Source organism: Gardnerella sp. DNF00550, from assembly GCF_049262685.1.
Classification (GTDB): Bacteria; Actinomycetota; Actinomycetes; order Actinomycetales; family Bifidobacteriaceae; genus Bifidobacterium; species Bifidobacterium leopoldii.
In genome coordinates this window covers 1-230,686 of record NZ_CP058397.1, presented here as the reverse complement: position 1 = coordinate 230,686, position 230,686 = coordinate 1, and the positions used below count along the sequence as shown (strand labels likewise).

Sequence of the window (230,686 nt, the reverse complement as noted above, 5' to 3'; positions counted from 1 at the left end):
GCGCGCGAGTATGTAAGAGTATGTTGCGAAGGCAATGCCGCCGATTGCAACGATTCCGGAAGCCAGTCCGTCCAGCCCATCTACAAAATTTACTGCATTAATTGAAGCAACGATTAGTATTGCAGTTATTGCGATTGACACGCTTGGAGATGCCGTCACGAGCGAGCCGAGCGGCAAAGTTACGATTTGCAACCCTCCCCACGCCACAAAAACAGCTATAAGCAGCTGACCGGCAAGCTTTAGCATCCAATCTAAATCCCAAATGTCGTCGCATACCCCAAGCAGGCATATCATAACGGCTCCTGCTAGCACAACCCACGGCTGGTGCGTTCCTGCAAAAAGCCCGGAAATAAATGGCATAGAACTAGCGAATGCCATCGCAACTGCAAAACCAAAAAGCATACCTACACCACCCATACGTGGCGTTGGAATAGTATGCACGTCGCGAGCGCGAACTTTGCCAACAGCACCCATACGGATCGCAAGGTGACGAACAAGCGGCATAATAAGCCACGTAGCACCGCCTGCAATTGCTGCAATAAACAGGTATACCCTCATGAATGCGTCCTTTGCTATGCGATTACTTCGTTGGGTTTAGCAGCGTTTGCTAAATTTTTCGCTTGCTTATTTTGATTGTAGCGATTTGTTAGTACCAGAAATTTAGTATCAGAAATAAGTTAATAAACTTACTCACTTAACGCATTACGAATTTCGCACTCCGAAATCACACCTTCGCGCAAAATCACAATACCGTCTTTATCGCTTGAATCCGCACCAACTACCGTGCTTGCCACGTGCGAGCGAGTCGGACCTGCGTTCAAATACAGCGGAATTTCGTTGCCGAAAGCTTCAAATGCTTCCTCGACGCTGTCTGCACTTTCGTTACCACTGCGATTCGCGCTAGAAGCAGCCAGCGGGCCCGTAACGCGCAAAATTTGCATTAATTCCGGGCAATCAGGCACGCGCACACCTTGAGTTGATTCGATTGCTTGAGTTGTTTCAGTTTCTTGAGTTTTCTCATCAGTCTCATTCGTTTTGCACAGCGTTGCAAGTTTGGACGCAACCGAGTCCTTCTTAGCGCGCGCAATCGGAGAATATCCACCCGGAAGGAACTTTTTGCCTAAAATATCCAGCGGAGACGGCAAATACAGCCCAAGTTTTTCTAAATCTTCCACTCCGCTCATTAAAATTTGCAACGCCTTCGTGCGCGGTCTGCGCTTAAGCTCGTAAATTTTTGCAACTGCAGCTTCATTAAATGGGTCGCAAGCAACGCCATACACAGTGTCAGTTGGCACTACGATTACGCCGCTTTCGTTAATAATTTGCGCTGCCATTTGCAGTGATTCTTCGTTGATATTGCAAATTTTGCTCATTTTTGCCTCTTTTGTTGCTTTTGTTGTTTATTTTGCTTATTTTCTTCTATTTGATTCAAGTCATATATCTGATTCAAGTCATATTTTTGCGCAAAAGTGTATCGCGGTCTGCCTGTTAAGTCGTTTCCAACTCGAGTACAAACAAAACCTAGGCTTTCCGCGTACTTTTTAAGCGCATCTCCTTGCGAAATATCATGCTCCATAACCATAGCTCCCCCGGGTTTAAGAAGCGCAAAAGCCGCACGCATAATCTGCTCCGGAATAAGCAAGCCGTCCACAGAGCCGCCGTACAACGCAAGCGGAGGATCATATTCTCGCACTTCAATCTGTTCCGGCACTTGATTTTCCGGCACGTAAGGCGGATTCGTTATTACTAAATCTACTTTGCCGCAAATTGCGTGAAGTTCAGGAGTTAAATCTGAAATATGCGCTTTTGTTGCATCTGCAAGAACAGCATGGTATCGACTGGAAATCTGCATATTTTCGTAATTCTTTGCAGTTTCTTCAAAATTTTTTCGCAAATATTGAAAAGCTTCAGGAGATTTTTCTACAGCCCACACTTGCGCGTCTGCAACTTCCGTTGCAATCGACAATCCGATTGCTCCCGAACCTGCGCATAAATCGACTACCGTAGGCTTGCTAATATGCGATTCACACAACCAATCTAGGCCAGCATCAACAACAACTTCTGTTTCCGGACGCGGCACAAAAACGCCCTTGCCAACGCGCAAATCCAAGTAGCGGAAAGGCGCGCGACCAATAATATGCTGCAACGGCTCGCGAGAAGCACGCCTAGATACAAAATCGCTATATTTGCTAGCATAATCGGGCGAAAAATTCTTGTAATCACCCATAAGCAGAGCTTTGTTCAGCTCAGCTAAGCTCACTCCGCAAGCGTGAGCCAGCAGCAAGCGCGCATCATATTCTGCTGACTCCACGCCTGCAGAATCAAGCTTTTTAACAGCATCGCGCAAAACTCGCAAAAGTTCTTGCATTTTAAGAATTGTTTAGAAATTTTAATCGGCTACTTACTTGGCTTGCGCTAAGCGGTCAGCTTCATCCGCCTGAATATCACTGTCGATAACAGGCTGCAAATCGCCGTCAAGAACCTGGTCAAGATTGTAAGCTTTGTAATTCGTGCGATGATCCACAATACGATTTTCTGGGAAATTGTACGTGCGGATTCGCTCAGAGCGGTCGAGCGAACGCACCTGTGAGTGGCGCATATCCGCCGCTTCTGCTGCCTCCTGCTCGTGCTTCATAGCGAGCAAACGAGACTTTAGCACGCGAAGGGCTGCCGCACGGTTTTGAATCTGCGACTTTTCGTCTTGCATGCTAACAACAATTCCGGTTGGAATATGCGTCATGCGAACCGCGGAATAAGTAGTGTTCACGGACTGTCCACCAGGACCGGAGCTCATGAAAATGTCGATCTTCAAATCTTTTGGATCGATTTCGATTTCGTCGTCATCTTCGTCTGCTTCTGGAAACACGATTACGCCGGCTGCGGAAGTCTGTATGCGCCCCTGCGATTCAGTAACTGGGATTCGTTGCACACGATGCACGCCACCCTCGTACTTCATGCTTGCCCACACGCCGTCTTCTGGAGCAGGAGTACCTTTTGCGCGAATCGCAAGCTGCACGTCTTTTACGCCGCCAAGTTCCGTTGAATTTTCGCTTTGGATTACGGTAGTCCAGCCGCGCTTTTCGGCATAACGCATGTACATACGCAATAAATCGCCAGCAAACAGAGCAGCTTCTTCGCCGCCTGTGCCAGCTTTAATTTCCATAATCATATCGCGCGCATCATCCGGATCCCTAGGAATTAATGCCGTGCGAAGCTTTTCTTTTGCTGCTGGAAGCTGCTCTTCTAAGCGCTTAGCTTCTTCAGCAAAATCTGGGTCGTCGCTTGCCATTTCGTTTGCGGCTTCAAAGTCGTCGCAAAGCTGCTTGTAATTTAGGTAAGCGTTTACGATTGAGCCGAGTTCTGCGTGCCTGCGGCCGAGCTTGCGAATAGCGTCCGGGTTTGACGCAACTTCCGGGCTTCCCATGCGACTTTCAATATCGCGATACTCTTCTAACGCGGTAACTGCTGCCGGGAATTGTTCCTCTACTGACTCAGCCATCATATTCCTTTGTAGTCGCGCTTAACGCGGATTGTAAATCAAAAATTTAAATGTTAAATGTAGAACACTAAACACACATGTTTAGCACATAAAACGCCAGCCCCGATTCCGCGAGTTACACGAAAACAGGGCTGGCGTCACAAAAGCTACTTAGTCTTCTTACCGTAGCGCTTCTCGAAGCGAGCCACGCGGCCGCCGGTGTCGAGAATCTTCTGCTTACCGGTATAGAATGGGTGGCACTTTGAGCACACGTCAACCGTCATGTGATCGCCATCAGCGGTGGAACGAGTTACGAAAGTGCTTCCGCAAGAGCAGGTAACCTGCACTGCGTGATAGTCGGGATGAATACCCTGCTTCATAATGTCTCCTATGGAATTCGGGCGACCCGGGTCGCAAAGCCCCAATAGCTAAGCGTGAACCGGAACCTTCGTTATTTTAGTCACCACCCTCGACGCGCTTATAATTCGTATAAAAATGGAGCGCATGAAAAATTCAAACGCTCCAAATTTAAATAAATTATTTATTATTGCGACGCTTGCGATGGTGCTTGCCAGTCTTTACTACCGCAAGACCAATTGCTGCGATTGCTGCCGACAAAATACCAGCAGATGCAGAAGAAACCGTGTCGCTACCAGTTTTAGCTAATTCCAGCTTTGCTTCAACAGTTTCTTTTAGATCCTTTTCTTGCTTCTTTTCATCCTCAATAGTTACGTCATATGAAATAGAAGAATCAGGAGAAGGAATAACTTGCTCAGGCGCTGGAGTTGGCTGCTCAGGCGCTGGTGCTGGACTTGGAATTGGTGCTGGAGTTGGAGAGTTTGGTTTGCTCTCAGAAATCACATCAATTTCAACAGCAATTTCCGCTTCGCGACCATACTTATCGGTAGTAGTAAACGTTAGCTCAACTTTTGGCTTTCCATTCACAATCTTAGGAGTGCCGGAAATCTTGCATACAGTACCAGCGCAGGTTGCGTTAATACCGTTTACAGAATTCGTAACCTCTGAGATTAACTCGTTAATGGTTACTTCCTTACCATCTACCGTAATCTTGTTAGTAGCATCGCCAGATCCTTCAGTCATGTTTTGCAAAGTAAAGTTCGTTAACATACCCTCGCGAGCAGAACCACTAAACTTAAACCTCATAGGAGCCATCTTCTCGAAGTTTGCAGTAATAGTGATTTCGTGTTTTGAGTGAGGCTTTGGCAGCGAAATCTCTGGATTTACTCCAGCATTGCGCAAAACCTGCTTCAAAGCTTCCAAACTAGACTTCTTGGAGCTGCGAATTATCTTTGCAACAAATGGCTTATCTGCTTCATCAGCAAGCTCAGCGAGCACTTCTCGCTGTTCATCAAGAACATAACTATCAATTGCGTTCTCAAGATTAGCAAATGTTAAGTCTATTCCTGCTTCTTGCATCAAATTCTTCAGCGCTTCTATTGAAGAATACATAGAATTGGAAATTTGCTTGGCAAGCCATGGTTTTCCAGCTTCTTTAGCAAGTTTTACAAGCAAAGTCTTTTCATGAACTTGCTCAATGACTTTGTCAACATCAATGCCATTTTGGACAAGCTTATCCTTAATCTTTTGTAAGGAATCATGAGACTGACGAATTTCAGAAGCTAGATCAGTCTTATGATTTCTTTCAGCAACCTGAGCTAATTCTTCACGCTTAGCATTGTAGACTTGCGCAGCATGTTGCTTTTGCGCTTCGTTCAGGAGATTTTGCAAAGCAGCAAGCGTAAATTTATCTGAGTTACGAATCAACTTTGCTACATATGGCATACCATCCATAATTGCCATTCGAGCCAAAGCTTCTCGTTCTTCTTCTGTGGCCTTGCGTTTATCTGCCAGAGCCGCTGGCTTTTCAGTCGTATCAGACGACCAATCCTTGAACATGTAGCCTTTATCGGCAAGCACATCTGGAACTGGCATAAGCAAATTAGTAGCGCTGTTTCGTACCCAATATACTGAAACTATCTTGTCGCCAGCACTCTCAAGAGGCGATTTTTGCAAACTTCCGCCCTTACCAGCTACATACGTCACCTTCGTGTAGTTCTTTTCTATGAACTTAGCCGCAGCAGTGCCCTTAGCCGGCAAATCGTTATCTGCAATCACGTTAGGCAAAACATACACATGCACAGGCAACTTAGTTGTAACAGTTTTTTGCTTTCCTGTAGTCTTATCAATTTCATCAGTAGGCTTAGTTACATTCACCATAATTGTTGAAATTCCAGGCTTTGAAACATCAACCTTAGCATTCTCATCTACAGATGCACTCACTTTAGGGTCAGCACTATGTACGAGCTTATTGACGTTTGGAATCTTATCTCCAACGCCAACAACTGTTTCTGGAATCTTCACACCATCAGCGCCATTTTGTTCAGCAACGAAAATGCGCGGCCTGCTGATATCCCAATTGTCGTGTAAGAGTATGTTTGACTTACGGCTCTTTGCATCATACATTTGCCACTTTGCAAAACCGGAAAGTTCTGCAGCAGTATCGTTTGCAACTTTTTGAGCAAACTTAATGTTATCTTCTTTATCTTTTCCGTGACGAATATACAGAAGTTTTGGCTTATACGAACCGTCAGCCCACGTTCTACCAAATCCTGGAAGGAATATGGTTGCAACGTAGCCATCTGGAATATCGTCTTGTTGAGAAGCGTCAATTACGTTTGGCACAAGCTTATAACGTGCTATAAAAGTGGTGTTCCCACTAAACTTCATACCAGCAATTTCAGCACTAGAATATAGCTTAATTTTTGGTGGATTCGACACAGTAGTAGGTGTTGGAGCCGCAGTAGCAACAAGTGTCACAACAGGGACTACTGATGCAGCAGTATTTGTACCATTCGTAATATTTGGCGTGTTGGTCGAATTTGCTACAGGTGCAGTAGCTGCCTGCATCTCCCAGCCTTGGAACTCGTAATGGTATCCTTTCGCATCGTAATCCTTGCCAATAACCTGCGGTGCACGAACGCCACTAGCAGATTGCTTATATGCGTAGTACAACTCGCGCGAACCTTCAGCAAATTCACCCTTGCCATTTGGTGACTTATTATCACTCTGAGCATTTATAAAGTTGACTGAAACATACTTAGTCTTATCAAAAACTAGTTTGCGTTCAGCATTAGCACCAGTTTGCGTAGTATCCTGCGTATTCTCCTTCGGCAAGCTTTCTGGGTACATCAACTGATAAAGCACTTTTAAGCGTCCTACAAGTCTATAAGTCTTGTAATCCACTGCATCCTTATACTTAACTGTAACTTTCAAAGGAACAGTGTACAAAGCAGGCTTCTTAAGCATTTTTTGTTTTAACTTATTTTGTTCAGCTTCAGTTGGTAAATCGTATTCGACTTTTATGTCTTCTATGCCATTATTCACAGCAGCATCTGCTTTGAGCTGAGACATATTAGTTATAAAATCGGTTAGCTTTGGAAGCGTGTCAGGGTCATCTTGCACAGCAACAAGGTAATCAGTCTGCACTGCTGGCTCTGTCCAAGGGGTTTGATCTGCCACGAACTCTTGGAATGGTTCATTGACTTTCCAGCCATCTTTCCAATCACCGGTCACGTCAGCAACATCTTTAACTTCAGTAACTTTCTTACCGTCATTAAGCATACTGCTTCGTTTCCAAGTGCCAGTAGCTCCAGTGAGACTGCCTTTCAGCATCTCAAGAACATTCACTTGCTTTCCATTAATGATCTTCGTAATTTGGGAAATATCAGTGCCCTTCTTTACGTAGAACACTTTAGGTCCACTCGTGCCGTCACTCCACAATCGTCCTGGAGCAGGCTTGAAGATTGCAACTACAGCATCTTTAGGAACTTCACCGCCGTCAGAGGAACTCGAGAAGTATTCAATCTTCTTGTAAACAGCGTTATAAGTTATGCCGGAATTATCGTTAACCTTAACATCTTTATAACGACCTTCAGAATCGATATCGTACTTCTGCTCTGGATTCGGATTCTCAGCAGTCGGCTTTACAACATTAGTTGCCCAGCCCTTAAACACGTAGTGGTAATTATCGGCACTATGATCCTTACCGAAAGCTTGCGGCACACGGATTCTAACATCCTTACCTTTATAAACGTACGCAGTAAGCGTAGTGTCTCCGTCATCAGGATGATTAGAATTATCTCCATCGTGACCAATAATAGTGCCTTCATCGTTCTTACCGGTAAAGGTAATCGGCACGTACTCGTCTTTATGCTTGCTACCGTAGTCAGTAGCCTTAAACTTCTCCCACTCGCTTCCGTACACCAAATCCGGCAGCGTGCGGTACAGCACTTCAGTTTCAGCAATGTTGCCATCAAGATGCACTTGCACTTTAATCTTGTGCAAGCCTGGAGTGTTGTCAAACTTTTCGTCTTTACCGAATGAGAACGTAGCATCACTTGGATACTCATCAGCATTCGTTATAAGAGCTTTAGCTGCAGTTGGATCAGCCGGATTCAAAGTATCTATTGGCTTCAAAACCTTAGTATCAATTGCAACAGGAGCTTTTATCTTGAAGTTAGCAGTGTAAATTACCTCAGGATTGTTCTGCTCTTCGGAGCGAATCGGCAAGCGATTTACACCATCGGAATACTGAAGCGTATGCGAGCCAACTTCAGACGAACCGACTTTCGAAGTCCAGCCTGCAAACTCAAATCCAGGCTTTGCTTTCACTGTTGGAAGTGGCATTTGATAAGCTTTTGTGCCCTTAATTGCGTCGTACACAAGAGCAGAGCCGTCAGCTACATCCTTGTTCTGCCAGTCAACAACGCTGCCCATAGAGTCTTGACCATCAGCCACTTTAAACACGTAACGCGTGTAGTGATCTGGGCGAGCTTGATAATCGTCCTTACGCTTAAGCACGCGTACGTCATCATATCTAAATGTGATAGTACGAATATCGTCAGCTTTTTGCTTGCCGTAAGGATCAGTAACGTATTCAATACGCTGCTGCGTATTTTCTGGCTTAAAGCCTTCAATAGGCTTGTAGAATACTACGTCATACTTTCTATTTACAGAGCTAACTTCGCTTTCTGGAAGAAGCTCCTTTTCTTTACCGTCCTTACCAATAGTTACATAGCGAACTTTGTACTTGCGCATATTATAAGTTTGGTAAATAAACTCGCCAGTATTCTCAGATTCAGTACTCGAAGCTTCAAAGCTCGTGAAATGCTTATCTGGGAAGTGCGTTTCGTCACTATAGACTGCTTCCGCATTGTAGCGCAAATGCTCGCGCAAGCCGGAAACCGTTTGCTCGGCGGTATGGTCTACCATCGCAGCTTTGGCTTCTTTCGTAGCAGCATCCTTATAGTCAGAAATCGTGTATCCAGGCTTTAAGAATATATGCTTAAAAGTGCCCTTGTAGCGAGTATCCTTCACCCACACTGCGTTAAGCGTTATATCTTCTACTACTTTGTTGCCAAAGGCGTACGGCAAAGTTTTGCCATTCTTGTTGATTTCCCAACCGTAGAAGTCGTAGCCTTTGCGAGTTGGAGTGCCTATTTCATCCTTTTCGTCAATAACATGGTAGCGAGCGAACTCCTTTTTCTTAACTACGTTTGTGCCAGCTACCTCATTACCGTTTCCATCGGTATTTGGCATATTGTAGTTAAACGTTACCGTGTGCTTAATATTAGTTGGCTTACCCCACGCAGCATAAAGCTTAATGCCATTAACTGGCATTGTAACATCTTTAGCTTTACTTTTATCTTTGCTTTCACCTTTAGCATCTTCACTCTCGCCATTTATAAGCTGACTACCAGCTTGATCAACAGCCCAGCCTTTAAACACGTAGTCTTTTGGCAAATTGTTAGGACGAGTGATGGAGTAAGTTTTGCCGTTAAGTGTGAATGTGTACTTGCCATCGAACTGAGTTGCGGTGTTATCACCACCCTCTTTAGTTACAGAATCATCGTAAGACTTAACGTTGCCGTATAGCTCTTTGTCTTCGCCCGTCAAATCTTTTTTGCCGCGCTTAGTCAAGCTATACTCGTACGGCAATCTCTCTTTAGCAGCGACATTGCCATCTGTTATAGCATTGCCATCCGCATTATAAAACTGCACGTCGTACGACTTGCGGTCGTACCTAAACTCAAGTGGTTTGTTATCATTAAATTCATCTTCATCACCTTTATAATTTTCTTGTTCATCTACTGGAACGCCCCTATACTTTCGAAATGCTAAATGATACTTTTTAGCAAAAGCTTTCTGCTCATCCTCACTTAAATCATCCCAATTCCCATGAGCATGAGATTCGTTATACCACACTTCCAGATTATCTTTAAAGTCGTCTGAATCTAACGCATCACCAACTTTTGTCTTATCATAACCATCAGCAGGATTAAAACCAGCAATAGATGGAGCTGGATAATCATAGCCAGTGTTGGGAGTATCATCTTTGCTATAAGAATCGGTAGAAAGCTCATAATCGTCATCGCTTGCTGTACCACCCTTTTTAGCGGATGCAATACTTTGCTTCCTAATAATCACCTGTATAGGCTGACTTTGATCACTGCTATCAGCAGTAAGCAGACGCTGATTATCTTTTAACTCATATTGTTTTGCATCAGGATTCGAAGGGTCATCACTAATTTTAGGCGCTTGGTTCTTACCCACTACACGCCAACTAGGGTCAGCAAATTCTTCTTTAGTAAAACGATACGGAGGAGTGTCACGATACTTTACATCCCCCGCAAATCCAAGCTGCCACCCTAAAGAGCCTTTTCCCTCTTCACTAAAATATAATTCATTTACATCAGGCCAAATATCAGTAAGCTTTTGACCGTAACGAACATTTACGTGGTAGCCTTTATGGTTAATTTTAGCGCCATTATCATCCTCATCTTTACCTTCATACTTCGTTGAGCAACCGCCACCGCCAGCATAGCAATAAATAGTTGTTTTGCCGTTTTCATCTTTTCTTTTTATAGCAACATTGTCACCGCTATTGACGCCAGCAGGCTTAGCAAAAATAAGCTCATAAGTATTGCGGTCGTAAACTAAGTTAAGAGTGTTGTTTAAGTCGTTTGCGCAAAGCTTCGCTTTACTGCGTTTGCCTAAATCTGGGCGACCCTGCACAAAATCATGTTCCTCAGTGTTAAGCTTTTTAGTAAGCTCCTTATTCACGTGGAAGTAGCGCGTGAATAAGTCCTTACCCTTGTTGTTAACATCACCAGGATGCTCAGTATCATACCCGTCTAAGCTTGTTACAGGCGTATCGTTCATCCAGTTGAACTTTGAAATTAAGCCATCTTTATGATTATTCGCATCTGTACCTTGCAGCTCTTCTTTTGTTAAGCCAAGCTCCGGGCTCGTTACATAATCAGTTTCGCTTTTGCCATTAAGCTCATCAGTATCTTTAGCAACACCAGCATCATCCATCTTATCGAGCACAACGTCGCTATCAGTTTGCACATTCGTGCGCTCAACAAGACCAACAAAGTCGTAGTTTACAAGCGAATCCGGATGCTCTTTGTCTACCAAATCCGCCTTCTGTACCCACACGTTCACGCGGTAGCTGGTAGTATTGTTAGCTTCCCAAACTGCGCGGAATCGCACATTGTGATCCGGCATCTTGTAGTTAGTAGAATTTCCTTTAATTAGTGGACTACCAGAAGTATTTGATTGATTAGTATCCCCTGGTTTTACTACCTGCCACCCAAGGAACTTATGACCACGATATGTAGGTTCTGGAACCGCAGGCACTTCCTGATCATAATACACTTTTTGAGCAGTAACATCCGTGCCGCCAGCAGAATCGTAAGTAACTTCATACGCCTTACGATAGTAACGAAGGTTCAAAACTAGCTTGTCTTTTTCATCTTCAGAATCAGAAAGTGGCGAGCTAATAAGATTATGCTCCGGCTCGTAGCCTGGAATATACAGAGCTACAGCACTCACATCTGAACCAACAGTGCCAGTAACTTCAGTGACGTGGATACGTTCTTTTTTGCCATCTTTGTAAGTTACTTCAATAGTCTTGCCAACGCCAAGATTTGGAGCATCGTGAAACTCATCCTTATTATCGAGATCCTGCACCAAGTGACGCACATAGTACTTAGCTGTTTTAGGAGCGTAGTTGATATTCAACTCGCCGTAATACTGAATGCCGTCTTCTACTGCCGGTTGCGCAGATGATGAAGATTGCGAAGTTGTTTGAGATGACGAGGCTTGCGGGGCTTGAGCGCCGTTGTTAGCTCCAACAGCAGGCCTTTTCTTTACAGCATACTCAGTAATCAGCTTCTTACTCAAACGCAAGTAGCGCTTAGCATCCGCATCCGTACCGTCGTCAATAACAAACTTGCCTTCGTCGTTTTTAATGTAGTACTGATAATCCCCGGAATGGTATACAGATGGACGGTATCCAGCAGCCTGCGGAAGCTCAACGTATTCGTACTTACCATCTTTGTCAAGCTTATCGAAGTCTTCTTGGTCAATTGTAAGCTCATAAGGCTGTACAAGCTGCTTATTCGCAGCACCGCCAATCGTATAGCGAATTTGCAAATTGTACGTAGCTTTTGACTTAGTGTCGGTTTGTACCTGTTCGTTGGCTTGCTCTGTACTCTTCGCCTCTGGATTATCCGTATTCGGCTTAATTACCTGGCTGTCTGGATCAGTTGCTGCGTTATTAGTTGTTGTGCCAGTGTTCGGTGTGCCAGCGTTCTGTGTGCCAGAGGTCGGTGTGCCAGAGGTCGGTGCAGGAGAAGGTGAAGGCGTTGGCTGATTGTTCGAAGCAGGCGTTGAGTGAGTTGTATCATTGTTCGGCGTAGAAGCAGATTGATTCTGGGAAGCAGAGTTTTGTGCAGTAGTTGAAGGCGTAGCGCTTTTATCTTTGCCTGTGGCACCTGTAGTTGCACCTTCTGCACTGCTTTGCGAACCTTGTGCATTGGTTCGTGCAATTGTATCTGTACCTGTGGTCGCTGCAGTTCCAGTGCCAGTGTTAGATTCTGCATTTGCAGGAGTTACAGGAGTAGACGATGCAGTTGTATTACCTGCAGGAGCCGCATCTGCAGCAGCTGGCTCTACGTTTGCAGGCTGCTGATTTTCAGCTGGATCAACGTCACCAGCATTTGCTTCCGGTTGCTTTGTTTCTGCTGGCTTCGCAGTTGGCGTTGATTCTGGCTTTACTTCTGCTGGCTTTGTAGCTGCAGTATTTGTAGTAGCCGGCTTATTATCAACATTCTGAACCGGTTTCGCAGTATCTGGCTTCGTCGTATCTGGATTAGTAGTATTTTGATGAGCTTGCCTATTAGCAGTCGCACTTTTTACAACAGAATTAGACACTGGCGCACTCACCGTAGCAGATTCAGCAGCACTTACTGTATTTTCAGTAACATTTGACTTTGAGCCTAAAGTTGCATTTTTAATCTCAGAAGTCTTTGTAGGCGTAGCAGACTGAACGTCATGAAGAGCTTTATCAGAATTTACAGACTTCACAGCACCTACAGAAGGCATAATAGGCATGGGAGAAGAAATTGCAACTGGGGTATTTTTCACACTAGTCAGCGGCTCAGAAGGAGACGCAGCCAATGCAGATGGAGATGCATTCGTTTCCAGCACAGATGCACCAGAAGTAGTTTCACTAGGTTTCTTATCTTCTTGCTCTTTGCGAGATCCCTCAGCCTCGCGCAACTGTTGCATTTGTGCATCATGACGCGCAAGCTCTACAAACTTTTGAGTTTGAGCACTCTTATTGAGCACGCCAGCACCCCAACGCTGCATGTTCAATTCGTCTACATCAGGCTTACCTTTGCCCATTTTTTGCGTCATATTAGACGCATCGATAATATCTTTTTGAGTAGGCTGAAGCGCGGAAGCTACAACAGATGGCAGCATCATTGCCAAAGTTGAAGCAACAGCAACTCCAGCAACTCCCTTACGCAAAGCACGAGAACGCTTCACCGCATGAGCCTTACGAAGTGTTCTTCTTGGTACCACATCACCGTGTAAATCTTTACGCTCTGCCATTATTTCTCCTCACTCCAACCAATTTCAAGTAGACCACGCATACTTATAAATCTTCATATGTATCATACATGAATACAATATATGGACATAAAATAAACATTTGTTATAATCTTTTATTCATTACAAATCAACTACAACTCATATTTACGCTTGGCAAATAAAATCACCTAACTAATAGTATACTAATCAATACCCCCCCCCCAAAAAAAATCATCCGAACGACTATGCCGTGAGGAATAAGTGCTCAAGCAGTTCGTCGCGTTAAAATATGATACAATGTAGAAATGTGTGCTCTAGAGCAACAATTGTTTGAAAAATCAAAAGGGGTCGATCGGTTTCGACGGCGATCTGTTCGCCGCGGGGAAGCGTGCCGAGAATGCGGAAGTCCACTCGTAAACGTCCTTTCGCAAAAGAATAAGTGCTAAATCTAATCGCACTGAGTTCGCTCTCGCTGCCTGAGCTTCGCGCCAGGATTAACCAGTGAGCAGCTGCTCCGTTCACCCACTCACGTCTTCGGAGTGGTGCTGAACGTCATAAGAAGACTTGCTTGAATTGCCGAGCTGCAGGGCAATTCAGGGACTTTGACTGTAGATATGCTCGCCATGAATTGTCTGCGATAACATGGGGGCAGAAAAACTGCCGCACGGCCAGCAGACTACGCACGTAGAAGACCGAGGGTACGGTCACCGGACCGGGGTTCAATTCCCCGCGACTCCACAAACGCAATAACGCCACTGCTCAAACAGTGGCGTTTTTTGTAGCAAATCCCAATGTTTTCAATGCTTAAATTAAACGTTAAAAGCATCTCCGAGATGGTGCTGAGTAGCGTGCTCAGTAGCGTCAGAACTATTGCAATCAAACTCCCCCGCATCCGCAGCATCAACAATCGCGAGCGCAGCTTCCGCAAGATCCGGTCGCAACGCGTCCAACCAGTAAATGCGTGCATCCCTACCAAACCAACCCATTTGTTTGCGTGCAAGTCGTCGAGTTTTTTGCGCAATATCCGCAAAAGCCTCATCCTCACTCCAAACGCCATCCAAATAATCCATAATCTGCTGGTAGCCAAGAGCACGAGCTGCAGTCACACCCAATCGCCCTCGAATTGCGCGCACCTCATCCACAAAACCCTGCTCACGCATAATTTGCGTACGTAAATCCACGCGCTTATCTAAATCTTCACGACGCAAATCTAAGCCAATTTGCACGCAATCAATCACATACTTATACTTCGGAAGCGTTGCGGAATAAGGCTTTCCTGTAAGCTCAATCACTTCAAGCGCGCGAATTGTACGTCGCGGATTGCGCGCATCCATATGAGCCGCAGCAACCGGATCCTTCTGCTTCAACTCATCAAACAGCGCACTTGCTCCCTCTTTGCGCTCGCGCTCCTCCAAAGCTGCACGAATAGACTCATCCGTGCCTGGGAATGTAATATCATCCACAGCAGCACGAGCATACAATCCCGATCCTCCAACTAAAATCGGCCTCACACCACGCGATTGCAACTCACTAATACACTGCCTTGCCAAAGTTTGAAAGCGCGCAACCGTCATCGTTTCTTCAGGATCAATAATGTCAAGCAAATGGTGTGGTACTTCCGCCTGCTCCTGCGCACTCGCCTTAGCCGTGCCAATATCCATGTAACGATACATTTGATACGCGTCTGCGTTGATGATTTCCGCACGAATCCCACGCTCAGCTAATTTTTGCGCAAGCGCAATACCAAGACTAGTTTTGCCTGAAGCTGTAGGACCAACTATTGAAATTACTTTAGGAATATTATCCTGCTTATTTTCAGACAAAATACACTCCCCGTCAAAATACTTTCCTAGATTTTGCTTGCGCGCAATCACCTAAGATATTTATATCACGCTTTGCAAAGAATATTACATTTACATACGCACTCCCAGACGTTTAGCAGTTTTTATAGTATTATTAAAAGACGTGATACTTGATCGTCATAACCGCGTAAACGCAGCAGAACTCTATGCGCGTCTTCATAGCAACGAAGCAGCTAATGAAAGCAACAATTTAAGTAGCAATGTAAGCAATACAAAAAATCAACAAAATTGCTCCCAATGCGACAAAACTAATTCGCTTATGCTTCCTGAAGACCAAATCGACGAATTTGTAAACATGATGCAAATTTACGAAGGAGCAATGTACGAAATAAGTACAAAGCTCGAGATTCTAGATAGCGAATTTCAGGTGCGATTCTCTCACGACCCAATTCACCACATGGAACGCCGTCTTAAATCAGTGCACTCAATTTTTGAGAAGCTGCAAAGGCGTCATCTAGATATTTCCACACGCTCTATACGTGATAATCTTTTCGACGTAGCTGGAATTCGCGTAATTTGCAACTACTGCGACGATGTGTATTCTGTAGCACAATATCTTTCTAAACAAACAGACATTCAAGTATTGCAAGTTAAGGATTATATTAAGAATCCAAAACCTAATGGATACCGCAGTTTGCACGTAATTTATGCAGTTCCTGTGTTCTTGTCTTCTGGAGCACACTACACGCCAGTTGAAGTGCAATTCCGAACTATTGCGATGGATTATTGGGCTAGCTTGGAGCACGCTTTAAGATACAAAGCCGGTTTGCCAGATGCAAAGTTGGCTGAACACTCTCAAACTTTGCTCGATTGCGCGCATAGCTTGCAAAATATTGAAACACAAATGCAAGGTATTCACCGCGATATTAATGGTGCTCCTCAAGTTGAAGAGGCACCTAATAGTAAGGCATAATATCAATGCGAAGCGCAAGATTACGAAATACTAAAATCAGCTTATTGTACGAACGTATAAATTATGCTGTATTTTTTTAGCATTTTCCCAGATGCTTTAATTATAATTGTGTGAGAACGTTGTCTTGACAGCGTTTTATTTCATAGCTGTTAAGGAGAAATAATGACAAACTTTACTCAAGATTATTACAGAAGCGGTGCTCCTGAGGTTATTGACACTCAGGCAACATATGCTTTTGAAGAAGCAAAAAGAGTTTCAGTAGGACGCACTTATGGTGAAATGACGCTTGGATTGATTGTTACAACTCTTGTGGCACTGTTCACTCAGAGCGGTAATTTCTGGCTTAGATTTATGTTTGCAACCCGCGGATGGGGTTGGATGATGCTGGCAATTGCTCAGGTTGTGATAGCAGTTGTTCTTGGAACGCGTTTAATGAAGATGAGTGAGACAACAGTACGAGTTTTGTTCTATGCTTATGCTGCTTTAACAGGATTCACTTTAAGCTCAGTCTTTCAAGTATTTAGCCTTGGATCCGTGGCATTAGTGTTTGCTTTAACTGCAGGATTCTTCCTGTGCTTGACAATGCTTGCACTTACTACAAAAAAGGATTTGCTTAAAGCTGGTCCAATTTTAATGGTTGCATTACTTGTATTCGTTGTTGCGCAAATTATTATTTCGTTTATTGGGCAAGATACTGGAACCATGCGTCTTATGGCTGGAATTGGCATCGTTATTTTTGCAGGTTTAACAGCTTACGATGCTCAGCAAACTCGCGCATTACTTGCACAATATGAAAATCAGCCTGAAATGGTTAAGAAAGTATCTATTTTCTGCGCATTCCAGCTGTTCTTGGACTTCATTAACATGTTCATCTACTTGCTAGAGTTGCTTGGAGATAATAGAGATTAGTAGTTCTGATTTTCTAAACACAAAAACCCTGCTGAATTCGTTCGGCAGGGTTTTTATTTATGTGTTCTGTGTTCCAAACATGGGCGCGACGACATGCTTGAGCGCAGCATTGCGCGCACGAAAGCAACTCGGAGCGCCGAGCTTGCTCAGGGTTGAAAGCACAGTGTGCTTTCAACGCAAGCGAGGTTTGTCTTCGTCAATAAAGATGAAGACAGGGCAGGTTAGTGTGGTAGTTCATTTTTTTTTGGGGGGGGGGTTGTGTTTTGTGTGCGCGACGACATGCTTGAGCGCAGCATTGCGCGCACGAAAGCAACTCGGAGCGCCGAGCTTGCTCAGGGTTGAAAGCACAGTGTGCTTTCAACGCAAGCGAGGTCTGCCTTCGTCTCGATTGACGAAGGCAAGGCAGGTTCGTGTGGTTGGATTTTAGAAACTGGGTTGTGTTTTGTGTGCGCTGATGACATGCTTGAGCATTAACCACAACCGTGCTTCGCATGCCAAATCGCGCTTTGAAGGAGCTTGAAATCCAATGATTTCAAGCTCCTTCAAAGCGCGCACGAACATAATAAAGACCCCGCGAGGAAACTCGTGGGGTCTTTATTAAGCCTTAGCTAATATTTTCAGTTAGAGAAAATACTAGGCAAGAATCTTGGTCACACGACCGGAACCAACGGTACGGCCACCTTCACGAACTGCGAAGGTCAAGCCCTCTTCCATTGCGATAGCCTGGATCAACTCAACAGTGAAGGTTGCGTGATCGCCTGGCTGAACCATCTCAACGCCGTCTGGCAAGGTGATAACACCGGTGACGTCGGTGGTGCGGAAGTAGAACTGTGGACGGTAGTTGGAGAAGAACGGCGAGTGACGGCCACCTTCATCCTTGGTCAAGACGTAAACTTCGCCTTCGAACTTGGTGTGTGGGGTCACAGAACCTGGAGCAGCCACAACCTGACCACGCTCAACGTCGGTACGGTTGATACCACGGAGAAGAAGACCAGTGTTATCGCCAGCCTCGGCCTCATCCATCTGCTTGTGGAAGGTCTCGATGGAGGTAACGGTGGTGGTCTGAGTTGGACGCAAACCAACAATCTCAACTGGGGTGTTGATTGGGAGCTTACCACGCTCAACACGACCGGTGACAACGGTACCACGACCGGAGATGGTGAACACATCTTCGATTGGCATCAAGAATGGCTTGTCAAGATCGTGAGTTGGGGTTGGGATGTACTCATCAACAGCCTTCATGAGCTCCTTGACGGTCTCTACCCACTTCTCGTGATCTGGAGCGTCATCGTGCAAAGCACCGTAAGCAGAGGTGCGGATGACTGGGCAGTCGCGATCGAAGCCGTTTTCTTCGAGGAGGTCACGAACCTCTTCTTCGACGAGGTCGATAAGTTCTGGATCATCAACCATATCGCACTTGTTCAAAGCAACGAGGATCTTCGGGACACCGACCTGCTTAGCGAGCAAAACGTGCTCACGGGTCTGAGCCATAGGACCATCGGTAGCAGCAACCACGAGGATTGCGCCATCCATCTGAGCAGCACCGGTGATCATGTTCTTCACGTAATCAGCGTGGCCTGGAGCGTCCACGTGAGCGTAGTGACGCTCAGCGGTCTGATACTCGATGTGTGCGATGTTAATGGTAATGCCGCGTTCCTTCTCTTCTGGAGCGGCATCAATCTGATCGAAGTCATACTGAGGGTTCAGATCTGGATACTCGCCATGCAGCACCTTAGAAATAGCCGCGGTCAAGGTAGTCTTACCGTGATCAACGTGACCAATGGTACCAATGTTAACATGCGGCTTAGTACGCTCGTACTTTTCCTTTGCCATGTGTTTGTCCTCCTGGACGTCTCGTAGTTTGCCTCACACATTTGTGAGAGGTCTTTCGCTACATATTACTGGGTTTCTGGGTTAGGTGCCACTTCGGTGCCAGAACCCAGTCAACGTAGGAAATTCTAGCGTTGACCGGGGACAGAAAACACCGAAGTAGCGTGCGCTTTATTCGCCGCGCTGAGCCTTAATAATCTCGTCCGAAACGGCCTTCGGGACCTCCGCGTAAGAGTCCATCTGCATGGTGAACATTGCGCGGCCCTGAGTCTTAGAACGAAGATCGCCAATGTAGCCGAACATTTCGCTCAGCGGCACCTTGGCATCGATAACTTTCACGCCAGTAGCATCAGTCATAGACTGGATGTTACCGCGACGAGAGTTCAAATCGCCCATGACATCGCCCATGTACTCTTCTGGAGTACGGACTTCGACAGCCATAATTGGTTCGAGAATTACCGGATTAGCCTTAGGAGCAGCTTCCTTGAAGCACATGGAACCTGCAATCTTGAAGGCCATTTCCGAAGAATCGACATCGTGAGTCTGACCGTCGGTGACGGTTGCTTTTACACCCACAACTGGGAAGCCAGCCAAAACGCCGGATTCCATAGCTTCCTGCACGCCTGCATCGATTGAAGGAATGAATTCCTTGGTGATGTGGCCGCCGGTAACTTCGTTGACAAACTGGTAGGTTTCGCCAGATTCTGTGTCGAGAGGCTCGAAGTTCATCAAAACCTTTGCGAACTGACCAGAACCACCGGTCTGCTTCTTGTGAGTGTATTCCTGGTTCATAACAGCCTTACGAATCGTCTCACGGTAAGCAACTTGTGGCTTACCAACGTTCGCTTCGACCTTGAACTCACGACGCATACGATCAACGATAATGTCAAGCTGAAGCTCGCCCATACCGGAAATCAAAGTCTGACCAGATTCCTCATCGGTCTTAACCTGGAATGTAGGATCCTCGTCAGAAAGCTTAGCCAAAGCCAAGCTCATCTTTTCCTGATCAGCCTTCGTCTTTGGCTCCACAGCAACCTCGATAACAGGATCTGGGAATGTCATGGATTCCAAAGAAATTGGGTTCTTTTCGTCGCACAAAGTATCACCAGTGCTGACGTTCTTCAAACCAACGAAGGTGTAGATGTTACCAGCTTCAGCTGAATCTACAGGATTTTCCTTATCAGCATGCATCTGGAAGATCTTACCAACGCGTTCCTTCTTGGACTTCGTGGAATCGTACACGGAATCGCCTGGCTTTACTTCGCCAGAGTAAACGCGCACGAACACGAGCTTGCCATAGAATGGATGGGTTGAAATCTTGAATACCAATGCTGCGAATGGATCTGTATTAACTGGCTTACGGTCAATTTCAACGGATTCATCGCCTGGCTTGAAGCCCTTAATAGATGGAACATCTTCTGGGCTTGGGAGGAAGTCGACAACAGCATCCAGCATTGGCTGAACACCCTTATCCTTGAATGCAGAACCGCAAGTTACTGGGAATGCCTTACGCTCAATGGTAAGCTTACGGATACCAGCGCGCATTTCTTCTTCAGTAAGTTCGCCAGTTTCAAGATACTTCTCAACCAGCTCATCGTCAGCTTCAGCAACCTGATCCATAAGCTCAGCACGATACTGTTCTGCACGTTCCTGCAAATCTTCAGGAATGTCAACGGTGTCATAGTGAGCACCCATATCGTCCTTAACGTCATTCCAGACGTAAGCCTTCATACGAATCAAGTCAACAACGCCGACGAAGTCGTTTTCAGCACCGATTGGAAGCTGAATAACGAGTGGAGTTGCACCGAGCTTCTCCTTGATGGTCTTGACAGAATAGTAGAAATCAGCGCCAAGCTTATCCATCTTATTGATGAAGCAGATACGTGGGACGCTATACTTATCAGCCTGACGCCACACGGTTTCGGACTGAGGTTCCACACCTTCCTTACCATCGAAGACTGCTACAGCACCATCGAGCACGCGAAGGGAACGTTCCACCTCAGCGGTGAAGTCCACGTGGCCTGGGGTATCGATGATGTTGATCTGATAGCGATCATCAACGTCATGAGTCTGACGCTTCCAGAAGCAGGTAGTTGCAGCAGACTGAATAGTAATACCGCGCTCCTGCTCCTGAGCCATGAAGTCCATGGTAGAAGCACCATCATGAGTTTCACCGATCTTGTAGTTCTTACCAGTGTAGTAAAGAATACGTTCGGTGGTAGTAGTCTTACCAGCATCAATGTGCGCCATGATGCCGATATTACGAACCATATTCAGGTCGTTAAGCACATCTTGTGCCATATTCTTATCCTTAGCTCTTTAAGATACCGATTATCTTGTGGATTACCAGCGATAGTGAGCAAAAGCCTTGTTTGCTTCTGCCATCTTGTGGGTATCCTCGCGGCGCTTCACGGAAGCACCCAAGCCATTGGAGGCATCGAGAATTTCGTTGGCCAAACGCTCAGCCATAGTCTTTTCACGACGAACACGTGAGAAGTCAGTAAGCCAGCGGAGGGAAAGAGTGTTTGCACGAGCAGGCTTAACTTCGACTGGAACCTGGTAAGTTGCGCCACCAACGCGGCGAGAACGAACCTCAAGATTTGGACGAATGTTATCAAGAGCGCGCTTCAATACAGAAACTGGCTCCTGCTCGGTCTTTGCCTTCACCTGCTCAAGAGCGGTGTAGACGATGTTTTCTGCGATGGACTTCTTACCATCGAGAAGGATTTTGTTAATCAACTGAGCCACGACGGTCGAGCCGTAGATTGGATCAGGAAGCAGTTGATGCTTTTTTGCAGGTCCTTTACGTGACATGTTTTACTTCGCCTTCTTTGCTCCATACAGGGAACGACCCTGCTTGCGGTCCTTGACACCCTGGGTATCTAATGCGCCACGCACGATGTGGTAACGCACACCTGGGAGATCCTTCACACGGCCACCACGCACGAGCACGATGGAGTGCTCCTGCAAGTTGTGACCTTCGCCTGGAATATAGGCGGTTACTTCAATACCAGAGCTGAGGCGCACACGAGCAACCTTACGAAGCGCGGAATTTGGCTTCTTAGGAGTGGTGGTGTACACACGGGTGCACACGCCACGACGCAGCGGGCTACCCTTCAAGGCCAAAGTCTTTGACTTTTTCGGCTTGGCCTGACGTCCTTTACGGACAAGTTGTTCAATCGTAGGCAACTTAAGTTCTCCGATTCATTGTTATTTTCTATTTGGTGAAAACCGCCACACTGCAGCACACCATAACCAAAGAATCGGTTAAAGAGTAAAAGCCACAGTCCACCGGCCCGATGGCCCTCGCGCCTCCAGCCACACATTACTGCGCACTATCTTTGGCACTTGGGATATCCCAACACGCACGCCTATAACATAAGGCACGCCGTTGGCACACACGAATTACTATTATACACCTAATCTTGACAATGCAATTAATAAAGTTTTAAAACCCTATTTAAGAATTGGACGCACAGGAGCAGACACATCTAAGCTGCGTTTGTTTCCAATTTTACTAGGATCATCAATAATCTTGGCAACAATAGCTTTCTTTAACTCAATCTGAGACGAATTGCCCCATATAATAGTTTTTTTAACATCCCCTAATTCTGTTTCGACAGAATCTTGAGTTTTTGCACTAACTCTCGTAACTCTAGCTCGCAAAGATTCCGAAAGTGAACTAACAATTTTTACAGCTTCAAGTACCGCTCTATTATTCAAACTTCTTTGCACATTTGAAACTTCAATAACAGGTATTCCTTGTGTTGTAACTTGAGCTACGGCATTTAACACGCGACCTTTAGCGTCAACAGCAGTTAATTTATTGCTATCTCGAGTTTTGAGCATTGCTGCAGGACGTTGCGCATGTACAGAAACATGCAAACCATTAGGAAAATTCTTAGAAACTTTTGCTTCAGTTACGCCAGGAATATCGTTAAGTTGGTTAATTACTTCTTGAGAAGAAACTAAAAATAGTGATTTACCAACCTGAGTTGACGCAATTGAAGCAATTTTTTGCTCACTCACCCACTCGTTAGATCCAGAAATACTTATATCGCTAGACTTAAGAAGAAAAACTGGCGAGAAGAATAAAAACCAAACAATCGCCGAAACAGAGGCAATCACTGCAAGAATTGCAAGAATTCGTTTAACAGTAAATTGCAAATAAGCAGATTTACGTTCTTTCAAACGCTCTCGAAAATTAATTATTCTAGGACGAGTAATCATTCCAAGAGAACCAGAAGTTTGACTTAAAGTTTTTCTTACAAAATCAAGCTTCGGCAAAAGTCTAGCGTCAACAAACTTACCTTGATGATTTTTTTCATTAACATCAGCTACTCGTATTTGCGATGTGTTTTGGCTGATTATATGCCTTTGGAAACGCTGGTCTTTGCGCAACGACGAAGCAGATCTAGGTTTAGAAATATGAATTTTTTCATCACGCGTTTTTTTGATACTAGATTTTTTTATATTAGATCTTCCGATATTAGATTTCGCACCACGCGCTATGCCACGCAATACACCACTACGCAATTCATTATTAAGCAATTCAGCACTACGAGACGCACTACTACGAGACGCACTACTGCTGGATTTATTACTACGAGACTCTTCAGTACGCGCAATATTAAGACTTGAAACGGTACGACGATGCGAATTATTTGCATCAGCATCGTACGATTTGCTTGACCTCACGCGACCCATAATTGCCTCTCGTAATAATTTATTTATATTTTAATCGCTTAATTTCAAAGCACTACAATGCTTCTAGCATAACAGACGTCATAGCAGTAATACTTCCTGCACCAACTGTAAGCAGCACATCACCAGATTTTGCACGCAAAGCCAGTTTCAACGCAGCTGCGCGCATATCGTCAACCGCTTCAATTTTTACATCAAGATTCTGTGATTTTGCAGCTTTAACAATAGTTTCAGCATTAATATTTGGAAAATCTTCCTGCTTTTCGCGAGCTGGGAAAATTCCTGTAACAATTACATCGTCTGCAAGAGCCAAAGATTTTGCAAACTCATTAGCAAAAGCCTGCGTTCTGGAGAACAAATGAGGCTGAAACAGCACGCGAAGAGTAGAAGAAGTGTACTTTCTTCGAGCAGCGCGCAATAATGCAGCTATTTCAGTTGGATGGTGAGCATAATCGTCCACAACTGTTACACCATCAACACATCCACGAATATCAAAACGACGAGACGCACCTCGGAAGCTTTCTGCACCACGAGCCGCATCTTCTGGATTCATACCGAGCAATACTGCAGCAACAATAGCTGCAGAAGCATTAAGAGCATTATGCAAACCTGGTATTAACAAGCTAACTTGCACCTTATTCAAACATTTAGCATGTTCATCCAAAATTTTTTCTGGCAATACAAGCGTAAACATTTCTCGACCACTTACAGCTTGCTCATTTTCATGCTCAATACTTGCGAACATGGCTAATTTTTGTACGCGCGAGCTAACTTGTAGGCTCCAAGTATCCAAATTACCGTAAACAATTGTTTTGTTTAAAATATTATCCGGCATAGCTTCAAGTACTTTTCTAGCACCTTCGTCTTCTGCACAAATTATTACGTTATTAACAGCATGACTTACGTGCTCAACAAATGCTTCTCTGTATCGTTCACTAGAGCCGTAATGATCCAAGTGATCTGCTTCAGCATTTGTTACGATTGCAATACTTGGACTGTATTTTTCAAAACTTCCGTCAGATTCGTCAGCTTCAGCAACCATAACAATTCCATTACCAGCATGACCGCCGTCTAAAACTGTTCCGTCTGCGGCTTGAATAGATCCGCCGATTGCGTAGCTTGGATCAGCCAAATCGCCTACTGCAGCCACAGTTAATATATGAGAAAGAAGTGAGCTAGTAGTTGTTTTACCATGCGCTCCAGCAACAGTCACACCAGTTTTTGCAGATAATAATAACGCAAGAATATCGCTGCGATGAACAAGTTTTATGCCGCGCTCATGTGCTGCCATAATCTCCGGATTGCTCGGTTTAATAGCACTTGAATACACGAGTACATCTGCATGCTCAACATGTGAAGCACTTTGTCCAATTTCTACTTCAATACCTAATTCTTCCAAGCGTTGAGTGTGATCATTTGCTTCACGATCGCAACCGCTTACGCTTACGTCCTCTTCATGCAACATTTCTGCCAGAACACTCATTCCAGCTCCGCCAATGCCAATAAAATGCACTCGCCCTAGTTTTGAAATAGTTTGCGAATCATCAAATGCTGATTTTACTGGGTTTAAATCAATATTATTATGAGATGAAGTTGTATTGCTATTAAGTTTAGTCATTACTTTCTGCCTTCTTTTGCGATTTCAAGAATACGCTTCGCCATAACGTCTGCAGCATCACGAATACCATAATTCCAAGATTTAGTGCGCATAGCTTGTAATTGCTTTTTGTTTTGCAATAAAGCTAATCCTTCATCTATAAACCACTTCGCATTGAAATCAGCATCATTTACCATTAATGCTCCCCCTGCATTTACTACAGGCTCAACATTGAAACGCTGCTCGCCGTTGCCAATAGGCAATGGCACGTATACAGCAGGTAAGCCAAGTGCAGAAATTTCTGCAACCGTTCCAGCTCCTGCACGACATATAACTAAATCTGCACAAGCAAAAGCCCAATCAATACGCTCTAAATATTCTGCAATATGATAATCGCCACAACCAGCATGCTCTGGTTTAATATCGTTTATTTGCGATTCACCTACTTGCTTTGCAACTATATCTCGCACTTCTTCCGCTTTTGCGCGACCAGTCAAGTGAATTACTTGCGCATGTTTTAAAATATCTCCTGCTGCTGCAGCAACAGCTTGATTTATGCTTTTTGCACCCAAAGATCCGCCGGTAACAAGAATAATTGGACGTTTAGGGTCAACGCCAAGTTTTTGCGCACCTTCAACGCGAGCGGAATCATAATCTTTTTCTAATCTTTCACACAATTGAGAAATAGCAGGTCTAAGAGGTAAACCAACTCTTTCAACTTTGACACCTTTTCGTGTGCGCAAATCAGTATTCCCATAAACTGTTCCAACAGCATCAGCCCAACTTGCACCTAAGCGATTTGCCATTCCAGATTTAGCATTCTGCTCGTGAATCACAATAGGAATATGCTGCGCATGAGCTTGAGAATATACTGGAGCAGAAGCATAGCCACCGAAGCCCACTACTATATCTGCTTTTCTAGCGGCTAGTATATTTCGCACTTTGCGTTTTTCGCGCATCCATCGAATTGGAAACTTAATTGCATCTAGATTTGGCTTACGTGGGAACGGCACTTTTTCTATAGTGTCAAGTTCGTACCCTGCATTCGGCACAAGACTTTTTTCCAAACCAACTTCTGTGCCAATTACACTAATTAACGCTTCAGGATTGAGCTTTTTAATCGCGTTTGCAACAGAAAGCAAAGGATTGACATGACCTGCAGTACCCCCGCCTGCAAGAACAATATGCACTTCCTGCTCAATAGCATTATCAAACTTCATTTCACTACCCTTGTTATAACTTTCATATTATAAAAAAGTTGTAAATACTTACTACTTCGATATAGTAAGTTGCGGATTGGAACGCATAAGACCATCAGCTACGCCAATTGCAACCAAACACATAACAAGCGAAGATCCACCTGCGGACACAAACGGCATAGGCACTCCCATAACCGGAAGTATTTGCACAACAACAAGAATATTAACTAATCCTTGGCCTACAATCCACGTTGCAATACACATTAATACGATTGAAATAAATTGCGATTTCGCTTTTAATGCTGAAGATAGTATGCACCAACCAATAATTACGTATAGCAAAATTACTGCTGCTGCAACCAAAAAGCCCATCTCTTCGCCAATAATAGCGAAAATAAAATCATTGTGAGCGTAAGGCAAATAATTCCATTTTTCACGAGAGTTTCCGATGCCAACGCCTAATAGTCCACCAGAAGCCATTGCATATTGAGCGTGAATTGCTTGGAAGCAAACGCCTTTAGCTGCTTTTGCATCGCATCCATGCAAAGTAGCAAGAATACGTCGCATACGATTTTGGCTGGTCAAAACAAGCATAGCGACCATAGCAATAGCAATAAAAATACTTCCTATCAGCCAGCGCGTAGGGAATCCACCAAGATAAAAAGCTATAAGTGCAATAAGAATAATAATTAAAGCAGTACCAAGATCCTTACCTGCAATAACAAGCAACAACGATACGCCGAGTCCTGCTGCTACAGGAATATATGCGCGCATTTGCACACGCTCATATGCTTGTTTTGCAGCAATCAAAGCTATTGGAAGCCAAATACATAATGCAAGTTTTGTAATTTCTGCAGGCTGCAAAGTAATAGGACCAAAAGCAATCCAACCAGCATTACCATTAACTTCACGTCGTAAACCTGGAACAAATGTTAAGAACTGTGCAATAACAGAAATAATGTAAATGACAGCAACGTATCGTCTATAAACTGTAACTGGAAGTCGAGAAGCAAAAATATAACCAATTAAACCTAAAACACAATACATTGTTTGGTTTACGCCTTGACCCCAAGGTGCAATTCCGTAGGTAATCATAGTTACTGAAGAACTAGAAAACACCATGAATAAGCCAAAAATCGACAGTATAACCACTGATACTCGCATGCCGTATAAGCACCACAGTGGGTTAGTTAAACTGCGCAAGCCAACATACTTCTTTAACTCTGAATCTTGAGTTTTGCGCTCTAACGAGTTTTTTGAGTAGTCTTTTTTCGAGGAAAATATTCCAGATACAGTATGCGCTAATTTTGCGTATTTAATTGACTTTGCCGGCTTTGCTGTATTTGCTGGTTTCGCTATCTTTGTTAGCTTTGCCAGTTTCGCAGGATTTACAGTATTTACAGGATTTGCTTGCTCTGCAGGCTTTACAAAATTAGCCCGTTTAGTTTGTTTCGCTTGTTTCGCAACTTTCGACTTCTTTACATCTTTTACAAATTTTACAGATTCATTGAAAGAAGAACCTACAGATCTGCCAACTTTAGTAACAGAATTACTTACGGACTTACTTACAGACTTTCCTACAGACTTTCCTACAGATTTGCCTAATTCCTTACCTGCTTTGCTTGCATACGCTCCTACTTTGCTTATGGACTCACCTACTTTACTTGCTGAAGTCCTAATAGATTTTTTAAAAGATTCAAATTCTTGTTTTTGGGAAGAATGAGAAGAATCTGAATCTGCTTCAATATGATCTTCCATAATAACTTCTGAGACTTTGCGCGCTAATGAACGCAAAAACTTTTTAGGCTTATTACTGTTGAACACCATGATTATGCACCCATCGTTGAGATTCTTTAGCAAAACGATTGCCGCGATCGGCGTACGAAACAAATTGATCCATAGAGGCACAAGCAGGAGCAAGCAGAACAACATCACCAGGCTTAGCATAACGCCCAGCAGCTTCTACAGTTTGACGCATAACAGCCTCACCGAATGAAGAATCAGGATTTACAAGCGAAGTATTCTCAATATTCTCACAAACTAAGTCATCAACGCAATCATATGATTTAGCGCAAGAACCATCCTGTGAAACAATAGTTACTGGAATGTGAGGAGCTGAACTGTGAAGAGCTTCAACAATTGGACGTTGATCTATTCCAATAACAACAACTGCTTTAATCACATGAAGTTGGTTTGCAATTAAATCTTCAAAATGACCACCTTTAGCTAAACCGCCAGCAATCCAAACAACCGAATTATTAGCAAAACTAGCTAAAGATGCACAAGCAGCATGAGCATTAGTTGCTTTAGAATCATCTACAAATCTAATACAATGCGAAGGATTTTCATCTTCAGACATCAAAGTCGCAACTGTTTGAATGCGATGACCTCCAGGAGCAAATTCGCGTAAAGCACGAACTGAAGAATCTACGTCACCAGTTAAACCTAAAGATAAAGCTAACGCAGTAAGAGCATCAGCTAATAAATGCGGATACACACTGCCATCAGGCTCGCACAGATGTTTTAGCTCACGCAATTCGACAATAGGTTTTAGAGTGCCTTTAGTTCCTCCAGCAACACCGCTGTTATCGACAATCCAACCGTCTTTTACGCCAATTTCACCATCTTTAGGCTCTCCTAACGTAAAACCAATCTTTTTACAACCATCAGCAACTTGTGCACAATCTGCCAATTTGCTTACACGCTCATCTTGAGCATTGTAAACCAAAGCTTTTTGCACATTATTAAATACTTTTGACTTGTCACGAGCGTACGCTTCCATGCCACCATGCCAATCTAAATGATCAGCAGCAATATTAGTAATAGCAGCACAATCAAGAGCTAAAGAATCAGTGAAATGCAATTGGAAAGAGCTTAATTCAACGCATAAAGCATCATGCTCACATTCTAAAGCAGCATGTGACACAGACTTTCCAATATTTCCCACGGCTGGAGCATTTAATCCGCAAGCGGTTAGCATTGCAGAAGTCATTTCTGTAGTAGAAGTCTTACCATTTGTGCCAGTAATGCCAATCCAATAAGCAGGTTTATTCGTGCGATTAGAAGGTACGCGCAAGCGCCACGCTAATTCAACTTCGCTCATTACTGGAATATTGCGCGATGCAGCTTCTTGCAAAAATGGCGTGCGAGGGTTAAATACTGGAGATGTAACAACAGCATCGATTTTAGACCAGTCTATTGCTGAAAAATCATGTATATCGGCATCAGGCTTATTTTCGTCTGCAGTCACAGTCTCAGATCCAACAGCGCGCAAAACCTCAGCTGCGCCACGACCCGAAACTCCAAGACCTGCAACTAATACACGCTTAAAAGCAAATGCTTTATCGCTTGTGCACGACTTACAAGTAGATTCAGACGAAACAGATACTTCATTGCCATCGACAATATTCATATTGAAGCCTTCCAATTTTTGAAATTAAATAAGCAAGCCAGAATGCCCTGCCCAATCGGCGTAGAACATCATAAGTGCAGAAAGCACAAACATAAGCTCAATCATCCAGAATCGCACAACAACTTTAGTTTCCGTCCAGCCGAGCAATTCAAAATGATGATGAATAGGAGCCATTTTGAACACGCGCTTATGCGTAGCTTTAAAGAATCCAACTTGAATAACGTCACTTGCAGCTTCCATTACAAATAATCCACCCAAAATCACAGCCAAAAACTCTGTGTGAGTTGCAATAGAAAGAGCTGCAAATAATCCGCCTAAAGCCAACGAACCAGTATCTCCCATAAATACTTGAGCAGGATTCGAATTAAACCACAAGAATCCAAAGCAAGCAACAGCAGCGCAAACAGCAATAATAGTTAAATCGAGAGGGTCAGAAACAGCGTAAGAGAATCCAAAATGACCGCCTCCACGCACATGGTAGCTTTCCCAAAAAGCAATCAAAGCGTAACCAGCAAAAGCAATCATAGAAGATCCAGAAGCTAAACCATCAAGTCCGTCAGTCAAGTTTACAGCGTTAGACCAAGCAGCAATAAGGAAATTAACCCAAACAATAAATACTACGATTCCTACACCTTTACCGAGTATAGAAAAATCAAAAAATGGTTTTTCAATAAAACTCATTCCAGGTTGAGCGCTAGCAATACCAGATTGAGTTGGCAATAGCAATGACAAAAGCGCGTAAATACTTGCAAAAATAATTTGACCAGTAAACTTCGCATGTACAGAAAGACCAAGATTCTGCTTTTTACGAACCTTAGCAAAATCATCAATAAAGCCAAGCAAACCCATTGAAAGCATTGCAAACAGCACCAAAACAGCAGACCATGAAGGCGAGCGACCAACAGAAACATATCTATAAAGAGCAGAAGCAGCCCAACCTGCTACTACAGCAAAATTAATAACAACACCGCCCATAGTTGGCGTGCCGCGCTTTACTAAATGAGATTGTGGTCCATCTTGGCGAATGTACTGACCGTAGTGCAAACGATGCACTAAACGAATAAGCAAAGGTGTGCCAACAATCGTAACTACGAGCGACACCACAATTCCTACAATAAGCGCAATCACCGCTTAACCTCCGTTTACTGTTCTGTTTGCTATAATACTTAATTTATTAATTTCACACTTATATTGAGCATCAAGCAGTTAAATATTTGCCCAATGTTCAGCAAGCACGCTCAAGCCTGAAGCATGAGAGCCTTTCAATAACACAACACTACTCGGATGCTCGGCCACAATTTTCCAAACAATATCATCAGCCTCATCCGCACTGTGTACAAAATAGACTGCCTCATGAGAAGAAGGTAGTTTATTATTCCAAGAAGAACGCGCACCTTGAGCAATACAGTGAGCTAATTTATCTAAGTCAGAGTCCGTTTTCGAACCAACAGCAACAACCGCATCGACACTCGAATTTGCCACATATTCTCCAATATTTGTGTGCAATTCATCTTCGTTGCTGCCAAGCTCCAACATAGAACCAAGAACCGCTATACGGAAAGGTTTCGAAGATGCACTACAAGAATCATTTTCATAAGCGCACAAACCATCAATTCCTGCTTTCATAGAATCAGGATTTGCATTAAAGGAATCATCAATAAGTGTAAATTTCTCGTCATTCTTAGAAACTGTACTCAATTGCATGCGATGCGAGCTAATATGCGAAACTTTAGACAGCACAGAAGCAATATCATCTAAAGTCATTCCCAAATATCTGGCAACATTTGCTGCTGCAAGCGCATTCATAACATTATGCTCGCCTTGTATAGCAAGATGCACTTCAATATGATTCACTAAATCAGAAGAATTAATGCGTTCAGTGATAGTAAAAACTGCTTTACCAAAAGAATCTAACTTTATATTGCTAGCTGAAAGTTGGTAGTCATCTTTACTAGCTGATTCCAGCAATCCATTTTTAGCATTTCTACCAAACCAGCGCACATGCTTATTTTCTACAAGACAAGACATTGCAGAAACTCGCTTATCGTCGGAATTTAATACTGCTATGCCATGTGGCAAAAGCCCACGCACAATCTCACTTTTTGCTTGCGCAATTCGCTCAACTGAGCCAAATTCACCTAAATGAGCAACACCAACTTTAAGCACTATTGCGAGATCCGGAGGAGCAATATGAGTTAAATTGGCAATTTCGCCAACATGGTTAGCACCCATTTCTGCTATTAGAAACCGAGTATTACTGCCAACTTGCAAAGCAGTAAGAGGCAAACCAATATTATTATTAAAAGATCCAACAGGAGCAACTGTTTCGCCTAGCGTGCTCAACAAAGCCTTCAACATATCTTTCGTTGTTGTTTTGCCAACGGAACCAGTGATACCAATAATAGTGAAAGGTTTGTTAAGATTGCGGCGAAGTTCCAAATTATGTTTAGCTAGCAAACCCAGCGCTTCTACAGAATTATTAACAACTATTTGATTGAGATTAGTGCCTTCGACAACATGTTCAACAATAGCTACAACAGCTCCAGATTTTTCAGCATTCTTTACATAATCATGACCGTCAACATGTTCACCAACTATAGCTACGAACACAGAACCTTTACGGATTTGACGAGAATCACTAAAAACGGAATTTGCAACTAAATCTGTGTCACAACTATTAAACTCGTGCATTTCCCCATGAACAGCGTTAGCAATTTCGCTTATATTCATAGGCATCATATCAGCATAATCTAAACTCTTAGCATTGCTAGCACACGAAGTTTCAACACAACTCATAACATCCTCCAAATTAGCCACATAATTAAAAGCTCTTAAACAAAACTCACGCAATTAATTTATCTGAAAACTCGAATGAAATCAGCGCTTCAGCACAATTCAGTGCAATTCATGCGAAACTCGCAGCGCACTTTTAATAGTCCCACGACGAACACCAGCAGCTAACACCATTGCAATAGATAATGAAAGATGCCGCTGTACATCATTGCCACCAATTTGATCTGCTAATTCAGCTAATTCGTCAGACTCAGCCGATCTAGTAACACAATAAGCGTGCTCTCTTCCAGAAAAACCATAACGTTGACGCAACGCATAAAAACTCATGCCGGTTGCATATGCCGGGTAAAGTGGTGAAGAAGATGTCTTTGCGCTAATTTTCACATTTGAGGCTGCATCTTTAAATTCAGAATTAGGTTCAGATTCAGAATTAGTATCAGAGCTATCTTTAGACTCAGTATCAGATTGAGAATCAGATCCTGCGCCAGAATTGCTTTCATTCTGAATTTGCTCAACGCCAAGAACATCAATACTAACGGATTGCAACGCATTCTTAGCTAAAGTTGCAGAATTAAGTGCAATAACAACAGCTGCGGCACCATCTTCTGCACACACGGATAAAGCATGCTGTACATCGGCAATATTTAAAGGATATTGCAAAGACAATTCACGCTGTAATGAAGTAGATCCAGCATCACTAATAACACCAACAGGATTGCCTAACATATGCAAAAAATCAGCTAATCGCAAAACGTTAGCATGGATCTCATCATCATCGTCACCAGCAATCGCAAATATTGCGACGCATGAAGAAGGATCTGCATTAATATCGCAAGCAAGCTTGCCCAAAGCAACTGGATTAGCAGAAGAAACAAGCAAAGGTAGACCTAAATCTGCAGCCTCACCACGAAATTCTGGTGAAACTAATGCAGCATATGCCCCAGCATCACGTGCAGCCTCAAGCTGACGACGATCAATATGACCAATTGGCACAAATAATCCACCAGGACGTACATGACGCACATCATGAGCAATAGAAGTAATAGTTACCTCTGAAGCAAACGCAGGAACAACTTCAAAACCATAATTTTTTGCAGCAAAACCTAGCGTCACCCTAATTCTAGAGTATTCATCAACCGCACTCATTGCACACCCTACTTTATAGACAACAACATTGTAATGCGTACACTACCAATTCACAGGAACAGGATTTGTGCGTGGAGAAGAAGCTGGAATATCATACTTTTGCATTAAGAATTCTCCAATAGTTTTGAACAGTGGACCTGCAGTCATACCACCATAAATACCTTGTGGATCACGCAAAACAACTGTTATGACGAAGCGAGGATTATCTGCTGGTATAGCACCCGACCAGTCGCTGATTGTAGAACTAAGTTTACCATCAGCGCCAGCAACTTCAGCTGTACCACTCTTTGCAGCAACACGATAACCATCGACACCAGCAAATCTGTGATAATGCTCACCAGAATTTTCCAAAGCATTCATCATTTGTGCAGCAACATTTTCATCCAAAACGCGCGTTCCTGCAGGGCGAGAAGACTTTGTAACCCTACCATTAGGATCTATAACGGATTTAACTATTGACTGACGCAACCTAACGCCTTTATTTGCAATAGTTGCAATCGCATTAGTAAGCTGCAAAGCATTCACAGCATAACCCTGACCAAACAGAACGGTATCTTTCTTACGACCATCCCAAGCTTGAACGCTAGGAAGCAAGCCGCGAGATTCTCCTTGTAAATTCAATCCCGAGTACTGACCAAGACCAAATTTATAAAGATACTCATAGCGTTTATCTATCGGATATTTTTCACCAGCCATAACCATACCGACGTTAGAAGATTCTGAAAGAATACCAGCTAATGTCCAACGCTCAACACCGTGGCTAACAGCATCATGGAATGCTTGACCGTTCTTATTGAGAGTATTAGGAACAGCAAATTTATCAGTAAGCTTATGCGCACCAGTTTGTAACATTCCAGACATTGAGAAAGCTTTACCAATAGAACCAGGCTCAAAGGTTTGGCTTACAGCTCTAGAAACATTCACCTTAGCTTGCGTTGTTCCAGCTTTAATCTCATCAGTATCTTCCAAAGCAAGTATTTCGCCAGTACGAACATCTTGCACTACTGCAATACCCCAAGTTGCATGATATTTTTTCTTGCCATCAAGCAAAACTTTTTTAACATACCAATCGACATCGCTATCGATTGTGAGCTTAACATCGCTTCCGTTGATTGCAGGCTTAGATTCAGTTACAGTACCAGGAATTTTCTCATTTCCTGCATTATTACCTTGATAACGCTGATATCCGTCTACGCCGTTCAAAGTTGCATCTTTAGTAAATTCAAGACCTGTAACACCAACCTCGCCTTTACGATCTTTAATATCTTTACGATTAACTTCATCGGCATTAGCAACAGCACCAATCACAGATCCAAGAATAGGACCGCTTGAATATACTCGTTCACTACTGTTCTCTGCATAAATACACCCAGAAAGATTCAAATCGTCGATGGCACGTTTCATTGCAGGAGTCACGTTACGTTTCAATAAAACGTAACGACCAACGCCAGCCAGCTTTCCACCAAGTTCTACAGAACTCATGTGCAAAATCGGAGCAAGCAAACGGGCGACCGCCACAGCGCCCGTGCCTTCTACAGGCTTGCCATTAAGCATATGACAGTTATGCTCGGTTTGTTTTGTGCAAGGAGTCGGCACAAAAGCCTGAGCATTAAGTGGATCTCCAATAATATTAAATCGCTCAACACTTTGAGCCAACACAGCACCATTAGCATCAAGTATGCGACCACGACGTGCGAGAATTGGTCGCACACGACTACGCTCAGCCTGAGCTGCTTGCGCTGTTGAACGAGCATTAATAATCTGTATAAAACTTAGCTTTACTATTGCACTAACACCAATTAACGCAAAAACAATTGCAATTACGGTGCACTTACGCGCAAATATCTGCTGAGAAGCGAAACGTTGTTTGATTAAGTGGCGCATCAATGTTTCTCCTGTTTTGCTTTCTGTTGATATTGACGATTTTGTTGTTCTTGTTTTTGAGTTTTATTTGAGTTATTAGTTTGTTTTTCGTGCTTAGTTTTCTCAGAATGACCATGTTTTCGTTTTGCTGCATAATCACTCAAGTCAATAGAAATAGAACCTTGTTGCGGAACCATTCCCATTCGTTGCGCTCTTGCAGGAAGTTCAGATTCCAAAGTATCTAATTTCGCTTGACGAGCTTCCACATCCTGATGCAAACGAGAAATACGCATCTGTACTGCAGTTTGGTCGAAGGAAATCTCTGCCATTTGCGTACGCAAAAGAAGCGAAGTCAACAACGTAACAACCATAAAAATCACAATAATCATGCAATTTACAAGAGGTACTTTGCGCGTATTGCTCCATGTCATAACCTTGCGGAATCGTTCAAGCACAGCAGAAGATTTACGTTGAGATGGGTTAAACGCCGAAGGAGCAGAATTATGTACGTATTCTTTACGAGTCGAATTATCTTTAGTACGACCAGCTGGAGCTGAAGCAGAAGACGCAGAAGAGCGCAAAACACGATTTTGCATGTTCAATACCATGTCAGCGACCTCCTTTTATAGCTTTACGACCAGCCGCCTCATCTTCAAGCCTTGGAATCCAACGCTCAGGAATAGGTCGGCATAATTCGACAGCGCGCAAACGAACTGAAGAAGATCTAGTGTTATGAACAATTTCTTCTTTAGAAGCCTTCATAGCTCCGCGAGTAAGAGCTTTAAAGAACGGCTGAGCATCGTCAGGAATAACAGGCATGTTTGCAGGAACATCAACGGTTAATCCTTGATTCATAAAACGTTTTACAGCTGTATCTTCCAATGAATGATAAGATTCAACAACTAAGCGACCATGCTCACGAAGATGCAAAGCAATTTTAGGAAGAGTACGGCTCAATTTATCTAATTCACCGTTCACTTCAATACGCAAAGCTTGGAACACTCGTTTTGCTGGATTTCCAGTAGCGCGATGAGCTTTCGGAATTACAGAGTCAACTAAGCTAACCAACTGACCCGAAGTAGCAATAGGCTCCGTAGCGCGAACTTCAACAATACGACGAGCAATAAGAGACGCAAAACGTTCTTCACCATACTCGCGGAAAATTCTAGTTAATTCTCGAGAATCATAAGTAGCTAAAATCGTTGCGGCAGTAGTTGCTTGCGTTGTATCCATACGCATGTCAAGTGCTGTATCGTGAGAATAAGAAAAACCGCGATCAGTTTCGTCAATTTGCAAACTTGAAAGACCCAAATCCATAAAAGCAGCATCAATACCGTCAATGCGGTTTTCTCGTAGTACTTCATCAATCTCATCGAACGCCGCATGTGCAGGAATAAAACGATTCTCAAGGCCTTCACTACGCATTCTTTGCGTTGCTAACGAAAGTGCTTCAGCATCACGATCAATACCAATAAGTGTTGCAAAAGGCGCAGCTTTAAGAAAAGCAGTTGCATGACCAGCAAGACCTAAAGTGCAATCTACTACTATTGCGCCTTTATGTTGCAAAGAAGGAGTAACTAAATCAACACAATCTTGCAATAATACCGGTGCGTGAATAGCTGTAATGTCTTTCATAACATCAGTCATCACATCACCGCCGGAAGTACATCGTCAGCAATATCCGCATAACCTTGCTCACGATCGGCAAGATACTCTTCCCAAGCAGATTTATTCCAAATCTCTGCACGCGTACCAACACCAATAACAACAATTTGATCGCCCAAATTGGCGTAATCTCTTAACATTGGCGGCACAACAATGCGTCCCTGCTTATCTGGCTCTTCATCAACAGCGCCAGAAAGGAACACGCGAAGATAATCGCGAGCTGACTTGTTGCTCATAGATGTGCGCTGAATTTGCGTTGTCATACGCTGGAACTCAACCATAGGCAGCACGTAAACACAATGCTCTTGACCGCGAGCCATAACAAAACCAGTTCCGAGCTGAGAACGGAATTTTGCAGGAAGAGCAACACGACCTTTATCGTCAATTTTTGGAGTATAAGTGCCTAACAAAATAGGTGTTGCTGGATGAGTTGACACAGCTTCTTGATATTGAGAAGCATAAAAAGGTGCAACTGGCATAGCTGCAGCTTGTGCAGACGAATCAGCAGCGCCGGACGGAGTGGAGGTGAAAACCGGTGCTGGCATATATTGCTGCATTGCTGGCATAACAGTTGGAGGCATACCATAATAACCCTGAATTGACTGCTTAGATTGTATAGGTTGAACAGGCTGAACGTATTGTTGCTGAGGCACTTGTGAATCTTGCATTTGCAGTGGCATCTGCGATTGCTGAGAGACATTTGGATCAGCAGCTGATTGAGCCTGATTTATGGAATGCGCAGAGGAAGAATTGGCGTTATTGCGCGGTTGCTTATTAGCAGCACGACGTGCCATACTCCACCTCCTTAACTCAACATGTACTATGCCATTTACACGTTGCTCACCATTTTACCCCATTCCTCCCCAAAAATCCCCACTTTTTTACAAAATTTTTGATTTTTTTGAAGCAAATCACCAATAGAAAACAAAAGACCCTAAAGCAGCGCTCAAGCAGGTCGTTACGAACGCAGTCGACCATCTACACCAGTAACAAAAAACGACCAAAACTGTACAGCGGCGTAAAGAAACGGTCGCCTACGCGCGAAAAAACGGCAGAAACTGTACAGCGGCGTAAAGAAAAAGCCGTTTGCGCGCCAGAAAACGACAGAAACTGTACAGCGGTGTAAAGAAACGGTCGGCTACGAGCGAAAATCCGACAGAAACTTTACAATCGCGCTGCTAGCGAATCGATACACGCGTTAAATATTTTTGCAGTCAATAGAAAATGTCGAAAACATCTTGCGATTATGTATTTTCGACAGTTTTGGCTTGCGTTTTGTTTATTTCACCAAACGATTTGGTATTTTCGACATTTTAGTAAGCTGCAAAAATCGTAAAAACGCTTGGAACGCAGCGCGACGTCTGCAGCAGTGTCCCAAAACAAGCTACAAACGCCGGAGAAAAAACTCCAGCAAATGTTCATGAAGCTTTGCAGTAATGCTTCTGCGAACGGTGAGTATTTATTGTCTATAGAACACTAGCATTCGTGCTGCTGCACACACCACACCATACGCACCTACCACATCACAAAACAACGGTGAGTGGATTTACGAGTGGGAGATAGGAATTGCTTGTCGAGCAATATAAAAGCGGAACGATAGTAATAATCTTATTGACGAATACTATTTCTGCAGAAAAAGTAATTAAAAAACTAAACTTAACTATGCAACCACTAAGTCCAAATAAGGTATAAGAGCGGAGCGCTGCGAGATAAGTAATTCCTATATCACACAGACACTTCAGAAACCCGCCAGCCAAACGCCAGGCAACACTCGCGCGGGTAACGCACTCGCTGCTGAGCTTGCACGGAAAGTCCACTGGACTTTCCGTTTGAGCAAGCTCACGCTCCGAGTTGCTTTCGCGCGCTAAATCGCAGCGCTCAAGCAGGTCGTCACGCTACAAACGCGGCAAATACTTCTCAAGTTCAAAAGGCGTAACCTGGCGACGGTACTCTTCCCACTCTTGATGCTTATTGCGCAAGAAGTACTCAAAAGCGTGTTCACCTAATACGCTTGCAACGAAGTCCGAGCGCTCCATAATCTTTAGTGCTTCATCCAAGGATTCTGGCAATGGCTGAATACCCATTGCTTGACGCTCAGCATCAGTAAGCTCCCACACATCGTCGCTAGTTGGATCGCACAAAGTCATTTGCTTTTCAATACCATCCAAACCAGCAGCAAGAAGCACAGAGTAAGCAAGATACGGATTCGCTACAGGATCTAGCGCGCGGAATTCCATTCGGCAAGAATTACCTTTACCAGGCTTGTATTGCGGAACACGCAGAAGTGCAGAACGGTTGCTATGACCCCAGCAAACATAGCTAGGAGCTTCCGCACCACCCCACAAACGCTTGTAAGAGTTCACATACTGATCAGTTACAGCGCAAATTTCTGAAGCATGATGCAAAATACCAGCCGCAAATTGACGCGCAATAAGAGACATATTAAATTCTTGACCAGCCTCATAAAAAGCGTTCGTATCACCTTCGAACAAACTCAAATGCGTATGCATACCAGAACCAGGCTGATCAGTTAAAGGTTTTGGCATAAAGCTTGCGTACATTCCGCGCTCAAGAGAAATTTCCTTAACTACAGTGCGGAAAGTCATAATATTATCAGCGGTAGTAAGAGCATCTGCATAACGCAAGTCAATTTCGTTTTGACCAGGACCACCCTCGTGATGCGAGTATTCTACAGAAATACCCATTTGCTCAAGCATACTGACTGCGCTACGACGGAAATCCATAGCCGAACTTCTAGGAACGTGGTCAAAATATCCACCTTCATCAATCGGCACAGGAGCTTTGGACCAATCATCTTGAGCTTCAAACAAGTAAAACTCAATTTCCGGATGCACGTAAAAAGTAAATCCTTTTTCTTTCGCTTTTGCGAGCGCAGTCTTTAAAACGTGACGAGGGTCTCCCAGCGAAGGCTCTCCGTCTGGAGTTAGCACATCGCAGAACATGCGCGCTGTGCCTTCCGGACCTCCATGCCATGGAAGAATTTGGAACGTTGACGGATCCGGCTTCACAATCATATCGTCTTCTAGGACGCGAGTCATGCCTTCTATTGCTGAGCCGTCGAACCCTATTCCCTCTTCAAAAGCTGCTTCTAATTCAGCAGGGGCAATAGCAACGGATTTAAGCGTGCCTAAGACGTCCGTAAACCAGAGTCGAATAAAACGCACGTCTCGCTCTTCAACAGTACGTAGAGCAAACTCTTGTTGTCGATCCATAATAAGCCCCTTGGGTATCATCCGGTTGTATGCATAGTCACGCACATATGCATATTCACATGCAATTGTAGTGTATTATTTCGTATTGCGCTTCATATGTTGAGCTTATATGCAATGAATTTACGTAATTGTAATGAAATTTCTACTTTCTAACGCAACTTCTTCAATTTAATATGACAATTAATTGCTCAAATTATTTTTACTTTCTTTTGCCATATTTTTGAAATAGCTCGTACGCGTTTGCATCGCTTAAATCGTCACTATTGAACATTTCTATATTTTGTTTTGAAAGAGTTTGAACTGTTTCCATGCCAATAGCTAAATCTTCTACTGCACGCGACCATACAGCTAACGCCATAGGCGCAACTATTTCTTGCGGTTCGCAATTATATTCGTAAACTTTTGCAGTTAATTTATCAGCTCTATTTGTAATGAGCATAACATCCATTCCACGGAAGAAATCAACAAATTTTTGCACTGCTTCTTCCGGCTCATTGCCGTCCAAATTTTTTAATATCGCAACAGCACCTTGCTCTTCATCGAAGCATCGCGCTGAAACACTAGCCATTTTGCAAAAAGCAGCCAGCAACTGCGCAGGCTGCACATACGTAATCATTAACGCAACTTTTGCTTTATTTCCAAGCAGACCTTGCAAGTCTTCTTCAAAATTAGCTTCTTCAATATTGCGCATAGCTTGATCAAGAAAATCATTTTCTTGATTATCGTCGCTTTTTTGGTTATTCTCTAAATTTTCGCTATTTAAATTTTCTTGCGACTCTTCTTTAAATTCACGTTCAAATCCCGCGAGCGCATTATCTAATTCCGCATCAGTAAAAGAAGTGCGCACAGAATCGTCATTATTGCGTTCGTCACCATTGTTTAACATATTCGTTATTTCCTCCCCTTTCAATGAACTTCTTAAAACATACCTAGTTTTATATTTTATCAAATTAGTAGTGCATATTTTCTACGCACTAGGCAAACAACTAGATCCAAAAACAATTTTCATTTCAGCAAACAAAGAAGTATCTCGCTTTACACGGAAACGATCCCCAAACGTAAGAACTTGCGCCTTGCCAGTATCATCGACAAGAGCCAAGCGCACTTCACAGCAGCCTGGGTGTCGGCTCAAAATGTCACTTAATTGCGCAACATGACCTTTATCTAGAACTTTACGCGGAATAACAACTGTTAAAGGTCTTTCATCCACTGATTCAAGAGTTGGTATTTCAAACTCTGTAGCACGCATTGAAACAGTTTCATCACGCACTTCAACTTGTCCACGAATACGCACAACTTGATCAATTGCAAGTTCTTGCGCTGAAGCTTCGTACACTTTGCCAAAGAACATGCATTGTATTGAACTTTCCATGTCTTCAACTGTGACAATCGCCCAAGCGTTACCTTTTCGAGACACTCGCCTATCTACGCTTGTAACTAGGCCTGCAATAGTTACTTGCTGACCGTCACTCATAGTTCTCGCTTTGTCGATCAGTTGAGCGATTGACATCTCACGTAAATCTGCCAAAACTGCAGACAATCCGCTTAGTGGATGATCAGAAACGTACAATCCAAGCATTTCTCGCTCAAAATTAAGCTTTGTCTTTTTATCCCACTCTTCAACATCCGGTACAGTAATTTGCATATCTCCCATACCGTTGTCGTCATCCGAGTCAGAAGACGAATCAAGATCAGCAAATAAATCAAACTGACCCTCTGCCTGCTTACGCTTAAGCGCAATCACAGAATCAATTGCAGGATCACAAATTTGAAACAGCGCACGACGATTTGAATCAATAGAATCAAAAGCTCCAGCTTTAATAAGTGATTCTACTAAACGCCGATTAAGTGCACTAATAGGAACACGTTGTACGAAATCCATAAAGTTTACGAAACGTCCGCGCTCACCTTCGCGCTCAGTAATAATATCGTTTACTGCTTTGTCTCCAACGTTACGAATAGCACCCAAACCAAAGCGCACAACATCTCCAACTGCGGAATACTCAAGAACAGACTCGTTTACATCAGGTTGCAAAACTTGAATACCCATGCGCCTTGCCTCGCCCAAGTACAGTGCAGTTTTGTCTTTATTCGTACGTTCGTTTTGAAGCAAAGCTGCCATAAATTCCACAGGATAATGCGTTTTTAGGTATGCAGTCCAGTAAGAAATCAAGCCATAAGCTGCAGAATGAGCTTTATTAAACGCGTAACCAGAGAACGGAACCAAAACATCCCACACAGCTTGTGCAGCTTCTTCAGAATATCCGTGAGCTTTCATACCTTCAAAGAACGGCACTTGCTCTTTTGCCAGCACTTCCGGCTTTTTCTTGCCCATTGCTCGACGTAACACATCTGCTTTACCAAGACTGTAGCCTGCTAAAATACGCGCTGCAGACTGCACCTGCTCCTGGTAAACAATCAAACCGTAAGTTTCGTCCAAAACTTCCTTTAACGGCTCAGCAACTTCTGGATGAATAGGGATAATATCTTGCAAACCATTCTTGCGCTTAGCGTAATTCGTATGCGAATCCATATCCATAGGACCAGGCCTGTAAAGTGCAATCAAAGCCGAAATATCGTTGAAATTATCCGGTTTCAAAGTACGTAGAAGCGCACGCATACCGTCGGAATCAAGCTGAAAAACGCCTAAAGTGTCACCCCTAGAAAGCAGTTGATAAGTAGCTTTATCGTCTAACGGAATCTTAGTATAATCAATCGGATCCTTCCCATTATTTTCAATATTTCGCAAAGTATCGCGAATAACCGTTAAGTTAGAAAGCCCCAAAAAGTCCATTTTTACAAGACCGAGCGTTTCACAAGTGTGATACTCAAAAGTTGTAGTAATAGTACCGTCAGTGCGCTCTAAAAGCGGCGAAGTGTTTGTAATTGGCTCCGAACCCATGATTGTTGCACAAGCGTGCACACCTGTTTGACGAATCAAACCTTCAATGCCCTTAGCTTCTTCCGTAATGCGATGAGTATCTGGATCCGTGTCGTACATTTCGCGAAACTCGCGCGCTTCAGCATATCGCTTTGATTTTTCGTCGAAAATATCGTGCAAGCTCATATCTTTGCCGTTTTTAGCAGGAGGAAGAACTTTCGTAATTTTTTCGCCCACTGAAAACTCGTAGCCCATAATACGCGCAGAATCTTTAAGAGCTTGCTTCGTTTTAATAGTTCCGTAAATAACGCACTGAGCAACTTTATCTCTACCGTATTTTTCGCCCACGTATTCAAGAACTTTAGCTCGACCATCCGGGTCAAAATCAACGTCAATATCAGGCAAGGATACTCGCTCTGGGTTTAAGAAGCGTTCGAAAATCAGACCATGCTTCATAGGATCAAGCTCTGTGATGCCCATTGCGTACGCAACCATAGCACCTGCAGCAGAACCACGACCAGGACCTACCATTACACCATGCGCTTTAGCCCAATTAATATAATCTGCAACAACTAAAAAGTATCCACAGAATTGCATTTGGCAAATCACACCGCACTCGTAATCGGCCTGCTTTAAAACTTCCATTGGAATGTTGTTATTGTAGCGGCGCTCCAAACCTTCCTCGACTTTTTTAAGGAATAGCGAAGTCTCATCCCAACCCTCAGGACAGTCAAATTGCGGCATAAAAGCGCCATCTTCGCCGTCGTCGAACATAACATTGCATCGACGAGCAATCTCAAGCGTGTTATCGCAAGCTTCTGGAAATTCTTTAAAAAGCTCACGCATTTGCTCAGCGGACTTCAAATAGTATCCTGAACCGTCAAACTTAAAACGGTCAGGATCGTCAAGCCTAGAACCAGAATTAATGCATAACATAGCATCTTGCGCTTCACGATCTTCTTCATGAACGTAATGCAAATCGTTTGTTGCAAGAAGAGGTGCGTTAAGTTTTTTTGCAATTTCAAGCAAGTCTTTAGTTACGCGCGTTTCAATAGAAAGCCCGTGATTCATAAGCTCAATAAAGAAATTGTCACGCCCGAAAATATCTTGAAACTCGCCAGCTGCTCGTAAAGCCTCTTTGAACTGACCTAAACGAAGACGCGTTTGAATAATTCCAGAAGGGCATCCTGAAGACGCAATTACACCTTTTGAGTAAGTTGAAAGCACGTCTTTATCCATACGCGGGTAGCGCATTACACGGCCTTCAAGATTTGCAACAGACGAAGCTTTAAGAAGATTTGTTAAGCCGGTATCATTTTCCGCCCACAAAGTCATATGCGTAATTAAACCGCCGCCAGAAACGTCATCTGCACGCTGATCTTCCGTGCCCCAATGCACGCGACTTTTGTCTTGTCTTGCTGTTTCCGGAGTAACATACGCTTCTATGCCAATAATTGGCTTAATTCCAGCTTTTACAGCCGTACTCCACATTTCGTACGCGCCGTGCATGTTGCCATGATCCGTAATTGCAACAGCCGGCATACCTAATTCTTTAGCGCGCGCTACTAAATCAGGTATTTTTGACGCACCATCTAGAAGTGAATAATGCGTGTGATTGTGTAAATGCACAAAATTGGTTTCCGGCTGAGTCATAAAAGATATTCTATAAGCGAAAGTTGACTGAAAAAATGCAAAAACGTTACTTTAATAATGCTCGCATAGCTTCTAACGCGTGTTGCAAATCAAGAGGATAATGCGACTTAACAGTCACTGATTTACCCGTGCGCGGATGCGTAAAAGTAAGTTCCATAGAATGCAACCATTGACGTTGCAACCCAAGTTTTTGAGCCAAAACTGGGTTCGCTCCATACATTGAATCCCCAACCAAAGGATGACCTATAGACGAAAAATGAACGCGTATTTGATGCGTACGACCAGTTTCCAAATTAACACTTGCTAACGTTGCTTGACCAAAACGCTCAAGTACATCCCAGTGCGTAACAGCAGGCTTGCCGTCCGAAGTAATAGTAAAACGAAAATCAGATACTTTTGCGCGACCTATAGGAGCATCAATAGTTGCCTTATCTTGCGCTAAATCTCCTTGAACAAGCGCATGATATGTTTTTTTAACGATATGCTTTGCAAACTGATTTTTCATTGCTTCATAGGCAAAGTCTGTTTTGCAAATTATCATTAATCCGCTTGTTCCAACGTCTAATCTGCTTACGATTCCTTTGCGCGATTCGTCGCACAGCGTTGTTTTTATATCTATTCCAGCAGCTTCTAGGCATTCTGGAACTGTCGGCCCGCTCCATCCTTTTGCTGCGTGAGACGCCACTCCAACAGGCTTATCTATTACAACAACATCGTCGTCGTTGTAAATGATTGGAATATTACATACAGAAGATTTATTATTTCGCTCTTCTTTTCGTTCTGCACTTTCTTTTTGATCGACAACAATCGTATCTCCATCTTGTAAAATGGAGGATTTTTGTGATTTTCTACCTAAGATTTTCGCTTGGTTACGCTCAATAAGAGATATCGCATTTGCACGCGAAACTCCCATTAGCTTTGATAAGCAAACGTCAAATCTGCAGCCGGAAAATTGGCTTGTAACTTTAAAGCAAATATCACTCATCGGCATGCTCTAAAAGAGGAATCCCAATCAAAATAAGGCATACAACTGCAATTCCTGCAAACATAAGCTCAATATCCGCAACGTTCCCAACAGACCAACCGTAGTTTATAAAATCTACGACTTTGCCATTCAAAAAACCTTGAGCATATTGCGCTCTATCAATGAGGTTTCCAAAAGCTCCAGCAAACGCTAGAGCAAACGCAATAGTCCAATACAAAGATTTTGTGTGCTTAATAGCCGCTATCATGGCACCACAAGCAGCACAAGCTAATACGCTAATAACCCATGTAAAAGAAGAACCTAAGCCAAATGATGCTCCAGGATTTCGTACAAGAGTTAAAGAAAGCAAGTGCGGCACAAGCTCAATGTTTTTCCCGTCACTAAGCGTCGACAAAGCCCAGAGTTTTGTTATGCAATCTAGCACAACACCAATAAAAACAATCAGTGCAAAAACGGCTACGCGAGTACGTAGCCGTTTCACACGCACATCTCTATGCGTCAATATTTATCCGATCTTTAGTAATTCAAATAGTATCGGTGCAGTGCGCAACATTTTAAAATATCAGTTACGCACTGCTAAAAACTACTCTTGCTTACCAGATTCCTCACCCTGCTTCTGACCTAATCCAGCATAGGTATTTTCATCAGAAACTTGAGCAACCAATTGACCAAGGAAATCAGTCAAGCGAGTACGATATTCAGTTTCAAACTGCTTGAGGCTCTGAATATTCCCTTCAATAACTTGAGTTTGCTTCTCAAGATTCTCACGTACCTGACGAGCATATGCATCAGCAGCTGTACGAGTTGTAGAATCATAGTCTGCAGCACGATGCTGTACTTCAGCCTCATACTGGTCAGCTTGATCGTGCGTCTGCTTAGAGTAATCATCAGCAGCTTGACGAACCTTACCAGAGTAAGCATCAGCTTCATTGTGAGCACGAGCAGCATAAGAATCAGCATCGCTGCGAGTACGAGTAGAGTAATCGTCAGCATCAGCATGAGTCTGTTTGCTGTACTCTTCAGCTTCAGAACGAGTACGTGCAGAATATTCATCCGCCTTAGCAACAGTTTCATTATAACGAGCTTGGCTTTCTTCAACAATTTGCTGAGCCTTAGCCTTGCCCTTATCTACATATTGATCATGCAATTGCATAGCAAGAGTCAACATTGCAGTTGCACGTTCTGGCTCAGAACCTTGTGCTTCTGCACCAGCACCAGCAATCTTTTGCAAGCTACCTGTTTCAGTATTTGGCTCCATCTTAGCAACCTGCTTTCGAAGCTGCTCTTCACGCTGACGGGACTCTTCCAATTGCTTGGAAAGTTCCTCAATCTTAGTGTTTTCTTGCTGAGTGACAACAAGCTGCTGACGAACAGTTTCAAGCTCGCGACCCAAGTTTTCGCTGCTTGCACGGAAGTCGTCACGCTCGCGAGTAACAGTTTCAAGCTCTTTTTGAACCTGCTTAGCATTGTCCGCTTGAGCAGTTTGAGCAGTCAACTGATCTACCTGTGCACCCAAACCATCTAACTGTTCCTTCAACTGCTGGTTTTGAGCAGTCAAAGCACGATTACTTTCTTCAGCTTCACGCAACTTAGTTGCAGTAGCTTCAAGTTGAGAAGCAGCTTCATTTGATTCACCCTGCTTCTTAGAAGCATTACGCAATGCCTCATTTTCTTTAGTTAAGGATTCTACCTTAGAAGTTAACTCAGCAATCTTCGTATTCAAACCCGCAACATCACGGCCAAGAGATTGCGTGGAAGCCCCTAGGCCCTGCACTGCCTGCTGACCGAGTGCTTCTATTGTTTCTGTAACCTGATCGAGAAACTCGTCGACCTCGTCAACGTCATAACCTCCCTTAAAACGTACAATTTGGAAGGTATGCTCTCGAATGTCCTTAGGCGTCAACAGAGTCATATGCTTTACACCTCGCTTTTTGGGCACAGCCCTTTGATATATATCTATTCGATGCTATCACGTCCGCAGAAAATTAGTGCGGTTAATACAAAAATTTATGTAACAAAACGCCGCTTTTATAAAAATTACGCGTTGAAAAAACGTAAACTCATCTATAACCAAATTTGAAGAACGTATAAAGCAAAATATAAAAGCATATAACTTACGTCAATACTAATATTTCCACAACGAGTTGGCGGAATAAACTTGCGCAATATGCGCAATGGCGGCTCTGTTATGAAATAAACAATTCGTATTAGAAAATTAAAAACACCTCTAGGACGCATACGAGGAACAAGCACAAATAACCAATCTGCAACCATTCGAATAATCATTATTATCAAATAAGCGCGTATGATCACACGCAATACAGATAACGCAACAAATATCATTCGAACATCACCTTACAAAATAATACAACTGACACATTTAAGTTAAGCATACGCTGCAGAATCAAAATGCAAGCATAACAAATGCTATGCAACAGATGCATAGCATTAAACTTCAGTTTTACGAGATATAATCTCACTGATTGTATTGATATTATTTAAAAGGAAGGTCTACAATGACTGTTCTTGTTACAGGTGGATGCGGATACATTGGAGCACACGTAGTTCACGCCTTACATGAAACAAAGCAAAATGTCGTCGTCGTTGACGATTTAAGCTACGGAAAGCCTACAAGAATTGAAGGCGCACGTCTTTATGGTATGGATATCTCTTCTCCTGATGCAGGAAAGCGACTTGCGCAAATTATGAAAGATGAGCACGTCGATGCTGTAATTCACTTTGCTGCTAGAAAGCAAGTTGGAGAATCCGTAGAAAAGCCACTTTGGTATTATCAACAGAATATTAACGGCATGCTTAATGTGCTTGAAGGCATGAAAGATAGCGGAGTTAAGAAGCTCGTATTTTCCTCTTCTGCAGCAACTTATGGAGTGCCTCCCGTTGAAGTTGTACCAGAAGATGTTGTGCCAATGTTGCCAATTAACCCTTATGGTCAAACCAAGCTTTTTGGCGAGTGGATGGCACGTGCTTGCGAGCACACATACGGAATTCGCTTCTGCGCACTGCGTTACTTCAACGTAGCTGGATGCGGGCCGGTGGAATTGGAAGATCCTGCGATTTTGAACTTAATTCCTATGCTTCTTGACAGACTACAGCGAGGAAAAGCACCTGCTATTTTTGGCGACGACTACCCTACTGCTGATGGTACTTGCATTCGCGACTATATTCACGTTTCTGATTTAGCAGACGCGCATATTGCGGCACTTACGTATTTGGATCGCGACGAGCGCAAGTACGACGCTTTTAACGTAGGAACTGGTAAGGGTACGTCTGTGCGCGAAATTGTTGACGAAGTGCGCAGAGTGACCGGTTTGCCATTTAAAGAAACTGTTCTTGATCGCAGAGCTGGAGATCCTCCACAGCTTATTGGCAGCACGAAGCGAATTAACGAAGAAATGGGATGGCATGCTCGCTACGACGTTAAGGATATCGTAAAATCTGCTTGGGCAGCTTGGCAGGCAAATCCTGAGCATCATATTGATGTTGATTCGTGGAAGCAGCTTGACTAGCGAATAAAACAAAACGCGCGGCACAAATCGTGTCGCGCGTTTTTTGTTGTGGCTCCGAGCGGGATCGATCCGCTGACCTAGCGATTTTCAGTCGCTCGCTCTACCAACTGAGCTACAGAGCCATGATGAATAAAAAACCCGGCGAACCGGGTATTCTACTAATCGCGACCCCGGCCGGACTTGAACCGGTGACCTCCGCCGTGACAGGGCGGCGCTCTAACCAACTGAGCTACGGGGCCGTGGCTTTGTTCTCTCGAACAGCCGAGTCACTATCTTACAGAATCCTTAGCAAAATGCAAGTGCCGCGCGTGTTCGGCGTGTTGCAGCACAAAATCAAGCTATTATTCAAGCTCAACAGCTCCAGTGCAAAGCTGATAATACTCCCCACGTTTTGCCAATAATTCCTCATGTGAACCGCGTTCAATAATGCGACCGTGATCTAGCACCATAATCACATCAGAATTGCGCACTGTAGACAGCCTGTGAGCGATTACAAATACAGTGCGCCCTTCCATCAAAGAATCCATTCCATGTTGAACTAATTCTTCAGTATGCGTGTCAATCGATGAAGTTGCTTCATCGAGAATTAACACAGGCGGATTTTCTACTGCAGCACGAGCAATAGAAATAAGCTGTTTCTGGCCTTGAGAAAGCCCTTCACCGCCATTGTTAAGCTGCGTATTGTATCCGTCAGGAAGATTAGAAATAAACGCGTCAGCATGAGCCAATTTTGCAGCTTGAATACAATCTTCGTCGCTAGCATCAAGATTTCCATAACGAATATTGTCCATTATTGTGCCTGTAAATAAATTCACATCTTGCAAAACAGTGCCAATAGCGTGGCGCAAATCCGTTTTGCAAATATCGCGCACGTCAATGCCATCATACAAAATTTGCCCATCATCAATGTCGTAAAAACGCGTAAGAAGATTAGCAATAGTAGTTTTTCCAGCACCTGTAGCTCCAACAAGAGCAACTTTTTGACCAGGTTTTGCAAACCACGTAATATCGTGCAAAACTGGATGATTTTCTTTGTAACCAAACACAACATCCGTAAAACGCACGTCGCCTCGAAGCAAAGTATAGCGACCATCTTTAGAAGTGCGAGCATCTCGCTTTGCATGGCACACAATCTCTTGAGCCATCTCGCTTAAGTTTTGAGCGCGCTTTTTAGCTTTAGTGCCATTATCTTGCTTTGATCTTTTCCAAGCCCAATAAATATTGCTTCCTTCAGATTGTTCGTCTACTTCTTCAAGCACATCAAATGCTGATTTTTCTTCAAGATCTTCATCAGACTGAAGTACACGCACTTTAACTAATTGCACACTGCCAGAATCAAGTTCTGGCTTTTCATCAAGTAACTCAAAAATACGAGAAGCTCCTGCAAGAGCCATCATAAGTGCGTTAGCTTGCATTGTAATTTCGCCAATAGGGTTAATAAATGCGCGCGAAAGTGCCAGCAAAGATATAAGCGTACCCAATGTAAGAGTACTAGATCCAGATAATCCCAGCGTTGGCAGACCCACTGAAGCAGCCCACGCACCAAGTAAAGCAATTAATACATAAAGCAAATAGCTTGCATTACTAATAACAGGCATTACGTTATTTGCATAAGAATTCGCACTTGCAGAAATTTTTTGCACTTTTTCTATGCAATTATCTAATTTTTCAATAGAATCTGCTTCATGATTGAAAATTTTAATTACTTTGCTTCCAGTTGCAGATTCTTCAACAAACTCATTTAACTCGCCTAATGCATGCTGGAATTGTTCAAATAAACTGCCAGATTTCTTTAGCATAAAACGCACTAAATAAAGCAATATTGCAGTGAATATAGCTACAAAAACTGCAACCGGAAGCGATAAGCACATAATAGATATAAACGCTGCCAAAATTGACATTAGTGCAGAAAAAGAGTCAGGAAAAGCCCACGAAATTGCTTCACGAAGAACCTCAGTATCGTTTGTGTAACGGCTCATAATATCGCCGTAACCTTGAGAATCTAAGTAACGCAATGAAAGCTTCTGCTGATGCTTAAACATAGAATCTCGCAAATCACGCATAACACTTTCAGATATATTCGCAACAAGCCTGCTCCAAAGCCAAGAACAAAACACGCCAACAACATAAACACTTGCCATCAGAATAATCATGCGAACAAGAGGCGTCCAATCCTGATTATGCTTACCGACAAGCGGAAGAATATACGAGTCGACAAGAGATTGCAAAAACATTGCGCTTGCAGCTTGCACGATTGCGCTAACTATTATTGATGCAATAATTACGCAAATTTTAACTCGATACACAAGCACATAAGAGGCAAGTCTGCTAAGAGTTTTCCAACTAATAGCTGAATCATTTTTAGAAGAGTGAGCCGTTTTATTCTTAGCCATTGTTATTTAGCTCCTTCTTCTTTAGTTGCGCTAGTTATGCGACTTTTTTCTTGAGAAACCGCCATATTTCTGTAAATTTCACAAGATTTAAATAATTCATCATGCGAACCGTTAGCAACAACACGACCATCTTTAAGAACAACAATAATATCCGCATGTTCGATTGAAGATATGCGCTGAGCAACGATAATTTGCGTAGAATCAGGCATAAACTTTTTCAAGCCATCGCGAATTTTACTATCCGTTTTCATATCAACCGCACTCATCGAGTCGTCGAGGATTAAAATTTTCGGCTTCCTCAAAAGTGCGCGCGCAATGCACAAACGCTGTCGCTGACCACCGGAAACATTCTTACCACCCTGGTCAATATGCGTATTGTAGCCGTCTGGTAAATCTTTAATAAACTCATCAGCACAAGCAATTTCGCAAGCTTGACGCAAATCATTATCGCTTGCTTCCGCCCTACCCCAGCGAAGATTTTCTGCAATTGTGCCACTAAACAAAATATTTTTTTGTAGAACAACACCAACTTCTTCACGCAAACTAGAAGAATCATAATCGCGAATATCTTTTCCGCCTACAAAAAGAGTGCCAGAAGTTACGTCATAAAGTCTTGCAATTAATTGCACTAAACTTGATTTTCCAGATCCCGTTGCACCAACAACGCCAACAGTTGCTCCAGAAGGAATAGATATATTTATATCATGTAAAATTTCCTGTTCTGCTGGAGTGGATTCATCTGTATTATCTGATTGAGGATAGCGTAGCGAAACATTTTCAAAACGCACAGAAGCGTCAGAAAGCTTTGTAAGTGGATGCTTGGAAACAACTTCAGTATTTCGAGATTGCAAAACATGTGAAATACGATGCATCGAAGCTCGAGCTGTTAACGACATTACAAAAACTGCAACTAAATTCGCTAAAGCAAACAAAATTTGCAAAGCATACACTACTAATGCAGCAAGATTTCCCGTTGTTAAACCAAAAGCAGGATTATTTCCTGAAGCCACAATTTCGTGCGAAGCCAACCACGCAATAAGCAGCATGCCAGAATAAAAACATAAGTTAAACAAAGGAATACTGCAATTTAACACATACTCAGCTTTAATAAAATAATCATAGATTTTATGCGAAATACGCGTAAAACGACTTATTTCATAATCAGAACGCACATAAGACTTTACGACGCGAATATTATGCAAATTCTCGCCAACTCTATTATTCATCTCGTCAATCATTCGATAAATTCGAGAAAATGCTGGAGCAACTATACTCGCACCAAAAGCGCCAATTGCACCAACAATAGGCACGAATGAAAGAAAAACCCACGAGATAGCAGGGCTAATTGAAAAAGTAAACCACCAAGCAGTGATGATAATCATAACGCTGCGAACACCAGAGCGAATAATCATTTGGTAAGCAAATTGCACATTTGACACATCGCTAGTCATACGCGTAACAACAGTGCCGCTAGAAAACTTATCTAAATCAGAAAAACTTAAACCTTGCAAGCGTGAAAACATGTTGTGGCGCAAATTTTTACCAAAACCAGCACTAGAATGCGCGCAGCAAATACCAGAAATAATGCCTGTAATCATTGCAATTGCAGCAAAAATGAGCAATTGCAAACCATAATATTGCACAGCTTCTTGGGAACGTGACATAATGCCAAAATCAATAAGATTTGACATTACTGTAGGGATCTCAATTTGCATAGCAGCTTCAACGAGAATAGTAACAACTGTTAAAACGCCAAGAAAACGGTACTTTTTTAAAGATAACAGAATCGTACGCAATGCGCGAGGAGGATTATTGCTAATTTTTCGTGAATTGTTCTTCGGCTTTTCTGCCATTGCATCCCTTCCCCTACATAACGTCATGTGTAGGTTTAATAATATCACTTCTTCAAATACATATTTGAATTATTGCGCATGGCGCATTTCCGTATTGAGTTACTTCATTACCAAATGCATAAATAGATGAATCTTTGACATAGTAGTATACAGACAAATCACATACGAAAAAGTGCTTCTACACATTCAAATTATAAACAACGATTGATTTCATCTTATAAAAAATTATATAATAAAAAAAATGTATATTCGCATGTATAAAGAGGTACTGTCATGAATATAAAAAAGCTATTAATAGAATACTTACTTGCTCAGTAGCATTATCCATGTCTTTTTTACTATCATTGCAAGTTCAAGCCAACACCCAAGAAGAAACTTATGAGTAACACAAAGATAGTTGGCGCTGTAGCACAGCAGAAAGGCATTCGTGTCGACTTGCAGTGAGAATTTCCACATTAATATCAACAATTATGTGAGGAACAATATGAACAGCAAACACATAGTTCTACTGCCAATAACGCTGCTTTGTTATATTTCGTCAGCTATTTATTTCTTTAAACAATTGAAGGACTTAAAAGACGATAACACTTGTATTAATACTGTTAGTCTCACCATTCAAGCATTCATCCTATTAATATTACTAATCTATCTTTTATATTTATGCAAAGAAAAAACATACCCAACTGTATATCGTTTAGTTACAGTATTTATGAGCATAGTTAGCATAATTCTTTTGACAGTTTGCAATACAGATGTTACTAGGTTAATTATATTTAGCTTAACATGTGTATATGTATGCATTCTTATAATCGTCCACAAACATTGTTAAATATATCGTATGAGTGGCGCATTCAATAGGATTACGAAGCATCACCTTCGCCTTGCGCGCGGTCTTTTCCGTAAATTGACGGAATAAAACGCTCCTGATCGTGAAGCTTTTCCCAGATTACAGGAGGATTTTGCGGATTTTCCAACGACTTTGGCACGTCAATAATTCGCTGATTACTAGAGCCGCGGAATTGCAGCAGCGAATCGTGCAAATCTTTCATATAACGGCCGTCAACAAGAATATCAATGTAACGTAGCAACTCAAGCTTATCAGGCGTCTCCCCTTTGCGCATAAGCTCTTCCCAAGTGTATCCAGTCCAACTCCAAATGTCTTTCGTATGACCAAATTCGCTTCTAATACGCTTGCAAAGAGGCAATAAAATGCCAGTATTAAGCAGCGGCTCGCCGCCAAGAAGCGTTAAACCTTGCACATAAGGCTGCGCCAAATCTTCCATGATTTGATCTTCAAGCTTTTGAGTATAAGGATGACCTGCGCGAAAATCCCAAATCGACTCGTTATAGCACTCAACGCAATGGAACGGGCAGCCGGAAACGTAAAGCGAACAACGAATCCCCTCGCCGTCAGTCATCAAAAAACGCTTGTAATCGGCGATCATCCCCTGGCTCATGCGCTCACTAGACCACTGTCCTGCGCGAGGGTTATTGGAAAGAGAGGTAGGAATCCACGGTCCACGATTCACGTCTGCAGGCGCAAAATCGTGCAAACTCATGCGAGCCATATCCAACCCCCTTCCAAACCGAATAAGCAACTAAAAAATAAACGACCAAATTTGCGAAAATAAAATAAATCCAGCCGTTAGAAAGTGCAATCACAAAACGCAATACATTTCTAACGGCCAGATTATCACCAAACAACAAACACAAGAAAAGCTATTTATTTAGCTAAATTATCTAGTCATACTTATTTTACTAAGTTTCAACATAGTAAATTAGCTAAGTTTATTTTGTTTCCTCATACCATTCACGAGACTCACCGTTGTTAAGAGTCACATGGCCAGTTTCGCCAGACATGTGCTTTACGCGGTGAGCGATTTCTTCGTGACGTCCGTGAACCATTGGGCGCTGAACAGGATTGCCCAAGTAGCCGCAAGTACGCTTAGTCACATTGCACTTATCTGGGTCGCTGTTGCCGCACTCCGGGCAACGGAAGCCTTCTTTAGTCGGCTCAAAATCGCCCTGGAATCCACAAACGAAGCAGTGATCGATTGGCGTATTCGTACCCAAGTAACCGATGCCAATCTTGTAAGCGTAATCCCAAACAGCTTCCAAAGCCTTAGGATTCGCCTGCAAGCATGGGAACTCGCAGTAGTTAATAAAGCCGCCGGAAGCAAGATACGGGAAGTCAACCTCGTAGCGAAGCTTCTCCATAGGAGTTGGCTGCAACCAAACCGGGTAATGGAAGGAATTAGTGTAGAAGTCGTGATCGGTAACGCCTTCAATGCGGCCGAACTTCTGACGATCCATACGGTTAAAGCGGTCAGTCAAAGACTCAGCAGGAGTTGAGTAAACAGAATAATGGTAGCCTTCAGCCTTTGACCACTGCTGGCAAAGCTTATTCATGCGGCGAACCAAAGAAAGCGCAAACTCCTTGCCTTCCTCATTCCAGCTGTGATCTTGCATCCAATCCTTGCCGAAGAACACTGCAGTAGTTTCGTACAAGCCAATGTAACCAAGCGAAACTGTAGCGCGCTCGTTACGGAACAGCTGATCCACACTTTCGTTAGCTTCCAAACGACCAAAAGCACCGTAACGGAATAGCGTTGGAGCGTTTACAGGAGTTGCTTGCTTGCAACGCATAATACGGAATCGCAAAGCTTGGTGAGCTACTTCCATACGCTCGTCAAAAAGCTTCCAGAAGCGAGTCACATCGCCGTGAGATTCAAGAGCAATACGTGGCATGTTAACAGTTACAACGCCAAGATTCATACGACCGTCTTCAACGTCCTTGCCGGTCTTTGGATCAATCCAACCCTGAAGGAATGAGCGGCAACCCATAGGAGCCTTGAAGGAGCCAGTAATCTTAATAATATTCTCGTAGAACACAACATCCGGATACATGCGCTTAGTAGAGCACTCAAGCGCAAGCTGCTTCAAATCGTAGTTCGGGTCGCCAGCGTCTGCGTTTACACCGTGCTTAATAGTAAACACAAGCTTAGGGAAGATTGCAGTATGACGATCTTTGCCGAGACCACGAATACGGTTAAGCAAAATAGCGCGCTGAATTTCGCGAGCAAACCAAGAAGTGCCCAAGCCAAAGCCAACAGTTACGAACGGAGTCTGACCGTTAGAAACACGGTTGGAATTAATTTGATATTCCATCGTTTGCATAGCGTCGTAAATAGCTTTACGCGTCATAATCTTTGCATAAACTTCACGAAGCTGATCAAGCTCACTCAAGTTTTCGTCAAAAGGAGTATCAGCAGGAAGTGGATCTCTGTCCAAGCAATGAAGATTCTTAGGCTCCTGAGCTTTTAGGCCGTCAATCATATCTTTTGCGACTTGAATTGGCGTGGAATCAGGAATCATAGCGTGCGCCATAGCAAGATTTTTGTCGTAATCGCACTTAGCATAAGGCTCAAGCATCTCGTCAGCGCGATTAACAGTCTGACCACCATATTGCGCTCCAGCAATATCCTTAATAATTTGCGTAACCTGAGTTGCAGCAGTACCAATAGACTTTGGGCTATCCATCATTGCGTTACCAAGAGCAAAGCCCTTAGCAAGCATATCGCCAAAATCAGGAAGCGAGCAGTTGCTCATGCAAGTAAATGGCGAATAATCAGCGTCGTGGAAGTGAATATCACCCTTCATATGAGCGTTAGAAACTGCGTGAGGAAGCATAGAGAACGCAGAAGCCTTGGAAACAGCGCCTGCAAGAAGATCGCGCTGAGTTGCATAAACATTGGAATCCTTATTTGCGTTTTCGCGAACAAGAGACTCATCACGATTTACAAGGCGGTTAACAGCCTCGTTGATATCGGTAGCTTTAGCGCGGTCGATATCTCGGTTCAGTCGGTAGCTCGTGTAGCAGCGAGCAACCTCGTAAAGATGATTCTCAATAAGACTGTGCTCAACCAAAGTCTGAATATCTTCGATTTTTGCTGGACCATTGTAACGATCCTGAATCTCAGCTTCAATATGATCTGAAATATCGCGAATCATCTGCTCTTCTTGCGGACCGACTTCCTTGCCTAAGTCCTTAAAAGCAGCCTTAATTGCCATAATGATATTCAGCGGATCAAAATCAACTACGCGACCATCGCGCTTTTCGACCTGCACACGAGAAACTGGAGCTTCAACTACATCATCCGTACAATTTTCTGCGCTTGTGACAGCAGTTTCTTCCAAAACCTGCATCGGTACAGACCTTTCTTAAACACTGTTCCTTCTAGCAAATTTTCTCGTTGCAAACATGGGAACTATTTCTAACGACTCGCTCTACTATAACCCAACTCATGCACAATATCTAGGGCAAGACGCAAAGATAACCACCTATATATAGTGATTTGTGTCATAATCGCGATTTTTGAGGCGTGTCCTGGTGTGTCGTAATTGATAAACAATAAATTACTTAATACACGCCGTCAAATGTGCGCACTTCGTGACGCTTTGATATATTGAATCACGTGGAACAGATAGCTTTTCAGCATGCACAGGAATTCGGATTCCAACCAGGAGACATTGTGCAACAATGGCTCTGGGATGACGATGTTGACGAAACAATTTGCGAAAGCATCGAGAAACTTACCGGCGAAGAGTTGGTAGATGAAGATTACGACGCTGCTGTTGATGGTGTGATTATTTGGTGGCGCGACGGCGACGATGAAGATGAGCTCGCGGACACCATTATGGATGCCACAAATATGCTTGACGATGACGCGCCTATGTGGGTTCTTACTCCAAAACCAGGTCGCGAAGGTTCCCCAAGTTCTAGCACAGTTCAATCTGCAGCAAAAACAGCTGGCATGAACGCAGCCACTCCGTTAACCGTAAGCGCTGACTGGAACGGCGTGCAACTGCGCGCATTTGGTAAAGGTCAATCTAAGTAGTATTTGCTAGTTGACGTAACTAGCTTAACCGACTATTGACTTGCGTAACTGCCTGGTTAACTGCTTATTTGCTTAATTGCTAGCTCGGCTTCTTGTTAAGTCGCTTATCGCTTGCTTATCGCTGGCTAACTTGCTGCTTACTTTTGTAGTATTGCTACTGTTTTTGTCAAAAACACCAAATCAGCCGATACTTTCGACAAAAAACAGGACAATTTTGTAAAAAACACATAATCATTTGCGAAATCGACAAAACGCACAAGAATAGCGCAAATAAAAGCGCGAGGAGAGAAATATGCAAGCCCCGCGCCACAACAGACAAGAAAACTAAAGCTGAAACAAATACCGGAAAAACACAGCATTTGTTTCTAAAGCTCACGATTGTTATGCAAAGCGAACAAACTTACGACCGTTACGCAATACCGCCAAACTAACGACCGAAGTGATGAACACGACTACCACGCTCGCCACGTTTACCGCGCCAACTGCGTTCGTTGCGTTCACTACGTTCACCGTGCTCATTACGACTGCTGCGACCGTTACGCTCGTCACGCTCACTCTCACGCCCGCGCCCACTGCGTTGCCCACGTCCACGACCGCGACCACGACCCTTACGCTTCTGCTGCTCCGGCTCCGGCATACTCCAGCCTTCTTGAAGCTCAGCAGCTTCACCCACAATCTCATCTAAAACTAGCGAAGCAGGATTCACATCCTCAGCTTTCGCATGAATTCCAGCCTTGCGAAGCATCATATGGGCAGCGCGCTTTTGATTAGGAAGCACAAGCGTTACAACATCGCCTTCTTCACCAGCTCGAGCAGTGCGACCCGAACGATGCAAGAAAGACTTAGGATCCTCAGGAGGCTCAGTTTGCACAACTAATGCAACGTCGCTAATGTCAATACCTCGCGCAGCAACGTCCGTAGCAACCAACACACGTACCAAGCCTTCAGCAAACACAGCCAAATGACGATCTCGCTGATTCTGCGACAAATTACCTTGCAAATCGACTGCAGGAATACCTTGCTGCACAAATTTTTTCGCCATATTCTTCGCTTGATATTTCGTGCGCGTAAAGAATATAGAACGTTTCTTTCCGGAAGCAAGCTTTCGCAAAACTTCGTACTTATCCCCTGCTGACACAGCAAAAATATGATGCGTCATAGTATCAACTTGGCAATCAGCATCATCCACAGCATGGACGACAGCATTTGGAAGGAAACGCTCAACTAATGTAGAAACTTGCCTATCAAGCGTTGCAGAAAACAGCATGCGTTGACCATCTGGCGCAACTTGCTCAAGAAGTCTAGTAACAGCAGGAAGGAATCCCATATCCGCCATTTCGTCTGCTTCGTCGAGCACGCTAACCATTACTTTTTCAAGCGTAAGCGCTCCCTGACGCAACAAATCTTCCAAACGACCAGGGCAAGCAAGCACAATCTGCGCGCCCTGCTTAAGCTGCGATACTTGGCGTTGGTATCTCACGCCTCCATACACTGTCACAGTGCGCATGCCATAAGCTGCAGCAAGCGGCGCTATTACGTCATCAATTTGATGCACAAGTTCACGAGTTGGAGCAAGAATTATTGCTCTAGGAGCAGGAATATCGCTAGACTCGCGTGACTTACGGTTTTTATCAGAATGAATTAAATCAACAAAATTCTCAGCTAAACGTGCAACAAGTGGAATAGAAAATGCTAATGTTTTACCGCTTCCTGTGCGACCTCGCCCTAGGATATTCGCGCCTTGTAAAGAATCGGGAAGCGTTGCTTGTTGAATTGGGAATGCAGTGGTTTTCCCATCCGCACGCAACACCTCTACTAAAGGCTCTGGAACGCCAAGTTGCGCAAAAGTTACATCGTCACGGTAATTTTCACGAGATTCAATGGCAGAGTCTGGAATAATTGTTGCGTTATGAGAATCTTGCTTTTGCTTTTTCGAAGTAGGGTGCAAAGATATTGCAGAATTTTGTTTTGTATTATGAGATTTTGCACTATTATGCTTAGCAACATTATTTTTATCAATATTATGCTTAGCAAAATCTTGTTCAGCATCCGCAATAGCTACTTCTTCATAACGCAAGGCTTTTTCGCGCGTCTTTTGACGAGCTTTTTCTGCTTTGCGATTGCGCTCCCTGCGTGAATTGAACTCGTGATTAGAACCATAATTTTTATGGCTCCCCTGATACTCAAAAGGATTGCGTTTTTCAGCTGATTTCCTAGTATTTTTGGCGCTTTTAGGCTTTTTTGTTTTATAACTATTTTTATTATTCGTATTGTTTATACTATTCGTATTTTTATCATTCTTGGTATTCTTCGCGCCTCGCTTTTGAGCGAACGCAGCATGATGAGTATGCGGCACAATAGCCTTTCGTAAAATATGTGTGTTCAAAACTTAAATTTCAAAACGTGAACTAATCGAGCCTAGCACACGCCTGGCACAATAACGGCAAATGTTGTCAAAAAGCGCCAAGACGCTCGCACCATAAGTGCTCGCTTCTGAGCTTGCATGGAAAGTCCAGTGGACTTTCCATGCAAGCTCACGCTCCGAGTTGCTTTCGCGCACTACGCTCCAAGCGCGAAAGCAGGTCGTCGCGCAAACGCCGTAAAAATCACCGGCAAATGTTTCTGCCAATAAATGAAAACAAAACTCAACTAGCGAGTGAGCTTACGGTGCAAGCGATGCGGACGAGCAGCTTCCTCACCCAAGCGCGCAATCTTATTTTCTTCGTAAGCTTGGAAGTTACCTTCGAACCAGTACCATTTTGCAGGATTCTCGTCGTCGCCTTCCCAAGCAAGAATATGCGTTGCAACTCTGTCGAGGAACCAACGATCGTGTGAAACCACAACAGCGCAGCCTGGGAAATCAAGTAAAGCGTTTTCCAAGCTTTCCAAAGTCTCAACATCCAAATCGTTAGTAGGCTCATCGAGGAGCAGCAAGTTTCCACCCTGCTTAAGAGTCAAAGCCAAGTTCAAACGGTTACGTTCACCGCCAGAAAGCACTCCCGTAAGTTTCTGCTGATCCGAACCTTTAAATCCAAAGCTTGCAACATATGCGCGAGTAGGAATTTCAACGCCTGCAACCTCAATAAAATCGAGTCCGCCTGAAACAGCTTCCCACAAGTTCTTATTAGGATCCAATCCTGCACGATTCTGATCCACGTAAGAAATCTTCACAGTGTCTCCAACAATCAGCTCGCCACCAGAAAGAGGCTCCAAGCCCACAATCGTCTTGAACAGCGTAGATTTACCAACGCCGTTTGGACCAATCACGCCAACAATACCGTTACGAGGCAAAGTAAACGACAAGTCGTCGATTAGCACACGGTCGCCAAAAGCCTTGTGAATATGCTTTGCTTCCAAAACTTGCGAGCCCAAACGTGGACCTGCTGGAATTTGAATTTCAGAGAAATCAAGCTTCTTGGAATTACGTGCCTCTTGCTCCATTTGGTCGTAACGTTCCAAACGAGCCTTGTTCTTAGCCTGACGCGCCTTCGGCGAGCTGCGCACCCAATCAAGCTCATTTTTCAAACGCTTAGCAAGCTTAGCATCCTTGGCACCCTGGATTTCCATACGCTTTGCTTTAGTTTCCAAATACGTTGAGTAATTGCCCTTATATGGATAAAGCTGACCACGGTCAACTTCGCAAATCCACTCTGCAACATTATCCATAAAGTAGCGATCGTGCGTAACCGCAATGACAGCACCCTCGTACTTGTGCAAGAACTGTTCAAGCCACAAAATAGATTCCGCATCCAAATGGTTAGTAGGCTCGTCCAAAAGTAGCAAATCTGGAGCTTCAAGAAGAAGCTTACACAATGCCACTCGACGCCTTTCACCACCAGAGCACACAGAAACAGGAGAATCCGGGTCTGGGCATTGCAAAGCGTCCATAGCTTGCTCAAGCTGCGAATCCAAATCCCAACCGTTTGCAGCGTCAATTTCAGTCTGAAGCTTACCCATTTCTTCCATTAACGCATCAAAATCAGCGTCTGGATTAGCCATTTCTTCGCCGATTTGGTTAAAACGCGCCACTTTTTGCGCAATCTCACCAAAAGCCATCTTAATGTTTTCGCCAACCGTCTTAGTGTCATCAAGAGGTGGTTCCTGCTGCAAAATACCTACCGTATAGCCAGGAGTCAAAGAAGCTTCACCGTTGGTCACATTTTCCAAACCGGCCATAATTTTCAGCAGCGTCGACTTACCCATGCCGTTCGGACCCACAACACCAATTTTTGCGCCCGGAAGGAAGCTTAAAGTAACATCGTCGAGAATTACACGATCTCCATACGATTTACGCGCCTTAATCATCTGATAGACAAATTCAGCCAAAGTAATATACCATCCTTACAAACGTTGAAATTCCAGCGTTTGTTGCAACTTGCGTCAAAAGCGTTTAATACTTTTACCTACTTAATTCAAGCAAGATGCAACTTACATAAAACTACGCAAACTAATAGCTAGTAAATACGAGCCTAGCAAATACTAGCATGTTGCTGGCGTACGATTTGACTTATTGACAGACTCAGAATCATCTTCAGGCGGAATCTGGCAGAGCCACTCGCCTAAAATGCCAACAACCATATCAATAAAGCACACCAAGCCAGCAATAGAGCATTCACGCACAACAGAGTTATACAGAATTATCTCACTGTGTAGCAAACTCATTAACAATTGCCCAACATACCAGCCAGACAAAATAGCACCTGCCATTCCCAATGCCTTCGACAGCATAAGAGCCGCAACAGCAAATTGAGAACTTACATGCTTCTTATTCTTATCTTTGTTGTTGGCAACACTTTGATGAGTTTGCAATGCCATAACAAAAGTTATTAAGCCAGCAATCACCATAATTGCAACAACAACCCACGGAGCTCCTGCTAACGACATAGCACTAGACTCTGTTGACGACACTAGAAATGCGCCCAGCACAAAGCCAAACAGTAACCCTAGTACCAGATACCACCAAGGTGTGCGATACGCTTTCATTAACAACCATCCCCTATAAGCCATTGCTCTGAGTATACCCCAACAGTTTGAGCATCAAAAGCAAACGCTAATGAGTACGAAACTGAGTTATCGTCCAAAGCAGCATCCGACTCTATCTGCATCCACGGCATAAGTTCAGGCGCCTTAGGGTCAACCGTCACCATTTCCGCTAGTTGTTGTGGCAATTTTTCTGCATCAACAGTTCTTGTGTCAGCAGCAGAAGCACCATATGAACGCGTACCCAACACTCGCACAGTCACTTTATCTTTATACAAAGTAGCAACAGCGCGAAGCAAGCGAAGCAGCTCATACTCGTCACCACCCGAAGACAGAATAAATACAGCCGCGTAATAATCAGCATCAAGCATATTGGCAACATATAATGCCGATACACCGTCAACGCGAGATTCTCTATCCTGCTCGAGCATTGCAACTATTCTCAGCATAGCAGAACGCGTGTCTTGTTTCGCGACACCCTTCATAGAAATCACTGCAGTTGTTTGTAACGGAGTTGGACATATGCGGAACAAAGGAGACTTAGTTTCTCTTTTAACAAGCTCATTGCCATAATTGACACTTTTAGATTCATCGCCACAAGAGCACTGTGAATCTCCATTATTTTCATAATCATCTGCGAAAGAATTTGCAATATCAACAGCAGCTTTAGCAGCTGCAACAGCGTCTTCATCTTCTTTGCGTTGCTTTTCTTTTCTATCTTCCTCAATAAGAGAACGGTAGTAATCTGCTATTTCGCCTTCCTCAAGATCGTCAACCGATACGCTTCCACTGCGAACAGCAACATGCGCAAGAGACTCAGGAACTACACGCCGTTCCGAATAATTTAACTCTTCTCTAGAAACGCTATTCAAAGTAACACAAACATCGTCAACAGTGCTTTTCATGCCGTAATATTCGCTTCTTAAAGCAGCATGAACAGTAATATCAGCCTCACTAATTTGCCAAGTGTGCATAGCAGAATTTAAAACAGATTTAGCAATAAGTTCTAAAGCTATAGCAGGATGCTCCTCAATCTCGCTATCTTTTTCGCAACGTTTAAGCATAAAAGCAAGACGCTCAGCAATTTGAGGAATATCTATTGCGTTAGTCTCATCTCCGTCTAATGCATTACTCAAATTAACTTTTAAAACAGCATCTATGTAAATAGAAGAATATAATCCAATGACTATTGAGTCACCGCTTGGGCGAATACCCTTCAAACTTATGGTCGTATTCATAATTTCATCTTCTACTCTCTAATAAAAACAATTTAAAATTTCAATTATTCGTTTATTTATCTTTTATTACTCTTACCTATAATACGCAAAACTAATATTTTGATATATTGTACTCGATATAAATCAACATGCGTAATTTTTTGCATATAGCACTAATTTTTATTATTAAATTCTTAGAAAAATAAAAATAAACGCTGACAGCAATAAATTATATTGTTATCAGCGTTTATTAATAACTTTATTTTATCTGCTTTTTAGCACTGCATTTACACTATTAAGCACCAAATTGAGTACCGTCATTTTGATTAGTAGGCGGATTAACAGGTGGTTTAACAGTTCCAATAACAGTTCGAGGAGCAGGTGCAGGAGTTTGAATAGACGTATCAACAGGCATCTGATCAGACTGCTGGTTTTGTGAAGTTGCATTATTGGAAGATTCAGAAAGTTCAGAAGCTTCAGTCTGCTCATTCTTACCTTCAACGTTGCGCTTCAAACTTTCTGGAATTTCAACAGGGGGAAGATCAGAATCTGGTCTTCTATCGTCCGAAAGCCAAAGAGTACGCTCAGGAGCCTTACGAATCTTACTGAAGATTTCCTTAAGTTCCTTCTCGTTAAGAGTTTCCTTAGCGAGCAACTGACGAACCAGCTCATCCAATACGTCACGATTATTGTTAATAATCTCCCACGCTTCAGTATGAGCAGTTTCGATAAGCTTATGAACTTCTTCATCGATTACTTCAGCAGTACGATTCGAGAACTTGCGAGGTTGCAAAGAATCGAGTGAACCAGAAGAATCTTCGTCAGTATCCATCCACTTAACAGCTCCAAGCTTTGCTGAGAAACCATATTCAACAACCATCTTACGAGCAATGGCAGTAGCTTTCTCAATGTCGTTAGAAGCACCAGTTGTTGGATCGTGGAACACAACTTCCTCGGCTGTGCGTCCACCCATAGCATATGCCATTTGATCCAGCAATTCGTTGCGAGACTGCGAGTAACGGTCGCTTGTTGGCATCACAGCAGTGTATCCAAGTGCGTGACCTCGCGGCAAAATCGTTACTTTAGTAACAGGATCCGTGTGGTGCAGCGCAGCAGCAACAAGAGCATGACCGCCCTCATGGTAAGCAGTGTTACGCAATTCATCCAAAGCCATGCCCTTAGACTTACGTCGAGGTCCTGCTTGAACACGATCAATTGCCTCATCAATAGCGCGATTATCGATATATTGAGCACCAGATCGAGCGCAAAGCAACGCAGCTTCGTTAAGCACGTTAGCTAAGTCTGCACCAGTAAAACCAGGAGTGCGCACAGCAACCATATGAAGATCAACATCCGGCACAAAAGGCTTACCCTTAGCGTGAACCTTCAAAATTGCCTCGCGACCTTCCAAATCAGGAGCCTCAACAGCCACCTGACGGTCAAAACGACCAGGACGAAGAAGTGCGGAATCAAGCACATCTGGACGGTTTGTTGCAGCAATAATAATCAAATTAGTATCGTTGTCGAAACCATCCATCTCAACAAGCAACTGATTAAGTGTCTGCTCGCGCTCATCATGACCGCCAGTCATGCCACTTCCGCGGCGACGACCAACAGCATCAATCTCATCGATAAAGATGATTGCAGGAGCATTCTTCTTAGCTTCGTCAAAAAGTTCACGAACGCGAGACGCGCCCAAGCCTACGAACATTTCCACGAAGTCAGAGCCAGCCATTGCATAGAACGGCACACCAGCTTCGCCTGCAATAGCACGAGCCAACAAAGTCTTACCAGTTCCTGGAGGACCATAAAGCAGCACACCGCGCGGAATACGAGCACCCAAAGCCTTGTAGCGCGAAGGGTCCTTCAAGAAGTCTTTAATTTCTTCAACTTCTTCAACAGCAGCTTGTTCGCCAGCAACGTCAGCAAACTTAGTTTTAGGAGTCTGACCTTCGAGTAGCTTGCCACGGCCACGTCCGCCGCCCATGCCAAGCATACTTCCGCCGGCACCGCCTATTCTGCTAAACATGAACCAAATCATGCCAAGGAAGAACAATATCGGAACAAGCGAAGTAATCAAATACGAAATAATGCTAGATGACTGTAAGCTAGCAGTCCAGCCGTTAGAAGGCTTCGCCTTTTCGACTTCTTGTACAATTGACCTACCTTGTGCATACGCGTAGTAGAATTGCACATCCTTGCCAAAGTCACGATTTTGCTTACTTCGTTTATCGAACTTCTTAAACGGACTATCAAGCGTAAGCTTAACTAACTGTTTATTGTCAATAATTTCCACATAACTTGCTTTATGAGATCGCACTAACTCAATACCATCCTGAGTATCGATAGTTTGCGATCCGTTATGAACAAACATTTGGAATCCGACAACTGAAAGCAACACAAGAAGCACAATCCACGTCCATGGCGACTGCCAGAAGGAACGACGATTGTTATGGTTGTTCTCGTTATTTTTATTATTCTTGCCCTGCTGACCGTTGTTTCGCTGATTCCTAGGGTTGCGTGGATTTAAAAACGGATTATTTCCGTTATTTCCACGCCCAGGACCGCCCATTGGGCCTTGCGGTGTCATAGGAGAAGCGCCCATGTAATAAGGCTCCTTTCAAACTCCTCAATTTATATAAAAATTCTGAATAGAATCTATAAAATCAAGCACCATACACTGATGGCTTTAATACCGCAATACTATTGAGGTTGCGGTAGCGTTCGTCGTAGTCCATTCCGAAACCAACGACAAATGCATCAGGAATTTCAAAGCCCGAGTAGTCGATTTGTACGTCTACTTCGCGACGTGCAGGCTTACTGAGCAATGCAAAAACTTTTACACTTGCAGCACCACGACCTTTTAGCTCATCTACAAGCCAAGCTAGCGTGCGACCGGAATCAACAATGTCTTCTACAATAAGCACATCTCGACCGCGCACATCAGTACTTAAATCTTCGCGGACAGTAATTTGTCCGCTAGTTTGAGTGCCACTGCCGTAACTAGACAAGCTCATAAAGTCCATTGATGCGTTAATGCTTAATTCTTGCGAAAATACAGCAAGAGTATTTACAGCACCTTTTAGAACTGCAACAAGCAAAACATTACGGTTTTTGTAATCTTCACTTACTTGTTTAGCAACTTCACGAATACGCTTCATAAGGTCTTCGTGGCTAATTAATTCATAGTCGATGTCATCTCGTATATCTGCAATTTGCATGTTCACTATCTTTGCATAAGCGAATGACGATATTGCGCGAGAGCCGAGTCGCTTCATAATAATTTGGCAGCGAAAAAGGCTTCTGGCCATGCCATTTTGTACATAGTTCGTCCACTGCAGATATGTGACTTGACGAGAAACGCAGACCAAGCTCACTTAACGCACGCACTATAATTCGTCTACGAATTGATGGATGATATTGCGCTAATTTATCAGCTTTTAACCTAACAGTTTTCGCATTTTTATCAAATTCCATCACTTGTGAACTAACTTCGTCAACTTGAGAATTAATATAGTCAAGATCGTCTCTAGCTATTTCAGCTCCGCGAGAAAGCAAAGTAACCATATTCGCATTAAAAAATCGCGAAATATAAGGCATTAACGTGTGTCTAACTCGAGATCTCAATGGATAATTTTCTGAAAGTTCCTCATTTTGCGAAATATCGTCACCATTTGTAGGATCATCCCACCATGAAATACCTAGATCCTCGCAAATACCAGTAGTATCTTCTCTAGTAAGCTTAATAAGAGGCCTTGCAAAAAGCACGTTTTGACGCAATGTCACTGCTTTCATGCCAGCAACTGCTTCTAAACCTGCAGAATCTTTTAACCCCATCATTACAGTTTCTGCTTGATCATTTGCAGTGTGAGCTAAAAGCACGGCTGCAGCTTGCTGCTTTTTAGCAACCTCAATAATTGCTTGATACCTAGCATTTCTTGCAGCAGACTCTTCGCCTTCTCCAGAATCTTCGACGTTCACAGATTGAATATACACGTACTTTTCGTCTATTCCAGATTGCAAACAATGCTTAGCAGCAATATTAGCAATTTCAGTTGAGTGCGGCTGCAAATGGTGATCTACTATTACAACACCGCAACGAATACCTCTACTTGCGCACACAATCACGCTCAATGCTGTAAGTGCAAGAGAATCTCTACCTCCAGAGCACGCAATAAGAACCAGAGGAGCATCAACATCTGTCGCGTGATTGCCGTGTTCGGAAAAACGCGCGTCTTGAGCACACAACGAAAGTTCGTCAAAACAATGCTTGATTGCGCCAATTCCTGCGCGTATACGAGAAGAATACACCATAGCTTCTAGTGTAACGCGCCAATAACGCTAAATTGCAACTCATAAATCATAGTTTTGGCAATTCTGCCATAAACTTATTAATCGCTACGAATGCTCCCCAAATATCAGCTGGCTGGTTCGCAACAACAGCGAAAGTTAGCACTCCACCACTTTTCCTAGATACATTACCAACCATAGAAGTAACTTCACTTAAAGAACCAGTCTTTACGCGAAGCATGCCGGCAGAAGATTCATCCGCTAAACGCTTTCTTGCTGTTCCAACTAAACCAGGAAGAGACAATCCTTCAGCAGCTGCAGCACCTCCAGAATCGGCTTTAATATTAAGCACTTGTACTTGAGCTAGCGTTGTTGCGCGCAACCTTGATTTTGGAGACAAGCCTGAGCAATCAGACATATGCAAACCACGTATATCGATATTGAGCTTGCGTAATCCTTCTTTTACTGCCTGAACTGCACCCTCCGGAGAATTGGATTTGTGAGTTGCAAGCGCAGTCAAACGACCAAACTCTTCCGCCAATGTATTGTCTGAAATACGAAGCGTATATGCCATTATTTCGTTTAAAGGTGCAGAAGAAACTTGTGCAATTAAACGCGAATTAGATGATATTAACGATTTAGTTTCGCTTACTGGTATTACAAAATTTTCAGATTGTGCAGATTTATTTTCATTTTCAGAATCTTTGTTATTTTCAGAAGAATCATCTGCAGACGAGTCTGAAGCGGAATTTTTTTCGTCAGAAGTGGTTTTATTAGAATAATTACTTATAACTATTCCTTGTTTGCTTAATAATTTAGCAAAAACACGACCGACACTTAAAGCAGGATGAGGATCAGAAAGCGGAAAATCTGTCATAGCATCAGCGTCAACACCTTGCACTGAAAGGTCACGCTGACGAGCATCATCTATAGCCAAAGATGACGTTTGAGCATAAAAGCGTCGTTCAACATCTGTTTCATAAATCAAATCAGGAGCACGTTTTGCGCCAAACAATGAGTCATCAACAGCTAAAGAAACTGTGCGAATATTTTCAAGTTTCAAAGCGTTGGCTGTTCTTCTCGCTAATGTCGTTAAGCCTGCTCTGCCATTAACATGGTTCCAATCGTTTTCTCCAACGCCAAGAAGCATGTCACCATTGCCGCGAAGCACAAGCTTTCTAGCATTCGCACTAGAAGCTCGTTCTGGTTCACCGCCTGTTTTAGGCAACAAAAATACTTGAGTATCAAGAGTTGAACCCATGTCAAGAGTGCGAGAAGCCACGCTAGCAGTTAAAGTTTTAAGCGTTGATGCTGGCTCTCTTAAAGCATTTGGCTCATGTGAAGCAACTACTCGCCCATTAGCATCCATAATTACTGCTGAAGTGCTGCTACTCATAGAAGCATCGGAAACCAACTCGTCAATAAGTTTTTGAGCTTGCGAATGATTTATTTCTTTACCATAAGTCACGCCTTTAGCTAGTGAATTAACTCGCAAAAGTGATTTAGGAGAAGAAACAGTTACAGCATAATGTTGGCTTCGCAACGTCAAAGGACCAGGAAGAATATCGTATACGTCAAGCAAAAAATAAGTAAAAATAATTGCTGCACTAACTATAACTGCTATAAATGCAATAAGTAATCGCCAACGAGAAGGATATTGGCTTCTTAAAACCATAGCAGCGTATTTACTTTTCTTCTGTGCACTACTTGGTTTAGATTCACTACTTGCTTTAGGCTCGATACTTTTGTTGGATTCGCCGCTTTGCGTTGGCGTGCTCGCATTAGGAGTATTTAAGGCATCATTTGAGCCTTTACTACTTTCCATGCGAGCACACCTTTAAATCGATTGCAAATACCGCGCTTAACTATACATTGCGCTTGCAACAAAGCGTGCATAAGTTACGCAGTAATCGACGCAAATCTGCGCAAGTTTTCTACAATGCGAATCATGCGCTTATCCATCACTTTGCCGCCAAGAATTACGCCAACAACCAACACAACAAATCCGTTTACTACGAACAGAATGCATGCAATCCACAAAAGATTCGTGTTAATAGCCAAAAACGTCATAGCTGCAGCAATAGACGGAATCATGCATACTGCAGAAAGAAGCGAAAAACCTATTGGAGCAAAAGATCTAGCGCCTGCAGAACCTTGCGGCCTAGAAAATGGCTTTTCGATTGACGCTACAGGGTACATTGCTATGCACGAAGAAATTAAGCCAATGCCTATGGTCGCAAAAGCTACTCCAATTGGAGAAAGAGTTTGGAACATAACTGCATTCATATTTTGCTTAACATTTGCTACAAAGAAAAGGAAAGCGTAAACCCCTATTCCAAGAATTGCAAAGTACACAGCGCAAATCACGGACCAAACTATTGCGTGCGCTAAACGATCGTGCAAACCTTTTACTCCAATAATCGCGTGCATAGTAAAAGCTGTGCCATCGTATGCAATATTGTTTCCAACAACCATGCCCATAAGCAAAGCAGCATACATAAGCCAGCTAGAAACGCCTATATCCTGTGCTATAGAACCAAATCCTTTAGCATTAAAACTAGTTCCTCCTGCAACTATCAGAATAAAAAGCGGCGTAAGAAGCAAAAATAGTTGACGCATATCTCTTCTCATAACGCTAATAATTCGCGCAATAATCGCACCGACTGTGTTGTCTGGAACTGCTGCAAAGAAGCCGATTCCCTTAGTTTTAACAACTGTTTTTTGCTCACCGCGAAGTAGCTTAGGCTCTAATTTTGCGCAAAATACAGAGATTGCAAAGCAAGCAGCAATCGTTAGTACGCAAATAAAGAAGCGAATAACAAGCGCAAGCCAATTGCCATTAATGGCGTCAAGAGGCAAAGCCATAGCAGCACTTAATGGAGTAAAAGCGGACGCAGAGCAAAAACCTAAGCCAAACACAATTCCTCTTGGACTTTTGTTACCAATATTCATAGTGGAAACAAAAATCATATACGCTACAAAAATAGCAAAGTAAAAAATGTTTCTTGAACGCTTGTTTATTAAAATAGTATCCAAAAGCTCAATAAGCATTTTGCTTAAAGACACGATTGTTGCAACGTAAAGCGGAGCTGCAATTACGCTTACTAAAACCGGCACAATCCCAAAGTTTCTGTACGCTAAAGACCACAAAGCAAGCGCGATTGTGCAGCTTATTGAAAGCGCTCCAAAAAGGGAGCCAAGAAGCATACCAGCTTGCTGCTTTACGTAGGGAATGCCGTAAAGCGCAAAACTACGCGACTTTAGTGTTGTGTCACTGCCGAACATAAATAGGTTTATAAACAGCGTAAAAATTGACACAATCGACGCAACCATTATTGGAGCGAACTGAAATTCCTGCCAATTTTTAGTATCTGCAAGCATTCCTGGATTAAGATACTTTCCTGCTTGCCAGCCCGCAAAACCAAGAGCGCATATAATCGCAAGTCCAAAAACAATGACTATACCAAAGCCGATTTTTTGCCAAATCGACTTTCGCATAACGGAAAAAGTAAGCGCCCAGCGAAGGCGAACCATGGTAAAAATCATAGACATTATGGCCATCCTTATTAGGCGTTGAGATTAGCAGACTCGGTAGAAGCGACAGCAGCGTTATCAGACTTGCCGCCGTTAAGCCAATCAATGCGCGCAGCCGCGTGACGTCCGCCAACAAGCTCCATAAAGCGATCTTCAAGATCTTTGCCCTGAGCCACCTCTTCAAGAGTGCCAGAAGCTGCAACATGACCTTCGTTAATAATCGCCACGTGCGAGCACATTTTTTCAACCAATTCCATAACGTGCGAAGAAATAATCACCGTACCGCCAGTAGAAACATACTCGGCGAGAATATCCTTCAAATTTGCGCTAGAAACAGGATCAACTGCCTCAAAAGGCTCGTCCAATACAAGTACGCGAGGGCTGTGAATCATAGCTGTTGCAAGGCAAATCTTCTTAGTCATACCAGTTGAATAGTCAGAAACCATAGTGTTTGAAGCTTCTGTTAAGTCGAAAGCAGAAAGCAAATCGTTTGCACGCTTTACGGATTCTGCGCGACTCATATCGCGAAGCATGCCAGCGTATGTTAAAAGTTGAAGGCCGGTAATCGTCTTAAAAATCTCATCGGCTTGAGGCATTAAACCGATTGCGCGCTTAGCACTATTTACATCGCTCCAAACGTCATTGCCAAAGATCGAAGCTGAGCCAGCATCCGGCATAAGCAAGCCCGTAAGCATTTTAATCGTAGTGGTTTTGCCGGCACCGTTCGGACCTACCAATCCGTAGAAAGAGCCTGCTGGAATGCTCAACGAAAGATTATCTACAGCAACTTTCTTGCCAAAAGTCTTAACAAATCCGCGAATAGAAACCGCTGGAACATCTGCATTGCTATCGCTAGCATCACTCGAATAAGTGTTTGCGCCAAAAACCGGAACGCTGCTAGCAAAAGCATTTCCGGACGGATATTCAGACGGAATAGAATCTACCATAAGAACCTCGCAGTATACAGATAAACGCACGCATCGCGCCACAATGCTACGCAAGCAAGCGTTTACATAGAGGTTTCTATTATCTCATACTCGCAATCTTTGCGCAATCACAACGCCATCAGCCGCCGCACTCACCACCCCAAATCCTCCTACCATCACACCAGATCACTGTTCCGTACGCTACCTTCACTGTACTAATATTCGTGTGGTAGAGATTTGAGATTTTTCGCACTGAGCGCGGCGAACGTCAGAGCCGCAGGCTGCTGATTCGCCAAGCGAAGAAGAAAAATCGAAAAATCTCTGCGATAAGATGAGGTTATTAATGGTTAGCACGCAGAGTTTGGGGGATTTCTCTACGAGCGCTAAAAGAGGACTGATGGAGCAACATTCTTTAAAGAAAGGCGAACACAATAAACGCCTTTAACAGTCAAAGCGACTGAAGGACGGGACGCGCGAGGAGAAAAATCCCCCAAAACTCGCTCCACACTATAGAATTTCATTCTTTCACTCAGCGACCGGTATGCTGAATCGGCTTCCACTCGCTCTTTGAGAAAATAGCTTGGAACGCAATAGGCACGTACGAAAGCATAAAAATCGGGAAGCTAAGAGCGTACGCAAACAGCTCCTTATTCGTGGCCCCAAGCTTATCGTGTTCAACCAAAATAGTGAGTGACACAAATATCATCATGCCTAAAACGCTTGTAACAGTAGTGGTAATGAAATTAATCATTGAAGAAATTTGACTCATCCATGTTACGAATCCAAATGCGGCAAAAATAAAACCAAGTATTATTCTTGCAACAGCCAAAACCATAAACGGGAAAAGCATAAGCGTAAAATCAACCGACGAAAAATCTCTTTCGCGAATACCATGTCGAATAAGAGCTGCTCCATAGTAACGAAATACTTGCAAGAATCCCTTGCTCCAACGAAGACGCTGCCTCCAGCTCTGCCTAAACGACACAGGCTGTTCGTCATATAATACTGCAGAACCGCAATATCCAACTTTGTCTCCGTGAAGAATAGCGTCCATAGTGAATTCAAGATCCTCAGTAAGAAGATGGAATTTCCATCCGCTATTTCTGTGCATAATCTCACGCGAGAACATGAATCCAGTTCCACCAGCATGGCAACTCGAACCGAATAGCATTCGAGAGTTGTTAGTAAATCGCGATTCTCGAATAAACCAAAGTGCAGAGCCGGAAGAAACCCAATTATCTGAAAGATTCACGGAATTACGGTAGCTAGTTAAAATTTGATATCCTGCGTGGAAACCTTTATTCATTTCCTCAAAATAATGCGGATCAAGTTTATTGTCTGCATCGAAAACAAAGTACGCGTCATAAACTTTATCCGCACCAATTTTCATAATATGATCGAGGAGATAGCTGAGCGCATAACCTTTACCAATATGCTCTTTATCAAAACGTTCAATTACGTTGCATCCGCAATTGCGACCAACTTGCGCAGTAGAATCAGTGCAATTATCTGCAACAAGCCAAATATCAATAAAATCTTGTCTATATGTTTGAGTTTGAATGCAATGAATAAGATTACCTATAACAGCTTCCTCATTGCGCGCAGAAATAAGCACAGCATAATGCTTATCCATTGGCGCTTCAGGAAAAACAATAGGCTTAGCGAATAAAGATGCAACGGCACAAACACCTTGATACACAACACCGCTTATGCCAATAAGTATTACTAGTACATCAAATATTGATAGAAGAATCATCGCTTCCATCCGCTCCGTGGATTATTTTTTACGTTACTTTTACTATTTTTTGTATTGTTTACTATTTTAGACTCGCCTACTTGCAATTTTGCTTTAGGAGAATCCTTATTTTCAGAATCTACTTTACGCTTTGCAATATCTTTATTTACGGCATCTAATATTTCGCGCGAAATTGGCATTGTTGCCAATACATCAGTTTGATCAGAATCGTTAGAGGAAACTTTACTACTATTCGCATCGTCAGAATCTGACACATAAGCTTGCTTATACCAATATAAAATATCCTCGTTCAGAGAAATGCGAGAGCTTGTGCCTTTCATTACACGATGAACACTTTCACTCATTGGATTCATGAACTTACGGCCAATCGCCTCAACGCAACGAACAATAATAGAAGTGTGATCAGGGTGAGGATCGTTCATAAGCGGAGAAGAAACTAAACTATATTGCTTCGTGCATACTCTAAAAATTGCTTGCAAACTTGCAGTCACAGGCAAAGCCAAAAATGCTCCAAGAGCACCAAATACAGCGCCCATTACAAGAACTGAAATAAAAGCTACTGCAGGATTCAGATCCATAGTCTTTTCGGAAATCTTCGGCGAAATAATCATGTTCTCAATTTGCTGATAAATCGTAATAAAAATTAATGTTGCAACAGCCGCACCAAAACCATTGGAACCCCACGCAACCAAGATAGGCAAAGCTCCACCCAAATAGCCACCAATTGTAGGCACAAACTGCGAAACAATTCCGCAGAATAAGGATAGCGGAAGCCAATACGGTATATTCATCACAATAAGGAAAATTGCGGTACCCACTGCGTTAATCGCTGCCAAAATAATTCGCGAAAATAAGAAGCTCGAAATCTGCTCTTGAACAACTGACCAAATAAATAGGAAACGACGCTGAGCTTGCGGATTCATCCAACGGCACATGCTACGACGCATAGCCGGACCTGCTGCAGAAATGTAATACGTAACCATAATAATGGTAAGCAAATCAAGCAGAACAGTCATCAATCCCCATGTTGTGTTAAGTGCTTGGCCAGCAAAATCAACAACCCAAGATGTTTGCACATGCTTCAAAATTTCCATGCCAAGCTGCTCAATATTAGGCATTTTAAAACCGGTATAGTGAAGCACAAAATTTGCAAATTGATTGTATAAATCAGGCAAGCCCATAACCATTGAAACAACCTGCTGAGCAAATAAATTACCAAACAAAGCAAGTAGCAAGCTAATTACAACAAGCAAGCCCGTTAGCGTAAAGCCAGAAGCAACTCCTCGCCTCCAACCATGCTTAATTAACCGGACAACAAGCGGTTCCATTGCGAGCGCAATAAAAATAGAAATCACAACATCGAAAACAATGAATGAAATGCTATTCCAAGCGAACCATAGGAAGATGGACACAAAAGTAACAATTGCAACGTAAATAAGTGCACGACCTAGCCAATCTGGCGGCCTTCTATCATCGCCTTTGGCTGGGAAAAGTGAAGCTAAATCTAGCTTATTTTCACTTTCCTTAATATGCTCATGCATCTTATATTCATGCATTTCTTGCTCTTGGTAATTCATAGGTACTATTGTAACTGCGCGAACTGATGAATGCGAATTAGCGGCATGTAGTATTGATTTATTCGCATCTACGCAACTACACGTAACATTATGTAACACAAACGTAACGAGATATTCGAGTCGCTGAAATCCAAAATGGCATTCATAGTCATAAACTCATTACTGGGTTTTTTAAGAAAGGAATGGTGGCCATGACCACTTTGCAAACTAAAGAAGATGCCGCAGCCCTTATTGAAAAGGAAGGCATTGAATACGTATCCGTACGATTTACTGATTTAATTGGCGTTCAGCAGCACTTTACTGTTCCTGCTGATGAGTTCTTGCACAGTGCTTTCACTGATGGAATGGCGTTCGATGGTTCTTCAATGCAAGGCTTCCAGGCTATTAACGAATCAGATATGAAGCTTATTCCAGATGTTGACACTGCTTATATTGACCCATTCCGTAAGCATAAGACTCTGAATGTTGCTTTCTCTATTGTTGATCCTGTAACAGATGAGCCATATTCTAGGGATCCTCGTCAGGTCGCTATTAAAGCAGAGTCTTACTTGAAGTCCACTGGCATTGCTGACACTGCAAGCTTTGCTCCTGAAGCTGAGTTCTTCATTTTTGATAAGGTGCGTTTTGCTAACGACATGCAACGCTCCTTCTATGAGGTTGATTCTAACGAAGCTCCTTGGAATTCCGGAATTGACACTGAGGATGACGGCAGCAACAATATTGGTTTTAAGAACCGCGTAAAGCACGGCTACTTCCCTGTGCCACCAGTAGATCACAATCAGGATTTGCGCGATGACATGGTTTGCAATTTACAAAAGGTCGGCTTGATTCTTGAGCGTTCTCACCACGAAGTCGGCGGTGCAGGTCAGCAGGAAATCAACTACCGTTACAATACGCTTGTTCATGCTGGCGACGATTTGATGAAGTACAAGTATGTGGTTCATGAAACTGCTGCTTTAGCTGGTAAGGCTGCAACATTTATGCCAAAGCCAATTGCTGGAGATAACGGCACCGGCATGCACTGCCATCAGTCGCTTTGGAAGGATGGCAAGCCATTGTTCTATGCAGAAACTGGCTACGCTCAACTTTCTGATATTGCACGTTGGTACATTGGCGGCTTGATTAAGCACGCTTCTTCTGTGCTTGCATTTACGAATCCTTCGCTTAACTCTTACCATCGCTTGGTTCCAGGATACGAAGCTCCAGTCAACTTGGTTTACTCTGCTCGTAACCGTTCTGCAGCTATTCGTATTCCTCTTGCTGGTACGGAACCTGCTGCTAAGCGAATTGAGTTCCGTGCACCGGATCCTTCATGCAACCCATTCTTAGCATTCTCCGCTCAGCTTATGGCAGGTTTGGATGGTGTTGTTAACCATATTGAGCCTCCTGCCCCTGTTGATAAAGATTTGTACGAGCTTCCTCCAGAGGAGCATGACGGCATTAAGCAAGTTCCTTCTTCACTTGGTGAGGCTTTGCAAGCTTTGGAAGAGGATCACGACTTCCTTATGCAAGGCGACGTATTTACTAGCGACTTGATTGAAACTTGGCTGAATTTGAAGCATGAGGAAATGGATATGGCGCGCTTGGCTCCAACTCCACTCGAGTATGAGCTTTACTTCCACATCTGATTTGTAGTTAAGTTCTTCTAGCCAATAAGCCGACTCTACGATTTCGCAGAGTCGGCTTATTGTTTTGCGCGACGACCTGCCTGAGCGCTGCGATTTAGCGCGCGAAGGCAACTCGGAGCGGACACTCGCTTAAGTTGGAAGTCCAGTGGACTTCCAACGCGAGTTTCGTAAGCGAGCGCAATCTGCGCCATTAACGAAAAAACGGAAACATGCGTTACGCGCGCAGCACGACGACTGCACGCGTGTCCGAATAACAGGATTAAGAGACCATAACGCAGCGCGCCAACTGCACGAGTGTCCGAAACTCGCCGATTCGTGCGCTCAAGCAGATTGTCGCGTTAGCTGTTTATTTTTTAGCACGTATTTTACATCAGCTTGAGATGCGACCTTCGAATCATGAGTAACAACAATCACACATTTGCCATGCTCTCTAGCAGCTTTTTTTAATATTGCAATAACTTCTTTAGTTGTTGCAGGGTCAAGACTTCCAGTAGGCTCATCAGCTAAAATTACCGGCGCAGAAGATACTAAAGCTCGTCCAATTGCAACACGCTGCTGTTGACCACCAGAAAGTTTAGTGACGTTACGATTTGCTTCTTCTTCAGTTAACCCAAGATCTATTAGCACTTGAACATCAGCATGTGAATTTACTAATCGCAAATTTTCTAATGGCGTCAAATAGTCAATAAGATTAAAATTCTGGAAAACAAGTGAAATATGTTTTTTGCGATGCTCAACATATCCTGTTTTTGCAATATCCTCACCATTGAACAATACTTCACCTTTATAAGGAGTATCTAATCCAGCTAAAAGTGAGAGCATAGTAGACTTTCCTGCTCCAGAAGCTCCCATGATACTGTACATTTTGCCAATTTCGAAATCTGCATTCACGTCATTTAATACCGCAATATTTGCAGGTCCGTAAGTGTACTTCACATTTTTTAATTGCAATAAAGCCGACATAATAAGCTCCTTATTTTTACATAATTTAAATATGATTTATACGATTTGTTCCATTTATGCGATTGCGCTTTTAGTAGAAAATTCGCATACGCAACTACATTTCTGCTAACTCATGGCACTTAGTATTTGCCGAGGCTTCTTTATTAATATTGGCAGCACTGCAACAAGTAATGCGACTATTGAAATAAGCAAACCAATAACAAAAGCAGCAAGAGTTTGCAGCAATGGCAATACTGGCATACCATCCGCAATAAATGACGAATCAGCACTATGCAAAATCACAGAACCAATAACGCCAGAAAAAGCAGCACCAAAGCCTAGCGAAATGACGAATGACACAATGTTGAGTATCACTATTTCAACAAGCAATTGACTAACTATTATTGCTCTAGATAATCCAATAGACATAAGTACGCCAATCTCGTGCATACGTCCTCTAACCCAGAACACTAATACAAGTCCAAGCACTAAAATACCAACAAAACTTAGTGCCACAAAAATCATTCGCACAAGTTGTTGCACAGAGTTAACCGAGCTTATTACATCAGACAATTGCGAAGCATTCTGCTCTACATCTGCCCACTTGCCAGCAATACTTTTAGCCTCCCGTATTGCACTAGCTAATAAATCAGAATGCTCAACAACACAACGCAAAACACTTCGATTAGAAGAACCCGCCAAAGACAACGCAGAACTTAAGTCAGTAAATATGCGGTTTTCTGACGTATCCGAAGGAAGCGCTCCTTTAGTTTGCAATTTGCCGGCAAAAATGCCAACAACGCGAACTTTTACATTAAACCCCTGCTTAAGAATTATAGTAGAACCAATCTTAAGATTATTTTTCTTAGCAAAATCACGATGCACTATTGCGCTACTTACAGAACGATTAGTAATATGCTCACCCTGTTCTAAACGGTACAATCCTTCTTGAAAACCTTGAGATAATCGAGAATTTGTTGTGCCAGTAATTCCAGCAGCATGAGCCAAAACATCATCGTCTAGTCTAGGACCCTGCGCAGAAAGCACAAGTTGCTTTCCAACAGGCACAGCTAAAACATCGCGCTCTTCCACTACAGTTTTTACGCTCGAAATCGCAGCAAATTTACGAATTTGACTAGAGTCAATTCCTTCATTTGCGCCCAAATCTTGAGGAATTGAGGAACTAGATGTAGCAGTAGCAGAATTAGAATTTGCATTACTTTGCTCTGGAAGAGTTTCACCTCGAGTTTTTGCTCGTACAGTAAAACCTAAGCCAATACTGGATTGAATACGATCCCTAGCACCCTCAACAGAAGCACTGATACCAGCTTGTGAAACTAGCGCACTTAAAACAAGAGTCATAATCAGCACAATTATTGCGTTACGTCGAGGTTTGCGCAATATTGCAAGTTTCGCTCGAGCACATAAAGAAATTACTTCACCATTCATAATGTTACTCACTAACTTTTCAAATAACTTTCATACGACGAATTATGAAAACTATGCCGCCAAACAGCATAGTTCTACTTTTGCAATCCGAGGAGCTCACGAGGAGATTTGCATATAATTGGCAAATAAGACAACACAACTGCAATAACGATTACTGCACCAACAATTGTAGAAACTCCGACAAAACACTGAGCGTCTACTTGTACGCTAAGTGTTTCCAAAGTTTTTGTTGCCAAAGTTGATTCAAGATTTCCACCAGCTTGACCCATATTACTCAATTCACGGGCGGCTGATGATTGCACAGAGCCAAGAGCAACATTAGCCATCAACGGAGCTATAACTTTTGCAAAAAGGTAACCCACAATCAACGAAGGTATTGAAATAAGCACAATCTCAGCAAGATATTGACCAACTATAGATAATTTGCCAGTGCCAATTGCAACAAACACACCAATTTCATTACGTCGCTCATTCATCCACAGCAAAAGCACTAATGCCAAAGCAATAATAGCGAATGATACAACAGCAATTGTTGTAACAGTCATTATTGAGCGCACTCCCTTTGCTGCTTTCAACAAACCAGAAACGAACTGATCGTCACGAGTTAGTTGATAGTTTTGCAAATCAATAGGCAATTTCGCAGCTTGAGACATAATATTATCCGCATCCTCGCCGCGCTTTATTCTAAAACTTGCATCCTGATATATTTCTTTTCCAGGCTTATATTTATATAATTCGCGAGTAGTTTGCAAATCCGTATACACGGTATTAGCTGTCAATTCCGCCCTAGTTGCGACTTGACGCTTATTTGCTCCGGCATAAATTCCAACAATACGAGTTTTTACTGTTGCTGTTGATTGTTGAATATTGTCAGCATCGTAAGGATTAGCGCGAAGTGTAAGAGTATCTCCTACATGTAATCCGTTAGCTTTAGCGAGATCTTCATGAATTAGTGATGCATGAACGTTGTTAGCAATAAGATGCTTGCCTTTAGACATAGTTATTGCTTTTGTTTTAAAAGTATTTAAACCAGTAGAGTCATTCGTTCCTTCAATATTAACGGCATTCCCAAACTGCTGTTCACGCTTATTGTCATACTCTTGTACGCCTGGAATTCTTGCCGCTTTAGCATTAACTAAATCCGCTGTTACATTTTGTCGAACAACGTAGGAAGCAATTCCATTTAACTTTGCAATTGCCTGTACATCTTTAGGTTTTACAGTTCCAGCTCCTCTAGGAGTTCCAGGGTTTATTTGAGGGTTATTTGCGAGCACAAAACTAGACTCTGCTTGCGCTTCAACTTTTTCTCCTTCTCTACCTGCAGCATTTGAAACTGCAGAAGTAGAAAATAACAATGTCGAAATAAGAAATACAATAATGAAAACTATTGCTGTTTTTATTCGTTTCCTCAGAATGTAGCGTATTGCACGAGAGATAAACGTCATCGACTACCTTTCTTCATTGAAAATTGCTTGTATATCAACCTTTAAATATACGGACTACCAGTATAACATATCCATACTGAAAAATGCGTTTAGTGTCATACTTTACAATGCGCAAATCTACCAGTGCGCAAATCTACGCTATAAAAAAAATTCCCCTCTGCAAAACAAATTGTAGAGGGAAACTTTTATTCGTATTTAATGCGCCTTTAAATTTTGCACATTCGTTAGGTTTAGTCTTGGTTAAAATCTATTACTAGCTTATTATCTTTAATACTAAACTTTCCATAAACATAACCACTATTTCTAGTGTGCGAGTCTCTCCAATCACTATCATCATCATCGTCCTTATAGCGATAAGTAATGTCTACACCAACCTCATCGCTCTGAAAAGTTCCTGACGACATGTTAACTTGATCCAACATAGGAGTGCTATTAACACTACGCTTAATATTGTCATATTTATAGCTGGTATAGTAACTAAAGCTTGCAAATCTACAACTCTCTGGAACATCAGTTTCAGTTGACGCTACACATTTATCGACATGCTTTTGAATAGCCTTAGTAAGCTCATCCTTTAATGTTTCTGTAGCTTCTAGTTCTAACACTGCAGATTCCGAACTATCTTTTTCGCTAATTGACGCGTCAGCAGAATTTGTGGTCCACAGTTGCGAACTTTTTGCAGATTCAATATGGTAAGCACCAGGATACACTGGAAGTCTATATTCTGTAGCTGATGTATATACTGAATAACCGTATTCTGAACTGTAGCTTTCACCGTCATATTTCGGCGATTTTTTGAGAGTAGACAAATTTATTTCAGAATCATTAACTTTTATTTTATCAACTTCATTTGGCACAGTTATGGTAATGTGACCAAATGGTGGATATTGAACTTTATAAGAGTCAAAGAATAGCCACTGTTTGCCAGCTGGTACAAGGCTTATTACTGCCGAAGCATCACTATTGCCAATTTTGTAAGAAAGCTTAAATGAATTGTATGGGCCACTATCAACACTCATGTAAGACATATGATTCTTGGAAGCTCTGCCTATTGCGCTTGTAAGTAAGGCACGATAATTTTCTGGAACTTTAGAAGAAGACCAATCTGTCATATTGTTAGCTTCATCAAAATTGCCTTCTTGCAAAGACTTCACATAACGTTGAATTGTTGCTTGTGGAGAATACACATTCTGTTGAATAACTGTATAACCTATACCAAGAACCACAATAACAATGCCAATTACAATAAGCATAATTTTTGTGCTGTGTTTCATAGGCGTGCTTCTCACAACATTACCTGCTACGAAATTAGGATTAAACGAATCAGGAGCATAATATTCTGTAGGCTGATTTTGCGAATAATCCTGCTGATTATAGTACTGTTGATTTGAATAATCCTGCTGTTCATAAGTATTTTGACTGCTATAAACAGGCTGAGGATAAGCTTGCGTGTTCTGCTGAATGAACTGCGTTTGTTGTACATCGTTCATTTGATTTTGCTGATATTGAGCACTTTGCATTGGCTGATAACTTGAATTAGCTTGCTGCGGCACAAGACTAGCTCCACAAGATGAGCATACTATAGCTCCATAAGCATTTTGACTGTTGCAATATGGACAATTCATATATTTCTCTCCGTATATTTTTACAAAATAAGCCTAGCAGACAAGACTGCTAGGCTTATGACTTATTAGATATATTTACTTAAATAAATTAGCTAGGTCTTGTGCTTTATTCATAAGATTATTCGAAGGAACCAAGGAATTAACCATAGCAGTATTGATTGCAGCAACGATAAATATTGCAACAATTCCAATCAAGATAAAGATAACCCACATCCACTCACGATCAAGCTTACCCTTGTAGTGTGCAGTTGCCATAAACGATACAGGAATGAGCATCAATAATACCAAGTAAAGTGTGTGCAAAGACATAGATGGAACTTGCAAAACAGCACTAGGATTATTCATTAACAATGAGATGTCTGAATTGCTGTAGATTATAGATGCAACTAAAGAATCACTGCCTTCTACTTTTCCTTTAAAGTAATTCATAACAGGAATAGATGGAGCAATGAAAGTCAAAATCACTGAAACAATTTGCAAGCCTAAAAGCGGTACGAGTTTCTGAGCAAAAAGAACGTGAAGCTGAGCTGGCGAAACCTCTTCACCAAACATCTTCATGCCAAGCAAAGCTACACCGTATACAGCGTATACGGTAATCATTCCAATAACAAACTTATAGAAGAATAGTGTAAAAGGCACACCAGGAGTTTGCTGTCCAGCGAACTTAGATACAAGTTCCAAAGCAGTGCTATTAGAAGCATTGTAGAAAGAAAGCGAAGAGAAATATGCTTGGAAACCAAACAGCAAACCAGAAATCACAGAAATTAAAACTGCGTAAATATTAGATACGCGATACCTCTGAGAAGGATTCTTAAGAGCAGTTACTAACCAACGGAAGAAGTTCATCATCTGTTCAGCATTAAGCTGGTTTGAAATTTGGCTATAGTGCGAAACGCCTGGAGTATTTGGGCGATTCTGCATACCCGGCATTCCTGGCTGAGCTGGCATACCCTGCTGAGCATATGGATAGCCTGGACGTTGCATATTTGGCATACCCTGCTGAGGCATACCCTGCTGAGGCATTCCTGGCTGAGCTGGCATACCCTGCTGAGGCATACTAGGACGCGCAAACTGAGGAGCATGCTGCGCAATAGGCTGAGCAGGCGCCGGCTGAGCTGGTGTAGGCTGAACATGCACTTGCTGAACAGGCACTGGCTGAGCTGGAGCATGTTGAACAGGTACTGACTGAACAGGTGCCGGCTGAGCAGGTGTTGGCTGAACAGGTGCCGGCTGAACGGGTGCCGGCTGAGCAGCCTCAAACTTGTTACCACAACCCTTGCAGAATTTTGCAGTATCAATATTCTGGGTACCGCATTGAGCGCAAACTTTCACTCGTCTCTCCTTTGTTAATGGAACAGATCCCATAAATTTGCTAACCGAAAAATGTTTAACAAACCACTTGCGCTCAATTCTATTACTAAAAGCACACAAAACAAACCAGACGTAACAAAAAAGTGCTTGTTTGAAACAAAAAATTCTATAAACACGACATAAATCAGTAAAAAATACGACGCAAAAATAGAAAAACAGAAAAATATAGTCAGTATCTATTAATCAAAAACAAAATCAAATTAATAAATAAATTGACAATAAAACCTAGATAGCAAATCCCAAAGTGCGAGCCGCCGCCACTGGAACTGCTTCATCTGCCCAATAATCCTCAAGGTTCTCATCAGTGGAAAGTGAACGCATTTCTGCACGATCAATATAAAGTTCACCACGAAGATGATCTGTTTCGTGCTGGAAAATACGCGCAGGCCAACCATGCAAACGCTCGGAATGTTGTTTGCCGTCCTCATCCTGCCAAGTAGCCTGAATATCAAGCCAACGTTGACGTACAGCCTGATAGCCGGAAACGCTTAAACAACCTTCATAAAAACTACGAGTTTGCGTACCAATAGGCTCATAATGAGGGTTAATAATAGCTCTAAACGGAAGCTCTGCGATGTCACGAGGATCGTCCTCATCATCACGAACATGATCTTCAATAACAGCAATAGCAAGACCAAGACCAATTTGAGGAGCAGCTAAACCAACTCCCGGAGCTTCCAACATTGTGCTATGCATTAACGAAATTAGCTTAGTAAGAGTTGCACGTGTAAGCTGACCATCATACGCAACAGTACGCTGGCGAAGAACAGGCTCACCTGCCTGCACAATCGGCAAAATGCCGTCTTCTGTAGCGGAATCAAGCAAGCGCTCAACAGCGCGACTGAGCTTAGTATCAACACTTGCGTGATGCGTAAACATAGGACTCCTTTTCACCGTTTTAAATAACGCGCATAATAACGCGAAAATATACAAAATTTACATGCCGCGAGCAGAATTTGAAAGCAGCACTAAAGATATAAGTGTATCAAAATTATTTGCGCACTGCTAGAGCCGACTGAGATGTAAGCAAACAGAGAACGCAAAAGTAAGCAAACTTATAACTTCAGATTATCAACCACAACTTGAGCAAGACGAGCGCAAACCTCATCCGCCTGAGTTTGAGTTGCAGCCTCGCACATAACGCGCACAAGAGGCTCGGTGCCGCTAGGACGCAAAAGCACGCGACCTGTATCTCCAAGAAGTTTCGATTCTTTCTCAACAGCTGCAAGCACAGCTGCGTTAGTTTTCGAAGCCATTTTATCTACATTTGGCACATTTACAAGAGCTTGCGGAAGCTGTGGGAAGTCTGCAGCCATTTGCGAAAGTTTCTTGCCTGAACGCACAACTTCACGGCACAAAGTCAAAGCAGTAAGCGTACCGTCGCCGGTGGTTGCAAATTCGCGATTAATAACGTGACCAGACTGCTCGCCGCCGAGCGAATAATCGTGCTTGAGCATTTCTTCAAGAACGTAGCGATCGCCAACGTTTGTTTGCACTGTTGCAATATCCATATCTTTAAGAGCAAGTTTTAAGCCAAGATTGCTCATAACTGTAACTACAAGAGTGTCATGATTAAGCTTGCCTTCAGCCTTTTTAGCGCGAGCAAGAATACCCATAATTTGATCGCCATTAACCATATTGCCGTTTTCATCGACAGCCAAGCAGCGGTCTGCGTCGCCATCAAACGCAACACCTAAATCAGCCTTAGAAGCTTTAACCATAGCTTGTAACTGCTCAGGATGAGTCGAGCCCGCATGATCGTTAATGTTGTAGCCGTCAGGAGATGCGTTAATAACTACAACTTCTGCACCAGCGCGGCGCAAAGCCTCAGGAGCAACAACAGAAGTAGCACCATTCGCGCAATCTGCTACAACACGCAAACCTGCAAGCGGCTTTGGGCGCGTAGTAGAAGCGTTACTTAAAGGCGCAACAGCAGAAACTAAATGATCAATATACAAGTTAGTAGCTGTAGTAGTATCATGGCTGACTCGACCTACACCAGCACCAGTTGGACGCTCCCAATCTTGACCAAGCACAGCCTCAATCTCATCTTCCTTGCTATCTGGAAGCTTAAAGCCTCCGCGCGCAAAGAATTTAATGCCGTTATCTGGCATAGGATTATGCGACGCAGAAATAACAGCACCCATTTCAACGTTAAGCACGGAAGTGAGGAAAGCAACGCCAGGAGTTGGGATAATTCCAGCATCGATAACATCAAAACCGCCAGCACTCATGCCAGCAGCGAGAGCAGAAGCTAGAAAATCGCCAGAAACGCGAGTATCTCTACCAATAAGCGCGCGGCGACGAGCGTGAGCGGAGCGAGAAGAAGTATCTGATGACGCTTCTTCTTCTGCAGCAGACGCAACCGCGCTTTTATCTCCCAAAACGCGCACTGCAGCGTCACCTAAATCTAACGCAAGTTGCGCTGTTAAATCGCGATTTGCTAATCCACGCACACCGTCTGTACCAAACATTCTTGGCATAATAAAGCCTCTTTCGCAAAAATCACTTCATCCTGCGCGCAAGCAAACAACATCGCATACTAGCGCGTCACACACTATCCGCAATTCTACTCACTGTTTCGCATAACGCGCTAGCGCAGCAAAGAAGCTTTGCAGTAATGCTCTGCTGAAGTTGATTGCTTATTACTTAGGAGAACACTAACATTCGTGCTAATGCATACACCACACAAGAAACTCCTACAACACACCAACACATAGCTTTGTTTAGCGACTTTAGTTGCAGGAATACCAGTGTGGTAGAGATTTGAGATTTTTCGCACTGAGCGAGGCGAACGTCAGAGCCGAAGGCTGCTGATTCGCCGAGTGAAGAAGAAAAATCGAAAAATCTCTGCGATGAGCACGGTTATTAAAGATTAAACACGCAGAGTTTGGGGGATTTCTCTACGAGCACTAAAAGAGGACTGGGCGCATTGACTTGCCGGAGCGCTTAAAGCGTAGCGCGCGGAGGCACTTCAATGCGGAAACTCGCTTAAGTCGGAAGTCCAGTGGACTTCCAACGCGAGTTTCGCAAGCGAGCGTAGTAAAACGCGAGCTTATCGTTAAAACGTTTAAGAATAAAGCGCCCGAAGGAACGCTCGCGCGGTCTAGGCGCGCTCGCTACTGAGCTTGCGTTGAAAGCACACCGTGCTTTCAACTTGAGCAAGTTCACGCTCCGAGCTGCTTTCGCGCGCACAATGCTGCGCTCAAGCAGGTCGTCGCGCATGCGAGGAGAGAAATCCCCCAAAACTCGCGCCACGGCAAGCAAGTGCGAAAGCATGTCGTCGCGTTGCGCGAGTGTCCGAATTTAGCGCAAAGAAGCGTTGTAATGCTGCACTTTAAGCGTGCGACGCGAAGAATCAAGGCTACCAAGCACCATGCGTCGCAAAGCCTGATCCGCATCAGCATGAGCCTCAAGCCACTTTTCACCGTGCTTAACCAGCTCCTCAACCGGCGCATACACAGGATACAAGCCCTCAATCAGAGCCTCAGCCATATGGAATGTGCGGTTCTTCCAAATCCACTCAACTTCAGCAAAGTAGCGCTCAACATAAGGCTTAACCAAATCGCCTTTAGCTGTGCTTGCAAATCCAGCAACCACAGCGCCCATTTGCATATTCGTCAAATCGAGATTGCGCAAAGCCTGTTCAAAAGCCCAATCCTTAGCTTCTGCAGTTGAGCGAGCTGCACGAGCCTGGTAAGCGTATTCGCGATTCTCAGTCGTGTCGCGCTTTTGAAGTTCCGCGTCAATTCCAGCTTCGTCCAAAGCATTCACGCCTGCGAGCGCAATCAAAATGCTCCAGCGCAAGTCGTTGTCGATTTCCAAGCCTTCCAAACTCACGGAACCGTCGAGCAATCCGTTAGCTACGCGCAAGAACTCAGCATCTCCAACTTCGCCGTATCCAAGATAAGCCTTAACGAGCTGGAATTGCTCGTCGGAACCTGCAGAAGCTGCCAAAGCTAACTGCCACAATTCGTGAGCAACATGCTTTGCGACTTCTGCTTGACGCTCTGGGACAACGTAGTGGCTTGCAGTTACTTTCACTTGACCAAGAGCATAGCGGAAAGTAGTTGATTCGCGCTCAGTTGCCAAAGCTTTAAGGCTGAGTTTCACGAAGCGTTCTGCTGGGAATTCTGCGTCGCGAGTCATGTCCCACAACGCGAGCCAAATAAGTGAGCGAGTCAAAGAATCCTTGAAACGATACAAGTTTTCGGCAGCAAATTCAAGCGACTTTTCGTCAAAACGTAGCTTCGTGTAAGTCAAGTCGTCGTCGTTTACAAGGATAAGTGCTGGCATTTTTTCGCCGCGCGCCTCAACAACTTCCGTCACTTCGCCGTCTACGTCAAGTTCGATTCGCTTTGTGCGCTTAATTTCGCCAGTTGCTTCGTCTACATTGTAGAATCCAACAGCCAAACGGTGTGCGCGAAGAACAGGATGCTCAGCTGGCGCGCTCTGACGCAAACGCAAGGAAGCAATAGTGCCGTCACCTGCTTCTTCGACTTCGGTAGAAATCGTGTTAATTCCAGCCTTTTCAAGCCATTGAGCACTCCAAGCTTTAAGATCGCGGCCGCTTGTAAGCTCTAACTCGTGCAACAAATCGGCCAAAGTTGCGTTGCTGTATGCATGCTTGCTCAAATAGTTATGGATTCCTTCAAAGAACTTTTCGCGACCAACATACGCTACGAGTTGCTTCAATACGGAAGCACCCTTTGCATAAGTGATGCCGTCGAAGTTGACGGAAGTGTCATTCAAATCGTTGATTGGAGCCACGATTGGGTGCGTTGTTGGAAGCTGATCTTGATTAAGTGCCCAGCTTTTTTCGCCGGAATTGAAAGTGCTCCAAGCGTCATGCCATTCGGTTGCTTCAGCAGTTGCAAGAGTAGAAGTGAATTCTGCGAAGGATTCGTTAAGCCACAAATCATTCCACCACTTCATGGTCACGTAGTCGCCGAACCACATGTGTGCAAGCTCATGCAAAACTGTTACAACGCGGCGCTCAGCATAAGCGTCTGTAACTTTGGATTCAAACACGTACTGGTCGCGAATCGTAACCATACCAATGTTTTCCATAGCTCCAGCGTTATATTCTGGCACGTAAATCTGATCGTACTTTGCGTACGGATATGGCACTCCCCAAGTCTTAGCGTAGAAAGCAAAACCTTTCTTCGTAATATCGAACAAGTAGTCAACGTCTTTTGCAAAAGCGTCTTTAAGTGCCTGACGGCAGTACATTGCCATTGGCACTACGCGACCGTCTTCGTTGTCGTAAGTTGTGTGCCACCCAGCGTAAGGTCCTGCGCAAATAGCAGTTAAATAAGAGCTCATCTTTGGAGTTGACTCGAATACCCAGCGCTTCATGCCTTCTACAGTGCCATTTTCCAAAGTGCCTGCTTCAGTTTCGCGTCCTTCCAGCACTGTTTCGCTTTTAACTGGCATGTTGGAAGTCACAATCCAGCTTTCTGGAGCATCAACCGTAAAATCAAAAACAGCTTTCAAATCTGGCTGATCAAATACAGCATAAACACGGCGAGCATCCGGCACTTCGAACTGAGTATATAAATACACGTTTCCGTCAGAAGGATCGACACTTCTGTGCAAACCCTCGCCCGTGTTGGAATACTGGCAGTTTGCTACAACTTCTACGGTATTATGCTCAAGCAAATTTGCAAGCTCAATTCGGCTGTCTGCAAAAACTTTAGAAACGTCAAGATCGGTACCGTTTAACACCACGGATTCTACGCTGTTTGCAATTAAATCGAGGAAGCTTGCGCTACCAGCCTTAGCATCGAACTCAATCTTTGTGCGCGAAGTAAAATCGCGTCCGCCTTTTCCTAAATCGAGCGCAACATCGTAGTGAATTGGCATTTGGATAGCGTCGAAACGCTCTTGAGCTTCTACGCGAGTAAGATTTGCTCCTGGCATATTTTGTACCTTTCTTATTTTTTCTTATTTTTAATTATATTTACGATTATTTTCAGCTATTTACGAATAATCGCGAATATTTTTCTTTATTTTTGATTATTTTTCATTATTCTTGACTATTTTTTGCAATATCCGCAACTACCGGAACGAGCATAGGCTTCCTGCGTAAAGCGCGAGCCACCCAACTGCCCAATGTGCGTCGCATAATTTGCTGCAATTTATAAGTATCGTGCTCGCCGCGCATCATAGCATCTTGCAACTGTTCAACAATTTGATGACGAACCTTCTCAAAATCAGTCTCGTCTTCAGCAACAGCATTCAAGAAAATCTTTGGACCAGAAACCACGTCAGCGTGCTCTGTATCAACTACAACAAAGCTCGAAACGAAACCTTCCGTGCCCAAAATTCTGCGCTTTTCAAGCTCTTCATCTGTAAGCTCACCAACAGAATCACCATCAACATACACGTAACCGCATGGCACAGAACCAACAACTGCAGCATTGCCATGATACAAATCCACAACATCGCCGTCTTCAGCAAGCACAACGTTATTTGGATCAACGCCAGTTTTTACTGCAATCAATCCGTTTGCAACCAAGTGACGATGTTCACCGTGAATTGGCATAGCGCACTTTGGCTTCACAATGTTGTACAAGTACAGCAACTCGCCTTCATTGCAATGACCAGACACGTGAATAGCAGCATTATCTTTGTTAATTACGCGCGCACCCAACTGCACAAGCTTATTAATAACTTTGTAAACCTCATGCTCATTGCCTGGAATAAGCGAACTTGCAAGAATAACAGTATCGAATTCGTTAACAGTAATATCTCGGTGACTGCCATCTGCAATACGCCCAAGCGCAGCCATAGGCTCACCTTGTGAACCAGTGCACATGTATACGAGCTTGTCATCCTGAATATCCTTCGCCTGTTTTAAGTCAACAACAGTATTTTCAGGAATATGCAAGTAGCCTAAATCCGCAGCAATTGACATATTACGAACCATCGAGCGACCAACGAACACAACTTTGCGCCCAAACTTATGCGCAGCGTCAACTACTTGTTGCACGCGATGAACGTGACTTGAGAAGCTAGCAACAATAATTTTGCGCGTAGCTTCAGCAAAAGCGCGATCCAAAGCCGGACCAATCGAAGTTTCAGGCTTCACAAATCCTGGGACTTCAGCATTAGTGGAATCAGCCATAAGCAAATCTATGCCTTGCTCACCTAAACGCCCGAACTCAACTAAATCAGTAATGCGATGGTCAAGAGGAAGCTGGTCAAGTTTAATATCTCCAGTATCAATAAGCGTTCCGGCTGGAGTTTTTACGCACACAGCGAGCGCATCTGGAATAGAATGCGTAACAGTAATAAATTCAAGGTTAAACGGACCGACTTTCATCTTATCGCGACCTTCTACGCGAATAAGCTCCGGATCAATATGATGCTCTTTGCACTTAGCTTCCACAAAAGCAAGAGTTAGCTTTGAACCAATTAACGGAATGTCGGGACGCATTTTAAGAAGGTAAGGCACACCACCGATATGATCTTCGTGACCATGCGTTAAAACCAATGCCTCAACTTTGTCTAAGCGATCTTGAATGTAGTGAAAATCTGGGAGAATCAAATCAACGCCTGGCTGCTCTTCTTCTGGGAATAGCACACCACAATCGATAAGCAGAATATGACCGTTATATTCAATTACGTTCATATTGCGGCCGATTTCACCCAAACCACCAAGCGGTACGATTCGCATTGAGCCTTTACGATACTTTGGCGGCGCAATAAGCGCACCTTCTCTTTGATCGTTAACTACAGGAGGAAGAACATTTCCTGTTCTACGAGTTGATGACTCTGCGTTTTCTGTTTTAGTTTCTTTGTTGAATTTAGCTTTTTTAGTTGATTTAGTTTTAGCAGATTTTACATCTTTAGTAGATACTGATTTAGTTGAAGTATCAGAAGACATTTTTTTATTCACTTTTTTCACCGACTGTCGAATTTGCTTAGACGACGCAGAAGATTCTTGGTTATTAAGAGAACGCATATTATCAGCGTCAGATTGCAACGCATCGCGTACTACTTCAGCAAGAATTTCCTCAGTACGTTCATCATATTCTATTTTCATATTCATCTCACTACATCTTGCGATATTGCGCACTTCTTTCTAGTGTACCGTTAGGACTCAACTCAGCTTTTGTTACTGAAACGGCAGAAACTTTACAGCGGCGTAAAGAAACTGCCGTTCCCTAGCCAAAAAGCGGCAGAAACTTTACACGCGTGCGCAGTTAATGTCGCTTTTTAAGCACCATTACAATAAACCAGCCGAACGTTGCGATAGGTATAGCTGCCATTGTTGAAATCCACGGAACCATCATTCCGGCATGCGAATTCCACGAGTCGATTGCAGCTCCAGCAGCCATCGAACCTAAAGAACAGCCGACAGCAGACGCAGTTGGTAGCCATGAAAGACCTTCCGTAAGCGATTCTTCAGGGACAGTTGCTTTAACGATAAGATTTCCAGTAGCAAAAATTGGCGAAACGCATAAGCCGGAAAGCACTTCAAAAACGCTCATAAGCATAAGTCTGTCAATATTAAGACTCATAAGCACAAATCCAACAGTTAAACCAGTCAAAAATACAATCAAATGCGACCAATTAGAACCGCGGAATTTATGCGATCCAAAAATAATCGCTCCCACAAGCGAACCGCATGCAAACAATGCCAGCTGCATACCAATAAAATGATCAAGTCCTTGAGCTTTCATTGCAGCTGTTACAGACACGTCAAATGCACTAAAACTCATATTAAACACAACAAACATGAGCACTAGCGGGATAATACCGCGGTAAAGCAGCACGTTTTTGCCACGCTTTTTTGAGTGATGATTGTGCAATTGCTTAAGACTAAATTTGTCTGCAAATGAGCGTTTCGGTTCTTGCTTTTGAGATTCCGCATAATCTTTAGAAATTTCATCTTCTTTTTGAGAAGCGATTAATACATCAACGTCTTCAGCTGCAGCAGTTGGAACTTCCACTACTTTAAGCACAGCAGGTTGAGTATTTTTTAGAGAAAAGAACCAAGCTCCGCCCAATCCACTTGCAAATACTGGCACGAATAATTGCGAAACAGGATGCACAGAAGTTGCTAACCACGCAGCTAAAATAGGTCCTAATATAAACACAATTTCATCGATACCAGATTCCAACGCATAAGCAACGTTTAATAAAGAATCGTCATCTTCTGCACGCAATGTATAAGCCCAACGAGTACGCACCAACGCGCCAAAAGCAAACTGAGTTACGCCCATTACAATTGCTAGCACAAAAAGCAAAACAAGAGGAACCTTAAATAACGCTGCACATGCAAAAGAAATCATAGCGATTACTTGTGCACTTAGCGCAATAACTCCAACTTTACGCTGACCAAAACGGTCGAAAAGCTTAGCATACACAGGAGTTACCGCAGCTTGTGCAAGCACATACGACGCAGACATTGCTCCAGCAATAGTCCAGTTGTTATACAAATGGTTTAATGCAAGAACAATCCCCAACGCAATCATAGACATTGGCAAACGCGCAATTGCGCCTGCTACGCAAAACGCTTTAGCTCCATTAAATGAAAATAATCTAGAATATTGAGAAAATACCGATGCTTTATTAGTTGCCGTTTGCGACGACATATATTTCTTTGCTCCTTTTGTCAAGCAAGTCACACACGTTATACATTTGCATATTTTTTATTAGCGCGTCTTAGAACGAGCATTCGCTTGCTTTGAACGAACTCTCGGCTCACCTGAGTAAATATACAAGTCATCCACCAAAGATTTCACGTTCTTAGCTTCATAAGGATGATCCGAACGCATAAAAGAAGCATCTCTTCTAAGCCCGTGATAATCATAAAAGCTTACGTCGCACGCTGAATCAGTATGCAAATAGTAACGATTTACGCCATTATTTCTTAGCATATGCATTGTTCGCTTCCACAAGCCTCCACCGACACCATGCCCACGAGCATCCGGAGATACAAGGAAAAGCTCCAATTCCGCTTGAGTTAAATTATTAATATGAGATTTCGCTTCAAGTTTAGTTTCCAACGCGCGCATGCCATACGCTTCTTCTAAAGCGAGAGCATAGTTTTTGTCACAATTTTCTTTCATTGCGGCTTCTTGCTCGCGAAGCATTCTCCCTACTTCTGGAAATAAAACAGGTGCGCCAAAAACTCGCGCCAAAAGCAGACCCATAAACTTACCGTCTACTTCAGCAATAGTACCATGCGTTGAAGGTTCCAAGTAATGCAACACACATCTTCGAGAAAGACTTAACGAAGCATCTTTCCCAACTTCTTGCGCAATACCCCAAGTACGTTCATATTCTTTAACCATTGCATCAATATCGCTGAGTTTTACAGAACGAAATTCAACAGTCATGATTCTTCCTTACTTCATACTCAAATCGATGTTGTGCGTATGCCCGCCCACACACACTGCACGAGGAATCTGCACGTTTTCGAAGTGATGCACGATGCGTTTCAATCGCGGCGCAAAATACGTTACAGCAAACAAAAATTGCAGCAAATAAATTGCGGCAAAATGATTGCAATAGCAACATTTATGCGTCATCATCATCGAGGGAGATTAACGTGTCAGAGTGTAACTCGGCAAGGATCTCATCTTTCGTTTTTTGCTCGGCATGAATTTCCCGTTCACATTCATCCGATATGTTCACATAATAAAGGGTGGCATCGATAGCATCAAGCGGAACCTTAGTCATAAGAGACAAAAGCAGACGATACCAGTCAAGCTGACCAAGTTTAAGCGCAATATCTTGTGGCTTGGTTGGTTTTCTACCGGTTTTCCAATCGACTATCGTGTACAATTTGCTTGAATCTTCTGGATTTAAACCACCTGCGAATATTGCGTCGATTTTGCCATTAATAATTTGATCGCCTAATTCTGGAACATGAGCTACAATCGGCTGCTCTGCTGCTATAGGACGGCGATGCGCCCATTTTGATGTTATTAAACGCTGCTTCCATATCAACAATTTGCGCTCAGAAGATTTTGCATTTTGCGAAATCTTCTCGCAAGCTCCAGCAACGTTCTCATCAACGTTCTCGCCAACGTTCTCGCCAACGTTCTCATCAACGTTCTCATCAACGTCATACTGAATAGAATTTTTATTCACACAACCAGTTTTTATAAACTGTTCAGCCCAGGCATGAAAACGAGTTCCCAAATCAGAAGCAGGCGAAGAAACACTAGGAATAGGGCGAATAATTGCCATCCATTCCTTTCGCAAACGTTTAGCATCCGCATCATCAAAATCTTCATTCGCGCGCGAATAATCATTACGAAACATAGCGCGCCTTTGCACAGCAGTCACATTGACATTTTCAACATTAGAAAGCTGCTCTGCTCTGTTTTTTAACTCTTGAATGTTGCAATACCAATCAATTTTCGGCATTAAATCCGCATCTTGTAGCAAAGCTTGAGCTTTGTAAAGCAAAGAATTATCTTTTGAAATACCAGAAACTTGATTACTAATTTTTGAATTTACAACGTCTTGCGCAGATTTTTGCAATACACTACGTATAGCTTCACTAGATGCACTCGGCCAAGATAATTGCTTCTTATTATCTTCAGTTGGAATAGAGCTTTCCTCGCTAAATAATTGCGCAAGTTGCGAAGCTGACTCCCCTACAACATAACCTACTTGATTTGAAGAATCTGAAACCTTAGCTGTGAACTGAACCGGAGATTCTTCAGATCCGCGCATTGAATCATACATTTCCTGCCAAAAAACAGAAGGTTTTTTAACTCTAGAAGTTGAAATATTTGAAGATTCATCTACAGAAGAAGCTGCACTATTTGCAAAATTTTCTTTATTCTCAACAACGCTCATAGCATTAGACTGGCTGCAAGTGAGCAATGCTGCGAATTTAGCACGCGTCAAAGCAACATACATAAGGTGACGCTCGTCAATGTGCAAAGCGCGCCCACGCTCCTCGACTTGCGAAAGAGGCAATGTGCCAGTTTTCATCACAGCGTCATACACTTTTCTAGCTTCTGAAGGAATCGCTTCTACTGGAGCCTGCTCGTGCTCATGGAACTTTTCTGCCAAATCAAACATTTCTCTAGCTCTTGAACCATAAACTTCTGCGTCGATATCGTCTACAGTTAACATATTTTTCAAAGATTTTTGAGGTTCCATGCTAGTTTCAAGATCAACATCGTGAGGGAATCTTGGCAATATATTTGCATCCACTCTCATAGAAACAGGCACTTTTGCAGCAACTTCGAGCGTTGCGTATGCCCTTTCCCTGTACACGCCACTTTGTTGCGTTGCTATTACGCGCAAATTATCGCCTTGATTACTTGGGAACACGCCTTCATTAAGCCCAACTATCGCTACAGCAGGCCATTCCAAACCTTTCGATTGGTGAATAGTCATTAATACGACATCCGCAGGTTCATCCACTGAAGAAGGTTGATCGTTAATTTTGTCTATATTGAAAATCCAAGACATAAACCCATGCAAAGTAGGAGTTGTAAAATCGCTCATTTCTTGCAAATACGCGTCTGCTAGTAGACAAATAGAATCGACAGTAGAGTGCATATCGTCAAGAAGCGTTGCATTAGAGGAAGTATCATTCATAAACGCACGAGATAGCGCAACGTCAATATCAACGTTAAGCGTTTCTACAGCAACGCGCATAATATCTTGCAAAGAGCCAGATTGAGCACGTTGTATTGCATGAATCATTTGCCCTATTCTTAACACTGCTACATAAGCTTTAGAGCTTAAATTATTTTTTAGCTCAGAAAGCAAATTATTGTCGTTTTTGTCGTTATTTTTTGCTTCTTCGCTTAGTTGCGTTTCGTATGCTTCAAGCAAAACATCCGCCACAAAAACTCCACCATGAATACTATTGGTTTGCGAAGCTTGAGATTGCTGTTCTCGAACAACTTGAGACCACTTAGAGCGAGGAGTTTCAGCGTCTACTAAACCTGCTTGCACTAAAGCACGAAAAACATATTCGATATTCTTTGATGTTGCAATATTAGCTATAGCAGCCAAATCGTCAGTATTAAGCGCAAAACGAGGAGTTGCAAGCAATCTCATCAAAGCTTGAGTATTTGTGTGATCTGCAACAACAGAAAGAAGAGCTAAAACATCTCGAATTTCTGGTTTTTCAAGCAATGCAGAATACCCAACAGTAAGAGTGCGCAAACCTGCTTTTTGTAATGCTTCTTCATATAACGGAATATTATTTTTGCTACGGAAAAGAACTGCAACTCTAGCAGATGCAGAATTAGTATCGTCGTTTTCAGATAGCGCATTATGTTTTACATATTTTACAAAACGCACAACGGCTTCTACTTCTTGATATTGCGTAGGCATATTTAACACACCAAAAGTACCTTTTGGCGCATTGTCTAAGTATTGCAAGTTTTTCACTTCTACTTCTGTAGCAAGTGAACTACTATGACGAAGCGGAGGCACTCGCAAAGGTTTCGTAATAGAATTTGCAGCTTTTAATATAAGCTGCGAATTGCGTCGCGTTCTTGTAAGAGAAAACTCACTTGACTGGTCGATATTTAGTGCTTGCTCAAGCTTTCTGAAAGCTCCGGAACTAGCTCCTCTAAACGAGTAAATAGCTTGGAAGGGATCACCTACTGCAGCAATATGCGTTTGTTGAGTAGTCAAAAAGTCTTGATTTTCACTAGTTTTCGCAACAACGCTAGCTTCTTCAACACCGCTAGTTTTTTTATGAAACAGCGTTGCAATCAGCATTGCTTGAGTGGTAGAAGTATCTTGATATTCGTCAAGCAAAACTTGGCTGTATTGGCGGCGATACTGCTCTGCAATAGAAGGAAAATGCGTCACCAAACGGTATGCAGCAATAGTAAAGTCGCTAAATTGCGCCATATTTGCGCGCTGCTTTGCTGCGTCAAAAGCCAAAACTAATTCAAGTAATGCATTGCGCTTCTTAGCAGCTTCAAGCAAGTTATTACAAGATTCATAACACTTATTTTTTAATGTAATATTCAGGTATTCTACGTATTCTTTTCCGTAATTTTCGCACTTTTCGAAATATTTTTCATCCGAATCGTTTTTTCCGCGACGCAATTTAATAGAGCTAGGCTTTTTTGCAATTATTTCAGTAGTTTCAGCACAATCAATTGCTTTTTGCAAATGTTCAATCCAAGAGTTATTCCACTTTTGAATTTCTAGAACAGCTTTAGACGTGCTATCTATAGACTCTCCCCTGCTATTTATGCCAATCATCGAACATGAAATATCTGCTGCGAGCGCAAGCACGTCGTCAATAAGCGCATCAAAACTATACCAAGACAGTATTTCCGCATGATTAGTAACATAATCGTTTACTAGCGGTTTTATTAATTCGCGCGCACCTGCATCGCTTAAAGGTTGCGTATTTTGATCAAATCCAACGAGCAAACCATATTGGCGCACAATTGACTGGAAAAAAGCATCGTATGTCATTACTTCTGGCTTCAAAAAGCCACTTGAAGATGCAGAATTTCCGTTATTAATGAGCTTATTTATTTCGCTACTATGCTGACTTACAGCTTGAGCAACTCTTGCAAGCAGCTCAGAAGCTGCTTTATTAGTAAAAGTCAACCCCAAAATACTTTCAGGAGCAACTCCGCGCTCAATAAGGTCGATAACGCGACGAGTCATCGTATACGTTTTGCCACTTCCAGCTCCTGCAACAATAATCATGTTCTTATTTGTTGGCGCTTGAATTGCTGCAGCTTGTTCCACGCTATCGGTGTTCTTGCGAGTAAATTGCTTATTTGTTTTATCAATCATAACTACAGCACCTCATATACAGTATCTATGCAACCTGCGCATGCTGGGCATACTTGTTTTCCATTGCAATACTTCAAGTGTTCAGAAGTTGGGTGCGCAATAATCTTATGCGAACGAGCTGCCGCAGCAGCATAGCAAACGCGCGAAATCATAGTAAGAGACCATTTTGCGCTTTGATTTAATGATGTAAACGACTGCCAAGCGTTTTCGCTTACATTTTCTGGACAATTCTTCGCAATATCGTCAAGCTGCGAATAATCTAACAATCTTGCCATATTTTTGAATCCAACTCGTAACTCAAGCGGATTATTATTTAAAGTATTTTTTACGCAAAGCGGCGGCTGATACACGTTTTCAGCAACGTTATGATCTTGAGCAGGATAATCGTTCTTAGCAACGTGAAATAGAACACTTCGTGAAATAATTGGCGCATTCGACGCATCAATAAGCGGATTCTCATCAGAAAAAAGTAAAGCAAGCTGATAGCAAACTAATTGCAAATCGTTAAAAACTCCGCTTGCTGTTAAAGGTTTTCCTGTTTTGTAGTCCAGTAAACGAATATGCTCAGAACCATCTGAATTGATGCGCTTTTCCATGCGATCAATTCGACCGTGAATATGTACTTGCATATCTTCACTTGCGCCATCCGGCCACCCTCCAACTAAAGCACCCATCAATTCGTAGCAGTCATGCTTAGTAACGGTTTGCAAATTTGCATTCTTAAAAGTATTGTTCAATACGCGAGTAATATCATTAAATCCAAAATGCGCGCTTGTTTGCAATTCGCAATACGCTTGTTGCAATCTGCCTATGCTGCTTTCTAAAGATTTTTCGCTTTTTGTAAGAGATTCTAATATGCCGTTTTCTGACTTTTTTGAGTTAAGCGCATATGTTGATTGATCGTAAGAAGTGACAAAATATTGCGCAATTGCATGTAACGCACGTTTAATATTCTTCTCACGCGCAAGAGCCGAATAATGCTCCTTACTATCTCGAATATCTGCAAGTTCAGGCGCAATACTTAAGTAATACTTTTCCATAAGATTTGCGATTGCGTTACTGCGGCGCACAAGCGGAGAGTAAGGCGAATAGTCGGCTGAATTATTCGTCGCTTCAGCCGCATTATTCGTCGCTTCAGTTTCATCGACTTCAGTTTCCGGCATATCGTAATGCTGATTTTCGCTTGCCCACCTTGCAGTTTCATGAATTAGCGTGCCAAAATACGTTGCCGCGCTGCCGGGTTGAGGGCCTAAAAGCTGACGATTTACCAATCCACACACAGGGCATGCCCACAAACTGTCTACAGCTGAAGGAGACAAGCTTATAACAGAGTTAGTTTTTTTAGCAGAGCTAGCTTTTTCATTGTATTTTTCATTATTTTTTTCATTATCTTTTCCAACAGAAGATTTCTCATCAACATAGTCATCGACATCGCTCATAAAATCCCACTCAAAAGGATCAGCGCAAAATACTCCATTTTCTTTAAGTAATTGCAACGTTTGAGCAGCGTCAATAATCGCATTTCTAGACTTACTATTCTCACTATCGGAACTACTTGCACTATCTGCACTACCTGCATTACCTACACTATTTCCAAACTCTTCTTTCATAGAAGAAGCACGCAAAATTTGCGAACGAGCAGCACACACTAGTCCACGAACATCCATATCTAAACCGGCAAAAGGTGTAGTAAATTCCGTAAAAGGCGTGCGCGAATTTTCATTATTGTAGTATCTTTCAGGCAAATAATAATAAAGAAAGTCGCTTGGCACAGCACTATCGCTATATTGCGCGCTTATATACAAACGCTCTGTTGCGCGCGTAATAGCTAACAAAAAACTGCGCTGTTCCGAGGCAAAAACTGCAGATTTATCATTATTTGAAAGAAGTGACGCATTCACAGTCAATTTAGAAGCAGAAATCTTAGAATGCAAAATAATATTCGCTAAACTTTCTGCGCCAAACATAGTGCTACGAGAAGCAAGATTTGGCCACACACGTTGTTGCAAAGTAGGCATCCACACAAGATTCCAATGTTTTCCAACAGAACCAGCAGGAGTAGTAAGCGTTACAGCATCTGGAACAGGCGCTACTTTAGCAAGAGAATCAGCTTCAATTTCCATGCCACGAACTTGAGCTATAAAATCTGCAATACCTACAATATTTTCTTGTCTAAAAGTATCGTCAAACGTATTCATTGACGAGATATCAGAAGAAGCATATGAAGAAACATAATCAAAAAGACGCATTGCAGCATCCAAGCGATCGTTAGCTCGATAACCTTCCGAATTATGCTGTAAAGACATACGCTGCCAACGCTCAGCAACATGACAAATATTCCAAGCCTCACCAAGAGCGTATTGAGCACTACTCAAATCAGGATTATTGTGCATACGAGAAGCGAGAATTTGCACGTTTTTCCACAGTTTTACAAAAGATGCAACGTGCGGATTCCGAGGTGCCATATTCTGCAATATTTGCAACACTGTAGAATCTTTACGAACATTAGAATCATCATCTATAAAACGTGCAACATCTGCTACACAAAGCAAATAGCATGCATCAAGAGACAATGGCATAAGCTCATTTGAACTGCCATCAATACGACTATTATCAACCAAAATTTGAGATTCAAAGTACGCTTTGCTTTGCGCATTATGAAGCGAATTTTGCAACAAATCCCAGTTATGAACAAGATTTCGCAAAGGCGCATTAGATTCAAAGCTCTTGTTATTTTCACAATTTTTCTCAATTAAAACAGCCGAAAGAGAAGAAAGAGAACGCATAAGCGAATCTACAGAATATAACTTCGCAGGTATTTCAACGTCTAAATCACCGTAAAATCCAGAATCGCTCTTAGTAATCGAGGAAAGTGGACTATCCATAATATTCTGAACTCGCAAACGCACCCACGAAGCCAAATTTTGCAAACTTCTACCATGTTTTACTTGCTCAACAATTCCAGAAAAACCGTGCTGCGCAAATTGAGCAAGTTCAATAAGCGCAAATAAACCTTGCACAAACGGCTCATCTTTTAATGGGCGAGTTACTAACGAGTATCGCACAGGAACTCCAGAAGCGCGAAGCTGCTCGCCAAAAAGACGAACAGTGGAATTGTCGTGCGCAATTAACGCCATATCGCTCCACTTGCGCTTATTATTTACGTGAGATTGCTTCATTTGCCAAATAACAGCATCTAATTCCTCGCGCTGTGAACGATATAACGCTGTAAAAACAGTGTCATCTGAGTTTAGATGAGAATTTTGTGGGGTTTCTATAGGCTCAATCGGTAAGGACCCTACAAATTTTGGCATTTTCCAAGGGCGATTTGGGAGCGCAACATCTGTTTTATATTGCGAAGTAAGCGAAAGAGAAACGCGCGAAGCGAGTAATTCACGCATCGAAGGTGCTTGGGTATAATTTGCAAAAGTTGGATCTGCAGAATAATTTTTAGAAGAATCAGCAGAATCGTCGGAAGAATTTTCGCAAGAATCAGCAAAACCCGTATATTCTAAAGTTTGTTCAGCAGCATTCAACTCATCCAAAGCTGCAGAAATTGCATAATCCGGGTACGCTCCTCTAAACGATTGCACAGATTCATCCGGATTCGCAAGCAAAACTAAACGCGTGCCAATCTTCGACAAAGTCTCAATAAAACTCAAACCAGCCAAAGTAATATCTTGATAATCATCGACTACAAGAAGAGCCGGAATTTCAGAAGAGTTTACTAAACCATGCTCGCCTAATTCGCGCGCAGATTTTGCGCCCTCAACCAACAGTTGCGAAGCGTCAAGTCGGAAAGAAGATTTATAAGTGTCGGCAATTATTTTTCGATATTCAGCTCGCAAAGCAAACGCCAAACGCCATTGAGTTAATCTACGTTTAATAAGCACAGACGTTTGTAAAATATCACTATTATTGGCGTAAGATTGCTCGTCACTAAGAGCGCAAAGAACTGAATTTTCGCTTTCAAAATCGCTAATACCAAGCTCATCTAAACGAGCGAGCATATCGCGCAATTGATGCATAAAAGCGTTGTTAATATCGAAACTATCTGCCAAAAATTCTGGAGACGAAGAAGCTGCTTGAGCAGCCTGAGTTGTTGAAGGCGCGGAAGGTGCGGAAGTGGCGGAAGTGTTAGAAGTGGCGGAAGTATTAGAAACTGCGCAAGTTAATGGAATAACCCATTGAGACGTTTCAAAATAATCCTTAAAAAGCGCGCATATATTGCAATCACCATTATCTCCACGCATAACATGCTCAATGTGTGCGCGCAAAACTTTACGAAGCAAAGAATCCTGCTCAGCACCATTTAGCAGCTTAGGCGAAGGCTCATTCTTTAACTTACAGCAAGCAGAAATGATATTAAAAGCTAAAGAAGCCAAAGTGCCAACTGGACGAGACTGCTTACTCACACCAATTTGACGAATAATAATATTGTCAATTTTTGAAGCAAGAACACGATTTTGCACAGCCATCGCAGTAACATTATGCGACCAACGCTTATAGCCGGAAATTGCTGCGCGCACAGCAAACTGCGTTTTACCAGTATTCGGCGCACCATACACAAGCAACGCATTAGTCACATTGCCAGAAGAATTGCGTAACGTACCGTCAAATAATGCTTGTAATGCAGTATCCTCACTCATACGCTTAATTCTAGCAATTAGGCAATAGTGGCGCGCAACAATACTATTCTTTTAATATTGCACGAGCGCGAGCATCCTTAAGCGCAAGAAATACACTGCCGACACCAATAAAAATAAGAGTAAACACAATTAACAAATACGCAACACCAACGCCCAAAGTAGTGGCATTAAAAGTTTGCGGTGCAAAGCCGAACCAGCCGGCAGGAGCGCCATAATTGAGGAAATTATAAGGCGCGCGCATTGCATGAACACCCCAACGAACACCAGCAAACTCGCTAAGCATAGCAGCATAAGCAACATAAGCAAGAGGCGGAACAGTAGAAACATACAAATGTGCGCGAGTAGAGCGGAAACGATAATCAAAAAGCACAAAATCAGCGATTGCAAGAAGCGGCGCAACTGCGTGAACGCAAAGGCTGCTGCATCCGTTATTCATGTAAGCGCCAACAAAACCAAGCTTATTGGTAGGTGCTAAGAAACACAGGTACAAAGTGAATGTGACAGCAATTGAGATGGTCATCATGAATTTGAAAATGTACCAAGCGTTGGATTTTGAGTCGAACCATGCGCAAGATGCTGCAGAATCTTGCTGTGCGGCGGAATCTTGCTGTGCGGCGGAACATGCAGAATTACGAGCACGCATAAACGCAGCTGTATCAAGCAAAAGCGATCCAGCAAGAGCTACGCAAATCATAAGGTTAGAAAGATTCGTAAAATAAGTGAAGGTCATCAAGCCTTCCCACGAAGCAGTCATACCATAAACAGATGCGATGATTGCAATCGCGCGTATTGCTGTGCGTGTCGCGTATTCGCGCGCTGTGAGCGGAGTCTTTTGTTCTAGCATGGAATCGTTTGCCATGTTATCTCGCTTTCGTAACTTCTATAATCTACTTTTTATTTACTATATTTATGTTTACACAGTTGAAAGCAAAAATATGTAGAAGAAGTTGCAAAAATGCGGCGCGATTTTTGTAGATTCCTGCAAGTGCTGCGAAACAAGCAAAATGAGACACTAACGCAAAAGAGCGTAAGTCATGAACAAAAGATATAGTCGAAGGATGGTTCGGAGTGCGCAATTGCAACAAATTGTGAAGTCAAGCGCTGAGATTACATCCGTAAAACCTGATCTAGATAGTGCTAGCGAAGGGAAACATTATGACAACATGCAACACTGAAAAAACAAATACCTGCAACGAAGCAAACGAATACTGCACAAGCTCAACAACGCAAGTCGACACATGCTTCTCTGTACGCGCACGCCGACGTATGTTCCTTAACGACGTGCGTCAATGCATCGAACGTGTGCGCACACAGCAGCCACTCACCCATTGCATCACGAACGTAATCGTGCAAGACATTACAGCCAACGCACTGCTCGCTGCAGGAGCATCGCCAATTATGGTAACCGATCCAGAAGAAGCGCATGCACTTGCGCAAATTGCCACAGGCGTGCTCATAAACGTTGGCACATTCCATCAGCCAGAAACTTCCGAATACATGCGCGCAGCTGTTGAAGGATGCGAAAAAGCTGATACTCCGTGGGTGCTTGACCCGGTTGGAATCGGCGTTCCAGCACTTGCACCTCGCGCGCGCTTTGTACACGAAATTATTAAGCACCACCCTACTGTAATTCGTGCAAACGCTTCCGAAATAATGGCACTTGCAGGCAAAGAAAGCAACGGAAAAGGCGTAGATTCTCACGATAACGTAAACGACGCGCTTCAAGCTGCTCGCGAATTAGCTAAAAAATACGGATCCGTAGTGGCAATTTCCGGAGAAAAAGACGCGATTTACGCTCACGGATGTTTAGCTCGCGTAACAGGTGGCCACAAAGCTATGACTAAGGTAGTTGGAACAGGTTGCGCTTTGGGAGCGTTAGTTGCAGCATACGTTGGCGCAAACCCGGAACGTCCGCTCGCAGCAACTGTTGCAGCGCACGTGCACGCAGCAGCGGCTGGAACTTGGGCAGCTCGCCAAACCACAGCTCCAGGCACTTTCCGCACACTGTGGATGGATGCGCTTTCAACTCTTAGCGTAAATGATATGTTTAGTTTGACAAATATTGAGTTTACGGTGGAGCCTGTTGATTGGACACTGTATTTGGTAACGGATCCGCGCATGGGAAATCGCCCGGAAGAAGAAGTTGCAGTAGAGTCAGTTGAAGGCGGAGTTACAGTTGTGCAATTGCGCGATAAGTATTCCAATGACGCTGAAATTTCGGCCAAGGCGAAGAAGTTGCGTCACGCGCTTATTGATTCCGGACACGGCGATGTGCCTGTGTTTATTGACGATCATGTTGATTGCGCAGCTCATCTTGGTTTCAACTTGCACGTTGGGCAAAAGGATACGCCGTTTGTTGAGGCACGAAAGGCGATGCCAGCAGAGTGGATGGTTGGGCTTTCTTGCGCTCGACCGGATTTGATGGAGAAAGCTTACCGCGAGTGCAAAGAAAACGACGTTCCACTGCCGGATGTGATTGGCATTGGTGCAGCTTTTGAAACGCATACGAAAGCGCACGACGTGCCTCCACTGGGAGTTGAAGGCGTAAACGAAGTTGCGAAAGTTGCGCACTCTATGGGCGTAAAAACGTTGGCAATTGGCGGAATTCACGAGAACACGGTGTTCCCTATTCGCGGTCTTGAGCTTGACGGAGTTTGCACAGTGTCGGCGCTTATGTGCGCTGAGGATGCTGGGAAAGTTGCGCGCGAGCTTAAAAGCGTGATTACTGAGTAAAACTGGCACGCGTGCGCGACGACCTGCTTTCGCGCTTAGAGCGTAGCGCGCGAAAGCAACTCGGAGCGGAAACTCGCTTAAGCGCGAGCGTTGGCTGGTTTTGGGAACAAATGCCGGAAAATTCCCGGCATTTGTTTACGAACAGAGCTTCGATGTTCACACAGTTTGCTGAAGGATGCGCACGGAATGGTTTACCGGTCCATGCCCGCGCTCGCCGCCGCGCCCAACATGCAATTCACTCCCAGCCGCAATCGCCTCACGAAGCCACGCCGTTGACCATTCAAGCGCGCGAAGTACAGTATCGTGATCACTCAAATTCTTTCCCTCGCGCAAAGCAAGCCCAATTTTCGTAGCAAGCGCAGAAGAAAGCGAGCAACCAGTTCCGTGAGTTGTGCTTGTTTCAACTCGTTCGCTTGGTACGTGACTTGCGTAGCCATCCGGGAAAACCGCAGTATTTCCAACGTCTTCGCCAGTTAAGTGCCCACCTTTTACGATTACAACAACGCTGTTTTTTGCAGCCAACTTGCGCGCCTGGTTGCAAGCTTCCTCAAAATTTTCCGCAACACTTGACTCGCACAAAGCCGCCAATTCCGGCACGTTTGGCGTCACTACATCAACGCAGCTTATAAAGTTTCGCATCGCATTTTCAGCACTTGCCTCAAGCAAGCGCTTCCCGGAAGTTGATATCATAACTGGGTCTAGAACGCTTACAGGAACCGGATTATCACGCATCCAGTCTCGCATTGCTTCAATGTATTCTGTGCATCCGAGCATGCCGATTTTTAGTGCATCAACTGTAACGTCGTCGTACACGCATGAAAGTTGTGTGCGGAAAAAGCTTACTGGTGGCGTGAATACTTCGCGCACCTCGCATGTGTTTTGCGCAACAAGATTAGTTGGTATACACATGCCGTAACCGCCTGCCGCCATGATTGATTTAAGATCTGCCTGTATTCCGGCTCCACCTGTCGGATCTGTGCCAGCTACGCTTAGCACGCGTGGAATGATTGGATTTGATTGCTGCGAAAGCGATTGCGTATGTTGCAAGTCGTTCTGCTTACTTGATACTAGCGTCATATTTTTTATTATATTGCGTCGCGCTCGTTTGTGTTCAAGTAGGTCGTTACTAGCGCAGTGATATGTACCCCCTTTTCTGCATCAGTGTCCGAAGGTAGGCAAAATCACACTCACGCAGCGGACGACCTGCTTGAGCGCTGCAATTTAGCGCGCGAAAGCAACTCGGAGCGCCGAGCTTGCTCAGAGTTGAAAGCACAGTGTGCTTTCAACGCAAGCGAGGTCTACCTTCGTCTCGATTGACGAAGGCAGGGCAGAGTTGCGTGGTTGCGCTTTAGAAACTAAGTTGTGACTGGCGTGCGCTGACGACCTGCCTGAGCGCTGCCATTTAGCGCGAAGGCAACTCGGAGCGGAAACTCGCTTAAGTTGGAAGTCCAGTGGGCTTCCAACGCGAGTTTCGTAAGCGAGCGCGTAATCCACGCGAGCGCCAACTGTGCCAGCAACAAAAAAGAGCTTCAAGCCCGAAAGCTTGAAGCCCCATTTTTATATTAGATTAGCGCAATCACTCAGCTTCGTCGCCATAATCGCTCTGACCACCCTGATCGTCAAGGAAGTCATCTGGATTAAAGTCGTCGCCGAGCTTCATATCACCAAAATCAATGTTGGAGAAGTCAACATCGCCCATATCGCTCTCACCGAAGTTCGAAGGCGTGCTATCTGCACCGCCCAAACCAAAGTTCGGATAAATAGAGTCGCGAACCTGAGGATCCGGCTCCACACTAGCATTGCGGTAACGTGCCAAACCGGTACCAGCTGGGATGAGCTTACCGATAATCACATTCTCCTTCAAGCCCTTAAGGTCATCTTCCTTCTGGCTCAAGGCGGCCTCAGTAAGCACACGCGTAGTCTCCTGGAACGATGCTGCAGAAAGCCAAGAATCCGTAGCCAAAGAAGCCTTGGTAATACCCATAAGCTCTGGTCGACCAGCAGCAGGCTTTCCGCCGTTCTTTACAGCAGCCAAGTTTGCCTCGCGGAACTTTGCTTGATCCACAAGTTCACCTGGAAGAAGATCCGTATCGCCAGAATCGATCACCGTAATGCGGCGAAGCATCTGGTGCACAATAACTTCAATGTGCTTATCGTGAATATCAACACCCTGAGAACGGTACACGTTGTGCACTTCTTCCACGATGTTCACCTGAGCCGCACGCGGACCAAGAATACGCAGAATCTTCTTAGGATCCACAGAACCTTCAATCAGCTGCGTACCAACCTCAACATGGTCGCCATCTTTTACAAGCATTGGCGCACGACGAGTCACTGGGTAAACGATTGGATCAATCGTAGTGTCGTCTGGAGTCAAAGTCACCTGACGGCCGTGATCAGTATCCTCGACCTTCACAACGCCTGGGAACTCAGCGATTGGAGCCTCACCCTTAGGAGTACGAGCCTCGAAAAGCTCCGTAACACGAGGAAGACCCTGAGTAATATCAGAAGCCGAAGCGACGCCACCAGAGTGGAAGGAACGAAGCGTAAGCTGCGTACCAGGTTCACCAATGGACTGTGCTGCAACAATACCAACAGCCTCACCAACATCCACGAGTCGGCTTGTAGCCAAGGACCAGCCGTAGCACTTTGCGCAAACGCCGCGCTTGGATTCGCAAGTAAGCACAGAACGCGCCTTAACTTCCTCAACGCCGTGAGCAACCAAATCACGCAAAACGTCCATAGAAAGCGCGTCGCCACACTTTGCCAAAACTGTCGTACCGTCAGCAGGATCAATTACGTCTGCAGCAAGCAAGCGCGAGTATGGACCACCGTCAGCAGCCTTAACAAGCGTCAAATTGCCGTTTTCGTCGCGATCAGCAATCTTCATCATAAGACCGCGCTTAGTGCCGCAATCTTCTTCACGCACGATTACTTCCTGCGAAACATCCACAAGACGACGAGTCAAGTAGCCAGATTCTGCCGTACGAAGTGCGGTATCTGCCAAGCCCTTACGAGCGCCGTGCTGCGAGATGAAGTACTCCAACACGGAAAGACCATCGCGGTAGTTTGACTTAACAGGTCGAGGAATAATCTCGCCCTTAGGGTTTGCCACGAGGCCTCGCATACCAGCAATCTGACGAATCTGCATCCAGTTACCACGTGCGCCTGACTGAACCATGATGTTCACGTTGTTGTCATCGTGGAAGTTTTCGCGCATTGCGTCTGCAACCTTGTCGGTGCATTCAGTCCACAAGTTGATCAACTCTTGACGACGCTCTTCGTCTGTAAGAAGACCCATATCGTATTGAGAGTTGATTTTTGCAGCCTGATCCTCGTAATCTTGCGCAATTTGCTCGCGATTTGGAGGAAGCACAATGTCAGAGAATGCCATCGTTACGCCAGACCAAGGAGCGCGAGTAAAGCCGAGATCCTTCAAAGCGTCGAGTGTTGCTGCAACTTGAGCTGTAGAATAGCGGGTTGCAATATCGTCGACGATCTTAGAAAGTACGCCCTTTGGCACCTGCTCATTTACGAACGGATAGTCGACTGGCAAAGTTCCGTTGAACAAAATGCGTCCGCAAGAAGTTGCAAACAGTACAGTCCCGTCCTTAAAACGCTCTTCGCGCACAACGTCTGGGCTGCCTGGCTCAGGGTCAACAACCTTAAGCTCAGCAGGCTCCCAATTCTTTGGCAATACGAAGTCTGCAGGAACTCGAATCAGCACCTTAGCTTGCATATCAATCTCATGCTTGTCGAGAGCCATTTCAGCTTCAGCAAGCGAGGAGAAGATTCGGCCCTGACCTTTTGCTCCGTCAATTACGGTAGACAAGTAGTAAAGACCCAGAATCATATCCTGAGAAGGCATAGTCACGGTGTGACCGTCTGCTGGCTTCAAGATATTGTCGGAAGCCATCATCAAAGTGCGCGCTTCCGCTTGAGCTTCTGCAGAAAGCGGAAGATGCACTGCCATCTGGTCACCATCGAAGTCTGCGTTGAATGCTGCACAGGCAAGTGGCGGCAGGTGGATTGCTTTACCTTCAACCAAAATCGGCTCGAATGCTTGAATACCCAAGCGGTGAAGTGTAGGTGCGCGGTTAAGAAGCACAGGATGTTCGGAAATAACTTCTTCCAAAACGCCCCAAACTTCGGAGTCGCCACGGTCAACCAGACGCTTTGCGCTCTTCATATTCTGAGCGAAGCCCTGATCCACCAAACGCTTAATAACGAACGGCTTAAAAAGCTCCAATGCCATTGGCTTTGGCAAACCGCACTGATGCATGCGAAGGCTTGGACCAACGACGATTACGGAACGACCAGAGTAATCAACACGCTTACCAAGCAAGTTCTGGCGGAATCGGCCTTGCTTACCTTTAAGCATGTCGGAAAGCGACTTTAATGGTCGGTTGGATGCGCCGGTTACTGGGCGTCCGCGGCGACCGTTGTCGAAGAGTGAGTCGACTGCTTCCTGAAGCATGCGCTTTTCGTTATTAAGCATAATCTCAGGAGCACCAAGCTCAATAAGTCGCTTCAAACGGTTGTTACGGTTGATTACACGACGGTACAAATCGTTCAAATCGGAAGTTGCAAAACGACCACCATCAAGCTGAACCATTGGTCGCAAGTCTGGTGGGATTACTGGAATTACGTCCAAAACCATAGCTTCTGGCTTGTTTCCAGTAGTCAAGAACGCGTTTACAACCTTCAGTCGTTTCAAAGCGCGAGCCTTGCGCTGACCGGTTCCGTTGTCAATTTCTGCGCGAAGTTCTTCGGCAGCAGACTTCAAATCGAAATCTTGCAAACGCTTCTTAATAGCTTCAGCACCCATGCAGCCTTCGAAGTAATCGCCATAGCGATCTTCCATCTCGCGCCACAAGTCAACGTCGCCTTCCATATCGCCGGCACGCAAGCCCTTGAAACGATCAAATACGGCGTTCAAACGCTGAATTTGCTCGTCATAGCGAGTACGAATAGCAGACATTTCGCGTTCTGCACTAGCACGCAACTTAGATCTTGCAGCACCTTTGCCTTCGCCAGATTCTTCCAGCTCATGCAAGTCTTCTTCAACTTTCTTAGCGCGCGCTTCAATTTCGTTATCACGACGCTTGCGAAGGTTGCCGATTTCTGTATCGAATTCGTCTTGCAAATCTGGAAGATCTTGGTGACGCTGCTCTTCGTCGACTTTCGTAACCATGTAGGCTGCGAAGTAGATTACTTTTTCAAGATCCTTAGGTGCAATGTCGAGCAAGTAGCCCAAACGGCTTGGCACACCCTTGAAGAACCAAATGTGCGTTACCGGAGCTGCAAGCTCAATATGACCCATGCGTTCGCGGCGAACGCGACTGCGGGTAACTTCTACGCCGCATCGTTCGCACACGATTCCCTTAAAGCGCACGCGCTTATACTTGCCGCATGCGCACTCCCAATCGCGAGTTGGACCGAAGATCTGCTCACCGAACAGACCGTCCTTCTCTGGCTTTAGGGTACGGTAATTAATGGTTTCTGGCTTCTTTACTTCGCCGTGGCTCCAGCTACGGATATCTTCGGCGGTTGCCAGTCCAATCCTCAGTTTGTCAAATGCGTTGACGTCCAGCACTCTTATCGTCCTGTCTCATGAAATTGTTTTTAACGTTTCTTAATTTCTTAAAGTGTGTTCGTTACCGAATCACTGGTATTCAGGTTCAACAGCAATCTGATCTTCCTTGGCGGACGAATCTGGTCGAGCGCCAATATTGAAGCCAAGATCGTCGGAAGATGAAACTGGGTCGTCCTCTTCATCCTTCATGTCGATTGCGACGCCTTCAGCGTTCAACACCTCAACATTAAGCGAAAGCGACTGCATTTCCTTAAGCAACACCTTGAATGATTCAGGAATGCCAGCTGGTGGCAGGTTATCGCCCTTGACGATAGCACCGTACACGCGCACACGACCGTCGACGTCATCAGACTTCGTAGTCATCATTTCGTGCAATGTGTAAGCAGCACCGTAAGCCTCGAGCGCCCACACTTCCATTTCGCCGAAGCGCTGACCGCCGAACTGAGCCTTACCACCCAACGGCTGCTGGGTAATCATGGAGTAAGGACCAGTGGAACGTGCGTGAATCTTATCATCAACCAAGTGATGCAGCTTCAAAATGTACATGTAGCCCACAGAAATTGGCTTCGGGAATGGCTCACCAGTACGACCGTCGAATAAGGTTGCCTTACCGTCAGAGCCAACAAGCTTGTCACCATCGCGATTTGCGAGTGTTGTAGAAAGCAAGCCCTTCAAAGTTTCTGGTCGCACGCCGTCGAATACTGGCGTTGCAACTGGAGTGCATGGATCGCCATGCTCAGCACCTTGCGGCACGTACTTCTTCCAAGCTGCTTCCAAGTCTGGATCCAAGTTAATATCCCAGCCAGCGTGAGCAATCCAACCCAAGTGAAGCTCGAGCACCTGACCCAAGTTCATTCGAGAAGGCACACCCAACGGGTTAAGCATGATGTCAACTGGAGTACCATCAGCCAAGAATGGCATATCTTCTTCTGGCAAAATACGGGAAATAACACCCTTGTTGCCGTGACGACCGGAAAGTTTATCGCCTTGCGTAATCTTACGATGCTGAGCAATGTAAACGCGAATCATTTGGTTCACGCCGTTTGGAAGCTCGTCACCGTCGTCTTCAGCGTCTTCACGAGTGATTTCCTTAACTGCAATCACAGTACCAGTCTCGCCGTGTGGCACGCGCAAAGAAGTATCGCGCACTTCGCGGCTCTTTTCGCCGAAGATTGCGCGGAGCAAACGCTCTTCTGGAGTAAGCTCGGTTTCGCCCTTAGGAGTTACCTTACCAACCAAAATATCGCCAGCTTCGACTTCAGCGCCAATACGAATAATGCCGCGCTCGTCGAGATTTGCAATCGCATCTTCGCCAACGTTTGGCAAGTCACGAGTAATCTCTTCGGAACCAAGCTTGGTTTCGCGAGCGTCGATTTCGTATTCTTCAATGTGAATAGAAGAAAGCGTATCGTCTTGCACAAGACGCTGGGAAATAATCACAGCATCCTCGTAGTTGTAACCGTTCCAAGGCATGAATGCAACGAGCAAATTCTTACCCAATGCAAGTTCGCCCTTTTCGGTTGCAGGACCGTCTGCCAAAACTGTACCAGTTTCAACGCGCTCGCCATCTTTAATAAGCGGCACTTGGTTGTAGCAAGTAGTCTGGTTAGAACGCTGGAACTTTGAAAGCTTGTAGCTGGACTGAGTTCCATCGTCGTTCATAACGCGAATAATATCTGCAGAAACGTAAGTTACTACGCCCGGCTTTTCAGCCAAGATTACGTCGCCAGAATCAACTGCTGCACGCCATTCAGAACCGGTACCAACAAGTGGTCGCTCCGACTTAATAAGCGGCACAGCCTGACGCTGCATGTTCGTACCCATCAATGCGCGGTGGCCTTCATCGTGCTCCAAGAATGGAATCAAGGAAGCGCCGAGAGAAACCATCTGACGTGGGGAAACGTCCATGTAATCTACAGTGCTTACAGGCACATCGACTGCTTCTTCTTCGTCCACGCGAGCAAGTGCTTGAGTGCCAACGAAGTTGCCGTTTTCGTCGAGTTCCTGGTTTGCTTGAGCAATAACGTGCTCGGCTTCGCGGTCTGCAGTCATGTATTCGACTTCATTAGTTACGTGACCATTCACAACCTTGCGGTATGGGGTTTCGATGAAGCCGAATGGATTGATGCGTCCGAAGGTTGCCAAAGAACCGATAAGACCGATGTTTGGACCTTCTGGGGATTCGATTGGGCACATACGTCCGAAGTGGGATGGGTGCACGTCTCGAACTTCCATAGAAGCGCGATCGCGAGAAAGACCACCAGGACCAAGTGCGGAAAGACGACGCTTGTTCGTAACGCCTGCCAAAGGATTGTTTTGATCCATAAACTGGCTGAGCTGGGAAGTTCCGAAGAATTCCTTAATAGTTGCGTTTACTGGACGAATGTTAATCAAGGACTGAGGAGTAATTGCCTCTGCATCCTGAGTTGTCATACGTTCGCGCACAACACGCTCCATGCGGCTTAAGCCGGTACGAAGCTGATTCTGCACAAGCTCGCCAACCTGACGAATACGACGGTTGCCGAAATGATCGATATCGTCAACGTCAACGCGCAACTGTACGTCTTGACCGTCGCGCTTACCTGGGAAGGTTTTTTCGCCAGAATGCAACGTTACCAAGTACTTAATAGTTGCGATAATATCTTCGCGATTCAAGCTGCGATCGCTGTAATCTGCTTCAATACCGAGCTTGCGGTTGATCTTATAGCGACCAACGCGAGCCAAATCGTAACGCTTTGTGTTGAAGTAGAAGGAATCGAGAAGATTGCGACCAGCTTCTGGAGTTGCAGTATCTGCAGGGCGAATCTTACGATACAAATCGGTAAGTGCATCGTCTTGCGTTTCGATAGGCTCTTTTGCGAGCGCATCCAAAACAAGTGGATAGCCTTGGAAAGCATCTGCAATTTCGTCTTTCGTCATGCCAATAGCCATAAGGAATACGATTGCAGACTGCTTACGCTTGCGGTCAACGCGAACGCCTAAAACGTCACGCTTGTCGATCTCAAACTCCAACCATGCACCACGGCTTGGGATAATCTTCGCACCGAAAACATCCTTGTCGGAAGTGCGATCTTGTGTACGATCGAAGTACACGCCTGGGGAGCGCACAAGCTGCGAAACGATTACTCGCTCGGTGCCACCAATAATGAATGTGCCGTGAGGAGTTTGCAATGGGAAATCACCCATGAAGACAGTCTGGCTCTTAATTTCGCCAGTTTCGCCGTTTTCAAACTCAGCATTCACATAAAGTGGAGCAGAATAGGTGTAATCCTTTTCCTTGCACTCGAGCACAGTGTGACGTGGCTCTTCAAAGTATGGATCAGAGAATGTGAGGCTCATCGTCTCAGCAAAGTTCTCAATTGGGGAAATCTCCTGGAAGACTTCGTCGAGACCAGAGACATGAGGCACGGTGTGAGTTCCGTTTGCTTCATCTTCTGCAACGCGCTTCTTCCAGCGTTCAGAGCCGATCAACCAATCAAAGCTGTCGGTTTGCACGCCGAGGAGGTATGGCACATCAATAGGCTCACAAATGGAGCCAAAATTCACACGATCTGACGCTTTATGCAACTTAATATCATGTTCGTCAGCACGTGCGATGACTTTCGTGGTGCTCGTCATAGCTTGTTCAGCAGCCAATGGACGTTCCTTTATCACTCGCTAGTTAACTATTTAATCTTTGAAAAACTAAAGAAAATCGCGGCAAACGAAACTGCCAAATAAGCAAGTTGCGATGCGCGGGCGCCTTCTTCGGTTCCATGAGCATGCCCGCTATATGACACACCTTACACAGTCTGTCTACTCTACCAAAAACTCCGGACTTTTCCCCACTAATAACGAACGCTCGCAATAGTAATGTGCAAGTTGCGAGTAAACTAAATACGTTACGATTACGAAGTTACGTAAAGATACTTAAAAAGCTAAGGAATAGCATGAATAACAGCGAGAATACGCAAGAAGCAGCAGCCAAAACCAAAAAGCAAACCGAAGCACAAACCGAAGCACACAAAGCAGCAGCAAGCCGCGTAGAGCAAATGTACGAGTACGGCTACCGCAAGTCAAACTATGGTCCAGACGAGCTTGTAACCGACGCTCACGGAAATCCGATTAGCGTTATGGACGCAATGCTCAGCGCCGACGATGCCGCGCGCGCAGAAACGCACACTCCTCACCTCTGCTTCTACTCCCCTCGTATTCCAGGAAATACAGGTTCCGCAATTCGACTTTGCGCTGTAACTGGCACTATTTTGCATTTGGTTGAGCCGCTTGGTTTTAATTTGCACGATACTAAATTACGTCGCGCAGGCTTGGATTATCACGATATGGCTCACGTTGTTTTGCACCCAAATTTTGAGAATTTAGTTGAGTCAATGCCAAATTCGCGAATTATTGCGTTTACTGCGAATGCTACGAAACTTTACACTGAAATTGAATATAAGCCGAACGATATTCTGCTTTTTGGACCAGAACCAGGAGATATTCCTGATCCAATGGATGTTATGGCTGGTCCACACGTTGCAGAGCAGGTGCGTCTTCCTATGCGCCCGTCACTTCGTAGTTTGAATCTTACAAATTGCGCTTCTATTGCAGTGTATGAAGCGTGGAGGCAACTCGGTTTTACAGGCGGAAAGTAATCACAAAAGCATACGACGTTTACATAATTAAGCATGCAGCAAGATTCACAATCTCTTCCCGAAGAACATCTCACCGAAGAAACTTCTCAGCCATTGCGCGAATTGGCAACACTTACGCGCGATAATGTTGCATTTTTTTGGCATAGTTGTGCACGCGATTTGCCTTGGAGGTTTGGGCACACTACCCCTTGGGGTGTGCTTGTGTGTGAAGTAATGAGCCAGCAAACGCAAATGAGCCGCGTTGTACCCTATTGGCTCACTTGGATGCAAACTTGGCCAGATGCACAATCACTAGCTCACGCTACGAGTGCTGAAATTATTACAGCTTGGGGTCGCCTCGGCTACCCTCGACGCGCGTTACGTTTACAATCTTGTGCTCAAGTTGTAGCAACAACATATCGCAATAAGCTGCCATGCACCTATGAAGAACTTATTGCCTTGCCAGGTGTAGGCGATTACACAGCAAGTGCAATACTCAGCTTTGCTTATGGCAAGCACATTGCGGTGATTGATACAAATATTCGCCGCGTACTTATGCGCGCTTTTACTGGAACTGAATCGCATGGTGGCAGCACAACGCAATCTGACCGCGAGCTTGCTGCAGCAGTATTGCCGGAAGATAATCATGTTACTACTGCCACTGCTAACGCTACTAACACCACCAACACTACTTGCACTTCATCCATTTGGAATCAGGCAATTATGGAAATTGGTGCTACCATTTGCACAGCACGATCTCCGCAATGCACTACATGCCCTTTGCAAACATGGTGCCGTTTCAAAGCTGCTGGATTTCCAGGTCTTGGCCACCATACCCGCCCACAGCAACATTTTGCCGGCACTAATCGGCAAGTGCGCGGCATTATTTTGCAGGCATTGCGTGAAGCACATAAAAAACAGCAGGTATTGCAACGTTGCGAGATCAACAATTTATGGTCGAATCAAACGCAACTTGACAAATGCATTGCTTCGCTCGATCATGACAGTCTTATCACTATATTGCCGGATGGCACTTTAGCACTACCTTAAGTAACTAACTAATTACGCTGCTTTTGTAACTCTTTAATTAACAACTTAATTACTTTGTATGTTAGTCTACCTTGTGTAGTGAGTACAGTTCATCTCATCGACTTATGTATTACAATGGTAAATATGTCAATGCCAACTACGTCACCACGTAAACCGCATCGCAATGCGAGTGCAACATCATTTCGCAACCCGATGCGCAAACCCGTGCGTAAGCCCGTACGCAACATGAGTGCAGCAAAACGAAAAATGTATCGTCGCCGCAGAATTGTTGTTGGTATTGCTTTGTTGCTTTTGATTATGCTGGTCATATTTTGCGTTATTAGCTTGAGTAAGGGTATTGCTGCTATTGGTAAAGCGATTGCTGGCCATGAAGTTACTATTGTTCGTCAACCAGTGCCAGACCCTCGTCCTGTTGGCTTAACACCTCATTGCACTGCTAAAGATATTCGTCTTGAGCTTTCTACTAAGTCACAAACTGTTCCCATGGGCGGTAGCGTTGAATTGACAGAACGATTTGTGTACGAAGGAAACTCTTCTTGCCTTATTGACGCATCGGATATGAATGCTGTTTTAACGATTAATAGTAGTGAAGAAGTTACGCAAGGTAAGCAAACAACTAAAGATAATAAAAAGAAAAATAATCAAGACAGCAAAAATAGCAAAGACAGCAAAGACTTTAAAGACTCCAGTAAGAGCGTTGACTACTTATCCCATGCAGTATGGCGTTCAGACGTATGCGATATGCCTTTGAAACCTCTTCTTATGGCAAAAGGCGACCATTTTGAGAAGAAAATTACTTGGAACACTAATTCCACTTCCGGCAAAGGCTGCACCGCTGATGAGGATTTGCCAAAAGTGAATCGCGGAACTTACGTTTTACGCATTGAGCACAAACGAGTACAAGGTTTGCATAGCGAACCTGTGCTAATTAACGTGCAATAATCGCTAGCATACCGTACAAAATGCGCTCGTACTAAAAGCTAGTAACAACTTGCGCATCAAAATTAAAGCCAGACGCGACGCTTGTGCCCGCAAAGCACGAAAGCAAGTCGAAACGTAGCTAATTCTTGAAGCTGTGTACTGGAGCAGGAATACGTCCGCCGCGAGTTACGAAAGCTTCGCAGCTTGTTTGGTTTACTGGCATAATCGGCGCATATCCCATTAATCCGCCGAAGTTCGCCATTTCGCCTACACCTTTTCCAATTACTGGAATAATTCGCACAGCGGTAGTTTTTTGATTAATCATGCCGATTGCAGATTCATCCGCAATCATGCCAGAAATCGTTGCAGCGGAAGTATTTCCAGGAATCGCAATCATGTCAAGACCGACTGAGCAAACGCATGTCATTGCTTCAAGCTTTTCAATAGTCAAGCAGCCAGACTTCGCAGCAGCAATCATATTTGCATCTTCCGAAACGGGTATAAACGCTCCAGAAAGACCGCCAACATAGCTACTTGCCATAATGCCGCCCTTCTTAACTTGATCGTTCAGCATAGCGAGCGCAGCAGTTGTGCCAGGAGCACCAACCTGGTCCAAACCGATTTTCTCAAGCACTTCGCCAACAGAATCGCCAACTGCAGGAGTTGGAGCAAGCGACAAGTCTATAATTCCAAACGGCACACCAAGCCTACGAGAAGCCTCTTGCGCAACCAACTGACCTACACGAGTAATCTTAAACGCAGTGCGCTTAATAGTTTCGCATAGAAAAGCAAAGTCTTTTCCTCTAGCAGCATCGAGTGCACTCGAAACAACGCCAGGACCAGACACGCCAACATTGATCACAGCATCGCCTTCAGTTACACCATGGAAGCCGCCTGCCATGAACGGATTGTCGTCCGGAGCATTGCAAAAAGCCACGAATTTAACACAACCGTAAGAATCGTTTCCAGCTGTAGCTTCAGCGATCTTTTTAATCGTGCGTCCGAGCAGCTCTACGCAATCCATGTCTATACCAGTTCGCGTCGAGCCGACGTTCACAGACGAGCACACAATTTCCGTCTCACTTAAGGCTTGTGGAAGCGACTCAATAAGCATGCGGTCTGCTGCAGTCATCGACTTTGCAGGAAGCGCCGAATACCCACCAATTAAATCAACTCCAACAGTGTGTGCTGCTCTGTCTAATGCGTGCGCAATTTGCACAAAATCTTCAGGCTTTTTACAAGATGACGCTCCAACAAGCGAAATTGGAGTTACGGTAATTCGCTTGTTTACAATTGGAATTCCGTAGTCGCGCGAAATATCGTTGCCGGTTTTTACTAAATCTTTCGCAAGACGTGTGATTTTTGCTTCAACTTTACAACAAACGTCCTGCAAGTTTTCGCAAGCGCAATCTAGCAGGTTGATTCCCATGGTGATTGTGCGAACGTCGAGCTGTTCTTGCTCAATCATCGAATTAGTTTCGCTTACTTCCATCAGGTTGAGCATTGTGTACTTCCTTACATTTACTTAGATTGCTGCGGATTTTAGATTCTGTGCATTGCAGTGAAAATATTGCTACGCTGGCAGCGAATACGCACGCCAATTTCGTCTCCTAGCGTTTCTAATCCTGCAGCAAAGTCGCCAAATTCGCAATCAACAGTAGACACGTCAACAATCATCATCATGTTGAAGAATCCGTCGACAATTGTTTGAGAAATATTCAAAATATTTACATTATGCTCGGCAGCATGCGAAGTAACTTTTGCAATAATACCAACGGTATCGCAGCCGACAACGGTAATAATCGCTCTGGAAGCATCAGATTGCAACGCTTCTTGCGATTCATTATTTTCTGCAACTGCTGTTGTGTTATTGGCGACCATATTTGCCTCCTGCCGTTTTGAACCCGTACGTTAATGCATAAAGCTTATGCAGTTACACGAATTATGCGGTTATTTGTTTTATATATTGTACGTTTTATGCGCTTTATGCGTAAATATTATGCTGTTTCATATCTTCCGGAAGTGCGTTGCGAAGCGACACAAGCGATCCAGAGCGGAACACGGAACGAATACCAGCAGCAAGAAGCGGCGCAATCGAAAGAACCGTCATATTATCAAGACGCTTCTCTTCAGGCACAGGAACTGTATCCGTCACAATGATCTCGCGAACTCCAGCAGCTTTCAAACGCTCAACAGCAGGTCCAGAAAGCAAAGCATGCGTTGCAACCAAAGTAACAGATTTTGCTCCAGCCTCACGCAAAGTGCGTACAGCTTCGCAAATAGTGCCAGCAGTATCAATCATGTCGTCAACAACAATGCAATCGCGTCCTTTAATCTCACCGATAATGCCATGAGCTTCAGCATGATTTGGACGAGTAATATCGCGCGTTTTATGAATAAAAGCAAGAGGTAAATCTCCGAGTTTTGCAGCCCATTGCTCAGAGACTTTAATTCGCCCCGCATCAGGAGAAACAATAGTTGCGTTGTCGAGCTTCATAGAATTACGCACATAATCAATAAGCACAGGCATCGCAGTCAAATGGTCAACAGGACCATCAAAGAAACCTTGCTCCTGAGTTGCGTGCATGTCGACAGTCAAAATGCGCGTGGCGCCAGCAGCGCGGAATAAGTCAAACATGAGGCGAGCAGTAATAGGCTCACGTCCCTGATGCTTTTTATCCTGACGCGAATATCCAAAGAACGGTGCAACCACGTTAATACTGCGAGCAGATGCGCGTCGCAAAGAATCGACCATAAGCAGCTGTTCCATAATCCAATTGTTAATAGGATTCGTATGTGCCTGAAGCACAAACACATCTGAGCCACGAACAGGCTGAGTAAAGCGCACATACATTTCGCCATTCGCAAAATCGTAGGCAGTAGTCTCAAGCACATCAATACCAAGATACTGTGCAGTCTCATTAGCAAGCTCTGGGTATGCACGACCCGTAACTAACATCATCTGCTTTTTTGGATTGCCTTCAAGAATTATTGACATAATTGCCTTCCCGTTTGCAAACTGGTGTACGCGACATAGTCACCTCCCATTTTAGCAGCCTGTACGCCTCGTACGACACAACAAGCGTTTTATTTTAATGCGTTACTTTAAAAATTACTGAGCGCTACGTTTGCAAAGCAAAATCATCATTACGAAAATAAGCCCGAATCCCACAAAATCTGCCCATGAAAAAACGGCTCCAGTAAACATAACAGCAGTAATTGCAGCAGTAACAGGCTCGCTAGCTCCAAGCAAAGTACCACGAACAGAACCTACTCGCATAATGCCCTCTAAGAACAGCCAATATGCTCCAAAAGTTCCAGCAATAACAGTAAAAGTAAAAAGCAGCATAGCGCGCAAATCTAATGCAGGCATCGTTTCCCACGGTCGCACAAACGGGAGCATAATAAAACCAGCAATAATAAACGTAATGCCATTAACAGTCAGATTTCCCCATTTTGCAATCAATTTCACAGGCATAATAGCAAGCGCCGCTGTAGACGCAGCATCTGCAAGACCCCAAAGCAAACCCATAACAGGCAAAGATAGTGAAGAAAGATTACCGCCTGTAGCCATTAAAGCGGTTCCTGCAAAAGCTAGCACAACTCCAATAGTTTCGCGCATAGTTGGCACGCGGCGAGAGCGAAAACACACATAAACCAAAACAAACAGTAAGTTAAGGCTTTGAAGCACAGTAGCAGTGCCAGAATTAGTCCAATCAATAGTCCATAAATACGAAACTTGCGTAAGAAGCACGCAAACTACGCCAGTAAACGCCATCGAAATCCATGTGCGACCAGTTTTCACAGCACCACTTAACTGCTTAGGAGTGCACACTGCAGCAGTAATGACAAATAACATGCCAGCAGCAATTTGACGAACGCAAGCGATTTGCAAAGGAGATACGTGATACGTCGACATAAGGATTTTCGAAACTGTTGCGTTTGCACCCCAAAATGCGCCACCCAAAAGAGTTAAAAATATTCCTACAAGAATAGCGTTTGTAGAATGATTTAACGCTGGATTAGGTTTATTTGGAGTGCCTTCGATTGCTTTTGCTGCAGCTTTTGATGTGTCAAAAGTCTTTGAACCTGTTGATTGCAATTTTGAAGATTGTTGCTTTTTTGTTGAAGAGGAATCAATATTTGATGAATCCAAATCATGCGCACTGCTACGCCAAGAAAACTTAACCATTATTAGATTCACCTCGCATCCCCAAAACAAGCAAACATGCAGTAATTATTGCACATCTACTCAACTAATTTGCTGGTAAACAACACTTTAGAGAAACATACTCTACTTGCACACACGAAAGAAATATATAGTATTAAAAAATTACAATTCAAAATGCGCATATTAAACAATAAAATCAACGCACTAGCCATATGAAGGCGGTAACATGCACAACTACGCATCAAGCAGTAATACTTTTCAACCACACCACATCTTAGTTACTGGCGGCGCAGGCTTTATTGGATCTAATTTTGTGCATTACATAGCTAAACATCATACAACGGTTGCTGTTACGGTACTTGATTTGCTTACCTACGCTGGGAATATGGCAAATCTTTACGACTTACCTCAAGATTTTGCAAACAACCGATACGCTTTTATTCGCGGAGATATTCGAGACGAAAATATAGTTGATCAGCTATTAGATCCGCATAATCCAATTAAAACGGCAGAAGGAACAACACTTCCTGCTATCGACGCAATTGTAAATTTTGCTGCAGAATCACACAACGATAATGCAATCGAGTTTTCTGACCCATTTATAAGCACAAATATTTTAGGAACGCATACGCTCATTAAATTTGCACACAAATATAATATTCGTTTCCATCAAGTAAGTACCGATGAAGTTTACGGGGATTTTCCTATTGACAGCGTGCTTAAATTTGACGAGTCAAGTCCATATTGTCCGTCTAGTCCATATTCTGCAAGCAAAGCTGCAGGCGATCTGTTGGTAAAAGCATGGTGTAGGACTTACGGTTTGCGCGCAACTATTTCGAATAGCAGCAATAATTACGGGCCACGACAGCATATTGAAAAGTTTATTCCTCGCCAAATTACAAATATTATGTGCAATATGCCAGCAAAATTGTACGGCGTAGGAGATTCGATACGCGATTGGATCCACGTTGAAGATAATTGCGACGCAATATGGCATGTTCTAACGCGTGGAACAATCGGTGAAACATATAATATCGGTGCCAACTGTGAAGTTAACAACATAAATATTTTGCGGATTTTGATGCAGTTAATGGGCATGCCGGAAACAAATATAGCGTATGTAAATCCCAGAATAGGCGAGGATAGGCGTTACGCACTAGATACTACGAAAATTCGAACGCAATTAAAATGGGAGCCTAAGTACAACAATCTGAAGCAAGGCTTGCAAGAAACAATATCGTGGTACGACTCTCACGCTGATTTATGGAAGCCTATTAAAGCGCAAGTCGAGCAGCATTATGCTGAATTAGGGCACTGAATTTGGGTGGCGAAATTAGGTTAAGCATCAATCGGGTTTTTCGGCACGAAAAAAGGGCTTCTAGCGATTGGCTAGAAACCCTAGGCGCGGAGAATACGAGATTCGAACTCGTGAGGCTGTTACACCAACACGCTTTCCAAGCGTGCGCCATAGACCACTAGGCGAATTCTCCAAATGTTAACTTAACAATCAAATCGATTGATAAGCAAACAACTTAAATAGAATACCACAAATTTGAGATATTGCAAATTAATACGCGCGTTGACACGCCGAAACGGCAGAAACTTTACACGAGAGTAAAGAAAAGGTCGTTTGCGAGGTAATCACGCACTATCTACTAAAGCAGAACGATTAAGCAGCGCAATAAGTAGCAAGTAAGCAGCCACAGCACAGCAAGCAGCAACCTACTTAAGCAGCGGCTCTACTTGCGATTCATAAGCTCGCAAAGCCATGTCGATTACGTTGTGCATGTCGTAATAGCTGTAAGTGCCCAAGCGACCGCCGAAAACTGTGCGAGGCTCAGCCGCAGCAAGCTCCGCATAGCGCGCATACAATGCTTTATCTGCATCAGTATTCACAGGATAGTAAGGCTCATCGTCGCGAGTTGCAGCGCGAGAATACTCCTGCCACACTACAGTTTCCCCAGCTTTCACACTTTTACCCGGCACAAAATCAGCTTCACCGCTAGTATCGTCACTAGCCTCTCCGCCAACTTCTTCACGCTCTGGATTAAAGTTCTTAAACTCAATCGCGCGCGTAAATGGCACATCAGCATCCGAATAGTTCATAACTGGGCAGCCAAAATGGTCGCTCTCCTCGTAACGCACTTCCTTAAAGTCCACAGTGCGCCACTTCAACTCGCCGAGCGCATAGTCAAAATACCTATCAACCGGACCGGTATAAACAACCGGCACTCCAGCCTCCGCCAACGCGCACTTGTTAAATGGCTGCGACTCGTCGAAAAAGTCTACGCCAAGCGAAACGTGAATACGCGGATCGTCAATCATGCGCTGCATCCAAGCTGTGTAGCCGTCCGTTGGCAAGCCTTCCCAAGTGTCTTTAAAATAACGATTATTGTAGTTAAATCGCACAGGCAAGCGTTTAATAATTCCAGCAGGAAGCTCAGAAGGATCCGTTTGCCACTGCTTTGCTGTGTAGTTTTTAATAAACGCTTCATAAAGCGGACGCCCAATTAAGCTAATGCCCTTATCGTTCAAATTTTGCGGATCTTTGCCAGCAAACTCCCCCGCTTGGCTTGCAATCAAAGCCTTCGCTTCTTCTGGCGTGTAGTGCGCATGGAAGAATTGGTTAATCGTACCCAAGTTGATTGGCAACGGGTAAACTTCGCCGTCGTGAGTTGCGTACACGCGATGCACGTAGTTAGTAAACGACGTAAAACGGTTCACATAATCCCACACGCGCTTGTTGCTTGTGTGGAAAAGATGCGCACCATACTTATGAATTTCGATTCCCGTTCGCTCGTCAAAATACGAGTAAGCATTGCCGCCAATATGATTACGAACGTCAATAATTTCAACGCGAGCGCCAGTATGCTCCACTGCTTGTTGAGCTACAGTTAAGCCGAACAATCCTGCTCCAACAACTACTAAATCTGGGTAAGTTGTATTTTGGGAGGTTGCTGCTTGCGTCATATCATTTACCTTTCGTACTTTTAGTTGGGCTTATTATTCAAACTATGCTCCAACTCAATTCATTCATGCACAATACATTCTAAGAATAGGCTTAAGCGTATATATAATATCTAATATGACTAAGGCAAAGAGTGCAAAAACCCAAGAAATACAAGAAGCGCAAAATACTAGCAGCGCAAATAGCAACAATAGAAGTTGGGAAGTTGTAAATCGTGTTGTTTACCCTGTAAAAGACGTTGAAATTACTATGCCACTTTACGTAATTCCTTGGCATCGCTCGTATTTGCAGCGCACTGTGCTCGATCCTCGTATGAATATGCGCGCAATCGATATAAATAATCTCAATCTTACTGATTTTAAAAAGTTTCTTGCAGACACTAGCAGTCATTTGCCAAATGTTGAAACTCAAGGGGTTTGCACTGTTCTTTCGCGCAACTCACTTTGCATTGCATCTGGAAAACATGTGTCTCTTTGCACTTTCTTTAACGCTTTTCCTGCAAGCTATTGGCAGCATTGGACGAGCGTAAAAACTGTTAAGTTCACTGCCAGTGTTGAAGGCACTGGCTACTTGCAACTTATGCGATCGACTGGCCGCGGGCTTACGTATCCTGTGCAAAAGTTTGAGTTTGATTCTAATAAACAGCAACCAAACCAGCCAGCACAAGTTACGCAAGATACACAAATTATTAGCTACGAAATACCTATGACCGGTCTTGCAGACGGTGGATATTTTTGGTTTGAAGCTAAAGCAAGCGATTCTAGCAGTCTAACTGTTAGCAATGCCGAATGGAGTGTTCCTTTTGTAAATAAAGTGCAATTTAGCAACACAAAGCATCAGGAAGATTCAGCTAAGCAATCAAATAGCACTTTTTCTATTGCTATTACTACGTTTAATCGCCCTTCATACTGCCACAATCAGTTGAAGGCAATAGCAGAAAACAAAGCACTTCGCGCGCGACTTGACACAATTTATTGCACAGATCAAGGCACCGATTTAGTTAAGAATCAGCCTGGATTTAATGAAACAAGCGCAAATCTTGGCAACCAGCTCACCTATATTCAGCAGGCTAATTTAGGCGGTTCCGGCGGATTCTCGCGCGGCATGTTTGAAACGCTTAAAGCAGGAAAAAGCAGTTACACAATGCTTCTCGACGACGACGCAATTAGTGAAACAGAGTGTATTCTTCGCGCGCTTCAGTTTGCTGATTACACAATTAAACCAGCCATTATTGGCGGCGGAATGCTTCACTTGGATAATCGTACCGTCCTTTACACTCAAGGTGAGCGTTTCACGCGCAACAATGTGTGGATGAAGCCTTCACAGAATCTTGATTACAATCATGATTTTGCAGCGATTACTTTGCAAGATTGCCCAGAACGTCACCAGCGAATAGACACTGATTACAACGGTTGGTGGATGAGCCTTATTCCAACTGCGATTATGAAAGAAATCGGTCTTTCGCTACCTGTGTTTATTAAGTTTGACGATACTGAATATTCGATTAGAGCACTTGAGCACGGATACCACACGATTTGCCTGCCAGGAGTGGCAGTTTGGCATCAAGCTTGGCACGATAAGGATCCTTCACGCACTTGGGAAGAGTACTTCTTCCAGCGCAATCGTTGGATTTGTGGATTACTTCATTGCACTCATCCAAGCTTACGTTTCGCGATTGAAATGCTTCGAAGCGACTTGGCTTCCGGCTTAAAACTTGCGTATTCTGCAATGCATTTGCATCATATGGGATTACAGGATATCTTGCGCGGACCGCAATATATTGTTGATTCAATGCCACAAAAGCTTGGCGAGGTTCGTAAAGCGCGCCAAGCGTTTAGCGACACGCAGCCGGTAAACGATAAGGCACTCATTAGTGAGGTTTTGCGCGAACACGTAAGCCCGTTTACTGCACATGACGCTAAGGCTTTGCGTAAAACACAAAAGCACGCAACGATTAAGGCTTTGTTTGCGCACGAAAAGCACGCAAAGAATCCTCGCCCAGAAGTTGCAATCCCAGCTCAAGACGTTTCTTGGCCTTCGTTTGTGGGAGTTAATACCGCAATTGTTACGGCTCCAGATGGCACTACTCTGAATCTTTTCCAACGAGATAGCAAGTTATTCCGTAAAATGTTGCATGCGGACGCACTTTTGTCGTTAAAAATGTTGCGTAAGTGGAAGAAGCTGTCTAGAGAGTATCGCAGCTACGATATGGCAAGCATTGAAAGTTGGGATAAAATTTTCAACTCAACCAACAACAAGTAAGTAACGGAAGAAACAGCTACAAAACGCCGGAGAAATTACCGACAAATGTTTCACGAAACTTGCTTAATCGTCATAGCACGATCGCTTAGCAAAGCATAGTCGCGATTACGGCTATCTCTAATCACAAACGTGCAGGCGTTCGCATCCACTGCCACAGCTAGCAAATCTGTATAATCATCCTCAGTTGGGCTAGGTGTGCGTAAAGAAGTAAACAGCGTAAACTCGCCATTGTTAAACAAATTTAGCGGCATTTCAAAATACACTGTTTGATGCCCACGCTTTTGCATTTTCAGCACTTTAGAACCAGTATCGTAAGTGATTCCACCACGTCGAACGTCATGCAAAGCGATCGCCAAATAGAAGTCACCCGGCTCGTCATACTGATACTCAACAGCAAAACGGAAAGTATCGCTACTTTTGTAAATCTTGTCTTCCAAAGCATACGTCCTAAGCAACGGGCACTTTGCATTCAAACCTTGAGCATACTGACCCTTGCCCAGCTTTTCGCCAAGCTTATTTTGCTTTTCGCGTTCAGCTTCGATATTTGCCAAAGTATATTGATCTGCCACGGACTCAGTATTGCCAATCGCAGCAACTTCACCATCACTGATCATCATCGCACGCGTGCAATAGCGTTTAACAGCATTCATATCATGCGTAACAAGAATAACTGTTTTAGTAGGATCTTTTCGAATTTCAGTAAAGAAAGAATCGCACTTGCGCTGGAAAGCTTCGTCACCAACAGCCAAAACTTCATCAAGAACTAAAATATCTCCTTGCGCTTTAATTGCCACAGAAAAAGCCAAGCGAACTTGCATACCAGAAGAATAATTCTTTAACTTTTGATCCATAAAATCTTCAAGTTCAGCAAATTCCACAATATCGTCGTACATTGCGTCGATTTCTGCGCGAGTGAAGCCAAGTAAAGCTCCGTTAAGATACACGTTTTCGCGGCCGGTAAGTTCCGGATTAAATCCAACACCAAGCTCAATAAACGGCACAAGCTTGCCTTTTACTTTTACACTTCCAGTATTCGGGTAATAGATTTGCGAAATGATTTTTAGTAGCGTTGATTTTCCACCACCGTTTCGACCGACGATTCCGAAGAATTCACCGCGATGCACTTGAAAGCTTATGTCTTTAAGAACGTTCTGAATTTTATAGCCTTTAATACCTTTTGTAAGATTTATAAACGCTTGCTTTAGACCAGTTGCTTGCTCTGTTGGTAGTTTAAAATACTTGCCTACATGATTGACTGATAGAACAATATCGTCGTCGCTTGCTTCCGCTTCTCGCGCTACATCCACTTCAGCTTCTCGCGTTGCCGTCACTTCCGCTTCTTCCTGTAATGTATTCATAAATTCCACTTCCCCGTCATAACTGTCGTAAAATTTTCGCAATTTTCAACATCGTCACATAACTTCTACGAAAAGACGACTGTTTCTTCTAAATAGATAAACTCCCAGCCACACTATGAGCACAGTAAGTAAAAGTGGCACACAAGACATCCAAGAGAATCCAAATTCACTCCACACAGTTGGTTGCGTGTCTGGAGCCAACATATTGTGACGCATATCTTGAATGCATTGTGCTATAGGATTAAGCAGCTCAAGCTTTGCCAGTGCCGCAAAAATACCGCCTTTATTAATCACATAGCTAAGCGGATAAATAATTGGCATGCCGTAAAACAGTAGCTGTTGAACCACTTCCCAAATATGCAAAATATCGCGGAAAAACACGTACATAGTAGACATTATTAACGCCATACCAATTGCAATCGCGTAAATCTGCACCAAACTTATTGGCAACAGAACCACTCTCCAAGTAAAATGCACTCCTCCAATAATTGCAAAAATAAGCACAACTACTAAGTTGATTAAGAAGCTTATTAAAGAACCAACTGTTGCTGAAACCACCACAATGTAGTTTGGAAAATGAATTTTGCGCAACAAATCGCCACGATCTACAAGCGAGCGCAAACCGATCGAGGTTGATTCTTGCACAAACTGCCATGCACTAATACCTAGTAATAACACCACAGGATAAGTCGGTGTGCCATCTGTCATTCGCAAAAACTTGCCAAAAATAAGATACATCACACAAAACATCATCAACGGCTTCAACGCCGACCATGCTACGCCTAAGAAGGAGCCTTGATAGCGCAGCTTAAAATCGGTTTTTACTAAACCACGAAGTACGATATTTGCATAAGCGTACTTGTTTCGACAACGAGTTATGAGATTTTTCACGTTCCCTATAATATCAGTTATATTGTAATTGAATGTGCTTAATCAAATATGATACGAATACACGCAAGTGCTACACATAAGACATTTATGCTAACATCGTACGTATGCCGAAAGTATCGATTATCGTTCCAATTTATAATGTTGAAGCCTTTTTACCAGAATGTTTAGAGTCTATCCAAAATCAAACTTTTACTGATTGGGAATGTTTAATGTTTTCAGATGGGAGCAAAGACGGTTCCATCGATATTATGAAATCTTTTGCTGAAAAAGATAGTCGATTCGTTGTTATTGAAAAAGAAAACGAGGGCTATGGAGCCACTTGCAATCGTGGTTTAGAACGCGCTCAAGGCGAGTGGATTAGCATTGTTGAGCCGGATGATTTTATCGATCCGCACATGTATGAGCGTCTTTTAAGCAATACAGATCTTACGAATGAAAAGATCGATATTATTAAAGGCGGATACTGGCTTTTTTACGATGGAAAAGATGGATATAAGGATGCAGTAGACACGCCAAACTTGTGTTATTTTATGCCTAAACACAGGTCTATTTTTAGCTTGAATGAATTTGCTGAGCCTTTCTACCATCATCCTTCTATTTGGTCCGCTATTTACCGCAAAGATTTTCTTAACGGAGATAACAAAAATAATGAAACCATACGTTTTAAGCCGATTCCTGGAGCAGGTTGGACTGATAATCCTTTCTTTGCGCAAACTATGGTTTTAGCAAATAAAATCTGCTGGAATCCTGGAAAGTACTACTATTATCGTCAAACTAATCCTGGCGCTTCTAGTTTATTGAAAGATTTTCATCTTCCGTTTGACCGTTTGCGTGATATGCGCGAGTTTCTCAGTAAGCAGAATATTTCACGCGAAGTTTTACAAGCTTTTTATTCACGCGAATTTGATTACGTTAATTCGTTAATTACTGAGTTTGGTTTTGACGATAAGAATCCGGAAATACGCAAGCTTATTCGCGAAGTTTTTAGTTCTATGGATTCAAAAGAAGTTTTCCTTATGGCTTCACGTTTAAGGCCAGAGTTTATGGATTACTACATGGATTTCTTAGGATCCTCGTACGAAGTTAAAGCACACAAAGCAGAATCTAATCCTGAGCTTTCTCTTGTTATTTTTACGCATAATGCTCATTCTTGGATTGTTGATTCTCTTAAAGCTTGCACTTCTATAAGCAATATTTCTTGCGAATTTATTATTGTTGACTCTCATTCTTTGGACAGCACTCTTAATATTGCTAACAGATTTACAGATAAAGATAAACGCTTTACAATTCTGCAAAATGACAATTTATATACTGTAAAAGATATGCTCTCTAAAGCGGTTGATTACGCTCATGGAGAATACACTATTTTTATGCCTTCAAGCTATATAATCAACGAAAACGTGCTTAGAGCCGCTTTAGATAATATGCTTAAATGCTCTAACAATAAAAATAAGATCATTGATCTTGAGTTCTTTAACAATAAGAGTTTGCATAGTGATTATCTAATTGATTGTTCCATTAAAAATGATATTAAACATAATATTGATCTTTCTGAAGAAAGCTTTATTAGACCTGTAAATAATGATGACACACTGCAAGATACTTATTACGGATCTTACACTCCTAAAGATATTGCAGAGCTTCTAATAAACAGTTGCTACAACTATGGCTGGCAGAAAGTATGGAGAACTGAATTTCTGAAATCTGCTCACATTGAAGCTGGAGTTAACGATACTCCTGCAACTCTTATGACTTTTAGCACTCGCGCAGCATTAGCAGCTCAAAATATTATGTATTGCGATTTGGCTAAATCATACGAAAATGCTTATGGCAGGTTCAGCATTGGAGCTGACGAAGGGTTCGAAAACCTTAACAGTAAAACAATTCCAGAAAACTTCTGGCTTTCAATAGAGCATCATACCTCATTCAACGAAGCACCGCTTGAAGTTGATTCGGTGTTAGAGGTTGGAAAATGGCTTGAAAGCGAAGGGCTTCTTGAAACATACAATCAAGGATACGCGAATGCTCTTGTGGAAAGCTTCGTTCACGATTGCCATACGCGAGTAACTGCTGAATCGTTGGCAAACATCGTCCAAGATAAGTTAAAAGAAGTATTAGAGGTTCTGAATTACGAAAGAAATTCACACAACTTACCAACGTATTTTTACGACGAAAAAGCTTATAACGAATTCCAAAAGTTGCAGCTTAACGCCACTTCTCGCACTTTGTGGCTAAAAGAGCGCATGCTTGATTTTGAGCGCAAAAGCGAATTATGCGAGCAGGAAATTAGTAATATTCGCACTTCTGCACGCTATGTTATTGGCGAAAAAATCGTAAAAACAGCGAAGAAAATAGCCTTCCCGTCTATTATTGCAAAATTGCAGAAAAAGATACGCCTCATGAGAAGAGATAATAAATAATTTAGATTCTCGTAATATACTATACTGTTTGTTGTAGGTAAATCTGTTGGAGATCGTTAGATTATGAATACTTCGTTAAACAATGAGCGTAAAAGTGTTCCAATTTTATACATTGTTGTACCTTGTTTTAACGAGGAAGAAGGCATTTCTAAAACCGCCGAAGTCCTCCAAGCGAAGATGAATTATCTTATGAATCAAAAACTCATTCACTCTTACAGCAAGGTGATTTTTGTAGATGACGGTTCTAAAGATTCAACATGGAATTTAATTGCTTCTTTTAATCGCAAAAACCCTTCACTTTTTGGCGGAGTAAAGCTTGCGCATAACCGCGGTCACCAAAATGCGCTCTACGCAGGGCTTATGTACGCTCGCAAGCAAGGTTGCGACGCTGCTATTTCTATGGATTCTGATTTACAAGATGACGTAAATGCAGTAGACGAAATGCTTAAGAAATTTGTTGAAGAACATTGCGAGGTTGTTTACGGAGTTCGTTCTTCGCGCAAAAAAGACACGTGGTTTAAGCGCAATACAGCTTTGGCTTTTTACAAGGTTTTTGCTTCAATGGGTGCAGAAGTTGTGCCAAACCATGCGGATTATCGCCTAATGAGCGCAATTGCTTTGGATGCTCTTTCCGAATACAGTGAAGTCAACTTATTCTTACGCGGAATTGTGCCAATGCTTGGATTTAAAACTGGCAAAGTTTATTACGAGCGTGGAGTAAGAACTGCTGGAGTTTCAAAATACCCTTTGCGGAAAATGATTTCTTTCGCTTTAGAGGGTATTACTTCATTCTCCGTTAAGCCACTTAAATTAGTTACGTATATGGGATTGCTTTCTATTGTTATTGGTTTTGCAATGTTCGTATACGTAATTGTGTCTTTATTTACCAATCACACTGCTGTTGGTTGGTCATCGCTTATGTGCTCAATATGGTTTATTGGCGGATTCCTTATGATTTCTATGGGCATACTGGGAAGCTATATTGGCAAAATTTATTTGGAATCTAAGCATCGTCCACGCTACTATATTGAGAAATCTTTGTAAATACAGTCTTTGTAAATATAATTTTATAAATACAATTTCGTGAAGGCACTTTATAAAAGCAATTTTTAAAGAGAGGTTCAAAAAGTATGATTGAGCGTTTTCAGCATGTAAGCGTAATGCTCGGGCGCTTTTTTAGCAATGCTATTGTATGGTGTTCAGCTGTATTTTTCAGCGCGTTAGCATTACTGAGTTTAATCCTTTCTGCTCATCTTTTCCCCGGAGAATACAGACTTGAGTTTTTATGGTTTCAGTCGCCATTTGTACTCATTTTAAGTGCTTTATTATTCTTTGTTTTCGTGTTTTTAAAGAAACGGCATATTTTTGATAAAATCCGTATTCGATATTTTGCTGCAGCAGTTTTTGCTTATGTACTTGTATTGGGATTTTTGTGGATAAAAGTTACTCGTGCTTGGCCTGAATGGGATCCTGCTTATATGTTTAGCGCGGCGCAATATTATGCGGATCCTAATCGAAAACCTATAAATTGTGCTACTGATACGTCAGAATTATCGTGGATTATTTGCCCGGGCGGTTACTTCACTAGATTCCCATTCCAATTCCCTCTTCTTTCTCTTATGCGATTTTTGGTAATCGTCTTTGGCTCTAACGCGTACCTTGCTTTTGAAGTATTGAACGTGTTATGCGCTGCTATTACTGGAATTCTTATTGCATACTACGTAAATTTGTTGTTCCGTAATAAGAATGTAACTATTCTTTCTTTGCTTTTGTATGCAGCTTTTTTGCCTATGATTTTTTACGCGACTTTTGCGTATGGCAATACTGTTTGCTTACCGTTTGTTTTTGGCGCGCTCATTTTTCATGCTAAAAATATTAAAAGTGGAAGTTGGCTTAATGCGGTTCAGTCGTTGATTTGCATGTTCTTTGCTATATTGCTTAAGTCAACTATGGCTTATTGCTTAATTGGCATGATTGTCGTGTGGATTGTGTCGGCTTTGCGCTCTAAAAAGTGGGAACACGCTATTTGCGTATTGCTTGCCATTGTGTTCTTTGCTTTAAGTAATGTTGCTGTGGCAAGTTCAGCTAATTCTTTCGGACATAATGCAAAAGATGGTTTGCCTTCTACTGTTTGGCTTGCAATGGCAACAGATCCCTCTCGCAAAATAGGTCCAAATAATCCTGGATGGTATAACGGGTATCCTACGAGCTTTGACGTTAAAACGTATAACAAAGATGATATTAAGAAAGAATCTACGGAATTATTGCGCAATAATCTTAGGCATTTCGCAAATAATCCGGGTGATGCCTTTAGTTTTGTCACTAAAAAATTTGCTGGAGAATGGCTTGAACCTACTTACGAATCTTTACTTGCAAGTAGTTGGAAGTGGAATGGTCCAAATAGACCAGTTTTGCTTGATCGCAAAATGAATCCTGTTTTGAGATCGCTTTATTCTGGAAAGCTTAATATTATTACATTTACTTTCTTAGACGCTCTTCAATTTATGCTTGTTGCTTTTACCGCACTATTCTTATGCGTAGCTCTACGAAAGAAAAAGTCAATTTCTTGCGAATATTTTACTCCGCTTGTTATTGTCTTAGGAATGGCTGTTTTGTATCTTGTTTGGGAAGCACAGTCGCAATATATTTTGCCAGCATACTTGCTTATGATTCCGTTTGCCGCGCGAGGTTTCGATATGCTACTTTCGCGCTACGAAAATCGTGCTGCAAATAATAGTAATGCAGCAAACCCAAGCAATAATTGATGGCATTGTTTGGTAAATTATGGAAGATGCAATCATTCCCCATGCAGCGTATGTGACGTTTGCTGCCATTGCGCGAGAGGCTCCTACTTGTGCAATTCCGCGATAATAGCTTAAATATGACCCTGTTCCAAGTAAGCCTATTGCAATTAGCATTGGTATAGTTCCTAAAAGCTTAGAGGACGCAAATATGCTACTCGCTGAAATATTGGCTGTGAAGCATAGCATTAACGCGATTATCGTGTAAGAAATAGCAGATACTGTTTCTCGAATGTGTAAGATTATTTCGTCGTCTACGCTTTGCTTTCTAGCGGCCCAAGCGCATACTACAGCTTCACTACCCCAACCAATTACGCTTAAAAATGCTCCAGCTAACCCTAATAGTGTGTTTGTAATGTTTGCAGAACTTAATGTATTTTGCGCATCAGAGCATGAATAATATCCAAGTACTCCTACTGCTATAAGAGCTAAAGTAAAAGCTGCGTATTTTTTTACACTTAAACGTTCTTTTAGCACGATTGCGGAAAGAACTGCTCCAAAAGCAGGATATAGTGCGGAAATCGCTGCAGCATACCCAGCTCCTATATTGCTTGCTGCTAAAACATATCCGCTCATGCCAATAGGCCCGCCAAGTAAGGATCCGATGATAATAGGCGTGAGAATTTTTGGCTTTTTTAGTATTTCAAAAGTTTTATTCCACTTTTTTCTAACACTTATATAAGTCCATATGAGTATTGCGCATACAATATCGTGAAGTAATGCGCCAATAATTCCTGTGAAGATTACTAGAGCAGTGTTGTTTTCGTATGACGTGTTATTTGTAAATACGAATGATACGGTTAAAAGAGCTAGAAGAGCTGTATCTACTCCCCATAAAAGTCCACTTAGAAACGAATACTTCATAATAAATACCACTTGCTTGTTAGAAGATGTTTGTGATTTGTTTCTGCTTGTTTATATGCTGCTTATTTAGCTTTCACTTGCTTGTTATTAGTTTGTCGATTTATTTATTATTTTCATAAGCTTTTAAAGCTTCGTTAATATATCGTTTCGCATAGCTGTAATACGTGTACATGCAAGTTCCTATATTTTCGCCTTCTGCTTGTTTAACAAGTGACCACAAATGCCAGCACCATCCTGCAAATCCTATATAAGCCAATAAATGACGCTTTTCTTGCGTAGATGGAGTATGCGCTAAATAAATAGGCATTGCTTCGCTTATTTCGGTGTTATTGAATTCGTCTGAAACACATAAAGTACCAAAATCTTGAGCGTAATCAGACATTCCAGCATATTCCCAATCGATAAGATGATAGCGATTGTTTTGATCTATTAGAATATTTGCGCCTAGTATGTCATTATGGCAAAGGCAAGTATGCGAGCCGTCTTGAGTAATTACAAAGTTATGAAGCTCGTCAGCTAAAACACTTAGGTCGATGATTTTTGGCGGTATTTCTACATTTCTATCATTAAGTTCTTTCATATAGCGCTGAGATTCTGCGTAAAAATCAAAGTTGCGATGCACGCTTTCGTTACTTTCATGCAAAGAACGAACTAATTTCAAGCTTTCCTGTAATTGGTTAGGATCGTGCATATTTGCAATATGGCAATCTGGCAAAAATCGTGAAATCTTCCAACCTTCTTTAGCGTCTGCTGTAATAAAAGTGCCATCTAAACCAAGTTTTTGAGCCAATTGCAAAGCTTCAGCTTCAGCTTGTCTGTTAATAAGCACGTCTGTTCCAATGCCAGGATGCCTATAAACGTATTCGCTATTGTCAACCGAAAAATGGCAAGATAAATTAGTAAGACCTTTTTTAAGCGGATAAACGTTATGAATATCGGATTTTTTGCAGTTAAGTGTTTGAGTGATATGGTCAAAAATTGCGCTATCAATATTTTCTAGGAAAAGTGGATCAAATTCGCGTAGCTCATCAATAGAATCAAATTCGTGAATAATTGGCGTATCGTACTTGCGTATTTGCATGTCGAGTTCGTCAATGTGTTCAATAAAAATATCTTCCCAAAGTTTTCCTGCAGTTTGTGGCAAATCGTATTCTTCACGAAGAATTTGCATAAATCGTTTAGAAAATGCTTCGTCAAAATATACGTGACCAATCATGTACCAAGCGTTACTTCCGCCAATCGTGACTTTTGTAATGCGATCATGCGCTCCGCAAGTCATGCACCATTCTTTAGTGTATCCTTGCTGGAATTGCGCGGAATAATAAGCTTTCCAAACGTATTTTTCAAATGGATTTTCGTCGAAATAATTGTCGGATGAGCAAATATAAGTGTTCGATAACTGGTTTGCTACTGCCATAATTGAACTGTTGTTATTGCGCGTGCTGTACTCGCTATTGGGCACGATTTTTACGTTAAAAGCGTCTTCTAAGTAGAAAAATTGCTCTTGCTTGTAGCCAACAACAATTGTTATATCGTTAATCCCAGCTTCGTTAAGTTGCTTGATTTGGCGTTCAATAAGAACCTCTCCTCGAACTTTGATTAGTCCTTTAGGTATCTCGTATGAAATAGGAGAAAATCTTGAAGAAAAGCCTGCTGCCATAATAATAGCGTTGCGTACTTTATATGGTTCAAGAGATTTCATGCCTTCTTCAGTGATGCGCAATTCATTTGTTGTTTCAATAAGATTTTTATTTTCTGCGCTTTTTATTGCTGAATTAACAGTTCCGAGTGAAATTCCTGATTGCGAGGCTATGTCTCGCTGGCTTAATTGCGCACTTCTGTTTTTGTTATTTAATAGCGTTGTAAGAAGCTTAAATTCGTTGTGATTGATAGCCATGCGAGCCTCGCTTGTGTTGGTATTTTGTTCATTATACAACAAGCGTTCAAAAATAGCTATTAAATTTTTATTTTGAACAACGCACAGTTAAAGCGACCAAAACTGCACAAGCATGTAAAGAAAAAGCCGTTTTACAACCAAAATCCGACCGAAACTGCGCAAGCATGTAAAGTTTATGTCGCTTTTTAGCGAAAATCCGACCAAAACTTTACAGACGCGTAAAGAATAGGTCGCTTGCAAGCAACAAAACGTATATAATGAGTAACCATATGACTTTTGCTAGTAAAAGTGAGAGAAAGCAACAGAAGGTGTAAGTATGGCGTCTGTATTTCGTAAGCTAATGCGCAAATTTATTGAGCATTGTCCTTCATCAAAACGTTCAATAAAAGATCTTAGAGCGCAAGTTAGCGATTTACAGAACAGCATAGATCGCATGCAATGCGTGTTAGACGAGCAATTGCCACGCATTCTTGAAAACCAACGCAATATGCACGTTGACATACTTACGAATCGAGAGCACGCTTCTCTCTTAGCTTGGGCAAACTATCGCAATGACAACGAAAGCGATTTTGATGCTCGCAAGCGTTTTTACTATAGTCTTCCTCAGGCAACTGGTTCAGTGCGACTTATTCAACGCGGTTGCGCTTCGCTTTTAAATGAATTTGCAACGTTTGCTAAAGAATATAATTTGCAATATTGGGCTGATTTTGGTACTTTGCTTGGCACTATTCGCCATCGCGGATTTATTCCTTGGGATGACGATACAGATTTAGGAATGATGCGAAGCGATGTAGATAGGCTTCTTGAATTGCTTAAAAAAGATGAAAAGTTGTCTAAACGCTATCGCGCAGTGCTTATATTTGACCCTTACGTTTTCTGCAGGCAGCTTAGATTGCGATACAAAAATTCTGAAGACCCCAGCTTCATTGATATTTTCTTCTACGATTACATGCCTAAATACGATGAGCATACTAAGAAAAGGTTTATTGAAATTCGTGAAGAATTAAAAAAAGATTTGAAATCTAAACCTTTTTATAATAAATGGCACGCAAACGGATACTTGGAAGATGGCGAAGAGTTTAGTGGCGAAATAGAAAATACTTTCACCAAATATCAAAATATTGCAAAAAGTGAAAATATTATTGCAGATGACGTTACTAGCAACGAGTGCAATATTATTTACGGGCTTGATAACGTCGATTCTGAATTAATATACACATCGCAATATGAGGATATGTTCCCACTTAGGCAAGAAGAATTTGAAAAATTCGCAATTTTAGTACCTAATAAAGCAGAAAAAATTCTCTTCAATTATTATGGGAATATTTATCAGCTTCCTTCAGATATGGTTTCGCACTTGCAGCATGTAAGCCGTGAGTTGCTTAATAACAAACATACTATTGAAGCAATTGAGCAAGATATTGAAACTAACCCTTATATGCACTGATCATGCTTAAGCTCTGAAATTTAATAAGTATATACATTACATTCATTGTCATTGATCGTAAAATACATAAAGCGGTAAGTATTCGCGCTACTTGCCATGCGTTTGCAATATACTTGCTTTAAAAGTAACAGATTTGAGAACCGATACGCACAATAATGTGGGGTAAATAGTGGCAGCAATAGCGACAAAAAGCGAAATGCATGAAAACAGCACAAACGAAAAAAGTACGCGCATAATGCAGAGTTTTCTACTAAAAATAATGACATCTATACAAAATATGCAAAACTTTTTAAAAACCCACGCATTATTGCGCAAAATATTACCCTTTATAACAATATTTGTAATTACTGGACTTGTTACTATTTTCTTCTTCAGTAATCTATATCTTTCCTATAGTTCTAAAAATTATGCAGAAAAACAACTTGCTCTAGTTAACGCATCAATACCAGACTCCAGCAGCTATAATGCGCAAACAGGCAAAAAAGAAACTAAAGATCAAGCTCATATAGTTGGAAATACAATAAATATTCCAACTTCTGGATCAGATGTAATATTAAGCGACATCAACTCCGCTACTAAAGCTATAAAAATTGAGTTAGAGCAAACAAAACCAGTAACACTAGTTACAGGAACTGTTGAGATCGAAGACTTCGGCATAGCTCCAAACGCGTACACTCTAGCAGACTCTTTCCAAATGTCTACAGGAAAACACAACACTAGAACACTTCGATTTGAAAGCCACGGAGACGCTTATAAAATTCGCTTACACTTCAACCAAACAGGAGCTCCTTTTACACTCAAAGCTGTAACAGTAAATCCGCCTTTTGCGCTGCACATAAACTTTGGAATGTGGGCAATACTTTTCGTTGCAAGCTCACTTATATTCTTGGTATACAAGAAAAAGTGGTATTTGCTTAACTACGACCGCCACAATCTTGCACAAAATATAGTTTTTTGGGCAGTATGCGCAATGCTTATGGGATTCTCGCTCTACCTGTGCTTTGTTGTATATCACGGCCACGGCATACGAGTGCCATTCCCGTCTGACCTATACGATCGCGTCAACGGAAATCCGTACACTGAGCAGCTTAAAGCTTGGAAATCAAACTCTTTGGCTCTGCTGCAGCAGCCACCTAAAGAATTAGTAGAATCCGCAAACCCGTTTAGTTGGGGCCAACGCATGGACTTGGGTTCTAAAGGAGTATCCATACCTTGGGATGTGGTATTCCACAACAATCATTACTACTGCTACTTTGGCATAGTACCATTCCTGCTCACTTACTTGCCTTTTAATCTGCTCTTCCCACATGCAGTTCCTTCCGCAATATTAGTTGTTACAATATTTGCGGTTGCGATTATTCCGTCTATGTTCGCGCTTCTTAGAGAAGTTGTTGAATTCTTTGCAATACGTGCCAATTACTGCCTGTTTTTGCTTTCTGCAGCAGCCTTCCCATTTGGATGCTTAATCTTCTACTTGCAATCTTCAGCATCCCTTTACTATATGCCTCTGCTTAGCGCAATACTGTTCGGGATCTTATTCGTATACGCTTCTCTTAAAGCTGTGCGACTTCACGCAACTCATCCGCGCGCTGGATACACGCTTTTTGCGCTCGCTGGCATAAGTCTTGCTTTACAGTGTGGATCAAGGCCAAACGCGTGCATTCCAGTTGTTGCTTTTATAGCACCGCTGTTTATTGCGCTATTATTTGACGCGAAACGAAGTATTGCAAATCGCGTTGCTGCGGCTTCAAGCTTCCTTGTTCCTGCAATCGTAGGTGTAGCTGGAATATTAGCTTATAACTACTTGCGTTTTAAGTCTTTCTTTAATTTTGGCAATGAAGAGCAACTTACTAATTTCGATTTGCGATTTAATAGTAAATCTTTTGACCCTACTAAGATTCGCGATATTTTCCTTAATTATTTCTTAAAACCTTTTAATATTTCGGAAAATTTCCCATATATCTCTATACCTTGGGCAAATAATCAAGGTTATGGAAATTCTTTCTACACGCATATGATTTTCGGTCTTATGATGATTCCACTCTTCTGGTGGATGTTTACATTAAGACGTAAGTTTATGCAAAAAATTGAGTATATTATGACAGTTGTTGGATTAGTAGCATCCTTCTTGCTGCTGTATCTTAACTACTGTTTAGGCGGCAATTTGTACCGCTACTATTGCGATTCGATTATTATATTCATTTTGATTGCAATAATGAGTATGCTTCACAGAGTTAAGCCTTATAGCAAAGATATTGATATTACTTGTGAAAAAGATTGTGCAATTGCTGAGCAATCGTCTTTGCGTTTGTATATTCCAGCTGTGCTTTGTGCAGCGGTAACTATTGTAATAGTTGGTTTATTAGTATTCAGTAATCATACTGAGCCGTCTGCAGATATACAAAACGTAAACCCTGATTTATTCCTTAAGTGGAGTGATTTATTTACGATTGGTCGCTGATTTGCGCGACGACCTGCCGTAGCGCTTAAAGCGTAGCGCGCGAAGGCAACTCGGAGCGTGAGCTTGCGTTGAAAGCACGGTGTGCTTTCAACGCAAGCTCAGCAGCGAGTACACGCAAAGTGTACGAGCGCTATAAGAGCAAACACAAATTTTCCAGCCTCGTCAAAACCGAAAAATTAAATCAGTTACAAAACTCATAGACGATACTAAAGAATATCGAAAATAAAACTCGCGCAACATGAAACAAAATGTAAAATAAACTATATAAAAAATGGCCAGCATGCTGTTGAGCACACCGGCCACTTTAGCTAGTAGACTTAATTACTTAGCTTGCAATGTAGCCTTCTGGCAATCCTGACGCCAAATACCATTACCGTCATGATGCTCATCTTCAACAGGAGCACCGAGCTTTTCGAAGCCGCCGCGAGCGTAGTAATCTTTACGAAGATTGAACATAAGAACAAACTTCTTATCCTTACCATGCGTCCAAACGTCACCATTTTGGCAACGCTGACGCCACCAGCCAGCACCCATGTTTTCCTCTTCGGCAACAGGAGCGCCAAGCCAAGCAGCACCACGATGCCCTTGGTAAGAGTCGCGTAACTCGAACTGAATCACGTACTTAATGTCTTTGCCGTGCGTCCAAACGTCACCGTTCTTGCATTGCTGACGCCACCAGCCAGCACCCATATTCTCCTCATCGGCAACAGGAGCGCCAAGACGACCATAGCCACCATGCTTGTAGTAAGAGTCACGCAATTCATACTGAATCACGTACTTCTTATCTCGACCCTGCGTAAACACGTCGCCATGCTGGCAACGCTGACGCCACCAGCCGCCTCCCAAGTTTTCTTCGTCTGCAACAGGAGCACCAAGACGACCATAGCCACCATGCTTGTAGTAAGAGTCACGCAATTCATACTGAATTACATACTTCTTATCTCGACCCTGCGTAAACACGTCGCCATGCTGGCAACGCTGACGCCACCAGCCGCCTCCCAAGTTTTCTTCGTCTGCAACAGGAGCACCAAGACGAGCGTAACCGCCGTGCTTGTAGTAAGAGTCGCGCAATTCGTACTGAATCACGTACTTCTTATCTCGACCCTGGGTAAACACGTCGCCATGCTGGCAACGCTGACGCCACCAGCCGCCTCCCAAGTTTTCTTCGTCTGCAACAGGAGCACCAAGACGAGCGTAACCGCCGTGACCATAGTAGGAGTCGCGCAATTCGTACTGAAGAATAAAGCTTTTATCTCCGTTGGTCCAAAGATCGCGGCGATTTGCTTTCTTACTTACTTTCCAGCCGTCTCCAACTTCTTGCGAAGAATTCGTGCTGGTGTTAGTAATCGTGTTACCAAACTCAGAAACACCATTGATTTCGCTGCCATCAGCCATGCCAAATGCGTTCAAATCAACGCGACCATCAATTCCGTCAACGCTGCCGTCGGAAGTGTACTGCCATCCGCGCAATGCTGTAGAAATAGGGAAGCCTACACGAGAACCGTAGCTAGCAACCCAGCTTGTACGCTCGTGAATATACTGAGAATTTAATGGTCCTCTCAAATAATTTGTATAAGAGTAAACGCCGAGCTTATGGTAACCTGCAGAAACTAACTGATTCCACCAGGAAGCAACAATATCCTGGTAAACATATGGGGATGTTGGTGGTTTATGACCACTCCAGCTCCACTTTTCCAAATCGTAATAAACAGGATACGTTAAATCTTGAGGACTTACTCCAGCACCCTGTAAAAGATTTACAATGTCGGCGCCTTCAGCAGCACCATCTTCAGCTTTTTCAGCATAGGAATACATGTAAATGCCGAATGGAATACCAAGACGCTTGCATTCGCTAATATTGCGCAAAGCTTGCTTGTCATATCCATTATCCCAGCCATAGCTAATACGAATAATCGCACCATCTACTCCAGAAGCTTTTACAGCATCCCAATCAATTTCTTTTTGATGCTCAGAAACGTCAATAACCGCCTTAGCGTTATTAACGAACACATCATCATTTCCATCGATAAAAGCCGTAGTACCATCAGCATCGCTCCAATGCGCACCATACTCATTATCAATAAACGAGCTTTGATACACAGTGCCAGAATGTGATTGAATAATAGGCTTAACAACACTTTTGGTATGCACATTAGCACGCACATTTGCATGCACATTAGTATTCACATGTTCAATCGATGAAGATTTTTGCGGCGCAACGACATTCATAGTGAAAGCAGTAGCAGCCGATACTAATCCAGCTAATACACGTACGATAATCTGTCCCACGAGTCCTCCAGACATGTTTTTTACGTGTTTCTCCGCTACTACCATAGCAATAGCACCCTAATAACAAGCATAAATTCAATAGAAATGTGAAAATAATATGCAAAAATATGTGATTTTTACAAAAAACTGAAATAAATAAACCATTAAAAAGAAAATTGCAAAACGTAAAGTAAAAATAAAAAATGGAGCGGACGACGGGAATCGGACCCGCGTAATCAGTTTGGAAGACTGAGACTCTACCATTGAGCTACGTCCGCAATTACGCACCATACTTGCACGAAATATTCACGCACAAATATCGACTCGTTCAAGTATACAGATGCTTGTGACATCGACACAAGTGCACAAAACATATTTTTCTTATATTGTATCTTTTCTTATAAGACTTCAAGCATTACAACAGCTGATGCGAAAGCTGAATTATCGTCTAATAATCCGTCATGGCTGAGCGAAATATGCCAACGAATATTATCTATATGCTCGCTACTATCTACGCACTCACTACTATCTACACACTCGCTGGACGCACTGAAAAGCGATTTTACAAGTTGCGAATGCACATCTGCTCTGAGAATAACGCGCGGGCAACCATGTGAATCGTTAAGAATCTCAATACTCGCCCACGGCATGTTATCCAGAGTATATGGATAAGGGTTATTTATTGTGCATAACGCCTCGGACCACGCTTTAATCACAGCTTCTTTGCCAGCCCAACGTGCTGCAATATGTAAAGCTTTCTCATCATTCTTCACTTGCGCACGAAGATCACATTGTCGAAGCTCTCGCACAGAAAACAGCGCACGCCAACCATTGCCATCCTGCATCTGCTGAGCAAACTGCGCAACGTTTACCAAGTCGTGCCCTATTCCTGCAATCATACACACCTACTTTTAGTACATATACATACTTTTAGAATGGCACATGTTTTACACGCACCTACTTTTATGCGCACCTACTTTTAAATTGCATACTATTATTACTATATAAGCATATTTCGTTAGGTAAAAAGTAAAGGCGGATGCACAACACCCGCCTTTACAAGTAAATTTTTAATTATTACTAAAGAACTTATTATTACAAAATTACTTTATGCGAATTTAATAATTATAAGAACGAGAATAGCTGCTCTGCAAATCATTCACACCGTTAACAAAGGCATCAATCTTGCTGACCACAGTAATTTGAATATAAGCAGCAATAATAATAGTTATAATTCCAAGAACCAATCCTGCAACAGCCATACCGTGACCACGCTTGGCACCTGGAACACCAGCCTTGGTGTTACGCATTGCAAGAACAGCAAAAATAACAGACAGAATACCCAAAACCCACCAAATAATAGTGAATACAGGTACCCAAGCAAATATGGTACCAATAATTCCAAGAACTAATGATGCAACAGCCAAGCCTGAAACAGGAGCCTGCTGAATATACATTGGTTGCTGACCATATGGCTGCTGAGGCTGCTGAGCATAAGGCTGCTGAGCGTAAGGCTGCTGAGCGTAAGGCTGCTGTTGAGCAGGCTGAGCATACGGTTGCTGAGGCTGCTGAGCATAAGACTGCTGTTGGACTGGCTGAGTGTAAGTCTGTTGGACTGGCTGAGCTTGAGGAACCGGCTGAGCTTGCGGAACCTGCTGGTTATTTTCGTCCATTTTCCCTCCATCTGCAAAAGCAATACAAGTAATACAATTCCATGTAGCTCATAAAGCTTTCCAAATAATTTCGATTGTCAAACGATAAGACAAACAATGCGATTATACAACATATGTAAGCCATGCAACACATACAACATTAATTAATTAATTAAGCGTCAACACATAACATATTTTGACATTTTTATGCTCTACGCAAAAATACTATATAAAATCTTGTATAAAATATATTTAAATCAACAATCACTTACGTGATTCTTTACTGCAGTAGCAAACGCCGAAAAATCACCGGCAAATGTTTTCCAAAACTACAAAAACGACAGCAAACGCCAGAAAATTACGCACGCTACGACCTGCTTAAGCATGTGCGTGAGAAACGCTACAAGTGCGATTAATTCATATGCGAATAAATTACTATAAAACGATAAAATTTTAGATAATTTTAAATAATCCGTCGTTATGACAATATTTTATACATAGAGCACCCCCCCCCCGGCAGAAAATTTTAAAGTTGTTATATATCTAACAATAAAAAAATTATATAAACTTTAATAAAATACTGTATAATATTATGAATTATGTGTATGCGCATAAATATTTATGTCAGTATTCGTTATGAAAAAATAACGAATAAGTATAGAAAAAATGGACATAAGTTTAGAATAAAACGCACTCATAGAAGTAAAAGTTAAAACCAAAACAAGGGGAATACTATGGCAAATAACACTCGCAAAAAGCTCTCTAGCAAAAAAGCTACGAGCGCATTTGCAAACACATGCGCATATTACGCAGCAAAAACGAACGCAACTTCCGCGTCTGCTACCATGCGCAAGGTGTCATTGAGCACACTTGCCACAGTTCTTACTGCCGCCACTTGCTTAGGCGGTCAGCCAATCCTCGCATCCTCTAATATTCTTCTTCCTCCAACTACGGCAGCTTTTGCATCTCAAGTGAGTAGCGCAAGCAATGATCCTAATCCTTGGCTGCATAGGCCGAATATTCTTGAGTATCAACGCTGGCGTTATCAAAATAGTAATGGTGATGCAGGTTACGTAGACACTAAAGACAATCTTGGCGATTATCACAGCTTAAAGAACAAGACGGATATGTATGCGCATGTTGAAGAAACTAATGGCACTAAGTATTTAGTCTTTGACGTGTTCTTTAACAATGACGGCAAGTCCATGCTTACATCGTCTAAAAAACAGCAATATGTGTGGCTAGTACCTTATGCTGTTGCAGATTTAAACAATGGTGCTTATAAAGGCGATACCGTAACTGATTTACGATTTGATTTCTACAAGCGCAATGGCAAATCATCTCAGACGTATGCAAATCTTTCGCACGATATTGGCTTGTTCGAATACGATGCAAGCAAATCGTTCGATCAGAATTTATTTAACAACGACCGTGATCATAATGGCTCTACTTATAAGTATTCATTGAATGTTCGTAACGGAGGAAGTAGGGGACGAGATATATCCGACAACTTCCACGTTAGCGAAAGAGATTTAGATGACGCTATTAAAAAAGCTATAGCTCCTGGACCAAGCCCTTATAGCGGATACAACTACGGCATTGGTATAACAACTGTTAATGTTGATTACGCTGTACGCATGCATTGCAAGGTAAAGCTGCGCCAAGGCGTAACAACAGACGACATTCAAAACGCTTTTACTTACGCAAACACAAGCTCTTACGGAAGAAATACACACTCTGCATATACCTTCATTTCCGGACGAACTCACGACGAAAGCTTCCCTCGCACAAAAAGCGATAATTTGCCGCCAAAGCTGTATTTTAATGGCAAGGAGCTTACAGATGATTCCAGTAGCATTACCGTGTATCAGGGCGAGTCGCCAAAGATCTCTTTCGGCACTTCCGACAATAGCGAAAAGGTAACTAGTTTCTCTGTAGGCGGATTCCCAGATAGCATAAAGAACGCAAACTTTACAGACAAGAGCAACGACGGTTTTGACGCGACTGAAAAGAATCACTACAACCACGAAATTAAAGACGTTAAGTTTGAGAACAAGAACGGTAATACGCCAGTAAACTCCGACTACACGATTACTGTTTCTGCAACCGACGCTTCCGGCAACAAAGCAGAAAAGAAAGTCACTGTACATCTTAAGAACCTGAACCAGAAGTACAAGGCTCCAACCGCCGATGCACTTACTGTTGATTGGGGTCATAAGCTGACTGAAAAAGAACTGGAAAATCAGATAAAAGGCAATGATGGAAAAGGTAACAACGGCAATGGTACAGTAACCTTTATTGGTAAGTTACCAAAGACAAATCTATCCGAAAGCACTTTCAAACGTTCTAAAAATAAACTAAAAGTTACAGCAAAGATTACATATGCAGATGGATCTAGTCATACAGTAGACATTCCTGTAACAGTTAGAAAGCCACTCGCTTTTGAGCACGCACCAAAAGGCAGCGAGAACGCTGTAACCGTTGGGGATAAACTTAAACAACCAAGCGATTACATAACACTCGAAAATAATTCTGGCAATAAAGTTAAGCCGCAAAAAGTCGAATGGTACGGCGGAAAGCCTAATTCCAGCACAATTGGCAAATTTAATAACACTGTCAGAGTAAATTACACAGACGGTAGCCGCAAAGACACTACTGTAACATTTAACGTTAAGCCGAAAACACCTGTTATTGAAACGGATTTGAACGGTCGCGCAAAAATTAAAAACCAGAAAGTAGTAGTAAACGTCGGCACTGGGTTTATACCAGACGCCACAAACACGGTTACCTTATACGATGCCAACAATAACGCAATTGGCTCTACTACCGAAATCAAAGACGGTAAGGCAATTATTACTGTAGCTAATGGCATACCTGCAGGAAACGTATATGCAGTTACAAGCAGTTCATACAACAATTCTCAGGATAAACATACAAATACCTTCAATTTATCTTCCGATAAAAGTGAAAACCATCAAGCTACAGAAGATAAACAAAAACCAACACTTACAGCAAACGACGCAACTGCAAAAGTTGGAGAAAATTTAAGCTTTAATCTTGAAGCAAAAGATGATATTAAAATTGACGACTTCAATATTGCAACTCCATTATTACAACTTGTAAATAATGATTTTTCACGTTTGCAGATCGATTACCAAGGAACACAAACTAATCCAAAAGATCGCAAAGTAAAAATTACTATACTCGGCATGAAAGCAAACGAAGTTGGCGAACACAAGCTTAAGTTCTCAGTTACCGATGCTGCTGGAAACAAAACTGAGAAGGAAGTTAAGCTAATAGTTAAGCAGCCTTACGAACTGAAAGCAAATCCTATTACCGTTGACTTAGGACATGAACTTACTAGTGATGATGCTAAGAAGATATTTGAAAACAGCAAGAATGTTCCTTCTGGAACAACATACACTTGGGTTACTAAACCTGAAACCAATTCAACCGGGAAAGAAAAGCCAGGCAAAGTAAAAGTCAGCATTCCTGGAGGAGAAACTAAGGAGATTCCTGTAGCTGTAACAGTTCAAGATACAGTGAAACCAGTAATAAAGGTGTACAAGAAAGGTCCTGGTGACACTTGGACTGAAGTAACCGAAAAGGTTACTGAAGGCAAAACAAGTTACACAAAGATTGACACGTACCACGGTGACAAGTGCGAACTGAAAATAACTGCAACCGACAACAGTGGCAAAGTTACAGATTTGAATATTAATAGTTTATTAACAGGCTTGACTACATCTGATTTTGCAACAAAGCAAGGCGCTGGTTCCGAAAATGATCCTCGAGCTATAAAGATTGCAGGCAATGTGCCGAATGGCATGGCTGCCGGAGCGTACTCTAGGACTCTTGTAGCAGTTGATGGTTCTGGAAATAAAACTAATCTTCCAATTCGCTTTGTTGTGCACACTCAAGCAGATAAGTTTAGCAAGATTACTCCAAAGGATATAACTCATAACATTCCTGCTGACGGCAATAGTAACAATCATCCAAAGGCTGAGGATGGTATCTCGGAAACTAGCAAGAAAGATTTGCCAAAAGGTACCACGTATTCTTGGGTTAAAGAACCAGATTGGAATAAGCCTGGCAAAGATACAACTGCTACAATTCGCATAACGTTCCCAGACGGTTCTCACGTAGACGTTTCGCCAAAGCTTACTGTTACGGATACTATTAAGCCTGTTATTGAAAAGCCTGATCTAGGAACAGCATCACATGCAGGCAAAAACCATTACTTGCTGAAAGTTCATCGCGGACAGAAGTTTGACCTTACACTGAAAGTTCACGACAACACTGGCAAAATAGTCGGCGCAAGCTTGGATAACAATGTACCTGATTGCGGAATTACTAATACTGCCCTAAAAATTGACAATGCAAGCAACCACAGTGTTAAGAACCCTGCTATTGTGCATATAACTGGCACAGCACCAACCAACGAAGGAACAAGCCAATATTGGAGTCGTACTGTTACTGTAACAGACGAAGCTGGTAATAGATCTGAACTCCCTATTCAGATTGCTGTATATACAAGCGCAGAGGAACACAAAGCCACATCAAAGCAAGTCCGAAAACCATTTAATACAGCAGTAACTGTTAAAGACATTCAAGATGCAATAACAACTGACTATATAAGCAAAGACCCAACTAAGAAACCGGTAGTTTCTGTGAAAACTGGCGAAAAATTACCAGATGGCACAACTTCTGGAAACTCTAAGGTTACAGCAATTGTTACTTATCCAGACGGTTCAACGACAGAAGTTGTAGTTCCTGTCACTATTGATACTGCTCTTAGTAGAACACATATTCCAACACCTAACACTGTAGAAAAGTCTTACGGCTCTACGAAAGACGATATAGAGAAATCTATAACAAGCACTTCTAAAGGCGGCGGAATATCTTGGCCTAATGACACTGCTCCTGCAGGAAAGACAACAATTGAGATTTCCGACAAAACCAAGATTCCTAGAGGAACTGAACCTGGCACATACGAAGTTCCTGTAAAGATAACGTATAGCGATAACTCTGTTGGATACGCAACAGTAAAAGTTAAAATTGGCGAACCACAGAGCAAGAGCTACAACCCACAAGGCAATACCCTTACGTTTGATTACAACTCGAAGCCAAAGACTAACAACATATCCGGTAAAATTACTGGTGTTGGAAACGGTAATGGCATTAGCTTTGGTAAAGATAAGCAGGGTAAAGATATAGCACTTCCTGATGGTGCTCATATTGCTATTGACAACCCAAGTAACATTCCAGACGGAACCAAATCTGGCGATTTCGATATTCCTGTAACCATTACATATAAGGATGGTTCAGAAGATCATACAGTTGTTAAGGTAACAATTGGCAAGCCACAAAGCGAAACAAATAAGCCAACTGTTACTAATATAACGAAGGAATATGGTAAAACAACTAACGAAAACGAAGTAAAGAATCACGTTACTTTTGACGGTAATAAACATAAACCAACTTCCGTAACTGTTGAAAACGCTAGCGATATTCCAAATGGTACAACTCCTGGCGACGTAAATATTAACGTTAATATTGAGTATCCTGATGGCTCTAAGTCTTGCGTTACTGTAAAAGTTACTACTGGAGATCCTGATACTAAGACTTACGCACCAAGCGCAAACGAAGTTAAGAAAAACCGTGGTGATAAAATCACCGCTGATGACATTAAGAATGCTGTAAAGACTTCTACAGTTGATGGCAAGACCCCGGATAAGAGCAAAACAAAAGTAGAGCTTGTAAACAAAAACAACTTGCCTGATATGACTAAGACTGGCACAACTAATGTTCCTGTTAAGGTCACATACCCAGATGGGTCAGAAGTTGTTCTTGAAGTTCCAGTGGTAGTTAGGGATACTGACAAGGATATTTACACACCAACGTCTTCTACGCTAGAAAAGCCTTACGGCTCAACTATTAGCGAGAAGGATATTACTGATAAGGTGACAGTTCCACACTTTGTTGGAGATGCAACTAAAATCTCTTACAAAGTCAAGGATACTAAGAAGATTCCAGGGGAAAAGTCAAATCCTGGAGTTTACACGGTAACTGTAACAGTAACTTATCCGGACAAAACAAGCGAAGATGTGGACGTAAACGTTACAATCTTGAATAAGGATTCCGACTCTTACGAACCAACCGCTAAAACTCTTACGAAGAAGCACGGCGAAACGATTAGCAATGACGAGATTACTAATCAAGTAAGTGTGCCTAACTATCCAAGCGGTGATAGCAAAAAGCATCTGACTAAGACTGTGGAAACTGGAAAAAAGCTTCCAGATACAAATACTCCAGGCGAAAGCGATGTGCCGGTTATTGTTAAATACCCAGATGGTACAACTGACACTGTAAAAGTTCATGTGGTTGTTAAGGATACAGATGCGAATACGCATACTCCACAAGCTGAACCACTTGAAAAGAATATCGACAGCGGAAAGCCAACAGACACTGACATTACAAGCCAAGTAAGCGTTCCTACCTGGCCAACGAACGAAACACAAAAGCCAACTTACTCTATTGCTGATGGCGATAAGGATAAGATTCCTGCTGGAGATAAGGCTGGCAAGTTTGAAGTGCCTGTAACAGTTACGTATCCGGATGGATCAACAACTGTTATCAACGTACCTGTAACTATTAAGGCTCCGACTCCAAAACCGCAAGTTGTGACTGTGCCAAAGGGCGTGGAACCTAAGCCAGAAGACATGATTTCCAATAAGGATAAGTTCCCTGATGGAACCACCTTCGAGTGGAATAAAGACAGCAAGCCAGATACTTCTTCGGAAGGAACAGGCAAGCAAGGCAAGGTCGTAATAACAGTTCCAGGTCAAGATTCTGTGGAAGTGCCTGTAACAGTGAACGTTGTTGACCCAAGTGCTCCACAAATCAACGTGCCGCAAGGTAAGGATTTGCCAAAGCCTGAAGATGTAATTAATGATTCCACCGATAAGAACAAATACCCACAAGGCACTAAGTTCGAGTGGAGTAAGGAAGATACACCAGATACCAAGAATCCTGGCATGAAGAATGGCAAGATTATTGTCACTATTCCAGGTCAAAAGCCTGTGGAAGTGCCTGTAACAGTGAACGTTACACCAACTCCAGAAGCGAATGTTGTTAATGTGAAGGTTGGCGACAACCTTCCAGACGCATCGAAGGGTATCGCTAATAAAGATAAGTTCCCTGAGGGAACCACCTTCGAGTGGAAGAAAGATGCTGCTCCAAAGACCGACAAGCCAGGCACCGCTACCGGCACTGTGCTCGTTCATATCCCAGGTGTGAAAGATCCAGTGGAAGTAACAGTTACTGTGAACGTAAATCCTGCGCCTATAGCGAAGGAAACCACCGTCCCACAGAACAGCGATCCAGATCCTAAGAACAGCATTGATAATAGCAAAGATCTCCCGAAGGGAACCACCTTCGAGTGGAAGAAAGATGCTGCTCCAAAGACCGACAAGCCAGGCAATACTACTGGCACTGTGATTGTCAAGATTCCAGGGCAAGATCCTCAAGAAGTGACTGTAAAAATTACTGTTACAGCATCTCCTGAAGGAAAAGACGTAACCGTGCTGCAAAAGACTGACGGCAAGGATACCACTCCTCAGCCAAAGGATGTTATTAATAATCTACCTAAGGATGCTAGTATTTCTTGGAAGAAGAAGCCTGATACGTCAAAGACTGGCAACCAGCCAGGAATTGTGACTGTTAAGGTGGATGGCGAGCCAGATGTTGACATTCCAGTCAACGTGCTCGTTGTGCCAAATCCAAAAGGCAAGACGGTAAACGTGCAAAAAGACTCCGCTTTGCCGGATCCAAAAGACATGATTGCCAATAATGGTGACTTCCCTGAGAAAACCACATTTACTTGGGCAACTAACGGTAAGCCATCAACGTCTAGTACTGGTGAGCAAACTGGAACTGTTGTTGTAAATATTCCGGATATTACAACTCCTGTGAATGTAACAGTAAAAGTAAACGTTGTGGATAAAGACAAGCCATTTATCAACGATGACAAAGCCGAGAACACACCAGATAAGCCTGATAAGACCACTATTACTGGTAAAACTCAGCCAGGAAACACCGTAACTGTCAAAGACAAAGACGGTAAGACTGTTGGTACTGGAACTGCTAACAAAGACGGAAACTTCACTATCGAAATCGATAAGAAGGATCCTGGTACAAAACTCGAGCTTGTTCCAAGCAAGGGTAATAACGAAGGCACTCCAGTAGAAGTAAAAGTTACTGCTAAGCCACAAAAGCCAAAGATTACGGTACCAACCGACGATCACAAGAACGGCGGAAACGTAACTGTAACACCGCCACACGGCGATGAAAACGTTGTCAAGATTGTGATTAACGACAAGCCAAATCCGCTTAACGGTCCAGAAAAGCCAGAACAGACAATTATTGTCAAGAAGGGTGATGACGGCACGTGGAAGATTGACGGAGACACTCCAGAAGGTGTAACTGTTGATCCGCAAACTGGCGTTGTTACGATTCCAGCAAAAGACTTGGAAGACGGTAGCACTATTACTGCAGTAGCTAAGAACAAGACGGATAAACCATCTGATCCTGCTACTGCTGTAACCGGCTTTAAGACTCCGCAGATTACCAAGCAAACGCTAAAAGACAATCCATATGATTCTACTAAACAAATCATCACTGGAAAGACGCTTCCAGGCGCGAAGGTAATTGTTACCGACGAAAAGGGCAAGGAAATAGGAAGTGGCGTTGCAGATAAAGATGGCAACTTCACTATTACTATCCCGAAGCAAAAGCCTGGTGCTATCGTCACCCTCACGCCAACCAATGGTAAGGGTGATGATGCAAAGACGGGCGATAGTGTAAATATTACTATCGGCGGAAATATTACTAAGCCAAAGATTGACACTCCAACCAATGGTGGCGCTAGCGTAACGCCGGATCTCACGGATACTCGTGTCAACAAGGTTGTAATTACCTACACGCCAGAAGGCAGTGAAACAACCGCAACGATTACCGTTGTTGCTGAAGGCGATAAGCATGAGTGGAAGATTGACGGCTCTGCACCTAACGGCGTGACTGTTGATCCGCAAACTGGCGTTGTTACGATTCCAGCAAACAAGATTAAGCACGGTAGCACTATTACTGCGCAATCAGAAGACAGTAGCGATAAGACTGGCAAGAGCAAGTCAAAAGTGGTAACTACTAAAGTTGGCGAAAAGGAGAAGCCGGCACCAACTCCAACACCTATCCCAACAGATAGGCCACTTGTGGTAACACCACAAGATGGTGCAGAGCAGGGTTCTGCAACTGTTACACCACCATCTGACGCTGATTCTATGGAGATTACATACACTCCTGAAGGAACTGGAGCGGCTGGTGAAATACCTGGAATCTCTATTCCTGGTTCCCCGTTGGTTCCAACACCAACACCAACACCTACCCCAACACCTACCCCAACTCCAGCGCCTGATACCACTCCTTCTACACTCGTAACAATCAGAGTGAAGAAAGGAACGGACGGCAAGTGGACGTTTGACGGAAAAGCTCCAGAAGGCGTAACCGTTGATCCAACTAGTGGTAAAGTAACGATTCCAGCAAATAAGATAAAGGACAATACTGAAGTTACTGCAAAATCGACGAAGGGTACGTCTACTTCTCCAGAAGCAAAAGGAACAGCTGGGGCAAACCCAACAGGAAACCCAACGCCGTCTCCTTTGCCGTCTCCTTTGCCGTCTCCTTTGCCGTCTCCTTCACCGCTTCCTGATAAGCTTCCTGACGTTCTTCCTGAGCAACTTCCAGAAGAACCTACTGAGCAAAATCAAAGCGACAAGAAGGAACAAGAGCAAGATTCTAAGGACAATAAGCAGCAAACCCAAACTGCTAAAACTCAAGAATCTAATGAGAATAAGTCTGATTCAGACTCTGTAAAGCAAAATGCAAGCAACGCGAAGAACGTAGCAAATAACGCTCCGGCACGGCACTCATCCGGTAAGGTTACTACTTCAAATCTGAGTAACACTGGAGCCGCTATTGCTGCTGCAGGAGCTGTTGCAGCATTTGCAGTAGCAATAGGTGGAGCGATTGCTGTTATTGCTCGCAAAAGGAAGCGCAAGTAAGGCGTACATGCTGGGAAATAGTCAGCATAAACCACAAAACTAAATAAACTAAATAACTAAATAACTAAATAACTAAATAACTAAATAACTAAATAACTAAATGCTCTGTGGAAGAGAAAATTCGCAAATTGCGATAACTACTCAACCACAGAGCATTTTAATATACAGGTTTTTGCCCACTATTTCGCGTTGACATACTGTAGTGCTCAAAGCGCAGCGAGCGAAGTGCACAACGGTGTAAAGTTTCTGCCGGATTTCGCCTAAAAAACGACCTTTATTTTACACGCCTGTAAAATTTAGGTCGGATTTAAGCTAAAATCCGACCTTTTCTTTACATTTGCAACTACTTAGACTCAGCAGTAGTATCCGTTAGCGTTAAGGCGAGCTTCAGGATTAAGCAACATCGCCTTTTCCGCTTCGTGACCGTCGTAGCGAGTACCATCCGGAAGGCGCGTGCCATCCTTCAGCAAGTGACGATTCTCAACAGGCTCGAACAAAGCAGATCGACCCATCATGCCTTCCTCAAATCGCCTCTGACCTGCAGCCAAACGCGCATTTGCCTTGGTACGCCAATTCTTAAGCGCATCAACACCTGCACTAGCAGCCACAGCAGCCTCAAAAGCACCAGGGTGAACTAATGCCACAAATCCGCTAACATGACCGAAACCGAGCGAAGTTGCGAGAGCAGCCTTCACTGCACAAGAACCTGCACCATCGCCAATACGCATCGGTTCACGCAACCAAACCATGTGGTCGTCACGCGCAAGCTTAGGATCCACGCAGTCAAGTGATGCGTTTCCAGGAATTACGCCACTTCTAAACAGTTGAGTCAAACCGTTGATTTGGAAGATGCACGCACCGCCCTTTGCATGTCCGGTCAGCGTCTTTTGGCTGATTACGAACAGTGGATTTCCGTCCGTACGTCCGATTGCGTGCGCAAGAGTATTGTGCAGCTCGGATTCGTTCGGATCGTTGGCATTCGTAGACGTATCGTGCTTAGAAACCACAGCAATATCGTCCGGAGTAACGCCGAGAGCTGCCAAATCACGCACGAGCTTAGACTTAGCTCCACCCATGCCCGCAGCCAAAGCACCCAAGCCCGGAGCAGGAATAGAAGTGTGAATGCCGTCAGCGTAGGAGTGAATGAAACCAACCACACCAGCAACAGGCAAGCCAAGCTTCAAAGCAATATCGCCACGCGTAACCAAAATCGTACCGCCGCCTTGAGCTTCAAGGAAGCCGCCGCGTCTGCGATCGTTTGCGCGAGAGAAGAATCGTGGATCGATGCCCTTCGCATACATTTCTTCGCTATTGGCAGTTGCGTTCATATTGCCGAAGCCAACTACGGATTCCACGCCGATATCGTCAATTGCGCCAGTTACTACGAAGTCAGCTTTGCCGAGAGCAATCTTGTCGACGCCTTCTTCGAGCGAAACAGCTGCAGTTGCGCATGCAGACACCGGCTGAACCATATTTCCGTAGCCGCCGATATAGGTTTGCATTACGTGAGCTGCAACAACGTTTGGAAGCGCCTCTTGCAGTACGTCCGTAGGAATTTCGTGGTTAAGGAAGCGATCCAAGTACAGTTTTCGCATTGAGCTCATGCCACCGAAACCGGTTCCTTGCGTGGAAGCAACCATTGACGGATGCACAGATTGCAAAATCTCCGAAGGTGTGAAACCAGCAGAAATATAAGCATCTACAGTTGTGACAATATTCCACAACGCAATCGTGTCAACACTTCCAACCATCGAAGCTGGAATTCCCCACTTCAGCGGATCGAAGCCCTTAGGGAATTGTCCACCGACGGTTCTGGTCATTGCAGCCCTACGCGGCACGCGAATCATAGAACCCGCCTTGCGCGTAACAGTCCATTCGCCAGATTCTGCATCACGAGCAATCTCAGTATGCGATTCGTCAAGTGCCACATATTCGCGCGCAATTGTTTCTGTTGGAACGCTGAAACTCACGTCGTGATCGAGGAAGATTTCTGCTTCTTCTTCGTTCGCTCCATCCTTGTAGTCGCCACCCATACCGGTTTCGAATGGTCGAATACCGGAGCGCGCAACTACTTCATCGCGATATTTCTCTGCAATATCTTCTTCTGGAACAAGCGTGCCGTCCGCATCGTACCAGCCTGGCTTTGGCGAATCTTGCCAAGTAAGCAAGCCCATATTCCAAGCCAATTCCAGTACTGCTCCTGCAGAAAGCTCCACGGATCCATCTTCGCGAATTCCAAGTTCTGCTTCGAAACGAGTACGTCCGGAACCCCACGGTCCAAGCTCGCCGACTGAGACGATCACAATTTCGTCTTCTGGACGCGCTGTTACGTTCTTCCAATCAGCCAAGTTGACTCGCGGCTGAGTTGGCACGTAAGGGGTAGGAAGTGCTTTGTTGGTTGATTTAGCAGTTGATTCTGCAGCTTCTTCTGCAGCTTCTTCTACAGCTTCCGCCGCTTCTTCCGCAGCTTCAGCACGCTTCTGATCTTCCAGCGCTTCTGCACGAAGAGCATTCAAATCAAGAGGCTCCTTGCCTAATCCACCCGTAAAATCAACATCCAAAGGCGCAATTGCAGCCTGTTCGCGCGCTTCCTTCGTGCACAAATCGAGCAAACGATCTGCCATTTCTTGCGTTGAGTAGGTAGTTAAACCATGACGTTCAACTACAGCCACAAGCGGATCATTTCCACCCATTAAGCCGGTTCCACGCACCCATCCAATCTTAGGATGCGCAAAAGTCACGCGATCCGACCACACACTTTCTGCATGTGCACGGTTCACAATCGCGTCGAAAGCACTCTTGACTTCGCCATAAGCACCATCGCCGCCAAACATACCGCGGTTTGGAGAGCCAGGTAACACAACGTGCATACGATGTTGCACATCAGTATCTGCTCCAATCTGTGCAAATCCGGCGATTGCACGCTCCACTCCCCACAGCATTAATCGCGATTGCGATTCAAAAAGCGAACCAGAATCAGCCAAAGTGCCGTGAACTGGAGGCGCTGCAAACGGGAAGAACATGCTCGGCTCGTAAGCAGGCTTCAAAATAGTAGTAGTTGCGCCGCTAACTTTCTTCGAAACTGTGCCAACCCACTTTACAAGCGCGTCGACATCGCGATAACTAGACAAGTTTGCTGGAACAAGCCACAACTTTGCGCCCATTTGAGCGTTTTCGCGATACGCTTTCTTCGCCCAAGACTTAACGCTCGGCTTGAAACTGTGCGAAGTTGCGATAACCGTAGCTCCACCCTTAAGCAAGCCCGTTACTACGCGAGCAGCAATCGAATTAGGAGCAACGCCTGTAACCACTGCAACTTCTCCTGCAAAACGAGTCGCTTGAGCAGTATCAGCGTTGTTTTGCGCAAGTTTAGTGCGAGAATCGTGAGCAATATCATTAAATATTGTTGCAAGATTGTTTAATTCGCGAGATTTAGAAAGACTTGCAAACCACTCAGCTTCCGAAGCTACTGCTTCCCCTGCACCAAGGAAACTACCAAAATCATTTAAGATTTCAGAAACTTCATTTACCTGAATATCAACATTCTTTCCAGCATACTTGTAGTACAAGCGCGCAACGTCTTCACGAGCAGAGGCCCAGCGGTCGTCGAAAAGAATTGCCTTACGCTCATCAAATCGAGGAGCAACTTGCTTTGGCCAATCCGCACCAAGCTCAGCTTCAACAGCAGCTACAACAGCAGCATTTTCGTCACTTTCAGTTTCTGCTTTAGGAGCCTCAACACCAAGCTTTGCTAGCACAAACTTAGCAGTTGCAGCAAGTACGCCATCTGCGCCAACAACCTGCTGAGCGAAAGCGTCAAGAGCTGCAGAATCAACAACAGCACCGCCTGCGCCGCCAGCAGCACCAGGCTGAGAAACGCTAACGCCGTGAGCTTGAGCAACTTGCGCAATTGCTGCATCGATTAAAGCGTCAGCTGCAGCAGTATTCTTTGCAGGATCAGTTGAAAGTTGCGCAAGATTTTCACCGCGCACGCTAGCACCTTCACGCGTTTGCAAAACCAAAGCCGCAAGAACGTGCGCACGCCAGCCTTCACCAAGCTGCCAAACTTCCAAAATACGCTTGTCAATTTGCGCTGGTTTCACACCGGCTGCACCGAAAAGCGCACGCAAACGTTCGCGCACAATATCGGAAAGCACAGCACCAAAAGCTTTATAGCGAGGAGCAACCGAATCAACTAACTTTTTAAGCGCACTCATTGGAGCTTCTGCAGCACCATCCACGCTTGCCACGCCAAGCTCGGAACTAATATCCATAAGAAGCTGGTTTCTGCGCGAAGATACACCGTTTGTAAGCGTATCAGTTGTATCAGTGTCTCCGATTTGGTCAAGACGGATTTTTGCACTATACGCAATAAGCATTGAGATTGCGTCGGATGCTTTGAATGGCAAGTCTGCTACAGGTCCGCTTGCTGCTGCATTAGCTGCAGGAGCAGCAGAGACAACATTTGCTGCAGGAGATGCAGGAGCAGCAGTCGCATCAGCAGTGCTACTTGCTTCTTGACTATCTTCCTCAGTAAACACTTCAGGCACAAGCGAATCAGTGTCAGTCATATAAACGCGGCCTTCATCACGACCAACGTTGTAAACAGTCACTTTTTCGCCACTAAACTCCGGCAAAGCAAGAGTTTTAGCACCAAGATTTGCCAAAGTTGGCGCGTTTCCTAAACCAACTTCCACGTACTCTTCAACGCCAAGACCACCGCGAGCGCGATCGGCAAACATAAGAGCCTGCGTTTCAATCCAACGAACTGGAGAAGCGAACTGCCATGAAAGAAGCTCCGTAAGAAGCAATCTACCAAGCTTTTGCTCATCCTCTGCATAAGATTTCCACGTAGTTTCATCTTCCAAAGCTGCTTCAATGCGCTCAGATGGCACAACATCCAAAATCTTTTGCGCAAATTCTCGCGTAAGCTCAAACGGGCAAGCCACGAGGTTTGGAATGTAACGATCTACAAGCACAGAGTAATCAATATGCTTCGGCAGCAGCGAATCGAGCTTGTCGCGGAATTCCGGCACACCCTTTCGAAGAATTCGAGAGTGGAACGGCACGTCAATTCCTGGAACAAACATGAATGGAGGCTTGCCGCCATACTCCTTAGCGCGCTTAGAAGCGTCTGCCGCCAATGCCTTCAAGCCTTTAATAGTTCCAGCAATTGCGTACTGCTGACCTGCCAAGTTGTAGTTTACAATTTGCAAGAATTCGCCAGTAGCCTTGGAAATGCCATCAACGTAAGCGTTCACACCTTCGTCTGATACTCCAAACTGGTTTGGTCGAAGCGCACCCATGCGGTAGTTCGAGCGACCTTGCGCATCGCGCTCAATCAAGTGATGCATTGTAGATCCGCGGTGGAACACCAATTCAAGCACAGTTTCGAGTGGAATAATTTGCGCGAAGGAGCTCAAAGCATTGTATTCGCCAAGCGAATGTCCTGCAAAGTAAGCAGGCCAAATATCGCATCCTGCCTCACGCAAACGCGCGGTTTGCGCAAAGGCAACTGTTGCGAGCGCAACTTGCGTAAATTGCGTTAAATTAAGCAATCCTTCAGGATGGTGATAAGTTACGCCGTGAGCAGTAAGCTCCTTTGGATTATCGCGCACGACTGCGAGGATTGAGAATCCAAGCTTTTCGCGAGTAAGCTTGTCTGCTCGCTCCCAAGTATCGCGCACTGCAGGTGACTTTGCGCGCTCATCCAGCGACATTCCTTGCTTTTGGATACCCTGACCTGGGTATACGAATGCTGCACGTGGAGCGCGAGTAAGTGCGCTTGCTTTAGACACGATTTGCCCATCAACTCTGCATGTAACTTCCAAAGCAAGTCCGCCGCGACGAACTTTTCCAACGCGTTCAACTGTGATTTCTACTTCGTCATCAAGCTGAACCATGCCGTACATGTTGTAGGACCAACCAATGAGCTCGTAGCGAGCACCTTTTTCATCAACCGCTTGAGCCACATGCTGAGCTGTTGCAGAAAGCCACATACCGTGTACCAAAGGAGCAGAAAGCCCGGAAATTGCAGCACCTCGTTTAGAAGTGTGAATTGGGTTGAAATCTCCAGAAGTACGCGCGAAAGCGGTCATATCGTGAGGAGCGCGAACGACTACTCTGCGCAAAGCTCTGCGAGGAGTGTCTTCAATTTCATATCCGTGCAATCCTGCAGCTTCGCCATATTGCGCAGCTGGAGCAGGAAGCGCGTTGCTGAAGCTTCGTCCACGAATAGCAAAACGCTCAGTTTCATGAGCCAAACGAGTTCCATCTGCAGCAGTATGCACTACGTGAATAGTTACCACGCGTCCGGAAGCAGATTCTGCATACGGCTCAGCCCAGCCGAGCAAATTAATTCGCTTGTCGACATACTTTTTAAAGTCTTCAGCATCGACGTCAAGCTCTACTAAATGATCTAAGTGAACAGCGTTAAGCAGACCCTCAATAATCGGGTATCCATCAACCATTACGGAACCCAAAGCCGAGTAAATAGTCGGCCAAGCAGGACCTACTAACGCGTCTGGCACAATGCGAGAAGCAAGCAATCCATCTGGAAGTCTTCCAGCAGTAGCAGACTCGTGATCAATTCCAAGATTTCTTGAGAAAGTATAGGAAGAATGAACCAATCCAAACGGGAAATCTCTATAACCTTCTGCGAGCAAATCTTCCGGCAATTTTGCCAAACTGCCATCTTCTTTTACTGTTTCAACCTTAGGCATAGCGTCAAGCACATCGCCAGTAATCGCTGTATTTCCAATACCTGCGGTTGCTGCAAGCATTTCGTACACGTGCTTTGGCAAGCGCTCGCGGTCAACTACTGGTATGCTTCCAGCTTGACTTGCGTCAACAGTTAGCGGAATTACAATATCTCGTACTGCATGCTTGCGTTTTGGCGAGTTTGCAGCATTTTTTGTAGAGTGTTTTGCTTCCTGATTTTCTTGATTATCCCAGAATGTATCTAGCTTAATATCTAAATCAAGCGAAATTACGTCATTATTACTAGAAGTTACTGTAATTACGTAATTTTCGTCTCCTAAAGACGTTCCGTAAGCAGGGTTTGCAGTTACATGACCAACCCAAGAAATATTCGGGCATGCGCGCACGTAAGCTTCAACGTTTTTAGCATCAGCAATCTGACTAAAAGCAGATTTTGAAGACTTGCTCGCCGCATTTTCCTTATTTTCTGCTTCTACTCCAGTTTTAGATCCAGATTCTGCACGATTGAGCACAGCCGCTTCAAAACGTCCCAGAATATCGGCAATCGGCTCATCCATAGTCGTAATTCCAGCCACGGAAATCGGTCCTGGAATTACACGCACAGCATCTGCCGAGTAACGCGAATCTTCCGACTGCCAAAGCTGATCTTGACCCCACCAACGCAACAAATCGTTGTCAATAACTGGCACGAATGGCATTGGCTTAGGGTATTCGCGCACCAAAGTTGGGAACCAAGCGGCATCCATTGGCACAACGTTCATCTCGCGAGCTTGAGGCAACGCATCAATCAGCGTATATAAAGCAGCTTGAGGGTGCTTAGAAACTTCTTCAATAGAAGGCAGAATAGAAGTAAATTCGCCTGAATCTTGATTAATTAAACGCGCTTCAATACGCTGTAACAAATGCATGTAGCGATCTGCGTAAGTCGGATCCACCCAAGGGTATGCCAAATCTAGGAAACGTTGAGCAAATTGCAAGTAAGTCATGCTTTCTACGTCACCAAAATATGGCTTTGCAGTAGAGTTAAGCGCTTCGATTACTTCATCGCGACGTGATTCAAGCTCTTCAGGATGTTTCATCATATGAACGAGCAATCTACCGCAGCGAGCAGAAGCGTTTTCTAACTCGTAAATATCTGCGTGCAAATGGCTTAAACCACTCGTCACACCGCCAATCACTTTGCCAGAAGGCACCCAACGCTCACCCATTGGCGCGAACGGATCCTCATCAAAACCTTCAATGCTAGAAGATTTTGGCATCGCAATACCCGGAGTTTCCACAAGCATACGCTTTACTTCAGGGCTTGTATGCGCTTCTTTTGCTGTCATTGCAGCTGTGCCAATCATTACAGCATCAACTGGCATATTTGGCAAACCGTATTCACTCGCCCATTCACCAGAAATGTAGTCTGCAGCACGCTCAGGAGTGCCAATACCGCCACCTGCAACAAGCACCAAATTCTCGCACTCACGCACTTGCGCGTAAGTTGTCATAAGCAAATCATCAAGAGATTCCCACGAATGGTGACCACCTGCAACACCGCCCTCAACCTGCACAATAATCGTGGCTGGAGCAACAGCCTTAGCAATTCGCACAACTTGACGAATTTGATCAACTGTTCCAGGCTTAAACGTTACGTAAGGGAATCCATCAGCTTGCAAAGATGCTACTAATTCCTTGGCTTCGTCAAGTTCTGGAATGCCTGCAGAAATAACTACACCATCAATAGGAGCTCCCGACTGCCTCTTTTTTGGCACGATTCGCTTCGAACCAAATTGCAAATTCCACAGGTAGCGATCCATAAACATGGCGTTAAATTCAATAGTTGCGCCTTCACGAAGCTGATTTTCAAGCGACTTCATATGACGATCAAAAACTTCTGCAGTTACTTGACCGCCGCCAGCAAGCTCAGCCCAGTAGCCTGCATTTGCTGCTGCAGCAACGATTTCCGGCTCTACTGTCGTTGGTGTCATTCCTGCAAGAAGCACAGGAGCTTTGCCTGTAAGCTTGCTAAATTTGGTAAGTACTTTGCGTCCTGCAGGCGTGTTGATTACTCGAGGCGCAAAATCAGCCCAGCAGCCCGTACGCTCTGGCTCAGAAGCAGAGTCAGCTGTCGAAAGCTCTGCACGCGAGCGCAAGGTAGCAGCCTCTACTATTCCAGCGCCGGTTCCTTGCACAAGCACTCCAGTAAGCTTTCCGAGCACTTCGCTAGGACCCATGTCTAAAATCCAAAGCGAGCGCGCGTCGTTTTGCTCCAAAACTTCGCCAATCTGCGTAGCCCAATCAACAGGAGTTACAAGCACTGCATCAGCCAATTCGCGAGCAACTGTAGTGTTCAAACCAGCCTCATCCGCCCACTCTACTACCTGCTCAACTGCAGATTGAAGCATTGGCGAATGGAATGGCACTGTAACATCCAAATATTCAGCGACTGGCGCAAATACAGCTCCACCGCGAACTTTCATTTCGCGCAATTTTTTCGAACGCTTTGTTTCTTTTTGCGCTTCGTTTGCAACAGCTTCCATATCTTCCGGGTATCCTGCAATAACCACGTGATTGTAAGCGTTTTTAACAGCAATTGAGATTTCTCCGCGCGTGCGCTCTACGCGGGAAATTAACGCTTCTGCCTGCTTTTTAGTAACTCCTTTAAGTGACAGCATTGGCGTATGCTCGCCGTCACCAGTAATTTCAAGCATTCGAGATTCACGATCTCCTGCAGCTCCAATTAAGTAGGCAATTGCGAGTAACTCTTCGATTTGAGCACGAGCCTTCTGCCAAGACTTTGCTTTTATGCGAGCTTTTACCATTTCTGCTGCGATTACGCCTTGAGAATGACCCAAAACTGCGCATGGCTTGTTTACTTCAAAGTTGTATCCAAGATTTGTTAAGTCGCGCACTGCACCGAACTGTGCAAGCGTAATTCCAGGCACACTAAGAAGCGCGTTTGCAGCGTTAATATGCTTATTTTCTAGCGCGTCAAACACGTTTATGTCGCCGCCTGCATTTGCTAAAAGCTCAGAATAAATTGGCGATAGCAAAGCTTTTGCGCCTGCTTCATACTCGTGAAGTTCTGCGTTTAATTCTTCGTCTGAACTAAGCTCGCGCAAAGCTTCAACCCACGGAGTTGACTGACCTGCAAACACGAGTGCGTGCGGATTATTAGCGAGTTGGTCAAAAAAGTATGTTGTCATGATGTTTCCTTCTCGTTGATTTGGATAAGTTTTATAAATTCTGTAAGTTTTGTAAGGTTTATAAATTCTGTAAGTTCTATAGTTTTTAGTTATAAGTTTGATAATTCCTATAATTTTTATAAATCTGCTTACATTGGCTGATTTCCGTGATGCTTTCCAGTTCTGGAAACCCGCTTTTTACTGCGCAAAAGTTTCAATGAGCCAGCAATCATATCGCGAGTCTGCTCCGGGTCAATCATTGCGTCAATCTGCCCAGTTTCCAACGAAAGATTTGCGTTAACAGTAGTCGCCTCATACTCGTCAACCAGCTGCTTTCTAAGAGCTGCAACGTCTTGTCCACGCTCTTTAGCTTTTTGCAAATCTTTACGATGAATAATATTCACAGCACCTTGCGCACCCAAAACCGCAATCTGGCTGGTTGGCCACGCGTAATTTACGTCCGCACCCATCGACTTGGAACCCATAACGATATAAGCTCCACCGAAAGCTTTACGCAAAATCACCGTAACCAGCGGAACCTGCGCGTTCGCGTACGCATAAATCACTTTCGCGCCTCGGCGAATAATTCCTGCGTGCTCTTGATCTGAACCAGGCTTATAACCAGGAGTATCTACTAGAGTCACCACAGGCAAATTAAACGCATCACACAATCGCACAAATCGCGCGACTTTTTCGGAAGAATTTACATCCAAAATACCAGCGTTCACCTTCGGCTGATTTGCTACGATTCCAACAGGATGACCCTCAATGCAAGCAAAACCAACCACTGCAGAAGCAGCATACAATTCCTGCACTTGCACGAACTCACCATAATCAACAATTCTGCGAATCACGTCGAGCACATCGTAAGGCTGACGGTCGTTATCTGGCACAATATTCGCCAACTCGCGCGCAGTTTCGCGATCGGCACGAGTAGCAGAATATGCAAAAGTTGGAGGCTCTACCTCGCAGCTAGATGGCAAATAAGCCAAAACTGTGCGCGCGTAGTCAATTGCGTCAGCTTCATCCTCTCCCAAATAGTGAGCGACACCGGAAGTTGCGTTATGTACAAGACCGCCGCCTAAATCGTCCATGCTAATAGCCTCGCCGGTTGCAGCTTTAACAACATCCGGACCGGTTACAAACATGTTTGAGTGCTCGCGAGTCATAATAATCAAATCTGTTAACGCAGGACAATAAACTGCACCACCAGCGCAAGGACCCAGAATAATTGAGATTTGCGGAATTAAGCCGCTCGCTTCGCAAGTTTTTTTGAAGATACGCCCGTATTGCATAAGCGCGCTCACACCTTCTTGAATGCGAGCGCCGCCGGAATCAATTACGGCAACAACTGGCACGCGAAGTTCAACAGCCATATCTAAAAGATGGCAGATTTTCTCGCCTTCAGCTTTGCCTAAAGTTCCGCCACGCACGGAAAAGTCTTGTGCATAAACTGCAACTTTTCTGCCATAGACTTCGCCAAATCCGGTGATTACAGCGCACCCTGCAACGTCGTTATTAATGTCACCACCGTTAAAACGTCCGATTTCCACGAACGATCCGGTGTCAAAAAGCAAGTCAAGACGCTCTCTTGCAGTTGACTTTCCTTTTGCGTGCTGACGTTCTAAAGCTTTTTGTTCTGCGTCACGAGCAAGTTGTGCTGCGTGCTGAACTGCAGCTTTTCCGCGACGAGGCTGCAAGTTTGTATCGTCAGCAGAGCTATTAACAGAAGAGTTATTAACTGTTTTCGCTGAAGTTTCAGAGATTTCAGACTTTTCTTTTACTAAAGCGCTCATTTCTGCTCTCCTTCCGGCTTTTCATCGCTTTTTTCGGAAGATTTTTCTGCGCCTTTATCTGCGCTTTTGTCTCCAGCAAGATCAATCGTCACAAGCTTTGCGCCCGATTCCACGCCGTCACCAGGCCCCACAAAAATTCCAGTAACAGTACCAGCAGCCGGCGCGTAAACGTAATTTTCCATCTTCATAGACTCAAGCACCACAAGCAAATCACCCTTAGCAACCTGCTGTCCTTCAGCCACATTCACGCGCGTAATAACAGCTTGCATAGGCGCTGCGATTACGCCAGGAATCTGCTTTTGTTCTTCAGATTTGTGAGTACTTCCGCGAAGCGAACGTCCGCGCAAAGGCTGCGAAGCTCTAGAAACGCTACGAACTCGCGCCGAGCCAGTCAAATTATCAACAATATCTTGCGGAATCGTAAGCTTTACGCGCTTATTATCAACCTCAATAATGAAGGATTCCATTGCAGGCTGCTTATTTTCGGATTCATCCGCAGACTTTCCAGAAACAAGCGAAGCCGGCTGACCGCCCAAGGAAGCTGCAGGAACTCGGTTCAAATACTTGCGTTCCATCCACTTAGTAGACACGTCAAAACTGTGATTTTCCGCAGTAAACTCAGGGTCGTTAAAAATCTGCTCAAAAAGTTTTGCTGGAGTTGGCACGCCCTCAATACAAAGTTCCTTCAAAGCGCGACGCACGCGAGCGACAGCAGTTTCGCGACTTTGCGCAGTAATAATAAGCTTGCCCATCATCGAATCGAATTTTGGCGAAATATTATCGCCAACTTCAACACCAAAATCGACGCGAATACCAGGACCGGAAGGCCACTTTATTTTCGTCAAAGTGCCGGAACTTGGAGTCAAATTCGTAGCAGGATCTTCCGAAGTAATGCGAAGCTCGAAGCTGTGTCCGCGAGGTTCTGGATCCTTAATCAACTCGCCGCCGTCAGCAATATTGAGCTGTTCTCGCACTAAATCAAGTCCACTAACTTCCTCACTAACCGTGTGCTCAACTTGCAATCGCGGATTAACTTCCAAGAAGTAGACTTTATGCTGAGAAGTCACCATATATTCGCACGTGCCAAGACCAACGTAGTCAACAGCTTCAAATAGGTTACGAGAATATCGGTAAAGCTGATCTTTTTCATCGTCAGTCAAGAACGGTGCAGGAGCTTCCTCAACCAGCTTTTGGTTTCGGCGCTGCACCGAGCAATCGCGCGTGGAATATACGGTGAAATTTCCGTGAGCGTCGCGGCCGCACTGCGTTTCAACGTGGCGAGCCTTGTCGATAAAACGCTCAATAAAATATTCATCTAAGTCGCCGCCCTGAAGAGCGTCGTGATTCATGTAAAAGCCTCGCAACTCGTCATCGTTACGAACGACTGTAATGCCGCGTCCGCCACCGCCATCCGTGCGCTTCATCATCACAGGATATCCGTGCGTTTGCGCAAAAGTTAAAAGTTCTCGAATATCTTTTACCGGCTCCGAAATGCCTGGAACTGGCGGCACTTTCGCGCGAACTGCCACGCGACGAGCCGTAATCTTATCGCCCAAGTCAATAAGCGCTTCTGGGCGAGGACCAATCCAAATAACCCCAGCATCGTTAACTTTTTTCGCAAAAGACGCAACTTCCGAAAGGAATCCGTAACCCGGGTGCACGGCATCCGTGCCGCTTCTTTTAATAATGTCAAGAATCGCGTCTTCGTTTAAATAAGTATCGCGATACGTGTCTCCGGAAAGTGCGTATGCTTCGTCTGCCATTTCTACAAACTGCGCATTGCGATCAGTAGGTGCGTAAATAGCAACGGTAGAAATGCCCATTTCGTGAGCCGTGCGAATAACTCGCAAGGCAATTTCACCGCGGTTTGCGATGAGAATTTTTTTGATATTCGTAACCATACGTTACAAGATATTAGAAAAGTTGCGTTTACGGATGAGTCGACATACACAAAAGCTAGAGCAAAATTTTGTACACTTCTCCAATGCACATGATTTTTTAGGCACGTAATGTGATTAGCGAAACGGAAAACAACCGGCAAAACCGTTTAATTGACAACCTATTAGCCGCAAACGGCAAACCGGAAATAACCAAAAGAAGGTTTTCATGACCAACATAGATCAAAATAATGCAGCAACAGCATCAGCAAATTCAAACGTTGCAAATAAGTTGAAAGTAGCTGCAGCATGGCTTGCAAAGCCAGCGCTTCTCACTGTGCTTTTGGCTCTTTCTACCATGGCAGGCGCAATTTATCTTCCTATTACTCCTGTGCCTATTACGTTGCAAACTCTTGTTTTGTGCATTATTGGTTTAACTTTGAGCTGGCGCGAAGGCGTAGCTTCTGTAGTTATGTACCTTGCTGTTGGCGCAGCAGGTTTGCCTGTATTTGCTGGCTTTAAGGGCGGCTGGGCTGTTTTTGTTGGCCCTACTGCAGGATTCTTAGCCGGTTTCATATTTGGCGTTGCTGCAACTGCAGCTTTGAAGCGCGTATTTGACGTAGCTCTTGACGCAATGATGCCAGAAAACTCCTTCAAGAAGACTTTCGCACGCTTCTGCACTTACTCTGTAGCTTCTATAATCGGCACGATCGTGATTTACGCATTCGGCATTTTCGGTCAAAGCTACCTAACTGGCATGCCACTTTCAACTGCCGCCGCAACCTTGATTATCTTCATGATTGGCGATTTGATTAAGGCTTTTGTTGCGAGCGCGGCTTGCTCCGGCTTGTACAACGCACTTAACAAAAAGCGCGCGTAGCGGAAACGTTATATTGCAGAAAAACGGCATTTCCTTTACACGACTGTAAAGGGAATGCCGTTTTGTATAAGATTGCCGCGCACTTGCTCTTTGACTGAGATAACTAGCAAACAGCTGACGCTTGCGCTTTAAGCGCTCGCTGTTGAGCTTGCACGGAAAGTCCACTGGACTTTCCGTCTGAGCAAGCTCGGCGCTCCGAATTGCTTTCGCGCGCTAAATCGCAGCGCTCAAGCAGGTCGTCAGCGCACACTAGTCACAACCTAGTTTCTAAAGCACAACTACACTAACCTGCCCTGCCTGCGTCTTTATTGACGCAGGCAGACCTCGCTTGCGTTGAAAGCACACCGTGCTTTCAACCCTGAGCAAGCTCGGCGCTCCGAATTGCTTTCGCGCGCTAAATCGCAGCGCTCAAGCAGGTCGTCGCGCTTCATACGCAACTGCGTGCACATCGCCGCTTTTTACCACAATTTCCTCGCCAGATTCCTCACGAATCGTAAGCGACGCATCTTCTCCAAGCCGCACAGCAGTTCCTGTCACTACGCTTCCGTCAACTGGATGCACGTTAACTTCGCGTCCAAGAGTCCAACACACACCATTTACCTCTTTAAGCAAATCGGCAGTGTTACTTGGATAATCACGCATAAAATCGCACAATCTCGTCCTCAATCCAGTAACTATTTTCGCAGCAATCGCATCACGCAATTCTTTAGATTCCGGCAAATCAGTCATATGCATTTGCAACGAAGTTGCCATCTTAATTGGCAGCACTTCTTGCGGCACGCACAAATTCAATCCGATTCCAAAAATTACTCCAACAACATTGTCTTTGCTTGGATCGGCTACAATTTCTGTTAAGATTCCGCCTTCTTTACAATCGTGCAAAAACACGTCGTTAGGCCATTTAAGTTTTATCGCGCAAGCATCACCGTGTATCGGCGAACTTCCGCACTCTTTAAACGTTTCTAGAAGTGCGTCACGCGCTGCAAGCCCTGCAATAATAGGCAGCCAGCCATTGTGACTTGCGTCCATAACAATTGACTTCGGCAGCAAAGTTACGAATGAAACTAAAAAGCTTTCTCCCGGTCGGCTTACCCACGCGCGCCCTAATCGTCCTCTTCCTGCTGTTTGCTCGTCTGCCACAATCGCAACTATTGCTGGCTTTCCGTCATCTCGCGCGATTATTTCGCCTTTTTGTATCATTTCTCGCGCAATATTTTGCGTAGAATCTGTAATTGCGAAATATTTTACCAAATCTGCTACTTCTGATGTCTGCGGCATCAATGCCACACTTTGCGAAGAAAAAATAGTCATATGTATAATTTACATCAGATTATATTTTTGCGCGCGTAATTGCATGTTTTGCGCGCAATAGCAACCAAAATAGCTAGGCATCAATTAAGCAGGTGTTAACACATGGAGCGCATACGTCGCAAAAAGCAGTACAAGAAGCCGCGCACATTGCGTGCTGTTGTAGCACGTTTTTTAGATTACACTCTTGCTGCTTTGTTATGCTTTATACTTGCTTTTTGCACTAGCCTGGGGCCAATTTTCCGCAGTCAAGATATTAAAGTTCATTTAGGATCAATCGCTGATTTTTCGTTGGTTAATGCTTTTATTTTCGTTGCTGCCTTCATAATATACGCATTAATACTGACTGTGCTTATTTACTACGGTAAAAATAAAAAGTTTTTGCCTAAATATCAACGTTTTATGAAATTAATAAAGTCAATTGCGTTAAGAAAAAATAGTGAAAATAAAAAACAGTCAAAATTACAAAAATTTACTACTAAACACGCTATTTTCCGCAATATTTCGCATTTTCTTTTAAAATCTGCAAAACTATTTTTTAATTGCGCTAAATGGTTCATTAACCACTCCACTCGCAACAGAAGAAACCTACTTCTTACTTTTTTCGTGGGCTGGATTTGGGTTCCAGCTACGTTACTTGCCGCATACGGTGCAGATATATGCTCGCAAATTCGTGAGTACAGTTGGACTTGGAATAAAATTACAGGCTTAGACCAGCCTTATATCGGCTTCTTTAGCTTTGTCCCAATGGATATTTACCCAACTGCGCACTACTTGTGGCCAACTCACCCAACTTATTTAACAGATCAGCACAACATTGTTCTAACTGTTATTTATGGCGCAACAACAGCAGTCTCCAGATACTTTACCGACTCAAACGACGCTGGAATTGCACTTCTTGCCTTTGCACAATTTGCATTTGCAGCATGGTGCGTTTCTGCAACAGCACACCGCTTCTTAAACAAACCTTGGCTTAACGCAGAATCTAGCTCAACAAATTGCAGCACAACAACTTTTGCAAGATTCGTTATTCTGCTTATGTTTTTACTTAACCCGCTTGTGTTGTGCTCAACTATTGCGCTTACAAAATCTCCGCTTTTTGCGTTCGCTTTTGTTTGGTGGTTTGGCATAAATTACGAGTTAACTAATTGCTATCATGCGAAGGACACTAAAAATACACCTAGCACAAAGCCGAGTGCGCAAAAGCCTAGACTTCACACTGTTTTGGAATTAATTATTTCAGTGTGTGTAATGCTTATTGCTGCAAAATACGCCTGGTATATTCTGGTTGTTCAATTCGTGCTTTTAATTATTTTTGAGCGCAAACGCTGGCGTTTGTGGGTTTGCGGAATTTTGCTTCCAATCGTTGTAATTCACGGCTCGTTAATTATGCTTATTTCGAGCGGTGCTATTATTAGCGGCGATCCTATTGAGAGTCGCGGCATTCAGTTACAACAAATTGCACGTATAGCTAAGCTCGATCCGCATAGCATACCGCGTAGTGCAAAGCGCATTATTGCACCAATTTTTAATCTGGATCAAACTGCAGAAGCATACAAACCTTATGACGCAGACCCTGTGAAATCTTCCGGATTGCAATCTAAAAAAGTGAGTTATCGTTGGCGATACGTTACTAAAGACAATATTCGTAAATTAGATTTCGCTTGGTGGCAAATGATTACGCATAGTCCATTTGTGGCAACTGACGCTTTTCTTGCAAAGACTTACGGATACTTTGATATTTTTGACCGCCCGTATGTTGGGCCAGAATACTACATAGACACTGACAGCATACACAAATCTGATTGGATTAAATATTGGAATCCTAAGTGGCGAACTAAATTTGCAGAAGACATTAGCACGTTTAGTGATATTCCTGTTTTAAGTTGGCCAATTCACGGAAATACTTTCGTTATTTTTACACTACTTATTGGAGTTGCAGAAATTATTCTTCGCCGTTGGCGCACATTGTTATGGCATATTCCACTTGCCTTGCTGGTTGGAGTTATGATTCTTGCTCCAGCTAATAATTTTGAGCGACACATGCTACCGTTAGCTTTTGTTTTCTGCTTTGTAGCACTTACTTTTTGGCGAGATACTTTTACTCAATCGCGCTATAATAGTAGAGAATGTTAGAATCAAAGGCATAAGATGGACGAGAAGAATACACCTCAGTTTGCGCAAGATAGCAGCGCTGCTTCTTCTATTATGTCCGAAGAAAATTATGAAGATAAACTTGCAGGAAACAGCTTACTTAGTAGCGATTTTCTTTCGATACTAGCAAGCGTACAAGCAGCAGAAAAGCACGCGGAGGATTCTAATATTGCCAATTCTCTTGAAAATCAACAGTTAAACAAAACGCAAGTAAACGCTGTATCAAATGATCAAGAGAGCTCTTCTAAAGCAGAGCAAGAAAACGAAGAAAAGCACAAGCACCACTTATGGCATCGTCTTTCATCAAATCAAAGTCGTTCGAGTCATTCAAGTCAATCTTCTGAAAATACTAAAGGTAATAATTCACCGAGTTTTACTCCACTACCCAGCGCGCAAAAATCAACTAGCTCGGAACCGCTTAGAATTTTCGACAATCGTGATGGCCAAGTTTTTGACGCGGCGATGCGCTTGCAATTACACTCGATTATTGCCACGTGCTTAATGAATGGTATTGCAGATGCTCGTATTGACGCTTTCATGCATTTACTTCAATGGTCAGATTCGCCAAAAGTTATTGTTATTGCAGGAACTTTCGGCACTGCAATTAAGCCAGATGACGGACCAAATCGCAAGCCAGCACCAGATATTCCACCTGATAACACTGACACTTTGCGCCGAAATATTTGGCCACAGCTTGGTAGTTGCAATGCGTATGATGCAATAGTTGAGCGCACACAAAGTAGTGCTTTGCAGCGCATTACGGGAGCTTGGCAAAAAACGCAAGCACTGATATCAGCATCTACGAAAAATTCTTCTACTTTTGCAGCACCTTCTCATATTATTCTGCTTGCTGTACGCGAAAATCCTAGCGATCAAGCTTTAGAGAAGCTGTGCAAAGTTTTTGAGAATTCTCATAAGACGATTTGTGTTAGTAGCATGGTTGAAGGCGTTGAGCAGATTTCTTCCGCTCTTACTGCTACTCTTGCCGCGATTGCTGTTGCTCCAGCAGTAAAGCATTTGCCGCAAATCATTCACACGGATGATTTGCTTCCAGAGCGAGCGCTCATTGGCGATGCCACAGCTTTTGATACTCTTTACAACAAGGTGTATCAAAGTTTGGCTCCTTACAGTCATGACGATCCAACTCTGGAAACTATTGACATGTTCTTGCGCTTTGGTGGAGCTCTTGACCAAACAGCACACGAACTTAATGTGCATCCGAATACTGTTCGTTACCGTTTACGTAAAGTTGCGCAAACTACAGGATGGGATGCTACGGATCCGCGCGCCGCTTATGTGCTGCAAACAGCTATAACAATTGGTAGAATTCGCGATTCACATTAAGTCTAACTTTACAAACAAAAAACGTGCGACGCAAAACCAAAGGTTTTACATCACACGCTAAATGCAAGAATAAAGCAAGCACAAACAATAATAATATATTATTTATACTTACAGCACTAATTTAGTGACGAATCTTGCGAAGAGCAGTACCCATGCCAGCAAGAGCAGAAGCAACGACAGCAATCACAGCTACCGCGGCACCGGTCTTAGGAAGCTTAGCCTTAGCTGGAGCAGCTGGAGCTGGAGCAGCCGGGGCTGGCTTCTTATCATTCTCATGGAAATTGCTGGTAAGAGCTCTGTTGTACAAAGTCTTTGTAGCAGGCTCGCAAACTACAGTGCCCAAAGCGTTCTTGTAGCAGTGATTCATATCAGGAACCTGGGTAGGGTCATTGTAACCCTCAGGATTAGCAGGAGCCTGATGAGTCTCTGGATACAAATTCTCACCGTTCAATGGATCTGGAGTACCGTACTCAAGAACATGAGTATCGATTTCATCATCAGCCATTGCTGGAGCAGCAAAAGCACAACCTGCAAGCAAAGTAGCAGCTGCAGCGAAAGCTGCAATGGTCTTCTTCTTTAACATATTAGACCTTCAATCTCTTTTATCTGATCCCCGCGCAAAAGTTAGGGCTAACACGCAGAAGCCAGATACCAATATTAAAACTGGAATAAACCAACCCGGAATATACCAACTCGGAATATACCAATCTAAATTACAATAACACAGGGTACACCAATTTTTCACAAATAGAAAGTATTTTAAAGAAAAAACACTAAATAAAGGCGTTTTGTTGTAATAAACAAACTATTAGCAGTATAAGAGAATGTTTAGAACTCAATACAGAACAAACTATGGATAATCAGCAAACAGACATAATACTAAACTCAATATTAAAAAGTGAGCGTGCCGTATTCGCATACAGCACGCTCACAAATAGTTAAGCAATCATGCACTTTTGTGCATTAAAAGCTTAGTGGCGAATCTTGCGAAGAGCAGCACCCACACCAGCAAGCACAGAAGCAACAACAGCAACCAAAGCTACAGCAGCACCAGTCTTAGCCAATGGAGCAGCAACATTTGCAGCATTCTTCGTTGCATTCTTCGTTGTCTTATTGTCATTAGTATTACCAGCAACATTTCCAGCGCCGTTGCCAGTACCAGCGCCATTACCGCTAGGCTGACTTGGAACAGGAGTCAAAGGATTAATAGGCTTTGGAGTAAGCTTCTTGCTCTTTTCAGCTTCAGCAAGCAAAGCGCGAGCACCCTCAACAGTCTTAGCCTTACGAATCAGCTTAGCAGTGAAAGTGAAACCTTCCTTCTCAGCCTGCTGAGCAATCTTCTCAATCTCAGCCTTAACAATCTTCTGGAAAGCAGCCTTAGCTTGAGCAAGAAGCTTTACAGTATCAGCATCAAGCTTGCCATCCTTAGCAGCCTTCTTAGCAGCTTCTGCATTAGCGTTCATTTCCTCGTACAAAGCCTTAGCCTGGTCATAAGTCAAGCCCTTGAACAAGTCAGCGCCATTATACGCAGGAACATTATTAACTAAAGGAGCTACAGCATTATTAGTATGCCTCTTAGCAATCTCAGCTTCTTTAAGCAAGTTCTTCAAAGCAGTCAAAGTAGACTTCTTAGAATTACGAATCAGCTTAGCAACAAAAGTCAAGCCTTCAGCATCAGCCTTCTTAGCTAACTCCTCTATAGCATTCTTCTTACCCTGCGCAAGAAGCTTTGCTACAGCAGCAGATTCCTTAGACTTAGCATAATCCTTCAAAGCATCAATAACACTCTTCGGCAAGCCAAAACGCTCAGCCTCAGCAATAAGCGCATCCTTCTTAGCCTTATCTTTAGATATTGCTTCTTCAACCTTCGCTCTTTGAGCGTCAAATAAAGCTTTTTGGGCAGGACTAATCTTCTTATGATTCTTCTTCAATTGAGCTTCAAAAGCCTTAAAATCACCAAGACCAGCCATACTCGTAGCAACATCATCAGTTACATCGCTCTTATAAGTAAGAGTGACTGTAACAACGTTCTCACCAGCTTTAATTTCCGTAGGATAAGTAATAGTACCAACAGTACCAGTATCAACTACAGAATCACCCTGAGCAGGAGTAAGATCATTCTGCACCTGAGCTAAGAAACCAGCACCAATCCCAGCTACAGTATGGGTAATATCATCCTTAGTAGCACCGTACTTATCATTCTTATTGTAAAGAGTAATAGCCTTAGTCTTATGATCTGTAGTTCCTACCTTAAAGTTGAAAACAACATCTTTAAGTTCAGCAACTTGATCGCTCTGCACAGCAGGAGGATTAGCATTTGGCTTTTCTGCCATAGCAGGCGCAGCAAACACCAAACCAGAAACCAGCGTAGCACCTGCAGCAAATGCAGCAATCGCTTTCTTATTCAACATAATAAACCTCAATTTTTCTCACATAAATTGCGCGACATCATTTGTTCACGCAAATGCAAAATCAATAAACAAAATTCAGTAAATATTCAAAATGAGCTTCAATATTTTGGGAATTAATTCAATATCTTGAGCAATAACCTTCAAAACTTGGGTTATAGGCCAAAACTTTAATCAAACCCAAAATACGCACACGTACGGCAAAAGGCTTGGGAAACAAATGCCCCTAGTAGCACAATTACCCAAGCCTCTTACACTAATCAGCATCGCTTCCCTAACAAGCAACACTGATTCAACACTCAACAGCTAACTTACAAACACTATCCACGCTCGCACTGTGAAGAAAGAGATTTGGCAAAACAGTGAAAACGCATAATAAAATCTGTAAGTCGCCTGTGGCATAAAACTTAAACAGTCTCATGCCACAAGTTGAGTGAAAAATTATTCACTAAATTTAGTGACGAATCTTGCGAAGAGCAGCACCCATACCGGCAAGCACGGAAGCAGCAACAGCAGCCAAAGCTACAGCAGCGCCGGTCTTAGCCAATGGAGCAGCGGCAGCTGGGGTCTTAGCTGCAGCAGTCTTAGCCTCAGCCTTAGCAGCAGCCTTCTTAGCTGGAGCCTTCTTACCTGGGAAGTTTGGTTCCTTCTTCATAGCATTCAAGATATCCTTGGCACCAGTGTCGCAGCTCTGATCCTTAGCGTGATCGCGTGCGGAATCCAACAAGGCAGCAGCGCGAGTACGGTTGTTATCAGCAACCTTGAGCAAAGCTTCTACCTGAGCCTGAAGCTGCTGGACTTCGTGAGCCTCAACGTAATCACCCTTAGCAAGGGCATCCTTCATATCCTCAGCAAGCTCAGCCTTGAGATCCTTAACAGTAGCTTCAACATGACCGTAGTGCAAAACAGCCTTCTCAAGCTTACGACGAATATCCTTCAAGTAAGCGCAGGTGTCACCCATACCCTTGATGAGGTCATCCCAGCCGTGAGCCTGTGTAGCTTCAAGCTTTTGGAGAAGAGCATCATAAAGGTGAACATTGGTCTGCGCACGCTTCAAAACCTCTACGAACTGACCCTTGTAGTTATGCTGAAGCAAATCAGAGTTGATTGGATCATGGCTTTCTGGATCAGCTGCAGGAGTACCAGGAACACCATTATCAGACTGCTGACCAGTTGGATCAGTAGTGTGGCTGCTCATACCTGGAACCTTAATCCAGTCATCCAAGCCTGCTGCCATTGCTGGAGCAGAAAAAGCGAAACCGGAGAGGAGGGTGGCGCCGGCAGCAAATGCGGCAATAGCCTTCTTATTTAACATAATATTTTCCTTTCTTCTTCTCCTTCACGCCAAACGCGCGAAGAAAAAATTAATATTCACAACTTAAGTTTTGTGAATAACTACCAGCGCAGAGCATCCGGCTGGAAGCTGTTATTAACATACCCCCCCCCCGTTCGAAAAAGTCAAGAGCAGACACACAACTCATTAACAAAAAATATTCATATTTTTATGAAAATATTTCAGTCAAACTATTTTTAAAAGTAAAAAATACAGTATTACACATTACTTTTCGTAAAAATGTCAATTTCAAGGTTTTTAAAGATTTTTCCCAGAAAACTCTCAGGAAACTCTTGAATACTCCCCCAACCAGCCGCAAAACCGTTGCAATATAGCCACTCTTGTGCGACACGCCGAAACTACATTTGCGTAAGCGCGACCGAATTCCCAATGCAATACCACACAAATCTACCTTGCCTTCGTCTTTACTGACTCAAGCAGTCCTCGCTTGCGTTGAAAGTCCACTGGACTTTCAACTTTGAGCAAGCTCGGCGCTCCGAGTTGCTTTCGTGCGCGCAATGCTACACTCAAGCAGGCCGTCGCGCCACAAAACGTTGCAAAATCGCCATTCCCCCACGACACGCCGCGCACGACTACGCGCCCTCAACTTCTCCAGTCACCTATTCATTACTAACGCAGTTTGCGTACTGCGCCAGTAACGCTAAATCGCAATTACTCGTTGCTAACGCAGAAACGCAGTGACACAAGTAACAAAAAACGCTGAAAACATGACTCAAAAGAGCACATTTTCAGCGTTTATAAGTTTTAAACTTAATTTACTACGTACCAGCCATGCTTTCGCATAAGCTACGCAAGCAATAAATCAGGCAGCAATGCTGGCGATATCAACTGGAACACCAGGAGCCATCGTGGAGGTCACAGTTACCTTAGTAATGTAACGACCCTTGATGGTGCTTGGCTTCAAGCGGCGGATTTCGTCTGCAACAGCCTTGAAGTTCTCTTCAAGAGCCTTAGCATCGAAGGAGAGCTTGCCAAAGAGGAAGGACAGGTTGCCCTGGCGATCCACGCGGAACTCAATCTTACCGCCCTTAATGTCAGCAACAGCCTTGGCTACATCCATAGTCACGGTGCCAGTCTTTGGGTTTGGCATCAAGCTACGAGGACCGAGCACACGACCCAAGCGACCAACCTTACCCATCATGTCTGGGGTTGCAACGACTGCATCGAAGTCAAGGAAGCCACCGGCAACCTTTTCGATAAGCTCGTCATCACCAACAATGTCAGCGCCAGCTTCCTGAGCCTCAGTAGCCTTTGGGCCACGAGCGAACACCAAAACCTTAGCGGTTTTACCGGTGCCGTTTGGCAAGTTCACAACACCACGAACCAACTGATCAGCCTTGCGAGGATCCACGTTAAGGCGCATAACAGCTTCAACGGACTCGTCGAAAGCGTGCTTTGGCATGCTCTGCAACAAAGCGATAGCTTCAGCTGGGGTGTACAGGTTATTGCGGTCGATCTTCTCAGCCGCTTCACGATACTTCTTAGAACGCTTAGCCATTTCTACACTCCCTTTCAGTCGGTAACGGTAATACCCATCGAGCGAGCAGTACCCGCGATGATCTTCATACCGGCCTCGACGTCACGTGCGGAGAGGTCAGGCATCTTAATTTCGGCGATTTCGCGCACCTGAGCCTTGGTCACAGAACCAACCTTGTGAGTCAATGGATTCTCGGTGCCCTTCTGGATTCCAGCAGCCTTAAGCAACAAAGCAGCGGCTGGTGGGGTCTTCAAAATGAAGGTGAAGGAACGATCTTCGTAAACGGTGATCTCAACTGGGACGATCTGACCCATCTTGTCCTTCGTCTGGTCGTTATACGCCTTGCAGAAGTCCATGATGTTCACGCCGTGGGAGCCTAATGCTGGACCCAGTGGTGGAGCTGGATTTGCCTTACCAGCCTGAATCTCGAGCTTAATAAGCGCGGAGACTTTCTTTTTCGGAGCCATAATATGGTTCTTCTTTCTTGTACAAGCGGTTCAAACGGTTGTTGCAAACGCTAATATAGTCGCTTCTTACAGAAGTAAAGCACTTACGAAACGTTGCTATAAAGCCGTTTTGCAGCTTCCTCCCGCATCTTGTATTGCTGTGCTGTGCTAGCGGATTCCTCCTCCAGTCACAAGCCTTCCTATTATGCCACATCTTCGCGACACGCACCATTACGAAAGCTGCAACTATCTTTGTGCAGCAACAAAAGTTGGAAGTCTACTTCCAAGTTGGGTACAAACTTACAAAAGTTGGAAGTCTACTTCCAAGTCGAGCGCAAAACACTAGAACATTATAAAATGTTAAAACTCTAACTCAGGATTCTTTAACAACTCATCAAACATCACATGATACAAGCGCAAAGGCAGATCCTGTCGCTCGCGCGTTACAGCGCGCTCACGTCTTCGCTTGCATTGAAAGCACACCGTGCTTTCAACTTTGAGCAAGCTCAGCGCTCCGAATTACCTTTGCGCGCTACGCTTTAAGCGCAAAAGTAGGTCGTCGCGCACAAACGTAAACAGCCTCATCTGCCGTCCCATAATCTATAACCACATACCTATCGTGATACTTTCTGCCAGCAGTCTTAAACTTCAAATCAACACCAGGATAATCGCTTACAAAATCACTCAATATGCTTTCCGTAAGCATATTCTTATTCCTAGAATTATCACTAAAAACTACTATTCCCACCTCTTCACCAGCAAACCGCAATAGTTCCAAAGTTTTAAGACCAATATAATTATCAACAACGTAAATGCTTTTCTTAGCTGATTTATATATTTTGCAATATGCAAGATCCGCTTCTATTTTATTGCCGTCCATAAGAAGAAAATGTTTATGCGTATTTGGATTAATAAAATTATCCATTACCTTATTAAAATCTTCCTTTGTTGCCATTTGAGATTTTATTTCCGCTATATCTTTAGTATTCTGGTTTGTTTGAATCGCCAACTGCGCTAACTCATTCGCGCCAATAAAATCCCTGTTTTCAACAATATAATCCTTCATTTGCTTAAAGGTTCTAACTAATGCCCTACTCTGTTTAACAGCAAGATCACCTCTTAACACAGTCATGAGCATATAAATACCCTGCTCCGTAAAAGCATAAGGCAAATATCGAGAGCCACCCCAACTTGAGGTGAAATTTTTGCACCTCAAGTTTTTGAACTCGTCAGCAGTTAGCCGAAACATAAAATCTTCGCCCTCAAACTTTTCAATATTATTCTTAATCTGTCTATTGAAATTTTTCGTTTCATACCCATATATTTCAGCAAGCTCAAAATCAAGCATGACTTTTGGATTGCGAATGTTGTAGATTTTCTCTTTTATTGTTTTAGCGTCTATAAGCGCTTTAGCTGGCACACTTTTAGCGTCCGCGATAATTAAATTTTTATTCCCCTCTACCATAAGATCACTCCTAAAAAATGTGCGTAAAACCTAGCGCTGTACAACAAAAACTACATTTCTAACACAAAACCCATGAATCGCAAGCAATCAGGGTTATTCCCAAAAATCAATCACAAGCCATAAAACATCTAACAACTAGCAAAACTAGCATGCATCAGCGCATAAATATAATTCTATAAGATTCCACAAATAAAAAGCAACAAAAAAATCGGTTTTAATACAAACGCACAGCACATTTATGTAGTGCGCTTGTACCTGATTTACGGCATGTCATGCCAAATCAGCCAAACGGCTAAGCCGTGAGGAATAAGTGCACTACATAGCAGCGCGAAGGCAGGTCGGAACGCTACACCAATCCACACATATAAAGTGGTAATATTACGAGATTCAAATCTTTTCTAACGCTAAGCTGTTTAGGAGCAAATACATAACTCGTTCCAATTCTTTTTGAAAACTTCGCCTTAAATTTATCAAGAGAAACTGTTTTGAACACATTTCCAGATTTAACTTCAATCGCAGATATACGCATTTTGCCAGCAGAATCCTGAAAAGCTTTAGAAATCAAAAAATCTATTTCCATTGTATTTTCCGAATTTTCTTTGTCTCTATTTGAATAGAAAAATAGGCGATGTCCAGATGCTATTAGCTGTTGCGCAACAACGTTTTCAACTAGCATTCCTTCATTAATTGAGATTTTTCCAAATAAAATTTCTTTATATAGATTATTAGACGCAATACTACTATCTGAAAGTATCATAGAAGTCAACAAACCAGTATCAGCCATATAACATTTTACTAACGCATCATCTGCATTAAGATTCAATCCCACATTTGGATCTGTAGATTTATAGCAATTATTTGTAATACTCGCATCCGAAAGCCAAAAAAACGCATCCTTGTAATCACGCATACGAGCATTCTTACCCAAGGAAGTAATCCTATACCTTTTTTCATGCCTAGAAAGCTGTGCTGGTATTCCATCAAACACAGCCATAACTTTCATTTCATAACCTTTTGCAAACTTTGCAGCATCCTGCCTATAGAGCGAAAGAATACGACGCTTAACCCTATCTACTCGAGCAAAATCTCTCGCATCAACATATTCATTTACAGACTGCGGCATGCCACCAACTAGCATATATTCTCTAAAAAGTCGCATCGCTTTTTTATGTAAAACATCCGGCAAAGGACTTAACTCATTAAATGAATTTTTAATAACTTTCGATAGATTTTCTTCTCCAAAAGCCCACAAAAATTCTTCAAAATCAAGAGGATACATGCGTTCTTCTTGTTCTTCAGATGGAATCAATATTGTTTCAACATTATGTTTAATAGACAATAACGAGCCAGTCTCTATATAGTCGTATCTGCCATCTGCAACTAGTTGTTTTACAAATTCTCTAGCCTGTGGGAAAAATTGCACTTCGTCAAAAACCATTACCGATTCACGGTTATAAAGTTTCACACCATATAGTGCAGATATGTATGTAAAGAAAGTGCTTAAATCTGAACGATAATCTTCAAATAGCCGAAGCGCATCTTTTGATGCTTGCGAAAAATCAATAAGAATATAAGACTTGTATTCGTTTCTTGCAAACTCTTCAACTATAGTACTTTTCCCAACTCTTCGAGCACCTGTTACTAAAAGCGCTGTTGAACCGCGATCAGTATTCTTCCAATCGAGCATTTTTTGATAGAATTTTCGCCTTAACATATAACACCACTCTTAATTACCACAAAACCGTTGAAAATACTATTGTTTTATAGTATATATTTCACGAAAATCAATGTCAATTTATGCTAAATTTTCACGAAATCAGGGGTAAATATATGCCGAATTTTCACGAAAATCAAGGTGTTATTTCTCTAAATCTTCGAGACACGCTGCATTACAGCAATTCTAAGCAGTTATATGCTTGGCATGAGCAAGTGAAGCAGCACGGCGGCGGCGCTTGCGAACCGCGGCAATAATCATCGTCGTAAGAATCACCGCGCAACCAATAAGCGCGAGCACGAACATCGTCATCCAAAGCGGCCACTGCAACTTGTCCCCAGGAGCGGAAACTGGATCCGGCAGCACGCGATAGCCCGTAACCAGCAACCTCTGCGTATTCACACCATACGGCGTACACGTAAGCAGCGTCGCCAAATCTCGCCCATTCTCGCGTTGAAGCAACCTAATATCATGCGGATCGACCACACTAATGCGGAATACCTTGTAACGTAAGGTTTCGCCTTGTATGTCAAAATAGAAATAGTCGCCCTTCTTCAACTCCACTAAATCATCAAACATGGTCGCATTCGGCAAACCCGTATGCGCCGTCACAACAGCGTGACGCGTTTCGCCACCAACCGGCAAATCCGTGCCATACAAATGCCCAGCACCATACGCCAAAACCTCCTGCGAACTACCGTGATAAATCGGCAGCTTAACACCAATCTTCGGGATTTTTATAATACCCATAATCCCCATCGGCTCATCCAGCTGCTTCGCATATTCCTTATACTCCGGCGTCTTCATATAATCCGTCGTGCCATCGTAAGGATCAGCCGTAATAATCGACTTATGGCGCGCATTATAACGACGAGCCGCGTTCAAAATCTTCTCGCGAGCGCTCGCAGTCTGCTTACGACTCAAACGATCATACGCGGTAGAAATCTCCTTCGAGACCTTGTTATTCCACAATGTTGACGCAATCGGGTACGTGAAGCACAGAATCGCTGCAAGCGCGAGGGTAATTGGCTCAAGCGTTCGGCGGAGTTTGGATTTGGGTTTTTTTGTTGGCTTTGGCGCGGGTTTTGATGCGGGTTTTGATGCGGTTGATGAGTCTTGAGTTGATTCGGTTGCAGGTTTTGCTTTAGACTGATTGAAGAAAGCATATACTTTTGTAACAACGTCGTTTAATTTCATGCTTCCTCCTTGTGAAGTTTATATGCGTAAATACTTGCTTGATGTGGCGCGAGTTTTGGGGGCTGGTGTTTGGCTGGTGGATTTCTGAAGTGGATGTGAGTGGTGGGTGTTACTTGTCTCACAGCGCTCCGCTCTTATACCTTACTTGGACTTAGCGGTTGCATAGTTAAGTTTAGTTTTTTACTTACTTTCTCTGCAAAAATAGTATTCGTCAACAAGATTATTACTATCGTTCCGCTTTTATATTGCTCGACCAAGCAACACCCACCCCTCACTCGTAAATCCACACATCGTTGTTTTGTGGTGTGGTAGGAGTGCTTGGCGTGGTGTATGCGGCAGCAATGACGTTAATGTCCTTTGGACAACAAGCAATCAACGTCTGCAGAGCAATAATGCTAAAGTTCACTAAGCAATAAATAATCGACGTTTGCAAAGCATTACTGCAAAGATTCAGGAGGTTTGGGGGAAATACGACCTTTATTTTACGCGACTGTAAAATTTCTGCCGGATTAAGGCGCGTAGCCGACCATTACTTTACACAAGCGTAAAATTTCTGCCGGATTAAGGCGCGTAGCCGACCATTACTTTACACAAGCGTAAAATTTCTGCCGGATTCGAGCGCGTAGCCGACCGTTTCTGTACATGCACGTAAAGTTTATGCCGCTTGTTAGCGCGCAACCGACCGTTCCTTTACACGTGTGTAAAATTTCTGCCGCTTGTTGGCGAGAACACGACTTTTTCGTTACGAGGCTGCAAGAGAACAATCATAAGAGCAAGTGAGTCTAGGATTTAGTTGAGCAAACCCTAGACTCACACTTTGCTATTAGACTACAAGACCAGCTTTAGAAAGCGGATCAAGCGTTCTGCTGCTGTTCTTCTTCCTTGCGATTGCGCATGTACATAATCACGCTCGCAACAATAAGAACCATGCCCACAACAGCGAAAATCAGCACGCCGTAAGCACCAGTTGCAGGAAGATTGAACCAGAAGCTCTTGCCGTTGTCGCCGCCCTTAAGTGGGAGGTCCTCAAACGGCTCAGTCGTAGTTTGATCCTTCTTAACAGTCACATCGTGGACTACAGGAGAAATCGCATAACCCTTAGGAGCTTTAACCTCAACAAGATAAACAGGAACACCAGCGCGAGTCTTGTATGCCTTCGCGAAGTTACCTTTAGCATCTGTTGTAGCAGTCTGCACATCAGTAGTAGCAGCGCCAACTGGTTGGGAAGCACCAGCTGCAGCAGCATCATTAATAGTTGACGCGGCCTTGCAAGCATCAATCGAGCCAAGTTCCTTATTTTCCTTCAGACCTTGAGCGCAAGCATCAGCCTTAGCCTTATCAGCAAAAATCCTGAACTCAGCATTTTCAAGCGGCTTCTCTTCAGTACCTTCCTTATAGAACTTACGCACCTGAAGGAAACCGAAGTCAATAGTCGCTTGAGAATGATCATTATCAGGAATGATTGGCGGCAAGTCACCCTCATTCTTCTCATGAGCCTGGAAGAAGCCAGACTTGTTTACAATCTCATCCTTCTTCTTATCATCATCAGACATTGGCTTAGATTCGGTTGGAGCAGTGCCACCTTTGAAAGCATCGCTAATCTCAAACTCGAGATCAACCGTAACCTTAGGTGCTTCTTGACCTTCAGTAACGTTATTCAAGGCATCAGCAATCTTACCTAAGCCAGCATCTGTAAATGTTACTAAAATACGGGTGTGGCCATCAGCAAGATCCTTACCTTCATCTTTCTTACTATCAGTCACTAAAGTGACTTTGTAATCTTTAGGTTCAGTTGCAGTAGCTTTATCAAGAGTTGTTGTGCCAATCTTCACAGTCTTCACAGCATCAGCAAGAGTTGGAGTAGTTGTTAATCCAGCAGGCTTTTGTACTGTCAAAGCAACGGTTGGAGCATCATCGAAGACCTTATAGCCCTGAAGATTAGCAGCAGTCAACTTACCATCTTTAGGCTTAGCTTTGTTCACTTCCGCAGTAATCGTGAATGGCACTTTATCCTTAACACTAGCGAACTTAGTCTTATCGTAAACCTTCTGAATAGTAGCCGAGAGATCCTTGTTCTTCGGCGTCACAACAGGATTATAGTTATACGAAACAGTCGTCTTGGTGTTAGCACCCTCGCCTGTTGTGGTGTACTCCGGCAAAGGAAGAGTCATATAGAAGGATTGCAAGTCAGAAACACCATAGCCCTTAGGCGCGTTAGTTTCCTCAACCTTATACAAGCCAAGAGCAAGAGTACTCGTGCCATCACCAAACTTGGCTATACCATTTTCACCAGTGGTCTGCGTCTTAGCGTTATCAGTATCAAGCTTGACTTCTGCATCAGTGCCACTGTCTTTAATAGTGTGATCGTTCAGCTTAGTAACAAGCTTTGCAATCTTCTGCCAAGACTCAAATTTGCCAAGATCTAAGTTAACATACTTGTCACCTTCCTTAACAGAAGTGACTTTAGTCAATTTGAAAGTAGCATCTTTAAGCGGCTTAAAACCAATTTTGCATTGAGGATCTGTTTGTGTCTGAGAAGTAGTAGAGTTATCATCCTTCGTCTTCTTCACGCACTTAAGAATGGTTATAGTACCATTCTTTGGAGCGTCAGTCTCCCACGGAGCCTTACTAACAGGGGTTTGGCGAACTGGAGGAGCACCCCACGCAACACTGGACACGGTTACAGCGCCGGCGACGCACAGCGTGCCAGCCATCGCGAGCGACGCCACCGCCGCCACGAATTTATTAGTGAACTTTTTCATGTTCACCCCTTTCATTGCTTTTTACAGCAAGTAGAAAATTGATTTGCATTTATCATGCTCATACGAGTAAAGTTTTAAAATTTTTGGCATTTACCTTGTTTTATCACGCTCCCGAATCCCGAAAGACTGCGCAATAAAATAATACGCAATAAAACAATGCGCGAAACAGGAAGGCTTTATGCGCAAATGCGTACGTAATCGCCTTATGCGAAGCACGGCGAGTAAATGCATATACAACTGCTTTATACGTAATTGCATAAGCCTCGCCACCTTCCCAAAATTAATTTGCGACCGCGCTCACTTTGACTTACCACAAAGCCAGCAGCCAGCAGATTCACCAGTAGCGCTGCAAGAATACCGAGCTGCAAATTCCAACTCTGACCGCCCGTGTGCGGCAAAGTAAACTTGCTCACCGAATCAATATTGAGCGTAAAAGCAGCAAAATCCTTGTTTTCTTTAAGAGACGTATCACCAGCTAATGCCTTATCAATGTCCGTAGGCGTTTGCTTGCCAGATTGAGCATTGAACGCTTTAGGCTTTAGCGCGTACACAACGCACTGGTAATTGCCAACCTCAGTCGGCTTTATACTCACTTCCATATCAGTTCGCGCAGCCACTTTTTTACTTGGATCAGCAGACTCGCAAGTCTTATCGCCTTCTTTATTAGAGTGGCACGTATTTTGATTATCATCCGCAGGCACACTCAACCCAAGCTCGGCAAGATTACTGCTCCAAGTTTTGTATTCAAGATCTTCCGCAGATTGCGGAGATCCAGAAGGCTGAGTTGATTGCGACTGTTCAGAGGGTTGCTCAAATCGCGAGCCAGCATTCTTCTTCTCGCCCTTCGAGCAGAGCACGCGCAACGTAATCTTATTCTTGCTATCCGCCGCAGAAGTAGCATCAACAAACGGCTTAAGACTCATACCGAGTATCGCAGAAATCTTGTTATTGTCGCTAGTCAACGCTGTTGTAGAATCCTTAAACGGATACACTTTCAGCGTAAGATCGTTATCACCAATTTCTGGCTCTGGAGGCTTACTTGACTGCACTTCAATCGTAACCGACTTATAATCCCAGTCAATGCCTTGCTTAATATCATCAGTCTTCCACGTATTACTATCAACAATGTTTCCCTCAAACAGAGACTTCTTACCTGCATCAGTTTTGGCATTTTTCTTGAACTGATATACCAGATTAGAGGGATGCTTGCCACTTGCTTTGTCTATTAAATTAGCATCCTTAAAAGCGAACACTCTGCACTCAAAAGTTCCAGCACTCGTAGGCGTGCCGCTAATCCAGCTTTGAGATTCCTCAGTATACTTATCATCTTCATACAAAGCAGAATCAGCTGCACCAGTAGAAGGTCGATTCTCACCTTCCTTATGCTCGAACTGAGTCTGCATATCTGCAGAAGGATTATCCTTTTTATCTTTGAGGCTTAAACCATTAACACTGTCTACCGTATAACTGGCATTATCACCACTACCAGTTTTACAAATCATACGGTGATAAATAAAACCAAGCTTTTTAGTTGACTTAGAATCAATAAAAAGATTATTAATAGAATCGTAAACGTCTGTATTATCAGTACTGCCAGTAGTGTCTCCGCTAGAACCTTGACTATTAGTCTTTGGTTTTATAGTAATTTTATTATCACTTACAGGAGTCTTATCCGTCTTATTCACAAAATCGTATAAGCTCAGCGTTAAATCACCGTCGTTCGGCACGTCAGATACATCAACTTTTACACTTATTGTAGCGTATATTTTTTCGCTTTTATTTTTGTAATATGCAAAAACTTTAAATTTATAACTACCATAGTCCCATTTACCATTTGGACGCAAAGTTATAGAACCATCAAAGCTTTTTTTATCTTTACTAGTATCCTTAACTTTGATAGTTTTACCCTTTTCTTCTTTTTCAAAATTCGCCCAACTTGGTACAGGAGCTTTACCATACTTTTCTAATTCAAACCACACGCCGTTCGGCATAGAGGCTGGTTGTTTCTTACTTTTTAATTCGAATTTTGGCTTAATAGTTATAGCGTTACCACGCTGTATTGGAACAGGATTATTATTATCGACAACACTCTTATCATTATAGTAGCTAACAACATAGCATTTTTTAAAAGGCTTACCACCACACTCTTTCGGAAGCTTATTCTCTTCAGTCACACTTCTGTCAGTGCCTTTAACAGATTTCGCAGAGGCGTCTTTCTTTTGGGCACCTTCAACGTTGTTCTTTACAGCAGCCTCAGCTAACTTAGCCTTATCATCAACCTTGCTACTATCAGAGTTCTGCTTTTCAACAGACTTCGATTCCTTATTATTAGTTAAAGTACTTGAAGAGCCAGTATTTTTCTTATCAGGCTCAGTATTAATAGATTCACTCTGCTTAGTCTGCTGCTTATTCTCATCATCATTTTTAGCAGAACCAGACTTAGCACCTTCAACCTTCTCAGTCACAGTAGTATTCTCACCAGCGCTCAACGCATAAGTTGGAGCAATCACAAAAGTAGCAAGCAACATTGCAATCGCCACGAAAAAAGCAAATAACGAACGACGAATTGAGCGCACTAGTCGAAGGAAACGGCTAAATATATGCGAATTAAACATATACACCTACCTTCTAATCTGCAAAGCTTACGAATCATGATGTCATCATTACGATGACACTTAAAAAAAAAAACAACTCAATTACTCTGCTTAAACACTCAGCACTATACCCCCCCCCCCACGCCTATTTGCAAGCCAAACGAAATATTTGGAAATATTTATTATTTACATTGATAAAAGCACTGTAATTGCAAGAAAATTTAGGATTATTTCCCCATTTTACGGCGTGTTGCAGTAAATAATAAAAACCGGGGCGCGAATTAACACACCCCGGTTGGTAAAAGTTACAAAAACTTAAAGCTTTTCACTCAAGCTTTTGGATCAGTCTTTCATCTCAAACAATCGGCTCCACTTGGTTGAATCCAAGCTCCACAGGAGTTTCACGCCCAAAGATGGAAACCAACACTGTAAGCTTCTGAGTTGTAGGCTCCACATCCGAAACCACAGCTGCCATCGTTGAGAATGGACCGTCAGTCACAGTCACCTGATCGCCAACCTTGTAAGCAACCTCAACCTTACGCTTGCGCGCTGCAGCCGGCTTATCGCCAGCATTCTTCAAAGCTTCGGAAGCAATCATCGGAGCCATCATTGACACAACTTCCTTGCGGCTCAATGGTGCAGGCTCTCTAGAAGGACCAACAAAACCAGTCACGCCCTCAGTCTCGCGCACAATGCGACGAGCGTTCTCATCCGGCCACATGCGAATCAACACATATCCCGGCACACGCACACGGGTAATAACCTTCTTACCCTTTTCTGTATGCTTCTCGACTTCTTCCATAGGAACTTCAATTTGGAAAATCTTATCTTCCAAACCAAAGTTCTGCACGCGGGATTCAACGTTAGTTTTCACGCGCTTTTCGTAACCAGAATACGTGTGAAGAACGTACCACTTGCCTTCCAAAGTGCGAAGTTTCTTAGAAAATTCTGCTACAGCGATTGCGCCGGCATCAGTTGGGTCGGCTTCGTTCACATCATCAGCATCAGTAGTTTCGCCAGCTTCGCTAGTTTCGCCAGTTTCGTTAGAAGCATCAGCAATACTGTCAGTTACAACACCATCAGCAGCAGCGCCATCAGCTACATCAGCTTCAACATCAGCAGATTCCTCATCCACATCAGCTTCAACAGACTCGCTAGAAGCAGCAGCTTCATTATTCACAGCTGATTCGTTTGCTTCGTCAGCATCATGAGAAGCAAAAGCCTCATCAGCTTCACTTGCTTCTTCGAGATTGAATTCATCAGTCATCTTGCATACACCTTCAAAATTTCAACTCAGCCAATTTCAACTCAGCCGAACAGCCACATTACGGACTTACCCAAACCGAAGTCCATGCAGGTGACGAAAGCCATTAAAAATACAACAAATATGAAAACTGCAGACGACCAAGCAAACAACTCTTTGCCGTGAGGTGCAATAACCTTGCGTGTCTCGTCAATAGTTTGCTTAACGAACATGCCAATACGCACGAACAAGTTATGCTTTACTGCTTTCTTAGTACTGCGTGCCTGCGCCATGCTTGAATCCTTCGTGTAAAAACTTGAACAAAAAAACTGGCAGGGACGGCGGGACTCGAACCCACAACCTACGGTTTTGGAGACCGTTGCGCTACCAATTGCGCCACATCCCTAAGGTGAACTTGCTCATCATACCCCAAAAGGGACGAAATAGCAAACCGCCAGATAGACATACTATCTCATGGGCATGATTTCGTTATATCATCGCACAAAAGCGAGTGTCGCATTTTGCATGGCAAGCAAGTTCTTATTTTGCAATAAATACTTGCTTAAGCTTCAACCCACTTCTTCATGCGACGCATGCCCTCAGCAAGCTGGTCGTCAGCAAGAGCGCAAGAGAATCGCAAATATCCAGGAGCACCAAAAGCCTCTCCTGGAACCGCAGCAACATGCGCTTCGTCAAGCAACATTTCAGCAAATCGAGAAGAAGTATGCGGCACTTCGCTATGCTCCCCGAGCGGACGCTCAAGCAGCGCCTCAACGTTAGCAAACGCGTAAAAAGCGCCATGAGGAAGAGGGCAAGTAACGCCGTCAATATTGTTCAACGCTTCCACAATCGCTTTGCGTCGAGCGTCAAAAGCCCCACGCATAGTGGCAACCACGTCTAGCGAACCGCCGACTGCAGCAATTGCTGCACGCTGCGAAATATTAGAAACATTAGAAGTCATATGGCTTTGAAGCTTAATTGCAGCTTTAGCAACATCTTCTGGTGCCACCATCCAGCCAACACGCCAGCCAGGCATGGCGTAAGTTTTCGCAACACCATTCAAAATCAGCAGCTGCTCGCGAATTTCCGGCACCTCTACGCCAATATACGAAGTCGAAATGCCGTCGTAATGCAGGTGCTCGTAAATCTCATCAGAAATAACCCAAATATGGTGTTTTACAGCCCACTCGCCGATTGCGCGAATAGTTTGCGCGCTCCAAATAGCGCCTGTAGGATTCGAAGGCGAAGTTACGATAATTGCGCGCGTGCGTGAAGTGCGAGCGGACTCAATTGCCTCAATATCTGGCTCAAAACCGCAATCTGCACCTGCCAAAACTGGCACAGGCACGCCGCCTGCAAGCTTCACAGCCTCCGGATAACTCGTCCAATATGGAGCTGGAATAATAACTTCGTCGCCATCATCTAAGAGAATTTGGCAAGCCTCATACACAGCTTGCTTTCCGCCGTTTGTAACTACGACTTGATTTGAGGAAACTTCGTAGCCGGAATCTCGCTGCACTTTGCGCGCAATCGCCTCCCTAAGCTCCGACAAACCTGCCGTAGCAGTATAACGATAGTTGCGCGGGTCTTTACACGCTTGTGTTGCAGCATCAACAATGTAAGAGGGAGTAGGAAAATCTGGCTCGCCTGCGCCAAAGCTTACAACGTCAATACCGTCAGCTTTCATAGCTTTTGCCTTGCCGTCTACTGCCAAAGTTGCGCTCGGAGCAACTCGGTTAATACGCTCGCTTAATACGCGCCAATTTTCTGAGGATGAAGTTTCTGCAATATTCTCTGCCATGATTTACAGTGTAACCTTAAGCCGCGAAACGGCAAATCTGCCGGAAATTTATAAACGAAGCGCGACTACAAACGCTCTAGTTCCAAAATCGTATTTATCTGCGCTTCTTAAGATACTAGCGACATTTTCTACACACGGATGTAAAGTTTCTGCCGGTTTTTGGTGAGATTCCGACATTTTCTACACACGCTTGTAAAATTTCTGCCGGTTTTTGGTGAAATTCCGACATTTTCTACACACGCTTGTAAAGTTTTTGTCGCTTTCGTAGTTTTTGGAAACATTTGTCGTGTGATTTTCCGGCAAATATAGCCGCATCTAACTACACAAGCACGAGATTATCGCGGTGCACAACCGGATGCGCATACTGACGGCCGAGTGATTCTTCAAGCTCATCGCTCGTACGCCCCATAATCTCCGGAATTTCCTCCGCGTCAAAAGCAACCAAACCCTTAGCCAAATGGTTACCCTGCTCATCGTCAATCCACACAGGATCCGTCGCCGAAAACTCGCCGCGCACGCCAACAATACCAGCCGCAAGCAAGCTCGCGCGACCTCCGCGAACCGCCTTCGCAGCACCATTATCAACTACCAAAACTCCGTGTGGATGCGAAGCAAAACCAATCCAAAGTCGCCTTGAAGAATCGCGCGTATGCACCGGCGCAAACACAGTACCAACAGCATCTCCAGCCAGTGCCGGACCAGCATTTCCAGCGCAAGTTAGCACAGTTGGAATTCCCGAAACTGCAGCAACATGCGCAGCTTCCATCTTCGTCACCATACCACCGGTACCTACGCCCGAAACACTTGCGCCAACTTTCACTTCTTCAATCGCACGCGTCACATCTGGCACAAAACTCATACGCTTAGCACCCGGCTCGCTAGGTGGAGCAGTATAAAGAGAATCCACATCCGTAAGCAACACAAGAGCTTCCGCTCGCACAATATTTGCTACAAGAGCTGCAAGACGGTCGTTGTCACCAAATCGAATTTCGTTGCTAGAAAGTGCATCATTTTCGTTTACTATTGGGATTACGCCAAGCTCAAGCAAACGTAGCATTGTGCGTTGCGCATTGCGGTAGCGCGACGGCGAAATAGTAACGTCCGCCGTAAGAAGCATTTGCCCTACTCTGAAACCAAATTGCGAAAATGCAGCTTCGTATTGAGCCATAAGCAATCCTTGACCAACTGAAGCCGTTGCCTGCTGAGTCGGCACATCTTTAGGACGCTCATTAAAGCCGAGCAAACCAAATCCAGCTGCAATTGCGCCAGAAGACACAAGCACAATGCGAGCGCCTTGCATTTGCGCATGACTTATTGCAGCCACAAGAGCGCGCAACTTTTGCACATCCAGCTGACCGGACGCGCTCGTAAGTGAGCTTGAGCCAACTTTTACGACGATTGTGCGCGCCTCACGAATTGAACACCGAACCCCATCTTCGGTAAGCTCAATTTCTGGATTATTCATAAGATTCCCCTTGACCTTGATTTTTCTAGTTTTTCTGCTCTTCTCCACGACCAAACAAGCTATTTTCATCATGGCGATCGTCATCCACAGAAGGATCTGCCCAGTGACCCGACTTTCGCTCAGCCATCATCGCGTCTCGAACTGCGCTCTTTGCATCCATCATGCTGTGATAATCTCGTCTACGCTCAGCATTCGTACGCCTTGCTCCGCGAGGATCGTTCGCTTCGATTCGCAAATCCTTACCACGCGCACCCAAGTTAGCGCCGTCCAATCCTTCTGCACCGGCAGCAATATTTGGATCCCAATCGAAACAAACCATATGATTCCCAGTGCCAATACGAATTTCGTCTCCTGGACGCGCGCCCTTCTTGCGCAATTCATCCTCAACACCAAGCTTTGCTAAGCGATCCGCCAAATAACCAACGGCTTCGTCGTTGTCAAAATTCGTTTGCACAACCCAGCGCTCAGGTTTTGTGCCAGTAACAGTGAACCAAAAATCACCATTCCTGTCTTCCTCGCGCTTAATTTCAAAGTCTGCACTATTTCCACGTCCATCATCGCGGCGACGACGCAAAGCTGAAGTCTGCTGCTCAAGCGGCTGGATGACAACACGCTCTTCTTCTCGTGCTGCTTCCTCGGCAGCGAGCTTCTCACGCATCTTTTCAACCAATCGTCCAAGCGCAAAACCGAGCTCTTTCAAGCCTTCGTGAGACGCGGTAGAAATCTCAAATACAGTCAATCCCATTTTCTCAAATTCACCGCGTACAAAATCAGCCAATTCTTTAGCTTCAGGTACATCGACTTTATTTAGCACAATAATGCGCGGACGCTCTGGAATTGGAATCGCACCCAACGGAAGCTCAAGTTTATCAGCGTATTGCGCAAGCTCATGCTCAAGAGCGTGGTAATCGCTAATTGGATCGCGATTTGGCTCCAGCGTTGCGCAATCAATTACATGCGCAATAATTTCTGTGCGCTCAATATGACGCAAAAACTCAAGACCTAAGCCTTTTCCTTCGGAAGCTCCTGGAATTAAGCCTGGAACGTCTGCAATTGTGTAGCGATAGTTGCCGAAGCTTACAACGCCTAGGCTTGGCACCAAAGTAGTAAACGGGTAATCAGCAATTTTCGGCTTAGCTGCACTAATTGAGGCAACTAAGCTTGATTTTCCTGCAGAAGGGAATCCAACTAAAGCTACGTCTGCGATAGACTTGAGTTCCAAAATTACGTCGCGTTCTTCGCCAGGCTCGCCTAAAAGCGCGAATCCTGGGGCACGACGAGTTTTGTTTGCGAGTGCTGCGTTGCCAAGACCGCCGGCACCCCCCTGCGCCACAACGAATTTGTCTCCAACATGTTGCAAATCCGCCAAAACTTCGCCAGGTCGCTTTTGAGAGCCTGCGGCACCGCGTGCTGTAAAAACAACAGTTCCAACAGGTACTGGAAGCACTAAGTCTGCACCTTTTGAACCGTCTTTAGTGTCACCTAAGCCCATCGTACCGTTTTCTGCAGTGCGGTGAGGCATGAAGCGGTAGTCAAGTAAGCTGTTTGCGTTACGATCAGCTACAAAAATAACGGAACCGCCGTCACCGCCATTACCGCCATTTGGGCCTGCTAATGGTTTGTACTTTTCGCGACGAACTCCGGCAGATCCGTTTCCACCATCTCCGCCTTTTACATGCACTGTTACGCGGTCTACAAAATCACTCATACTGCTACCTTACTCGAAGCTAAACACCTAAATTCTCGGGAACATGCAAGAACAAAAAAGCCGCACCGAACTGGGTGCGGCTTAAACGTTTTATCGCCGACTTATTATCGTCGACTTATTGTTGAAGCGCTTAGGCTTAGCTAAGATTCAGGCGGTAACAACGTCAACAACCTTGCGGTCGCGACGAATACCGAACTTCACATTGCCGTCCACCAAAGCGTACAGCGTGTGATCCTTACCCAAAGCAACATTCTGACCTGCGTGGAACTTAGTGCCGCGCTGACGAACGATAATGTTGCCAGCCACTACAGCTTCACCGCCAAACTTCTTAACACCAAGATATTGCGCTTGTGAGTCGCGACCGTTGCGCGAGCTAGACGCACCCTTCTTATGTGCCATCTCACTGTCCTTTCAGGTTTATAACACCGTCAATCAGGCGATGGCCGTGATCTTGACGAGAGTCAACTTCTGACGATGACCCTTGCGACGAGCCACACCAGTCTTGTTCTTATACTTCATAATGCTAATCTTTGGACCTTTGGCTTCGTCATTCAAGACTTCTGCCTTCACCGTGATCTTAGCAAGATCCTTGGCGCTTAAGGTCACCTTAGCACCGTCAACAACGAGCGCGACCGGGAATTCCACGGTATCGCCCTTCTTTGCATCGAGACGGTTCACGAGAATGGCGTCGCCAACCTCGACCTTCTCTTGATGGCCACCGGCCTTCACAATCGCGTACATAATTCGTTCCTTAGCTCAATTGAAAGCTTACTTTTGCCTTGCGCACAGCAAAACGCGCGCGGCAAGACACCGACTATCAAAAATACACCTACCCATGTACTAACGTCAAGTCGCTAGATCCATGAGTCAATGCAGACAATATTCAATATTGTACTCAAGGCATATACTTAGTCACTATTCAGAGGAGCAATCATCACTTTCTGCAGTCTCTTGCGTAGTATCTTGCGCAGTTTCTTGCGCAGTTTCTTGCATAGTATCTTGCGCAGGTTGCTCCGAAGTATACTCAGCAATCTCTTGCGTAGTATCCTCTAAATTATTTTCAACTAATTCTTCAGAAGTTTTATCAGCTTCACTAGTTTCCGCAACTTCACTAGTTTCAGCAGTTTCGCCAGCATCCGCAGTTTCGCCAGTTTCATCCGCCTTAGAAGATACAGACTCTTTGTCAGAATTCAAAAAATTGCTATACTGCGTTTCTTCTTCAGATTTATGAGCTGCGTCAGTAATTACAGATGCGGCAGCTATACGCGCTAACTTAGCTCTCACTTCCGCACTAGAACCCTGCTGCTTAACAGGAGCAGGCTGTTCCGTTGCGCTTCCGTGACCATACTTGTTTGTTTTAACAAAAGGATCTCCGCCCTTAAGCGCGTAAGGATCCGCATATTCCGAAGAAACAGTAGGCTCATCGTGCAAAATAAATCCACGTCCCTTGCACGTTGGACACTCTTCAGAGAACGCTTCAACTAAGCCTTGGCCAACGCGTTTACGCGTCATTTGCACAAGACCAAGAGACGTAACTTCAGCAACCTGATGCTTCGTGCGATCCCTAGCCAAGCATTCCAAAAGCCTACGCAAAACCAAATCGCGGTTCGCTGGCATAACCATATCGACATAATCGATCATGACCATGCCACCAATATCGCGCAAACGAAGCTGGCGCGCAATCTCTTCAGAAGCCTCCAAATTACAACGAGTAACCGTTTCTTCCAAAGACTTACCACGCCCAATAAATCGTCCAGTATTCACATCGATCGTAGTCATTGCTTCCGTACGATCAATCACGATAGAGCCGCCAGCTGGCAAATAAACCTGACGCTCCATGCCCTTACGAAGCTGACTATCAATCTGCCACTTATCGAAAACGTCTTTGCCTTCATGCTCAGCAGGATCCCAATATTCAACCTTGCTGCGCAAATCTGGAGCCATCATCTCAAGATATTCATCAATTCGCTGACGCACTCCCTCGCCTTCAACAATAAGCTTTTGGAAGTCATCGTTGAAAATATCGCGCACAACACGAATTGCCACATCAGGCTCACCCTGTAACAACTTAGGACGCTTTCCATGCAAGTATTCTTCGCGCTTAGCTTCAATGCGCTCCCACTGCTTAACGAGCGAATCTAAATCTTTTTCAATCGACTCCTCGCTTGCACCGTCAGCAGCAGTACGAATAATAACACCCATATCTTTTGGCGCAATCTTCGACACAATAGCGCGCAAACGCGAGCGCTCTCGATCTGAAAGCTTGCGGCTTACACCTGTCATACCGCCAGATGGCACAAGCACTAAGAAACGCCCTGCAAGAGTTACTTGCGAAGTCAATCGAGCACCCTTATGTCCAATTGGATCCTTAGTAACCTGCACAAGCACAGGATCGCCAGACTTAAACGCAAGCTCAATCCTACGAGGCTGACCTTCAAGACGAGCCATATCCCAATTAACTTCGCCTGCATAAAGCACGCCATTTCGAGCCTGACCAATATCCACAAACGCAGCTTCCATGCTTGGAAGCACGTTTTGAATGCGCCCAAGATAAATATTTCCAACAGTAGCAACTTCTTGAATATCAGAAACATAATGTTCTACAAGAATATTGTCTTCAATAACGGAAATTTGCGTATGACGATCGCGCTCACGAACAACCATTAATCGTTCAACATTTTCACGACGAGCAAGGAAATCTTGCTCCATAAGAAGGTTTTGACGGCTACGCTCACGCCTATTATCTCTACGGCGTTGGCGCTTTGCTTCAAGTCGCGTAGAGCCTTCAATATCCGTAATTTCGTCTATATACTGCTGCTTGCGCGAGCGGCGAGAAGTCAAGTCGTCTTCGTTCGCATTAGTGTAGTCGGATGACTCTTCCTGAGAAGGTGCGGAATTCGTGTCATCGGAGGATTTAGAACGGCGGCGGCGACGGCGGCGCGTATAAAGAGTTTCTTCCTCATCTTGCTCACGAAGTTCTTCTGGATCTGGAATTAAATCGCGATCTTCTTGAGAGACTTCATCTAGACTTGTGCGTTTTGTGCGAGAATTCACGTCATCGTCAAGATCATTTGAAATATCGATGTCTAAATCGCGACTTCCGTTGCGGCTTTCATTTCGATCAGTGCGAGAGCTACGACGGCGACGACGGCGACGCGTAATCATTATTTCATCGTCATCGTTGCCATTATTCGCATTATAATCGTCGTTTGTACCTCTGTTATCGCCCTCGTCACTGCTATTACGGCTATCTCTGTTATCTCTGCTATTGCTACCGCCTCTGCTGTCTACTGCACCGTTTTCATTTCGAGCGTCATCATCATTAGAAATGTTATTCGACATATTGCGACGATTAGAACGCCTATTTGAAGCATTTTCCGCAGATAAAATATCGCTAACATCAAGAGTTTCATCGATGCGCGTATCAATGGGAGCATAAACAATATTGTCGTATGCAAGATCCTCTTCAATTTGCTCAACTTCAGCTGCAGCACGTCGCTCAACAGCATTCAATCTGCGAGAACGGCGAGAACGCTGGCTTTTGCGAATTTTTTCATCGCGATCATCTTGCGAATCCTGAAAATTCTTAGCATACTCAGAATCTTGAGAATACATAGAATGACTTGTTTCACGCGATGTTTCACGACTATTCCCTCTGCCACTATCACGCTTTATTTCGCTTGAATTCTCGCGTCTTTCAGAACGAGACTTGCGTTCGCTACTATCACGACTATCACGAGAATCACGGCTATTGCGTCCACCGCGCCTTCCGCGAGAAATATCACGTAAATCATCGCGCAAATCATCATTCAAGCCATCACGCGAGTTGTCACGCAAGTCATTACGCGAACTGCTGCTTTCCTCGCTACGATCGTTCACTACCTTAGGAAGAACTGGCTCCTGGAATAGGAGCGAAGTTATTGGGCGCGATTTAACAACATGCGGCTCAGAATTCTTCGCACTAGAATCCTCAACTTTTAGTTCCATTGCTTCTCCAGCCGCACCGGCACCACGAGTAACTCGTCGACCGCGACGGCGACGCGTAACGCCAGAGCTTTGCTGCAAAGTATCACCGGCAGCCATATTACTTTCCGCAAAATCTGTAGATTGCATTATTCCGGACATTTCCGCAGAAGTAGCGGTTTTAGACACAGTTCTACTATTTTCAGCTTCAGATTCATTGAAGCGTTCTCTTATTATTCTGGGCACTATGCTCCTCACGAGACGCTGCATCGCCTCGCATCCCTGGCTTTAAGTTGAGCACGCACGCGCGCGAGCCACCCCAAAGCTCTCTACAAAGTCTAGCTGCGCGACAGCGGACGCCAGCCTCGGAAAACGCTCACGAGGGGATCGACGCCATCGATTGCCTGGCGGCTTGCAGTGCCACCGCTCTCTAGTATGCCATATTGCCGAGTCAAATATATGACTCGTTGAATATTAAAATTTGCATCGCTGTTTTTAAGCCAATTAGCAGAAAAACCACGCGCGCTACTATCTACACTAATGCAAATCGTTACGCACGCACAAAAGTTGCGTATCTCTCCTATAGTTACAGCATAGGTTCGCACGCATGCAATTTGCGTGCAATTAACGAATTTTGGAGGCAAGAAATGGGCTTAATCAGCGCAATGCAAGGCTTTTGCGTAATTGGCATTGTTATTGCTGCAGGCTACGTTACTGCTCGCATGCGCGTTGGCGGTTCACAGGCTCAAATGGTCCTAAATCGCGTAAGTTTTTTCGTTTCCAGCCCTTGCTTAATGTTTGCAATACTTTCTAAAGAGCCTATTTTTGAGATTTTTCACTCTTCGATTTTTGTTGCATTCTTTTCTGCGATGATTGTTGGAGTTGCGTTCGTGCTGCTTAATCGCTTTTGCTTCCATCTTCCTGCAGCCGACTGCACTATAGGCGCTCTCAATTCTCTTTATTTAAATTCAAACAATATTGGCTTGCCGGTTGCGACTTATATTTTGGGAAATCCTGCGCTTGTTGCTCCGATTTTAGTTATGCAACAGGCTGTATTTACTCCTGTTGGTTTGACTGTTCTCGACATTACAACTACTGGAAAATGTTCTCTCAAGCGCATTGCACAGCAGCCTTTAAAACAACCACTTTTAATTGGTTCGCTTGGGGGAATTATTATTTCTGCAATTTCCGCAAAAGTTGGCTACTTCCCTGTTCCTAATTTTCTTTACGATCCAATTAAGATGATTGGCGATTCTGCAGTTCCAATGATTTTAATGGCTTTTGGAATGTCGCTTTACGGCAGCAAGCCTTTGCAAAAAGATTCTAATCGAGCTGCTATTGCCACGGTTGCTGTGTTAAAAAATCTTATTATGCCTGCAATTGCGTTTTTGCTAGCTTATTTTGTGATGGGTTTCCGCGGGGCGACTTTGTATGCGTGCGTTGTGTTAGCTGCTCTTCCAACTGGTCAAAACGTTTACAATTATGCTGCGCGCTACAACGTCGGCTTAAGTTTTGCGCGCGACGGCATACTGTTTTCTACTGTCACTAGCCCAATTTGCATAGCCGTAATTGCCGCAATTTTGGGATGATTTCGTGCGCAGTTTATACCGCCTACGCGCGCAATGCTGCGCTCAGGCAGGTCGGAGCGCACACAAAACACAACCCAGTTTCTAAAACCCAACCACACAAACCTGCCCTGCCTTCGTCAATCGAGACGAAGGCAGACCTCGCTTGCGTTGAAAGCACACCGCGCTTTCAACCCTAAGCAAGCTCGGCGCTCCGAGTTGCTTTCGCGCGCGCTGTGCTGCGCTCAAGCATGTCGGAGCGCTAACTCATCAAGGCGCGCACGGAAAGACGGCCAATCCGTGCGCATTGCCGTAAGCAACTTCAGCTTAGGCACGTCGTCAATTGGCACCCACTTAATTTCCATACTCTCGTCGTCGTGCGCGCAAGGATCCACACTATGCCCCGGCTTTTCAAACGCAAAAACCGTTGTATAACACCAGTTTCCGTGATCCTCGCGGTAAGCTCCAACAACTTCAATATCTCCCGAAGTAATATTTGCTTCCTCGAAAGACTCACGCAATGCGCCCTCAATCGCGCTTTCTCCATCGGAAATTGCGCCACCAGGGATGCCCCAAGTGCCACCCTCAGCGCTCCAAAGCGCGCGATGTTGCATCACAACGTGCGTCACGCGACCAGTTTCGACATCTCGCCTAGCAAGCAGAACTCCAGCAGCACCGTTATGACCCCAATGTCTGCGACCACAATTGCAATGCACCCAGCCATCTCCCGGCTGGTGAACATTTTCTTTAGGTACCGCCGTGGAAGTCGGATCGTTCTTTTCGCCAACTTCTTCCAAGCTTTCCTTATTCCACAAATCCGGCCAAGCATATCCAAGCTCTGAAACCATTTGTCTCAGCAGCGGCAAGCTGATTCCAAGAACACCGTGAGGATCTCCATTAATGCTTTCAATAAAAGCTCCGCCAAAACCTTCTAGTGTAAAGGATCCTGCAACTTCTAGAGGTTCACCAGTTGCTACATACGCGCGAATTTCCGCGTCACTCATTTGCGCAAAAGTTACGCTTGCATGACTTGTTTTGCAAATAGTTTTGCCGGTTTTTGCGTCGATTAAGCAGTGGCCAGTCCACAATTGTCCTGTTTTTCCGCTCATCTGCTTGATTCTCTCAAATGCCACTTCAGGAGTATGCGGCTTTCCGTAGCACTCACCATCGAGTAAGAACATGGAATCGCAGCCAACAATCAGCACACCGCTACAATCATGAGAAGATTTATTTCTATATGCAAAATCGTGAATATCGAAAGTTTTTGTAGGAACAGTAACGCCTGAAAAATCGCGAGTTTGCGCCGTATCTACGTTATGCGTTACGTCTGATTGCGAATCGCTTGCTAAAGCATTACCAGCAGATTTCGCAGTTTCTGCAAGTTCAGAAGATTCAGTTTCAGCTTCCAGCGGATACCCCACAACTAAATCGCCACTAGCCGAAGCAGCCGTATCCGCCACACGTTTCCACGCATGGTACACAGCTTGAGCTTTTGCGCGAGCCAAAATAGAAACTCGCTGCTCAGCACTCAACTGCTCAACGCTTGCACCTCGCTCACTAGCGACATCACGCAAAGCCGCCGGCTCATCCACTTCGCTTACGTGAATTACCGGAATCACGCCAGCCGCCGCCAAAACCGCTCTACGCGAAGGAGACTGCGAGGCTAAAATCAACGAAACTGTCATACCTTACCCTTCCCTTTTACAACTTCACACAACTTATTCGCGAGTTATTGCAACGCCAGTAGAATCAACCGACACGTGAAGTACCCGCCAGCCAGTACGCGAAAGCCACGGCTCAGCAATTGCGTCGATTTTTTGAGCTGCACTCTTGTTATACTCGGCATCTCCTGCATAAAATACAGCAACGCACGATCCTGCTCCCGAAATCGCTGCAGCAAAACCATGCTCGCGCAACGTTTCCACTAGCTTCCACGAATCTTTCATAAGATTTGCACGATACGTTTGATGAAGAGCATCTTGAGTTGCTGCAAAAAGTAGCGCATTTCGCGAAATATCAGATTTTACTGTGCATAATTTATTTTCAGAATCGCTATTTAACTCACCAAAAGCAACCGGAAGCATTGCAGCTCGCGACACGTTAAATATTGCGTCACCATACGGCACTTTTGCCGGAAGCGCGCGCCTAGCAAGCTCTGTAGAAAGCTCGAAATCAGGAACGAATACCGACACAGAAATATCTTGCGAAACTTTGTATCGCACAGTATGAAAACCGGTAGAAAGCGGAGCTTCGCAATCTCCAGCCACGCGCACAGAACCTTTGCCTTCCCCAGCATCAAGCTTCCAACTCATCGTCAAACCGCCAAAAACTGCAGGAGCAACATTGTCTGGATGACCTTCAATTGCGGCCGCAATTTCGAAAATTGCTTCGCGATTAAGATCACCTTCGTGAGCAAAAGCCCAAGCAGCAGCAACTGCAGCAACAATCGCTTCTGCAGAAGAGCCCATACCGCGCGCTTGCGGAATACGATTATGCGCTTCTAACGTAAATCGCAAGTTTGGCAGACCAAATATTTTGCAAGCTTTGCGAAAAGTCGCTACAACTAGATGCGTTTCATCTTTTGGAAGCGTATCCTCGCCTTCGCCGTGAATAATTACGCGCACGTTTCCAGCATAATCGAGCGAATCAAGCGAATTTTTAGAACGATTATCATCCAGAGTAAAAACTAAAGAATCCGCATAATCAAGCGCAATACCGGCTGCATCAAACCCAGAACCAAGATTTGCGCTAGTTGCTGGCACGCGCACGGAAACACTGTTACATACTGGCTTCATACGATCACCTGCAGCTTTTCACTTTATAACGCGCAAAACTAGCGGCTTTTCGCACACAACGTCCAACTTCTGCAAATCCTCGCAAATAGCTTGAACCTCAGCTTCCGAACATTCGCTCACAAGCACGCGCACACTGCCAGGTCCACCAAGACCGCACTGTGGACAATCCGAATCACCTTCAGTCTGCGCATACTGCGCTTCACAAGCCGAAGCCAAACGCTCAGCTGCAACGCCATGATCTGCAAAAACATCCATAACTTCGCTGCACAAAGCCAAAGAAGTATCTTCCATATTGCAACGAATCACAAAATCTGCTCTGGTCTGCTCGCTAGAAGCCGGCACATACTTGTTGTACATTGGCACGCCAAAACCTGCGCATCCACGCACAAGATTTCGAGCAGCACTAACAACATCTCCAACAACAGCACTTGCAGTTGGAGCGCCGCCGGCACCGCGTCCGTAGAACATCAAATCATCTGCAGCCTGCGCCTTCACAAATACAGCATTAAAACTGCCATGAACCGATGCCAAAGGATGCTCCGCGCCAACAAGCGCCGGATACACACTAACGCTTACGCCGCCATCTGAGTTTGATTCGCTGTCGCAATGCCTTTCAACTGCTGCAAGTAGCTTAATTACACGCTTTTCCGCGCTCGCTGCAGCAATATCTTCAGAGTCAATCGCGCTAATTCCTTCAACAGAAACATCGTCAATACTTACCGGCATTTGGAATGCGAGAGTTGCAAGAATCGCAGCTTTATTTGCAGCATCGAAACCTTCAACATCTCCGGTTGGATCAGCCTCAGCATAACCCTTTTCTTGAGCTGCGCGTAAAGCCGAGTCAAAATCAAGTCCGCGCACAGTCATTTCGTCAAGAATATAGTTGGTAGTTCCGTTTACGATTCCAAAAATTTGCGTAATTTCGTCGCCAATAAGTGACTCTCGAAGCGGTCGAACAATAGGAATCGCTCCTGCTACAGCCGCCTCAAAGTACAAGTCAACTCCGTGACTTTCTGCACACTCGTATAATTCCGGACCAAACTTCGCAAGCAACGCTTTATTTGCAGTAACAACAGATTTTCCGTGGCATAACGCACTTTTTACAAAAGTATGAGCCGGCTCAAGTCCGCCAATAAGCTCGATTACAATATCAACGTCTTCGCGAGTGCACAAAGAGGCAGTGTCTGTAGTTAGCAAATCACGCTTAATCCAAGAAACGTCAACTTCTTCCGGATGCAGGCACGCAACTCCTGCAAGCTCAATATTTGCACCAATTCTAGCCGCAAGTTCATCACTCTGCTCAACTATAAGTCGCGCTGTTTGCGAACCGACTGTTCCGGCACCAAGCAATCCAACGCGAATAGTTTTATTGGCTAATTTTTTGCTTAACATATAACTCGCCTCCTTAAGTCATGAATTTTGAATTTTTGTTTTTCGTTACGAAAAATAGCAGTTACGAAAAAAGCATCATCACATTAAGAATCACAGAAATAATCAAAAATGCAATTACACCTACGGTTCCATAAAGTGATTTCAAATTATTTTCCTTAGGCAATTCCAAAGGCGCATCAAAGAAAACTAAATATCGGCGACTACGAGCAAGTAACACTATTCCAACTACAAGCACTGCAAACACAAATATGCTATATAATCCAGCTAGCACAAATCCAGAAGGCAAATCCATTAACTCTTTATTTGATAATTTGTCAATTTCTATAACATTCCCGTTTGCATCTGTCATCTGTTTTAGTAACCATAAAGCAACAACGCTTCCTTGGAAGTTCACAATCATGTGAAGAAATATGCTGTAACGCAATTTAGAAGTTCGCACGTACATGTACCCGAGAATAAGCCCAAGCCCGAAAGCGTAGAAAAATTGGAATATATTCATGTGGAATAATGCAAAAGCTAAAGCAGAGAACACAATTGCTTTCTTTTCGCCATACACACGCAATCGAGAAAGTATTTGCTTTCTAAAAAACCATTCTTCCATAATAGGAGCAAGAATCACTACGAACACAAACGTTTCCCACATATTTCCAGACACAATAGTCTCTGAAATGCGATTTTCTGCTTTACCGTCTGTAATAATTGAAGCTAATGTTGTACCAATTAAGTTTCCTCCATACATAACTGGCACACTAACTGCGTAGAATCCCAAAAATTGACGCAAAGACATAGAAAATTCACGCGACGCAAGAGTTGGTACTGCTCGCATAATCAGCATTGCAATAGGAAGCGCTATTAAATATTGCGCAATGTCAGACACTAATATTGTTGCAATAGATTTTTCTAAAAATTCTTTAGGCAAAAAATACGGAAAGCACATACCTAATGCATATGCAGCAGCAATCCACACAACCATGAACATGCATAATGACATTCCAATAGTTCCCTGCCGCTTTCGCGCCAACAAATATGTGTCGTCATGTTGTATCTCTTGCATACTCATTCCTTTTGTTATTCTTTACGCTTTATTGTGATTTTTCGCTTTTTATTTGACGTGTGCTACGTTTGCGCTGCTTGCGCTACTCGCACTATTCACACTTACTTAAGCACACCCTCAATAAGCTTCGTAATTAAATCGCCATAGCTTATTCCGGTTGCTTCCCAAGCTTTTGGATACATGGAGATTGGCGTAAACCCAGGCATTGTATTGATTTCGTTGATCATCACATGACCTTCAGGAGTCACGAACGAATCAACACGGCTTAATCCTCTACCGTCTGCTGCTTTGAATGCTGCGAGCGCTGTTTTACGCACGAGCTCCAAAGTTTCCGCAGGAAGATCTGCTGGAACTTCCACGTGCGAAGCCGCGGAATCCATGTATTTGCTATCAAAATCGTAGAACTGATCTTCGCCAGCCTGACGCTTGTCTAACACAATTTCACCTGGCAAACTTACTTTCGGCTCCTCGCCATCGCGAGCTGCAAGAACCGCACACTCGATCTCGCGCGCGTTAATTCCTTGCTCTACTAGCACTCGCCAATCGTGCTTCGAAGCTTCAAAAACGGCTTGTGCTAAAGCCTCAGCATCATGCGATTCCACTTTTGTTACGCCAAAACTAGATCCTGCACGGCTTGGTTTTACAAAAAGCGGATACTCGAGTTTTGCTGCCTCAACTTGCGCAAGCATTTCGTTTGCGTACGCAGCAAAGCGATTCGTCGAGTCACTTGCAAATTTTCTAGCATCCAACGCAATCCCCGGAGCGACATCAATTCCGGCAGCCTTAAACAGCTGCTTTGCGTAGTATTTATCCATGCATGCAGCCGAAGCCAACACTCCGCAACCGACGTACGGCACTTGCATCATTTCTAGCAAACCTTGCAAAGTGCCATCTTCACCGTTTGGTCCGTGAAGAACTGGGAAAACAGCGTCGATATGACCTAAACTTTCAAGCGTGTCGTCCGCTTTTCGCACCAAGAATCCGTCTGCACCCTTTGCAGGGTCAAGCACAACATCACGCGTTCCAGCGGTTTTTGTGATTACTGGCAACTCGCCTTCTTCCATGCGGAAGTTACGAGGATCTTCACCACCAACAATCCATTCGCCTTGTTTTGTGATTGCGATCCGCACAATGTCAAAACGATTTTCGTCTACAGCACTGAGCACTCCAGCAGCAGATATGCAAGAAATCGAATGTTCGTCTGCCTTACCGCCATACAAGAACACTACACGCTTTTTCGTCATTTTTTTCCTTTATATATTTTTGAATTATTCTAGTTATTTTGGATTAGTTTTGATTATTTTTGCAAACGCTACTTACTCTTCGCAAACATCGTCGTCGAAAAGCATTGCGAGCATTTCTTGGCAGGAAATTCCTTCTTCAAGCACGCGAGCCATTGCACTTGCAAGCGGAGTTGCAACACCCAAACGCTTGCCCATTGCAACTACTGCACTTGTGGTTGGCACGCCTTCTGCAACACCATTGCTTACGGCAGTTGCTTCTTCAACGCTCATGCCTTTTCCAAGATTTGCACCGAAAGTATAGTTGCGGCTTAGAGGAGATCCACAAGTTGCAACTAAATCACCAAAGCCAGCAAGACCTGCAAAAGTGCGCGAATCTGCGCCTTCTGCTACGCCCAATGCCGTCAATTCTGCCAAACCGCGCGTTTCAATCATAGCCGCCGTATTTTCGCCATATCCTGCGCCTCGAGCCATACCAACTGCGAGCGCAACCACGTTTTTAAGCGAGCCACACATTTCTACGCCGATTACGTCTGTTGACACAAATGCTTTAAAGTAGCTGTTTGAGCATGCTTTTGCAACTACTTCTGCCTGAGATTTTTCTGCGCAAGCAACTACTGCTGCAGCCGGGTGGCGAGATGCAACTTCCTTGCTCAAGTTTGGTCCGGAAAGTGCAGCAAAACGGTTACGCGGTAAGTTCAAAGCTTCGCACACAACTTCATCCATACGTTTGCCGGTTGTGCGCTCAATGCCTTTCATAAGCGAAACAACGATCGCATTTTGTGGAATCAAACCCACAAAACCTTCCAACGCAACGCGAGCAAACTGTGCCGCAATCGCCACGACTACAATATCCGCATTCGCAACAGCCTCTGCTCGATCCCCAGTTGCAGTCATGTTTTCTGGAAGTTTTTCTACGCTAGGCAGACGCACGCCATTATGATGATGATCGCGAATTCCTTCAACAATTTCCGGCTCTATTGCCCACATTGTCACTTGATTTCCTGCATCCGCAAGTACTTGTCCAAACGCAGTTCCCCAAGCACCAGCACCCAACACCGTAACGTTCATGTTTTACGTCCTGCCTTTCGGTTGTGAGTTTTATAAGCTACTGTATAGCTATTTATTTGTAATCACACTATTACATAATTCTACACATGCCGCTTTACGGGATTTTTAAAAGATACTTTATTTTATTCTTCTGTATATTTTTTATTCTTCCGTAACGCGTTTCATCTGCCTGTAATCGAAGTATCCTGCAGGAGATTTTTCTCCACGAATTTCTTCCATAATCTGCGTCATACGCACACGCACGCGACGAGCCAACTCTTCAGCAGATTCAAGAGGAGGTAGCTCTCCCCAATTTTCACTCCCCTTTAGCAAGTCAGCATAATCGAGTTGGGTATCGTAGCACATTACAACATTTTTCTTTGGCCATGGCCACCAGTGGTTAATGCTTGCTGCGCCCCATGTAACCGCGCAAAATAGCGGAATCTGATGTCCGAGTCTGCGCGATGCTTCGAGAGCAATTATACCAATTCCGGGCTTCATGCTCATAGGCCATTTTTTAGGATCGCGCGTAACTGTTCCTTCAGGCCATACACTTAAAGGTCTGCCATTGGTGAGGATTTTAATAGATTCTTCTTCTATTTCTCGCGCTTTTCCGCTTCTGCGAGGAACCGGCTGCATGCCTACAAGTTGGAACCATTTGCCTAAGATTGGCCAGTGAGCGAGTTCCGCTTTTGCCATGTAGCGCGGACGACGACCTTGGTGGAATAGTGCAGTCATAGGTATGAAAACGTCAAACATCGTCACGTGTGTGCAAGCTGTAATAAACACGCCTTCTTCTGGCACGTTTTCCAATCCCCACGCCTTTACTTTGCAGCGCGAACGCAATACGCGCGACGTTCCTTCGAGCAGTCTTTCGGCGGCTTTAGGATTTTGCGCGTCAATTTCTACCTGATTTGGCTTGCGTTTTCCTGTCGGATAGTAATACGTTGGGTCAACTAAATTGTGTTTACTTGCTAAAAGCTTTACTTGCTCATCACTGAGTGGTTTTACTGCACTTCTTGGCGAAGGTTTTCCTTTTGATACCATGCTTTCTATTGTGCAGCATGCTATAAACCTACGCTACGACCTACTTTTGCAATCAACCCATGTTTAGGAGAGCACGCCCAAGCGAGCACAAAGAGAGCGGTTGCTACGAGCACAATTGTTCCGCCCGTTGCTGTATCAAAGCTCCACGAAATATACATTCCAACAATCGAAGAAACGCAACCAATAACAGGAGCTAAAACCATCATCCTAGATAGCCGATCAGTAAGCAGTCGCGCAGTTGCAGCAGGAGTCACAAGCAGAGCAAGCACAAGCACGTTTCCAATAATTTGCACGGAAACAACTACAGCGATAGCCACTAACACGTACAACATTCCATCTAGCCATGCAACCGGCAATCCCATTGCGCGCGAAGTTTCTCGATCCATCGATACGCAAACAAGCTCTTTGTGGAACATGCATAATATAGCCAAAATAATCAAACCAGTAATAGCAACAACAGCAATATCTGAATCAGGAATACCTGTAATCGAGCCAAACAAGAAGGATTCTAAGGATCCAGCGTAGCCAGATGCTTTAGAAATAATCACAATTCCAAGAGCAAAAGCAGATACGAAAAATACGCCAATAAATGAGTCTTCGCGAAGCCTACGGTTTTGGCTAAAAATAGATACGATTAGCGCGGTTGCAACTCCTGCGAGCGCTCCTCCAAATAGCAGATTTCCTTGCAATACGAAGGCTATAGCAAGTCCTGGGAATACTGAGTGAGCTACAGCATCTCCAATAAACGCCATTCCTCTAAGCACTACATAGCATCCAACTACACCACAAATTACGCTAGAAAGGCACGCTACAATAAGTGCTTTTAGCAAAAACCAAAGGTCCGGATTTGTTAAATCTTGTATAAATTCTATTGGAGATAACATTACTCTTTTACCACACTTTCCTTACCAATTACGCGCTCAACTGCTTTAATAAGCGGATTTTGCGGAGCTACGTGGAAGGTTTGTACCCACTGTTCTGTTTGCAAATTTTGCGGATCGTCGTCGCCCACAATAGTGCCATCAAATAGCATTATTCTCGAGCATGAGTTAATTGAGCCAATAATATCGTGTGAGCTCATGAGAATTGCTTCACCAGAAGCAGACAATTTCAAGAACAAATCGGTAAGCAGCTCCTGAGTAGGCATATCGAGTCCAGTAAACGGTTCGTCGAGCAAAAGTAAACGCGGCTCTCCAGCTAATGCTCTAGCAACAAGCACGCGTTGCCGCTGGCCTCCAGAAAGTTCTCCAATCGTGCGATCTTGGAAATCAGCCATTCCTGTGCGTTCAAGCGAGTTTAATGCGATCTCGTAATCTTCTTTTTTAGCGCGGCGAACGTAACCAATATGACGAATCCTACCCATCATCACTACATCTAAAACAGAAAGTGGGAAATCCCACGCAATATCGTGACGTTGTGGCACATACCCAACGTAAGATACGCGAGAATTAAGTTTTGCACCTTCCATATGAGGAGCACGCACTTCGAGTTTTCCAGTATGTGGAATCAAACCCATAATTGCACGAAATAGCGTTGTTTTACCGGCACCGTTTGCACCAAGCAATCCCACAAATTCGCCACTATTAATGGTAAAAGAAACGTCTTTTACCACAGCGCGATTCCCGTACGAAATATTCAAATTGTGTGCGCAAATTACTGCATTTTCTTCCATATTTACTACCTTTAACACTTTCACTTCAAACATTTCGCTAAAGAATCCGCGTTAGCTCGCATCATATCCGCGTAAGTTCGCACATTTGCGTCGAAAGCGTCACCATAAATTGGGCAAACTTTCACATGCGCTTCAGACGCAAGCTCTTTAAGCACAGACGAGCGAGAAATTAAATTCGGCTCTAAAAACACTGCAGGGATTTCCAAGTCGCGCAAAATTTGCGAAAGTCTGCGCCTATCTTGCACGCTTGGCTCGCTTGAAGGGTTGATTGTTACAAATCCCGCAATATTTACGCCATAAGCTTTACCTAAGTATGCAAAAGCGTCATGCGTTGTAACCAAGTTGCGACGCTCTTTTGGAATTGACGCCACTTTTTGCCTCATATACGCGTCTACATCTAATAGCTTGTTAATGTATCGGTCCGCATTTGCGCGATATTTGCGAGCATTTTTAGGATCGACTTCACACAAGCGGTCAGCTATTGTGCGCACATAAGCAATTCCGTTTTTCACTGACTGCCATAAATGCGGATCAATATCTCCGTGAACATGTTTTCCAAGAACAGCTTGTGGAAGTTGATAGATTTTCTGCCGTGCAAATCCAAGGAATCTATAGCCTTGTTCAGCTGGAATTTCTTTTAAAGCATTAGTCGGCACTTCTACTACTACATCTCGCGGCTCATAATACACGCGCTTTGGTGCAACCGACCGCTTTTCTTGCAAAGTGTCAACTCTGTACAAAAATCCGCGTTTAGCTAAATCGTAAGCCAAATCTGCATGGCCTTGATTCAAAACTACACTAGCTCCACGCTTTTTCGCTAATTTCTGCGCGTTAATGCCAACAGCAAAACGCATAGTTGCGTTTCCTAAACTTGCAACCCTCTCGTTTTGAGCATTGAGCATATCTGCGTGAAAACCGAGAGTATATTCTCCTGGCTTACTAAAAGCCCAACTTAAATGCGTGTGCGCGTCCGCAGGCAAATCCACATGATCTTCATCGTTAATTCCGTTTGCTGAATTAACGTAAGTTTCTACACTTCCAAAAGTGCCAGTAAGGTAAGCGAAAAGCGAACCAGGACCAGTTACTTTAGTTGCAGTTAAGCGGATCCTGTCCGAACGCTTCATGTTGTATGCTTTTGGCTTTATTACAGTAGCGCGTCCTTCTTTCGTTACAGTGGAAGGCGCGTTTGATTGCGAAGATTGAGAAACCTGAGAAGACTGCGACTTATCAGATTTCTCTTGAGATTTTTGTTGCTCTTTAGTATCTTCAGCTTCCTCAACCGTCTGCGAAGTTTGACGTTCTGTAGCAAGACCAAGCCAAATAGTGTCCAACGACACATCTTCGACCATTGGAATAATATCCGCCGCATGTTTCACGCTTTCTTCAGCAAGTTGCACATTCGGCACGTCTTTTCGCAAATTCGCATCTAAAGCAGTAATAACACCATGCTCCTCAAGCATCATGTAATTACTAAAAGCCACGTCCGCATACACAACATCTCTGATTGAACGCAATCGCGGCTCGTAAGAGTGCGGATCTGCATTATCAGGTACGATTGAACTCACATTTGCAGCATCCCCTGCTACATTCGCCACCATATCACGCAAAACGCCTGTAGTTGTAACTACATTAATGCGACCATCGCGATGTCCTGCACGATTCCCATTAGCACTACCACAAGCAGAAAGCGGCAAAATAAGCGCGACGACTGCAATTGCACCAATCGAAGAAAACAAAGTTTGCTTTACTCTTCTGGGCCTATGAATCACCCTTACACACTCCTACTACTAATAGCGCAACAGCCAGTTGAAGTTAATAAGTCCGCGATTGTAGAGATACCAAATTCCTGCACCCAAAACGCCAAGCACAGCAATAATTCCACCAGCAAGAAGCGAATAAGCAAGTAAAGGATTTCGCTTAAATAATCCTGTTACGCCTTTTGCTTCAGACTTCACAACATCATCATTATCGTTCAACTTCTGTCGGTACAAACTTTTAGCGAGCCTCTTGTTACTAATTTTTGAAACAAGACCTTTATGCTTTTTAGCTTTTCTTGGCAATTGTTTTCCAGAACGTGAATTGTTTGATCCAAAACCACGACCTCCAACAAAAGAATTTCCGCCACCGACAAAACCGATTCCACGGCTGCCATGATTGCCGCCAGAATGAGGCAAATTAGCAGGTTTTGCTGGATTATGAGGTGCAGAAGGTCCACCTTTTTTGCTTTTGGTGTCCTTTTCTTCATTGTTTTCAACACCGCCAGCAGAGCCCATTGGTGTTTCTTGTGGATCTACACCAACAGCAACGTGAATATTGCGAGTTACTGTAGAATTTCCGTCAGAAGCTTGGAATTGCAATGTGTAATATCCAGGTTTGTCGAAATCCCAATTCGCATGAGCATGCGTATTTGCAGGTATTGTATAATCTGTTGCTCCTTGAGTGGAGAAAATCTCTTGATCTCCGCCGCCCAAACCTCCAAACATCCAAACGCGTACGTTTCCAGGACCTTCAACTCCTGTTAGGCTCAATTGAGTTGGCTTATGAGGATTCATAGACTGATTATTCCAACCCATCCATGGCACACCATCAATTTGTGTTTGCGGTATACGATACACGCCGTTAGTTTTACCAGCATCACCAACTGCGAATACAACTGTATCCGGGTCTCTAAAGACGTGGCTTCCTGTCACATCTTCTTGCACAGCCATATCAACTTTATTTGAATCGCCAGTATATACAGCAATATCAACATGACCGTGGTCTATAACGAGTTTGTCACCCTTGATGTCTTTGAACTTTGTCGAAGTAGATTGCTGACTTTGAGAATCTTGCTTTCCGCTTTTCGCGTTATGTTCCCCATGAATAAGACCACCGTTATTACTTCCAAAAAGTCCTCTATTACTTCCAAGAAGTCCTTGTTGTTGCATTTTTGCTCCAGGCCATGGAGTCACATACACAGTGTTGTTGTTACCGTTAATGAAGAAAGATCCGTTACTTTGTTGCACATTAATACTGTGATCCTCACTTTGAGAATCGTCATTATCATCTGAATCTTCTTCGTCATCTTCACCATCTTCATCACCATCAAAAGATGCGCCATCATAATCAGCAAAATCCCCAGCTGTTACATCATGATTAGTGACGTGGAATGTATAGACTTGCTCAGAACTTTGCTCCTCGTCACCAACGGTAGTAGTAGCCTTCATTTTTAACTTGTACACACCAGGACGGTTAAAAGACCAATACATGTGAGAATGCTTGCCACCAGTCTCAGTGATGTCAACATCTTTCGGCCATCCGTCAACAGAACCAAGCATTTTCTCATAATCGTCACCGCTGCGAGTATACATAAAAACTTCGCCGTTGTGGGGTGCTTCGATACCAGTTAATGACAGTTTGACTGTTGGGTTAACTTTTGTAGAACCAGCTCCCTCATATAACGGTCTAGTATCTAAACCAGGCCATAATGCACCAGTATTTCCAGCTCCAGATTGATCAAAGAACCAGACTACACCTTCGCGAGTTGTTGCGTAGATTTCTTTTATTATCGGATCATTCTCATCTTTGGAAAGCTGCATGATATTTTTAGAACCAACTTCAAAAATAAGTCGATTCGTATCGTAACGAGTGTGATCTTTATCTTCACTTTCAAACGCATCTCCCAAGGTGCCTAATACTATGCGCCTGCTTGTAGCATCAAAGAAAGTTGCAAAAACGTCAGTATGACCTTTATATGCATGGCACATTACAGCTTTACTATCAGCCGCAGGTTGTGAAGCAGTTTTATCTAAGCGAGCAGCCGTACACGCTTTAAAATTAGCTTGCTTTATTGCGTCAAAATCTTTAGAAGATTTCTTTCCGCTTACAACAGTTGCGTCACTGCCATTGTCAGCAAAAGCTGCGGGAGTTCCCATCATCATGCCACACAAGCACATGCCCACCAACAAAGCGCGAGATAGTTTCTTTATACTATTACGAACCATTTTCGTCACACCATTATTTCCACTGGGTACCATCAGATTGCATATTGTCTGATTGAGAATATTGAGAATTATTAATTGGTGACATCACTGTCGTTTCTTGATCACGCACTAGATTTGACAAAGTACTGTCGCCATTTGCATTATTCACAAAATTTGCATTATTTGCATACTGTTGATTAGCTTGTGCAGAAACTTGCTTAGCAAGCGCAAGATTTCGTGCTTTCTTGCTTTTAGCTACAGCTATTAGCACAAAAATCACAATAATTACGGCAATAATAGCCACAAAAATACCTACAATTTGAAGAACTAAAGCTGTATCATCACTTTTTTCAGATACTTTGTGAGAATGCTTATGCTGGTTGCGAAGGAGTTTGTGATGATTGTTAGTTTCATCTTTTGTGGATTCATCGTTGTCTTCTTCATCTTGATCCTCTTCGTCGCCTTCGCTGCCACTTGCTCCAGCAGCAGCGCCCGCACCTAAAGCAGCATTAGGATCGGTATTATCTCCAACTGCAAAATTAAGAACACGCGTATCGCTTACAGCGCGTCCGTTTTTAAGCTTTCCTGAAAAAGTAAGCTTCACATGATAAATTCCAGGCTTAGAAAACACCCAATTCACGTGAGTATGAGCGTTAGTTTCAATCCAGCTGTTTTGCGGATAACCTTTAGTACTATCCCAAAGCTGCTGTGGATTGTTATTGCCATTTTCTAAGTAAACATGCAATTTGCCTGGACCACTTACTCCTTCAAGCGAAAGGTTTGCACCACGATCGAGCTCGTTAAGCACGCCACCTTCCTGCGTATTCCAACCAAGCCACGGCACATCAGGATTCTGAGTTTGTGGAATAACATACAGCTTCGTTCCAGGCTTTTCGCCAATAAAACTGTAGGCAGCGTCATCAGGCATAGGAATTATTGAATTGCCACCTAATTTAAATACCACATTTTCTGGGTCTCGCCACACTGGTTCATCACCAGTATCATCGCGAATCTTCAATTTCCATTTGCCGTCGATTAGCGTTGGTCCAAAATCAGCATGACCTGCTTGAATCATAACTGGCTGATTGCCTTCAGTGGCATAAGCAGTTTCTTGCATTGGATTTGGTGCACATAAAGATGCAACCAAAGTTACTAAAGAAAATATGAGCGCAAGCAACGCAGTAGAATATGCATGCTTTCGTTTTACTTGCAATGTTTCATTTTGTTTGTAATTCATCATTTAAACTTTCTAGTAATAATACGAATACTATTTACAACAATTTCAATCTAGGACGTACCAAAGCACCGCATGCACCAGTTATTGTGCATAAGCCGACGCTCGCACCTGAAGCTGCAACCGCAACCCACTTAGTCGAGGAACTATCACCTTTTGTATCATCTGAATCATCTTCATACGCTTCATCAGATTCTTCGTTGTATTGCCTTGCACCTTGCAAAGCATGGTGTTCAGTATTCTTAACAAAATCAGGGTTATTGACAGAACTATTTTTGGACTTATTGCCAGAATTATTATCTGTTCTCACGAAATTACGAATAGTCTGTCCACTTTTCTTAGAGCTCTTGTTCTTAGTATGAGTTCCGCCAGAAGTTCGTCGCGATGAATTATGTAACGATGTTCCGCTTGAATTTTCTGTTCTTGTAAAAGAACTAGAACCAGAACTAGCACCACTTTGCGTATTATTTTTAGAATTATTCTTACGATTAGTGCGGTTAGTCTTATTGCGATTCTTCTTTGTGCGCTTGAATTTTCTGTTGGATTTCTTAAAGAAATTAGATTCGAATTGGAATCCACCATTAGAGCTAGATCCGAATAGTCCAGAATTTGCAGCACCGCCGAATACGCCTTTCAAAAAGTTCTTTCCACCAGCGAAATGCTTAGTCTTATTTTTGCGCTTATTATGACGCTTCTCATGGTGCTTTTTCCCGTGAGGGTTCTCATCATCTTCAGAATCAGAACCACTTTGATCATCATCGCCATCATGGTTATGAGAGTGAGGAACACCTTTCATCTCAATAACATAATCGCAAAACTCATCAAACATTTTATTACGGTAAAGTTCACCGTTCTTTAAAACTAAGGAAGGACGAATCGTTGCACCTTGCATTGACGCATCAAGTTTTAGCTCCAACTTGCTGCTTGCAGCACCCGGAATGCGCTTAAATTCGCTTTCTCCTTCCTTTTTCATCAACCAAACATAGTCTTTAACAATGGAAGTTACTGGACTTGTCGGATCGTCAATTGGCGCACCGGTAACACCGTCGGTTGCAACATGAGGGTTAAGCAATACTGTTTTCGCGTGTAAAGTATCCCCTGGTTTGAAACGCTTATAAGGAGCAATTGCTTTTACTACAGGATGTCCGTCGGCACCGTGATCTTCAACGGCGATGGTTGCAGACGCAGTATCTTTGCCAACTTGCGTTTCACCTTCAGTTGCGTGAGCATACACTTTCATCTTGTTCATTGCAGGCTCAGCTGGAAGCTGCAATCTCTCAGCAAAAAGAGTGGTTCCATACGCGTCAGGACCTTCGTCAGCACGCACATATCTCCACTCAATACGAGCACCCTTTGGTTTGTTAACTACTTTTAAGTCTAAACCACCATAACCTTCGTATGAATGATAATGCGGATGAGGCCCGGAATCACGAATATTGCCGATGCGCATATCGCCGCCATCGTCTTTATCTGTGTCTTTATGATCTTTGGAAGCTTCGTGCGCTTCTTCATCATCGTCAGGATTAATAAAATCACCGCGACGGTGCAAATCAAGCGTTTCCGTAATGCCAGAAGCAGGTACTTCGCCTGAATATGTATCTTCTACTTCAAAAGTGTATTCTGCAGGTTCGGTTGTGATCTGCTTCTTAGTGTTCTTATTTGTAATAGTTGCTGCTACTTTTAGCTTGTAAACGCCAGGCTGCGTAAATCCCCAGTTTGCATGCACGTGGCCAGCAGTATGTTGGTGAATTACGCCAGGTAGCATAAATCGACTGCCATCAGTATCAGGTTCGTCGTCTAAATCATTCTCTTCAAATGATAATTTCTTCGAATTTTTTCCAATGCCATCGGTAGTCCAAAGCAGAATGCGCCCGTTCATTGGTCCAGTAACTTGCTGAATTGCAATATCTGCTGTTGCATCATCTGCGTGAGATGCGCCAACTAAAGATGCAGCATAACCTGTGTCCCAACCCGGGAAAAGAGGGTTCCCTTTTTGATTTCCGGAACTATCGAGATAGTAGTATTCAGTAGCGAGAGCAGGAAGTTGCGATTTTGTAGTGTACGTGCTTTTAGCTACGCGCAAAGTAGTGTTTTCAGGCTTTAAGAAAGTAGCAGCGTCTTTTTCGACGGCCATAATGAATTTACCATTGTATTGAATTGGGTAAAACACGTCTGTATGGCCGTGACTTAGCACTTCCTTTTTTGTAGGATCGTATTTTTCAGCAGGATTACCATTTTCTAATGCAACTGCCGGTAAAGCTGCACTAAATCCTGATGCGAGCACGGCAATGGCAAGTATTGCAACACTTGCCATTGCAAAAGCACGTTTCACAATATTCCTAATGACCTGAGTCATAATTACTATTTCGCTCTCTACACTTCATCTTCTTATCGTTATATGCGCTCTTCTTTTCGCAAATAATTATGGAAGATTTTTTAACAACGTCTATTAATAATAATAATGATTCTCATTAATAGCAAGTCGACACTCCGAATAAACAAAAACGCTGGCAGCTTAAAGCAACCAGCGTCTATTATTCTCAATAACTATTGAATAATTATTTAAATATTTTTAGCTAAAATTCTCAGCCTTCTACAATATCCGCATTAAGGCAAGTCTTAAAGTGGCGCAAAGCCCATTCGTGACCTGCAGGATCAAAGCTTGCAACGGCATCCTTGTGAACCACAATCTTGAATCCAAGATTATACGCATCGACAGCAGTGTGAAGCACGCAAATATCCGTGCAAACTCCCACCAAATGCAGCTCCTCAATATGGCGTTCGCGAAGCTTAATCAGCAAATCCGTGCCATTAAACGAAGAGTAGCGAGTTTTATGAATGTAATACACGTTGCTTTTATCTTTATTTGCTTCGTAAAAATCACCAAGCGCGCCGTACAGCTTCTGACCGTGAGTTCCGGCGATATTGTGAGGTGGGAAAAGTTTAGTTTCAGGATGATACGGATCATTCAAATGGTGCGTATCAATCGCAAAAACCACGAACTCACCAGCGTCAAGAAATTCCTGCGAAATCTCAGTAATACGCTTTTCGAGCTTTTGCGCAGGCTCGCCCACAGTAAGAGAGCCATCGCTTGCCACAAAATCATTCGTATAATCAATGTTAATAAGAGCTTTATTCATACCTACTCCTTGTATGAAATTTACAGAATAATCGCAAATAGCTCTACTGCAATAGCATAATCGCTTTAGTTACAATATTCCGCATTCTTAATTGCTTGATTTTATTTCAATTGATAGCCCAATTATCAACTCAATTGCTGGCCCAATTGCAATCGGCGCAATACCTTAATATTCAAAGAATACTCAAAGCTCACTTGCTTCTGCACCGACTATCATCATTTAATCACTACCTTGCGGCAAATTTTAAATCTTACTGATAAAATATTGAAACAAAAAACAAATTAACAGTACTAAGTAGTTTTATAGGTAGGGAATATGAAAAAAATAAAAATTCACCAGATTATTAATCTTATTTTTAGCGGCATTGCTTTAATTGGATTGCTTCTGCCATATTCTTCATCGTACGGAGAATACAGGAATTTTTTGACATCAAATCCAGACATCTTGTTTGCAAAAGAAATAGGTTTTAAAAATATTGACGCTGTCGATTTATCGATGTTAGAAAATCTTAGGTTATATTTCTGTCTTGCTAATAATTCTCATGGAAATGACTGGCTCAAGAATGAAGCAATAATAAATGTTGTTCTCATAATTGCACTAATCGCATCTATACTTCTTATACTATTGTTTACACTTTTAAATAAGCCTGTTGCAAATATTGTATTTGCACTCATCTTGGCAGCTGCATCACTTCTTATGAATTATGACGCAGTAAGCCGTCATGCACTTCCTTCAGATAATTATACTTTTGGCTTTACATATTACCTTTATACGCCGTTGGCAGTGGCTGTAATAGTTTGCTCAATAGTTGGAATTGTCATAAAAAAGAAAGAAAAGAAAGCTGCAAGACTTTCAAATTTTGCACATGCAAAATAAGAGTAAACAAAATTGTAAATTGTAAGCAGTTTACAAAATAATTGTAGGGGTCAATATTTTAGAACATTGACCCCTACTATTATCGCTACATTTGCAAACAAATATAGTTAATACTATTTAGACACAGCTATAAGTTTCTTAGAAACTCTCGCTTGAACATCAACATAATAATTAAGCTCATCAGAGTTCAAATCTTTGCTATGCCAATTGTTGAACTTTTTTACTGCATCATTATATTTATCTAAATACGCAGAGTACTCATTAAGAATAGTCTTATCAGTTGGATTTTTCTTATACTTTTTCATGAACGCAACATATTCGTCCATAACTGTTTCATAGCTATCCATTGCCGCTTTGAAATCACTACGCAATCCATTAACAAGCTTCGTGTTAGTTTTAGGTTTTGGTTCAGCTTTTGGAGTAGCTTGCTTTGGAGCAGCCTTTGCGGCATCTTTCTTCGCATCAGACTTATTGGAATCACCACTATCTTTAGGATTGTTGGCTGGAGCACTGATGCCAATGCTCATAATATTATTGCCTTCGTATTTTAATGACAAATGCCAGCCTGAATTATTGTACGCATAGTACCAATCATCTCCCTTACTATAATTAACTGTAAAACCTTTATCAGAGCAAGCTTTCACATATTTCTCATAATCTTCCATACTGGTGTTGCCAATATAAACTACGAAGCTATCCTCATTTTCGTAGGAGAACTTTCCGAATATAGATTTTGGTACAGGCAATTGATTAGCCGCTTTACTCGATGGCCAAGTAATTGGAGACATTTCTATCGGCGCATTCAGCGCAATACTTAGCTGATTATTGCTTTCATAACGAAGCAATTTTAACTTATAACCTTCACTGTTATAAGAAGAATATTCTGTAGAATCAGTTTTTGAATCTACAGTAAATCCTTTATCCTTGCAAGCTTTAATATAATCATTAAACTGTTTGGCAGAAATATTGTTTATATCAACATTCATTTCTTCAGAAGAGTTTTCAATGATTTTACCCATGTTAGATGGAGGATTTGGCAATTCTGAGCCTAAAACCATCTCATTCCAATTAATAACAACGCCGTTATCTAATTTTTTAATATTCAAGAATCCGCATATTGCAACAACAATTATTATTATGCTGAGTAAATAAAACCAAAATCTTTTATAAATTGGCTTTTTCTTTTTGGCATGCATGCTGCCATAACCTGTAGCTGCTGGAACAGTGAGATTCTGTTGCGGCGGCGGAACAGGAATATTTTGCTCAAAAGTCGAAGCTACCGTTGATTGTTCGACCTTTAATTTTGATCCGCAGTATGGGCAGAAGTCATTCCAAGACTCCATTCCGCAACTTGTACATTTCATACATCATCTCCTAACAATATTGATACGAACATATCATGAAAATGCATCTCATGCTTTGCTATAAATAATATCAAATAAATTGTTGGACTTTTAAGTATTAATGTTGTATGAGTTTTTGAGGGTTTAACGTCAACATCTGCTCCATTTGTGAGAACACTCTCTCACGTTTGGAGGGTTAACCCTCGCTCTACGCTCCATTTGCGAGACGACACTCGCACTATACGTGCTCGCTACGAAACTCGCGTTGTAAGTCCACTGGACTTCCAACTTAAGCGAATTTCCGCTCCGAATTGCCTTCGCGCGCTAAATCGCAGCGCTCAGACAGGTCGTCGCGCCCCCGTTTGAAGGATTACAGATAACAGTATACGAAAACGAAGAACAGTATGCGAATATGAAAAAAGCGGGGAGTAAAAAACTCCCCGCTAGAAAAATAATGCGGCAGCGTGCTAGTCTCCCACACCCTATCGAGTGCAGTACCCTCGCCGTGTCAGGCCTTAGCTTCCGGGTTCGGAATGGGACCGGGCGTCTCACCTGAGCCATGACCACCGCAAAACTAGATTATACACTCAAAACCATTGAGTGGCAACACGTGGCGGTTAGGGAACCGGACATGAACGCGCGTAAAAACTCTTTTATCAACTGATCGTTAAGCAAAACATTCAGTACTCATTAACGCTAGAAGAATAATACTCATAAGGAACTCACCCTCCCCACTAGTAAAAGTGAGGAAGAATGTCACCATCGCCCGTTAGTACTAGTCAGCTCCACCCCTTACAGGGCTTCCACATCTAGCCTATCAACCACGTGTTCTACATGGGGGCTCACACACTAAAGTGCAAGGAATGCTTATCTTGGAGCAGGCTTCCCGCTTAGATGCTTTCAGCGGTTATCCCTTCCGAACGTAGCTAACCGGCAGCGCCACTGGCGTGACGACCGGCATACCAGAGGTTCGTCCACCCAGGTCCTCTCGTACTATGGGCAGGTCTCCTCAACATTCCAACGAGCGCAGAGGATAGAGACCAAACTGTCTCACGACGTTCTGAACCCAGCTCGCGTGCCGCTTTAATCGGCGAACAGCCGAACCCTTGGGACCTGCTCCAGCCCCAGGATGCGACGAGCCGACATCGAGGTGCCAAACCATCCCGTCGATATGGACTCTTGGGAATGATCAGCCTGTTATCCCCGGGGTACCTTTTATCCGTTGAGCGATGCCACGTCCGTACGCCGGCACCGGATCACTATCTCCGACTTTCGTCCCTGCTCGACCCGTCAGTCTCACAGTCAAGCCCGCTTGTGCGATTACACTCAACACCCGATTGCCAACCGGGCTGAGCGGACCATTGAGCGCCTCCGTTACTCTTTAGGAGGCAACCGCCCCAGTTAAACTACCCGCCAGGCACTGTCCCTGACACGGATAACGCGTCGAGGTTAGACGCCAGATATGGAAAGAGCGGTATTTCACCTGTCGACTCCACGCAAGCTAGCGCCCACGCTTCACAGCCTCCCGCCTATGCTACACGATCCACACCTAACGACAATACCAAGGTATAGTAAAGGTCCCGGGGTCTTTTCGTCCTTCTGCGCTTAACGAGCATCTTTACTCGTACTGCAATTTCGCCGGGCTCCTGGCCGAGACAGTGGGGAAGTCGTTACGCCATTCGTGCAGGTCGGAACTTACCCGACAAGGAATTTCGCTACCTTAGGATGGTTATAGTTACCACCGCCGTTTACCGGGGCTTAAATTCACCGCTTCACCGAAGCTAACGGATCCTCTTAACCTTCCGGCACCGGGCAGGCGTCAGAGCGTATACAGCGGCTTACGCCTTCGCACGCTCCTGTGTTTTTGGTAAACAGTCGCTACCCCCTAGCTTGTGCCACCCCCAACAGCTCAACAATGTAAAACCATATCACCATCAGGGGTCTCCCTTATGCCGAAGGCACGGGAGTAATTTGCCGAGTTCCTTGGCCAGGATTCGCCCGATCGCTTCGGTATACTCTACCAGACCACCAGTGTCGGTTTAGGGTACGAGCGGAATCACACCTCACGTTGAAGCTTTTCTTGGCAAGCAGGATCACCGGAATCAGCCTTACAGCCTACCCATCACGCCTCAGCTTAACATCCCCCGGATTTACCTAGGAGACAGCCCACACGCTTAGCCACGGAAAACCACCTCCGCAGCCGGCTACCTACCCGCGTCACTCCCACGCTAACCTACTACCGATACAGTCCCAACACAAACCCATCAACAACCCCGAAAGGCAATCAACAAGAAAATGAAGGTTAGTACTCTCAGATTCAGTTCGAACGGTGTAACACCGGTACGGGAATATCAACCCGTTCATCCATTCGACTACGCCTGTCGGCCTCGCCTTAGGACTCGACTCACCCGGGACGACGAACGTGGCCCCGGAACCCTTAGTCATTCAGCGGACGGGATTCACACCCGTCTCTCGCTACTCATGTCTGCATTCTCACTCCTGTAAAGTCCACGACAAGTTCACACTGCCGCTTCACCCCATACAGGACGCTCTCCTACCCCGCATGAACAAAATTCATGCAGCCGCGTCTTCGGTGGCGTGCTTAAGCCCCGCTACATTGTCGGCGCGGAACCACTAGACCAGTGAGCTGTTACGCACTCTTTCAAGGATGGCTGCTTCTGAGCCAACCTCCTGGCTGTCTATGCGACTCCACATCCTTTCCCACTTAGCACGCGCTTCGGGACCTTAGACGACGATCAGGGCTGTTTCCCTTTTGACGACGGAGCTTATCCCCCGCCGACTCACTGCCGTGATAAACCTAACAGGTATTCGGAGTTTGGCTGCTATTGGTACCCGGTATGGGCCCGCAAGCATCCAGTAGCTCTACCCCCTGTAAGCAATAACACGACGCTGCACCTAAATGCATTTCGGAGAGAACCAGCTATCACGGAATTTGATTGGCCTTTCACCCCTAACCCCAAGTCATCCCCCCAGTTTTCAACCTAGGTGGGTTCGGTCCTCCACACGGTCTTACCCGCGCTTCAACCTGCTCAGGGCTAGATCATCCCGCTTCGGGTCCAGGACATGCGACTCAAACGCCTTTTAAAACTCGCTTTCGCTACGGCTCCCCCACCCGGGTTAGCCTCGCCACATACCACTGACTCGCAGACTCATTTTTCGATAGGCACGCCGTCACCCCACAAAGAAGGCTCCGACGGATTGTAAGCGCACGGTTTCAGGAACTATTTCACTCCCCTCCCGGGGTGCTTTTCACCTTTCCCTCACGGTACTAGTACACTATCGGTCAGACAGGAATACTTAGGCTTACCCAACGGTCTGGGCAGATTCACGCGGGATTCCACGAGTCCCGCGCTACTTGGGAATAAACATAAAGAGACATCGCACGACAAGCTACGGGGCCATCACCCTCTACGGCTGGGAATTCAATCCCATTCACCTAGCACGACATTTTATCACTCTCCTCAACCCCGTCAGAGGCTGAACAGTCCATCCCACGACCCCGAATGCGCAACACCTGACGGCTATCACACGCACCCGGTTTAGCCTGATCCGCTTTCGCTCGCCACTACTCACGGAGTATCCTTTCCTGCAGGTACTGAGATGTTTCACTTCCCTGCGTACCCCCCACAAAAACTGTGGTGACCACTCATAACAGTGGCCGGGTCTCCCCATTCGGAAATCCTCGGATCAAAGCCCACTCGGCAGCTCCCCGAGGCATATCGCAGCCCGTCACGTCCTTCATCGGTCCTGTCTACCAAGGCATCCACCATACGCCCTTACCAGTGACAAACACTAAAGTAAGAACCCATCAGCAAAATTCTCTAGACAAAAAATCATCACACTAAACGATCACAAAACGATCAAGCGACTCCAACAAAAGGAGCCGGTTGAAATTGATAAAAGCAAAAAAATCGAAACCAAAAAAGTCTCGCATTTTACTCGCGTCCACTATCCAGTTCTCAAACCACCACAACACCACAAAACCAGCATCAACACTCAAAAAGCATCAACCCGAAATCCTGTGAGTCAAGGACCGCAACCCCAAAACAAGGGGGGTGGCAATCCGGGAACCCAAAAGCATGCCCAACAAACTCATATAAAACGTTAACCACTGTTTTCCACACCAGTAACCACACTCAACCGAGCGTGCACAAAAACTCCGTAGAAAGGAGGTGATCCAGCCGCACCTTCCGGTACGGCTACCTTGTTACGACTTAGTCCCAATCACGAGCCTCACCTTAGACGGCTCCATCCCAAAAGGGTTAGGCCACCGGCTTCGGGTGCTGCCCACTTTCATGACTTGACGGGCGGTGTGTACAAGGCCCGGGAACGCATTCACCGCGACGTTGCTGATTCGCGATTACTAGCGACTCCGCCTTCACGTAGTCGAGTTGCAGACTACGATCCGAACTGAGACCGGTTTTAAGGGATCCGCTCCATGTCACCATGTCGCATCCCGTTGTACCGGCCATTGTAGCATGCGTGAAGCCCTGGACGTAAGGGGCATGATGATCTGACGTCATCCCCACCTTCCTCCGAGTTAACCCCGGCGGTCCCCCGTGAGTTCCCGGCATAACCCGCTGGCAACACAGGGCGAGGGTTGCGCTCGTTGCGGGACTTAACCCAACATCTCACGACACGAGCTGACGACGACCATGCACCACCTGTGAACCTGCCCCGAAGGGAAACCACATCTCTGCAGTCGACAGGCACATGTCAAGCCCAGGTAAGGTTCTTCGCGTTGCATCGAATTAATCCGCATGCTCCGCCGCTTGTGCGGGCCCCCGTCAATTTCTTTGAGTTTTAGCCTTGCGGCCGTACTCCCCAGGCGGGACGCTTAACGCGTTAGCTCCGACACGGAACCCGTGGAATGGGCCCCACATCCAGCGTCCACCGTTTACGGCGTGGACTACCAGGGTATCTAATCCTGTTCGCTCCCCACGCTTTCGCTTCTCAGCGTCAGTAACAGCCCAGAGACCTGCCTTCGCCATTGGTGTTCTTCCCGATATCTACACATTCCACCGTTACACCGGGAATTCCAGTCTCCCCTACTGCACTCTAGCCCGCCCGTACCCGGCGCAGACCCACCGTTAAGCGATGGGCTTTCACACCAGACGCGACGAACCGCCTACAAGCTCTTTACGCCCAATAATTCCGGATAACGCTTGCGCCCTACGTATTACCGCGGCTGCTGGCACGTAGTTAGCCGGCGCTTATTCGAAAGGTACACTCACCCAAAAGGCTTGCTCCCAATCAAAAGCGGTTTACAACCCGAAGGCCTTCATCCCGCACGCGGCGTCGCTGCGTCAGGGTTTCCCCCATTGCGCAATATTCCCCACTGCTGCCTCCCGTAGGAGTCTGGGCCGTATCTCAGTCCCAATGTGGCCGTCCGCCCTCTCAGGCCGGCTACCCGTCGAAGCCTAGGTGGGCCATTACCCCGCCTACAAGCTGATAGGACGCGACCCCATCCCATGCCACTAAACACTTTCCCAACAAGACATGCGTCAAGTTGGAGCATCCAGCATTACCACCCGTTTCCAAGAGCTATTCTGGAGCATGGGGCAGGTTGGTCACGCATTACTCACCCGTTCGCCACTCTCACCAGTCAGCAAGCTGACTAGATCCCGTTCGACTTGCATGTGTTAAGCACGCCGCCAGCGTTCATCCTGAGCCAGAATCGAACCCTCCACGAAAAACTTCAATGAAGAGCCAACAAAAGGCTCCAATATTAAAAAGAAAAAGACGAGACATTCTTTAAGGAAAGAACATCCCAACAAAAACCTCACCACCATTTAACCATCTCTCAGGCACCCTGCAATCTGCAAGGCAGGCAATGAACTGGCAATAATTAACTAATAAGTAGTACAGACACGCTCTTGAGTTCTCAAACCACCACCACACCAGCCGGCCCATCAACCTCAACCGAGGAGAACCAGCCGCGCTGAGCAGCAAGAGATAAACTTACACCAACCCACGCTAAAACGCAAACCCACCAAAAACAAACACCCCAAAACCATTGAAAACAAGCCAAAACACCGGCGTGTCGAAAAC

At 43.9% G+C, this 230,686-nt stretch carries 134 protein-coding genes, 5 tRNA genes, 3 rRNA genes, 1 other RNA gene and 1 riboswitch (1 of these 144 cut by a window edge); of the genes, 23 read left to right on the top strand and 120 right to left on the bottom strand.

All coding sequences use genetic code 11. From position 1 onward, the window contains the following. The 6 genes from HXT29_RS00715 to HXT29_RS00690 form a co-directional block, all read right to left on the bottom strand. Window positions 1-558 carry the 5' portion of an MraY family glycosyltransferase gene (locus HXT29_RS00715; RefSeq protein WP_415706011.1) on the bottom strand. Its footprint begins 546 nt before the window's first position, so the window shows 558 of its 1,104 coding nt (coding positions 1-558); it begins with the start codon at window positions 556-558; its stop codon lies off the left edge, out of view. A gap of 128 nt (window positions 559-686) precedes the next feature. Continuing rightward, window positions 687-1,373, bottom strand: a complete 687-nt coding sequence (locus HXT29_RS00710) for an L-threonylcarbamoyladenylate synthase (protein WP_415706009.1) — start codon at window positions 1,371-1,373, stop codon at window positions 687-689. After that, complete coding sequence (gene prmC, locus HXT29_RS00705) at window positions 1,370-2,368, bottom strand: peptide chain release factor N(5)-glutamine methyltransferase (RefSeq protein WP_422118384.1); 999 nt, start codon at window positions 2,366-2,368, stop codon at window positions 1,370-1,372. The genes HXT29_RS00710 and prmC overlap by 4 nt, the downstream gene beginning before the upstream one ends. A 33-nt stretch (window positions 2,369-2,401) precedes the next feature. After that, a complete protein-coding gene (prfA, locus tag HXT29_RS00700; RefSeq protein ID WP_004118799.1) occupies window positions 2,402-3,499 on the bottom strand; it encodes a peptide chain release factor 1 in 1,098 nt (365 codons plus the stop codon). A gap of 146 nt (window positions 3,500-3,645) precedes the next feature. Next, window positions 3,646-3,858 carry a 50S ribosomal protein L31 gene (gene rpmE, locus HXT29_RS00695; RefSeq protein WP_004118797.1) on the bottom strand — a complete coding sequence of 71 codons (213 nt, stop codon included), beginning with the start codon at window positions 3,856-3,858 and terminating at the stop codon, window positions 3,646-3,648. A gap of 157 nt (window positions 3,859-4,015) precedes the next feature. Next, on the bottom strand, window positions 4,016-13,462 hold the full coding sequence (locus HXT29_RS00690; protein ID WP_422118383.1) for an InlB B-repeat-containing protein: 9,447 nt from the start codon (window positions 13,460-13,462) through the stop codon (window positions 4,016-4,018). A 323-nt stretch (window positions 13,463-13,785) separates the two neighbouring features. Here HXT29_RS00690 and ssrA point away from each other — a divergent pair. Further along, window positions 13,786-14,182, top strand: a transfer-messenger RNA (tmRNA) gene (ssrA, locus tag HXT29_RS00685). Between the two features lie 68 nt (window positions 14,183-14,250). On the opposite strand, the gene miaA is transcribed toward ssrA, so the two are convergent. Then, window positions 14,251-15,264, bottom strand: coding sequence for a tRNA (adenosine(37)-N6)-dimethylallyltransferase MiaA (gene miaA, locus HXT29_RS00680; protein ID WP_032842568.1), 1,014 nt, complete (start codon window positions 15,262-15,264; stop codon window positions 14,251-14,253). A gap of 142 nt (window positions 15,265-15,406) precedes the next feature. Here miaA and HXT29_RS00675 point away from each other — a divergent pair, with 142 nt between their 5' ends. Together HXT29_RS00675 and HXT29_RS00670 are read left to right on the top strand one after the other, a co-directional pair. Beyond that, window positions 15,407-16,216 (top strand): GTP pyrophosphokinase, encoded by an 810-nt coding sequence (locus tag HXT29_RS00675; protein WP_004107417.1) that lies wholly within the window; start codon window positions 15,407-15,409, stop codon window positions 16,214-16,216. A 162-nt stretch (window positions 16,217-16,378) separates the two neighbouring features. After that, the gene (locus HXT29_RS00670; protein WP_422118382.1) at window positions 16,379-17,125 is read left to right on the top strand and encodes a Bax inhibitor-1/YccA family protein; all 747 of its coding nucleotides are present in this window, start codon (window positions 16,379-16,381) and stop codon (window positions 17,123-17,125) included. Between the two features lie 633 nt (window positions 17,126-17,758). Here HXT29_RS00670 and tuf read toward each other — a convergent pair. The 23 genes from tuf to HXT29_RS00555 all read right to left on the bottom strand — a co-directional run bounded on the left by tuf (window position 17,759) and on the right by HXT29_RS00555 (window position 48,429). Continuing rightward, a complete protein-coding gene (tuf, locus tag HXT29_RS00665; protein ID WP_004118785.1) occupies window positions 17,759-18,958 on the bottom strand; it encodes an elongation factor Tu in 1,200 nt (399 codons plus the stop codon). A 168-nt stretch (window positions 18,959-19,126) separates the two neighbouring features. Next, window positions 19,127-21,256 (bottom strand): elongation factor G, encoded by a 2,130-nt coding sequence (gene fusA / locus HXT29_RS00660; protein ID WP_004107409.1) that lies wholly within the window; start codon window positions 21,254-21,256, stop codon window positions 19,127-19,129. Window positions 21,257-21,298: 42 nt separating this feature from the next. Beyond that, the gene (gene rpsG / locus HXT29_RS00655; RefSeq protein ID WP_004107405.1) at window positions 21,299-21,769 is read right to left on the bottom strand and encodes a 30S ribosomal protein S7; all 471 of its coding nucleotides are present in this window, start codon (window positions 21,767-21,769) and stop codon (window positions 21,299-21,301) included. Between the two features lie 3 nt (window positions 21,770-21,772). Beyond that, on the bottom strand, window positions 21,773-22,144 hold the full coding sequence (rpsL, locus tag HXT29_RS00650) for a 30S ribosomal protein S12 (protein WP_003813881.1): 372 nt from the start codon (window positions 22,142-22,144) through the stop codon (window positions 21,773-21,775). Window positions 22,145-22,411: 267 nt separating this feature from the next. Next, on the bottom strand, window positions 22,412-23,662 hold the full coding sequence (locus HXT29_RS00645) for a cell division protein FtsQ/DivIB (protein ID WP_004118781.1): 1,251 nt from the start codon (window positions 23,660-23,662) through the stop codon (window positions 22,412-22,414). Window positions 23,663-23,714: 52 nt separating this feature from the next. Further along, window positions 23,715-25,277: a UDP-N-acetylmuramate--L-alanine ligase gene (murC, locus tag HXT29_RS00640; RefSeq protein WP_004118779.1), complete on the bottom strand. Its 1,563-nt coding sequence runs from the start codon at window positions 25,275-25,277 to the stop codon at window positions 23,715-23,717. Continuing rightward, complete coding sequence (locus tag HXT29_RS00635; RefSeq protein WP_004118776.1) at window positions 25,277-26,476, bottom strand: UDP-N-acetylglucosamine--N-acetylmuramyl-(pentapeptide) pyrophosphoryl-undecaprenol N-acetylglucosamine transferase; 1,200 nt, start codon at window positions 26,474-26,476, stop codon at window positions 25,277-25,279. Before HXT29_RS00635 ends, murC begins: the two co-directional genes overlap by 1 nt. Window positions 26,477-26,527: 51 nt before the next feature. After that, window positions 26,528-27,739 carry a peptidoglycan glycosyltransferase FtsW gene (locus HXT29_RS00630; RefSeq protein WP_407645751.1) on the bottom strand — a complete coding sequence of 404 codons (1,212 nt, stop codon included), beginning with the start codon at window positions 27,737-27,739 and terminating at the stop codon, window positions 26,528-26,530. A gap of 526 nt (window positions 27,740-28,265) precedes the next feature. Next, entirely contained in the window at window positions 28,266-29,867 is a 1,602-nt protein-coding gene (gene murD / locus HXT29_RS00625; RefSeq protein WP_004118770.1) for a UDP-N-acetylmuramoyl-L-alanine--D-glutamate ligase, read from the bottom strand. A gap of 24 nt (window positions 29,868-29,891) precedes the next feature. Next, entirely contained in the window at window positions 29,892-30,995 is a 1,104-nt protein-coding gene (gene mraY / locus HXT29_RS00620; RefSeq protein ID WP_004107386.1) for a phospho-N-acetylmuramoyl-pentapeptide-transferase, read from the bottom strand. A gap of 78 nt (window positions 30,996-31,073) precedes the next feature. After that, window positions 31,074-32,663: a UDP-N-acetylmuramoyl-tripeptide--D-alanyl-D-alanine ligase gene (locus HXT29_RS00615; RefSeq protein WP_422118381.1), complete on the bottom strand. Its 1,590-nt coding sequence runs from the start codon at window positions 32,661-32,663 to the stop codon at window positions 31,074-31,076. Between the two features lie 99 nt (window positions 32,664-32,762). After that, on the bottom strand, window positions 32,763-33,806 hold the full coding sequence (locus tag HXT29_RS00610; protein WP_422118380.1) for a UDP-N-acetylmuramyl peptide synthase: 1,044 nt from the start codon (window positions 33,804-33,806) through the stop codon (window positions 32,763-32,765). Window positions 33,807-33,848: 42 nt separating this feature from the next. Beyond that, window positions 33,849-35,690 (bottom strand): peptidoglycan D,D-transpeptidase FtsI family protein, encoded by a 1,842-nt coding sequence (locus tag HXT29_RS00605; protein ID WP_004107378.1) that lies wholly within the window; start codon window positions 35,688-35,690, stop codon window positions 33,849-33,851. Next, window positions 35,690-36,277: a hypothetical protein gene (locus tag HXT29_RS00600; RefSeq protein WP_004107375.1), complete on the bottom strand. Its 588-nt coding sequence runs from the start codon at window positions 36,275-36,277 to the stop codon at window positions 35,690-35,692. The genes HXT29_RS00605 and HXT29_RS00600 overlap by 1 nt, the downstream gene beginning before the upstream one ends. 1 nt (window position 36,278) lies before the next feature. Next, on the bottom strand, window positions 36,279-37,304 hold the full coding sequence (gene rsmH, locus HXT29_RS00595) for a 16S rRNA (cytosine(1402)-N(4))-methyltransferase RsmH (RefSeq protein ID WP_162861607.1): 1,026 nt from the start codon (window positions 37,302-37,304) through the stop codon (window positions 36,279-36,281). Between the two features lie 11 nt (window positions 37,305-37,315). Beyond that, window positions 37,316-38,128 (bottom strand): division/cell wall cluster transcriptional repressor MraZ, encoded by an 813-nt coding sequence (gene mraZ, locus HXT29_RS00590; RefSeq protein ID WP_004107368.1) that lies wholly within the window; start codon window positions 38,126-38,128, stop codon window positions 37,316-37,318. 1,101 nt (window positions 38,129-39,229) lie between these two features. Continuing rightward, entirely contained in the window at window positions 39,230-40,567 is a 1,338-nt protein-coding gene (gene glnA, locus HXT29_RS00585) for a type I glutamate--ammonia ligase (RefSeq protein WP_004107357.1), read from the bottom strand. Between the two features lie 199 nt (window positions 40,568-40,766). After that, window positions 40,767-41,453 carry a hypothetical protein gene (locus tag HXT29_RS00580; RefSeq protein ID WP_064340266.1) on the bottom strand — a complete coding sequence of 229 codons (687 nt, stop codon included), beginning with the start codon at window positions 41,451-41,453 and terminating at the stop codon, window positions 40,767-40,769. Between the two features lie 81 nt (window positions 41,454-41,534). Beyond that, window positions 41,535-45,101: a DNA polymerase III subunit alpha gene (gene dnaE / locus HXT29_RS00575; RefSeq protein WP_064340265.1), complete on the bottom strand. Its 3,567-nt coding sequence runs from the start codon at window positions 45,099-45,101 to the stop codon at window positions 41,535-41,537. A gap of 46 nt (window positions 45,102-45,147) precedes the next feature. Further along, the gene (locus HXT29_RS00570; protein WP_101886114.1) at window positions 45,148-46,086 is read right to left on the bottom strand and encodes an RluA family pseudouridine synthase; all 939 of its coding nucleotides are present in this window, start codon (window positions 46,084-46,086) and stop codon (window positions 45,148-45,150) included. After that, complete coding sequence (locus HXT29_RS00565) at window positions 46,079-46,573, bottom strand: signal peptidase II (protein WP_422118454.1); 495 nt, start codon at window positions 46,571-46,573, stop codon at window positions 46,079-46,081. The genes HXT29_RS00570 and HXT29_RS00565 overlap by 8 nt, the downstream gene beginning before the upstream one ends. Before the next feature lie 96 nt (window positions 46,574-46,669). Further along, window positions 46,670-47,998 carry a DivIVA domain-containing protein gene (locus HXT29_RS00560; RefSeq protein ID WP_004107347.1) on the bottom strand — a complete coding sequence of 443 codons (1,329 nt, stop codon included), beginning with the start codon at window positions 47,996-47,998 and terminating at the stop codon, window positions 46,670-46,672. A 152-nt stretch (window positions 47,999-48,150) separates the two neighbouring features. Further along, the gene (locus tag HXT29_RS00555; protein WP_064340264.1) at window positions 48,151-48,429 is read right to left on the bottom strand and encodes a YggT family protein; all 279 of its coding nucleotides are present in this window, start codon (window positions 48,427-48,429) and stop codon (window positions 48,151-48,153) included. A gap of 173 nt (window positions 48,430-48,602) precedes the next feature. Here HXT29_RS00555 and galE point away from each other — a divergent pair, with 173 nt between their 5' ends. Next, a complete protein-coding gene (gene galE, locus HXT29_RS00550; protein ID WP_422118379.1) occupies window positions 48,603-49,613 on the top strand; it encodes a UDP-glucose 4-epimerase GalE in 1,011 nt (336 codons plus the stop codon). A 49-nt stretch (window positions 49,614-49,662) separates the two neighbouring features. On the opposite strand, the gene HXT29_RS00545 is transcribed toward galE, so the two are convergent. The 6 genes from HXT29_RS00545 to nrdD all read right to left on the bottom strand — a co-directional run bounded on the left by HXT29_RS00545 (window position 49,663) and on the right by nrdD (window position 58,065). After that, window positions 49,663-49,735: transfer RNA gene (locus HXT29_RS00545), tRNA-Phe, on the bottom strand. A 43-nt stretch (window positions 49,736-49,778) separates the two neighbouring features. Beyond that, window positions 49,779-49,852, bottom strand: a tRNA-Asp gene (locus HXT29_RS00540). Window positions 49,853-49,954: 102 nt separating this feature from the next. Next, window positions 49,955-52,006, bottom strand: coding sequence for an ABC transporter ATP-binding protein (locus HXT29_RS00535; protein WP_116442808.1), 2,052 nt, complete (start codon window positions 52,004-52,006; stop codon window positions 49,955-49,957). A 2-nt stretch (window positions 52,007-52,008) separates the two neighbouring features. Then, window positions 52,009-53,859: an ABC transporter ATP-binding protein gene (locus HXT29_RS00530; RefSeq protein WP_101892127.1), complete on the bottom strand. Its 1,851-nt coding sequence runs from the start codon at window positions 53,857-53,859 to the stop codon at window positions 52,009-52,011. 860 nt (window positions 53,860-54,719) lie between these two features. Then, window positions 54,720-55,427 carry an anaerobic ribonucleoside-triphosphate reductase activating protein gene (nrdG, locus tag HXT29_RS00525; RefSeq protein ID WP_082851874.1) on the bottom strand — a complete coding sequence of 236 codons (708 nt, stop codon included), beginning with the start codon at window positions 55,425-55,427 and terminating at the stop codon, window positions 54,720-54,722. Between the two features lie 220 nt (window positions 55,428-55,647). Further along, window positions 55,648-58,065 carry an anaerobic ribonucleoside-triphosphate reductase gene (nrdD, locus tag HXT29_RS00520; protein ID WP_004118729.1) on the bottom strand — a complete coding sequence of 806 codons (2,418 nt, stop codon included), beginning with the start codon at window positions 58,063-58,065 and terminating at the stop codon, window positions 55,648-55,650. Between the two features lie 269 nt (window positions 58,066-58,334). Between nrdD and HXT29_RS00515 the strand changes: the two genes are divergently transcribed. Beyond that, complete coding sequence (locus HXT29_RS00515) at window positions 58,335-58,757, top strand: DUF3052 domain-containing protein (RefSeq protein WP_004107331.1); 423 nt, start codon at window positions 58,335-58,337, stop codon at window positions 58,755-58,757. Between the two features lie 427 nt (window positions 58,758-59,184). Here the strand turns inward: HXT29_RS00515 and HXT29_RS00510 are convergent, their stop codons facing one another. The 12 genes from HXT29_RS00510 to HXT29_RS00455 all read right to left on the bottom strand — a co-directional run bounded on the left by HXT29_RS00510 (window position 59,185) and on the right by HXT29_RS00455 (window position 77,037). Continuing rightward, window positions 59,185-61,113: a DEAD/DEAH box helicase gene (locus HXT29_RS00510; RefSeq protein WP_112928787.1), complete on the bottom strand. Its 1,929-nt coding sequence runs from the start codon at window positions 61,111-61,113 to the stop codon at window positions 59,185-59,187. A 293-nt stretch (window positions 61,114-61,406) separates the two neighbouring features. Then, entirely contained in the window at window positions 61,407-63,083 is a 1,677-nt protein-coding gene (gene ettA / locus HXT29_RS00505; protein WP_174163703.1) for an energy-dependent translational throttle protein EttA, read from the bottom strand. Between the two features lie 153 nt (window positions 63,084-63,236). Then, a complete protein-coding gene (locus HXT29_RS00500) occupies window positions 63,237-63,740 on the bottom strand; it encodes a DUF3180 domain-containing protein (protein WP_422118378.1) in 504 nt (167 codons plus the stop codon). Beyond that, window positions 63,740-64,975, bottom strand: coding sequence for a hypothetical protein (locus tag HXT29_RS00495; RefSeq protein ID WP_032842550.1), 1,236 nt, complete (start codon window positions 64,973-64,975; stop codon window positions 63,740-63,742). Before HXT29_RS00495 ends, HXT29_RS00500 begins: the two co-directional genes overlap by 1 nt. A 274-nt stretch (window positions 64,976-65,249) precedes the next feature. Then, a complete protein-coding gene (gene ftsH / locus HXT29_RS00490; RefSeq protein WP_101886118.1) occupies window positions 65,250-67,559 on the bottom strand; it encodes an ATP-dependent zinc metalloprotease FtsH in 2,310 nt (769 codons plus the stop codon). 61 nt (window positions 67,560-67,620) lie between these two features. Further along, window positions 67,621-68,175: a hypoxanthine phosphoribosyltransferase gene (gene hpt, locus HXT29_RS00485; RefSeq protein ID WP_101886119.1), complete on the bottom strand. Its 555-nt coding sequence runs from the start codon at window positions 68,173-68,175 to the stop codon at window positions 67,621-67,623. Continuing rightward, window positions 68,150-69,268 (bottom strand): tRNA lysidine(34) synthetase TilS, encoded by a 1,119-nt coding sequence (gene tilS / locus HXT29_RS00480; RefSeq protein WP_174163697.1) that lies wholly within the window; start codon window positions 69,266-69,268, stop codon window positions 68,150-68,152. The genes hpt and tilS overlap by 26 nt, the downstream gene beginning before the upstream one ends. Window positions 69,269-69,314: 46 nt before the next feature. Further along, complete coding sequence (locus tag HXT29_RS00475) at window positions 69,315-71,069, bottom strand: D-alanyl-D-alanine carboxypeptidase (RefSeq protein WP_422118377.1); 1,755 nt, start codon at window positions 71,067-71,069, stop codon at window positions 69,315-69,317. A gap of 74 nt (window positions 71,070-71,143) precedes the next feature. Next, complete coding sequence (locus tag HXT29_RS00470) at window positions 71,144-72,796, bottom strand: hypothetical protein (protein ID WP_162861590.1); 1,653 nt, start codon at window positions 72,794-72,796, stop codon at window positions 71,144-71,146. Window positions 72,797-72,810: 14 nt separating this feature from the next. Then, window positions 72,811-73,725 carry an ABC transporter ATP-binding protein gene (locus tag HXT29_RS00465; protein ID WP_422118376.1) on the bottom strand — a complete coding sequence of 305 codons (915 nt, stop codon included), beginning with the start codon at window positions 73,723-73,725 and terminating at the stop codon, window positions 72,811-72,813. Between the two features lie 508 nt (window positions 73,726-74,233). Further along, window positions 74,234-75,460: a glycosyltransferase family 2 protein gene (locus HXT29_RS00460; RefSeq protein ID WP_032835541.1), complete on the bottom strand. Its 1,227-nt coding sequence runs from the start codon at window positions 75,458-75,460 to the stop codon at window positions 74,234-74,236. Continuing rightward, entirely contained in the window at window positions 75,457-77,037 is a 1,581-nt protein-coding gene (locus HXT29_RS00455) for an AI-2E family transporter (protein ID WP_422118375.1), read from the bottom strand. Before HXT29_RS00455 ends, HXT29_RS00460 begins: the two co-directional genes overlap by 4 nt. A 191-nt stretch (window positions 77,038-77,228) precedes the next feature. On the opposite strand from HXT29_RS00455, the gene glnA (HXT29_RS00450) reads away from it, so the two are divergent. Beyond that, window positions 77,229-78,665 carry a type I glutamate--ammonia ligase gene (gene glnA, locus HXT29_RS00450; RefSeq protein ID WP_004107300.1) on the top strand — a complete coding sequence of 479 codons (1,437 nt, stop codon included), beginning with the start codon at window positions 77,229-77,231 and terminating at the stop codon, window positions 78,663-78,665. A 321-nt stretch (window positions 78,666-78,986) separates the two neighbouring features. Here glnA (HXT29_RS00450) and HXT29_RS00445 read toward each other — a convergent pair whose 3' ends face one another. The 14 genes from HXT29_RS00445 to HXT29_RS00380 all read right to left on the bottom strand — a co-directional run bounded on the left by HXT29_RS00445 (window position 78,987) and on the right by HXT29_RS00380 (window position 105,768). Next, window positions 78,987-79,628: an ABC transporter ATP-binding protein gene (locus HXT29_RS00445; RefSeq protein ID WP_004107298.1), complete on the bottom strand. Its 642-nt coding sequence runs from the start codon at window positions 79,626-79,628 to the stop codon at window positions 78,987-78,989. A gap of 105 nt (window positions 79,629-79,733) precedes the next feature. After that, window positions 79,734-81,056 carry an ABC transporter permease gene (locus HXT29_RS00440; protein WP_004107296.1) on the bottom strand — a complete coding sequence of 441 codons (1,323 nt, stop codon included), beginning with the start codon at window positions 81,054-81,056 and terminating at the stop codon, window positions 79,734-79,736. Between the two features lie 74 nt (window positions 81,057-81,130). Next, window positions 81,131-82,501: an ABC transporter permease gene (locus HXT29_RS00435; RefSeq protein ID WP_004118695.1), complete on the bottom strand. Its 1,371-nt coding sequence runs from the start codon at window positions 82,499-82,501 to the stop codon at window positions 81,131-81,133. Window positions 82,502-82,731: 230 nt separating this feature from the next. Next, complete coding sequence (locus HXT29_RS00430; protein WP_004107292.1) at window positions 82,732-84,126, bottom strand: zinc ribbon domain-containing protein; 1,395 nt, start codon at window positions 84,124-84,126, stop codon at window positions 82,732-82,734. Window positions 84,127-84,201: 75 nt separating this feature from the next. After that, on the bottom strand, window positions 84,202-85,458 hold the full coding sequence (locus HXT29_RS00425) for a zinc ribbon domain-containing protein (protein ID WP_004107291.1): 1,257 nt from the start codon (window positions 85,456-85,458) through the stop codon (window positions 84,202-84,204). Between the two features lie 264 nt (window positions 85,459-85,722). After that, a complete protein-coding gene (locus HXT29_RS00420) occupies window positions 85,723-86,376 on the bottom strand; it encodes a peptide deformylase (protein WP_004107289.1) in 654 nt (217 codons plus the stop codon). 176 nt (window positions 86,377-86,552) lie between these two features. Continuing rightward, on the bottom strand, window positions 86,553-87,980 hold the full coding sequence (gene glmM / locus HXT29_RS00415) for a phosphoglucosamine mutase (RefSeq protein WP_032842554.1): 1,428 nt from the start codon (window positions 87,978-87,980) through the stop codon (window positions 86,553-86,555). A gap of 823 nt (window positions 87,981-88,803) precedes the next feature. Beyond that, window positions 88,804-91,419, bottom strand: a complete 2,616-nt coding sequence (gene pepN, locus HXT29_RS00410; protein ID WP_422118374.1) for an aminopeptidase N — start codon at window positions 91,417-91,419, stop codon at window positions 88,804-88,806. Window positions 91,420-91,525: 106 nt separating this feature from the next. Continuing rightward, window positions 91,526-93,553, bottom strand: coding sequence for a ribonuclease J (locus HXT29_RS00405; protein ID WP_422118373.1), 2,028 nt, complete (start codon window positions 93,551-93,553; stop codon window positions 91,526-91,528). Window positions 93,554-93,707: 154 nt separating this feature from the next. Beyond that, window positions 93,708-95,102, bottom strand: coding sequence for an MFS transporter (locus HXT29_RS00400; protein WP_174163674.1), 1,395 nt, complete (start codon window positions 95,100-95,102; stop codon window positions 93,708-93,710). 60 nt (window positions 95,103-95,162) lie between these two features. Continuing rightward, window positions 95,163-95,849 carry a GNAT family N-acetyltransferase gene (locus tag HXT29_RS00395; RefSeq protein ID WP_116442816.1) on the bottom strand — a complete coding sequence of 229 codons (687 nt, stop codon included), beginning with the start codon at window positions 95,847-95,849 and terminating at the stop codon, window positions 95,163-95,165. A 181-nt stretch (window positions 95,850-96,030) separates the two neighbouring features. Continuing rightward, complete coding sequence (locus HXT29_RS00390; protein WP_422118372.1) at window positions 96,031-100,260, bottom strand: UvrD-helicase domain-containing protein; 4,230 nt, start codon at window positions 100,258-100,260, stop codon at window positions 96,031-96,033. Window positions 100,261-100,262: 2 nt separating this feature from the next. Continuing rightward, window positions 100,263-104,909 carry a PD-(D/E)XK nuclease family protein gene (locus tag HXT29_RS00385; RefSeq protein WP_422118371.1) on the bottom strand — a complete coding sequence of 1,549 codons (4,647 nt, stop codon included), beginning with the start codon at window positions 104,907-104,909 and terminating at the stop codon, window positions 100,263-100,265. Window positions 104,910-104,952: 43 nt separating this feature from the next. After that, on the bottom strand, window positions 104,953-105,768 hold the full coding sequence (locus HXT29_RS00380; protein WP_116971157.1) for a hypothetical protein: 816 nt from the start codon (window positions 105,766-105,768) through the stop codon (window positions 104,953-104,955). Between the two features lie 195 nt (window positions 105,769-105,963). After that, window positions 105,964-106,075, top strand: a riboswitch (TPP riboswitch). On the opposite strand from HXT29_RS00380, the gene thiM reads away from it, so the two are divergent. Beyond that, window positions 106,065-107,642 carry a hydroxyethylthiazole kinase gene (gene thiM / locus HXT29_RS00375; protein ID WP_004107252.1) on the top strand — a complete coding sequence of 526 codons (1,578 nt, stop codon included), beginning with the start codon at window positions 106,065-106,067 and terminating at the stop codon, window positions 107,640-107,642. It overlaps the preceding riboswitch by 11 nt. Window positions 107,643-107,798: 156 nt before the next feature. Here the strand turns inward: thiM and thiD are convergent, their stop codons facing one another. From thiD to rpoB, 3 genes are all read right to left on the bottom strand, one after another. Then, window positions 107,799-108,719, bottom strand: a complete 921-nt coding sequence (gene thiD, locus HXT29_RS00370) for a bifunctional hydroxymethylpyrimidine kinase/phosphomethylpyrimidine kinase (RefSeq protein ID WP_064340227.1) — start codon at window positions 108,717-108,719, stop codon at window positions 107,799-107,801. 499 nt (window positions 108,720-109,218) lie between these two features. Further along, a complete protein-coding gene (locus HXT29_RS00365; protein ID WP_004118670.1) occupies window positions 109,219-113,238 on the bottom strand; it encodes a DNA-directed RNA polymerase subunit beta' in 4,020 nt (1,339 codons plus the stop codon). A gap of 69 nt (window positions 113,239-113,307) precedes the next feature. Continuing rightward, window positions 113,308-116,856, bottom strand: a complete 3,549-nt coding sequence (gene rpoB, locus HXT29_RS00360; RefSeq protein WP_032835542.1) for a DNA-directed RNA polymerase subunit beta — start codon at window positions 116,854-116,856, stop codon at window positions 113,308-113,310. A gap of 311 nt (window positions 116,857-117,167) precedes the next feature. On the opposite strand from rpoB, the gene HXT29_RS00355 reads away from it, so the two are divergent. The 3 genes from HXT29_RS00355 (at window position 117,168) to HXT29_RS00345 (ending at window position 119,840) form a co-directional block, all read left to right on the top strand. Further along, window positions 117,168-117,869, top strand: a complete 702-nt coding sequence (locus tag HXT29_RS00355; protein WP_004109264.1) for a tRNA (cytidine(34)-2'-O)-methyltransferase — start codon at window positions 117,168-117,170, stop codon at window positions 117,867-117,869. 33 nt (window positions 117,870-117,902) lie between these two features. Beyond that, on the top strand, window positions 117,903-118,898 hold the full coding sequence (locus tag HXT29_RS00350; protein WP_174143288.1) for an A/G-specific adenine glycosylase: 996 nt from the start codon (window positions 117,903-117,905) through the stop codon (window positions 118,896-118,898). 129 nt (window positions 118,899-119,027) lie between these two features. Further along, on the top strand, window positions 119,028-119,840 hold the full coding sequence (locus HXT29_RS00345) for a hypothetical protein (RefSeq protein ID WP_064340229.1): 813 nt from the start codon (window positions 119,028-119,030) through the stop codon (window positions 119,838-119,840). 118 nt (window positions 119,841-119,958) lie between these two features. On the opposite strand, the gene HXT29_RS00340 is transcribed toward HXT29_RS00345, so the two are convergent. The 4 genes from HXT29_RS00340 to HXT29_RS00325 form a co-directional block, all read right to left on the bottom strand. Then, a complete protein-coding gene (locus HXT29_RS00340) occupies window positions 119,959-121,323 on the bottom strand; it encodes a PFL family protein (protein ID WP_032842559.1) in 1,365 nt (454 codons plus the stop codon). A 38-nt stretch (window positions 121,324-121,361) separates the two neighbouring features. Then, window positions 121,362-121,700: an ACT domain-containing protein gene (locus tag HXT29_RS00335; RefSeq protein WP_004107532.1), complete on the bottom strand. Its 339-nt coding sequence runs from the start codon at window positions 121,698-121,700 to the stop codon at window positions 121,362-121,364. A 103-nt stretch (window positions 121,701-121,803) separates the two neighbouring features. Further along, window positions 121,804-122,817: a ribose-phosphate diphosphokinase gene (locus HXT29_RS00330; protein WP_004107531.1), complete on the bottom strand. Its 1,014-nt coding sequence runs from the start codon at window positions 122,815-122,817 to the stop codon at window positions 121,804-121,806. A gap of 114 nt (window positions 122,818-122,931) precedes the next feature. Next, window positions 122,932-124,011 carry a DMT family transporter gene (locus HXT29_RS00325; protein ID WP_422118370.1) on the bottom strand — a complete coding sequence of 360 codons (1,080 nt, stop codon included), beginning with the start codon at window positions 124,009-124,011 and terminating at the stop codon, window positions 122,932-122,934. Window positions 124,012-124,216: 205 nt separating this feature from the next. Here HXT29_RS00325 and rfbB point away from each other — a divergent pair, with 205 nt between their 5' ends. Next, complete coding sequence (gene rfbB, locus HXT29_RS00320; protein WP_004118653.1) at window positions 124,217-125,308, top strand: dTDP-glucose 4,6-dehydratase; 1,092 nt, start codon at window positions 124,217-124,219, stop codon at window positions 125,306-125,308. 87 nt (window positions 125,309-125,395) lie between these two features. On the opposite strand, the gene HXT29_RS00315 is transcribed toward rfbB, so the two are convergent. Together HXT29_RS00315 and HXT29_RS00310 are read right to left on the bottom strand one after the other, a co-directional pair. Next, window positions 125,396-125,480, bottom strand: a tRNA-Ser gene (locus HXT29_RS00315). 232 nt (window positions 125,481-125,712) lie between these two features. Then, window positions 125,713-126,960, bottom strand: coding sequence for a UDP-galactopyranose/dTDP-fucopyranose mutase family protein (locus HXT29_RS00310; RefSeq protein WP_422118369.1), 1,248 nt, complete (start codon window positions 126,958-126,960; stop codon window positions 125,713-125,715). Window positions 126,961-127,075: 115 nt separating this feature from the next. Here HXT29_RS00310 and HXT29_RS00305 point away from each other — a divergent pair, with 115 nt between their 5' ends. After that, window positions 127,076-129,220: a glycosyltransferase gene (locus tag HXT29_RS00305; RefSeq protein WP_422118368.1), complete on the top strand. Its 2,145-nt coding sequence runs from the start codon at window positions 127,076-127,078 to the stop codon at window positions 129,218-129,220. A 50-nt stretch (window positions 129,221-129,270) separates the two neighbouring features. Here the strand turns inward: HXT29_RS00305 and HXT29_RS00300 are convergent, their stop codons facing one another. Together HXT29_RS00300 and HXT29_RS00295 are read right to left on the bottom strand one after the other, a co-directional pair. Next, complete coding sequence (locus HXT29_RS00300; protein ID WP_174191611.1) at window positions 129,271-130,578, bottom strand: ATP-binding cassette domain-containing protein; 1,308 nt, start codon at window positions 130,576-130,578, stop codon at window positions 129,271-129,273. A 54-nt stretch (window positions 130,579-130,632) separates the two neighbouring features. After that, window positions 130,633-131,469 carry an ABC transporter permease gene (locus tag HXT29_RS00295; RefSeq protein ID WP_004107518.1) on the bottom strand — a complete coding sequence of 279 codons (837 nt, stop codon included), beginning with the start codon at window positions 131,467-131,469 and terminating at the stop codon, window positions 130,633-130,635. Between the two features lie 104 nt (window positions 131,470-131,573). Here HXT29_RS00295 and HXT29_RS00290 point away from each other — a divergent pair, with 104 nt between their 5' ends. The 3 genes from HXT29_RS00290 (at window position 131,574) to HXT29_RS00280 (ending at window position 136,654) form a co-directional block, all read left to right on the top strand. Beyond that, the gene (locus HXT29_RS00290; RefSeq protein WP_422118367.1) at window positions 131,574-133,889 is read left to right on the top strand and encodes a glycosyltransferase family 2 protein; all 2,316 of its coding nucleotides are present in this window, start codon (window positions 131,574-131,576) and stop codon (window positions 133,887-133,889) included. 63 nt (window positions 133,890-133,952) lie between these two features. Continuing rightward, window positions 133,953-134,933: a glycosyltransferase family 2 protein gene (locus tag HXT29_RS00285; protein ID WP_004118638.1), complete on the top strand. Its 981-nt coding sequence runs from the start codon at window positions 133,953-133,955 to the stop codon at window positions 134,931-134,933. Window positions 134,934-135,229: 296 nt separating this feature from the next. Further along, the gene (locus HXT29_RS00280) at window positions 135,230-136,654 is read left to right on the top strand and encodes a glycosyltransferase family 39 protein (RefSeq protein ID WP_422118366.1); all 1,425 of its coding nucleotides are present in this window, start codon (window positions 135,230-135,232) and stop codon (window positions 136,652-136,654) included. On the opposite strand, the gene HXT29_RS00275 is transcribed toward HXT29_RS00280, so the two are convergent. Together HXT29_RS00275 and HXT29_RS00270 are read right to left on the bottom strand one after the other, a co-directional pair. Then, on the bottom strand, window positions 136,589-137,554 hold the full coding sequence (locus HXT29_RS00275; protein ID WP_004119679.1) for a DMT family transporter: 966 nt from the start codon (window positions 137,552-137,554) through the stop codon (window positions 136,589-136,591). The genes HXT29_RS00280 and HXT29_RS00275 overlap by 66 nt on opposite strands. 100 nt (window positions 137,555-137,654) lie before the next feature. Next, window positions 137,655-139,451: a phosphotransferase gene (locus HXT29_RS00270; protein ID WP_004107503.1), complete on the bottom strand. Its 1,797-nt coding sequence runs from the start codon at window positions 139,449-139,451 to the stop codon at window positions 137,655-137,657. A 316-nt stretch (window positions 139,452-139,767) separates the two neighbouring features. Here HXT29_RS00270 and HXT29_RS00265 point away from each other — a divergent pair, with 316 nt between their 5' ends. Both HXT29_RS00265 and HXT29_RS00260 read left to right on the top strand, forming a co-directional pair. Next, window positions 139,768-140,898 carry a LicD family protein gene (locus tag HXT29_RS00265; protein WP_410295789.1) on the top strand — a complete coding sequence of 377 codons (1,131 nt, stop codon included), beginning with the start codon at window positions 139,768-139,770 and terminating at the stop codon, window positions 140,896-140,898. A 259-nt stretch (window positions 140,899-141,157) separates the two neighbouring features. After that, window positions 141,158-143,359 (top strand): hypothetical protein, encoded by a 2,202-nt coding sequence (locus HXT29_RS00260; RefSeq protein WP_254596759.1) that lies wholly within the window; start codon window positions 141,158-141,160, stop codon window positions 143,357-143,359. Between the two features lie 321 nt (window positions 143,360-143,680). Here the strand turns inward: HXT29_RS00260 and HXT29_RS00255 are convergent, their stop codons facing one another. From HXT29_RS00255 to HXT29_RS00240, 4 genes are all read right to left on the bottom strand, one after another. Further along, window positions 143,681-145,693 carry a GH25 family lysozyme gene (locus HXT29_RS00255; RefSeq protein ID WP_422118365.1) on the bottom strand — a complete coding sequence of 671 codons (2,013 nt, stop codon included), beginning with the start codon at window positions 145,691-145,693 and terminating at the stop codon, window positions 143,681-143,683. A 138-nt stretch (window positions 145,694-145,831) separates the two neighbouring features. After that, window positions 145,832-145,905 (bottom strand) — tRNA-Gly (locus HXT29_RS00250). Window positions 145,906-146,025: 120 nt separating this feature from the next. Beyond that, entirely contained in the window at window positions 146,026-146,526 is a 501-nt protein-coding gene (locus HXT29_RS00245; RefSeq protein WP_422118364.1) for a holo-ACP synthase, read from the bottom strand. Window positions 146,527-146,745: 219 nt separating this feature from the next. Beyond that, entirely contained in the window at window positions 146,746-147,300 is a 555-nt protein-coding gene (locus tag HXT29_RS00240) for a DUF4190 domain-containing protein (RefSeq protein WP_422118363.1), read from the bottom strand. Window positions 147,301-148,013: 713 nt separating this feature from the next. On the opposite strand from HXT29_RS00240, the gene HXT29_RS00235 reads away from it, so the two are divergent. Beyond that, entirely contained in the window at window positions 148,014-157,397 is a 9,384-nt protein-coding gene (locus tag HXT29_RS00235; protein WP_422118362.1) for a Rib/alpha-like domain-containing protein, read from the top strand. Window positions 157,398-157,750: 353 nt separating this feature from the next. Here the strand turns inward: HXT29_RS00235 and HXT29_RS00230 are convergent, their stop codons facing one another. The 3 genes from HXT29_RS00230 to HXT29_RS00220 form a co-directional block, all read right to left on the bottom strand. Continuing rightward, a complete protein-coding gene (locus tag HXT29_RS00230) occupies window positions 157,751-167,308 on the bottom strand; it encodes a fatty acid synthase subunit beta domain-containing protein (RefSeq protein ID WP_422118361.1) in 9,558 nt (3,185 codons plus the stop codon). Window positions 167,309-167,436: 128 nt separating this feature from the next. After that, a complete protein-coding gene (locus tag HXT29_RS00225; protein ID WP_004106297.1) occupies window positions 167,437-169,083 on the bottom strand; it encodes an acyl-CoA carboxylase subunit beta in 1,647 nt (548 codons plus the stop codon). Further along, entirely contained in the window at window positions 169,080-170,984 is a 1,905-nt protein-coding gene (locus tag HXT29_RS00220) for a biotin carboxylase N-terminal domain-containing protein (RefSeq protein ID WP_004106295.1), read from the bottom strand. Before HXT29_RS00220 ends, HXT29_RS00225 begins: the two co-directional genes overlap by 4 nt. A 205-nt stretch (window positions 170,985-171,189) precedes the next feature. On the opposite strand from HXT29_RS00220, the gene HXT29_RS00215 reads away from it, so the two are divergent. Beyond that, window positions 171,190-171,840: a biotin transporter BioY gene (locus tag HXT29_RS00215; RefSeq protein ID WP_012914468.1), complete on the top strand. Its 651-nt coding sequence runs from the start codon at window positions 171,190-171,192 to the stop codon at window positions 171,838-171,840. 408 nt (window positions 171,841-172,248) lie between these two features. Here HXT29_RS00215 and HXT29_RS00210 read toward each other — a convergent pair whose 3' ends face one another. Beyond that, window positions 172,249-173,151 carry a biotin--[acetyl-CoA-carboxylase] ligase gene (locus HXT29_RS00210; RefSeq protein ID WP_064340526.1) on the bottom strand — a complete coding sequence of 301 codons (903 nt, stop codon included), beginning with the start codon at window positions 173,149-173,151 and terminating at the stop codon, window positions 172,249-172,251. Window positions 173,152-173,253: 102 nt separating this feature from the next. On the opposite strand from HXT29_RS00210, the gene HXT29_RS00205 reads away from it, so the two are divergent. After that, on the top strand, window positions 173,254-175,284 hold the full coding sequence (locus HXT29_RS00205) for a DUF6020 family protein (RefSeq protein ID WP_064340527.1): 2,031 nt from the start codon (window positions 173,254-173,256) through the stop codon (window positions 175,282-175,284). 15 nt (window positions 175,285-175,299) lie between these two features. Then, window positions 175,300-176,646, top strand: a complete 1,347-nt coding sequence (locus HXT29_RS00200; protein WP_064340528.1) for a PucR family transcriptional regulator — start codon at window positions 175,300-175,302, stop codon at window positions 176,644-176,646. 121 nt (window positions 176,647-176,767) lie between these two features. On the opposite strand, the gene HXT29_RS00195 is transcribed toward HXT29_RS00200, so the two are convergent. From HXT29_RS00195 to HXT29_RS00105, 19 genes are all read right to left on the bottom strand, one after another. Then, window positions 176,768-177,229: a hypothetical protein gene (locus tag HXT29_RS00195; protein WP_064340610.1), complete on the bottom strand. Its 462-nt coding sequence runs from the start codon at window positions 177,227-177,229 to the stop codon at window positions 176,768-176,770. Between the two features lie 388 nt (window positions 177,230-177,617). Then, window positions 177,618-179,057: a hypothetical protein gene (locus HXT29_RS00190; protein ID WP_064340611.1), complete on the bottom strand. Its 1,440-nt coding sequence runs from the start codon at window positions 179,055-179,057 to the stop codon at window positions 177,618-177,620. A gap of 451 nt (window positions 179,058-179,508) precedes the next feature. Next, complete coding sequence (locus tag HXT29_RS00185; protein WP_004118590.1) at window positions 179,509-180,369, bottom strand: hypothetical protein; 861 nt, start codon at window positions 180,367-180,369, stop codon at window positions 179,509-179,511. A gap of 841 nt (window positions 180,370-181,210) precedes the next feature. After that, window positions 181,211-181,906 carry a 50S ribosomal protein L1 gene (gene rplA, locus HXT29_RS00180; protein ID WP_004106273.1) on the bottom strand — a complete coding sequence of 232 codons (696 nt, stop codon included), beginning with the start codon at window positions 181,904-181,906 and terminating at the stop codon, window positions 181,211-181,213. Between the two features lie 14 nt (window positions 181,907-181,920). Beyond that, window positions 181,921-182,352: a 50S ribosomal protein L11 gene (gene rplK / locus HXT29_RS00175; RefSeq protein WP_004118588.1), complete on the bottom strand. Its 432-nt coding sequence runs from the start codon at window positions 182,350-182,352 to the stop codon at window positions 181,921-181,923. Window positions 182,353-182,863: 511 nt separating this feature from the next. Continuing rightward, on the bottom strand, window positions 182,864-183,796 hold the full coding sequence (locus HXT29_RS00170) for an ORF6N domain-containing protein (RefSeq protein WP_101886147.1): 933 nt from the start codon (window positions 183,794-183,796) through the stop codon (window positions 182,864-182,866). A 346-nt stretch (window positions 183,797-184,142) separates the two neighbouring features. Then, on the bottom strand, window positions 184,143-185,510 hold the full coding sequence (locus HXT29_RS00165) for an ATP-binding protein (protein ID WP_101886148.1): 1,368 nt from the start codon (window positions 185,508-185,510) through the stop codon (window positions 184,143-184,145). Window positions 185,511-185,696: 186 nt separating this feature from the next. Beyond that, window positions 185,697-186,707: a class C sortase gene (locus tag HXT29_RS00160; protein WP_101886149.1), complete on the bottom strand. Its 1,011-nt coding sequence runs from the start codon at window positions 186,705-186,707 to the stop codon at window positions 185,697-185,699. 854 nt (window positions 186,708-187,561) lie between these two features. Continuing rightward, on the bottom strand, window positions 187,562-189,469 hold the full coding sequence (locus tag HXT29_RS00155; protein ID WP_422118360.1) for a SpaH/EbpB family LPXTG-anchored major pilin: 1,908 nt from the start codon (window positions 189,467-189,469) through the stop codon (window positions 187,562-187,564). A 242-nt stretch (window positions 189,470-189,711) separates the two neighbouring features. After that, window positions 189,712-192,084 carry a hypothetical protein gene (locus HXT29_RS00150; protein ID WP_422118359.1) on the bottom strand — a complete coding sequence of 791 codons (2,373 nt, stop codon included), beginning with the start codon at window positions 192,082-192,084 and terminating at the stop codon, window positions 189,712-189,714. Between the two features lie 334 nt (window positions 192,085-192,418). After that, a complete protein-coding gene (nusG, locus tag HXT29_RS00145; RefSeq protein ID WP_101886152.1) occupies window positions 192,419-193,330 on the bottom strand; it encodes a transcription termination/antitermination protein NusG in 912 nt (303 codons plus the stop codon). A 41-nt stretch (window positions 193,331-193,371) separates the two neighbouring features. Next, window positions 193,372-193,599: a preprotein translocase subunit SecE gene (secE, locus tag HXT29_RS00140; protein WP_004106254.1), complete on the bottom strand. Its 228-nt coding sequence runs from the start codon at window positions 193,597-193,599 to the stop codon at window positions 193,372-193,374. Between the two features lie 37 nt (window positions 193,600-193,636). Beyond that, window positions 193,637-193,712 (bottom strand) — tRNA-Trp (locus HXT29_RS00135). Window positions 193,713-193,868: 156 nt separating this feature from the next. Continuing rightward, a complete protein-coding gene (locus tag HXT29_RS00130; protein ID WP_101886153.1) occupies window positions 193,869-195,107 on the bottom strand; it encodes a pyridoxal phosphate-dependent aminotransferase in 1,239 nt (412 codons plus the stop codon). Between the two features lie 319 nt (window positions 195,108-195,426). Continuing rightward, window positions 195,427-196,572, bottom strand: a complete 1,146-nt coding sequence (gene proB, locus HXT29_RS00125) for a glutamate 5-kinase (protein WP_101886154.1) — start codon at window positions 196,570-196,572, stop codon at window positions 195,427-195,429. A gap of 25 nt (window positions 196,573-196,597) precedes the next feature. Then, complete coding sequence (obgE, locus tag HXT29_RS00120; protein WP_422118358.1) at window positions 196,598-198,280, bottom strand: GTPase ObgE; 1,683 nt, start codon at window positions 198,278-198,280, stop codon at window positions 196,598-196,600. 147 nt (window positions 198,281-198,427) lie between these two features. Beyond that, window positions 198,428-198,679 carry a 50S ribosomal protein L27 gene (gene rpmA / locus HXT29_RS00115; protein ID WP_004106248.1) on the bottom strand — a complete coding sequence of 84 codons (252 nt, stop codon included), beginning with the start codon at window positions 198,677-198,679 and terminating at the stop codon, window positions 198,428-198,430. A 33-nt stretch (window positions 198,680-198,712) separates the two neighbouring features. Next, window positions 198,713-199,021 carry a 50S ribosomal protein L21 gene (gene rplU, locus HXT29_RS00110; protein ID WP_004111933.1) on the bottom strand — a complete coding sequence of 103 codons (309 nt, stop codon included), beginning with the start codon at window positions 199,019-199,021 and terminating at the stop codon, window positions 198,713-198,715. 174 nt (window positions 199,022-199,195) lie between these two features. Continuing rightward, the gene (locus HXT29_RS00105) at window positions 199,196-202,489 is read right to left on the bottom strand and encodes an Rne/Rng family ribonuclease (protein ID WP_422118357.1); all 3,294 of its coding nucleotides are present in this window, start codon (window positions 202,487-202,489) and stop codon (window positions 199,196-199,198) included. A gap of 401 nt (window positions 202,490-202,890) precedes the next feature. Between HXT29_RS00105 and HXT29_RS00100 the strand changes: the two genes are divergently transcribed. Then, window positions 202,891-203,832, top strand: a complete 942-nt coding sequence (locus HXT29_RS00100; protein WP_004106240.1) for an AEC family transporter — start codon at window positions 202,891-202,893, stop codon at window positions 203,830-203,832. A gap of 221 nt (window positions 203,833-204,053) precedes the next feature. Here HXT29_RS00100 and HXT29_RS00095 read toward each other — a convergent pair whose 3' ends face one another. The 14 genes from HXT29_RS00095 to HXT29_RS00030 all read right to left on the bottom strand — a co-directional run bounded on the left by HXT29_RS00095 (window position 204,054) and on the right by HXT29_RS00030 (window position 222,395). Beyond that, window positions 204,054-205,493: a Maf family nucleotide pyrophosphatase gene (locus tag HXT29_RS00095; protein ID WP_415696107.1), complete on the bottom strand. Its 1,440-nt coding sequence runs from the start codon at window positions 205,491-205,493 to the stop codon at window positions 204,054-204,056. A 33-nt stretch (window positions 205,494-205,526) separates the two neighbouring features. Continuing rightward, the gene (gene thrB / locus HXT29_RS00090; RefSeq protein ID WP_004118566.1) at window positions 205,527-206,603 is read right to left on the bottom strand and encodes a homoserine kinase; all 1,077 of its coding nucleotides are present in this window, start codon (window positions 206,601-206,603) and stop codon (window positions 205,527-205,529) included. An 18-nt stretch (window positions 206,604-206,621) separates the two neighbouring features. After that, on the bottom strand, window positions 206,622-207,995 hold the full coding sequence (locus HXT29_RS00085; protein WP_415696106.1) for a homoserine dehydrogenase: 1,374 nt from the start codon (window positions 207,993-207,995) through the stop codon (window positions 206,622-206,624). A 61-nt stretch (window positions 207,996-208,056) separates the two neighbouring features. Then, a complete protein-coding gene (locus HXT29_RS00080; RefSeq protein WP_004118563.1) occupies window positions 208,057-209,049 on the bottom strand; it encodes a CPBP family intramembrane glutamic endopeptidase in 993 nt (330 codons plus the stop codon). A 101-nt stretch (window positions 209,050-209,150) separates the two neighbouring features. Further along, window positions 209,151-210,293 (bottom strand): D-alanine--D-alanine ligase family protein, encoded by a 1,143-nt coding sequence (locus HXT29_RS00075; protein ID WP_116442850.1) that lies wholly within the window; start codon window positions 210,291-210,293, stop codon window positions 209,151-209,153. 72 nt (window positions 210,294-210,365) lie between these two features. Next, entirely contained in the window at window positions 210,366-211,361 is a 996-nt protein-coding gene (locus tag HXT29_RS00070) for an NAD(P)H-dependent glycerol-3-phosphate dehydrogenase (RefSeq protein ID WP_004106227.1), read from the bottom strand. Window positions 211,362-211,502: 141 nt separating this feature from the next. Then, the gene (locus HXT29_RS00065; protein ID WP_064340516.1) at window positions 211,503-212,387 is read right to left on the bottom strand and encodes a lysophospholipid acyltransferase family protein; all 885 of its coding nucleotides are present in this window, start codon (window positions 212,385-212,387) and stop codon (window positions 211,503-211,505) included. A 20-nt stretch (window positions 212,388-212,407) separates the two neighbouring features. Continuing rightward, complete coding sequence (locus tag HXT29_RS00060; protein WP_064340515.1) at window positions 212,408-213,271, bottom strand: anchored repeat-type ABC transporter permease subunit; 864 nt, start codon at window positions 213,269-213,271, stop codon at window positions 212,408-212,410. After that, window positions 213,271-214,059, bottom strand: coding sequence for an anchored repeat-type ABC transporter ATP-binding subunit (locus tag HXT29_RS00055; protein ID WP_410295756.1), 789 nt, complete (start codon window positions 214,057-214,059; stop codon window positions 213,271-213,273). Before HXT29_RS00055 ends, HXT29_RS00060 begins: the two co-directional genes overlap by 1 nt. Before the next feature lie 20 nt (window positions 214,060-214,079). After that, window positions 214,080-215,795 (bottom strand): anchored repeat ABC transporter, substrate-binding protein, encoded by a 1,716-nt coding sequence (locus tag HXT29_RS00050; protein ID WP_422118356.1) that lies wholly within the window; start codon window positions 215,793-215,795, stop codon window positions 214,080-214,082. A gap of 51 nt (window positions 215,796-215,846) precedes the next feature. Beyond that, window positions 215,847-218,042, bottom strand: coding sequence for a choice-of-anchor M domain-containing protein (locus HXT29_RS00045; protein WP_415696283.1), 2,196 nt, complete (start codon window positions 218,040-218,042; stop codon window positions 215,847-215,849). Between the two features lie 13 nt (window positions 218,043-218,055). Beyond that, complete coding sequence (locus HXT29_RS00040) at window positions 218,056-219,258, bottom strand: choice-of-anchor M domain-containing protein (RefSeq protein WP_174191652.1); 1,203 nt, start codon at window positions 219,256-219,258, stop codon at window positions 218,056-218,058. A 34-nt stretch (window positions 219,259-219,292) separates the two neighbouring features. After that, window positions 219,293-221,611, bottom strand: coding sequence for a choice-of-anchor M domain-containing protein (locus HXT29_RS00035; protein ID WP_117009050.1), 2,319 nt, complete (start codon window positions 221,609-221,611; stop codon window positions 219,293-219,295). 229 nt (window positions 221,612-221,840) lie between these two features. Next, complete coding sequence (locus HXT29_RS00030; RefSeq protein WP_004106205.1) at window positions 221,841-222,395, bottom strand: cysteine hydrolase family protein; 555 nt, start codon at window positions 222,393-222,395, stop codon at window positions 221,841-221,843. Window positions 222,396-222,710: 315 nt separating this feature from the next. On the opposite strand from HXT29_RS00030, the gene HXT29_RS00025 reads away from it, so the two are divergent. Beyond that, a complete protein-coding gene (locus HXT29_RS00025) occupies window positions 222,711-223,271 on the top strand; it encodes a hypothetical protein (RefSeq protein WP_064340724.1) in 561 nt (186 codons plus the stop codon). Window positions 223,272-223,384: 113 nt separating this feature from the next. On the opposite strand, the gene HXT29_RS00020 is transcribed toward HXT29_RS00025, so the two are convergent. The 4 genes from HXT29_RS00020 to HXT29_RS00005 form a co-directional block, all read right to left on the bottom strand. After that, a complete protein-coding gene (locus tag HXT29_RS00020) occupies window positions 223,385-224,635 on the bottom strand; it encodes a DUF6591 domain-containing protein (RefSeq protein ID WP_415696104.1) in 1,251 nt (416 codons plus the stop codon). 433 nt (window positions 224,636-225,068) lie between these two features. After that, a 5S ribosomal RNA gene (gene rrf, locus HXT29_RS00015) occupies window positions 225,069-225,185 on the bottom strand. A gap of 179 nt (window positions 225,186-225,364) precedes the next feature. After that, window positions 225,365-228,425: ribosomal RNA gene (locus HXT29_RS00010) — 23S ribosomal RNA — on the bottom strand. A gap of 375 nt (window positions 228,426-228,800) precedes the next feature. Continuing rightward, a 16S ribosomal RNA gene (locus HXT29_RS00005) occupies window positions 228,801-230,328 on the bottom strand. The 16S, 23S and 5S rRNA genes sit together here, the layout of an rRNA operon. Window positions 230,329-230,686 lie beyond the last annotated feature (358 nt).

Coding starts and splice junctions, on each gene's coding strand:
- HXT29_RS00710 (WP_415706009.1), bottom strand. CDS start 1,373: ATGAGCAAAATTTGCAATATCAACGAAGAATCACTGCAAATGGCAGCG.
- prmC (WP_422118384.1), bottom strand. CDS start 2,368: ATGCAAGAACTTTTGCGAGTTTTGCGCGATGCTGTTAAAAAGCTTGAT.
- prfA (WP_004118799.1), bottom strand. CDS start 3,499: ATGGCTGAGTCAGTAGAGGAACAATTCCCGGCAGCAGTTACCGCGTTA.
- rpmE (WP_004118797.1), bottom strand. CDS start 3,858: ATGAAGCAGGGTATTCATCCCGACTATCACGCAGTGCAGGTTACCTGC.
- HXT29_RS00690 (WP_422118383.1), bottom strand. CDS start 13,462: ATGGCAGAGCGTAAAGATTTACACGGTGATGTGGTACCAAGAAGAACA.
- HXT29_RS00670 (WP_422118382.1), top strand. CDS start 16,379: ATGACAAACTTTACTCAAGATTATTACAGAAGCGGTGCTCCTGAGGTT.
- tuf (WP_004118785.1), bottom strand. CDS start 18,958: ATGGCAAAGGAAAAGTACGAGCGTACTAAGCCGCATGTTAACATTGGT.
- fusA (WP_004107409.1), bottom strand. CDS start 21,256: ATGGCACAAGATGTGCTTAACGACCTGAATATGGTTCGTAATATCGGC.
- rpsG (WP_004107405.1), bottom strand. CDS start 21,769: ATGTCACGTAAAGGACCTGCAAAAAAGCATCAACTGCTTCCTGATCCA.
- HXT29_RS00645 (WP_004118781.1), bottom strand. CDS start 23,662: ATGGGTCGCGTGAGGTCAAGCAAATCGTACGATGCTGATGCAAATAAT.
- murC (WP_004118779.1), bottom strand. CDS start 25,277: ATGACTAAACTTAATAGCAATACAACTTCATCTCATAATAATATTGAT.
- HXT29_RS00635 (WP_004118776.1), bottom strand. CDS start 26,476: ATGAAGTTTGATAATGCTATTGAGCAGGAAGTGCATATTGTTCTTGCA.
- murD (WP_004118770.1), bottom strand. CDS start 29,867: ATGAATATTGTCGATGGCAATGAAGTATCTGTTTCGTCTGAATCTACT.
- HXT29_RS00615 (WP_422118381.1), bottom strand. CDS start 32,663: ATGAGTTGTGTTGAAACTTCGTGTGCTAGCAATGCTAAGAGTTTAGAT.
- HXT29_RS00610 (WP_422118380.1), bottom strand. CDS start 33,806: ATGAGTGCGGTTGATGAATACTCTAGAATTAGGGTGACGCTAGGTTTT.
- HXT29_RS00605 (WP_004107378.1), bottom strand. CDS start 35,690: ATGCGCCACTTAATCAAACAACGTTTCGCTTCTCAGCAGATATTTGCG.
- HXT29_RS00600 (WP_004107375.1), bottom strand. CDS start 36,277: ATGGTATTGAACATGCAAAATCGTGTTTTGCGCTCTTCTGCGTCTTCT.
- rsmH (WP_162861607.1), bottom strand. CDS start 37,304: ATGAAAGACATTACAGCTATTCACGCACCGGTATTATTGCAAGATTGT.
- mraZ (WP_004107368.1), bottom strand. CDS start 38,128: ATGGCACGTCGTGCTGCTAATAAGCAACCGCGCAATAACGCCAATTCT.
- glnA (WP_004107357.1), bottom strand. CDS start 40,567: ATGGATCGACAACAAGAGTTTGCTCTACGTACTGTTGAAGAGCGAGAC.
- HXT29_RS00580 (WP_064340266.1), bottom strand. CDS start 41,453: ATGTTAAACAATGGTGACGAACGCAATAATGACGATTCTGTGCGCACT.
- dnaE (WP_064340265.1), bottom strand. CDS start 45,101: ATGACTCAGCCGGAAACCAATTTTGTGCATTTACACAATCACACGCAT.
- HXT29_RS00570 (WP_101886114.1), bottom strand. CDS start 46,086: ATGAGTGATATTTGCTTTAAAGTTACAAGCCAATTTTCCGGCTGCAGA.
- HXT29_RS00560 (WP_004107347.1), bottom strand. CDS start 47,998: ATGACTCTGTTGACGCCTAAGGACATTCGAGAGCATACCTTCCAAATT.
- HXT29_RS00555 (WP_064340264.1), bottom strand. CDS start 48,429: ATGATATTTGTTGCGTTATCTGTATTGCGTGTGATCATACGCGCTTAT.
- galE (WP_422118379.1), top strand. CDS start 48,603: ATGACTGTTCTTGTTACAGGTGGATGCGGATACATTGGAGCACACGTA.
- HXT29_RS00535 (WP_116442808.1), bottom strand. CDS start 52,006: ATGGCTAAGAATAAAACGGCTCACTCTTCTAAAAATGATTCAGCTATT.
- HXT29_RS00530 (WP_101892127.1), bottom strand. CDS start 53,859: ATGGCAGAAAAGCCGAAGAACAATTCACGAAAAATTAGCAATAATCCT.
- nrdG (WP_082851874.1), bottom strand. CDS start 55,427: ATGGCTCGCATGAGTTTGCACGATTTTGCGCCTGCAGACGTGAATCGT.
- nrdD (WP_004118729.1), bottom strand. CDS start 58,065: ATGCAGGTTTTGGAAGAAACTGCTGTCACAAGCGCAGAAAATTGTACG.
- HXT29_RS00500 (WP_422118378.1), bottom strand. CDS start 63,740: ATGAAAGCGTATCGCACACCTTGGTGGTATCTGGTACTAGGGTTACTG.
- HXT29_RS00495 (WP_032842550.1), bottom strand. CDS start 64,975: ATGAATACGACCATAAGTTTGAAGGGTATTCGCCCAAGCGGTGACTCA.
- ftsH (WP_101886118.1), bottom strand. CDS start 67,559: ATGGGCGCTTCTCCTATGACACCGCAAGGCCCAATGGGCGGTCCTGGG.
- hpt (WP_101886119.1), bottom strand. CDS start 68,175: ATGCAAATTGCAGATATACGAGATGACATCGACTATGAATTAATTAGC.
- tilS (WP_174163697.1), bottom strand. CDS start 69,268: ATGGTGTATTCTTCTCGTATACGCGCAGGAATTGGCGCAATCAAGCAT.
- HXT29_RS00475 (WP_422118377.1), bottom strand. CDS start 71,069: ATGGAAAGTAGTAAAGGCTCAAATGATGCCTTAAATACTCCTAATGCG.
- HXT29_RS00470 (WP_162861590.1), bottom strand. CDS start 72,796: ATGTCTATGATTTTTACCATGGTTCGCCTTCGCTGGGCGCTTACTTTT.
- HXT29_RS00465 (WP_422118376.1), bottom strand. CDS start 73,725: ATGGTAGATTCTATTCCGTCTGAATATCCGTCCGGAAATGCTTTTGCT.
- HXT29_RS00460 (WP_032835541.1), bottom strand. CDS start 75,460: ATGATTCTTCTATCAATATTTGATGTACTAGTAATACTTATTGGCATA.
- HXT29_RS00455 (WP_422118375.1), bottom strand. CDS start 77,037: ATGAATTACCAAGAGCAAGAAATGCATGAATATAAGATGCATGAGCAT.
- glnA (WP_004107300.1), top strand. CDS start 77,229: ATGACCACTTTGCAAACTAAAGAAGATGCCGCAGCCCTTATTGAAAAG.
- HXT29_RS00445 (WP_004107298.1), bottom strand. CDS start 79,628: ATGTCGGCTTTATTGCAATTAAAAAATGTGAAGTACACTTACGGACCT.
- HXT29_RS00440 (WP_004107296.1), bottom strand. CDS start 81,056: ATGAATGGTGAAGTAATTTCTTTATGTGCTCGAGCGAAACTTGCAATA.
- HXT29_RS00435 (WP_004118695.1), bottom strand. CDS start 82,501: ATGACGTTTATCTCTCGTGCAATACGCTACATTCTGAGGAAACGAATA.
- HXT29_RS00430 (WP_004107292.1), bottom strand. CDS start 84,126: ATGAATTGTCCATATTGCAACAGTCAAAATGCTTATGGAGCTATAGTA.
- HXT29_RS00420 (WP_004107289.1), bottom strand. CDS start 86,376: ATGTTTACGCATCACGCAAGTGTTGATACTAAGCTCAGTCGCGCTGTT.
- glmM (WP_032842554.1), bottom strand. CDS start 87,980: ATGCCAAGAATGTTTGGTACAGACGGTGTGCGTGGATTAGCAAATCGC.
- pepN (WP_422118374.1), bottom strand. CDS start 91,419: ATGCCAGGAGCAAATCTTACTCGCGTAGAAGCTCAAGAGCGTTTCGAC.
- HXT29_RS00405 (WP_422118373.1), bottom strand. CDS start 93,553: ATGAATATGAAAATAGAATATGATGAACGTACTGAGGAAATTCTTGCT.
- HXT29_RS00400 (WP_174163674.1), bottom strand. CDS start 95,102: ATGTCGTCGCAAACGGCAACTAATAAAGCATCGGTATTTTCTCAATAT.
- HXT29_RS00395 (WP_116442816.1), bottom strand. CDS start 95,849: ATGACTGTTGAATTTCGTTCTGTAAAACTCAGCGATATTGATGCAATG.
- HXT29_RS00390 (WP_422118372.1), bottom strand. CDS start 100,260: ATGATTGATAAAACAAATAAGCAATTTACTCGCAAGAACACCGATAGC.
- HXT29_RS00385 (WP_422118371.1), bottom strand. CDS start 104,909: ATGAGTGAGGATACTGCATTACAAGCATTATTTGACGGTACGTTACGC.
- HXT29_RS00380 (WP_116971157.1), bottom strand. CDS start 105,768: ATGGCAAACGATTCCATGCTAGAACAAAAGACTCCGCTCACAGCGCGC.
- thiM (WP_004107252.1), top strand. CDS start 106,065: ATGACAACATGCAACACTGAAAAAACAAATACCTGCAACGAAGCAAAC.
- thiD (WP_064340227.1), bottom strand. CDS start 108,719: ATGACGCTAGTATCAAGTAAGCAGAACGACTTGCAACATACGCAATCG.
- rpoB (WP_032835542.1), bottom strand. CDS start 116,856: ATGACGAGCACCACGAAAGTCATCGCACGTGCTGACGAACATGATATT.
- HXT29_RS00355 (WP_004109264.1), top strand. CDS start 117,168: ATGAATAACAGCGAGAATACGCAAGAAGCAGCAGCCAAAACCAAAAAG.
- HXT29_RS00350 (WP_174143288.1), top strand. CDS start 117,903: ATGCAGCAAGATTCACAATCTCTTCCCGAAGAACATCTCACCGAAGAA.
- HXT29_RS00345 (WP_064340229.1), top strand. CDS start 119,028: ATGCCAACTACGTCACCACGTAAACCGCATCGCAATGCGAGTGCAACA.
- HXT29_RS00340 (WP_032842559.1), bottom strand. CDS start 121,323: ATGCTCAACCTGATGGAAGTAAGCGAAACTAATTCGATGATTGAGCAA.
- HXT29_RS00335 (WP_004107532.1), bottom strand. CDS start 121,700: ATGGTCGCCAATAACACAACAGCAGTTGCAGAAAATAATGAATCGCAA.
- HXT29_RS00330 (WP_004107531.1), bottom strand. CDS start 122,817: ATGTCAATAATTCTTGAAGGCAATCCAAAAAAGCAGATGATGTTAGTT.
- HXT29_RS00325 (WP_422118370.1), bottom strand. CDS start 124,011: ATGGTTAAGTTTTCTTGGCGTAGCAGTGCGCATGATTTGGATTCATCA.
- rfbB (WP_004118653.1), top strand. CDS start 124,217: ATGCACAACTACGCATCAAGCAGTAATACTTTTCAACCACACCACATC.
- HXT29_RS00310 (WP_422118369.1), bottom strand. CDS start 126,960: ATGACGCAAGCAGCAACCTCCCAAAATACAACTTACCCAGATTTAGTA.
- HXT29_RS00305 (WP_422118368.1), top strand. CDS start 127,076: ATGACTAAGGCAAAGAGTGCAAAAACCCAAGAAATACAAGAAGCGCAA.
- HXT29_RS00300 (WP_174191611.1), bottom strand. CDS start 130,578: ATGAATACATTACAGGAAGAAGCGGAAGTGACGGCAACGCGAGAAGCT.
- HXT29_RS00290 (WP_422118367.1), top strand. CDS start 131,574: ATGCCGAAAGTATCGATTATCGTTCCAATTTATAATGTTGAAGCCTTT.
- HXT29_RS00285 (WP_004118638.1), top strand. CDS start 133,953: ATGAATACTTCGTTAAACAATGAGCGTAAAAGTGTTCCAATTTTATAC.
- HXT29_RS00275 (WP_004119679.1), bottom strand. CDS start 137,554: ATGAAGTATTCGTTTCTAAGTGGACTTTTATGGGGAGTAGATACAGCT.
- HXT29_RS00270 (WP_004107503.1), bottom strand. CDS start 139,451: ATGGCTATCAATCACAACGAATTTAAGCTTCTTACAACGCTATTAAAT.
- HXT29_RS00265 (WP_410295789.1), top strand. CDS start 139,768: ATGGCGTCTGTATTTCGTAAGCTAATGCGCAAATTTATTGAGCATTGT.
- HXT29_RS00260 (WP_254596759.1), top strand. CDS start 141,158: ATGACATCTATACAAAATATGCAAAACTTTTTAAAAACCCACGCATTA.
- HXT29_RS00255 (WP_422118365.1), bottom strand. CDS start 145,693: ATGGTAGTAGCGGAGAAACACGTAAAAAACATGTCTGGAGGACTCGTG.
- HXT29_RS00245 (WP_422118364.1), bottom strand. CDS start 146,526: ATGATTGCAGGAATAGGGCACGACTTGGTAAACGTTGCGCAGTTTGCT.
- HXT29_RS00240 (WP_422118363.1), bottom strand. CDS start 147,300: ATGGACGAAAATAACCAGCAGGTTCCGCAAGCTCAGCCGGTTCCTCAA.
- HXT29_RS00235 (WP_422118362.1), top strand. CDS start 148,014: ATGGCAAATAACACTCGCAAAAAGCTCTCTAGCAAAAAAGCTACGAGC.
- HXT29_RS00230 (WP_422118361.1), bottom strand. CDS start 167,308: ATGACAACATACTTTTTTGACCAACTCGCTAATAATCCGCACGCACTC.
- HXT29_RS00225 (WP_004106297.1), bottom strand. CDS start 169,083: ATGAGCGCTTTAGTAAAAGAAAAGTCTGAAATCTCTGAAACTTCAGCG.
- HXT29_RS00220 (WP_004106295.1), bottom strand. CDS start 170,984: ATGGTTACGAATATCAAAAAAATTCTCATCGCAAACCGCGGTGAAATT.
- HXT29_RS00215 (WP_012914468.1), top strand. CDS start 171,190: ATGACCAACATAGATCAAAATAATGCAGCAACAGCATCAGCAAATTCA.
- HXT29_RS00210 (WP_064340526.1), bottom strand. CDS start 173,151: ATGACTATTTTTTCTTCGCAAAGTGTGGCATTGATGCCGCAGACATCA.
- HXT29_RS00205 (WP_064340527.1), top strand. CDS start 173,254: ATGGAGCGCATACGTCGCAAAAAGCAGTACAAGAAGCCGCGCACATTG.
- HXT29_RS00200 (WP_064340528.1), top strand. CDS start 175,300: ATGGACGAGAAGAATACACCTCAGTTTGCGCAAGATAGCAGCGCTGCT.
- HXT29_RS00195 (WP_064340610.1), bottom strand. CDS start 177,229: ATGTTAAAGAAGAAGACCATTGCAGCTTTCGCTGCAGCTGCTACTTTG.
- HXT29_RS00190 (WP_064340611.1), bottom strand. CDS start 179,057: ATGTTGAATAAGAAAGCGATTGCTGCATTTGCTGCAGGTGCTACGCTG.
- HXT29_RS00185 (WP_004118590.1), bottom strand. CDS start 180,369: ATGTTAAATAAGAAGGCTATTGCCGCATTTGCTGCCGGCGCCACCCTC.
- rplA (WP_004106273.1), bottom strand. CDS start 181,906: ATGGCTAAGCGTTCTAAGAAGTATCGTGAAGCGGCTGAGAAGATCGAC.
- rplK (WP_004118588.1), bottom strand. CDS start 182,352: ATGGCTCCGAAAAAGAAAGTCTCCGCGCTTATTAAGCTCGAGATTCAG.
- HXT29_RS00170 (WP_101886147.1), bottom strand. CDS start 183,796: ATGGTAGAGGGGAATAAAAATTTAATTATCGCGGACGCTAAAAGTGTG.
- HXT29_RS00165 (WP_101886148.1), bottom strand. CDS start 185,510: ATGTTAAGGCGAAAATTCTATCAAAAAATGCTCGATTGGAAGAATACT.
- HXT29_RS00160 (WP_101886149.1), bottom strand. CDS start 186,707: ATGAAATTAAACGACGTTGTTACAAAAGTATATGCTTTCTTCAATCAG.
- HXT29_RS00155 (WP_422118360.1), bottom strand. CDS start 189,469: ATGAAAAAGTTCACTAATAAATTCGTGGCGGCGGTGGCGTCGCTCGCG.
- HXT29_RS00150 (WP_422118359.1), bottom strand. CDS start 192,084: ATGTTTAATTCGCATATATTTAGCCGTTTCCTTCGACTAGTGCGCTCA.
- nusG (WP_101886152.1), bottom strand. CDS start 193,330: ATGACTGATGAATTCAATCTCGAAGAAGCAAGTGAAGCTGATGAGGCT.
- secE (WP_004106254.1), bottom strand. CDS start 193,599: ATGGCGCAGGCACGCAGTACTAAGAAAGCAGTAAAGCATAACTTGTTC.
- HXT29_RS00130 (WP_101886153.1), bottom strand. CDS start 195,107: ATGGCAGAGAATATTGCAGAAACTTCATCCTCAGAAAATTGGCGCGTA.
- proB (WP_101886154.1), bottom strand. CDS start 196,572: ATGAATAATCCAGAAATTGAGCTTACCGAAGATGGGGTTCGGTGTTCA.
- obgE (WP_422118358.1), bottom strand. CDS start 198,280: ATGAGTGATTTTGTAGACCGCGTAACAGTGCATGTAAAAGGCGGAGAT.
- rpmA (WP_004106248.1), bottom strand. CDS start 198,679: ATGGCACATAAGAAGGGTGCGTCTAGCTCGCGCAACGGTCGCGACTCA.
- rplU (WP_004111933.1), bottom strand. CDS start 199,021: ATGTACGCGATTGTGAAGGCCGGTGGCCATCAAGAGAAGGTCGAGGTT.
- HXT29_RS00100 (WP_004106240.1), top strand. CDS start 202,891: ATGGGCTTAATCAGCGCAATGCAAGGCTTTTGCGTAATTGGCATTGTT.
- HXT29_RS00095 (WP_415696107.1), bottom strand. CDS start 205,493: ATGACAGTTTCGTTGATTTTAGCCTCGCAGTCTCCTTCGCGTAGAGCG.
- thrB (WP_004118566.1), bottom strand. CDS start 206,603: ATGAAGCCAGTATGTAACAGTGTTTCCGTGCGCGTGCCAGCAACTAGC.
- HXT29_RS00085 (WP_415696106.1), bottom strand. CDS start 207,995: ATGTTAAGCAAAAAATTAGCCAATAAAACTATTCGCGTTGGATTGCTT.
- HXT29_RS00080 (WP_004118563.1), bottom strand. CDS start 209,049: ATGCAAGAGATACAACATGACGACACATATTTGTTGGCGCGAAAGCGG.
- HXT29_RS00075 (WP_116442850.1), bottom strand. CDS start 210,293: ATGACGAAAAAGCGTGTAGTGTTCTTGTATGGCGGTAAGGCAGACGAA.
- HXT29_RS00070 (WP_004106227.1), bottom strand. CDS start 211,361: ATGAACGTTACGGTGTTGGGTGCTGGTGCTTGGGGAACTGCGTTTGGA.
- HXT29_RS00065 (WP_064340516.1), bottom strand. CDS start 212,387: ATGGTATCAAAAGGAAAACCTTCGCCAAGAAGTGCAGTAAAACCACTC.
- HXT29_RS00060 (WP_064340515.1), bottom strand. CDS start 213,271: ATGTTATCTCCAATAGAATTTATACAAGATTTAACAAATCCGGACCTT.
- HXT29_RS00055 (WP_410295756.1), bottom strand. CDS start 214,059: ATGGAAGAAAATGCAGTAATTTGCGCACACAATTTGAATATTTCGTAC.
- HXT29_RS00045 (WP_415696283.1), bottom strand. CDS start 218,042: ATGGTTCGTAATAGTATAAAGAAACTATCTCGCGCTTTGTTGGTGGGC.
- HXT29_RS00040 (WP_174191652.1), bottom strand. CDS start 219,258: ATGAATTACAAACAAAATGAAACATTGCAAGTAAAACGAAAGCATGCA.
- HXT29_RS00035 (WP_117009050.1), bottom strand. CDS start 221,611: ATGACTCAGGTCATTAGGAATATTGTGAAACGTGCTTTTGCAATGGCA.
- HXT29_RS00030 (WP_004106205.1), bottom strand. CDS start 222,395: ATGAATAAAGCTCTTATTAACATTGATTATACGAATGATTTTGTGGCA.
- HXT29_RS00025 (WP_064340724.1), top strand. CDS start 222,711: ATGAAAAAAATAAAAATTCACCAGATTATTAATCTTATTTTTAGCGGC.
- HXT29_RS00020 (WP_415696104.1), bottom strand. CDS start 224,635: ATGAAATGTACAAGTTGCGGAATGGAGTCTTGGAATGACTTCTGCCCA.